The organism is Vibrio sp. LQ2, assembly GCF_023920125.1.
Lineage (GTDB): Bacteria > Pseudomonadota > Gammaproteobacteria > Enterobacterales > Vibrionaceae > Vibrio > Vibrio fluvialis.
Genome location: NZ_CP085308.1, coordinates 1,320,708 through 1,551,393, shown reverse-complemented (window position 1 = coordinate 1,551,393; position 230,686 = coordinate 1,320,708). Strand labels below are relative to the sequence as shown.

The window sequence follows — 230,686 nt, the reverse complement described above, 5'->3', positions numbered from 1 at the left end:
ATTGAGCTGCTCAAGCTGCAGCGTCAGGTCAACGACACCCGCCGCGACCTCACCTCCAGTGAGCTCAAAGTGCCGGTGCTGAAATCCGCGCTGCGCGAATCGATGCTGAGCCGCATTGATGCAGCGCTCAAGTTCCGCTCCCAGCAGCAGGATGCGCTCAATCAGACTCAGGACAAGCTCTCTGCGATGACCGAATCCACCGTGGGACTGGAAGACCGGGTCAACCGCACCGTGGTGGTCTCGCCGGTGACCGGCACCATCAAAACCCTGTACGTCAACACCGTCGGCGGCGTGATTCAGCCGGGGATGGACATCGTGGAAATCGTGCCGACTGAAGATACCTTGTTGGTGGAAGCGCAAATTGCGCCGCAGGACATCGCCTTTCTGCGCCCTGACCTGCCAGCGATTGTCAAATTCAGCGCGTACGATTTCACCAAATACGGCGGGCTGGAAGGCACGCTGGAGCACATCAGCGCCGACACCTCACAAGATGAGGACGGCAACAGTTTTTATCTGGTGCGGGTGCGCACCCAAGAGACGTCCCTCGGTCACGATGCCAGCCTGCCGATTATTCCCGGCATGACCGCCTCGGTGGACATCATCACCGGCAAACGGACCGTGCTGGACTACTTACTTAAGCCCATCCTCAGCGCCAAAGACAACGCGCTGCGGGAATGATGGAGAAGCGGCAACCTCATGAGACGGATGACCGGACGTGACCCGACATAGCGTAAAGCGCGGGCTGATATTGCTGGCCGTGCTGACGGTGTCGTCGCTCGCCGGGGCCCTCAATACCCAGGAGCAGCAGTGGGTGGATGCGGTGAGCGCCACCTACGGACCGCGTGCGGGCAAACGGGTCGCCACCTGGCGCAGCGAGATGGCGCGTTATCGCTCGCTGCCGGAGCGTGAGCAGCTCACCGAGGTCAACCGCTTCTTCAACCAGCTCTATTTCGTCAACGACGATGTGCTGTGGGGCAAAACCGATTACTGGGCAACGCCGCTGGAGTTTCTCGGCAGCAACGCCGGCGACTGTGAAGACTTCACCATCGCCAAATATTTTTCACTGCTGGAGCTTGGGGTCTCGGACAAGAAGCTGCGTCTAGTGTACGTCAAAGCCATTGAGCTGAATCAGTTTCACATGGTGCTGGCCTACTACGACACCCCGAGCGCCCAGCCGTTAATCCTGGACAACATCAACCCGCAAATCAAACCGGCGTCGCAACGTCGGGACCTGCTGCCTATCTACAGCTTTAACGGTCAGCATCTGTGGTTGATGAAATCCAAAAACGGCGAGCTCGCGGGCAACGCTTCACGGCTCAGCCTGTGGAATGACTTACGTTCACGCGAGCGCTCGCTGAACCTGAATAAACCGTTGGTCAATTACGATGAGTAGGTAAGATGACACTATACAAACAACTGGTCGCCGGCATGGTCACGGTACTGATTCTGTTGATGATTTGCGTATTCATCATCGAATTTAAGACCACCCGCAACAACTTAGAGCAGCAACAGCGCTCAGAGGTGAGCAACACCATCAACACGGTGGGGCTGGCGCTGGCGCCGTATCTGGAGAACAAGGACACCGTGGCGGCCGAGTCGGTCATCAACGCGCTGTTTGACGGCAGCACCTATTCGGTGGTGCGCCTGCGGTTTCTGGACGACGACGCGGAGATTGTGCGCGCCTACCCCATCAAGCCGAGTCAGGTGCCGCAGTGGTTCAGCAACCTCAACCTGTTTGAGCCCATCCACGACCGCCGTGTGGTGACCAGCGGCTGGCTGCAACTGGCGGAAGTGGAAATCGTCAGCCACCCGGGTGAGGCGTACGCGCAGCTGTGGCAGGCGCTTATCCGTCTGTGTCTGGCGTTCGGCTCGATTACGCTGGTTGGCCTGATGGCGATTGCGCTTATCGTGCGCCACGCGCTCAAGCCGCTGCAGATGATAGTGCAGAAGATGGCGCAGATTGCCCGTAACCAGTTCGGCGAGCCGCTGCCGCTGCCCGACACGCGCGATTTGACCGCCGTGGTCGAGGGCATCAACAGCATGTCGGCGCAGGTGGAGAAATACTTCAAAGCGCAGGCTCAGGAAGCGCAGATGCTGCGTGAGCGCGCCTACATCGACCCGGTATCGCAACTGGGTAACCGCGCGTACTACATGAACCAGCTCAATGGCTGGCTGAGCGAGAACGCCGTGGGCGGCGTGGCCATTTTGCAGGCGCAGTTCATCAAAGAGCTCTACGAAGAGAAAGGCTACGAAGCGGGCGACGGCATGGTGCGCGATTTGGCCGCGCAGCTCAAAGCCACCGTCACCACGCCAAACGCCACCATTGCGCGCATCTCCACCGATGAGTTCGGTTTGATTTTGCCTAACCTGGATGAGAGCGAGCTGCGTCTGGTGGCCGATGGCCTCATCAACGCCATTCAGGTGGTCAACCCTGATCCGACCGGCATGGCCGCGGCGGATGCGTCGCTGGGTGTGGTGCACAACAAAGAGAGCAAAACCTCGACCGAGATGCTCTCACTGCTGGATAACGCGGTGGCCACGTCCAAAGCCAATCCGGAGCTGAAGTACGGTATCAAATCAAGCAAAGCTTATCTAGGCGAGGTAATTGCTGGGACAACAGTCCGATGGAACGGTTCTTCAGAAGCTTAAAGACAGAATGGATACCAGTGTCGGGTTATCGGAGTTTTAGCGAAGCGAGAGAACATATAACTCGATACATCACGGGCTACTACAGCCAACTCAGGCCACATCAATATAATGGTGGTCTAACACCCAATGAGTCTGAACGACTGTATTGGGAAAACTCTAAAACTGTGGCCAATTTTAGTTGACCACTACAGTTTTAGTTGAGTTGCGACGGTATGCCTAAATGAATGGAAGTCATGCCCACGTTCAAATCCAAGCTTGCTCTTAAAGCGACCAAACCACTTGGATGCGGCGGTGCCAAAGCCATCACGTTCCTCTTTAAGGGCAGGGAAGACACGCTCGTGTTGAACGCTACTTATATATTCGATAAACCCTAGCGCTAACAGCTTGTCATGAATTGGGATTAGTCTGCGACTGCTGTTGTTTTTGAGTCGCTGCCCATCAAGCTTATCGTCAATCCTGATCACCCAAACCCCATTTTGTTTATAGATGTCCTGTTTGTAGAGTTGACATAGCTCATTTAAGCGTGCGCCAGTGTACAAACCTAGCAGCGGCAGCCTGTAATAGTGTGGATGTTTATATTTCTTTTCAGTGTGGATCTCAGTGCTGAACAGTTTTTTGAGGTCTCTGTAGTTATAAGCGTGTTTTGCTTCGCTGTCTTTGCGAGTTTTCTTGAATCTCATCCCCTTGAATGGGTTGATATCCGTCATTTCCATTTGCAAACACCACTCAAAAAAAGACGAGCATTTCTGTATGTAGTCTTTAATGCTCTCAGCACTAAGGGTAGGGAGTTTGTGCTTTTTGTTAGCTTCTATTAGTTGTTGACCTTTCAGTCCATCAAACTGCTTATATTTAGTTGCATTGATTGGGTATTGACTCAGTAAGGTACGAGCTTCTTCTGCTTGAAGCCGACGAATGTCCTTTATACCTTTAGCTTTGAGTAATGTTAGAACAATGGAGCACTTAGCGTAAGCCATTTCAACTGTCTTTGGATTCACGAGCTCTTGTTTTGATTCCCTATATTTTTCCAAGCATTTAAAAGCATTCATCGATTGAGGCTGTTTAGAGGAGATTAAAGATTCAACAGCAGGTTTAGTGTCTCTTGAGTAGGGTTGGTTATGTTTGATTGCGGTTCGGATTTGAAGCTCCAATCTAAGTGATTGGATTATTGCATCTTGTTTATCAGATGTGCGTAGTGACTGCTTGATTTCAGTATGATTATCAAAGAGGTGACGATATTTGGTCGGGAGTTGGTAGCGAAAGTACCAGTTACCGGATTTTGAGAGGCTCAGATAGCGCATCGTTTAGTACCATGGTTTAGTACCAAACCAAAAAAAAAGACCGAATTAACGAAAAATCGTTTAAATTCAGTCTCTTATAGTGATTGGTGGAGCTGGCGGGAGTTGAACCCGCGTCCGAAAACCATTCATCTTTGGTACTACATGCTTAGTCGATCTTTAATTTCACCACCGCCTGCGAACCGACACGCTAACGAATGGCTAACCTGAATTAATTCTCGCGGTTCATCCCTCAGGTGGGGGAATCCACGCCAGCTTGATTGGGTTTGACCTTCCTGATTTCCCCGTCTTACAAGCGGAAGCTAGGGAGGAAGGGCTCTTAGCAGGGTATTAAGCTGCTAGTGCGTAGTTTTCGTCGTTTGCGACTATTTTTTTGCGGTTTGTTAACGAGGCCTACCGCACCTCGGCATGCACCTTAGACTTCAAAATTCCCGTCGAATCCTGAATCAGCCCCAAGGTATTGTTCGCATACTACCAGAAAAGCTTTTGCTGTCTAGCCATATGCGTTCAAGTGGTTAAGATTAACGCAGGTTATTGCTCTTCATAACGCGAGCTTTCTGGCGCTGCCAATCTTTGTCTTTCAAATCTTCACGTTTGTCGTGCAGTTTCTTACCTTTTGCGACACCGATTTTGATTTTTACCCATGAGCGAGACCAGTACAGCGCGGTGGCTATCAAAGTCATCCCTTCACGGTTAATACGACCAAATAGGTTATCGAGTTCACGACGTGACAAAAGCAATTTACGCACACGAGTCGGGTTAGCGACCACGTGCGTTGAAGCTTGTTGTAGTGGTGTAATCGTCATCCCGGAGATAAAGGCTTCTCCGTCACGCAGGAATACATAGCTTTCTGCGATGTTGGCTTTACCCTGGCGTAGAGATTTAACTTCCCAGCCTTGTAGCTCCATGCCAGCTTCGATTTCATCTTCAATGAAATACTCATGGCGAGCTTTTTTGTTCAGCGCGATAGTGTTGCTACCCGCTTTTGTGTTTGATTTTTTCTTTACCATAGTGGGCGCATTATACGGATTGGTGAAAGGTTAGGAAATGCTTTTCTTTGCGTAGCATAAGGTTAACGACTGTTGAGCTCAAGAGGGATTTACGCAGTAACTTGAGGTCGTGCAGGGATAAAAGTACAATCCCTGCAACGTGATATTCCCGATTGGCCGATAGAAGAACGAACTTCAGTATAAAAGGTTGGTTGAACAAGAATTCTGGGTAATGTGAGGAGAAAAGATGAAGCAAGTCAGTCGTTCTGCCCTGGTGTCTTTTAGTGCAGATCAGATGTTTCATTTAGTGAATGATGTAGCTCGTTATCCGGAATTTTTACCGGGATGCTCTGGCTCGCGTGTTATTGAAGCATCGAGTGAGAAAATGGTGGCGTCTGTAGATGTGTCTAAAGCGGGCATCAGCAAAACGTTTACCACCTCTAATGAATTGAATCATGGTGAATCGATCATCATGAATCTGGTCGATGGCCCGTTCCGCACTCTGCGTGGTGGCTGGTATTTCACGCCGCTGGATGAGCAGGCGTGTAAGGTAGAGCTGAAACTGGAATTTGAGTTCTCTAGTAAGATGATCGAGATGGCGTTTGGTAAGGTGTTCAACGAACTCACCAGCAATATGGTCAATGCCTTTACGAAACGTGCCAAACAGGTATATGCGCTATGAGTATTGAATCCGACATGATTCACGTGGAAGTGGTTTATGCGCTTCCGCATGAGCAGCGTGTACTGACGCTGGTGGTGAATAAAACCATGACGGTTGAAGAAATCATTCAGACCTCAGGGATCTTGCAGATGTACCCTGAGATTGATCTGAGCAAAAACAAAGTGGGTGTTTTCAGCCGCAACGTTAAGCTGGACGCAACAGTACGTGATCGTGACCGAATCGAAATCTATCGCCCGTTGTTGGCAGACCCGAAAGAGATTCGCCGTAAGCGCGCTGAACAGGCAAAGGCTGCAGGTACTGCGGATCCGGTAACGGGTGGCAAACCAAGTGCTTCGCGAAAAGCAGATACGGAATAATATAAAAATAAAAAAGCTCGCTTAGGCGAGCTTTTTTCATACCCGTGTACCGTCCTAAATAAGGTTGACACATTTCCAACATGAAATTGGAGAGTGTCATGAAAACAACAAGTAAACGAACCCAACGAGATTATTCTCTTGCTTTTAAATTGACGGTTGTTGACCAAGTAGAAAAAGGCGAAATGACCTACAAACAGGCCCAGGAGCGATATGGGATCCAAGGTCGGTCTACGGTCTTAGTTTGGCTTCGTAAGCACGGTCAGCTAAATTGGTCTAAAGGAATAGAGAAACCAAACACAGTAGGTGATGGTATGCCTGATTCTCCCTCTACTCAAACTCCAGAGCAACGGATAAAAGAACTCGAGCAACAACTTGAGGAAACTCAACTGAAAGCGGATTTCTTTGAGGCGGTCGTCAAAGTCATGGATAGAGATTTCGGTGTTCGAATCTCAAAGAAGCGCAAAGCCGAGTTATTAAGGAAAAAGCGGCCAAAAGGCTCACAGTAACTCAAGCTTGTCACTTCATTGGCATTACTCGGCAGGCGTTTTACAAACGCTGTGCGCTAGAGCTTCAGCGAACCCGGAAAGAGCAGTCTGTCATTAGCTTCGTCAAGGAGCAAAGGATGCGGCACCCTCGTTTAGGAACTCGAAAGCTCAAGTACTTACTCGCTCAACATAACATTGATATAGGGCGAGACCGTTTGTTTTTATTGCTAAAACAGCATCGCCTATTGGTCTTCAACCGTAGGGCTTATCATCGAACGACAAACAGTCATCATCGGTTCCACTGCCATCCGAACCGAGTCAAAGAGGGCATGGTTCCAAATAAACCGGAGCAGTTGTGGGTCGCTGATATTACTTACTTGGCAACGCGAGCGGGCAATGCCTATCTCAGTTTAATCACTGACGCCTACTCGAGGAAGATAGTTGGGTATCATCTCGATGATAATATGAAGACGCAAGCGGTTAAGCGTGCGTTCCTTAAGGCTTTGAAAAAGCGACGATATGAGGGTGAACTGATTCATCATTCTGATAGATGTATTCAATACTGCTCTGAGGAATATCAGTCATTACACTGAAAATATCACGTGACATGCTCTATGACGGATGGATACGACTGTTATCAAAATGCTCTGGCTGAAAGAGTCAATGGCATCTTAAAGATGGAGTACTTGCTGACTAAGCCGAACGACTTGAATGAAGCGAGGAAAATGGTTGCTGAGTCGGTGAAACTCTATAATGAACAGAGGCCACACACCGCTCTAAACTACAAAACGCCCGATGAAGTTCATCGAGCGTTTTAACTAAAAGTGTCAACCTATATCAGGACGGGTCACCGATCAGTTCAGGCTTTCAAAGAAGTTGTCACTTTGCTGGAAGTCGCCAGCGATGTTGACCAAGGTGCCACCGTTGTTAAAGCTCACGACCAAATTCTTCTGAACAGGATCTTCGTGGCCAGCTGTGTGGTGGTAAATGTAATACCAGGTATCCGGGTAACCGTTTTCAACCAGCATAGGTGAACCCAGCACGAAGCGGACCTGTTCTTTTGACATACCAAACTTCAACTGATCAACAGCCTGCTGTTCGATGTAGTTACCTTGGTTAATATCGATACGATAAACCAGACGTTCTAGGACAGTACAGCCAGACAGCATGGTCAAGGCTAGGGGAAGGGCAACAAGCCACTTGGTAAACTGCATATTCAAAATTCTATAGCTGATGAAACTCAAAACTGGGGTGATAATAAACAAGCTCAGAGCAGATGTAAAAACATCCTGTATCCTCTGAGCTTGTTGAGACTACGATTTTTGAATTAGGTTGCAAAGCCTGAACAAAAAATCCATTTTTTGTGCGCTAGGCTGCAATCAGCAGTTCTTTGGCATTGGCCAGCGTAGATTCGGTGATTTGGCTTCCACCTAACAGACGTGCCAGTTCTGCCACACGTTGCTCCTGGTCGAGCTTGACCATTTGTGTTTCGGTTTTTCCGCCTTTGGTTTGTTTAGCCACAAACAGCTGATTGTGACCGCAGCCGGCGACCTGAGGTAAGTGAGTGACACAGAGTACCTGAGTGGATTCGCCCAGAGTGCGCAACATTTTCCCGACGACAGCAGCGGTTGGGCCCGAAATACCCACATCCACTTCATCGAAGATCAAACTTGGCGTATCCACTTTCTGCGCAGTGATGACCTGAATCGCGAGCGACATACGTGAAAGTTCGCCACCAGAGGCGACTTTGGCGATCGGTTGCAGAGGCTGACCAGGGTTGGTGGATACCAAGAAAGTGACAGAGTCAAAGCCGAGTGGCGAAGGATGTCCACCCTGATTGCAAACATCAATCTTAAACTGTGCTTTCTCCATGCTGAGTTCATGCATGCTCTGACTGATGAGCTTATCCAGTTCTTTAGCGTAGCGACTGCGCGATTTATTCAGTTTTTCTGCCGCGGAAACAAATGCCTGATATTTCGCTTCTACTTCAGCGGCCAGTTCATCCATTTTCTCTTCTGAGCAATCCAATTGTGCGATCTGCTGGAGTAAATCCTGATGATGTTGATAGAGCTCCTCCGGCAGCACGTGATGTTTGCGTGACAGCGACATGATGCGCGAATAACGCTCTTCCACAAATGCCATGCGCTCGGGATCGACATCAATACTGTCCAGGTAACCACGCAGCTCGCTATTGGCTTCTTCCAACTGGATCATGGCTTCTGAAATCATGTTCGGCAGCGCGCCGAGTTTGCCGTCTAATTCTGCCAGCTCAATCAGGGTGTGGCTGGCGGATTGCAGAATATTCAGCGCATTGACTTCTTCACCTTCGTACAAAAGTTCGATGGCTTTTTGGCAGTTGATCGCGAGATCGCCGCTGTTTGACAGGCGTTTGTGTTCTTGTTCGAGTTCCGCATACTCTTCTTCACCGATCGCCAGCTCGTTGAGCTCTTTGATCTGGTACTCCAACAGCTGCAACTGGGCCAGATTTTGTTGGCTGTTTTCTTTCAGTTGCTTCAATTGGTTGTTGGCCTGACGCCAAGCTTGATAGGTCAAGCGTGTTTTTTTTAACAAGTCGATGTGCCCGGCATACTGATCCAGCATAGTCAGTTGATATTCCGGTTTCATCAGTTGTTGGTGGGCGTGCTGACCATGAATGTTGATCAGCAGTTGGCCTAGGGATTTGAGTTGCGACAGCGGAACAGGGCTGCCGTTAATGAAGGCTCTTGAGCGGCCGTCTTTAGTGATGGTACGGCGCAGAATGCAATCCTTGCCGTCCAGCAGATCGTTATCTTCTAACCAACGTGTTGCGTGAATATTGTTATCAAGTACAAAAGCGGCGCTGACTTCGGTTTTCTCTTCACCTTGTCGCACCATACTGGCTTCTGCGCGGCCACCTAAACAAAGACCCAACGCGTCTATCGCAATAGATTTACCCGCACCAGTTTCACCGGTAATCGTGGTCATTCCTTTTGACAGCTCAAGCTGCAGAGATTTTACAATCGCAAAGTTATTCACACTTAAATGAGCCAGCATTTTTGCACCTGTATAATTGAACAATACTGTATAAGAAAACAGTATATACTGTTTCTTTATACAGTAAAGTTGTCCAGGTAAAAACTTTTAGCCAGCTGAATGAAGTGTGAGCAAACTCAAAACAGTTTGCTCGACCAGCCGAGTTTGTTACGCAGCACGTGGTAGTAGCTGTAGTCCTGTGGATGGATCAGTCTGAGTACGTTAGGGCTTTGATAAATATGAATTTCATCGCCCGGAGAAACGGGGAGAGAAACCTGACCGTCACAGCTTACTTCCTGGGTGCCACGGTTGTCTGGCGACACAATCAGTTTGATGCGCCGTTTACCATCGACCACTAATGGACGACAAGACAGCGTATGCGGAAACATCGGAACCAGAGTGATGGCGTTAAGGCTTGGCGACAAAATCGGACCGCCTCCCGAGAGCGAATATGCTGTCGAGCCAGTCGGTGTGGAGATAATGATGCCGTCGGAACGCTGAGAGAACGCGAAGTTGTTGTCGATGTACACTTCAAATTCAATCATGTGCGCGATTTTGCCCGGGTGCAATACGGCTTCGTTGAGAGCGGCGTTATGGCTTTTTACCTGGCCGTGGCGATGGATTTCCGCTTCGAGCAAAAAGCGTTCTTCTTCCAGATAGTTACCCGCCAGAACGTCAAGCAGGCGATCCTGAAAATCTTCCGGATTGAGGTCGGTCAGAAAGCCGAGATTGCCTCGGTTCACACCGATGACGGAGATATCAAAGCGCGACAGGACGCGTGCCGCTCCCAGCATGTTACCATCACCGCCAACGACAATCGCAAGATCGGCTTTTTTGCCCAGTTCGATCAGGCTACCAAAATGGTCCGACGGGATCTCGGTCAAAATTTCACGTAGTCGGTCGTCAATAAAGACAGACTTGCCCAGAGACATTAACCAGTGGTAGAGATCTTTATGTGTTTGAATCGCTTGTTGATCTCTCGGTTTACCGATGATGGCGATCACTTCAAACGGGTTTTTCATAAGTTTTCCAACCGAATTAGGCTTGAATCAGAATTCTTCATCCCCATAATAAAGGCAAGTTACGCTTTTATGCGAATTTTTGTGTCAGGAAACTAAGAGATTTCAACTCCTAAGCACATAAGTGACGAGAGTTCTGGAGATATCATGAGCAACGAAGAAAACAAGATCAAAGACGAAGAGCTGCAACAAGACGCGGTTGAAGTAGAAGCGGAAGCCGTTGGCACTGATGCTGATATCGATTGGAATCAAGACGCAGAAGAGCTTGATGAAAAAGAAGCGAAAATTGCACAGTTGGAAGCCGCGCTGCTGACCAGCGAAGAGCGTGTGAAAGAGAATCAGGATGCGGTGCTGCGTGCCCGTGCTGAAGTGGAAAACATGCGCCGTCGTAGCGAACAGGAAATCGACAAGGCACGCAAATACGCGCTGAGCCGTTTTGTTGAAGAGTTGCTGCCGGTTCTGGATAACCTGGAACGTGCGATTCAGGCAGCCGACGGCGAGAACGAAATCGTGAAGCCGATTCTGGAAGGTGTGGAGCTGACGCATAAAACATTTGTTGATGCGGTAGCAAAATTTGGCCTGAAAGAGATCAACCCAGAAGGCGAAGCATTTAATCCTGAGTTCCACCAGGCAATGTCGATTCAAGAAAGCCCGGATCATCAGTCAAACACCGTGATGTTTGTGATGCAGAAAGGTTATGAACTGAACGGCCGTGTTGTTCGTCCTGCGATGGTGATGGTTGCAAAATAATCCACTGCGGATTTTATGAAAAGAGAGGCATAGGCCTCTCTTTTTTTGTTTTAAATTCGCGCTGGAAAGCTTGTTGCATAAGGGATTTCTTAAGTAAAGCTGTTAGGTTGGTTGATTTTCTTGCGAAACAGGTGGTTAGACGTTAATCCTGATTGTTCTGGCTATTTTTAGTAAATGTTCTAATTTGCGCTATGTAACATTTTTGTAAATAAATGCTTCGGATTGTTATCGGTGTGTGTATTATGCGCGGACGTTTAGCACTTTAGGTGACATAAACGACTCTATAACGATAAATACTCAACACAACAAACTGGAGTAGAACGATGGATAAATCGCTCTCATCGAAAATCTTTTTAGGCTTGTTTGCTGGTCTGGTTCTTGGGACCGCCATTCAATACCTGTTTCAGGGTGTTTCCCTGTTCGACGTGTACCTGTTAGGTGCAGCAGAAGGGGCGGGCGGCATGTTCGTTTCGCTGATCAAACTGCTGGTTGTTCCACTGGTGTATGTTTCAATCGTCTGTGGCATTGTTGATCTTAAAGACATCTCCGCTTTTGGCCGTTTAGGCACTAAAACTTTTGCGCTTTATATCATCAACACCGTGATTGCGATTGCGGCGGCATTAACGGTTGGTCTGATCTTCCAGCCAGGTGCCGATGCAAACTTGGCAGGTACGGTGTCACAAGCGGTGAAACTGACCACCACAGAAACGCCGGATATTTTCTCTCTGGTTGTGAACATTGTGCCAAGCAACCCGGTTCAGGCATTTGCGAATGGCGACATGCTACAAATCATCTTTATGGCAATTCTGACTGGTTTGGCGATTCAAGCGCTGGATTCTCGTGGTGGGCCGGCTATTCGTACCTTTAAGCTGGCTAACGAAATCATGATGAAGCTGGTTGGTCTGGTGATGAGTCTGGCACCTTACGGCGTGTTCGCTCTGATGACCCAACTGGGTGCAACGCTGGATGCGCACACGCTGATGTCGGTGGCGGGTTACGTGGCTCTGGTTGTTGCTATGCTGGTGTTCTGGATCTTCGTTTTCTACCCAATTGTGGTAGGTATGACGACCAGCGTATCGCCAAAGCAGTTCCTGCGTGCTACGCGTGAACAGATTCTGTTCTCACTGTCGACTGCAAGTTCGAATGCAACCATTCCGGTAACCATGCGTACACTGACTGAGAAGTTGCAAGTGTCGAAGTCTGTCGCGGGCTTTGGTGTGCCGCTGGGTGCAACCATGAACATGTCGGGTGTGTCTATCTATATCGCTCTGGCGACTATCTTTGTAGCGAACGCTTTTGGTCAGCCAATTAACTCAGCGGATATCTTTACTCTGGGTCTGACGATTTTGCTGCTGTCTATCGGTGCTGGTGGTGTTCCGGGCGGCGGTGTGGTGATGGTTGGCGTGCTATTGCACCAACTGGGTCTGCCACCAGAAGGTTTGGCCATCATTGCTGCGGTAGACCGTATTAACGATATGTTCTGTACTTCATCGAACGTAGTGGGTGACACTGCCGTTAACACCATCGTGGCGAAAAGCGAAGGTGGTCTGGCGAACGAAGAAGAAGCGCAAGCAGAGCTGGCAACAGAAACTCGTTAAGCACAAAATTCACCTCTTATATGAAAAGCGAAGCCGATGCTTCGCTTTTTTCTTACTAAAAATTCAAACTTTTTTCGTTTTTGCCCTTGAAAAGGTATTTGTCGCCCTTATCTATGGGGCATACGAGAAGCAAACATACACGTTTTTGTTTGTGAGCGGGGGTTGAAACCCGATTCTCCATCCCCACATTAGGGGTATAGCAAAACGAACATAGAATTTATTCGGAGATAGCCTGATGGGTAAAATCATTGGTATTGACTTAGGTACTACTAACTCATGTGTTGCTGTGCTAGACGGCGACAAACCTCGCGTAATCGAGAACGCAGAGGGTGAGCGTACAACCCCTTCTGTAATCGCGTACACAGATGGTGAAACGCTAGTTGGTCAGCCAGCGAAACGTCAAGCTGTAACAAACCCGGAAAACACGCTATTTGCAATCAAGCGTCTTATCGGTCGTCGTTATGAAGACGAAGAAGTACAGCGTGACATCTCAATTATGCCTTACAAGATCGTTCGTGCAGACAACGGCGATGCGTGGGTAGAAGCGAAAGGCCAAAAAATGGCTGCGCCACAGGTTTCAGCAGAAGTTCTGAAGAAAATGAAGAAAACTGCAGAAGATTACCTGGGCGAGAAAGTAACGGGTGCCGTTATCACCGTTCCTGCTTACTTCAACGATGCGCAGCGTCAGGCAACGAAAGATGCCGGTCGTATCGCAGGTCTTGAAGTAAAACGTATCATCAACGAACCGACTGCTGCTGCACTGGCTTACGGTCTGGACAAACAGGGCGGCGATCGCGTTATCGCAGTATACGACCTGGGTGGTGGTACCTTTGATATTTCAATCATCGAAATCGATGAAGTTGAAGGCGAGAAAACCTTCGAAGTTCTGGCAACCAACGGTGACACTCACCTGGGTGGTGAAGACTTCGATAACCGCATGATCAACTACTTGGTTGACGAGTTCAACAAAGAACAAGGCATCAACCTGAAAAACGATCCACTGGCGATGCAGCGTCTGAAAGAAGCGGCAGAGAAAGCGAAGATCGAACTGTCTTCAGCTCAGCAAACTGATGTGAATCTACCTTACATCACTGCTGATGCAACTGGTCCTAAGCACATGAACATCAAAGTGACTCGTGCGAAACTGGAATCTCTGGTTGAAGACCTAGTTCAACGTTCTCTGGATCCACTGAAAGTGGCCCTAGCTGACGCAGACCTGTCAGTCAACGACATTACTGACGTTATCCTGGTGGGTGGTCAGACTCGTATGCCAATGGTTCAGAAGAAAGTGGCTGAATTCTTTGGTAAAGAAGCTCGTCGTGACGTGAACCCTGATGAAGCAGTAGCTGTTGGTGCTGCGGTTCAAGGTGGTGTACTGGCGGGTGAAGTGAAAGACGTACTGCTGCTGGACGTAACTCCGCTGTCTCTGGGTATTGAGACAATGGGCGGCGTAATGACCAAACTGATTGAGAAAAACACCACGATTCCAACCAAAGCAAATCAAGTGTTCTCAACAGCAGAAGACAACCAAAACGCGGTAACGATTCACGTACTGCAAGGTGAACGTAAACAAGCGAACTTCAACAAGTCGCTGGGTCAGTTCAACTTGGAAGGCATTCAGGCAGCACCACGTGGTATGCCTCAGATCGAAGTGACCTTCGACCTGGATGCGGATGGTATCCTGCACGTATCAGCGAAAGACAAACAAACTGGTAAAGAGCAGAACATCACTATCCAAGCGTCTGGTGGTCTGAGCGACGAAGAAATCGAGAAAATGGTTCAGGAAGCAGAAGCGAACAAAGAAGCGGACAAAAAGTTCGAAGAGCTAGCAACTGCACGTAACCAAGCTGACCAGATGATCCACGCAACTCGTAAACAGGTTGAAGAAGCGGGTGACGCTCTGCCAGCAGACGAGAAAGAGAAGATCGAAGCGGCGATCAGTGAGCTGGAAACAGCGAAACGCGGCGAAGATAAAGCAGAAATCGATGCGAAAGTTCAAGCACTGATGACTGCTTCTCAGAAACTGATGGAAATCGCTCAGCAGAAAGCTCAGGCACAAGGTGCTGACGCTGGCCAGCAGTCTACTTCTCCAGAAGATGACGTGGTTGACGCCGAGTTTGAAGAAGTGAAAGACGACAAGAAATAATTCTTTGTCATCGAAGGCTTGAATTTGAGAGAATTCAAGCCCTTCACCTTCGGTTCTTTTTTCGAAAAGAACACTCGAAGTTTGATGCGGGCGTTAGGGGAAACTCTTACGCCCGTCTGTTTGTCAGCTTTATCGCTATAGCTAAGAAATCAACACTTTTTATCTATATCGATACAAACACCAAGCGGCGCTTAAGTAGAGCGAAAACCGTTTGCAGTAACAGATTGGTGATCTAGAACATGTCAAAACGTGATTTTTACGAAGTATTAGGCGTTAGCCGTGATGCCTCTGAGCGCGATATTAAGAAGGCGTACAAACGCCTGGCGATGAAATTCCACCCGGACCGTAATCAGGGTGATGCCAGCGCTGCGGATAAGTTTAAAGAAGTAAAAGAAGCGTATGAGATTCTGACCGACCCGCAAAAGAAAGCGGCGTACGACCAATATGGTCACGCAGCCTTTGAACAGGGCGGCGGTGGTTTCGGTGGCGGCGGCTTTGGCGGCGGCGGTGCGGATTTCGGCGACATCTTTGGTGATGTCTTTGGCGATATTTTCGGTGGCGGCCGTCGTGGTGGTGGTGCGCCGCGTCCACAACGTGGTGCGGATCTGCGCTACAACATGGAACTGACGCTGGAAGAAGCGGTACGTGGTTGCTCGAAAGAGATTGAAGTTCCGACTTTGGTTCACTGTGATACCTGTGATGGCAGCGGGGCGAAGAAAGGCACCTCGGCTCAAACCTGTGGCACCTGTCATGGTCACGGTCAGGTACAGATGCGTCAGGGCTTCTTTGCGGTCCAGCAAACCTGTCCTACCTGTCATGGTAAAGGCAAGATCATTAAAGACCCTTGTAACGACTGTCATGGTCAGGGCCGTAAACAGAAAACCAAAACGCTTAACGTTAAAATTCCAGCCGGTGTCGACACGGGCGATCGTATTCGCCTTGCGGGCGAAGGCGAAGCAGGAGAAATGGGCGCACCTGCGGGCGACTTGTACGTACAAGTGCACGTCAGAGAGCACCACATTTTTGAACGCGATGGCAACAACTTGTACTGCGAAGTCCCTGTCAGCTTTGCAATGGCCGCACTGGGCGGTGAAGTGGAAGTTCCAACCCTCGATGGTCGTGTAAACCTGAAAGTGCCGGAAGAAACGCAAACGGGCCGTATGTTCCGCATGCGTGGCAAAGGCGTGAAGAGTGTTCGCGGCGGCGCCATCGGCGACCTGATCGTGAAGCTGGTGGTGGAAACTCCGGTGAAACTGAGCGCGCGTCAGAAAGAGCTTCTGCGTGAACTGGAAGAATCTTGTGGTGGCGATGCAGCCAACAAGCATAAGCCCAAGTCTGAAGGTTTCTTCAATGGTGTGAAGAAGTTCTTTGATGACTTAACCAGTTAATCATTGAACTGAAAAGCCTGCATCTGCAGGCTTTTTTGTTTTCTGTTCCTAGTCCACTGGCGGTGCCGGTGGATTTTTACATTTACGAATTACTGCCAACACGTTACGGGCTCTGCTAATCCTGTACTTCTCAATGAGAGCTGGGAGTAAGTGCTGCCTGAGCATTTATCCAGATTCTGGCCTTTGGCTGCTTGTGGCGTTGCGGTAATGGTGTATCCCGAGCTGGATACCGTAACACCAACGGAATAACGATCTGTATCACTGCTACATAAGGTGCAGGCGCCACCCGATAGCACTCCGGCTGTGGAATAGCCACTGTTGTAATGTTCTTCCAGATACAACTGGATTTTGACCATGTCAGCCATGACCTGCTTACGGTGCCCTTCTTTAACATAGCCAGTATAAGCCGGGTAGGCGATGCCGGACAGAATGCCAATAATCACCACTGCGATCATTAATTCGATCAGTGTCATACCCAAAGAATCGGATTGCCGCCTGTTGCAACGATTTGTTCGAATCATTTCCATTAGTTCCCTGAATTTGCCTGCCTCTATTGTGGATACTGCTAGCATCGGTGCAAGTTGATTCACATTCATCTCATTGTTTGCAAAAGGTTTTGGGAAATGGTTCGCGGGTTTACCTTACTGGAATTACTGATCACGCTGGCTGTTCTGGCCGTGGTGCTAACGTTCGCAGCGCCCAGTTTTGAGCGTTTTTCACAGCAGAATCAGATGCAGTCGTTGGCGTCTGAACTGCAAGGATTCCTGCTACAAGCCAAATCGGAAGCGGTGTTTCGCAACCAAGATTTATGGGCCCACTTTGTGATGGACAGCAATCCATCTGCATCGGGCCAGTGGACTATTGTGCTGAAAGACAGCGATTCGCCTTCATCTGGAAATACCATTTTGCTACTCAGTGGCCGGGGATTTCGCAACATCAGTTTGGAATCGCACTTCAGTCCCAACAAAATCAAGTTCGATGGTGTGCGCGGTAAAGTTTTTAACGGCAGCCTCTCATTTCATCCGGTCACCGAGACAAGCAAAGAACTCAAACTACGGACGTCATACAGCGCAAATCGAGTGATGATTTGTGGCAATCAAGGAGCCTTGTATGGTTATCCTGCGTGCACGTAAAAAGCTCCGAGGCGCTTCGCTGATCGAATTTATGATCGCCTCGTTAGTGGGGACGATGGCGCTGGCGATAATCGGAAGTGTGCTTATCAGCAGTCAGCGCAGTGCCGCGCAACGCAGCCAAGAAATTCTGCTGCTGCAAAATATCACTAATGTGATGCAAGGGATGAAAGAGGAGATGTATCAGGCCGGGTTTGATGACGTAAACCGAACTTCCGTGTTGTTATCCGGGGCATCAAGCGTGGTTTATACACAAAGTTTTCCCTCCGTAGTTGGTTTTGTGTATCGCGTGGAATCTGCAGGGGCGGCGGCGTATCGCCATGTGGTTTATCGTCAGGACTCCACGGCGTTGAAGTTGTGCGAAAAAATGCGGGCAGCGCCTTTAACCCCCGCGTCTGCGGCGGATTCTATCGTCGGCGATAGCTGTTATTCACTCTTTGATCCCCGGCAGATATCCGTCACCGCGTTTTCTACCGATACTGACGCGTTATCGGGCGGTCTCGTCAGCGGAGCAATGACCACCGTAGCCATTACAGCGGCGTTGACTAACCGTCCGAGTGTTACGCAATCGCTCTCATTTCAAATTCAGCCGAGGAACTGGCAATGAGCTACACCAGTCAACGAGGAGTAGCGACGCTGCTGATTACTTCGATACTGCTGACGGTTGCTTTAGTTGTCACGCTCGGGATGTATAAGAATCTGTTTTTTCAAATCAAGCGCGCGCAGAACGAGGTCAGAGCCAAGCAGCAATTTTGGATGGCGGAAGGTGGACTGGAATGTATCTACAGTGTGACCCAAACGACGCATATGCTGCCGACAGCCAGCCATTATTCCGCCTGTGATTCCAGCGGTTTACTGAGTTTTAGTTATCAGAATCCCGGTCGCGGGCAATGGAAAGTCACCGCGCAGTATGGCTATCAGCATCTGAGTAAAACCATTCGCTATCCGGCCTCTGCGTCCGGTGTGCTCAAAGCCACTTCAAATCTGTATTTTGCTGGCGGGTTGTCGATGTTGGCCGACCCGGGACTCAGCCTGGGGGATAGCCAATGGGCCTGTACCATGTTGCGCTACAGCAAGGAGTTTTATGTGAACGGCACCTTGGCCAACCTTGGGCTGAGTGACACTCACTTGCCGTACAGTGGATTTCCAACCGGTCAAAGCTGTCACGGTGATTATATGACGACTACGACAGCGGGTTATGCCACACCGACGGGCTTGGAAAAGGACTTCGTCAATGATCTTCACCAAACTCCTTTTGAGGATTTGTTCGGTGAAGCGCGCAGCGAATGGTACAAGGTTATGTCTGACCCTCAGTTCAGTAAGATCTCCGCCACCAGTCTGTTTAATGCCAGCGGAGTATTGCTGAGCCAGACTTCCTTGCCAACGCCAGCACCAATCACAAATTGTGGTGAACAAATAGTGCAGCAGATTCAGTTGGGGAAGGATTTGTTGTGGGTTTATGGCAGTTGCCATCTTGAGCACTCAGACTTAACGGCAATCGGTGATGCGATTGATGCGGCTGGCTCGGCGATTGATGGCGTGATCCTGATCATTCACAACGGTTTGCTTTCAACGGAAGGGGCTCTGACGTTTAAAGGCATGATCTATCACTTTATCTCTCAGGCTGCAGATGGCACGCCAGATTTCGTCCCTTCAGAGGCTCAATGGCAGGCTCTGAATCTCACTCAGGCCAACTTACTCAAAAGCGCGGTCGATCATACGCCGGATGTGCTTCCTGCGGTATCGATTGACAATACGAGCTATTTTCAAACGGGCGCCTTTTACCCGACCGGCGGCTATGTGATGGATGCGCCGGACACTTACGCGGTGTTCAGTTCTTCGATGAGTTTTCAATTCAACCGCGATGCGATTGACGTTCCGCTCAACAAAATCCGCAAGTTCAAATGGCAAAAAGGGTCTTGGTATGGCCAATAGACAACAAGGATTCAGCCTGATTGAAGTGATGATCTCATTTGTCTTAATCGGTGTCGGCGCGTTGGGTTTAGTGAAGCTGCAAGCCTATATCGAACAGAGAGCAGACTTTGCTATGCAGAGCGTTATTGCCCTGAATCTGGCTGAACAAAAACTGGAATGGTTTCGCACTCGCGGCGCATCGTCGGCCAGCCCGACATTAATTGCTGCGGACTTTGACAGTGACATCGTCAGTGGGGAAGACCTGACACACTCAGGATATGTTTTGCGCTGGAGTGTGCCTGCGGCAACGGTATCCGGCTCGTTAAAAACGGTCGTCATGGAGGCGTCCTGGCGGGATCGCCAGGGACAGTCTCAGCGTATCGAGCTAACGACGTCGATATCTCGTTATAGCGAGTATCAGCCATAAATCAGCAGAGTTATGGCATTTTGCGTTGTTTCTTTGCGATTTTTCAATGATGTTGTTTGGCATGTGTTTGTGTGATGTTGTGGTTTTGTGGCTAAATAGCAAAATATGTCTCTAGATATTTCATGATAGGTGGAACTTTGTGCTTGATTGAGTCTTGTCTAATACAATGCTCTGACGCGTAATTGGCCTATCTTGCGCTCTTGTATACCGTGAGACGGCATTCTGTTACGTGGCAGGCTAAGCCGAAATTATTACTAAGGCCTAAAGTAACAACATCTGTCAGGAGTTACGAATGAGTAACCAAGCCGTAAAATCTGCGCCGCCAGCGAACTCAAGTCGCATGGATGGCTTTCTTAATTTCATCGAACGCGCGGGGAACAAAATCCCGGATCCTGCGATTCTATTCTTCTGGGCATTGGTCATCGTCTGGGTTGCCTCTGCGCTGCTATCCAATGTCAGCTTTGACCTCATCAACCCACGCACGGGGGATGCTCTGGAGGTTAAAAACCTGCTGACCGGAGAATCACTGGCCCATTTTCTTGCCAATATGGTGAGTACCTTTACCAGTTTTGCTCCTCTGGGTATTGTCCTGGTCGCGATGCTGGGTGTCGGTGTGGCGGACTCGTCAGGCTTCATCACGACCGGTCTTAAGAAAATGCTTAATGTCACCCCGGCAAAATTGCTGACGCCGATGCTGATTCTGGTGGCGATTGTGTCGCACACTGCGGCCGATGCGGGTTATGTGTTGGTGATTCCGTTGGGCGGTATCATTTTCCACGCAGCGGGCCGACACCCTCTGGCGGGGATTGCGGCGGCGTTTGCCGGCGTATCCGGTGGCTTCTCTGCCAACTTTATTCCATCGGGGATCGATCCTCTGCTTGCGGGCTTTACCCAGACCTCTGCCCAAGTACTGGATGCCGCTTATCAGGTGAATCCGTTGGCGAACATCTTCTTCACCGGTCTTTCTTCGGTGATCATTGTGGCGATTGGCTGGTATGTCACCGAGCGTGTGATTGAGCCGCGTTTACAGAAAATGCCAGTCGATGAGGATGCGGAAGCCGCGCCGGATCTGGGATCGTTCACCGCGATTGAGTCGAAAGCTTTCCGTTACGCAGGCGGTGCGATGCTGCTGGGTATCGGATTGCTGGTGGCGGCCTTGTGGCCGGAAAACTCCGCGCTGCGTTCGCCAGACGGTGAAATCACTGCGTTTTCAGCGCCGATCATGAAGTCGATTGTGCCATTGATCTTCATCCTGTTTATTATTCCGGGCATCGTTTATGGCCGTGTTTCCGGTACTTTTAAAAATAGTAACGATGTCATTAAAGCCATGTCAGGGACGATGGCAACCATGGGCGCTTACATTGTGATGTCGTTCTTCTGCGCGCAGTTTCTGGCGGCATTTGGTCAGTCTAATATCGGAACCATGTTGGCGCTGTATGGGGCGGAAGGGCTGAAAGCGCTTAACCTGCCAGGCGAAGCAACGATTGTCGGTATGATTCTATTGACGGCGATGGTGAACTTGTTGGTCGGTTCTGCTTCTGCGAAGTGGGCGCTGATCGGCCCGATTCTGGTGCCGATGTTGATGGCGGTGGGGATTTCTCCCGAGTTGTCTCAGGCGGCGTACCGCGTGGGCGACTCTGTGTCTAACATCATTTCACCGTTGATGGTGTTCTTCCCGCTGGTGGTGGTGTACTGCCAACGTTACGTGAAAGCGACGGGGATCGGCACACTGGCGTCGCTGATGATGCCATTCTCGATTGCGATGCTGATTGGCTGGACGTTATTCCTGCTTGCTTACTGGGCATTGGGCATTCCGCTTGGTATTCAGGCGCCGTACACCTACAGCATGTAAATAAAAGAAAAGCCCGCGACAGCGGGCTTTTTCATATCCGTGCCGTTACTCGGCTTTGAGGTACTTCGCGTGAAACGCTAAATGATCGGCAATAAAGCTTTGAATAAAGAAGTAGCTGTGGTCATAACCAGGATGCATTCTCAGCGTGATATCAATATCCATCTCTTTAGCGACGCTCATCAGTGTTTCCGGCTGGAGCTGCTCTTGCAGGAAGCTATCCGCTTCGCCCTGATCAATCAGAATGGGGGTGCGCACCAAGTGCGATTTAAACAGTTCGACCGCGTCGTAGTGTTCCCAGGCCGATTTGTCGTCGCCCAGATAATGGCGAAACGCTTTCTGACCCCATGGCACTGCCATCGGATGGCAGATTGGGCTGAAGGCAGAAATTGAGGTGTAGTGGTTCTGGTTTTTCGCACCAATGGTCAATGCGCCGTGGCCGCCCATACTGTGGCCGGAAATCGCCTTACGCGTGCTGACCGGAAAATGTGTTTCGATAAGCGCTGGTAACTCATCAACGATGTAACTGTACATCTGATAGTTGGCTTTCCATGGCTCCTGTGTCGCATTGAGGTAGAAGCCTGCACCCAGGCCGAAATCGTACGCACCGTCGGGATCATCGGGTACGTGCTCGCCACGGGGGCTGGTGTCCGGTGCGACAATTGCAATGCCCAGTTCGGCCGCTTTTTGAAACGCGGCGGCTTTTTGCATGAAGTTTTCATCGGTGCAGGTCAGCCCGGATAACCAGTACAATACGGGGACTGGTGTGCCCGCGGTGGCTTGAGGCGGCAGATATATCGCAAAGCGCATGTCGCAGCTCAACACGTCCGAATGATGCTGATACTGTTTGTGCCAGCCATCAAACACTTTGGCCTGAGTAAGATTGGTTAAACTCATGGTGACTCCTTTGACGAGGTATTGCCTGCCCAGACAATATTGCAGCTCTGCTGGCTGCAACATTCTATTCTCCGGTCAGCATCGCCCGTCATTGCTGAGGGTTGGCGATTATTTGAAATGGATCACCGAGCGAATGCTTTCACCCGAATGCATCAGCTCAAACGCTTGGTTGATCTCGTCGAGCGGCATGGTGTGAGTAATGAACTCCTGCAGACCAAATTCACCCGCCAGATACTGTTCAACAATGCCCGGCAGTTGTGAACGACCTTTCACGCCGCCAAATGCGCTGCCGCGCCATACTCGGCCAGTCACCAGCTGGAATGGACGGGTAGAGATTTCCTGACCTGCGCCCGCAACACCAATGATGACGGATTCGCCCCAACCTTTGTGACAGCATTCCAGCGCCTGGCGCATCACGTTCACGTTGCCGATACATTCGAACGAGAAGTCGACGCCGCCGTCAGTCATCTCGATGATAACGTCCTGAATCGGCTTATCGAATTTCTGTGGGTTGATGCAGTCGGTCGCACCCAGTTGCTTCGCCAGTTCGAATTTCTTCTCATTGATATCGATACCAATAATACGGCTCGCGCCAACCATTCGAGCGCCGATGATCGCGGACAAGCCGATACCACCCAGACCAAAGATGGCAACGGTGTCGCCTTTTTTCACTTTGGCGGTGTTCATGACTGCGCCCATACCCGTGGTCACGCCACAACCCAGCAGACAGATCTCTTCCAATGGTGCTTCTTTGTTGACTTTCGCTAACGAGATTTCTGGCAGCACGGTGTATTCAGAGAAGGTTGAACAGCCCATGTAGTGGAAAATGGGTTCGCCATCTTTGTAGAAACGCGTCGTGCCGTCTGGCATCAAGCCTTTGCCCTGAGTGGCACGCACAGCGCTACACAGGTTGGTTTTGCCTGATTTACAGAACTTACATTCGCCACATTCGGCGGTGTAGAGTGGAATGACGTGATCGCCCACTTCCACGCTGGTGACGCCTTCACCAACCATTTCAACGATACCGCCGCCTTCATGGCCAAGGATCGCCGGGAATACGCCTTCAGGATCATCACCAGACAGGGTAAACGCGTCCGTGTGGCAAACGCCCGATGCGACGATGCGCACCAGCACTTCGCCTTTACGTGGCAGCATAACGTCCACTTCTTCCATCTTCAGTGGCTGATTTGGGCCCCAGGCAACCGCGGCACGAGATTTAATGAATTTGTCTTGAGACATGGAGTGATTCCTTTTCATACATTGCAATCGAGTGGGGGGCGCGGCTAAACGCCCAACCAAGATTGTCAGTATAGTCCTTTCATTTCGCGGTATAATTGGGTCAAAATGAGAATAACTTTTACGGCATTGTAATAATAAACAACGGATAAGGTGAAATGGCGAGTTGGGAAGGGGTGAGTGAATTTGTTGCCGTCGCAGAGACAGGCAGTTTTACTCAGGCAGCAAAACGCTTGGTAACCTCGGTGGCGAATGTCAGCCGAAGGATTGCGTTGCTGGAAGAGCGGTTGGGGGTCAAGCTGCTGTTGCGCACGACGCGCAAAGTCTCGCTCACCGAAGCCGGTCAGGTGTATTACCAGCAATGCCGTGCATTGCTGGAGGGGCTGGAGCAGGCTGAGCTGACTGTGACTCAGATGCAACAAACGCCGAGAGGTAAACTGAAAGTGACGGCGCCGGTTACCTACGGCGAACAGAAAATTGCGCCGTTGCTGAACGATTTCTTGCTGCAGCATCCGAAGCTGGAGTTGGAATTGGTTCTGACCAACCAGAAACTGGATTTGATTGAGCAGGGCGTGGATGTCGCGGTGCGTCTTGGTCAGTTGGACGATTCCAGCTTTATTGCCCGCCGCCTGAGTAATCGCCATTTGTATGTCTGTGCGACGCCGGACTATCTTGCCCAATGTGGCACGCCGCACACTCTGTCTGAACTGACTAAACACAGTTGTCTGGTCGGGACATACGATCACTGGCGTTTCAAAGAAAATCAGCAGTCGCGCTCGATTCGTGTCAAAGGACGCCTCAGTTGCAGCAGCGGCGTCGTGCTGTTAGATGCGGTGCTCAAAGGTATGGGGCTGGCGCAACTGCCGGATTATTACGTCGAAGAGCATCTGCTTTCGGGCCGTTTGGTCGAAGTGCTGCCAAGCTATCGTGATGACCGGGAAGGGGTCTGGGCGCTTTATCCGCAAAACCGCCATTTATCGCCGAAAGTGCGTTTGCTGGTGGATTATCTGGCGCAGCATTTATCTGCACTGGCGATGCCGCTATAATTGCGCCCCCAACAGATGAGGTTTCCATGACAGATACAACCGCCACTTTTACCCCTGAAGATGAACATTTCATGCGCCGAGCGATGGAACTTGCCCAGCAGGCTGAAGCAGAAGGTGAAGTGCCCGTCGGTGCGTTGCTGGTCAAGGATGGCGAGATCATTGCGGAAGGGTGGAACCGTTCCATTGGTGCCTGCGATGCCACTGCGCACGCTGAAATTCAGGTGCTGCGCAAAGCGGGTGCGACGCTGCATAACTATCGTCTGCTCGATACTACCTTGTATGTGACGCTTGAACCGTGTCCGATGTGTGCGGGTGCCTTGCTGCACAGCCGGGTTAAACGCATCGTTTATGGTGCACCGGATCTCAAAGCCGGTGCGGCAGGCACGGTGATGGATCTGTTCAGCAGTCAGGCTGCGTATCACTATGCCACGGTGGAAAAGGGGTTGTTGGAAGAGGAATGCCGCCAGCAACTGCAGGCGTTTTTTCAACGTCGGCGCAAAGAGATCAAAGCGCAGAAAGATGCCGAGAAACTGCGTTCTGCCCAATCGGATGCACCGAAGCTGTAAATCTAGCGGTCGATCAGGGAAAGAAGTGCAACGAAGAATGAAAGCGGAATGTTGGGCAAACATCTACTTGCGGTAGATGTTTGCTGCTCGAAAGTGTCAGTCCGACAACTGTACGAACGCGCGATGGCGAGCCAGAACTTTTTTCTTGGTATTGGCTAACATACGGCGACGACGGTTCGCTGACACGGCTTTGCTAAGGAGTTTTGAGTGCCGTTTACGTTTCAGCATAAAACACCCTCCTACTACTGACTATAAACAAGAAACCCTGTCCGGACCGGATACGCAGTGCGTTAAGCCTAAGCTGCGCGCGTACATGAAGTCCGCTCACCGCTCGAGTATTCGCGCATCGAAGTATTTTGGTCGGTCATTCGCATTCAGTGGCGTTAAGGTTTTCAGGACGGCTGATTAGCCGCCTGAACACAACTCAAAACCGAGTGGAATGTTCTTCAGCAGGGAACCCAAAAATAACAGCTTATCGTGTATTTATTGCACTTGATTTTCACTGCTTTCAGAAAACACGCAAGCGATCAAGTTCACACATCTGTGTAAGGTTTTCCCTGCTGAAAATCAAGTGATTAATTATTGCTCACATTTTGCGCGTCGGAGGCCGCAGAGCTGGTTTCAGTACTGCTTTCCACGGTGGCGTCGATGTCAGACTCATCCTCGGTGATCTCCTCTTCCGGAGTGATCACCGTCAGATCGTCAGTACCGGAATCGACGGTGGTGACATGTTTTTGTTCCATGTGACCAATGATGCTCTGGTAGTAGCGGCGAATGTTTTCCACGTACGACAACGCTTCGTCGCCACGCGCATAACCATAGCGGGTTTGCGCGAAATATTTTTTCTGGCGCAGTTGTGGCAGGCGATCTTTTACATCCGCCCACGCATCCGGTGAGCCACCCTGCAGCTTGGTCAGGCGGCGGGCATCCATCATGTGGCCATAGCCGACGTTGTAGGAAGCCAGTGCAAACCAGATTTTCTCGTGATCGGGAATGGAATCGGGAATGCGCTCCATCATGCGACGCAGATATTCCACCCCGCCGCGCACGGATTGCTCAGGGTTGAGTCGATTGGTGACATCCACGCTGCGGGCGGTGGGCAGCGTCAGCATCATCATGCCGCGCACGCCGGTGGGGGATTTGGCACTCGGATTCCAGTGCGATTCCTGATAGGCGAGAGCGGCAATCAGGCGCCAGTCAAATTCTTCCGAATATTTCTGAAACAGCGGCATCCATTTCGGCAGGCGGGTATCCAGCGCGCGCAGAAATGCACGGGTATCCACATAGTCAAACGTACCAACGTGACCGATGTATTTCTCTTCCAGTGACGCCAGGCTGCCGGACTGCTTCAGATTGCCGAAAAACTCAATCATCATGGCGTACAAGCTTTCGTCATCGGAACGGCGCATAAACCACGAGATCGGCTGGTCTTCGGTCATCTCAAACGCTGTGGCGATATCGGGATAAATGCGTTGAGACAGGGAAATTTCGACCGAGTCGGCCATGGTGAACTTGAGTTCACCCTGTGAAACCTGTTTGAGCAGATCGTTGACATCGGCGTTGTTATCAACGTAGTAGCGAAATTCCGGATAGGTACTTTTCAGTGATTCTAATGTGCTCTCAAAATGGGAGTCGTTCACCACGCTGAAAATGGGCGCGTCACCACTTTCATTGTACAGTTCATCTTGTTTGGCGATGAGCTGCTCAATGCTGCGTGGGCGCCATTGGCCTTTTTTATACACCACTTGTTGCGACACATAATAGTAGGCCGGGCCCGCTCGGTAATCTTTCAGGCGCTGCTCTGACTGGCTGAGGCCTGCAGCGATGATGTCGATTTCACCGTTTTTCAGCGCTGGAAACAGACTGGATAAACGGTAGGCTGGTTTCATTTCGAGTTTGACACCCAGCTCGCGTGCAAATTCACGCGCCAGTTCGTAGTCCAGACCGGAGGGGCCATCAGGACCGATATAATAAGAGAGCTGATTGTTAAGAGTGCCGACGCGCAACACGCCGCGTGCGCGGATTTGGTCGAGTTCACTTTTGGGTTCTGAGTCGATTTGGCACCCGGCTAGCAAAAGAGTCAAAGCGGCCAGAAAGAGGGTGCGACTCATAGAAGCGAATGAAAGCTTGGTCATTAATTCTGATTCTCTTACGTCAAGTAGTGCCTTTATATCAAACACCAAACACTTGGCAAAGTTTTGCGGTCAGGTGCTGCTAATGGCGTCTAACATTTGACCAAATGGGTTGTAATTCAAATTTAACGAAAAAAATGACGCAAACGGTTGCTTTTGGTGTTACGTCACAAAAAAAAATCCTCTATAATGCGCACGCAATGGAGAGGTGAAATCGGTATAAGTTCAACACTAATAGCCTAATATGCTGTTATTTAAGTGAATTTATTCCAATTACATCTTAATCACTTGTATATAGAGACCTAAGCACATGAGAATTTTGCGTGGCTCCCCAGCTCTTTCCGAGTTTCGTGTAAGCAAACTACTTGAAACTTGTCGCGAACAAAACCTGCCTGTAACCGGCATCTATGCTGAGTTCATGCACTTTGCAGACCTCAAAGCAGACTTGGACAGCCAGGAACTGGAAAAGTTAGAGAAGCTGCTGACTTACGGTCCAACCATTCAAGAACACGAGCCACAGGGTTTACTCCTGCTGGTGACGCCTCGTCCGGGCACTATTTCTCCTTGGTCTTCTAAAGCAACGGATATTGCGCACAACTGTGGTCTGGCGTCGATCAAACGTCTGGAACGCGGTACGGCGTACTACGTTGAGAGCGAAGCGGCGCTGACGCAAGAGCAGGTAACGACTCTGAAAGCCTTGCTGCACGATCGCATGATGGAAGTCGTGTTCGCGGAACTCGACGCGGCACAAGCGCTATTCAGCGTGGCAGAACCCGCGCCAATGACTCAGGTGGATATCCTGGCAGGCGGTCGAGTTGCGCTGGAAGAAGCAAACGTTTCCCTAGGTCTGGCACTGGCGGAAGATGAAATTGATTACTTGGTGGAGAACTTCATCAAGCTGGGTCGTAACCCGAATGACATTGAGCTGATGATGTTTGCTCAGGCGAACTCTGAGCACTGCCGTCACAAAATTTTCAATGCGGATTGGACTATCGACGGTGTTGATCAGGATAAATCGCTGTTCAAGATGATCAAGAACACCTTCGAAACCACGCCGGATCACGTGCTGTCTGCCTACAAAGACAACGCAGCGGTCATGACCGGTTCGAAAGTCGGCCGTTTCTTCCCGGATCCGGACTCACGTCAATACACCTACCACCACGAAGACGCCCACATTCTGATGAAAGTGGAAACGCACAACCACCCAACGGCGATTTCGCCTTGGCCAGGTGCGTCAACCGGTAGCGGCGGTGAAATTCGTGATGAAGGCGCAACCGGTATCGGTGGTAAGCCAAAAGCGGGTCTGGTGGGCTTTACGGTATCTAACCTGCGCATCCCTGACTTTGTTCAGCCTTGGGAAAGTGATTTTGGTAAACCAAGCCGCATCGTGAGCGCGCTGGATATCATGATTGAAGGTCCTCTGGGCGGCGCGGCATTCAACAACGAATTTGGTCGTCCAAACCTGCTGGGTTACTTCCGTACTTATGAAGAGAAAGTCACCTCGCACGCGGGTGAAGAGATCCGTGGTTACCACAAGCCAATCATGATTGCTGGCGGTATGGGTAACATTCGTGACGAACACGTACAGAAAAAAGAAATCCCGGTTGGCGCGAAACTGATCGTGCTGGGTGGTCCGGCGATGAACATCGGTCTGGGCGGCGGCGCAGCGTCTTCAATGGCGTCGGGTCAGTCGGCAGAAGATTTGGATTTTGCTTCAGTACAACGTGAAAACCCAGAGATGGAACGTCGTTGTCAGGAAGTGATCGACCGCTGCTGGCAGCTGGGCGATGCGAACCCAATCGCGTTTATCCACGATGTGGGCGCGGGCGGTATCTCGAACGCACTGCCAGAGCTGGTTAACGATGGCGATCGTGGCGGTAAATTCCAGCTGCGTGACGTGCCAAACGATGAACCGGGCATGAGCCCGCTGGAAATCTGGTGTAACGAATCGCAAGAGCGTTATGTGCTGGCGGTTGCGCCGGAGCACATGGCGGCATTTGATGCTATCTGTAAGCGTGAGCGCGCACCCTATGCAGTCGTGGGCGTGGCAACGGAAGATCGTCATCTGACTTTGGAAGACAGCCACTTCGATAACATGCCAATCGACATGCCGATGGACATTCTGCTTGGTAAGCCGCCGAAAATGCACCGTGAAGCGACCACGCTGAAAGTGACCAGCCCAGCGATTGATCGCAGCGGTATCGAACTCAATGAAGCTGTGGATCGCGTGCTGCGTCTACCGGCTGTGGCTGAGAAAACCTTCCTGATCACCATCGGTGACCGCACTGTAACGGGTCTGGTGGCTCGTGACCAGATGGTTGGTCCTTGGCAGGTGCCAGTGGCCAACTGCGCGGTAACGGCAGCAAGCTACGACACTTACCACGGTGAAGCGATGTCTATGGGCGAGCGCACTCCCGTCGCTCTGCTTGACTTCGGCGCATCGGCGCGCCTGGCGGTGGGTGAATCTCTGACCAACATCGCGGCAACCGATATCGGCGATATCAAACACATCAAACTGTCAGCGAACTGGATGTCTCCTGCCGGTCACCCGGGTGAAGATGCGGGTCTGTACGAAGCGGTGAAAGCGGTGGGTGAAGAGCTGTGTCCTGCGCTGGGCCTGACCATTCCGGTTGGTAAAGACTCGATGTCGATGAAGACCAAGTGGAACGAGAACGGCGAAAACAAAGAAGTGACCTCGCCGCTGTCGCTTGTCATCACCGCGTTTGCGCGTGTGGAAGATGTGCGTAAGACCATCACACCACAACTGCGTACCGATCTGGGTGAAACGTCTCTGGTGCTGGTGGATCTGGGTAACGGTCAGAATCGTCTGGGCGCGACGGCCTTGGCGCAAGTTTACAAGCAGTTGGGTGACAAGCCGGCTGACGTTGACAATGCCGAGCAACTGAAAGGCTTCTTCGATGCGATGCAAACTCTGGTTCGCAACGACAAGTTGGTGGCTTACCACGATAAAGGCGATGGCGGTCTGTTTGTCACGCTGGCTGAAATGGCGTTCGCGGGTCACTGTGGTGTGAAAGCCAACATTGAAACGCTGGGTGACGATGTACTGGCAGCGCTGTTCAACGAAGAGTTGGGTGCGGTAATTCAGGTCAAGAACGATGAACTGAATGCGGTATTGGCCACGCTGGCGGCTAATGGTCTGGCGGATTGTTCACACGTTATCGGTGAAGTTGACGCATCAGATGCATTTGTGGTGACTTCGGGTGAACAAGTCCTTCTGCAGCGTTCACGTACCGAAATGCGTACCATCTGGGCCGAAACGACGCACAAGATGCAAGCAATGCGCGACAACCCAGCGTGCGCCGATCAAGAATTTGCGGCGAAAAAAGACAACTCAGATCCAGGTCTGAACGTGTCATTGAGCTTTGATGTCAACCAAGACGTCGCGGCACCTTACATCGCAAAAGGCGCGAAGCCTAAGATGGCGATTCTGCGTGAGCAGGGCGTGAACTCACACGTTGAAATGGCGGCAGCGTTTGACCGTGCGGGCTTTGACGCAGTCGACATTCACATGAGCGACATTCTGACCGGTCAAGCGGTACTGGATGAGTACCAAGGTCTGGTCGCGTGTGGTGGGTTCTCCTACGGTGACGTGCTGGGCGCGGGTGAAGGTTGGGCGAAATCGGTGCTGTTCAATGTGCAGGCTCGCGAACAGTTCGAGCAGTTCTTCAACCGTCAGGACACGTTCTCGCTAGGTGTGTGTAACGGTTGTCAAATGCTGTCTAACCTGAAAGAACTGATCCCGGGTGCAGACTTGTGGCCACGTTTCGTGCGCAACGAATCGGAGCGTTTTGAAGCGCGCTTTAGTCTGGTTGAAGTGCAGAAGTCGGATTCTGTGTTCTTCGATGGCATGGCCGGCTCTCGTATGCCGATTGCGGTCTCTCACGGTGAAGGTCGCGTGGAAGTTCGCGATGAAGCTCACCTCAGTGCGATTGAGCAATCAGGCACGGTTGCAGTCCGTTTCGTGGATAACTTCGGTAACCCGACGCAGCAGTACCCGAACAACCCGAACGGCTCGCCAAATGCGATTACCGGTCTGACAACGAAAGACGGCCGCGTCACCATCATGATGCCGCACCCAGAGCGTGTATTCCGCACGGTGGCGAACTCATGGCACCCAGATAACTGGGGTGAAAATGGTGCCTGGATGCGTATGTTCCAGAACGCACGTAAGAACCTGGGTTAATCAACCATCCAACGAAAAAGCGCAGACCTGGGTCTGCGTTTTTTTTATCTGTTGGTTTCAAAGCGGCAAAAAAACGGCCATTCGGCCGTTGGGTGTGTACTTTATTCCTGTCGATGGGCAGGCCGATTAACGGAACTGGCCAACTTGGGGCAGAAATTCAAAGCCTGCCGCAGCAAGACGCGCTTCGAGCGCTGCACGGTCAATGTCGAAGTAAACCACCAGCTTGTCGAGATCGCCGCCGAAATCGTCACGCAGCTTCATATTCACAATGCTCATCAGCATCACGGGATCCATAGTGGCAAAGTTCGCCAGATTCATGTTCAGTCCTCGAAATCAGAAATCAGTAAGTTGGCCGCCGCAAACGCCGCTTTTTCACGGGTTTCTTTGGGGAGGGTGGTGTCAGCAGCGATGTCATTGAGTGCGCGCACTGCGCAGGAAATCGCCTGCGGCACGTACCCTTGGTCACCACTGCCAATCTGTGCGTAAAGTTCACGCACCAATTCACAACACGCGTAGACTTGCATGGTTTTGTCCTCGAAATAGAATCTGTGTCCAATATACACACACAGCCAGTCGCTGACAAAACTGTGGTTTGCGCTGGCGCAATCTCTTGGTGTAATTGGTGAATTATTCTCCGCGCACCTGCTGATTGAGGTCAGCAATCAGTGCATCATCCAGCCGCATCTGTTTGCCAAGCTCACGCAAATACGCTTTTTCCATGAAGTTCTGTTCATCGACAATCAACAAGGAAGCGAGATAGAGCTCCGATGCTTGGGCTGGCGTCTGAGCCAGAAGGGCGATTTCAGTGGGATCGAGCGGCTTTTTCAGTTCTTGTTCGATCAGAGTTTGCACGCTGGCATCGGCTCCGAGTTCATTCACAGCTTGGTTGATGTGCGCCATTTCCTGTTCATCGACATGGCCATCCGCTTTGGCTGCGGCGATCATCGCCTTAAGAATTAACAGCTCATGACGTGGATTGTGCTCATCAAAGGTGGCTGAGGGTGGGGCAGAGGCGGGCTGTTTGGCTTGCCAGTCATTGTAAACCTTATATGCCAGTGCGCCTAAAGCGGCAGCGCCGCCGATTTTCAAAGCACTCTTGCCAAGTTTCTTACTTTTTCTCGACCCCATCAGAATGCCCAGTAAGCCGCCACCGAGCGCGCCGGCACCCAATGTGGCGAGTTGGCTTTTGTCTTTGGTGAGTGACTGTGCCTGCTGAGTGCCTTTCTGCACCAAGTCTGAATTAAGTGCTTGATTGAGTAATGCTTTCAGATCCATAAATCACCTCCTTGAGTGTGTTTACAGTCTAAGAAGCACAACATGAACTGAGGATTAATTGCATAAAAAAAGCTGCCCGAAGGCAGCTTTTCAAACTCAGTTGGCGATTAAGCCATTTGTGCTTTGATGTGTTCAACGATCTGGTCGATGGCAATCGAAGTCTTCTCACCGCTGCGGCGGTTTTTATACTCGAAGTTGCCTTCGTCCATGCTGCGATCGCCAATAACGATCGTGTGTGGCACACCAATCAGTTCCATGTCAGAGAACATTACGCCCGGACGCTCTTTACGGTCATCAAACAGTACGTCGATACCTGCAGCGCTCAATTCCGCGTACAGTTTTTCTGCTGCTTGCTGAACGCGCTCTGATTTGTGCATGTTCATCGGTACGATCGCAACCTGGAACGGTGCAATCGCATCAGGCCAGATGATGCCGTACTGGTCGTTGTTCTGTTCAATGGCAGCGGCCACCACACGAGAAACACCGATACCGTAACAGCCCATTTCCAGAATGACGTTTTTGCCGTCTGGACCCAGAACGCTACAGTTCATTTTCTCTGAGTAGTTGGTACCCAGTTGGAAGATGTGACCCACTTCGATACCACGTTTTAGCATCAGGGTACCTTTGCCACATGGGCTAGGATCGCCTTCTACCACGTTACGCAGGTCTGCCACTTTACCCAGTTCAACGTCACGACCCCAGTTGATACCGAAGTAGTGTTTACCATCGATGTTCGCACCTGCGCCGAAATCACTCATCACGGCCACAGTGCGGTCAACGATGAATGGCAGTTGCAGGCCAACAGGACCCAGAGAACCAGGGCCTGCGCCGATCAGCGCGCGAATTTCTTCTTCGCCGGCCATTTCCAGTGGCGATGCCACTTCTGGCAGATTTTCTGCTTTGATTTCGTTCAGTTCGTGATCGCCACGGACCAGCAGCGCAACGATAGGCGCGTCGATCTCGTCAGAGGCTTTCACAAACAGAGTTTTAATGGTTTTCTCGATTGGCAGACCGTGTTGCTCCACCAGTTCCGCGATGGTTTTCGCGTTTGGCGTATCAACCAGAGTCATTTCCTGCGTTGGCGCTGCGGCTTCTGCGGCAGGAGCAATCGCTTCTGCTTTTTCGATATTGGCTGCGTAATCTGATTCAGTTGAGAAAACGATCAGGTCTTCACCACTTTCAGCCAGTACGTGGAATTCTTGTGAACCGTTACCACCAATGGCACCGCTGTCTGCCAGCACTGGACGGTAGTCCAGACCCATACGGTCAAACGCTTTGCAGTAAGCGGCGTGCATTGCATCATAAGATTTTTGCAGACCATCTTTGTCGATGTCGAAGCTGTATGCGTCCATCATCGAAAATTCACGTGCACGCATCACACCGAAACGAGGGCGACGTTCATCACGGAACTTAGTTTGAATCTGATACAGGTTCAGCGGCAGCTGCTTGTATGAGCTCACTTCATTGCGCACCAGCGCAGTGATCACTTCTTCAGCAGTCGGGCTAAGAACAAACGGACGAACGTGACGGTCAGTAAAGCGAAGCAGCTCAGGACCCATCTTTTCGCTGCGTCCTGTCTCTTCCCATAGTTCAAACGGCTGAACAACGGGCATCAAAGTTTCGATTGCACCTGCATTATCGATTTCTTGACGAACGATGTTTTCGACTTTACGCAGCACGCGCAGACCAGTAGGTAGCCAGGTGTATAGGCCTGAAGCTAGCTTACGGATCATACCCGCACGTAGCATGAGCTGATGGCTCACAACTTCTGCGTCGTTTGGAGTCTCCTTCAGAGTAGAAAGAAGATATTTACTGGTACGCATTTAGGTATCCGTTTTTCAAAGTTTTAAGGAATCGCCGACACTTTCCCCTGAGTTCACAACCAATGAAGGCGGCATCACAGGCAGGTAAAGTGGCACGTGGCGACTAAAATAAATCAGCCGCTAATAATATCAGCCAATTGCTTTTGTCAAAAGCGTTCTATTGCGGTGACGGTCACTAAGTTGCCGTTGACCATGAATTTGACGTTCAGATCGTACAAATTGACCGCATATTCTTTCATATCCGGCTTGTTTTTCTTATATGCCGGGCGCGGATCCTGTGCCAGCACTTCACCAATGACCGCCTGTTGCACCTGACCATCTGGCAGGCGCTGTAATGTCTCGAGTGCGGCTGCGGAAAACGTGACTTCAGCTTGCTCGGGTTCCGCTTCTGCGTAGCCTCCCTGAGCATCAGCAATGCTATCGGAGTAGGGAATGTAGGGTTTGATATCGATGATTGGCGTGCCATCGACCAGATCGACACTACCCAGATCGAGATAGATCTGATCGCCCTGTTTACTGACTCCACGTAATTTAACCGCGGACATTCCGATGCCATTCGGACGAAACGTCGAGCGCGATGCCAGAACACCGATGCGCTCATTGCCACCAAGGCGAGGCGGACGAACCGTTGGTTTCCAGCCAGCCTGCAGGTTCTGATCAAACAAAAATAGCAGCCACAAGTGGCTGAACTGCTCGATGCCTCGCACGGCTTCCGGGCAGTTACTTTCTCCCAGTAGTTTGACCCGCGCGGTCGCACTCGGGACTAAGCGTGGCTGACGTGGTACGGCAAACTTTTCTTTATACGGACTTTCGATAACGGCAATCGGTTCGATGGTGTGCATAGTTTCCTACTTAAACTGTCGCCCTGATGCGAACGACGAATCTTTACCCTCATCAGCAATGATGAAATCGGAATGATCAATGCGCCATCCTAACTCTTTGTTTCCGATGAAGACTTAGCTGGCGTCATGACGAATAGGCAAAAAATATCACATTCCTGCCCATAAATCGCTTGCAAAACGGCATTGGTGAGAATTACTATTATTTAAAATGTTATAACATAACAATTTAAGAGAGGGGATCTCAAATGAGGGAAGGTATTCACCCGGAATATCGGGAAGTGGTATTTCATGACACCAGTATTGATCACTATTTTGTTATTGGATCAACGTTGAAAACCGAACGCACCGTTGAATGGCAGGGGAAAACGTACCCTTATGTGACGATTGAAGTCTCTTCAAAGTCGCATCCGTTCTATACCGGCAAACAGCGTGTTATGCAGCAGGAAGGTCGTGTGGCCAACTTTAATCGTCGTTTTTCCCGTTTTGGGGCAAAGGAGAAGTAAATGAAGGTACTGAGTTCACTTAAATGCGCAAAAAACCGCCATCCAGATTGTCAAATCGTAAAGCGTCGCGGGCGGTTGTACGTAATTTGCAAAACTAATCCGAGGTTCAAAGCGGTTCAACGATAAGTAATTGTTGCCACTGATATTGGGTTGGTTAGGTATTATTTTATCTTATGTAATACTGGTGGTTTTTTAATCTAACATTTAATACGTTAGTGTTACATAATTCTGATTTTGAAAACATTTGTAACATTTTCGATTTTTATTTGTTCCCTCCCTCAAGTACTCTGCGCCAGCTTTTGACATTTCTGTCACATATGCTCAGGAATTACTACAAGGAGGGAACAGATGAGTTCATCTGCTTCAATAAACCAACCAGCACCAAAAAAGTCCTTTTTTACCCGCTTCTTAGATGGTGTTGAGTATTTGGGGAACCTTTTACCCCATCCCATTACACTTTTTGCCCTGTTCTGCTTAGCGATCCTGCTGGCTTCCGGCATTGCCGGTTACTTTGATATGTCTGTGATGGATCCGCGTCCGGAAGGCGCCAGTGGTCGTGCCGCGGATGGTATGATTCACGTGGTGAGCCTGCTCAACGCTGAAGGTCTGCAACTGATCGTCACCAATCTGGTGAAAAACTTTGTCGGCTTCGCACCGCTGGGTACCGTTCTGGTCGCTATGCTGGGTGTTGCGATTGCTGAATATTCGGGTCTGCTGTCCGCCGCGATGCGTGGTCTGGTGATGGGCGCTTCTCAGCGCATGGTGACCATTACTGTTGTGTTCGCTGGCATTATCTCTAACACGGCTTCCGAGCTGGGTTACGTGGTTCTGATCCCACTGGCAGCGATGCTGTTCCATTCTCTGGGCCGCCATCCGCTGGCTGGTCTGGCGGCGGCGTTTGCCGGCGTATCCGGTGGCTATTCCGCTAACCTGCTGATCGGCACTGTGGATCCGCTGCTCTCGGGCATTACCGAAACCGCAGCGCAGATGATCGACCCAACCTACACTGTTGGTCCTGAGGTGAACTGGTATTTCATGTTCGTGTCGACGTTCTTTATCGCCGCGATGGGTGCGTTTGTTACCGAGAAAATCGTTGAACCGAAACTGGGCGAATACAAAGACGAAGAAGCCTCTGAAGATCTGTCGAAAGACAAAATGGGCTCACTGACGGCGCTGGAGAAAAAAGCGCTCAAATGGGCGGGTGTGGCTGTACTTGTTGTGAGTGCCTTGTTGGCTTGGACCGTGGTTCCGGCGGATGGCATTCTGCGTTCGGCGGATGGTCAGATCGCAGGTTCTCCATTCCTGAAGAGTATTGTGGCGTTCATCTTCGTTTTCTTCGCGATTCCGGGTTTTGTCTACGGCAAGATTGTCGGCACGATGAAAACAGACCGCGACGTGATTGATGCCATGGCAAAATCCATGTCATCGATGGGCATGTACATCGTCCTGGTGTTCTTTGCTGCCCAGTTTGTTGCGTTCTTCAAATGGACCAACTTTGGTCAGGTGTTTGCGGTTGCGGGCGCTGAGTTCCTGCAAAACATTGGTCTGACTGGCCCGATGCTGTTCTTCGCTTTCATTCTGATGTGTGGTTTCATCAACCTGATGATTGGTTCGGCATCGGCTCAGTGGGCGGTTACGGCACCGATTTTCGTTCCGATGCTGATGCTGGTTGGCTATGCGCCAGAAGTGATTCAGGCGGCGTACCGTATCGGTGACTCGACCACGAACATCATCACGCCAATGATGAGTTACTTTGGCTTGATTCTGGCGGTAGCCACACGCTACATGAAGAATCTGGGCATTGGTACACTGATCGCGACCATGCTGCCGTATTCGGTGGTGTTCATTGTTGGTTGGAGCCTGCTGTTCTACGTGTGGGTATTTGTCTTTGGCCTGCCTGTTGGTCCTGGCGCGGCAACGTACTACACGCCATAAGCATCAAATGCTGTTGAACAATGAAAAACCTGCGCTTAGCGCAGGTTTTTTTATGGGCGTCGGTTTTGCTGGAATTTAGCCAGAATGCGATCAAGGTGATTGGCAAATTCACGACGTTCGGTCTGCGAGAGTGCAGAAGGGCCGCCAGTCTGAATGCCGCTCGCGCGCATGGTATCCATAAAGTCGCGGATATTCAGGCGCGCTTTGATGGTTTCCGTGGTGTAGAGCTCTCCGCGTGGGCTGAGCGCCAGAGCGCCTTTGGCAATCACTTCATCGGCCAGCGGAATATCCGAGGTGATCACCAGATCGCCGGCGGCTACGCGCTGCACGATTTCGTTGTCCGCCACATCAAACCCACTGGCGACTTGCAGGCTACGGATGTTATCGCGTTTAGGGACCGGCACCAGGTGGTTGGCAACAAAAATGCATTCAATACCGGTACGCTCAGCGGCGCGGACCAGAGTTTCACGAATAACTTTCGGGCACGCATCCGCATCAACCCATAACTTCATCATGCGTGACCTGCCAATTTTGCTTCCAGTGCCTGCAAACGCTGCGTTAAATCGGCGACCTGTTGTTCCAATACGCTGATGCGATCAGTTTCGTTAGCCGATGTGGCGGCAATCTCAATTTTTGGTACTCGGTTGGCGCTTTTCCAGCTTTTAATCGCCGTAATCAGCGCAGGCATCGGAACCGAGGTCGATAAACGGGCTTTTACCAGAGCTACGCTGGGCTCTTTTCCTTCGTTGTGCAGGCTGGTCAGAATAGCTTCCAGCTCCTGAGTGATATCTTTAGTGAGCATCTTTTGTCCCTTTTCTTTGACTGGGTCGATCTTACTGATATTTCAGTGATAGCAAAAGAGGGAATGCTTTGTAAGAGATCTCGCACAAAACGTGTAAGAGAACGGATTTTTGTTGCAGGAAATTCACTATGTAATCGATTTAAATTAATGATTTTAAATGTTTTTTGTTAATTGTCTGAATTGTGGTCAAAAATAATTATTTAGCGGGCATTGCGAAAAAAGCGCAGCAGCGTAAATTGAACCCTGTCGGAAGGGAACTGACACGGATTTGGATTCACCACTGGACGGTGGCTTCAGGATGAAAATGGCGATAACGGATACATCGCCACACGGAAGACAGGATTTCGAACGGAATCGACAGTTTACACGGAGTAAACTGGCAAGGAATGCACAGGACACCTCGGGATGAGGTCGGAACACCATCAGGATGATGGCAAGGACACCGCTCAGGGAACAAGTGATGTGCGCTAACCGGGATGTGTTAGCAATAGGGAATAACGGACACCGCTAGGACGGCGATGCGAGGAAGAGGCAGAAGGATTCTGTCACTATTATGGATGATGCATGGAGCAATCATCAGTAGCCGGACTGCTGCGAGTAAGACTTAAGCCCCGATGCCCAGCGCATCGGGGCTTTTCTTAATCTCCCAATGCGTGGCTTCTTCAGGTTGCCTGGCGTCCAGCGCTCACAGGATGCGATTACTGCTAATAAATTTGTAAAATAACAAATAAATCGCAACCCAGATCAATGATATATCGTCCCAGTTGGTTTAATTTTCGGCTTCTTTCCTGTGCTTAGGAAAGGGCCTTTTGGTCATTCGGAATTGTTGTAAACAAGGATTGTCCGTGACAATAGTGACACGCAGAACGCTTGTTATTCCTTACACAGAATCATTTGAGTCTGATTTTTTGATGCTCAACTGCTGTGCGAAAAACCGCGCGCAAATGAACGGCCCGAAAACGGTCGCCTCCGCAAAACAACTCTTTCAACGTGTGCTGCACGATCCTTCCCTGCATGCGATGGCGGTGCTCGACAACTACAATCGTGAATACATGGGACATGTGTTTGTCGAGGTTGAAGACGGCCATGCTGAGCTGGGTTATATCTTCGATAAAGCATATTGGGGACAAGGACTGGCAAGCGAAGCGCTGCTGGCGTTTTTTCCTAAGATGTGTCAACGCCTCGGGTTGGAAAAAGTGGTCGCGACGGCCAACCTGCAACATTACGCCTCGATAGCGATTCTTCACAAGCTCGGTTTTCATCTGCTGGGGACCAACGAAGATGTGTTTGGTCCGTATTACGAATTTGCCTGGTTGAAAGAGGAAACGGCTACACCATTCGATGCGGTGGCACATGGAATGCCTGCGGCGTAAAGCCGCGCATGATCAGATGGCCCTGATAACAGTCGTCACCGAGGGCTGAAAACTCAAAATAGTACACCGTATGCCAACGCCAGCGATTGTCTGGCGTTTTCCATTTATGGCGCCCAAACGACACGCTGAGCAGTTGTAAATCCAGTTCATCACACTTACGTGCGATTCGGGCCTTGGCCAGTTCAGACTGACGACGCTGCTGCCAGAAGGCAAAACACACCAGGCAAAACAGCAGGATAGTGAGCAGGTCGCCAATCATTCGCTTTACCCTTTCGTCGATTGTTGCAGGTTCAGCAGTGCTTGCGCCAGTTCTGGTGACGGGCTGGTATGCAATAGCGGCAGCAGTACCATACGCAGTTCTGGCAGCATGACTAAATCGGCAAACAGTTGGTTGAACAGCGACTGATTACCGCTTTGCGCCAAACGCAGCAAAAAGCGCTGTGCGCGACCGCTGTCGCTGAGCATTGACCAGCTGCGACCCGCAATACCAATCAGCACTTCCGGATGGCTCAGACGCGGGCTGCTTAACACCGTATCCAATACGTCACTTTGTATCGCAGCCGGCGCGCCGGACAGGGCTCGCACCAGCGCTGAAAGCAAAAACAGATCCGGCTCTTGCGCGTTCATCTCGGCATCAGCAAGCTCTTTAATTCGCGCGGCCAGTTTCTCAGGCAATTGGATGTGTTCCAGTGCGCCGAGCAAGGCGTATAACGGCTGAGCCGGAAGGTGATGGAGCGCTTTACGCAGCGTGACGCCATTTTGCTCCTGACCCAGACGGGCACAGATATCCGTGATCCCCTGCAGGCCAACGGTTTGCCAGTTGTCCCAGCCTAAGCCACCGCCGAAGTAGTGCTGCGCGTGTTCATAATACTGACTGCATGGCAGGCCGAGATTGGCGCGGATCTGGCTGTGGAACACGGCCATTTTGTCTTCGGCGGGTTTGAACGTGTAAGGGTTGTTGGCCAGCTTTTGTTGCTGTTCGTCGCTCAGTTCCTGATTCAGGCGCGTCCCCATGGCTTCAATCACGTATTTGATGAACTGGCCGACATCGGCCTGAGCCAGTAATCCTCGCTCATCCAGCGTGAATTTCAGAAACCAGATCCAAGGCTGTTTGGATTCGTTCCAGTACACAATGGCCAAATGCGCCGTGCGTTTCAGCGGATAAGGGTAGGGCTGGTAGCCGAGTTCAACCTGTTCAAATTGAGCCACATCAATGGCTTGAATGCGGCGGCCTAAGTCAAACACCTGATAGTGACAGCCGCTGTTTTTCAGCAGGGCGCTGAGAGTATGAATGGTATCCATGGGAGCAAATTGGTCCTAACTTTCTTTGTTCAATAGATGGTATCATTCGCCGCTAATTCAAGGCCAGGAAGTAAAGATTAATGACCGCCGCCACACTTTTCGTGTTATTGCAGCAACTGGAAGACGAACTTCGTCAATCCGGTGTCTGGCAAACCGCTGCACCCGCTGAGCATGCGTTGCAAAGCACGCAACCTTTCGCGCTGGATACACTCGAGCCGCATGAGTGGCTGCAGTGGATTTTTCTGCCACGTATGCAGCAGATGATAGAGCAGCAGATGACCTTGCCGAGCGGCTTTTTGTTGTCACCCTATTTTGAAGAAGTGTGGAAAGAACGCGAGGAATTTGCAGCGGTGATGCTGGTCTTAAATCGAATCGATAAGGTGTGTCAGTAATGCTGGAAATCATTTATCAGGACGAGTACATCGTGGCTGTCAACAAGCCAGCAGGCATGTTGGTGCATCGCAGTTGGCTCGATAAGCATGAAACCCAATTCGTGATGCAGACGCTGCGCGATCAGATTGGTCAGCATGTGTTTCCGTTGCACCGTCTCGATCGCCCGACCTCCGGGGTATTGGTGTTTGCACTGTCCAGTGAGATTGCCGCCAACATGATGCCGATGTTTGCCAATCATGAGATGGAAAAAACCTATCATGCGATCGTGCGCGGCTGGATTGAAGAGGGGGATGTACTTGATTATCCGCTTAAAGAAGAGCTGGATAAAATCGCCGACAAGTTTGCCAAGCAGGATAAAGAGCCACAGTCAGCAGTGACGGCGTATCAGCCATTGGCCAAAGTCGAAGTGCCGCATTCCACGGGTAAGTTTCCCACTACGCGTTACTGCCTGATGGAAATGAAACCCAAAACCGGACGTAAACATCAACTGCGTCGCCATATGGCGCATCTGCGTCATCCGATTGTCGGTGATACTACTCACGGTGATGGCAAACACAACCGTCTGTATCGTGAGGTGTATGACGCGCAGCGTCTGATGTTGCATGCCAGCGAGCTGCGTTTTATCCATCCTTACACGGAACAGGAGCTGGTGCTGCGAGCCGGGTTTGACCCAATCTGGCAGCGCCTGTTTGCGCAGTTTGCGTGGAATGACCCTCAGCCTGCGGTCTGATTCTCTGACCAGTCAACACAAAAAAGCCTTCTCACTGAGAAGGCTTTTTCAATTTGGTGCACCGACGCATTATTTGGCGAGGTAGTCACGAACCGCGCGTTCAATGCCAGCCGCATCCAGTCCCAGCTCGTGGTGCATCTCTTCTTGCGTGCCCTGAGCAATAAACCGATCCGGCAGACCCAGATTGAGGACTGGCTTGATGAGTTTATGTTTCATCATAAATTCCACCACACCCGCGCCAGCGCCGCCAGCGACCACGTTCTCTTCCAGCGTCACTAACACATCGTGCGTGTTGGCCAGTTCGCTAATCAGGGCTTCATCCAGTGGTTTGACAAAACGCATGTCAGCCACCGTAGCGTTGAGTGCTTGCGCCGCTTCGAGTGCGTATGGCAGCAGAGTACCGAAACTTAAAATCGCCACTTTCTCACCTTCGCGCATGATGCGGCCTTTGCCGATTTCCAGAGCCGTGAAGTCACTTTCAATCGTTACCCCCATCCCGTTACCGCGTGGGTAACGCACAGCGCTTGGCCCTTGGTGCTGGTGGCCAGTGTAGAGCATCTGACGACACTCATTTTCGTCCGCCGGTGCCATGATCACCATGTTCGGAATACAGCGCATAAAGCTGAGGTCAAACGCACCTTGGTGAGTCTGACCGTCCGCTCCGACAAGACCGGCACGGTCAATCGCAAACATCACTGGCAGGTCCATGATCGCCACATCGTGGATCAGTTGATCGTAACCACGCTGCAGGAAGGTGGAGTAAATCGCGACAATCGGTTGATGACCCGCGATCGCCATACCAGTTGCCAGCGTCACCGCGTGCTGCTCTGCAATCGCCACATCAAAGTATTGTGATGGGTACTCTTTCGAGAAACGCACCATGCCGGAGCCTTCGCGCATTGCCGGCGTGATCGCCATCAGCTTAGGATCCTGTGCGGCCATGTCACACAAAAAGTCGCCAAAAATCTTCGAGAAAGTCGGCTTAGTACTGGTGCTTTTTGGCAGTGAGTCGTGGCTCGGATCGAATTTCGGTACGCCATGGTAACCAATCGGATCTTTCTCCGCCGGCTCATAGCCTTTACCTTTTTTGGTCATCACGTGCAGGAACTGCGGACCTTTCAGTTCACGCATGTTTTTCAGCGTTTTGGTCAGTTCCAGAACGTCATGGCCATCAACCGGGCCGATGTAATTAAAGCCCAGCTCTTCAAACAGAGTACCCGGCACCACCATACCTTTGAGGTGCTCTTCGGTGCGGCGAACCAGTTCTTTGATTGGCGGAACGCCAGACAGCACTTTCTTGCCGCCTTCACGAATCGAGGTATAGAGATTACCGGACAGCAGCTGCGCCAGATGGTTGTTCAGTGCGCCCACGTTTTCTGAAATCGACATTTCGTTGTCGTTCAGTATCACCAGCATGTCTGGATGGACGTCGCCGGCGTGGTTCATCGCCTCAAACGCCATACCAGCGGTAATCGCACCGTCGCCAATCACGCTGACCACTTTACGGTTCTGGCCTTCTTTGCCCGCACAAATGGCCATACCCAACGCCGCACTGATTGAGGTCGACGAGTGACCAACAGACAAGGTGTCGTATTCGCTCTCTTCACGCCAAGGGAACGGGTGCAGGCCGCCTTTCTGACGAATGGTTGGCATCTGCTCACGGCGGCCAGTCAGAATTTTATGCGGGTAAGCCTGATGGCCGACGTCCCAGATCAGTTGGTCAAATGGGGTGTTATAGACGTAATGCAAAGCAACAGTGAGCTCAACAGTGCCCAGGCCAGAAGCCAAATGGCCGCTGGATTGGCTGACTGAGTTCAGCAGATAGGTTCTCAGTTCATCACAAAGCGTCGGCAGCACTTCTTTTGGCATGCTGCGTAATTCATCCGGCGTATTTGCCAGAGCCAGTGTCGGATATTTTGAAATATCAAGAGTCATAGTTATGCGCGCTTATAGTGTTAATTTTTGCGCTCGATGACGTATCGGGCGAACTCTTCAAGATGCTCAGTATTGTACGGAATCGCTTCCAGTGCCTGAAGCGCTTCTTCAAGCAGCGCCTGAGCTTTATTCATTGCTCCTTCCAGACCTAATAGAGCCGGATAGGTACTTTTATTGAGTTGTTGATCAGAACCTTGTGGTTTGCCCAACGTTTCGGTGTCACTGATGATATCGAGAATGTCATCCTGAACCTGGAAAGCCAGACCGACCGCATCTGCGTACTTATCGAGATGAGGCAGCACATCCAGCCCTTTCTGACCCGCCGCCATCGCTCCCATGCGGATAGCGCAGCGCATCAGTGCGCCGGTTTTATTGCGGTGGATGTTTTCCAGCTCTTCCAGTGTCACCATGCGGTTCTCGGCCGCCAAATCTAATGCCTGACCCAGACACATGCCCTGAGCGCCAGACGCTTCTGCCAGTGCCTGAATCATTTTTACGCGGTTCACTTCACCAGCGGCAGACAGTGAGCCTTCTGCGAGAATGGTAAACGCCAGCGTTTGCATCGCATCACCGGTCAGAATTGCGGTCGCTTCATCAAACTTAATGTGGCAGGTTGGTTTGCCGCGACGTAACTCGTCGTCGTCCATTGCGGGTAAGTCGTCATGAATCAGTGAGTAGGCGTGAATACACTCAATCGCGGAAGCGGGAGTGTCCAAATCACTCGGCTCACAGCCCAGCATTTGTCCGGTGATGTAAACCAGATAAGGACGAGCGCGTTTGCCGCCCAGCAGCAAACCGTAACGCATCGCGTCAATCAGCGGCAGAGTCTGGTTCGGCAGACGGTTTAACCACAGGTCAAGCTGCTCATTATTTCTTTGTTGAAAAGAGGATAGAGCCTCAATCATAGGGCACTCTTTAGTCTTCGTTTATTCAGGCAAATCGGTAAAGTCACTCAGCGGCGCTTCGTCGCTGTTGCTGAGCAGAATGCTGACGCGCTGTTCGGCTTCGTCGAGCTTAGTTTGTCCGGAGCGAGCCAGAGCAATGCCGCGCTCAAATTTTTTGAGGGCTTCATCTAACGCCAAATCACCGTTTTCCAGTTGATCAACCAGTTCATCTAACTCCTGAATGGTTGCTTCGAAGGACATGTTTTCAGGTTTCTTGCTCGCCATAATCATTTTGCCTTGGGAAAGATGCACGAAAGTTACCTTAGGGCGTTGTGATGGTCAAATTTAACCAAGCAATTTTGTCAGAAATACAACGCTTTTTAGCGGATGCCGAGACCGAAAAGCAAAAATGGCACCGGAGTCTGAAACTTGGCTTGGATTTCTGTGCTGCCCGCAGGTGCATCTTAGCCGGATTTGAGTATACACTGGGAAAAGCATATCACTGCCCGGTAGGGCGTGCCGCCGTTTCAAGCAGATTTTTGCGCAAATTGTCGACTCAAGACGAGTGGCAGTGGCGAAAGCGTCGCTCAATCCTGAGAAAATGAACAATAACTCAGCAACATAGAGGACGTGCGGACGTAACAATGATAAATAATCTTGTCATCACAGACAGGGAAGAGCGTGGTATGGTGCCACACTTCCTGAGAAAAAAGTTAAAGAATTTATTCTCTTGCCGATAACGAGAGTAATCTCTAATCGCGAATGAACAGCAGAGGAGCGCTTCGTGGATTTAGCAACGCTGATAGGTCTGATTGGTGGCTTAGCATTTGTCGTCATGGCGATGGTCTTGGGCGGCAGCATTATGATGTTCGTCGATGTCACCTCTATTCTGATCGTAGTGGGTGGTTCGCTGTTCGTCGTATTAATGAAATTTACGATGGGTCAGTTCTTCGGTGCCGCCAAAATTGCCGGCAAAGCGTTCATGTTTAAAGCCGATGAGCCAGAAGACCTGATCGCGAAGATCGTGGAAATGGCTGACGCAGCGCGTAAAGGTGGTTTTCTGGCTCTGGAAGAGATGGAGATCTCCAACTCATTTATGCAGAAAGGCATTGATCTGCTGGTGGATGGCCACGATGCCGATGTGGTGCGTGCCACGCTGCAAAAAGATATTGCCCTGACTGACGAACGTCATGAGGCCGGCACGGGCGTGTTCCGCGCGTTTGGTGATGTAGCTCCGGCGATGGGGATGATCGGTACACTGGTTGGTCTGGTGGCGATGTTGTCCAACATGGACGACCCGAAATCGATCGGTCCGGCCATGGCGGTGGCTTTGTTGACCACGCTGTACGGTGCGATTCTCTCTAACATGGTGTTTTTCCCGATTGCCGACAAACTGTCGCTGCGCCGTGAACAAGAAACGCTCAACCGCCGTTTGATTATGGATGGCGTGTTGGCCATTCAGGATGGCCAGAACCCGCGTGTGATTGACAGCTACCTGAAAAACTACCTCAATGAAGGTAAGCGCGCGCTTGATGTCGACAAAGAATAAGCGGAGTGAATGATGGAAGAGCAAAAGTGCAAATGTCCGCCTCCTGGGCTTCCGGCTTGGCTGGGGACCTTTGCTGACCTGATGTCACTCCTGATGTGCTTCTTCGTACTGCTGCTTTCGTTTTCGGAAATGGACGTACTGAAGTTCAAGCAGATCGCCGGCTCAATGAAATTTGCCTTTGGTGTGCAAAACCGTCTCGAAGTGAAAGACATTCCGAAAGGGACCAGCATCATCGCGCAGGAGTTTCGTCCCGGGCGTCCTGAGCCGACGCCGATTGATGTCATCATGCAGCAAACTATGGACATCACCCAGCAAACGCTGGAGTTTCACGAAGGTGACTCTGATCGTGCCGGCGGTACCCAGCGTGATGCTGGCCAGTTGACCGGTGGTCAGTCTCCGGAAACGTCCACGCAAAATAACCAGAACACCGAAGCGCAGCAGCAACAGCAGCAAGCGCAGTCTCAGGCGATGTCAGAAGAGATGGAAACGGTACTGGAAAGCATTAAGAAAGCGCTGCAACGAGAAATCGAGCAGGGTGCGATTGAAGTGGAAAACCTCGGACAGCAGATCGTTATCCGAATTCGCGAGAAGGGAGCATTCCCTGAAGGTTCCGCCTTCCTGCAACCGAAATTCCGTCCGCTGGTACGCCAGATTGCCGATTTGGTCAAAGATGTTCCGGGCATTGTCCGAGTGTCTGGCCACACCGACAATCAGCGTATTGATTCTGAGCTGTATCGTTCGAACTGGGATTTGTCCGCGCAGCGCGCGGTGTCGGTGGCGCAGGAGATGGAAAAAGTGAAAGGCTTCAACCACCAACGCCTGCAAGTACGCGGTATGGCCGATACGGATCCGTTGGGGCCGAACGACACTGAAGCCGAGCGCGCTCGTAACCGCCGGGTAGAAATCAGCATCATGCAGGGGGAGCCGCTCTACAGCGATGAAGTCCCGTCGGCACAGCCCGCGACCAACCAATAACGCGACATAGAGTCCGCTCACAAAGGCAAGCTAACCCGCTTGCCTTTTTCATAAGCTTTTCTCTGTGGCGAGAGATCGTGTATAATCCCGCCCCCTTAGCGGTGCTGAGCGCCACACAGTCGTGCCTGCCAGTGAATGTTCAAATCAAATTGCGAATAACCTTATGAAATTTATAGTTAAGCCCCATCCAGAAATTTTCATTAAAAGTGAATCGGTGCGTAAGCGCTTCACTAAAATTCTTGAAAGCAATATTCGCAATATCATCAAGAGCCGTACCACTGGTGTGGCGGTATTCAACCGTCGCGATCATATTGAAGTGTCAGCGAACAGCAGTGATTTCTTTGCGGAAACACTGGAAATTCTGAAGACCACTCCGGGCATTCAACAAGTGCTGGAAGTGAAGCAATCGGAATTCAAAGATCTGCACGATATTTACGAGCAAGTGCTGTTGCAAAGCCGTCATCTGATTGAAGGCAAAACCTTCGTGGTGCGCGCTAAACGTCGTGGTAAGCATGAGTTCACTTCGATTGAGCTGGAACGTTACGTTGGCGGCGGCCTGAACCAAGCGGTGGAAAGCGCCAAAGTGCGTCTGAAAAATCCAGATGTGACCATAAATGTGGAAATCAACGATGGTCTGCTGAATCAGGTTATCGCTCGCCATAAAGGCTTAGGCGGTTTCCCTCTGGGTACGCAGGAAGATGTGCTGAGCCTGATTTCTGGTGGTTTTGACTCGGGTGTCTCCAGCTACCTGCACATCAAACGTGGTTCAAAAGTGCATTACTGCTTCTTCAACCTGGGCGGTCCGGCACACGAAATCGGCGTAAAACAGGTGGCTTACTACCTGTGGCACAAATACGGTTCTTCAGCCAAAGTGCGTTTTATCTCAGTGGATTTCGAGCCTGTGGTGGCAGAAATTCTGGAGAAAGTTGACGATGGCCAGATGGGCGTGATCCTAAAACGCATGTTCATGCGTGCGGCAGGCCAGATTGCAGAGAAATTCGGCATTCAGGCACTGGTGACGGGTGAAGCGCTGGGTCAGGTATCCAGCCAGACTCTGACTAACCTGCGCCACATCGATAATGTAACTGATACGCTGATTCTGCGTCCGCTGATCAACTGGGACAAAGACGATATCATCAGTCTGGCTCGTGAGATCGGTACGGAAGACTTTGCCAAGACCATGCCGGAATATTGCGGCGTGATCTCGAAGAGTCCGACCGTGAAAGCCGTCAAAGCTAAACTGGAAGCGGAAGAAGCCAAGTTCGACTTCTCGATTCTGGATAAAGTGATATACGACGCGCGTCAGATGGACATTCGTGACATCGAAAAAGAGTCGCAGCAGCAAGCGCCGGAAGTGGAGCTGGTTACGGCGGTTCAGGAGCACGCGGTTGTGCTGGATATCCGTAGTCCGGATGAAGAAGATGAGAAACCGCTGGAGCTTGAAGGCGTGGAAGTCAAACACCTGCCGTTCTACAAACTGGCGACTCAGTTTGGCGATCTGGACCAGTCTAAGACTTACCTGTTGTACTGCGAACGCGGTGTGATGAGCCGACTGCAAGCGCTGTACCTGAAAGAACAGGGTTTCGACAATATTAAAGTTTACCGCCCGTAACACTGTCGGTAGATAAAAGAGAAACGCAAATCGCTGGTCGGTTTGCGTTTTTTTTCGCCTCGACGCAGCATTAGATTTATTTACCTTTTGTTACACACTAGGCGCGGGTTTATCGACACTGGAAGCAAGGTCACGGCACAAATCGCAGGCATAAAAAAACACCGCCCTGAGGCGGTGCTAAATAATTTGACAGACAGGTCAAAAAATAAATACAGGAAGTATATGTTTTGCGGCAGGGGATAACTGCACAAAACAGGTGGTAGAAATCTACCTAACTCGAAAATCGAGTTTGCAAACACAACATCGCAACAACTAAGCCCATTGATTCTAAAGAGAATCAAGCCGTTCAGGCCCGCGTTGCGGGGTGAAATATAGATTTTCTCTGGCTGGTTAGCAACGGACAATTTATAATGTTTCAGATTAAAAAAACTAATCTGTTACAGAGTGTCCTCATGTCCAGAAGATTGCCACCATTAAACTCGCTGAAAGTGTTTGAAGCTGCAGCGCGCCACCTGAGTTTTACCCGGGCGGCGGAAGAGCTGTTTGTTACCCAGGCCGCGGTGAGTCATCAAATTAAAGCGTTGGAAGAGTTTCTCGGTTTGAAACTGTTTCGCCGTCGCAACCGCTCTCTGCTGCTCACCGAAGAAGGGCAGAGCTATTTTCTCGATATCAAAGACATCTTTGGTTCGCTGGCAGAAGCGACCGATAAATTGTTGGAGCGCAGTGAAAAAGGCGCGCTGACCATCAGCCTGCCGCCGAGTTTTGCTATTCAGTGGCTGGTGCCGCGTCTGGCGGATTTCAACCAGCAAGAACCGGATATCGATGTGCGTATTAAAGCGGTCGATATGGAAGAAGGTTCGCTGACCGATGATGTGGACGTCGCTATCTACTACGGCCGTGGCAGTTGGCCGGGGCTGCGCGCTGATAAGTTGTATCAGGAGTTTCTGATCCCGCTCTGTTCGCCTTCACTACTGCTGGGCAGCAAGCCGCTGTCGACATTAAAAGATTTGGCCCATCATACATTGCTGCACGATACCTCGCGCAAAGACTGGAAACAGTTTGCCAAAGAGAACGGCCTCGACAGCGTAAACGTTAATCACGGACCGATTTTCAGTCACTCCACCATGGTATTGCAGGCGGCGGCGCACGGCCAGGGTGTCGCGTTGGGCAACAACGTATTAGCGCAGCCTGAGTTAGACGCGGGGCGCTTAGTGGCGCCGTTCGATGAAGTTCTGATGACCAAAAACGCATTCTACGTGGTGTGCCATGAGAAGCAGGCGGACATGGGGCGAATTGCGACATTCCGAGACTGGATGCTGAAAAAAGCCCGCCGCGAACAAGAGGATTTACTTGATGACAGCAGCCTCCATGACGCCAGTACGCATTGATGGCGAGCATAACCCGCTGACGTTTATTTTTGCGCACGGTGCGGGTGCCGATATGGATCACGATTTTATGGCGGCGGTGGCAAGTGGTTTGGCTGCACGTGGCATTCGCGTGGTGCGATTCAACTTTCCGTATATGGTCAAACGGGCGGAAGATGGCAAGCGCCGTCCGCCGGATCGTGCGCCGAAACTGCTGGAAGCGTTTGAAGCGGTGATAGCGGAGTACGCTTCAGGTTCGGTGGTGATCGGCGGCAAATCGATGGGAGGACGAATGGCGTCGCTACTGAGTGCCCATCCGCAAGTGGCGGGTATCGCGTGTCTGGGTTTTCCGTTTCACCCTCCGGGCAAGCCGGAAAAGTTCAAAGGCGACCATCTGGCAGAGGTAGACAAGCCCACGCTGATCCTGCAAGGCGAACGTGACACGTTTGGTACGCAGTTGGAGTGTGCCACTTTCTCATTCAGCCCAAACGTTTCTCTCGCTTTTCTACCAGATGGCGACCACAGCTTCAAACCGCGCAAGTCTTCAGGGTATACCGAAGCGCAAAACATCGCCTTGGCGGTGAAAAACTTAAGTCAGTTTATTATTGAGGTGTACGATGAAAAGTAAGTCATTACTTACCTTGGGTGGCCTGTTTTCCGGGATTGCCGTTGCACTGGGCGCATTTGCAGCTCACGGCCTGAAAGCCAAATTGAGTCCACACCTGCTTGAGGTGTTTCAAACGGGTGTGCAGTATCAGTTTATTCATGCGGCGGCGCTGATTGCCTGCGGTATTCTGCTGCAGCTGTCACTGACAGAAAAAGCGCGAAACTATTTTAGCCGCGCGGCGATTTGCTTTATCATCGGCATCTTTTGTTTTAGCGGCAGCCTGTACTCCTTAGCACTGACGGGTGCAAAATGGTTTGGTCCCATCACGCCGATGGGCGGTCTGCTGTTTATGATCGGCTGGGGATTATTTACCTTCGCGGCCATGAATATTAAAGAGGTCAAGCAGTGAAACAAGTCATGCTCTATTGCCGCGCAGGTTTTGAAAAAGAGTGCGCCGGTGAGATTCAGGACAAAGCCACGCAACTGGAAGTGTATGGTTTCCCGCGTATGCAGAAGAACAGCGGCTATGTGCTGTTTGAGTGCTATCAGGAAGGCGATGCGCAAAAGCTGATCAAAGAGCTGGATTTTCAGGCCTTGATTTTTGCTCGCCAGATGTTTGCGGTGGCGGCAGAGTTCACTGAACTGCCAAAAGATGACCGTATTTCTCCTATTCTGACGCAGTTGTCAGAATTTGAAGGTTTTCCGCGCTGCGGCGATCTGCGTGTGGAAACGCCGGATACTAACGAAGCCAAAGAGCTGCTCAAGTTCTGTCGTAAGTTTACCGTGCCGCTGCGCCAAGCACTGCGTGGCAAAGGGGTACTGTTCGCGAAAGAGCATCCGAAAAAGCCAGTGCTGCACGTGTGCTTTGTCGCGCCGGGCCACTGTTTTGCCGGTTACTCGCTGAGTTCAAACAATTCGCAGTTCTTTATGGGCATTCCACGCCTGAAGTTTCCTGCTGATGCGCCAAGCCGTTCAACCCTGAAGCTGGAAGAAGCGTTCCACGTGTTTATTCCGCGTGAAGAGTGGGATACCCGTTTGGCGTCTGGCATGTGGGCGGTGGATCTCGGCGCGTGTCCGGGAGGCTGGACATATCAGTTGGTGAAACGTTCGATGTTTGTACACGCGATTGATAACGGCATGATGGCAGAAAGCCTGATGGAAACCGGTCAGGTGAAACACCACATGGTAGACGGTTTTAAGTTTGAGCCGCCGCGTAAGAACGTGACCTGGCTGGTGTGTGACATGATTGAAAAGCCATCACGCGTGGCACAACTGATGGGCGAATGGATCATTAGTGGCTGGGCGAAAGAGGCGATTTTCAACCTGAAATTGCCAATGAAAGGTCGCTACGATGAAGTGTTGGAAGACATCGAAAACCTGAAAATCTTCCTCAAAGAGCACCATGTCAAGTTCCGTCTTCAGGCGAAGCATCTTTACCACGATCGTGAAGAGATCACGGTGCACGTTCAGGCACTGACGAATATCTCTCCGCACTAATATCGTGACAGAGTTGAAACAAAAAAACGCTCCTTAAGGAGCGTTTTTTTATGCTGGCGACCCGCTGAAACGAATGTCCTGCAGATTAAAACCGAGTTCGATGTCGGTTTTCAGTCCGGCTACCTGCTTACATACCCGCGCCAGTTCAATGTGTTCATCGAGCTTTTTGCGGTATTTCGCGGGCAGCGCCTCACTAGCGTAAGCGCTTTCGATATCGGCAAACTGGGTCAGGATCTCTTTTGCCGCTTTAGGTCCGATTCCCGGCACGCCCGGTACCTGACTGGAGCTGACGCCAGTCAGTCCCCAATAGTCGGCTAACTGGCTAGGTTTGACACCAAATTCTTTGTCGATAAACGGTTCATCCAGCCAGCGATGCTGAAAGTAGTCGCGAATTTGCAGCGTTGGCGACAGCAGTTGGCAGTAACCTTTGTCGGTGGAAATGATGGTGACTTTTTCCTGATGTGCGGCGACCTTGGTTGCCAGTGTTGCCACCAGGTCGTCAGCTTCATTACCATCGGAGAGCAGGGAATCGATACCCAGTTCCCACCAGGCTTGCTGAATCTTGTCTAATCCTTGTTGCAGAGGCAGGGGCATGGGTTTGCGCCCCGCTTTGTAACCTGGCAGAATCTCGGCACGCCAGCCTCGGTCTTGCAGGTGATGGTCAAACACCGCGATGATATGGGTGGGTTCGGCTTCGCCAATGATACGTTGCAGTGTGCGGCTGGTGGTCTCTATGGTTCTCGCAATATCGGTTTCATCCGGCTGGGCGGAGTGCACACGACGAATGAGGTTAAGAGCATCGATGATGACGAGATGGATAGACATAGCAATTCAAAAAAATAAGGGCTGTTAGGCCCTTATTGTAATGAAATTCAATGGGATTGCTACCAAGCGTCAGGTGACGATGCGATAACACGGCACATAAGCGGAGCCGCCCGGCAGTTTCATGCGATTCTGATCGACGAAGTCTTTCAGCAAACGGTCCATTTTCTTCATCAACACCGGGTCGCCGTGAATCTCAAACGGACCTTTGCGCTCAATCTCATGGATCCCTTCGGCCTTCACGTTGCCTGCCACAATGCCAGAGAAGGCGCGACGCAGGTTGGCGGCCAGCACTTCCGGACGTTGGTTGAGATGCAGATCCAGGTTGGACATGCTTTCGTGGTTAGGCTCGAATGGCAGCTGGAATTCCGGCTCAATCTTGAGTGACCAGTTGAAGCTGTAAGCATCTTCATTGTCTTTACGGTGCTGACGAACCGTTGGCATCGCATTTTTCATGATACGCGCCGCTTCCGCAGGATCGTCAATCACGATGGTGTAGTGCTTACGCGCTTCATCACCCAGCGTATCGGCAATGAACTGGTCGATAGAGCGGAAGTACGCTTCACTCTCTTTCGGGCCCGTCAGCACGATTGGCATTGGCTGATGAGTGTTTTCCGGATGCATCATAATACCCAGAATATACAGCAGCTCTTCGGCAGTACCCGGGCCACCCGGGAAGATGATGATGCCGTGTGCAAGACGCACAAACGCTTCCAGACGTTTTTCGATGTCTGGCATGATCACCAGCTCGTTAACGATGGGGTTTGGTGGCTCAGCGGCAATGATTGATGGTTCAGTCAGGCCCAGATAGCGCTGCTCGTGAAAGCGTTGCTTCGCATGACCGATGGCCGCGCCTTTCATTGGGCCTTCCATCGCACCCGGTCCACAACCGGTACAGATGTTGAGTTCACGCAGGCCCAGTTCATGGCCCACTTCTCGGGTGTATTGGTATTCGATTTCATTGATCGAGTGACCACCCCAACACACCACCAGATTCGGAATGATGCCCGGAATCAGGGTACCCGCGTTGCGCAGAATGCCAAACACCAGGTTAGTGATATGGGTTGAGTTGGTCAGGTTCAGACGCTGACTGTCGGCCAGATGCATGTTGACGTACACGATGTCGCGCAGTACGGAAAACAGATGCTCCTGAATGCCTTTGATGATGTGACCGTCGACAAACGCGTGATCCGGCGGATTGGTCAGTTCGAGCTTAATGCCGCGTTCACGGCGCAGAACTGTAACGTCGAAATTCTTATACAAATCGAGCAACTCTTTGGAGTTGTCGGTATGGCTGCCAGAGTTCAGGACCGCAAGGCTACAGTTGCGGTACAGCTGGTACAGATCACTGGATGCGGTTTTTTTCAGTCGTTCTACTTCAAGCTGCGACAACAGATCCATGCTGCCGGCTGGGCTGACTTGAGTGATCATGCTGACCTCCTTTCTTTAGAGGTTAATCATAGTCCACCTGCGCGCTTGGCTGATGAGTTCTTTGAGTCTTGCGTCGCTCGTTTCGCGGAGGTGGGGCAATCATCCGGAATGTTCAGCGGTGGTCGATGACCAGACCTGAGGAGAAACCGGGTTCTTTGGTTCGTGGAAGTGGCTGAGACTTGCTCAGCGACGTCAACGAGTTAGAGTACTTAACTAATTGATATTACGGTTTCAATCTTGTGCGGATCTTTGAGAATGGGAAATATTGTGCCGCATCAGATGTGAGTTTGGTCACTAAAAATGTGTCACTAAGGTTAAAAAATAACCGAATAACAAAGGGGAAGAAAGGGTGATGCCGCGATCAGCAACAATTTCCTGGCGATTACTTCCAGGCGATTTGGTTCGGTCCGTATTTCTTCACATCCACCAGTGAGCGGTGCACGCGCTCAAGCACAGTTTCCGGCGTATCGGATTCTTTGAAGCAGGTGCTTGAAGCGGTCAGCGTGATGGTGATGTTCTTATCTCTGAACTTGAACGGCAGTTTGGAGACGTTGCGCTGAATCTGTTGAATGATTTGGTAACACTCATTATCCGTGTGTTCCGGCAGCAGCAGGATGAACTCTTCCCCGGAGAAACGGGCGACGGTGTCGGTATCATCGAGCTCTTTGCTGATGGTGCGCGCAATGATTTTCAACGCTTTATCACCGGCCATGTAACCAAAACTGTCGTTAATGGTTTTGAATTTATCGATATCCAGCATGACGATACGCAGCGAGTGCTGAGCGCGAATCCAGCGGCGATATTCCAGTTCCAGACGATCGTTGAATGCCGTGCGGTTGTACACCTTAGTCAGTGGATCCTGCAACATGCGCTGCGCCTGATCTTCCAGACGGCGGCGGTAATCCTGCGTGATTTCAAACAGCGCTTCCATCTGGTTGCGGGTGTACTGCATGCGTTCAATCAGGGCCTGTTCACGCTGTTCGGCGTGAGTCAGACGTTCTGACAGCGACGAGAGTTCATCCAGCATCGGTTCCAGCTTGGCTTTGGTTGGCGCCAGTTCGGTGCCCTCTTTCAACGCCGCCTGACTGCGCGCGACCAGAGTGTTCAGTTCCTGATGCATCTCCTGGCGGTGCGCCTGATAGTTGAGGCTCTGATCGACGTTCTGATTCACGCTTTTGATGTTGTTCGCCAGTGAGCTGTTGACCTGCTCGAGGAATTTCTCCGAACTCTTACGCTCGAAGTTGGTGCCGGCAATCACCAGTTTGAGCACTTCCAGTGTCAGCTCTAACAGGGTTTGAGTGTTCACTCCTGTCAGTAGCTTGGCACGGATGTCAGTCAGCAGATCGCCCGATTCGCCGTCAAAATCGAGTTCGGTAATGAGGTTTTGCAGCTCTTCGCTCAGACGTGCCAATAATTCTTTGTCAGCACTTTGGTTCAGTTCATCGACCACAGCTTGTGGGTTGGCGGTGATGATTTTAACTGAACGTTCGTAGATGCCCAGCAGGCGCATGGCCTGATCGACTTTAGGCAGTTGTTGAGCGGCAGAAAAACTGAGTAGATCACGCAGATCGCGCTTCACTTTTGAAGGCAGGCCGGGTACGCGCAGCAGGATCTCGCCGCTGTGTTTGATCTGAGAGTCGAGGTGAGTACTCTGCTTTTCCATAGTCAACGTTTGTTGCTTCAACATGCGCTCCAGTACGGCCAGACGAGGTATGAGCGAGCTTATATCTTTCTGCTGCTCAATGGCTTGACGCAGCTCAGCTAAATAACCATTCAGTTGATGGTTCTCGCCTCGGCAAGCCAGACTTAAAGATGCGACGATACGTTTCAGGACTTTTTGTTCTCGGTTAAATTTGAACGAAGTATCCCGATGTGTCAAACGTGTCTGTTCCAGCTGACTGCGCAGCTGGCTTAACTGATTTTGGATATCTTGCTCGAGAACGCCCATCGACAACAAACTACAGCTTCGGATCAATCCTGATCCTATTTAGTGATTTATCGATAATAACAAAAAAAACTTATTCGTCACGATTTCAGCGCGTTAACCGCGTAGCTTTTATCCATCTTTTAAAAGTTTTTTGATGTTCTCCTCATTCTTGTACGAGGAGTGCACTTTGATCAGTCCCTGATTGATGGCGTGCTTGCACGATTTACGAATATTGTTGGAAGCAAAACTGGCCGCTGGCGCATTGTCGATGGCTCGCAGATAGACCCAGTGGCTGCTGTTTTCCTTAATACTCAGATCGCGCGCGACACTGGCGGCCATGAGCAGAATATCCAACAATTCCTTATCATTGATCGCAGTATAGGCACGTGGCAGGAACGGATAATCGGCAATCCCCATGCGAATGATTCGGTTCAGGCGGCGCTCAGGCTGAAACTCCTGAATCCAGGCCTGCACTTTGTTAAACAGATCTTCCGGCGGGCGCTCACGATCCGGGCACGGTTCGATATACAACAGGTTGGCATCGGAGAAATGGTACAAACGCGCCTTGTCATTACCGATTTTGGTTTTGAGGAATGCGCCAAAGGCGTGTTCCAGCTCCAGACCTGCGCTGTAGCCATGCTGCAGATACATGTTGCGCAGGAACGGAATGTCGATCATCGCAAAACGCAGTCGATCATTGAGCGGTTCATGGATCAGTTCACCAATATGCCACTGTTCATAGTTCTGACTGCTGCGTTCCAGTGAAGAGAGCAGGCGCGAATTGAGCATGCGCAGGTTGTGCAGGCGCGAACGTGAGTGGGTGTAGAGGTTACTGTTGAGCTCGTCGATCTCTTCTTTCTGACGCTGAATCACGTAGCCGCGGCGCAGCAGTAATAAAAAGAATACCGCGCTGGCAATAAACAGCGCGAAGGCGATTTTCTGAAACTTGCTGTACTCGCGCTGAGTCTCTTGCAGCTCTTTTTCCTGACCGACCAGATGCAGGGTCTGTTCCACGAACTCCTTCTGCTGACGAAACGCATCTTCACTGATCTGATTGAGCTTTTCCTGACGGATCAGTGCGATCGCATTGCTGTGCTTGACGTTTTCCAGTGCATCAGCGAATTTGCCCATTTGTTCATAGCCGAGGGACATCAAGCGGTACGCTTGCTCTTCAATGGCTAAGTCGCCTGCGGTCTGGCCGATGGTCAGTGCTTGCTGCGCCTGTGCAATCACGCGCTGGCTCTGGCTTTGATGATAAGCAAGGCCCGCATTGAGCAGCGCAGCCCGGCCTTTCAGGCGTGGAATGTCGGTGTAGCTGAGCAGCTCTTCAGCCCGCGCCAGATACTGCTCAGTGAGCGGATAGTTGAACAGTTGCAGATACGTCGCGGCAAGGCTGAGGCGCACTTCAATCACATTCTCGATGTCGTTGTCACTGCTTTCGTGGTCAATCACATTAAAGTAATGCACCAGCGCCAGGTTGTATTTGCCTTGCTGATAATAGACATCGCCCATGCGTTTCAGCACAGCGGCCAGCGCCGGCGATTTATCGTAGTTGTCGTAGAAATCGGCCGCTTGCGAGAGGTGCACTAACGCTTTATCCAGTACGCGGCGTTCATAGAACAGCTGCGCCAGCAGGGTGTTGGTTTTTGCCAGCAGGGCGCTGGAGTTGCTTTCGATGGCGCTCCAGTAAGACATTAATAGCTCGGACAGCGCGAGGTTATACAGCTCGTGCGTCAGATAGTGCTCACCGACCACCAGGTGGTATTCGATCTGCGGCTTTTTCGATTGCAGCGAATCCACGTAAGGTTTCACCTCAGCAAACAAGCGATTGGCGAGCTCAATGTCGTTGGCCTTCGAGGCGATCTCAGCACGTAGCATCGTCATTTTGTAGTCGATGCCTTTGGCTAACTGATCGGCATTTTTGATCGCTTCATACTGGCGTGCAATGTCACGCAATTTCTCACGGGCGTCGCTGGCATTGTCGTCAAAGCGCCAGTGCAAACGCACATCAAGGATTTCCACTTCCAGTTGCAGATAAGGCAATTGGTATTGCAGCGTCAGATCGCGCGCTTCTTCGAGCAGCTTAAAGGCGCTTTGTTGGTAGCCGAGGTTGAACTCGGCTTTGGCCAGAATCTTCAGCGCATCGATGGTACTGCCGGGCGTGCGCACCCGGCTGTCGGTTTCATCGCGAGAAATGGTGGTGGGGCTTTTCTCCGCTTTGTCCGCCAGTTTGCGTTCGGATAGATACTCGGTCGCCAGCGATTTGGCTTGCGCCGGTGAGATCTCAATCAAACCATCGGCTTCGTTCAGTGTCGGTGACGAATAGATGGTGGCGTAGGTCCAGGTCGAAAATGAGAGCAGAGCCAAACCCAGCCAGTGCTTCCAGCGAAGAAAAGTCATCCTGTCGAAAATCCTTGTTATTGACGAGCCATGCGTTGATTGTTGGCCGGAGCCGCCTGGTGGCTTGAGCGGAACGGGTTGATATCCAGACCGCCGCGACGCGTATAGCGCGCCAGCACGGTCAGATGCTCCGGATGACAGTAACGGCTGATATCGGTAAAGATACGCTCAACACATTGCTCGTGGAACTCGTTGTGCTCACGGAATGAGACGATATAACGCAGCAGAGCTTCGCGATCGATTTTCGGGCCGCGATAAGCGATTTCCACGCTGCCCCAGTCAGGCTGGTTGGTGATCAAACAGTTGGATTTAAGCAGATGGCTGTGCAGTGTCTCTTCGACGATCTCATCGCTGCTGGCTTCCGCGAGCAAAGTATCATCAAAATCGTAGCTGCTGATCTCAATGTCCTGATCGTCGATGCATTCGCCCTGCATAGTCACAATCGGCTGCGCGGTATAGGCCGCCAGAGATTTGACTTCTACCTGAACACTTTCACCCGCGCAGGCCGACAGATCTTTTTGCAGGCAAGCCTGAACTTCAGCCCAGTCAGCAAATCGCGTCTGGTTGAAACTGTTGAGATAAAGTTTGAACGATTTCGACTCGATCAGGTTGGCACTGGTGGCCGGAATCGCGACTTCGCCGATCGCAACCTGCGGCAGGCCTTTGTCGTTCAGCCACGACAGCTCATACAGAGTCCAGATATCACAGCCCAAAAACGGCAGTTCGTTACCCAGATTCAGATCGTTGCGGTTCAGGCTGCGCGGAACCGGCTGCAAAAGGGAAGGATCATACTGGTTGGCGTATTCGGTCTTCTTACCCAGCGTTAAACCCGCCAGCTCTTTTGCGTCAGAATATTTGCTCATACTTTACTGTTAATTCGATTAGAATAACCGGAATTCTACGCAATACCGCCGCGTGTGTCATCTGGCAGGCGCGACTAACCTAACTATGGAGAACGTCATGGCTCACTCAGTGGTTGAGGCCTTATTCTCGTTCAGTCAACGCTACCTTCATGCTTTTGAGCAAACCCATCAGCAATTGCCGTATAACGAAGAACTGCTCGATTGGCCTTCGCCTTGTGTGGTCGAGGTTCTGGCGGATCGAGTGCTTTGGCAACCCGTCCCTCGCACTCCTGCAGCCGATCTCATCAATGTCGAGCAGGGCATTGAGCTGAGCCTGCAACAAGATATCGCTCCCTTCTACGGCGCGCAGTTTGCGGCGGATATGCCAGCCAGCTGGCGTGGCCGTGCGCTGACCTTGTTGCAAGTCTGGAGTGAAGAGGATTTTCAGCGTCTGCAAGAGAACATTCTCGGCCACCTGGTGATGCAGCGCCGCCTCAAACAAAAACCAACCGTGTTTATTGCGACCACGGAAGATGAAATGGCCGTGATCTCCATTTGTAACCTGACAGGCAACGTGATTCTGGAGAAGCTCGGTACTAATCAGCGCGAAGTTCTGACCGCCGATGTGGTCGAGTTTCTGAATCAACTGGAACCGGTGGTGTAAACGATGTACGTAGTAGAACTTCAGTTTGAGTGTTTTGACAACACCACCATCAGCGCCGTCGACAAAGCCATCAATGGTTTGATGGATGCACTGCGTTACAACGGTCAGGTTCTGGGGCGCGAGTTTCCGGTTATTCTGGGTGAGGGCGAATTTTATGTGCGCGCGGTGTGCCCGGAAAAAGAGAGCCTGCATCCGAAGCATCACTCCGACTTTGTCAAGGTATGCATTAGCCGTCTGGCAGAGGCGAGCCTGTTAGCGCCGAAAGTGCGCCTGCTGGGGCGCGATATTAACTCCGAGGAAGCTGCGGAAGCGGAAGCGCCAAGCTGGCAGGTGCTGTATACCACTTACGTGCACACCTGTTCACCACTGCGCAGTGGTGAAAGCTTGCTGCCTATCCCGCTGTATCGTAATGAGCCGACGCTCAACGGCGATCATAAATCGGTGATCAAATGGCAGACGGAGTGGCAGGCGTGTGATGAGATTCAGATGGCCGGCGGCTGCAAAGCGGAGTTTGCTGCACTGCATGAGATTTGCGATGTCGACAGCGATCTGTTCCGCCGTGGCTGGGATTTGCGTGGCCGAATCGAATATCTGACTAAGATTCCCACCTACTATTATCAGTACCGCGTTGGCGGTACCAGTCTGGCGGATGAGCAGGCGCGCAAGTGCCCGAAATGCGGTGGTGAGTGGCTGCTGGACGAGCCGCTGCACGATATCTTTAATTTCAAATGCGATGATTGCCGCATTGTTTCAAATATCTCCTGGGATCATTTGAAATAGCTGAGGTTGTGGACCGGGATTAACCCTGAATGACCGCAACAAAAAAGGTTGGCATGAGGCCAACCTTTTTTTATGCATTTCACGTTGTAAAGGAAGGGATTACCAGCCTTTTACTGCGCCGCCTTGGAAGATATCCGCCGCTGCTTTCGCGACTTCATCGGTCTGGTACGCTTTCAGGAAGTTCTGTACGTTTTCTGCGTTCACGTTGTCTTGACGAGCAACCAGCAGGTTCACGTATGGTGATTCTTTGTTTTCAACGAAGATACCGTCTTTTTCCGGCGTCAGGTTGATAGAACTTGCGTAAGTGGTGTTGATGATAGACAGAGCAACATCATCCAGAGAACGTGGCAGTTGCGCTGCGTCCAGTTCAACGATTTCGATGTTTTTCGGGTTTTCTACGATGTCACGAACCGTGGCAAGCAGACCAGCATCAGCACGCAGTTTGATCAGACCTTGCTTCTCAAGCAGGATCAGAGAACGGCCCAGGTTGGTTGGATCGTTTGGTACTGCGATGCGAGCGCCGTCTTGCAGCTCATCAACCGATTTAACTTGCTTTGAGTAACCCGCGATTGGGTAAACGAAAGTGTTACCAACAATAGCCAGCTTGTAACCACGGTCAGCAATTTGCTGATCTAGGTATGGTTTGTGTTGGAATGCGTTGGCGTCGATTGAACCGTCGTCCAGAGCCGCGTTTGGTGTTACGTAGTCAGTGAAAGTAACCAGTTCTACGTCCAGATTGTATTTCTCTTTCGCAACTTTTGCTGCCACTTCAGCAACCTGTGCTTCAGCGCCTGCGATAACACCAATTTTTACTTTGCTGTTGTCGACGGTTTTTTCACCGCAGCCTGCCAGCACAAGAGCTGAAGCCGCCGCTGCAATGGTCAGTAAACCTTTAAGGCTAAATTTCATGATATTCTCCTTGTTATAAAACTTTTAACGTATCTGTGTTTAATTTTTTAAGATAAAGAACGGTTTATCTGTGATCGACGCGGCGCACCAACGTATCGCCAATCGATTGAATAATTTGTACCAGCACAATCAGCATCACAACAGTCACAGCCATGATAGTGACATCATAACGGTGGAAACCGTAACGAATCGCCACATCACCCAAGCCACCGCCGCCAACAGTGCCCGCCATCGCTGAGTAGCTCACCAGCGTCACCAAAGTAATGGTGACAGAGTTGAGGATGGTTGGCATCGCTTCTGGAATCAGTACTTTCGTGATGATCTGCATTGGCGTTGCACCCATAGATTGTGCCGCTTCTACCAGACCGGTTGGGACTTCCAGCAGAGCGCCTTCAATCAGACGTGCGACGAACGGGATAGCACCAATCGTCAGCGGCACGATAGCGGCCGTTGTGCCGATAAAGGTACCGACTAACAGTTTAGTTACTGGAATGATGGCCACCATCAAAACCAGGAACGGAACCGAGCGACCAATGTTCACAATCGCGCCCAGTACATTGTTCAGTTTGGTGTTTTCCAGCAAACCACCTTTCTTCGTAGTATGCAGAATCACACCCAATGGAATACCCAGAGCAAAGCCGACAATACCGGCAACGGCTACCATGTAAACGGTTTGCCAGGTGGCCATTAAAAGTAGGTCGCTGTTGAGTGACAACCAGCTGCTGATCGTATTAAAGGACATAACCAAGCACCTCGACTTTTACATTGTGGTCACGAAGATATTGCATCGCCGCGATATCGTCTTGTTCATTGCCGTAAATTTCGGCCACCATCATGCCGAATTTGACGCCGCCGGCGTAATCGAGATCAGAACTCAGAATGCTGACATCGATGTTAAATTTGCGCGCGATTTGCGACATCAGCGGTGCATCAACCGTTGAACCGGTAAACTCAAGGCGTACCAGTGGGTAGCTACCTTCCACTCGCTCAGCATTCAGGCGAGCCTGATAATCGTCCGGAATCGACAGATCCAGCGTTGAACGAATGAACTGATGAGCCAGTTCGGTTTTCGGGTGAGCAAAAATATCGCCGACGCTGCCTTTCTCAACCAGTTCACCGCCACCGATGATCGCGACTTCGTGACAGATGCTTTTCACAACATCCATTTCGTGCGTGATCAGCAACATGGTGATGTTCAGCTTACGGTTAATCTCTTTCAGTAGTTCCAGAATCGACTGCGTGGTCGCTGGATCCAGTGCGCTGGTGGCTTCGTCACACAGCAGGACTTTCGGGTCTGACGCCAGTGCACGGGCAATGGCCACACGCTGTTTCTGACCACCACTCAGGTTTGATGGGTAGCTGTCACGTTTGTCAGCCAGACCAACCAGAGTCAGCAGCTCAGACACTTTACGCTCGATGTGCTCATCATCTTTGCCCGACAACTCCAGTGGCAGCGCAATGTTTTCAAATACTGTGCGAGAAGAGAGCAGGTTAAAGTGTTGGAAGATCATGCCGATGTTACGGCGCGTTTCCGACAACTGCTTAGAATTCAGTTTGGTTAAATCCACACCATCCACAATCACTCTGCCGCTGGTTGGAGTTTCTAACATGTTGACACAACGAATTAGAGTACTTTTACCTGCACCAGAAGAACCGATAACACCAAAAATAGTGCCTTGTGGAATATTTAGATTGATGTCTTTCAGGGCATGAATTTCTTTGTTGCCTTGATAAAACACCTTATTAACGTGACTAATCTCAATCATGTGAAAACCTGTGCAGGGATAGCAGTATAAAATTTTGAACTCTCTCTCACTTGGTAGAGGATGCTATGGGTTATCGATTGGCAAGTCAATAGATATTTTTACGTCTAGACGTCTAAACGGTTCGATTGATCAGACGGTTAAGTAATTAGATAGTGATGAAAGAAATAAAGCGTGCAATAATTCCCGCATACAACGTTATTTGAGAGCATTATTTTGGCGAAACCTGCTGTGTTTTTAGACCGTGACGGCGTGATTAATGTCGACCATGGCTACGTGCACGACGAGCACGATTTTGAGTTTATCGAAGGGGTTTTTGAAGCAACGAAGAAGCTGCAAGAGATGGGCTATCTGTTGGTGTTGGTCACCAATCAGTCTGGCATCGCACGCGGCATGTTCAGCGAAGACCGCTTCCTGTCACTGACACAGTGGATGGACTGGAATTTTGTCGATAATGGTGTTGAGTTTGATGGCATTTATTACTGTCCGCACCACGCCGAGCATGGCGTCGGCAAATATAAAGAAGATTGTGACTGTCGCAAGCCAAAACCGGGCATGTTTATCTCGGCGCGCGACTTCCTTAAGATTGATATGGCCAAGTCTGTGATGGTCGGCGATAAAGCCGAAGACATGATGGCTGCGGATGCGGCTGGTGTCGGTACCAAGATTCTGGTTCGCACCGGTAAGCCTGTTACCGAACAGGGCGAGGCGCTGGCCACTACGGTGCTGGATAGCCTACGTGATGTACCCGCCTATCTGAGTGCCCATCGCTAAACGTTTGCAAAAGGTCGCCTCTGGCGGCCTTTTTACTCTTTATCTCCCTGTTGTCTATGCTTAATTCGAGGCATGGAACAGAACATGCCGCGGCTTGCGTGTGGAATTGGGGGATAAAAAGGAGAGGCGTATGAACGTTCGGTTTGTGTGTGTGATGAGTGCGATGGCTCTGCTGGCTGGCTGCTCGTCTTCTGATGAAAATGGCAGAGATGACAGTTATAGCGTCTTCTTTCATTATCAATGTGATGGCCCATCTTCGTTCGACGTTTCTTACTCCACCGGGCAAAGTGCCATCTTACGTTTGTCGGATCACAGTTATCGCCTGATTCAGGTTGCGGCGGGCTCCGGCACCAAGTACATTCTGGATGACCATTCCACACAGGCCAATCCGATTACGCTGTTTACCAAAGGTGACGCGGCGCGATTGGAGGCGAATGGTGTCATATTCAAAAACTGCTGGAGGTAATGTTCGCTCCAGAGTTCCATTTTTCGGTGTGCGGTAAGTTTGCCGCACACACTATCAACATTAGTAGTCGTTATGGGTAAGAAACTCACTATTCTGGATATTGCAAAGCTCTCTGGTGTCGGCAAGTCGACCGTGTCTCGGGTTCTGACCAACGATCCCAAAGTCAAACCGGAAACCAGAGCCAGAGTAGAGCAGGTGATAGCCGATAACGGTTATGTGCCGTCGAAATCGGCGCAGTCTATGCGCGGTGGCAGCCAGAAAGTGGTGGGGGTCATCATCTCCCGTCTCGATTCGCCATCTGAAAACCGCTCTGTCAGCAGTATGCTGCAAGTGCTCTACAGTCAGGGGTATGACGTGGTGATCATGGAAAGCCAGTTTGATCGTGATAAAACCCGCGATCATCTGCAAGTGTTAGCCAAGCGCAATGTGGATGGGGTAATTATCTTTGGTTTTACGGGGCTCGATATGAACGCGTTAATGCCGTGGCACAACCGCGCTGTGGTGATCGCTATGGACTCAGAACTTGTCTCTTCAATTAACTACGATAATCAGGGCGTGATCCGCCAGGCGATCCGCTATCTGGAGCAGCAACAACTGACGAATATTGCGTTTATCGGCGTCAACCCAAAGGATAAAACCACGGGGGAAATGAGGCTGCAAGCCTATCTTGACTGGTGCCAAGATCAGCGTACCACGCCGGTTTATCAGACGGGGGAGCTACACCATGAAAGCGCGTACCATCTGGTGGACAAAGTGCTGACCGACAGCACCCATGCGATTGTCTGTGCCAGTGATACCATTGCAATGGGCGTGATCAAACGCTTGCAGGAGCGCCAGCGCGAAGATGTAGTGGTCACTGGTGTCGGCGGCAATGAACTGCTGTCGTTTTTGTTTCCCAATGTTTACAGTGTCGATCCCGGTTATCGCCAAGCCGGTGAGCAGGCCGCCAACCTGCTCATTCAGCACTTGTGCGGCGAGATCGACGAATGTGTGCATCTTACCCAGAGCCCGGCAGGCGCCGCTTAATTTCACTGTGACTGCGGCGCTTACGGTGTAGCACTCAAGCGTCGTTATCCTTTTCCCTCTATTGTTTCCTTCCCTGTTTTTACCTTTCAGTTGCTCGTTGGTGAGATCGCATTTTTATGGGCGATTTCTGCGCACATTGTGATCTTTTTCAATTTATGGGACTGTTCCCATTTTTCTTCATTATTAAGTGTGTCAATATGCTCACCACTTAGTGGGAATGTTCCCATTTTAAATCAACTATTATAAATGAATAACCAATAGGGTGGACGAGGATATGAGTAAGATAGCGAAACAAGACGTTGCGCGTCTTATTGAGCTGGTCGGTGGCAATGAAAACATTGCCAGCGTAACGCACTGCCTGACACGGCTGCGTTTTGTGCTTAATGAGCCGGGCAAAGCCGATATTAAACAGCTGGAAGCGATGAATCTGGTCAAAGGCTGCTTTACCAACGCCGGCCAGTTTCAGGTCGTGATTGGCACCGAAGTCGATGAAGTCTACAAGGTGTTACTTGAACTGACGGGGCAAAGTGGCGCGTCTAAAGATGAAGCCAAGCTCGCGGCGCGTCAGAACATGAACATTCTCGAGCGTGGCATTTCCCATTTGGCTGAAATTTTTGTGCCGCTGCTGCCTGCCATCATTACCGGTGGTTTGATTCTCGGTTTTCGTAACGTCATCGGCGACATTCGTATGTTCGATGGCAAAACTCTGGTCGAAATCAGTCAGTTTTGGGCCAGTGTTCACTCTTTCCTGTGGTTGATCGGTGAAGCCATCTTCTTCTTCTTGCCAGTCGGCGTGTGTTGGTCGACGGTGAAAAAGCTCGGCGGGACGCCCATTCTGGGCATCACACTGGGGATTACTTTGGTGTCGCCACAACTGATGAATGCCTACCTGATTGGTAAGCAGGTGCCGGAAGTGTGGGATTTCGGCTGGTTTGTGATTGAAAAAGTGGGCTATCAGGCGCAGGTGATCCCGGCCATTCTGGCGGGCGTGGTACTGGCGTTTATCGAGACCAACCTGAAGCGCATCGTACCGGCCTATTTGTATCTGGTGGTGGTGCCGTTTGTGTCCATCATTCTTTCGGTGATTCTCGCCCATGCCTTTATCGGACCATTTGGTCGCGTGCTGGGCGATGGCGTGGCGTTTGCGGCGAAAGCGGCCATGACAGGTGACTTTGCTGTGCTGGGTTCGATGGTGTTTGGCTTCCTATATGCGCCATTGGTGATTACTGGGATTCACCACACCACCAACGCAGTGGATCTGCAATTGATGCAGGATTTGGGCGGCACGCCGATTTGGCCACTGATTGCGCTGTCCAACATTGCGCAGGCATCTGCTGTGGTTGGCATCATCCTGATCAGTAAGAAAGAGGGCGAACGCGATATCTCGGTTCCGGCGGCGATTTCAGCTTATCTGGGAGTGACGGAACCTGCGATGTACGGCATCAACCTCAAATACAAATTCCCGATGCTGAGCGCAATGATTGGTAGCGCGCTGGCGGCGGCCATCTGTGGCAGCTTTGGCGTGATGGCGAACGGGATCGGTGTCGGTGGTCTGCCGGGTATTCTGTCGATTCAGCCTCAGTACTGGATGGTGTTCTTGATGGCGATGTTGGTGGCGATTGCGGTGCCGATTGTGCTGACGCTGTTCATGTACAAGCGCGCGCAAGCCAAAGGCCAGCTGACCGCGGCAGAAGCCTAACCCTTTCTTTTTCAGAGTGGCCGTTGGCCGCTCTGCTATTTCTGATTTCAGGTAAGTGAGTTTACGTCATGACGACACAATTAACGGACGCCAACTGGTGGAAGACCGCGGCGATTTATCAAATTTATCCGAAAAGTTTCTGTGACAGTGCAGACAAAGGCACCGGTGATATTCCTGGCATCATCACTAAGCTGGATTACCTCAAAACACTGGGCATTGACGCCATCTGGCTGACGCCGGTGTATCAGTCACCGATGATCGATAATGGCTACGACATTTCCGACTATTATGCGATTAACCCTGAGTTTGGCACCATGGCGGATTTTGACCGCCTGCTGGAGCAAGCGCATGCCCGTGGCATTCGCATCATCATGGATATTGTGGTCAACCATACGTCGACCGAGCACGCTTGGTTCCAGTCGGCGCTGGGGGATAAAGCCAGCCCGTATCGCGATTACTACATTTGGAAGTCGCCAATCAATGGCGCTGAGCCGAACAATTGGCAGTCTAAGTTTGGTGGCAGTGCTTGGGCGCTGGATGAAGCGACCAATGAATATTATCTGCATCTGTTTGCTAAAGAGCAGGCGGACTTGAACTGGGAAAACCCGAAAGTTCGTCAGGAGGTGAAAGACATCATCGCGTTCTGGGCGGAAAAAGGCGTGGACGGTTTTCGTCTCGATGTAATTAACCTGATTTCCAAGCAACAAGATTTTGCCAATGATGACCTTGGTGATGGCCGCCGTTTTTACACCGATGGGCCGCGTGTGCATGAATATCTGCAAGAGATCAGTCGCGAAGTGTTCCAGCGTTATGGCAGCGTGACGGTGGGAGAAATGTCATCAACCACCTTAGAACATTGCCAGCAGTATTCATCGCTGGACGGCAAAGAGCTGTCGATGGTGTTTAACTTCCACCATCTCAAAGTTGACTATCCGAACGGTGATAAGTGGACTCGCGCGCCGTTTGATTTTCTGCAGCTCAAGCAGATTTTCAATCATTGGCAGACGGGGCTTAATGGTAAAGGGTGGGGGGCGCTGTTCTGGTGTAACCACGATCAGCCGCGCGTGGTTAGCCGCCTGGGGAATGACAAAGAATATCGTGAACTGTCGGCCAAAATGCTGGCGGCGTCCGTGCACATGATGCAAGGCACGCCATACATCTATCAGGGCGAAGAAATCGGCATGACTAACCCCGGTTACACGTCCATCGATCAGTACCGCGATGTGGAAAGCATCAATATGTACGACATCATGGTCAATCAGGGCACGACTTCCCATGAGGAGATGATGGCGATTTTGGCGCAGAAGTCGCGGGATAACTCACGCACGCCGATGCAGTGGAATGCAGGGCCTCAAGCGGGCTTTACGCAAGGCACGCCTTGGCTTGCGGTGGCAGGCAACTATCGCGATATTAATGCTGAGAAGGCGGCCGCTGATCCAGACTCGGTGTTTTATTTTTACCAGCGCTTGATTGTGCTGAGAAAAGAAGTGCCGGTCATTACGCACGGTGATTATCGCGATCTGTTGCCCGAGCATAGCGAGATCTTTGCTTATCAACGCCAGTCCGCAACGCAGACCTTAGTCTGTCTGAACAACTATTACGGACAAGAGAGTGAATGCGTGCTGCCCGCTGAGCTGGATGTCAGCCGGGCGCGTTATCTGCTCGGTAACTATGCCGACATAACTGAACACAATGTCTCAGTTCATCAGATTCTTCGACCGTACGAAACCCGCATCATCCTGATTGAATCCCCCCGATAAGATTCAACCGTGCTACGCCCCGCGAAGCGGGGCTTTTTTAGTGAGGATGTTCGGTGGTTGTTGAGGTACTTTCCTTTGGAAATTGCGCTTGTAGGAAAGGCAGCAGCAGTAAGCCGATGATGGCTGCGCAGACGGAAATCACAACGAAGAACCCTTTCCAATGAAAGGCCTCGAGCACTAAGGCCAGTGGATAACCCGCCAACGCTGCCCCCATGTAAGCAAACAGGCCTACAAATCCGGTTGCTGCGCCTGCAGAGTCTTTATGCGAGCACTCTGCCGCTGCCATGCCGATCAACATTTGTGGTCCAAACACAAAGAAGCCGATTGCAAATAAGCCTGCCGCTTGAAACGCAAAATTGGTCACTGGCATCAGCCATAAGGCGGCGACCGATAAAAAAATGCCGATGGCAAACAATAGGTTCATGGGGCCACGGTTTCCGGCAAATAAACGGTCTGACCCCCATCCCGCAACCAGTGAACCGATAAAACCGCCGACTTCAAACAGTGAGACGGCCGTATTGGCGTCAATCAATGTGTAATGGTGTTGTTCGGTGAGATAGAGGTTGCCCCAGTCATTGATGGCGGTACGCACGATGTAAACCAGTACATAACTGAAGGCGAGTAACCAGATGTATTTGTTGTTGAATACATAGGTTTTGAGTATCTCGCGATAACTGAGCCCACGGCCTTCGTTTTCCTGAGCTTTCTCCAGCGGATCATTGCGCCACTGACCAATACTCGGCAGCCCCAATGTGGTCGGGCGATCTCGCAGCCGCCAACAGAGAAACAGACCGATCACCACGCCGGTGATGCCAGGAACAACAAAGCCATGTCGCCAACTGTAATGCAGCGTAAGATAACCGACCACGATGGGAATCAGCGCGCCACCCACGTTATGGGCGGTATTCCACAGCGCCCAGCAAAAGCCGCGTTCTGAGCGGGAATACCAAGTGGTCAACAATTTGGAGCACGAGGGCCATCCCCAACCTTGAAACCAAGCGTTGAGGATCCACAGCAGCATAAATATCGTCACTGAACTGGCAAAGCCAAAGGCGATGTTAATCAGACCTGTTGCAATTAAGCCCAATCCCATAAAAAAACGTGGGTTGGAACGGTCAGAGATCGTGCCGGACAGAAATTTAGAGCAGCCGTATGTGATGTAAAACAGCGTGCCAATTAGGCCCAAATCGCCTTTATCCAGCCCCAAATCGGCAACAATCGCCGGTGCCGCATAGTTGAAGGTTTTTCGTGTGAAGTAGAAGCCAGCATAGCCGATGTACATCCCCAGCATGATATGCCATCGCCAATAGTGATAGGTTTGGTTCACCTGTGTTTGGCTCAGAGGGCGCGGTGATGTTTTAGCACTTAAAAATCCGAACATAGAACCTCACAATACCGGCAATTGAATATCGATACGGGTGCCTCGATATTGTTCGTGAATCGACTGAAGCTGGAATCGCCCTCCAAGGGCTTGGACTCGTTCTTTCATACCACGCAGTCCCATACCCTTCATACACTCTTCGAGTTTAAAGCCAACGCCATTGTCTGCAATGGTCAACTTGACATGCTCATAGACTTCCAAACGTATTTGAATGCGAGTTGCATGAGCGTATTTGCAAGCATTGTTGAGCGATTCCTGACACAGCCGAAACAGTGTGACATTGAGGGTGTCGCTGAGGGTGTGAATGTCACCTTGCCAGTCAAAGCGAATGTCCACGCCTTGCACATCAAACTCCATCTCGCGTACCAGTTGCTCGACGGCATCTGTAAGGTTTAAATCATCGAGTGTTTTGGGCCTGAGTTTGGTCAGCAAACTTTTGGTGGTGTCATACACATTGAGCGATAAGTTTTCAATTGTGTCAGCGCAGTGAAAGCTGAGCGCTTCTGGCTCGCTGCGCTTGATGATGCTGGCTTGCGTGCGAATTGCAGTAATGTTTTGACCGATTTCATCGTGCAATTCACGTGCAATCTCTTTGCGTACGGACTCTTCAGCGGTAATTAATTGACGGGCTAAATTTTGGTTGCGAGTCAACTCACTGCGTAGCTTCAGGTTAAGATCTTTTTGCCTTTGAACGGCCATGCCAAGCAGGATACCGGTCAGGCTTTGAGCGGTTAACGACAACAATAGATCGGTAATCTCCAAATTGGACACACCGCTTCTTGCTGCGATAAGTGCCACACTGTTGAGTAGGGTTGCCAACAGCGCGCCTTGCCAACCGTATCGAAACGCGAGCAGGATAATCGGTATGGCGAGGCAAAACGGTGCGAAGCGCCGCAGTTCATCGGGTAAGCTGGTTTGAAGCAAAATACTGGCAATAAACAACGAGCTATACAGCAGAATATGACGAACTTTAAATTCGATTTTGCGCGTCACCAAATTGGAGGTCAGTGGCATCCAAACACTCTGAAAGAGGTAGTTCCAGAGCAGATAACAACTGGGGACTAACATCAATCCACCTGTGATGCTGACGAGTCCTGTCATGTAAATCGAGCTCACATGCGCACTGATGGCAAGCACGTTAATCAGGCTCGTGAGTAGGATCAATGCGCCCATGACACTCAAACGGCGCCACTGTTCGCCATAATAATAGCGTTTGAAAAACCAAGTGACGGGTAAGCTGGATACACTGGCAAGTAGGATCATCAACCATTGAGGTTGTTCCAGTAACACGGCCAGAGCAATGGTTAACACCCATTCCGAAGCGTACAGCGCTGGCCAATATGAATTGCGGGTGTGCAAGGCTAATCCTAAACGCAGCGCGAAGGGGAAAAAGACAATTGCCAGTTCAGGATCGTTGACAAAGTAGTAAGCGATCACCCACAAACAGAACCAAGCACAGCAGCTCATGAAAAAACCGCACAGTGACGTCAGCAGATAGTGACGCATTAAACGAGTTCATCCGGGAATAATTTGGCCAACTCGACATTGTTTTTGACCCCGAGCTTGTCCATGGCATTAGCGCGATGAACGTGAACCGTTTTGTAGCTGAGTCCCAATTGAGCGGCGACTGTTTTGACGTCCAATCCTTCTGCCAGCATACGACAAACTTCTTTTTCTCGTTTGGTCAATTGATCGGCTTGGGCGGCGGTTTTCTTCGGTGTGGCAAGACGAAGCGCAATATCTGGGGTGAGATAGCAGCCGCCATGGGCACTGGTTCTGACCGCTTGCACCAACTCTTCTGGGCTGCATCGTTTGCTGAGGTAACCACGGGCTCCAAGCTCTAATGCTTTTTCCACCATCGCTGGCGAATCATGCACGCTAAGCATGACCACAGATATGGCGGATGGGATCTCGGCCATCAGAGTTAAACCGCTCTCGTCGGGCATTGAAATATCCAGAATGACAACATCAGCATGGCATCCGGGAAGGTGGCGACGCGCTTCTGCGACAGAGCCATACTCACCGACGATCTGAATGTCGCTTTCCAAGTTGAGGAGCTGAGCAAAACCAGAACGAACGATGACGTGGTCATCAACAAGCACAACATTAATCAAGGTAGCCACCAGTGTGGGTCAGAACGAGAGGCGGGTAAGTTTACGAAAAATGACAAGAAGCACAATGAGTATGCTTTTTTACGATAAAGAGAAGGGTTGTTATGCGCGCCCATAGTGAGCGCGCATGGTGTCGTTAAGCTTCGGCGTTCGCCAGAGACAGTTTCTTCTGCTTGCGGATTTTCTTTTCTTCCGCAATGGCAACGAAGACCAGCAACGCAATACAGATAAAGGCTGATGTATCCAAAGCGGCGAAGGTACCTTTCCAGCCCGTCAGGCCAAAAATTGGTGTGCCATCGGCGATCATGCCCAGACCCAGTTTCGCGAAGCTGTCCCCGATCAAGTAAGCAAATGTCCCTTTCACGCCATCGGCTACAGAGATGGCTTTTTTCGGTACGAAACCAACCGCGGCAACACCAATAAGAAGCTGAGGGCCAAAGACCAAGAAACCTAGAACAAACAGCGATGCCAGATACATAAACTCGCTGGTGGCATGTTGATAGAATTCCAACGAGACGATGATTAATCCCAATGAAATACAGGCAACCAGAGCGCGACGTCCATTAGCGAGATCAGAGAGATAACCCCACATCAACGTGCCGACCAAAGCACCGACTTCGAACAACGTAAAACCAGAAATAGCCGCTTCTTTGGACAAACCCAGCTCTTGATAAGCGTACACTGTTGACCACTGGTCGATACCGATTCGTACGATGTAGAGAAAGATGTTGGCAAAGCACAGTAACCAAATCACTTTGTTTTTCAGTACGTATTCCACAAAGATTTCGCGCTTGGTCATGTGGTTTTCTTCTGCGGCGGAGTCTTCTTCACTGATAGCTTCACCAAATAACTCTTCTACTTTACCCAGACCATAAGACTCTGGTGAGTCGCTACCGTAGCGTAAACCGATGAAGCCGACGATCAATGCAATGATCGATGGAAAAATAAACATGCCGATCACGTGGCCATCAAACAGATAGTTGGCACCGAATAAGGCGACACCTGCTGCGCCTGCGCCTCCAACGTTGTGTGACATGTTCCACAATCCAAGATAGGAACCACGTTTGTTACGAGGGGTCCATTTGGTGATGGTTGAGTAACTTGATGGGCCGCCGGTACTTTGGAAAAAGCCACTTAAGCCGTAAAACGCGATCATCAAGAAGAGACTGACGCTGCCGCCACCCATACTGAAGCTAAAGCCCAGCATAGCAAGGCCAGATAAGATCAGCATAAAAGGCAGGAACTGTTTAGTGTTCTTGCCATCGGCGTAATAGGACACCACGGTTTTACCAATGCCGTATGTTATGGAGAAGCCCAAACCGATCAACCCCAGCTCAGTCATGGAGAGGCCGTAGGTTGAAATCATGTCGTTTTGTGCAACGTTGAAGTTTTTACGAATCAGATACATGGTCATGTAACCGATAAATACAACCAGATAAGATTGCATGAACGGTTTGAACCACATTTTTCTTCTGACTTCGACGGGTAAGTCCAAAGTTGGCTTACGTACCTGTTCGAGGAAATTTAGCATAGAAGATTCTCGTTTCAGAAAGTACAAAAAAAGGGGTAGTACAGGAACTGACTGTCTGAAAATCATTCTAGGGATTGCCTTGGTGTGTCACATGAGAGCTTGTCTTAAGCCGAATAGGAAATATTCCTAGATTAGCTAATATGACTATCAAAACGTGAATGTAATCACACAGGGGCGTCAGGGGTAATGGGAGATTCCTATGACGTCGGAGACATCTCCAGCGTTTTAAACGGTCACAAATCACAGGCAACAAAAAAGCCAGCTCGATGAGCTGGCTTTCAGTGTATGGTGGAGGGGGACGGATTCGAACCATCGAAGGCGGAGCCGGCAGATTTACAGTCTGCTCCCTTTGGCCACTCGGGAACCCCTCCAGGGGTTTTTATACTTAACTGACGTTTTCCCAACATCGCCAATCAAGTTTTTCTCTAGCGAGAAGAATATGGTGGAGGGGGACGGATTCGAACCATCGAAGGCGGAGCCGGCAGATTTACAGTCTGCTCCCTTTGGCCACTCGGGAACCCCTCCAGGGATTTTTATACTTAACTGACGTTTTCCCAACATCGTCAATCAAGTGTTTCTCTAGTGAGAAGAATATGGTGGAGGGGGACGGATTCGAACCATCGAAGGCGGAGCCGGCAGATTTACAGTCTGCTCCCTTTGGCCACTCGGGAACCCCTCCAGGGGTTTTTATACTTAACTGACGTTTTCCCAACATCATCAATCAAGTTTTTCTCTAGTGAGAAGAATATGGTGGAGGGGGACGGATTCGAACCATCGAAGGCGGAGCCGGCAGATTTACAGTCTGCTCCCTTTGGCCACTCGGGAACCCCTCCAGGGGATTTTTATACTTAAGCGACGTTTTCCCAACGCATCACTCAAGTGCGGAGCGCATCTTATCAAACTCGCTCCCTCTGTAAACCCTTTTTTTGTCTTTTTGAATTGAATGCTGCCTTTTTCGTCAAAGAAGCCAATAAATTAGCGTTTTGCTGGAGTAAATCACAGTGTTACTTACAGTTTCAGCCCTATCTTTACGTTCCTTGACGTTCAAAAAAAAGATTAGGGGTTACAATATAAAAAGTGACCTCTTTTCTGAACCTTACTATGAAAAAAACAATACTTTTCTCTGTAACGCTGGTGGCTACATTTTTCTATCCAGTAGCCTTCGCCGCCGGCGCTGCCAAAGCGATTCCTGTGGTGATTGAATCTGTGCAGACGCACCAGGTTTCGCAAACCCTTTCTTTGGTCGGCAAACTTAAGGCCGAACAATCCGTCAACATCTCACCGGAAGTGACGGGTAAAGTCGATACGATTGCTGTCCGGGCCAGTCAGCAGGTGAAAAAAGGCCAATTGTTGGTGCAATTAAATGACGATAAGTCACGTGCAGCAGTGAATGAAGCCAACGCCTATCTGCGTGACGAACAACGTAAACTGACCGAGTTCGAGCGCTTGGTCAAACGCAATGCGATTACCCAAACTGAAATCGATGCGCAAAAAGCCAGTGTAGAAATTGCTCAGGCGCGTTTGGATGCCGCAAAAGCGAATCTGGACGATCTTCGCATCACGGCTCCGTTTGATGGCACGGTCGGCTTCATTGATTTTAGCCGGGGTAAAATGGTCAGTGCCGGGAATGAGTTGCTGACGTTGGATAATCTCTCTTTGATGCAACTTGACCTACAAGTTCCTGAACGTTACCTGTCGAAAATCAAACGTGGCATGAAAGTGCTGGGAGAAACCAACGCCTGGCCCGGCCAAGTGTTTGAAGGCAGCGTGGTAGGGATTGATTCACGTATCAATCAGGAAACGCTCAATCTGCGAGTGCGCATTCATTTCAACAACAAAGAGCGTTTACTTAAACCGGGCATGCTGATTTCAGCCAAACTCGACTTTGAACCGATCAGCGCGCCTATTATTCCTGTGCAGGCACTCGAATACTCGGGCACTAAACGTTTTGTTTACGTGGTCGGTGACAACCATAAAGCGACCCGCACCGAAGTGCATCTGGGTGCCCGTATTGAAAATGAAGTGGTCATTGAAGATGGCCTCAATATCGGTCAGCAGATTGTGGTGCAGGGCATCGTCAACATGCGCGATGGCGCAACGGTGACTGAAGTGGATACTTCCGGTCAACCGCTTGAAAAAGGTAAGCAATAATGTGGTTGTCTGACGTCTCCGTAAAGAGACCAGTCGCCGCTGTTGTGCTCAGTATGCTGCTGTGCGTGTTTGGCTTCGTCTCTTTTTCTAAATTATCGGTGCGGGAAATGCCGGACATTGAAAGTCCGGTGGTGTCCGTCACCACTCGTTACGATGGCGCTTCGGCCACGATCATTGAAAACCAGATCACGTCAGTGCTGGAAGATCAGTTGGCCGGGATCAGTGGTATCGATGAAATTTCTTCGGTTACCCGCAACGGCAGTTCGCGGATCACCATTACGTTTGAACTGGGTTATGACCTCAATACTGGCGTGAGTGATGTGCGCGATGCGGTCGCCAGAGCGCAGCGCAACCTGCCGGATGAAGCGGATGATCCGCAGGTGTTTAAAAATAATGGCTCAGGGGAAGCGTCGGTTTACATCAACCTCAGTTCTTCGGTGATGGACCGAACTCAACTGACCGATTATATCGAACGCGTATTGGCGGACCGGTTCAGTCTGATCTCCGGTGTGAGCTCGGTTGATATTTCCGGTGGTCTGTACAAAGTGATGTATGTACGGTTGAAGCCCCAACTGATGGCCGGTCGCGGAGTGACAACCGCGGATATTTCCAGTGCACTGCGCCGGGAAAATATTGAAAGTCCGGGCGGTGAAGTGCGCAACGATTCCACCGTGATGTCCGTCCGCACAGCTCGAACGTATCGTACGCCTCGTGATTTTCAGTATCTGGTGGTGAAACACGCCAGCGATCGTACCTCAATTTACCTGAAAGATGTCGCCGATGTGTTCATTGGCGCAGAGAACGAGAACTCGACCTTCAAAAGTGATGGTGTGGTAAACGTCAGTATGGGGATTGTGCCGCAGTCGGACGCCAATCCACTGGATGTTGCCAAACGAGTACATGAAGAAGTGGACAAGATTCAAAAGTTCCTACCGAAAGGGACACGTTTAGCCATCGATTATGACTCCACCGTATTTATCGAGCGTTCGATAGAGGAGGTCTACAGCACACTGTTTATTACTGGCGGGCTGGTTATCCTGGTGCTGTACATCTTTATTGGCCAGGCTCGAGCGACATTGATTCCGGCCATTACGGTGCCCGTATCGCTGATTTCCTCCTTTATCGCTGCGTATTATTTTGGTTTCTCCATCAACCTTATCACCCTGATGGCACTGATCCTTTCCATCGGCCTGGTGGTGGACGATGCAATCGTTGTGATGGAAAACATTTATCACCATATTGAGCAGGGTGAGAAGCCTTTGATGGCGGCCTACAAAGGCGCGCGTGAAGTCGGCTTTGCGGTGATTGCCACTACGTTAGTGCTGGTGATGGTGTTTTTGCCGATCTCGTTTATGGACGGTATGGTCGGGTTGCTGTTTACCGAATTCTCGGTGCTGCTGGCGATGTCGGTGATCTTCTCCTCGCTGATTGCGCTGACGCTTACGCCAGTTTTGGGCAGCAAAATCCTCAGAGCGAACGTGAAGCCGAACGGTTTTAATAAGGCGGTCGATTTTCTGTTCGGTAAGCTGGAAAGCGGTTATCGCGCGGTATTACAAAAAGCGCTGAAATGGAAATGGGCCGCGCCAGTCGTGATTCTGGCGTGTGTCGGCGGCAGCTACGGACTCAATCAGATGGTGCCTGCGCAGCTGACACCATCGGAAGACCGTGGTGTGATCTTCGCATTTGTCCGCGGCGCTGATGCCACCAGTTATAACCGCATGGCAGCCAACATGGATTTGGTTGAAGAGCGGCTGATGCCAATGCTTGGCAAAGGCTTCCTCAAGTCGTTTAGCATTCAATCTCCGGCGTTTGGGGGCAATGCGGGTGACCAGACTGGCTTTGTGATCATGATTCTGGACGACTGGAATGAACGCAGCGTCACAGCTCAGGAAGCGCTGGGTAAAGTGCGTAAAGCGCTGGCGGGTATTCCGGATGTGCGCGTGATTCCGTTTATGCCGGGATTCCGCGGGGGTTCCAATGAGCCAGTGCAATTTGTTCTCGGTGGTTCAGATTACAACGAGTTAAGACACTGGGCGGAGCTGCTGGAAGCCGAAGCGGCCAAATCATCAATGATGACAGGCGTAGATATCAACTATTCGGAGAAAACACCGGAGTTGGTGGTCACTGTTGATCGTCAGCGTGCAGCGGAGCTGGGCATCAGTGTGCAGGATATTTCCGATACGTTGGAAGTGATGCTGGGTGGTAAGAGCGTAACGACGTTTATCGACCGAGGTGAAGAGTACGATGTGTATCTGCGTGGTGATGAGAACAGCTTTAATAACGCAGCGGATCTGACGCAGATATACATGCGTACGGCTTCCGGCGATCTGGTGACGCTTGATACGGTGACCAAGATTGAGGAAGTCGCATCTTCGATTCGCCTTGCGCACTACAACAAGCAGAAAGCGATCACGATTACTGCCAACCTCGCAGACGGTTATACACTGGGACAAGCGCTGGATTTTCTTGATCAAAAAGCCTTGGAAGTGCTGCCAAGTGACATCTCGGTCAGCTATTCCGGTGAATCGAAAGACTTTAAAGAGAACCAGTCGAGCGTGGCTATCGTATTTGCCTTGGCTTTGCTGGTGGCCTATCTGGTGTTGGCGGCGCAGTTTGAAAGCTTTATCAACCCGCTGGTGGTGATGTTTACCGTACCGATGGGCGTATTTGGTGGTTTCATTGGCCTGACGCTTATGGGGCAGGGGATGAACATCTATAGCCAGATCGGTATGATCATGCTGATTGGTATGGTGACCAAGAACGGTATTCTGATTGTTGAATTTGCCAACCAGCTGCGAGACAGAGGTTTGGCGTTCGAGAAAGCAATTGTGGATGCGTCGGCAAGGCGCCTGCGTCCGATTCTGATGACAGCGTTCACCACGCTGGCAGGATCAGTGCCGCTGATCCTCTCTACCGGAGCGGGCTATGAAAGCCGCATATCCGTCGGTACGGTGATTTTCTTCGGTATGGGCTTTTCAACCTTGGTGACGCTGTTTGTCATTCCGGCGATGTACCAGTTGATATCTCGCTCGACACAAGCGCCGGGGCATATCGAAGCTGAGTTGCACCGCGAGCTTGGCTACGACGTCAAATCGCGTCAAACCCACGAATAATAAAAAAGCCCGCTTCGGCGGGCTTTTTTGACTCTGTAAGTAAAGCGGTTAGCGATGGTAGGTAACAGTATAGCGTGTTGGTTTATGGTTCATCGCCAGCACAAGGTTGAGTGCGATGGCACCAAAAATCGACAGCAGAATGATCCAAGGTGATACGAAGAAGAACGACACCAACAGAATCAGGCAGTCGATCGCCATCTGGCTTTTGCCGACGGAAATGCCGAATTTTTCCTGAATAAACAGACACAGCACGTTAAATCCGCCTAAACTCGCGCGATGACGGAACAGAATTAACATGCCTAGTCCCATCAGCAGTCCGCCAGATAGGGCGCAGTAAACTTCGTTGATATTGTCGAAAGTGATAAACATCGACAAATGGTCAGTAAAAAGTGCGACCAGAGCACCAGAAATGGCCGTGTTGACAGCGAAATGGCGGCCAAAGCGTTTCCAGGCTAATAAATAGAATGGGCAGTTAGCAATAAAATAGAGCCAGCCAAACGACCAAGGCAGAAAATGGGTCATCAAAAGTGCCAGTCCGGCTGTGCCGCCAGTCAATAATTGACCTGCCTGCAGAAAGAAAACGCCTTGGGCAACCAGAAAGGTGCCAGTCAGGATCGCAATCCAGTCCTCTTTGCGTGTGTGTTTTTCCATCAAATATATAAATTAAAGGCTGAGAATGGCGCGCATAGTAATGAAAAGCGGACATTTTCGGTAGCTAGTGAAGCGAAATTGAGGTAAACCTATGTAATTGCCGCTTTACAGGGTGTAAAGCATAAAATTGACACTTTGATGAGGTAGGATCTGCCTGAACCCCTCGGGATGAAATACTTCGTCAGTCACTATGAAAAAACTGCATGATATTTTCTGCAATTTGGGCTTTATGATGAAGATCAAATTATGTAGAATGCGCGCCAAAGAGGTGACGAAAACGTTTGCGTTGGGTCATTGTGTGGTTTTTAGCTAATTTCAGATAAATCTGAGTCAGGAGATACAGATGCTAAAGCGTGATATGAATATCGCTGATTACGATGCGGAGCTATTCGCAGCAATCCAAGAAGAAACTCTTCGCCAAGAGGAACACATTGAGCTTATCGCTTCAGAAAACTACACCAGCCCACGTGTAATGGAAGCGCAAGGTTCTCAGCTGACAAACAAATACGCTGAAGGTTACCCAGGCAAGCGTTACTACGGCGGCTGTGAGTACGTCGACAAAGCTGAATCTCTAGCGATTGACCGTGCGTGTAAACTGTTCGGCTGTGAATACGCGAACGTACAGCCACACTCAGGTTCTCAGGCAAACAGCGCGGTGTACATGGCCCTGCTGAATCCTGGCGATACGGTTCTGGGTATGAGCTTGGCACACGGTGGTCACCTGACTCACGGTTCACCTGTGAATTTCTCTGGTAAACACTACAACGTTATTCCTTACGGTATCGACGAAGCGGGCCAAATCAACTACGACGAAATGGAAGCGCTGGCACTTGAGCACAAACCTAAGATGATCATCGGTGGTTTCTCAGCGTACTCGCAAATCGTTGACTGGAAACGCATGCGCGAAATCGCAGATAAAGTCGACGCTTACCTGTTTGTTGATATGGCACACGTTGCGGGTCTGATTGCGGCGGGTGTTTACCCAACGCCAATCCCTTACGCACACGTTGTTACGACAACAACGCACAAAACACTGGCTGGTCCACGTGGCGGTTTGATCCTGTCAAACGCTGGCGAAGAGATGTACAAAAAGCTGAACTCAGCAGTATTCCCTGGCGGTCAGGGTGGTCCTCTGATGCACGTTATCGCGGGTAAAGCGGTAGCGTTCAAAGAAGCGATGGAACCTGAATTCAAAGCTTACCAACAGCGCGTTGTAAAAAATGCAAAAGCGATGGTTGCTCAGTTCCAAGAGCGTGGCTACAAGATCGTATCAAACGGTACTGAAAACCACCTGTTCCTGGTTGACCTGATCGACAAAGACATCACGGGTAAAGAAGCGGATGCCGCGCTGGGTGCAGCAAACATCACCGTAAACAAAAACTCAGTGCCAAACGATCCACGTAGCCCATTTGTGACTTCTGGTATTCGTGTGGGTACGCCGGCTATCACTCGTCGTGGTTTCACTGAAGAAGACGCGAAGAATCTGGCAAACTGGATGTGTGACGTTCTGGACAACATCAATGACCAAGCGGTGATTGAAGCGACGAAACAGAAAGTTCTGGATATCTGTAAGCGCCTGCCAGTTTACGCATAAGCGGAATCGAATAACGGAAAAGGCCTGCAATGCAGGCCTTTTTTATTTCGCGATGCTGAGCAGGGTGCCGGATTTACATTTGAACAGGTAGTAGCTGCTGCTCTCGCTGAATTTACCCAATCCTTCACCGTCACAGTAATCGATATTAATCTGACGCATGGTCTCCAGCGTATTCTCACTCTGAAGCGCAAATTTAGCGCCGTCGGCGCACACGATTCGCACTTTGCCATCATCACTGACTGAGTAAATGCTTACTTCGGTATTGCACAGTTCGAAAGAGGCTTCACGGAAGTTGTCTTGCGTAGTATTGGATGAACAACCAGACGCGACGGCTACTGCCAGCATGGCCAGCAGGCTCAGTTTTTTCATTATTTTGATCCTTATGGTGCGAGACGCATATCCCGTTTGTTCGGATTTAACGGTTTACCAACAGTGTTATGTCAGCTTGCTACCTATAATTCCGAGTAGTTTTGGGTAGTTAGCCCAAAGTTTAGACCATTTTAGCTATCAACCTCAAGTTGATGCTGGTGGGAGTGAAGGCTGGTACTGCTTTTCTGATACCAGTACAAAAAGTGCTACACGCTTGTTGAGCATCTGCTCACCGCAGATAAAAGAAAAGCCGGCAGTCGCCGGCTTTCGTTCAATCGAGTAAGTGATTACTTCACTTCCAGACCTTTCGCTTGCATATCTGCATGGTAAGAAGAGCGGACAAACGGGCCACAAGCGGCGTGAGTGAAGCCCAGTTCCAGCGCGATGTCTTTCAGTTCATCAAACTCAGCTGGCGGAACATAGCGCTCAACGGGCAGGTGGTGACGACTCGGTGCCAGATACTGACCCAGCGTCAGCATAGTCACGCCGTGTGCACGCAGATCTTTCAGCACTTCAATGATCTCTTCTTTGGTCTCACCCAAGCCCATCATCAGGCCAGATTTGGTCGGAACCTCTGGGTGCATCTCTTTGAATTTTTGCAGCAGTTCCAGCGACCATTTGTAGTTCGCACCAGGGCGAGCTTTACGGTACAGGCGCGGTGCCGTTTCCAGGTTGTGGTTGAACACATCTGGCGGGTTATCTTTTAGTAGATCCAACGCCACATCCATACGGCCACGGAAATCCGGAACCAAAGTTTCAATGCGAATCTCTGGGTTCAGGGCACGAATTTCACGGTTACAGTCGGCAAAGTGCTGAGCGCCGCCATCACGTAGATCATCACGGTCAACCGAAGTGATCACGACGTATTTCAGCTTCATGTCTTTGATTGTTTGGGCCAGTTTCTTTGGCTCTTCTGCATCAGGAGTCAGAGGGCGGCCATGGGCAACGTCACAGAATGGGCAGCGGCGGGTACAGATAGCACCCAGAATCATAAAGGTTGCAGTGCCGTGGTTGAAACATTCGGCCAGGTTAGGGCAAGACGCCTCTTCACATACAGAGTGAAGGTTATTCTTACGCATTGCGGCCTTGATGTCCTGAATGCGTTGGCTGTCTGCTGGCAGTTTGATTTTCATCCATTCCGGTTTACGCAGCACTTGTTTCTGCTCCGCAGGCATGTTTTTAACTGGAATTAATGCCATTTTGTCGGCGTCACGATATTTAACGCCTTTTTCCATTTGGATCGGTTTGCTCATGCTCTATTTACCTATGACAGGTGCTTCTGTGCTGAATTCTACTTCCTCGTAACCGAACAGGCTGACGAGTTCTTTTATGAGTTGTTGCTCGACATCTTCGATACGAGTCGGTCCACCTAAATTGCTCACTTGAACCATTTCCATTCCCTGATAACCACATGGGTTAATACGCAGAAACGGAGAGAGATCCATGTTGACGTTGAGCGCTAAACCATGGAACGAGCAGCCTTTGCGAATACGCAGGCCGAGTGAGCAGATTTTTTTACCATCGACATAAACGCCTGGAGCATCCGGGCGAGCGGCAGAGTCGATATTGTAAGCTTTTAACGTATTAATTACGAGGTTCTCAATATCAGTGACGAGCTCTCGGACACCCAGCTTTTTACGACGTAAGTTGATCAGAAAGTAGGCGACGATCTGACCGGGACCGTGATAGGTGACTTGGCCGCCACGATCGCTTTGAACCACGGGGATATCGCCAGTATTAAGAAGGTGTTCAGCCTTGCCGGCCTGACCCTGAGTGAATACGGGGTTGTGTTCCACAAGCCAGACTTCGTCACGTGTTGAATCATCACGCTGGTCGGTAAAGTCATGCATGGCCTGCCAAACAGGATGGTAATCCTGTCGACCTAATCGTCTGACAACAAGCTGGTTATCCATCATCGAGGTCCGTCAGTGATATATAAAGTGTTTGGATTATAAACGTCTTAAGCAGATTGAACTACTCATGACGGTTAACTTTTTGACCATAAGTTTTATGTAACTATTTTAACTTTATGATACATAAACAAAAAGCAGCCTTGGGCTGCTTTCAAAAAAAATTGAATTTATCAAATAATTGCAGATAAATAAAACTTACAGCACCATGCGAACGATTTCGATATCGCCCAGTTCTTTGTACAGGATTTCTACCTGTTCAATTGAGGTTGCAGTGATGGTGATAGACACAGAGTGGTAGTTACCTTTGCCACTTGGTTTGACACGTGGGCTGTAGTCACCTGGAGCGTGACGCTGAATAACTTCCAACACAAGCTCTGGCAATTCAGGTTTCGCGTGGCCCATCACTTTGTAAGTGAATGAACACGGGAACTCAAGCAGGTCTTTCAATTTTGCATCAGAGTTGATGTTTAACATATTGGAAACTCCAAGTTGGGTATTCGATAAAAACGGTGACGAATAGTACAGTCAATCGAATGGGATCTCAAGTTAACAAAAAAGCCGCCCAAGGCGGCTTTTTGGGTCGATCTCAGTGGATCAGAATAAGCCTTTGAACAATAGAACAATGTAGTCCCACAGACGGCTGAACAGACCACCTTCTTCAACATCTTCCAATGCCATCAGAGGGTATTGCGCAACGTCTTCACCGTTAAGCTGGTAGTACAGCTTACCGACTACATCACCTTTCTTAATTGGGGCTTTCAGCTCTTTTTCAAGGACGAAGCTGGCGGTCAGATCTTTTGCCTGGCCGCGTGGCAGAGTCACGTAAGTGTCCTCATTCACACCCAGCGCGACCGTTGACTTGTCGCCCATCCAGATTTTCTCATCAACGAAAGTCTCGCCCGCTTTGTGTGGTGCAACAGTTTCAAAGAAACGGAAACCGTAACTCAGCAGCTTTTTGCTTTCTGACTTACGTGCATTCATGTCTTTGGTGCCCATTACAACAGCGATTAGGCGCATCTTGCCTTCGGTCGCTGAGCTGACCAGGCTGTACCCTGCGTTGCTGGTGTGACCGGTTTTGATGCCGTCCACGTTCATGCTTTTATCCCACAGCAGGCCGTTACGGTTGTACTGGGTAATGCCGTTGTAGGTAAATTTTTGCTCCGAGTAAATCTTATACTCGTTTGGTACGTCACGGATCAGGGCCTGACCCAGCAGAGCCATGTCGTACGGGGTTGAGTACAGGTTCGGGTTGTCCAGGCCGTGGACGTTGGCAAAATGAGTATCTTTCATACCCAGAGTGTTGGCCCACGCGTTCATCAGATCCACGAATGCATCTTCCGAACCTGCGATGTGTTCGGCCATTGCCACACAGGCATCGTTACCAGATTGAACGATGATGCCCTGGTTCAGGTCGCGCACTTTGACGGTGGTGCCAACTTCAATGAACATTTTGGAAGAATCTGGGAAGTTCTTCGCCCATGCATTGCGGCTGATAGTCACGTCATCATCGTTCGAGATGTTGCCGCGTTTTAATTCCTGACCAATTACGTAACTGGTCATCATTTTGGTCAAGCTGGCTGGTGAAAGCTTGGTATTCATTTCTTTTTCGGCAAGAACTTTGCCTGAATGATAGTCAATCAATACAAAACCTTTCGCAGCGATCTGTGGCGCATCTGGAATGACGACAGGAGAAGCGAGGGTCGTGCTTGAGAACGTAGCGGAAAGCGCTATTGAAGACGCTAGAACAGAATTTAGGATGGTTTTTTTCATGATGAATGCGAATTGTGTGTTTAATTGTCCATTATCTTAACAGAAACGACTTCCCAAACCAGACCCGAATGCTTAGCTGGTCAGGTTTGAGTGGTCATTATTGCGCGACGGGGTGCTTTTTTATAAAGGCGGTGTCATAACCCCGCGTTTTCACCTTTTCCAAGGTGTCCTGCGTCAGGGTGTAATCACTGAAAGGCCCGAGAAAGAGCCGGTGACTACCATTAACACTTTCGACAAAACTTTGCACCGATAAGCTTTGACCAAGATTTTGCGCTAAAGTTCGCACTCTTTCTTCATTTTGTGAAGATGCCACCTGAATGATGTACTGAGGAGCGCCAACTTTGGGCTTAGCCGTGGTTTGTTTCGCGACTGCAATGGTCTCGATTTCAACGTTGGCCGTCCCGGTTTGCACGACGCCAAGTTTATACGCGGCTGCGTAACTTAAATCAATAATGCGTCCGTCATGGAAAGGCCCGCGGTCATTGACCCGGACAATGGTCGATTTGCCGTTGTCCAGATTAGTCACTTTGACGTAGGTGGGCAGCGGCAGGGTTTTGTGCGCCGCCGTCATGGAGTACATGTCGTAAATTTCACCGTTTGACGTCAGGTGACCATGAAACTTTTTGCCATACCAGGATGCCTGACCACGTTCTTTGAATCCCGTGGTGTCTTTGACGATCTGATAGTTCTTGCCGCGCAAAGTGTAATCTTTATTACCGCCCAGACTATATGGTTCGTACTGCGGATTGGCATCTTCAATATGATCGACGGAAAGTGGAGCATCCGGCGCGATGTCATCTTTGATGTCATAACGGCCTGAAGACGAACTACATCCGGCCAGAATGGCGACAGAACATAAACTGAATAGGAGCGTGGAATGCTTCATTAGTTTGCCTTTGAAAACGCTTTTCTATGGGTATGGATTGACATCAGAATGCCAAAACCGGCCATGAGGGTAACCATAGACGTACCGCCATAACTGATCAATGGAAGTGGCACACCCACTACCGGCAGAATACCGCTTACCATACCGATGTTTACGAAAACGTAAACGAAGAAACTCAGCACAATACTGCCAGCCATCATACGGCCAAAAGCGGTTTGCGCATTGCTGGCCAGATACAGGCCTCGGCCGATGATAAACAAGTACACCGTCAGCAGTGCAAGAATGCCTATCATGCCCCATTCTTCCGCGATAACTGCAAAGATAAAGTCAGTATGTCGTTCAGGAAGAAATTCTAGGTTAGATTGTGTGCCGTGTAGCCAACCTTTGCCAACTACGCCGCCTGAACCGATGGCAATTTTACTCTGAATGATGTGATAACCAGCACCAAGAGGATCGGATTCCGGGTTGAAAAGGGTTCTGACGCGTGTCTTCTGATATTCATGCATCAGGAAATACCACAACACCGGAATAAATGCGCCCACCGCCACTGCTGCGGCAAAGATGATTTTCCAACTGATCCCGGCAAGGAAGATCACAAAGATCCCTGATGCCGCAATCAGAATGGAAGTCCCCAGGTCTGGCTGCTTAGCGATCAAAATGGTGGGCACGAATACCATCACCATGGACAGTACCAGTGTCTGGAAGCTGGGCGGAAGCGGGCGTTTACCGATAAAGCGCGCAACCATCAGCGGCACGGCCAGTTTGAGGAGTTCCGAGGGCTGAAAGCGCACAAACCCCAGGTTCAGCCAGCGCTGTGCGCCTTTAGACACTTCACCAAACAACAGAACGCCGAGTAATAACGCCACACCCACGAAAAACAGCACCGGAGCCAGACGCTCGTATGTACGCGGCGGCAGCTGAGCAAGACCGATCATCACGGTTAACGCCAATACCATACGCATTGCCTGGCGGTCCATCATTTCCAGACTCTGACCACTGGCGCTGTACATGACAACCAGGCCAAAGCCCATCACGACCAGCAGGCCAAGCAATAATGGCAAGTCGATGTGTAAACGCTCAAAGAACGCCCGGTTTTGACCTGTTGAGGGATCCATTTTCATTATTTGTCTGCCTCGCCGTTACCCAAAATGACACGGTCAAAGATTTGTCTTACCACCGGAGCACCGTTGCTTGAACCGCCACCGGCGTTCTCCAGTACGATGGTCACAATCACTTTTGGATCGTCGACTGGCGCAAACCCGGTAAACAGTGCGTGGTCACGCAGATGTTCGGCCAGTTCGTCGGCGTTGTACTCCTGGCCTTCTGCCAGACCAAATACCTGTGCAGTACCGGATTTGCCCGCACTCTTGTATTGCAGGCCTTGGAAAGCGCGCCGCGCCGTTCCGCGTTTACCGTGGTTGACCAGATACATCCCTTCAATCGCCATATTCCAGTACTTATCCGGTACACCGGTAATCGGTGGGTAAGTCACGTATTCGGTTTCTTTTTGGGTGGAGAATTCTTCGCCATTATTGATGGTAGAACGCAGTAAGTGCGGTGCAATTACTTTTCCGTGATGCACCAAAACAGAGGTTGCTTTCGCAAGCTGCATTGGCGTTGCTGTCCAGTAGCCCTGACCGATACCCACAGGAATCGTGTCACCCTGATACCAAGGTGTGCGGTGACGGGCCATTTTCCAGTCACGGGTCGGCATGTTGGCTTTACTCTCTTCGGTGATATCGATACCCGTGTAATCCCCGAAGCCAAATTTCATCATCCAATCAGACAGACGGTCGATGCCCATATCATAAGCAATCTGATAAAAGAAGGTATCCACCGATTCTTCCAGTGCTTTAATGATATCCACCTTACCGTGACCCCAGCGCAGCCAATCGCGGAATGGCCGGGTTTTTGAATTCGGAATGCGCCAGTAACCCGGATCGTTTCGAGTGGTATTCGGCGTGATCACGCCTTCTTCCAAGGCAGAAACAGCAATAAATGGTTTGACGGTCGAACCTGGAGGATAAATACCCAGCGTGGTGCGGTTTACCAGCGGACGGTCTTTGTCGTTGAGTAACTCACTGTATTCCTTACCAGAAATACCGTGCACAAAAGCATTCGGATCGTAACTTGGGCTTGATACCATCGCCAGCACGCCGTTGTCTTTTGGATCGAGCACTACCGCTGAACCACGACGACCATTGAACAGGCTGTGCACGTAAAGTTGCAGCTTAATATCGAGGTTGAGAACAATGTCTTTGCCCGGGGTTGGCGGAACGTATTTCAGAGTACGAATCACGCGTCCCCGGCTGTTCACTTCGACTTCCTGATAGCCGGCCTCCCCGTGCAGCAAGTCTTCGTAGTAGCGCTCAATACCGAGCTTACCTATATCGCGGGTGGCTTGATAATTGGCTTCTTTACCTTCGCGGACTAAGCGTTCGATATCGCGATCATTAATTCGAGAGACATAACCGATCACGTGGGTCAGTACTTCACCGTATGGGTAGTAACGCTTGAGGTTTGCGCTGACGGAAACACCGGGATATTTGTATTGTTGAACGGAGAATTTCGCGACTTCTTCTTCGGTCAACTGAGTTAACAGTGGCACTGAGTTAAAGCGGCGTGTCTGGCGGCGCTCTTTTTCAAATGCAGCAATTTGTTCGGGAGTAATCGTGAGAATCTGTTGTAAGCGGGCGATGGTCTCGTCCATGTTTTTCACTTTTTCTGGAATGATCTCCAGACTAAAAACAGGGCGGTTTTCGGCCAGTAACACACCATTCCGGTCATAGATCAGACCCCGGTTAGGCGCAATCGGTACCACTTTAATGCGGTTATCGTTGGAACGGGTTTTGTAATCCTGATACTGATTGACCTGAATGTTATACAGGTTGGCAACCAGAATACCCATCATCAAGACGATCCCCACAAAAGACACGACAGCACGGTTACGAAATAACCGCGCTTCAGCCAGGTAGTCTCGAATAGGGCTACGCTTACGTAACATCAGTGTCTATTCTCGGTGATAAGGGTGGTTTGCTGTAATGCTCCAGGCGCGGTACAGACTCTCGGCCATGACCACGCGCACCAGCGGGTGCGGCAGTGTGAGCGGCGACAGTGACCAGCTTTGTTCTGCGGCGGCTTTACACGCCGGAGCTAGCCCTTCTGGGCCACCAATCAAAATAGAGACGTCTCTTGCATCCATTTTCCAACTCTCCAGCTGAGCGGCCAGTTGTTCGGTGTCCCAGCGTTTGCCTGGAATGTCGAGAGTAACAATTCGGTTGCCTTTTGGCACGGCGGCCAGCATGGCTTCGCCTTCTTTTTGCAGAATTCTTGCAATATCAGCGTTTTTGCCTCGCTTACCAGCGGAAATTTCAATCAGCTCCAGCGGCATGTCGTGAGGAAAGCGGCGGCGATATTCCTGGAAGCCTTCTTCCACCCAGTTTGGCATTTTGGTGCCGACGGCAATCAATTGAATCTTCACGCTCAGCCCCAGAGTTTTTCCAACTGGTACATGGCGCGATGCTCTTCCTGCATCACGTGCAGCATGGTTGTGCCCATATCGACGACAACCCACTCGCCTTCGTTCTCGCCATCAATACCCAGTGGCTCAACACCGGCTTTTTTCGCTTCACTCGCGACATGATCGGCAATCGAAGAGACGTGTCTTTTGGACGTGCCAGTACAAATGATCATGTAATCAGTGACACTGGATTTGCCTTGTACGTCTAGGGTTACAATATCAACCGCTTTCATATCGTCGGCTTTGTCTGCAAGAAAGTCTTTTAATTCTTCACGTTGCAAGGGAATTTCCTCTGAGATAACTAACTATAAAAATGATTTTGTCAAAAGCGCGGCAGTATATCACGCTTTCAGGCAGGCAAAGGCAAGTTTGCCTGCGCAACGCAACATTCGAGGCTCAACTGATGCAGTAATGGCCAAGGTGATTGCTCATACTGAGTTTTTGCGACAATTTCACATTGAGCAAGCAACTGAAGTAAATGTTGCAGACGTTGAACCGATAAGCGCTGCAACGCAGCAGAGTAATGCGGGCGTTTATTCTGCCAGACGCGGTATTTGTCAAAGATAGCGCCGAGTGGCTGATGATTCATCGCCAGACGCATCTGCAGCAGTTGCACCAGCTCTTTTTGGACTGTGCGCATCAGAATGATCGGTTCTACGTCTTCAGCGGCCAGTTGGCGCAAAATGCGTTGCGCGCGATTGGCTTTGCCTTCAAGCAGAGCATCGACCCAGTGAAATGGGGTGTAGTGGTTGTTGCGGCTCAGCGACTCTTCAAGGCGAATCAGCGTTAGTTGACCGTCTGGGTAGAGCAGAGCCAACTTCTCTAGGCTCTGTGCCAGAGCAAACAAATTGCCCTCATGCCACTGTGCCAGCATTTGAATCGCTTCGGCATCAGGAGTCAGCCCCAGAGCCCGACAACGAGCGGCGACAAATTGTGGTAGGCGGCTGATATCCGGGGTTAAACAGTTCACCAGACAGCCCTGACTCATCAGGGCTTTAAACCAGGCCGTATTTTCCTGAGCTTTGGTTAGCTTGGTACCGACAATCAGCAGCAGGATATCGGGATTAAGATGCTGTGCCAAGTTGGCCAGTTCTTTGCCCGCAGCAGCATTAATACCAGCTTCCGGGATCTCCAGTTCGATCACTTGGCGACTGGAGAACAAGCTCATGGATTGACAGCAATCGTAGACCTCGTTCCAGTCGAGACTGGCATCAAGATTAAAACGGTGTTTCTCTTCAAAGCCTTGCTCGCGTGCTTTGCGCTCAATCGCGCTGCGCGATTCTTCGATCAGCAGAGGTTCATTGCCAAAGACAAGATACACTGGCGCCAGCGTTCTGTTCAGCGCATCGGCCAGTTTGTCAGCGTAGAGTCTCATTATAAAATCTACTGAACTTCAGACGTGTTGGCCGAAGGAGCAACCTGTGTTTCGGTTGTGTTGATGATGTAGTCTTGGTTCGACTCGGCTGCTTGTACTTCTGATTGCTCGTCCATGGTCCCCGCTTGAATGTTGGCTTTGAGGCGCGCCATTTGACGTACAATCTGGCTGGCGGCCAGTTTACGCATTTCGTCTTCGATCATGTCGCGCTCAACTGATTTTGCCAGTGCTGTTAGGGGGTTATCTAGGTAGCTTCGGGTGACACTGGTTGAGAATCGCTTATCGCCAGTCTCAGGGATGGTGACTCGATAAGACGCACGGAAAGTCAGCTCTTTCTCTGCAGCACGAGTATTTTGATACAGTGATAGGGTGCGTTCACTGACACTTTCGCTGAGTAGGTGAATGTTTGGAACATCTTCAGCTGGTTGAACAAGGTTAATTTCGTTCATTCGTAGCTGGCGTTTTACCATGCGGGTAAATGTGCTGTATTGGTCATAGCTGGTCAGTGACATGGTGCTCAGTTCCTCCGGAACGTCATAATCACCACGAAGATGAAAACCGCAGGCACTAAGCAGGGTGGCGGTCAGAACAACCAGTGATAACTTGAAGGTGGAAGGCAGTGTCAAACGCATGGGGCTCTATTCTCATGAATTGGGTTTACTTATCTCAGTTCACCACAGCGATAAACTGAGATAAGTAAACAGGGCGCGAAGCCCTGTTTACAGACCGTAATATACGGAATTAGTTCGCAACGATGTTCAGCAGTTTTCCTGGAACATAGATGACTTTGCGGATTGTCAAACCATCGGTGAATTTCATCACGTTTTCGTCTTTCAGGCCCAGTTCTTCAACTTGTTCTTTGGTTGCATCAGCAGACACAGTCAACTTGCCACGCAGCTTACCGTTTACCTGAAGTACGATCAGTTTTTCATCTTCAACCAGCGCAGCTTCATCAAACGTTGGCCAAGTTGCGTTGTCGATGTCTGCCTGACCCAGCGCTGCCCACATTTCAAAACAGATGTGTGGCGCAATTGGGTAAAGCATCACAGTGATCGCTTTTAGGGCTTCATCCAGAATCGCGCGATCTTGTGCGTCATCCTGAGGTGCTTTAGCCAGCTTGTTCATCAGCTCCATCACGGCTGCAATAGCAGTGTTGAAGGTCTGACGACGTGCAATGTCATCGGTTACTTTCGCGATGGTTTTGTGAACGTCACGACGCAGCGCTTTTTGATCGCCAGTCAGTGCAGAAGTCTCAACCGTAGTTGCTTCGCCTTTTTCGGTATGTTCACGAACCAGTTTCCACACACGTTTCAGGAAGCGGTTTGCACCTTCAACACCAGATTCTTGCCATTCCAGCGTCATATCTGCTGGTGAAGCAAACATCATGAACAGACGTACGGTGTCGGCGCCGTATTTGTCGACCATTTCTTGTGGGTCGATACCGTTGTTTTTTGACTTAGACATTTTGATCATGCCCGAGTGTTCAACGCTGCGACCGTGTGAATCTACCGCAGTCGTAATACGACCTTTACCGTCACGTTCAACTTTCACTTCGGTTGGTGAAACCCACTCTTTACCACCTTTGTCATTGGTGTAGTAGAAGGCATCAGCCAGAACCATACCTTGACACAGCAGTTGCTTGAATGGCTCGTCAGAAGTCACATAACCAGCATCACGCAGCAGTTTGTGGAAGAAGCGTGAGTACAACAGGTGCATACATGCGTGCTCGATACCACCGATGTATTGGTCTACTGGCAGCCAGTAGTTGGCTTTTTCTGGGTCCAGAATGTCGTCTGCTTGTGGTGAACAGTAGCGCGCGTAGTACCAAGACGATTCCATGAAGGTATCGAAAGTATCGGTTTCACGCAGTGCCGGTTCGCCGTTAAAGGTGGTTTTCGCCCACTCTTTATCCGCTTTGATTGGGCTGGTGACGCCATCCATGACCACATCTTCTGGCAGAATTACTGGCAGTTGGTCGGCGGGTACGGGATGTACAACGCCGTCTTCTGTGGTCACCATTGGAATTGGTGCGCCCCAGTAGCGTTGACGAGACACGCCCCAGTCACGCAGACGGAAGTTGACGGTTTTCACGCCTTTACCTTCGGCTTCCAGTTTCGCTGCAATGGCATCGAAAGCGGCTTGGAATTCCAGGCCGTCGAATTCGCCGGAATCGAACAGTACGCCTTTTTCGGTGTATGCCGCTTCTGAGATATCCAGTTCGCTGCCATCAAGTGGCTTGATGACAGGAATGATATCCAGGTTATATTTGGTCGCAAATTCGAAGTCACGTTGATCGTGCGCTGGGACGGCCATGACCGCACCTGTGCCGTAGTCCATCAACACGAAGTTCGCGACAAAGATTGGCACTTCACGGCCATTCAATGGATGAATTGCGGTAAGGCCCGTTGCCATACCTTTTTTCTCCATCGTCGCCAGTTCTGCTTCAGCAACTTTGGTGTTTTTACACTCTTCGATGAAGGCAGCCAGTTCAGGGTTTGATTTCGCCGCTTCGGTTGCGAGAGGGTGGCCCGCTGCGATACCTACGTAAGTGACGCCCATCAGTGTGTCTGGACGCGTGGTGTAGACTTCCAAGTCTTGCGCTTGATCTTTCACGGCAAACTTCAGTTCCACACCTTCAGAACGGCCAATCCAGTTGCGCTGCATGGTTTTCACCATTTCAGGCCAACCTTCCAGGTTGTCGAGATCGTCTAGCAGCTCTTGTGCGTAAGCAGTGATCTTGATGAACCACTGAGGAATTTCTTTCTGTTCAACTGGAGTATCACAACGCCAGCAGCAACCGTCTTCAACCTGTTCGTTCGCCAGAACGGTTTGGTCGTTCGGACACCAGTTAACCGAAGAAGTTTTCTTGTAAACCAGACCTTTCTCGTACAGTTTGGTAAAGAACTCTTGTTCCCAGCGGTAGTACTCAGGACGGCACGTCGCGAATTCACGATTCCAGTCGTAGCCGAAACCCAGCAGTTTCAGCTGGTTTTTCATGTATTCAATGTTTTCGTAAGTCCAAGGTGCCGGAGCGGTGTTGTTTTTAACCGCCGCGTTTTCTGCCGGTAGACCGAATGCATCCCAGCCGATTGGCTGCATGACGTTTTTGCCTTGCAGACGCTGGAAACGAGAAACCACATCACCGATGGTGTAGTTGCGCACGTGACCCATGTGCAGTCGGCCGCTTGGGTACGGGAACATAGAAAGACAGTAGAATTTTTCTTTATTTGGGTCTTCACTTACAACGAAGGTCTTGTTGCTTTCCCAATGCTGTTGAACTTTTTGTTCAATGTCTTGCGGGTTGTATTGCTCTTGCATCGATATATCCGGTTATCTTGGAATTTGTGAGTTCAGTTTGAACAGATACTAATAGATCGTCATAGAATACCTAAAGCAAGGGAGCACAACAATAGCCAATCGGGTTTGAGAGAGGTGACTTATGCCAAAACAAAAAACGGGTTACGAAGCTTTACTCGAAGAGGTGGTGGAAACCCTGAAACAAAGTCCGGAAGAAGTGGACCACATTCTGGAAACATCCGGTAAAGTTGTGGCCGCGGCAAACGACTTGACAAAAGATGAGCTGGCGCTGATTTCTGCGTATGTAAAATCGGATCTCAAAGAGTTTGCGGACAGCTATGAAGAAGAGAAAAGTAGTCCGTTTTATTTGATGATTGCCAATTCTATTTGGCAGGGACTGCTGGAGATCACCGATAAAACCAAAGTTGAATGGGTGGAGCTGTTTCAAGATCTTGAACATCAGGGATTGTACAAAGCCGGCGATATGATTGGTCTTGGTATTCTTGTGTGTGAGAACTGCGGACACCATGTTGAATACAACCATCCGACCGAAATTGTGCCCTGCATTCGCTGTGGTAACACGGCGTTCAGTCGACAACCGTTGAAGCCTTAAGTAAAAAGAGTCCCAATGGGACTCTTTTTCGTTGTGCTGCTCGGTTAGGCTATGCTTTACGGCGTTGAATCACCAGCGCCACGATAAGGCCAAACAGTGTCCATGCATACAATGGCCAACTACCCAGCGCGTGATAGGGTGTTTGACCGCGGGTTGGGACCATTTCTGCACGCAGCACACCCGTTTCAAATTGAGGTAGCTGCTGAGTGATGTGCCCTTTGTAGTCGGTTACCGCCGTCAGACCGTTGTTAGTGGAACGAATCAGCGGCTTACCTAATTCCAGCGCGCGCATGCGCGCGATTTCCATATGCTGCAGTGGGCCGATAGAGCGGCCAAACCAGGCATCGTTGGACAAGGTCAGCAGAAAGTCAGTCTCATCGGTCACATTGGCCCGAACTTGTTCATTGAAAATGATTTCGTAACAAAGCGCAGGAGCCAACGCGTGGCCATTGGCGACGATGTTCGGCTGAACATAATCCCCTTCGCTGAACGAAGACATCGGCAAGTTAAAGAACGGAGCCAATGGGCGCAGAATGCTTTCAAACGGCACAAATTCACCAAAGGGCAGTAGATGGTGCTTATGAAAACGCTGCGCTAAATCGTAGTGATAATCACCGCTCGGATTCTCACCCAGCGTCAATATGCTGTTGAAATAACGCTTATTGTCATCCTGATTGAGAATGCCCGTAATGAGCGCGCTATGATTCATCCGTGCGGCGGTATCTAGATTGCGCAGAAACGCCGGGATCTCAAATTCAAACGCAGGAATTGCTGCTTCGGGCCAGACGATGATATCGGCATCCCAGTTCTGACGACTGAGATCAGTATATTTCATGATGGTCGGCCAGCGTTGGCTGGGTAACCATTTGAGAGCCTGCTCAATATTGCCCTGAATCAGCGCCACTTTTGTGGTGCGTTGCGGTTGTGGAGTCACCCACTGTGCGGCATTCAACGCAAATCCAACAGCAAACAAAACCGCTGGGATGAGAAGCAATAGAACGCTTTTTTTCTGCCAAGCGAGCGCCAGGCCGCCTGCACACAGCAATACTATCAGCGTCAGTAGTTCAACGCCGCCGAGCGGGGCGAAGTTCGCCAACGGGCTGTCGATTTGGCTGTAACCGAGCCACAACCAGGGAAAGCCAGTCATGACCCAACCACGCAGCCAGTCGCAGACCAGCCAGAGCGCAGGCGTCGCCAGTAATAATCGGCTGCGGTTCTGCTTCGGGAAAAAGCGATTGAGCGCCCAGCTAAAGAGTGCGGAATAAAGGGCTAAGTAGCCAACTAATAGCGCCATCAAAAATAAGCTGGCAATTTTGGGCATGCCACCAAAGGTGTCGATACTGACATGTACCCAACTGATTCCGAAACCAAACTGGCCCAATCCCCAGGCATAACCAATCCATGCCGCCCGTTTGGGGGGCTGCCCGTTTAATAACAGCAATAGCAGGAAAGGGCTGAGAATGGCTAATGGCCAGATCTGATAGGGAGCAAACGATAGGGTGGTAAGCGCGCCAACAAAAGCGGCCGCAAGCGGCCGCATTAGGCGATGATTGAAAATATTCGTCATCTGCAACTTTTCTGATGCTCTTACAGAGTAAGAGGAGCTTCGAACTACTCTTCGGCGATCTCCGGAAGAGTTTCCATATCGGGGACGGTTACCTGAAGTTGAACCACTCGGCGGTTGTCTGCAGCAGTGACCTTAAAATTGTAACGATCAATTTCTACCACTTCACCGCGTGCTGGCAAGTGACCGAAAGCAGTCATTACCAATCCGCCTACCGTATCCACCTCTTCATCGCTGAAGCGGGTACCGAAGGTGTTGTTAAACTCTTCGATGGTGGTCAGCGCCTTCACCGCGTAAGTGTGTTTGCTGAGCTTACGGATATCCAGTTGCTCTTCGTCGTCGAACTCATCTTCGATATCGCCAACGATTTCTTCCAGAATGTCTTCAATGGTCACTAGACCAGAGACGCCCCCGAACTCATCTACGACAATCGCCATGTGATATCGTTCCTCACGGAACTCTTTTAGCAGGCGATCGACGCGTTTACTTTCTGGAACCACCACGGCTGGGCGGATCACTTCTTCAATGTTGAACGGGGAGCTATTGGAACCTAAGTATTTAAGTAAGTCCTTCGCAAGCAGAATGCCTTCTACATGGTCTTTATCTTCACTAACCACCGGGTAGCGTGAGTGCTGAGCATCGGTAATCAGTGCAACCAGCGAATCCAGATTATCTGTACGTTCGATGGTGACCATCTGAGAGCGCGGAATCATGATATCCCGTACACGCATCTCAGCTATTTCCATGACACCTTCCAGCATGTCGCGGGTGTCGTGGTCAATCAGGTCATTGACTTCAGAGTCGCGGATCACATCAACCAGTTCTTGGCGATCCTTAGGTTCTCCCTGAAATAACTGACCTAGGCGTTCAAAGAAGGACTTTCTACTCGGACCGTCAGAATTCTGCGAATTATCTTCGTTCATTGTTACTCTATTCAATAACGCTATCAGATGTGTGATAGCTCACATGCCAGCTCACGACATTTTTCTGTGGTGCGTGAGCTAGATTTTCTCAGCCAAATACGGGTCTTCAAAGCCCATATTTTGCATGATTTCCGTTTCGAGGGACTCCATCTCTTCAGCTTCGTCATCCTCAATATGGTCATAACCTAGCAGATGAAGACTACCATGTACAACCATATGCGCCCAGTGTGCCAGCAGGGGCTTGTTTTGCTCAACCGCTTCCTGCTCAACCACCTGGCGACAAATGATCAGGTCACCCAGCAGATCAAGCTCCATGCCCGGAGGTGCTTCAAACGGGAAAGACAGCACGTTGGTTGGCTTATCTTTACCGCGATATTCGAGATTGAGCTGATGGCTTTCCGGCTCATCAACAATACGAATTGTTACTTCCGCCTGAGGCTGGAAGGGAGCAACGGCCGCTTGCAGCCAGATGGCAAACTGTTCAAATGTTGGTAGGCCGTCGTCACTGTCAACGGCCAGTTGTAAATCGAGTTCAATGCTCATGACTCGCCAGATTCCTCTAATGCATTGTGCGGTGCCGTTAGTTCAGCTTTTTGCATTTCCAGCAATTTGGACTCACGTTCTTCGCGGCGACGTTTCTCGTACTCTTTGCGTTCTTTCTGGTCTTGCGCTTCCCATTTCTCGTACGCATTGACGATCCGGGCAACCACAGGGTGACGAACAACGTCATCGGCCAGGAAGAAGTTGAAGCTTATTTCATCGACTTCGTTCAATACTTCAATCGCATGGCGCAACCCCGACTTTGCGCCGCGAGGTAAGTCAATCTGAGTCACGTCGCCGGTAATGACCGCGCGCGAGTTAAAACCGATACGGGTCAGGAACATTTTCATCTGTTCAACCGTGGTGTTCTGGCTTTCATCGAGAATGATGAAGGCATCGTTCAACGTACGACCACGCATGTACGCCAGCGGGGCGACTTCAATGACGTTGCGTTCAATCAGTTTTTCAACCCGTTCAAAACCTAACATTTCAAACAGTGCGTCGTACAACGGGCGCAAGTAAGGGTCGACTTTCTGGCTCAGGTCCCCGGGCAGGAAGCCCAGTTTTTCACCTGCTTCAACTGCTGGACGGGTCAGCAGAATACGGCGAATTTCCTGACGTTCCAGAGCATCAACCGCAGCCGCTACCGCCAAATATGTTTTACCGGTACCCGCAGGACCGATACCAAAGGTGATGTCATGAGTCACCATGTTCACCAGATACTGAGCCTGATTTGGCGTACGCGGCTTAATCACACCTTTTTTGGTTTTCACGAACACTTCTTTGCCATGGGCAATAGTGGATTCGGTGTTTTGTTCCAGGACGCCGGATTCTTTGATCGACAGATGAATTTGTTCTGGTTCGATATCAGGAATTTCACCACGAACAGGAGCCGTATCGACGTACAAGGTTTTGATGATGTCGAGTGCAGCAGCAGCGGTGTGCGCTTTACCGACAATAGTGAAATAGTTACTGCGATGATTGATTTCAACGCCTAAACGACGTTCTAAATGTTTGATATTGTCATCGAAAGGGCCGCACAGACTGACAAGACGGCGGTTGTCTGAAGGTTCGAGATTGATCTCTAAAGTAACGATTTTATTGCTCAAATTAGCCTCTCAGTGTGTCATATCCGGATGCCCGATTTCGACCGGGCATCCATGACAGTTTATACGAGCTTACGGAGTAAAAGTAGCGACTCCCAGCTCATCCTCACGACGCGTTTTGGCCATCATTTCCGATGGGGATGTGACCACACGCAGGTTCATCTCTTTCTCAGTTCGTACGAGTTCACCACGTAAAGAGTTCGGGAATACATCGACAATTTTCACGTCTACGAACTGGCCGATAAGTTCTGCCGGTCCTTCAAAGTTTACTACACGGTTGTTTTCTGTACGACCACGAAGTTCCATCAGGTTTTTCTTCGAAGGGCCTTCAACCAGAATACGTTGCTCTGTACCCATCATCAGGCGAGAGTAACGCATGGCTTGGGCGTTGATTTGTTGTTGCAGTTCATACAGACGCTCTTTCTTCGTTTCCTCAGACAGATCACATGGGTAATCGGCCGCCGGTGTACCCGGACGCGGTGAGAAGATAAAGCTAAAGCTCATGTCAAAATCGACATCGCGGATCAGCTTCATGGTGTCTTGGAAGTCTTTATCCGACTCGCCAGGGAAGCCAACGATGAAGTCTGAACTGATCTGAATATCCGGGCGCGCTTTACGCAGCTTACGAATGATCGACTTGTACTCGATGCCTGTGTGCGGACGCTTCATCATCGTCAGAATGCGATCGCTGCCGCTTTGAACAGGCAAATGCAGGAAGCTCACCAGTTCTGGCGTGTCTTCGTACACCGCGATGATGTCGTCAGTGAACTCCAATGGGTGGCTGGTGGTAAAGCGAATGCGATCGATGCCATCGATTGAGGCCACGAGGCGCAACAATTCTGCGAATGAACAGATGGTGCCATCGTGCATTGGGCCACGGTACGCGTTCACGTTTTGACCCAGCAGGTTGACTTCACGGACGCCCTGTTCAGCAAGTTGTGCAATTTCAAACAGCACGTCGTCCATTGGACGGCTCACTTCTTCGCCACGCGTGTACGGCACGACGCAGTATGTGCAGTATTTTGAACAGCCTTCCATAATGGAGACAAAGGCGGTCGGGCCTTCTGCGCGTGGTTCCGGCAGACGGTCGAATTTTTCGATTTCCGGGAAAGAAATATCCATCACCGGCGCATCGTCAGTTTGTGACTGTTTAATCATTTCTGGCAGACGGTGTAGCGTCTGTGGGCCAAAGATAACGTCTACAAAGGGTGCGCGATCACGAATGTGGTCGCCTTCTTGAGTCGCCACACAGCCGCCTACGCCGATCACCACGCCTGGCTTCTTATCTTTCAACGTTTTCCAACGGCCAAGCTGGTGGAATACTTTCTCTTGCGCTTTTTCGCGAATCGAACAGGTGTTAAGTAGAAGTACGTCTGCTTCCTCTGGCTCTTCGGTCAGCTCATAGCCGTTTGTAGCGTTAAGCAGGTCGGCCATTTTTGATGAATCGTATTCGTTCATCTGGCAGCCCCAGGTTTTGATTAGCAGTTTTTTACTCATGTTGTTCGCTCGATCGTTAGTTTAAATTAAGGGAGCAAATCGCCCAATGTTTCCAGAAAGTCACCGAAAATCGCTTGTCGATGACTAAATTTTAGCCGCCTTCTCGACGGTAAGCGGCGTATTGTACTGCTTTCAACTTTCAGTGACCAGTGATCGGGCTAAATCTCTTGCAAGCATTGTGGCTTCTGGCTTTTCACCCTGCTTGGACCAAGGTTTTTTAACAAAATCGTTCGCAAAAAAAGTCCCGCTACGTACAATAACTTGCGTGTAGCTCAGCCAAAACAGAAGTAGTAACGATGAACGATTTTGACATTGTGGTAATTGGCGGCGGAATGGTCGGTGCCGCTGCCGCGATTGGATTTGCCAAACAGGGCCGCCGAGTGGCCGTGGTCGAAGGATTTGAGCCTCAACCTTATGACGAATCGCAACCGATGGATGTGCGCATTTCTGCCATTTCTCAAACCTCGGTTGATCTGCTGACCTCTTTGGGCGCTTGGGACGCGATTGCCTCAAAACGGGTGTGTCCTTATCGCGGTTTGGAAACGTGGGACCACCCAGAGTGTCGTACGCGATTTTCCAGTGAATCGTTGGGGTTAGAGCAGTTGGGTTACATGGTGGAAAACCGCCTGATCCAATTGGGTTTGTGGGAACAGTTTGCCGATTACCCCAATGTGACGCTGCTTTGCCCTGATACGTTAAAAGACATTACCTTTGGTGATACCCACGTTGTGACTCTGCAATCTGGCACGGTTCTGCACTGTGACTGGATCATCGGCGCGGATGGCGCGAATTCGCGCGTGCGAGAGTTGGCGGGTATTGGCGTGACGGCGTGGGATTACCGTCAGCACTGCATGCTTATTAACGTTGAAACCGAAAAACCACAACAGGATGTTACCTGGCAGCAATTCTTTCCGTCTGGCCCACGGTCGTTCTTACCTTTGAATGGACATCAGGCGTCGCTGGTATGGTATGACGCACCGCAGCGTATTAAGCAATTGAGCCAAATGAATCCTACGCAGTTGAAACAAGAGATTGTCAGTCATTTTCCCGCAGAGCTCGGTGATATCTCCGTGCTGCAGCACGGCTCTTTCCCGCTCACGCGTCGTCATGCACAAAGCTATGTTCGTAATCGATGTGTATTGGTCGGGGATTCTGCTCATACCATCAATCCGCTGGCAGGGCAGGGCGTTAACTTGGGGTTCAAAGATGTGGCAGCGATGCTGGAAGTAACTCAAGGACAGGAGGTATTGACACTGGCTCAATTCCAGCGTTACGAGCGCCGACGCCGCCCAGATAATTTACTGATGCAAACCGGGATGGATTTTTTCTATAAAGCGTTTAGTAATGATGTGGCACCGCTGAAGTTGGTTCGTAATGCCGCGCTGAAAATCGCTGAATATGCAGGCCCGGTCAAGGAACAAGTTCTGCGCTACGCATTAGGACTATAGTGACAAAGCCACAAACAAAAAACGCTGCGATATCGCAGCGTTTTTTTATGAATGCAGACTAAATTACTTAGTTACACGCAGAACTGGAGTTTCACCAACTGTCACAGAACCAGACAGTTTGTTCAGCTCTTTGATTTCGTCCATGTTAGAAATAACAACAGGAGTCAGAGTTGATTTCGCTTTCTCTTCCAGCAGAGCTAGATCGAATTCAATGATAGTGTCGCCCACTTTCACTGATTGACCTTCTTCAGCGATACGTTTGAAGCCTTCACCTTTCAGTTCAACAGTATCGATACCGAAGTGAACAAAAAGCTCAACGCCGTCGTCAGATTCGATAGAGAACGCGTGGTTCGTTTCGAAGATCTTACCGATAGTGCCGTTAACAGGAGCTACCATTTTGTTGCCCGCAGGTTTGATAGCGATACCATCACCAACGATTTTTTCAGCAAACACGACATCTGGCACGTCTTCAATGTTTACAATTTCACCAGAAAGAGGTGCGATGATTTCAATTGCACCCGCGTCAGCGCTGTCGTCAGAGACTAGCTTCTTAAGTTTGTCAAACAGACCCATTGTGTCATGCTCCTAACGTTTAGATTTATTCTGTCGAAGTATAGTATACCAATCAAAAACAATAGACGACTACTTTTAGTCGCCTATGTCTTTGGTATTCACAGACTATTAAGCTTTCGCTGCGATGAACTTTTCAACGCAAGCTTCGATTTCTGCTGCTGTCGGTAGAGAAAGTGCTTCTTCTGCCATCGCTTTCACTTCAGCGAAGTTAGAGTTACGGATCACTTTCTTCACTTTAGGGATAGAGATGCCGCTCATTGAGAATTCATCCAGACCCATACCTAACAGTAGAAGGGTTGCGCGCTCGTCACCAGCCAGCTCACCACACATACCCGTCCACTTACCTTCAGCGTGTGACGCATCAATCACTTGTTTGATTACAGTCAGTACCGCTGGAGACAGTGGGTTGTATAGGTGCGAAATCATTTCGTTACCGCGGTCGACTGCCAGCGTGTACTGGGTCAGGTCGTTGGTACCGATTGAGAAGAATGACACTTCTTTCGCCAGGTGGTGTGCGATAGCTGCAGCAGCTGGTGTTTCAACCATTACACCGATTTCGATGCTTTCGTCGAATGCCAAGCCTTCAGCACGCAGTTCTGCTTTGTACTCTTCGATTGCTGCTTTCAGGGCACGAATTTCTTCAACAGAGATAATCATTGGGAACATGATACGCAGTTTACCGTGTGCTGATGCACGCAGAATACCACGTAGCTGGTCACGCAGAATTTCACGACGATCCAAGCTGATACGTACTGCACGCCAGCCCAGGAACGGGTTCATTTCTTTTGGTAGGTCCATATACGGCAGGTCTTTGTCGCCGCCGATGTCCATAGTACGGATGATGACAGCTTGACCTTCCATCGCTTCCGCAACTTCTTTGTATGCCTGATACTGTTCTTCTTCAGTCGGCAGTGCATCGCGATCCATGAACAGGAATTCAGTACGGTACAGACCAACACCTTCACCGCCGTTGCGGGTGATGCCGTCACAGTCTTTCACTGTACCGATGTTGCCGCAAACTTCTACACGATGGCCGTCTAGCGTTTCTGCGTGCAGATCTTTCAGCTTCGCCAGCTCTTCTTTCTCAGCCAGGAACGCAGCTTTTACTGCTTTGGCTTCTTCAAGCTCAGCGTCAGTTGGATTAACAATGATCTTGTTGTTCATTGCATCCAGAATCAACATGTCGCCGTTTTTCACTTGCGCAGTGATGTTGTTGGTACCAACGATCGCAGGCAGTTCAAGAGAGCGAGCCATGATAGATGTATGAGAGGTACGACCGCCGATATCACACACAAAGCCCAGAACGTAGTTCAGGTTGATTTGTGCAGTCTCAGAAGGTGTCAGGTCGTAAGCCACCAGAATTACTTCTTCATTGATGTCACTAAGTGACACAATGTTGATGCCTAGAGCGTTTTTAACGAAACGAGAACCGATATCGCGGATATCCGTTGCACGCTCTTTAAGGTATTCATCGTCCAGAGACTCAAGAGCCATTGCTTGCTCTTCAATCACGGTGTGAATTGCGTTGTCTGCTGTCAGCTTTTCATCTTTGATGAGCGCTAAAATTTCTTCTTCTAGCTCTTCATCTTCAAGCAGCATGATGTGGCCTTCGAAGATGGCTTCTTTTTCTTCACCAAATGTTTCAAGTGCTTTTTGCTTGATCACTTCTAGTTGCGCTGCAGACTTGTTGCGCGCTTCGTAGAAGCGCTGAACTTCAGCGTCAACTTGAGCATCAGAAATGGTGTTAGTGTTTAGGACAATTTCATCTTCTTGAAGTAGTAGTGCTTTACCAATAGCAATACCAGGAGATGCTAGGATGCCTGAAATCATAGCCTTACCTTAAATTGGTCAACTGTAAACGGGAGATAAATGGACGTCGCTAACGATAACATTTAGCGTATTCTTTGGTTTATTTCCAACAAAGCCACTTTGCGGGAGCAAAATGGCTTTGAAAGGAAGAACCGAATTAGTGAAGTTGGTCCATCAGAGCAACTAGGTGATCAACCGCTTCTTTCGCTTGAGAACCTTCTGCAGAGATAGTCACTACAGTGCCTTTAACCAGGCCAAGAGTCTGAAGCTTGAATAGGCTTTTTGCGCTAGCGCTTTTACCGTTAGAAGTCACAGTAATGTCCGCATCGAATGCTTTTGCTTCTTTAACGAACTGTGCAGCTGGACGAGTGTGAAGGCCGTTTTCTGCAGTGATTTCAACTTGCTTCTCGTACATGTTTTATACCCCAATTAATTTATTTTTTGTAAGTTTGTTAACCAGAATTAGCTTAACCGTAACCACTCGTTTCTGCTAGTTCAGTAACGGGCTTTTCGTGTCAGAACTGATACTGGTCTAGAAATAACCAATCGCCTTTGCACGCATTTGCGAACTCGAGCCATCGAATCTAATCTTGTCTGCTTCTTTATTTTGAAGCTAGAAATAAAACATGGCTGATATTACCAAAGGTGAGGCAAGGATCAACAAAAAAGCCCCTGAATGGGGCTTTTTTAAACGAAAAATTGATTTCACCACAGGTTACTGTTGGTTTTCTTTCTCTGTGAAAATGCCTGCAAACAGGGCAGTGCTCAAGTAACGTTCACCAGAGCTTGGTAGTACAGTTACAATGGTTTTTCCTTCAAATTCAGTAAGTTCTGCAAGGCGATTTGCTGCAACCACTGCTGCGCCTGATGAAATACCAGCCAGAATACCTTCCTCTTCCATCAGACGACGAGCCATCTCGATCGCTTCGTCTGATGTCACGGTTTCTACGCGGTCAATGAGCTCTAAATCGAGGTTACCTGGGATGAAACCTGCGCCAATACCCTGAATTTTGTGTGGAGCTGGTTTGATTTCGTCGCCAGCAAGTGCTTGGCTAATCACAGGGGATTCAGCTGGTTCTACGGCAACAGAGATGATGGCTTTGCCTTTCTCGCCTTTGATGTAGCGGCTAGTACCTGTCAATGTACCACCAGTACCAACACCAGCAACGAATACGTCTACTTGACCGTCAGTGGCTTCCCAAATTTCAGGACCTGTCGTTTTTTCGTGAATTGCAGGGTTCGCTGGGTTGTCGAACTGTTGCAGCAGCAGGTATTTTTCCGGATTGCTTGCCACAATTTCTTCTGCTTTTGAAATTGCGCCTTTCATACCTTTCGCTGCTTCAGTTAGTACCAGATTAGCACCCAGTGCTTTAAGTAGTTTGCGACGCTCAAGGCTCATTGACTCAGGCATTGTTAGCGTTAATTTGTAACCGCGAGCTGCTGCAACGAAGGCCAGAGCAATACCTGTGTTACCACTGGTTGGCTCAACTAGTTCAATACCTGGTTTTAGTTTGCCTTGTTTCTCAGCATCCCAAATCATGTTGGCACCGATACGGCATTTCACGCTGAAACTTGGGTTACGTGATTCGATTTTAGCCAGTACTTTGCCTTTGCTGACTTTGTTCAGGCGAACCAGTGGTGTGTTACCAATGGTCAGAGAGTTGTCTTCGTAGATTTTGCTCATTGTGATGTTCCTTCATTACGCACGTTTTGGTATCGATATGTCGATACATTAGTGGATACCGATAGAGCATATGTGCTCGATGAAAAAGGTAAAAGGATTAAAAAGTTATAACTTATAGGTTTGAAATAGATTTCAGCAGCTTGCGCTGCTGAAATGACTATTGGTTCACATATTGCCCTCTGAATTCGTTAACCCACATGGCGGTCGCACCACAGACCGCAACAGGCATCACAAACAGGTTGACGACCGGAATCGTTGTCAACACAGAAACCAGCATACCAAACGTGTACGCTTTACCCTGCTTTTGTTTCAAACTGTTACGCATGTCATTAAAGGTAACTTTGTGATTATCGAATGGATAATCGCAGTACTGAATAGCCAACATCCAAGCCGTGAAAATGAACCACAAAATCGGCCCCAATGTTTGACCCAAAGCTGGGATAAGCAGCAGGATGAACAGACCAATCGCTTTTGGCAGTACATACACGAGTTTGCGCCATTCACGCGCCATAATGCGTGGCACATCTCTAACTACCGCCAGCACGCCATCGTCATTGACTTTTTTGCCGGTCAGTTTTTCTTCTACTTTTTCGGCTAGCAGGCCATTGAACGGCGCAGCGATAAAGTTTGCCAGAGTGCTGAAGAAATAGGAGAACGTCGCAAGAATGGTAATAACCAATAAAGGCCAAAGAATATAGCTGAGCCAAGATAGCCAGTCAGGGATTTGGCCCATCCAGTCATTAATCCAGCTATCAAGATGAGAAAACAGGTAGTAAAGCGCGCCACCAACCAGCAGAATGTTGGTTAGCAATGGCATCAGGACAAAGCGACGAATCCCGGGAGAAACGGCGATATCGAACCCGTAAAAGAAGTAGCCTAAACCTGAGCGTTGTTGAGCTTGCATAGTATATTCCGTACACAATGGGCTAATTTAACGTAAGTGATTGTCTATTGTATCGAAGCGACCAAGGATTAAAAGCTTGGTAAAAATCACGCCATACATGCAACTTCTAACATTAAGTTGTTCTAAATAGGGTAAGACTTTTGGTAGAGTATCCCGATAAGCCGATAAAACCTACCTTGGCAGACGTCACGACAAGCGTTGAAGCTCAGACATCAAAAATCGAGAAACTGAGAGTTTAAGATGCAGGAATTGCGATTCGTACTCATTATTGTTGGCGCGCTAGCGATAGCCGCTTTGCTATTTCATGGTCTATGGACCAGTAAAAAAGAAGGGAAATCTAAGTTTGGTGATAAACCGCTGGGCAGAATAGATGTAGAACCAGAAGCAGACGATGTGGTTGCTTCTCGATCGTTTGCACCGGAAGATGATTACGAAATTATTCGTAAAGACCGAAAACAACCTGATTTCGGTCTCGATGAGTCGTCGGAAGTCGATCCTCTGATTTCGGGCTACGAAATGGTGGATACTGACGAACCAACGGTCAAAACGCCTGAGCCTGAAATTGATGATGTGCCGGCGTTTTCGGCAAGCAAAGAAGAAGCGTCAGAAGCGGGCATCGTCGACGAATTGAAAATCGACGAACCAGCCGCAACTGTGGCTGAGCAACCGGCTGAGGAAGAAATGCAGGTTATCGTGCTCAATGTACATTGCGCGGGTAATGAACCGTTTGTCGGCACTAAACTGTTTGATAGCTTGCAACAAAATGGTCTGCTGTACGGCGAAATGGATATTTTCCACCGTCACGCTGACTTGTCTGGAACGGGCAAAGTGTTGTTTAGTGTTGCGAACATGATGCATCCAGGCACGCTCAAGCACGATGATCCGGCAGAGTTCACCACAAAAGGTATTTCGTTCTTTATGACGCTGCCATGTTTTGGCGAACCAGATCAGAACTTTAAGCTGATGCTGAAAACAGCGCAGCAAGTGGCCGATGACCTTGGCGCGAATGTACTGGATGATGCCCGTAATCTGATGACGCCGGATCGTCTGGCGGCCTACAGAAAGCAGATTACCGATTTTCGCGCCAGAACCGCACAAGCGTAATAAAATTGATTTAACAAAGGCTCCGTGTCGGAGCCTTTTTTCATGATTCAAGAGAAGCACGAACAATGCAAAACGTAGAGCAACGATTAACCGAACTGAAAGAAACACTGCATTACCATGCGATACGTTATTACGTAGAAGATGATCCTACCATTCCAGATGTGGAATATGACCGTCTGATGCGTGAGTTATTGGATCTGGAAGCACTGCATCCGGAATTGGTGACGCCTGATTCTCCAAGCCAGCGAGTAGGTGGTGCACCTTTGGCAGGTTTTGAACAGGTCACTCACGAAATTCCAATGCTGTCTTTGGATAACGCTTTCGATGATGATGAGCTGAACAGTTTCCATCGTCGTATGGGTGATCGTGTTCCTGCGGCCAAAGCGGCCAAATTCTGCTGTGAGCCCAAACTGGATGGCCTTGCGGTCAGCCTGTTGTATGTCGATGGCGTGTTGGTTCAAGCCGCGACCCGTGGTGATGGCACCACTGGTGAGAATATTACCGAAAACGTTCGTACCATCAAGTCGATACCCTTACGTCTGCAAGGTTCGGGGTGGCCGACACGTATTGAAGTGCGCGGTGAAGTTTTCATGCCAAAAGCCGGCTTTGAGAAAATGAACGCTGAAGCGCTCAAGAAGGGCGAAAAAGTCTTTGTGAACCCTCGTAATGCCGCTGCAGGTAGCTTGCGTCAGCTTGATTCTCGTATTACCGCGAAACGTCCTCTGGCGTTTTATGCGTATAGCGTAGGTGTGATTCAGGGCGGCACACTCGTCGATAGCCACTATGAGCGATTTCTGCAACTCAAAGGCTGGGGGCTGCCAATGAGCCCTGAGACTAAGAGGGTCGAGTCGCTGGAAGAGGTAAAAGCCTATTATCAGGACATCATGAGTCGTCGTGGAGATTTGCCATATGAGATTGATGGCGTGGTGATCAAAGTTGACGATATCGCATTGCAAGAACAACTGGGTTTTGTGGCGCGCGCGCCGCGTTGGGCGATTGCATACAAGTTTCCGGCACAGGAAGAGATGACGGTGCTGAATGATGTTGAATTTCAGGTTGGCCGCACAGGTGCTATTACGCCCGTGGCAAAACTGGAACCTGTTTTTGTCGGTGGCGTAACGGTCAGCAATGCGACGCTGCACAATGCCGATGAAATCGAGCGTTTGGGCGTGAAAATCGGGGACACAGTCATTATTCGCCGTGCTGGAGACGTGATACCACAGATCGTGTCAGTGGTCAGCGAGCTGCGCCCTGAGACGGCGCGTGACATCCTCTTTCCGGCTCAGTGCCCAGTTTGCCAATCCGATGTTGAACGCGTTGAGGGCGAAGCTGTGGCACGATGCAGCGGTGGTTTGGTGTGTCAGGCGCAGCGTAAAGAAGCGCTGAAACATTTTGTCTCGCGCAAAGCTATGGATGTCGATGGTCTAGGTGACAAAGTTATCGAACAGCTGGTGGATAAAGAGATGGTTACGACGCCAGCGGACCTGTTTAGATTGCGAGCAGGCGAGTTGACTATTCTTGAGCGCATGGGGCCAAAATCTGCGCAAAATATCGTGACTGCGCTCAACGCATCGAAGGAAACGACGCTAGCACGTTTTCTCTATTCACTGGGAATTCGTGAAGTCGGAGAAGCAACGGCAATGAACTTAGCGCATCATTTCCTGACTCTGGATGCCATTCGTGATGCAAGCGTTGAGCAACTAATCGAAGTTCCTGATGTCGGTACGATCGTGGCAAGTCATGTTCACGCGTTCTTTGCTCAGGATCGTAACCAGAAAGTCGTGGAAGAGTTGCTTGAACTCGGTATTCATTGGCAGGAAATTGTGCCTAAAGCTGAGGATGAACCGCAGCCATTGGCCGGGAAAGTTGTTGTTTTGACCGGAACGTTGTCGCAATTATCTCGTAATGATGCCAAAGCCGCGTTGCAAGCATTAGGCGCAAAAGTGACGGGGAGCGTGTCTAAAAATACTGATATTCTGTTTGCTGGCGAAGCCGCGGGTTCTAAGTTAGCCAAAGCACAAGAGCTTGGTATCGAAATTCGCGGAGAACAAGATCTTATCGATATGATTCGCTGAGTTATTTGACCATATATTGAACACCCCAGGCAGTAATGTCTGGGGTTTTTTATTGTAAAAAAATAACCTGCCAGCTATTTTCCGTTTTTGCTACTGTATCTCATTCCTGGTAAGCAGTTATCGCTTTACTTGTCATTATGGCAATTTTCCTCATGCGACGCACTTCAACAAAATCGATCTTTGTATTTATATAACATATTGATTTTATTCTAAATAATATTTTTCATTCAAACTAAAAATAAGATTTAGATCTCGATCACTTACTTGGGTAAAGTTTGTCATGGCTCATATTTTTTTAGTCAAAAATTAAGTTCTCATTGATGTTTTAAAGGGCGAAGTTAGTCTTATCACTATGGATACACCCGGTGTATGCAGAAACTTAAGAGGATCGAACAGAGACTCTGGTAAGGAAAATTTTCTTCCCCTCGGCGGCCAACTTTGGGGGAGGGAATAACAAAACAGCTATATCTATTTTTAGGAGTTTTCCATGGACAAAATGTTTAAACGTACCCTATTAGGTGCGGCAGTGGCTATCGCTTCAACTAGCGCATTCGCGGCGAGCGAGACAGGTCAAATTGGTGTTCTTTCTGATTTCAACGTTCAAGCATACGGTGTCGCGGCTATCTCTGTTATCTACCAAGAAGACAGCAGCGGTTACGACTATGAAAACGAATCACGTATCGGTTTCCGCGCAAGTAAAGACATGTTTGAAAACCTGAATGTTTTCATGCAGATCGAATCTGGTTACGTGGGTGAAGATGGTACAGGTTCTACACTAGGCGCTCGTGATACTTTCCTAGGTCTACAAGGTGACTGGGGTAAAGTACGTTTTGGTCGCATGCTGACTCCTCTGTATGAAATTGTTGACTGGCCTTACTCAAACCCAGGTCTAGGACGTGTCTTCGACTGGGGTGGTGATGTGAAAGCTCACTACGACCGTAAAGGTGATATTGCTCGCTATGATTCTCCAGCTTTTGGCGGTCTGACATTTAACGTTTCTGTGGGTCGTGGCGATACTTCAACAAAAGACTCTGATCACGTTGGTGCTGCGGTTCACTATAATGTCGCTGACATCGTAACGCTGCACGGTGGCTTTGAATCAAACTCTAAATATGGTGGTGGCTCGATCGATTCTACTGCTTACATCGTAGGTTTTGAACTTCCTCTACCAGCAGGTTTCGGCTTGGCAGGTGCTTACAAATACAACGAAGGTGAATCTAAGCACGATGCATACGCTGGACAAGAAGCGAAGCAAGGCCAGTACTCAATCATCGGCCAATACTGGAATGGTCCATGGGGCTTCAAACTCGGTTACGCAGCGAACCTGGAATCAAAAGTTGATGGCAACAAACTGGGTGACGAAGATGAAGTGCTATCAGCACAGCTGATGTACGTGAAAAACGGTTTCGTCCCTTATCTTCGAGTGGGTCAGCATGATGCATACAATGCCGATGACAAAACTGCGTTTGTTCGTCTAGGTATTGAATACGGTTTCTAATCCAAACCGCTGTCTTTCTCAATCAAAACTCAAACGCCGGCCTTGTGCCGGTGTTTGACTAAGCACACAGGAAATTATGTATGAAGCATTTTAGAACTACCTTGGTATTTTCCACAGTCATGCTGATGGTTGGATGCAGTAGTCTTGACAGTTCTAGTTCATTTGATGATGTGGCAAAGTCGGTGAAGGAAAGACATAACTATGTACAAGTTATTACTAAAGACATCACGCCTGATGCCAAAGCGATAACGGGGGCTGATATTGTAAAATCGAATTTGTACTATGTGGGTAATTTTCCGAAAACAGCTGAGACTAAAGTTAACGAATCCTACATTGATATGAATGTTACCTATTTCAAAAACTATGACCAGTTTGATAGTGTTACCCTGGGCGACAAACAGTACACACTGAATAACTACCGACCATTAGCAGAAACCTGCACTGAACACTGCACTGTCACACAGTGGTTCCAGTTCCCGTTAAATTCTGTTTATTTGTCTCAGTTAGACAGTGACAACGTAGAATTTTCGTTGTCCTCTAAAACCAACAAAAACCAAATTCAATTCTGGGTGCCGAAAGCCTATTTTGACGCTGCCGAGCAGGAAGCACAGTTTGTACTCAATAATAAGCAGCCAGTAATCGCGGCTCCTCAGATCGTCAATGAGGCACCAGTCAGTAAGTCTGAGGAAATGGTGCAATATTGGTTTAACGAAGGCACCGCCGCGGATAAGAAGCAGTTTGCTGATTGGGCATTCAGTAACCGCTCTGAAGTTAAACAGGCGATGAAAACCGACAGTAAACCTTTGGAAATGATGGCTTACTGGTATGAGAAAGCTGATAAGACGCAAAAGACGACCATTTTATCTTGGTTGATCAGCCAAGAATAATTGCCAACTAAGATAAGAAGAGGCATGGTGTTGACCATGCCTTTTTTGTTGTTGAGAGAATGCAATGATGAACATTAGTGAAGTGGCGAAAAAAACAGGATTGACAGCAAAATCAGTCCGTCTGTATGAGGAAAAAGGTCTCATTCAGCCACCACTGCGCTCAGAGAATGGGTACCGAAACTACGGGCAGCGCCATGTGGATGATCTGTTATTGATTGCACGCTGTAAACGTGTTGGTTTTACCCTCGATGAGTGCAAAGCGATGCTGGCACTGGCGAATGACCCAGAACGGACAAGCTCAGCGGTCAAAGAACGGGCTCAAGTTAAACTCAAACAAGTCACACAAAAGCTTCAGGAGTTAACCTTAATTAAAGATCAGCTGGAAGAGTGGATTCGTGAATGTCCTGGCGATGAAAACAGCGACTGTCCCATCATTGATGACCTTAAAGGACACTGTTGTCAGCATAAATAAAAAAGGCCTTAAGGCCTTTTTTATTCTCAAGCAGCAATCAGCTGATTTTCTTGGGCTCGACTTTCAGTATCGTTCCGTCGACATCAACGACAGTCACTCGCTGACCTGCATGCAAAGGTTCTTGGCACTCTGCGAGCCAAGTGGTATCGCCCAGCGCTAGACGAAATTGGCCCGCATCGACATCGTCTCTGACAACGGCGGTTTGCCCGATTAGCTGTTTTTGCTTCTGGTTAAGTGTTCGCCCTGCGTCGCTGCGTTTGTCATTGCTCAGTTGGCGGCGCCACCATAACCAGGTGGTAATCAGAGAGAAGGCCGCAAACGAGGACCATTGTAACTGCCAGCTGACAGGAACAACCAGCAGGATGGCGCTGACGAGCAGAGCCGACACGCCCAGCCATAAGCAGTACCCGGCTGTTCCCAGCAGTTCGGCTGCTAGCAATGCGAGCCCTAATGCCAGCCAGTGCCAGTGGTTGAGTTCGAGTAGCCAGTCAATCAAAGGTCCACCTTCTTCGTACCAGATTGTTTAAACATTTCAGCGATTCCCGCAACAGAGCCCATTAAGCCAGTGGCTTCGAGTGGCAACATGATGATCTTTCCGTTTTCTGCCTGGCCGATCGATTTTAACGCTTCAGTATAGCCTTGAGCGATAAAGTAGTTGACGGCCTGCATATCGCCTTTTGCGATCGCGTTGGACACCATTTCGGTCGCTTTTGCTTCGGCCTCAGCTGCACGTTCACGCGCTTCGGCTTGCAGAATTGCAGCTTGCTTTTCACCTTCGGCACGCAGGATCTCAGACTGTTTCTGACCTTCAGCTCGCAGAATTTCTGCCTGACGAACCCCTTCTGCAGCCAGAATGGATGCCCGCTTTTCACGTTCTGCTTTCATCTGCGCATTCATCGCAGAGGTCAAATCAGCTGGTGGCTGTACATCTTTGATTTCTATACGGGTGACTTTCACGCCCCAAGGATTGGTCGCTTGGTCGACAATCGATAACAGTTTAGTGTTGATCATGTCACGCTGACTGAGCATCTCGTCGAGTTCCATCGAACCCAACACCGTACGCATATTGGTCAACGTCAGGTTACGGATCGCATTCTCTAGATCATTGACTTCATAAGCGGCTTTCGCGGCGTCGATGACTTGAACAAAACACACGGCATCAATCACTACGTTCGCGTTGTCTTTACTGATCACTTCCTGCGCGGGTATATCGAGAACTCGCTCCATCATGTTGATCTTGCGTCCGATACTGTCGATAAACGGAATGATGATGTTTAGGCCAGGTTTCAGAGAGTGGGTGTAGCGCCCAAAGCGTTCAACGGTCCAGTTATTACCTTGGGGTACGGTTTTCACTGCCGATGCGATAAATGAAATCACAACGAAGACGAATACACCAATTGCGACTAATGAATCTATTGCCATGACGTTTCCTTAGATGGTTTTTATTAATGGCTAAAGTGTGAATGATAACCGCTGGAGTCACAACGTAATGTGACCGAATCTTCGTGTTGATCCAAAAAATAAGGCGGGAATAACCTGCCTTAACTGTATGATGTAACGAATAATTTTATTAATAAAGCAACGAATAAAGCTGTCTGCGATAGCGGCTGGCTGTGCTATTACTCTGGCCAAGCGCGTTAAGGATGTCCATAAAGATCTTCTTCATGTCGCCATCAAGTGTATTCAGATCGCGCTTGAGGAACGACCACAGTAGCTCAAGAGCTTCCTCGTCACGTTGCACCTGATGATATTGAGTGGCTAATTCAATCGCTACTTTTGCGTTGGAATTGTCTTGTGCAAATGTACTTTCCAGCGCTTGAATTTCCGGGCTGTCAGCCGCTTGCTCATGCAGTTCCAGGCGGGCCACCAAACTCTTGTAGTAGCCGTCCTGGTATTCCAGTGGTATGGCGGCGAGCTCAGCTTTAGCCGCTTCGAATTGCTGGGTTGCAAGGAAGCAGTCGGCTAATGCCAGCTTCGCATCACCTTTACGTTTCCATTCATCACTCAAGGACAGAAGCAGTGGCAGCGCCTGAGCCTGCTGCTGGTTTTGAACCAGAGTCAGCGCCTGTTGCAATGTTCGTTCGTCTTGGCTTGGTAAATGGCGGTCAAGCATCTCTTGAATGGCGGCAATCGGCTGCGGGCCACCCAAACCATCGACCGGCTGGCCGTTAATGAACAGCGCGATCGTAGGCAACGCCTGAATGCCAAATTGTGCTGCGATGGCTTGCTCTTCCTGACAGTTCAATTGTGCCAGTTGGAAAGCACCGTCATATTGCTGAGTAAGCTGTTGTAGCGCTGGAATAAGTTGAGCGCTTTCGTCACTCATCGGTGCCCAGAAATAGAACAGGATGGGCGTGGAGGCCGAACGTTCTATCACTTCGCGAAAGTTGTGTTGGGTTACGTCAGTAATATGAGGTGATTGCATGATGATTCCTTGTACGCTTGCGCTTTTCTAGATAAATGGGGGCGTGATTTGAAAACACAAGGTTTGGCGGAATAAGCTGCAAACACAAAAGCCGCACGACGGCGGCTTTTGTATACTCCGTAGAGCCAGCAAGCAAAGATGTTCTATAAAATCATGAAGAGTGTCAGTGCCACACCAACACTGAGCCAATTCCATTGGTTTAATGTCATAAATCTCTTATCCAATGCAACGCTAAAGAATCAGTTAAGGTGAAGTGAAATTGTTCACTTCGAGCTTCATCATGGCATCGAAATGTTACGCATTAATGACAAAATTATAATTTTACGCTGCTTTGTTCAGCAGTTTGTCCAAAGTTCGTCCGGGAAGAAGACGTTTTAACACCGCAAAGATTTTTGTTGGTGTTGTCACGCGGTAACGCAGGCGCGGACGCGGGGATTCCAGAGCATGCAGGAGTGGCGCTAGGCAAGCTTCAGCGGGAAGAACAAACGCATTGTTGGATTTGTCATTGCCTAATCTGGCCAGCTGGGCGTGATATTGCTGAGCGTGTACAGAGTTGTCGACGGGTATCCAACGCTTGAACGCCGCCAGAGCATTGGCGCGAAATTGGGTTTCAATCGGGCCGGGTTCGATTAAGCTGATGTGAATGCCGCTCTCTCGCAATTCCAGCCGAAGGGTATCTGTCCAGCCTTCAAGGGCAAACTTGGATGCGTTGTACGCGCCGCGGTATTTCATCGCGGCAAAGCCCAGAATTGAGCTGTTCTGCACTATCCGTCCGTGACCTTGCTGACGAAAGTGGGGGAGCAAAGCCGTGGTTAGCGTATGCCAGCCAAAGAAGTTGGTTTCAAACTGAGCGCGCAGAGCTTCCGTTGGTAAATCTTCTAATGCTCCCGGTTGGCCGTAAGCACCATTGTTAAACACCGCATCCAGTTTATTCGCCGAGAATGTGAGAGCTTGTTCTACGCCTGCGCGAATACTTTCCTCATCACTGAGGTCGAGTTGAATGCAGGTGAGGCCTTCAGCCTTGAGACGTTCGACGTCCTTAAGATGGCGGCAGGAAGCAATCACCTGATAGCCGCGTTGGTGGAGTTGTGTGGCGGCCATGTAGCCAATGCCGGAAGAACAGCCGGTGATTAATATTGAACGAGTCATGAAATATCCAAGTCAGAATGCGATCAAGCCTGATGTTGAAGTAAATGCTTCAGGGCGGGGTCGATTCGAGAGTAAGTGAACTGAAACCCCAGTTCCGTTAGTTTTTTTGGTTTGGCGCGAATGCTGTCAAAAAGCAATTCACTGGCTTCTCCCATCAACAGGCGAATGGCCCATTGAGGGGTAGTGAGCACGTGTGGCTTTTTGAGCGTGGCAGCTAAGCTGCGGCTGAAGATCAAATTGCTGACCGGATGTGGCGCGCACAGATTGAAGGCGCCTTGAGCATGTTCCGTTTCCAGCAGAAACACGATACCCCGCACCATGTCGCACATGTGTATCCAAGGCATATACTGTTGGCCATTGCCAATTGGGCCACCAAGACCTAATCGATAGGGCGGTAACATTTTTTTCAACGCGCCACCTTCGGGGGCCAGTACAACTCCGGTGCGAAGCAGGCATACGCGGGTGCGGTCCGACTGCGCATGGAGGGCAATCTCTTCCCAGGTTTCACACACATGATGGGAAAAGCGACTCGATTTGACCTGCAGACTTTCGTCAAACGGATGATCTTGCTGATCGCCGTAATAGCCGACGGCCGAACCGCTGATTAATACGTGAGGCGGCTTTGCACTGGCATGAATCAATTCCACCAGTTTTTCGGTCAGCTTCCAGCGGCTGTCACAAATTCGCTGCTTTTGCGCACTGGTCCAACGTTTGTCGGCAATGGGTTCACCGGCGAGATTGATGACCGCATCGAACGTATTGAGATCGTGCAGCTCTTCTAAGCTTTCCAGAAAATCGAGCCTCTCATTCTGGATATGGGCCAACTTTGCTTTGGCCTGAGCGGCATTGCGGGTTAAGACGACCAAATCATGGGTCATGAGTAGTTTTATCAGCTCTCGGCCGATAAAGCCTGTACCACCAGTGATCAATATTTTCATGTCGCCTCCTTGCTTCGCTTAAGTATAGCTGCCGCTGCCTGAGGATCAGCTTAAGGGAATCTTTGCTAAGTGCCAACATTCTGTTTTTTAACCTTTGATGACTTTTTACCCACCCCGTAAAGCGTGTCACATCACGTGGATTTATCCTTTGCCATTATAAGTGTAAGGAATTGTATCGGAGCGACTATGGCTGGGGCGTTAGCATTACTCAAAGCGATGTTGGGCAGTTTGCGTGACTTGATGCCGATTGTGCTGGTGATTGCTTTTTTCCAGCTGTTTGTGTTGCAGGAGCCGCTACCGCATTTGCTGAGCGTGCTGAGTGGATTGGTGCTGGTGGTGCTCGGGCTCACTTTTTTCATCTTTGGCCTGGAAATGGGGCTGTTTCCGATCGGAGAGTCCATGGCTCAGGCTTTTGCCCGCAAAGGTAGCTTATTCTGGTTGTTAGTGTTTGCTTTTTGCCTCGGATTCGGAACCACCATTGCGGAACCCGCGCTGACCGCGGTGGCAGAAGAAGCGGCAAAAGTTGCCTCACAAGGCGGAATGATTGCAGACACCCCTCTGGCTCGGCACGATTATGCACAAGGGTTGAGGGTGACTGTGGCGGTATCGGTGGGCCTTGCGATTGTGATTGGCGTACTGAGGATCCTGAGAGGATGGCCGATTCACTACATGATTGCGTTTGGCTATGTCGGCGTGGTGATCCTGACTGCGTTTGCGCCCGAATCGATCATCGGTATTGCCTACGATTCGGGTGGTGTCACGACATCAACCATTACCGTGCCGCTGGTGACGGCATTGGGTGTCGGGTTAGCGTCTTCGATTAAAGAGCGGAATCCGATGTTGGATGGCTTTGGCTTGATCGCGTTTGCATCGCTGTTGCCGATGATGTTCGTCATGGTATTTGGCATGGTGGTGACATGATCGACGGACAAGATTTTTTCGACACGTTACTTTCCACCATTCTGGATATTGTCCCCATCGCGGTGATTATTTTCGGCTTTCAGTTTGCGGTGCTGAGAAAACCGCTGACTAATCCCGTAAAAGTGTTGATTGGTTTTGGTTACGTGATTCTTGGCTTGTCGCTGTTTTTGCTTGGTCTGGAATTGGCGCTTTTTCCACTGGGTAAAACGATGGCGCACCAGCTGACTGACCCTGAGTTTCTTGAAGAGTTCCGACTCAGCGTCGGACAGACGTTGCAGTGGGGGGATTATTACTGGGTTTATCTGTTCGCCTTTCTGATTGGTTTCAGTACCACGATAGCCGAACCCTCCTTGATAGCGGTTGCCATCAAAGCCAATCAGGTATCCGGTGGCGCGATTCAAGTGAATGGTTTACGGATAGCGGTTGCACTGGGGGTCGCGTGTGGTATTGCTCTCGGCAGTTATCGGATTGTGGTCGGTGACCCCATTCAGTACTACATCATCGCGGGCTATATCGTGGTGGTCATTCAAACGTTTTACTCGCCGAAGCTGATTGTACCACTGGCGTACGATTCTGGTGGCGTGACCACATCGACGGTCACCGTACCGATAGTGGCAGCGTTGGGGCTGGGACTGGCGTCGACGGTACCGGGACGTAATCCGATGATTGATGGCTTTGGCCTCATCGCCTTTGCCAGTCTATTCCCGATGATGTCAGTGATGGGATATGCACAAATCACTCAATGGCTTAATCAAAAAGCGAATCTAAAGGAGCAAGATGATGAGGTTTAAACTGATACTCGCCTTTGTTGAAGACAGCAAAACTGATGTCGTGCTCGACGCCGCGCGTAATGCCGGGGCGACTGGTGCAACTGTTATCAATAACGCTCGCGGAGAGGGACTGAATAAAAAACGCACCTTCTTTGGTTTGACGTTGGAGGTGCAGAAAGACGTGGTGCTGCTGATGGTGGAAGAGCATTTGTCGCGTCACATTCTGGAGACAATTTGTGAAGTGGGCGAGTTTGATCAGGAATCCGGGCAGGGCATCGCTATTCAAATCGACATTGAGGATGCCGTGGGAGTGGCGCATCAGGTGGCAACATTAACCAAAGTGGTCGAGGACAACCTATGAATCGTGAAGACAAAATTCATGTGCGCGACGTGATGGCAAATACCTACGTGATGGTGGACGGTTTAACCACGGTTCATGAAGGGATCTGTCTGGCGAAAAAGTACGAGGTAAAAGCCTTGATCGTCAACAAACGTCACGAAGATGACGAATTTGGCATTGTGTTGATGAACGATATCGCCAAGAAAGTGTTGGCCAAAAACCGCTCACCAAAGCGTACCAACATTTACGAAATCATGACCAAGCCAGCGCTGACGGTTTCGCCGGATATGAACGTCAAATATTGCGCGCGGCTGTTTGAACGATTTGGGATCAGCCGGGCGCCAGTCATTGAACATGGTAAAGTGATTGGCATGGTCAGTTACAACAATATCGTGATCAACGGCATGGCGAGAGATGACGAATAACACCATAAACCGTACAATCTCAGGGTTTAATTCGAGAGGTGTGCAATGGAATTATTTTTTGCTTCAGATCTACACGGTTCACTGCCAGCCACCGAACGCGTCTTGCTAGCGTATCAGCAATCGGGTGCCGATACGCTGGTTTTACTGGGTGATATTCTTAATCATGGGCCGAGAAACCCCATTCCAGAAGGTTACAATCCGCCAGCTGTCGCTGAGCGGCTCAATGCATTTGCTGATCGCATTATTGCGGTGCGGGGAAATTGTGACAGTGAAGTCGACCAGATGTTACTGACGTTTCCGATGATGGCGGACTACGCCTGGGTCATTCTGGAGTCTGGGCAGCGTTTGTTTCTCACTCACGGACATCTGTACAACCAGAATAAGCTACCACCCCTTAAAGAGGGGGATGTACTGGTGCACGGACACACCCATGTGCCGGTAGCGGAAAAACAACCACATAACTACCTGTTTAATCCGGGATCCGTGACTTTTCCCCGTAATGGTTTTGCCGCCAGTTTTGGCCGTTTTCGTCACGGTATCATTGAGGTGTGCAGCTTTGATGGCGATGTCATTGCTCAAACCGATACTCGCGCGTAAAGACAATTAAGGGCACCGATGGGTGCCCTTAAAATATTCATTGCTTACTTTCGGTCTGAGTGACCAAGGTCGCGTTCGGGATCAATCAAATCGCGCACGCGTTGTTTGAGCTCTTTAGCCTCTGGAAAGCCACCGTCCTGTTTTCGTTCCCAGATTTGCACGCCGTTGCAGAAGATTTCGAATCGACCGCCAGTATCGGGATGCAAACTCACGGTTTCAATTTCTTCACTGAAAGTGTGCAGCAATTCCTGCGTGAGCCAGGTTGAACGCAACATCCAGTTGCATTGGCGGCAGTAGTAGATATCAATCTTAGCTTTATCCATGATGTCCTTCTCGTCAGTTTGCGAGCGAAAAATTCACGTTGCATTGCTCGCAAACATCATTTCTTTGCGGTTAACCGTTACTAAACAGCACCGTCGAACCGTGATTCAGGCTGGTGAGTAGCAGCGTTTTCTCGTTCACAATGTCAATGCGACGGCTCTGTTCTGAATCCATCTTAAACAGTTGGGTGATCAGGTCGAGTTGCTGTGGCGTAAAGTCTTTGCTCTGTGTTGATGAAACGTCTTTAAATTCAGTGGGTGATACCAGCAGATAATTGTCACTGACGTCCCAGTCGCCCGATTCGGAAATATTGATCACGTCCTCCGGCACCGTTTTATCAACCGCATACAGCTTGACGATCGATACTCGCACGTAAGTGCCGTTCGGCAGGTATTTGACGTTGGAAGTCATGTCCACGCGGCGTAGAGGGCCGACCGAATCGTTCTGCTGCTTATTGCCAATCAGGGTGACCATTTTGGATTGCCACTCTCGGGAGGTCAGAACCTGTTCGATTTTAAGATCGCTGCCCCAGTAGAACCAAGCACTGAACGCAGCAGAGATAAACAGCAGGAAAGAGGCGAATTTACGGTTCATGGTATGACTCTTCATTGGCAAATCTTACTCACATCTTCTTGGTTAGCGAAGATTCTCAAGGTGATGTTTTCGCCTGAGAACTGAGGCGTGTGAATGTAATTCAACACCAGTTGGTTACTGTGTCCGCCCGTTGCAATGACTTCTTTGGGGGCCAGTTCGCCAGTGTGCATTTCACCATATTTTCTTACGCAGCTTTCAATCAGCGGCAGCCACGACGTGAGATCCGGGTGATTGATTGGCGTGCTGACAATCACATCGTTGAACACTGCCAAGCGTCGAAATTTAGACTGCGAAGGCGTCGTAAACAAAATGACACAAATAGGCAGTATAACGGCAACCAACAGAATCAATTTGGTGAACAGATCCATTCGTGGTTTTGGTGCCGCAGGTGTCGAGTCTACAGAAGGCGACGTCTGAGTAATAACTGCTTCAGAAACAGCAGCTTGACTGGCAAGTTCTGAAGAGGATACGGCACTTGAGTAAGATTCATCTGACTGTTCGATGGCATCAGGATCTTTACTCGCATCGGGCTGAACGCTTTCGACGGTCGCGATCAACTGATAACCACGTTTTGGAACCGTTTTCACAAACTGAGGCGACTTGGTCGAGTCTTTCAGCATTTTACGTAGGGTTGAGATGGCTTGAGTCAGGCTGGAGTCGTCGACTTCAAAACCTTGTTCACGCCAAACGAAATCGTGAAGTTCGTTGCGGGTGATTACTTCATTAGGGCGTTGAGAAAGCATTAACAGAATACGGCTTTCATTACTTCCAAGACGAACATTCTCGTTATCAGTGTCTTTGTCTACTAGCGAATTGCTCGTTGGGTCGAAAGTAAATCTATCAGCAAGAATGAACTTTGTGCCTGTGTTACTCATCGATATCTTCTTTTTAATTAGTATTAGAGCTTGGACTATCAACTACCCAGATTGTCTTCCTTGTTAACAAATTAAAATACGACTTTTGAACTGACGGGCTTTTATCTTCCTTGATAAAAATACGGATAGAGGATAATCAAAAAAAACACAAAAAACAGTGTTTTTATGGTTTTTGACCTTGAATTTACATTCGTAATCCACATGTTAATACCAAATCGATGTTCCTCATACCCCTTTTGTTCTCTGACATGGGGAACCGAAATGATGCTATGGAGTTAATATGAGCGAAACTACAATGACAAACAAAGAAACTCGTGGTTTTCAATCTGAAGTTAAGCAACTACTTCATCTGATGATTCACTCTTTGTATTCCAACAAAGAGATCTTCCTGCGAGAGCTGATTTCCAACGCTTCCGACGCGGCAGATAAGTTACGTTTTCAAGCCCTGTCAAAACCGGAACTGTATGACGGTGACGCAGACTTGGGTGTAAAGCTGTCGTTTGATACGGACGCCAATACCATCACTATCTCTGATAACGGTATTGGTATGAGTCGTGAAGACGTCATTGAACATTTGGGCACCATTGCCAAGTCAGGTACGGCTGAATTTTTCTCAAAATTATCTGAAGAACAGTCAAAAGATTCGCAGCTGATTGGTCAGTTTGGTGTAGGTTTCTACTCCGCATTCATCGTGGCCGACGCAGTCACTGTCCGCACACGTGCCGCTGGTTTAACGGCTGATGAAGGCGTGCAATGGTACTCCAAAGGTGAAGGTGAGTACACCGTTGAAACGATTACCAAGGCCAATCGTGGTACCGATATCATTCTTCATCTGCGTGATGAAGGAAAAGAGTTTCTGTCCGAATGGCGTCTGCGCGATGTGATTTCTAAGTACTCTGATCACATTGGGATACCGGTTTATATTCAGTCAAATGTACTGGATGACGACGGTAAAGAGAGTGGCGAGATCAAGTGGGAACAGATCAACAAAGCGCAAGCGCTGTGGACTCGTTCCAAATCAGAAATCAGTGACGCAGAGTACCAAGAGTTCTACAAACACGTCTCTCACGACTTCGCTGAACCGCTGGCTTGGAGCCACAACAAGGTTGAAGGTAAAAACGATTACACCAGCTTGTTGTACATTCCGGCGAAAGCGCCGTGGGATATGTACAACCGTGATCATAAACATGGCTTGAAACTTTACGTGCAGCGCGTATTCATCATGGATGACGCTGAGCAGTTCATGCCTTCTTACCTGCGTTTCGTACGTGGCCTGATTGACTCGAACGATTTACCGCTCAATGTGTCGCGTGAGATCTTGCAAGACAACAAAATCACGCAATCGCTGCGCAACGCTTGTACCAAACGCGTTCTGACCATGCTGGAGCGTATGGCCTCGAACGATGAAGAGAAATACCTCAGCTTCTGGAAAGAGTTCGGTCTGGTACTGAAAGAGGGCCCGGCGGAAGACTTCGCCAACCGCGAGAAAGTGGCTGGTCTGCTGCGCTTTGCATCGACACATAACGATGCGGCTGAACAAAGTGTCGGCTTGAATGCCTATGTTGAACGCATGAAAGAAGGCCAGGACAAGATTTACTATCTGACTGCCGACAGTTATGCCGCAGCGAAAAACAGCCCTCACTTAGAGCAGTTTAAAGCCAAAGGCATTGAAGTGATCCTGATGTACGATCGCATCGATGAGTGGCTGATGAACTACTTGACCGAGTTTGATGGCAAACAGTTCCAGTCCATCACCAAAGCGGGCTTGGATCTGAGCAAGTTTGAAGACGAAGCGGAAAAAGAGAAACACAAAGAAACCGAACAGGAATTTAAATCCGTTGTTGAACGTGTGAAAGAGTATCTCGGCGAGCGGGTTAAAGACGTGCGTACCACGTTCAAGTTGGCATCGACACCTGCGGTGGTGGTCACTGATGACTTTGAAATGGGGACTCAGATGGCCAAACTGTTGGCTGCCGCTGGTCAGGCGGTTCCGGAAGTGAAATACATTCTGGAGATCAACCCAGAACATGCGATGGTGAAACGCATGGCTGATGAACCAGACCAGCAAGCGTTTGGCCGTTGGGTTGAGGTCCTACTGGGGCAAGCGATGCTGGCTGAACGAGGCTCAATGGAAGACCCGTCGCAGTTTGTTACCGCGATCAACCAGCTTTTGACTAAGGTGGAATAATTCCGTGAAAAAGCTCGCCTTGTGCGAGCTTTTTTCTTGAAGCATGAACGACGTGGTGTGAAGTTGCGCGCCCTTTCATGCAAACGCAGAGAAATTTCACTCAGGTTGGCATTCTTTAGTCTTAGACTCGTCAGACAATCGTTTTTCTGTGATAGAATCGCAAACTTGAATGTCACTACCAACACGTGTATTTTGCACGCCAGTTTGCTTGAGCAGACTGTATTGGTCTCCTTATACCGAAACTTACCGTCTCGAAACAGAGGGAACTGTGAGCTTCGGTATAAATATCATTTCTTAAGAGGATTAAACATGCGCATCATTCTTCTAGGTGCTCCAGGTGCAGGTAAAGGCACACAAGCTCAATTCATCATGGAGAAATACGGTATTCCACAAATCTCTACTGGTGACATGCTGCGTGCGGCGATCAAAGCGGGTACAGAGCTTGGCAAACAAGCAAAAGCTGTTATCGACGCAGGTCAGCTAGTTTCTGATGAAATCATTCTGGGCCTGATCAAAGAGCGTATTGCTGAAGAAGATTGCAAACAGGGTTTCCTACTGGATGGCTTCCCACGCACGATCCCACAAGCAGACGGCCTGAAAGAGATGGGCGTAAACGTGGATTACGTGATTGAATTCGACGTTGCTGATGATGTGATCGTTGAGCGTATGGCGGGCCGTCGTGCTCACCTGGCTTCTGGTCGTACTTACCACGTTGTTTACAACCCACCAAAAGTGGAAGGTAAAGACGACGTAACGGGTGAAGATCTGGTTGTTCGTGATGACGACAAAGAAGAAACCGTTCGTGCACGTCTGGACGTATACCACACTCAAACAGCGCCACTGATCGAATACTACGGTAAAGAAGCGGCGGCGGGTAACACGACTTACCTGAAGTTTGACGGCACCAAGCAGGTTGCTGAAGTGAGTGCTGATATCGAGAAGGCATTAGCATAATAGATAATACCTATTATCAAAATTTTTAAGAATTTTGTTATAGTTAAGCGGCCGTAAGGTCGCTTTTTTTATGAACTTTTTCCGCGGATTTCGCGTACAACGACCGTGTTTTGCCTTGGTGGCAGACAATGTCTTACGCTCTGCGCGCTCAAGCCGCAGCTAAAAACAACTCGACAGGAAGCTATGCAAAAAAACAAAAAATACGGTGTCTTGTTAGCCAATCTTGGCACCCCGGAAGCGCCGACTGCGCCTGCTGTTAAACGGTTTCTCGGTGAATTTCTCCATGATCATCGCGTCGTGGATATGAGCCGTTGGCTATGGTGCCCGATTTTGCACGGTATCATTCTGCCTATTCGCTCGCCTAAAGTTGCTAAGCTTTATCAAAGCATCTGGATGGAGGAGGGATCGCCGCTGATGGTCTACTCCAAGCGCCAGCAAGCGGGTCTGAAACAACTGCTAAACGTGCCCGTCGAACTGGGTATGACTTACGGTGCACCAAGCTTGCAAAGTGGGGTAGAACGTCTGCAACAACAAGGGGTGGAATCCATCATTGTGTTGCCGCTCTATCCACAGTATTCCGGTACCACCACAGCTGCCGTGTTTGATGGTCTGGCGAAGGCAATGAAGAAGGTCTCGTTGGTACCAGAGCTGCATTTTGTGCGTGACTATCATAATCATCCGCTTTACATCCGTGCATTGGCAGAAAAGGTGCGCCAGTCGTGGGAGGAAAATGGTCAGGGAGACCTGTTGGTTTGTTCTTATCACGGTATCCCGAAACGTTATGCGGACAATGGTGACATCTATCCGCTGCACTGTGCTGAAACCACCCGATTGTTGGCTGCAGAGTTAGGGCTGGCGGATGATAAAGTTATGATGACTTACCAGTCTCAGTTCGGGAAAGAAGAGTGGTTACAACCTTACACGGATAAAACGATGGAAGCCTTACCCGCCAAGGGGATCAAAAAACTGGATATTCTCTGCCCAGCATTTTCGGTGGATTGTCTGGAAACTCTCGAAGAAATCTCTGAACAAAATCAGGAGATTTTCCTGCATGCAGGCGGAGAAGCTTTCCACTACATCGAGTGTCTTAACGCTTCAGCCAGCCATATTCAGATGATGGCTAAGCTGGTGGAAGAAATGCTCTAGAGCGCTAACTTCAAGTAAAACCCGTCGTTAAAAGCGATACGAATAAAAAAGCCTCAGCAGTTGCTGAGGCTTTTTAGCAAGATAAGAGGCTTATCAGCGAGATTACGCTTGCGCTGTTTCCAGAGCAGTTTCGTTTTCACCGCGGCAGATTTTCGCCAGCTTTGGTGCAATCAGGAAAGTAATCACGGTGATTGCAGCCGTTGCGTAACCAATCTTACCGAACACGTCGCCATAAATAGCCAAAGACTCAGTTGATGACGCAATGTGCGAAGGTACTGATGTCAGACTTGCTACCCAACCCGCGATCACAGCAGCGGTTGCTGAGGTCAGGAACCACATGCCCATCGCAAACCCCATCATACGTTGTGGGACCAATTGAGCGACCATAGCCAGACCTAAACCGGAAACCAGTAGTTCGCCAATAGATTGGAATGCGTAGCACAGGATCAACCAGTTCGAACTGATGATGCCATCTGTATTGGCAAAGTTAGCTCCCCAAGACAGGATTAGGAATGACAGCGCACACAGGCCCATACCGATAGCGAATTTGAATGGCATTGCCAGACGGTCACCCAGTTTGCCGTATATCATCGCAAGTACCGGGCTGGCCAGCATGATCCAGAATGGGTTCAGTGCCTGGAATTGCTCTGGTTCAACGTTAAAGCCGAGAATATCGTGGCTTACGTTGTGAATCGCAAAGAAGTTCAGTGATGTTGGCATCTGGAAGTAGAGTACGAAAAACACAATACCTTGCAGCATCAATACAAATGCAACCAGCATTTTCTGGCGTTCTAGACCTGTGATAGAGAACGCTTCCTTAAAGTAGAAGCTAACGATGGTCAGGCCAGCAATAACCAGGATGCCGTGTGCCAGCGATAGGTTTTGTAGGAGGTAACTACATACAAAGCTTGCGATGATTGAGCCGATGATTACTGCCAGCAAGTAGCTTTTGTTCACTGGTTTCAGGTCAGCCGGAGAGCCGACACTTTTCAGCATACCTTGGCAAATGATGAAGTTGACGGCTGTGATTGCCAGACCAATGGCACTCACACCAAATGCCAGGCCGTAACCTGCACGTTCTGCCACGATTGGAGTGATGATCATCGAGAAGAATGAACCCAAGTTGATCGCCATGTAATACATGGTGAAGGCGCCATCGAGACGAGGGTCGTTTTCAGGATAAACTTTGGCCAGCAGACTTGAAGGGTTCGCTTTGAACAGGCCGTTACCAACAGTGATAAAGCCCATTGCGATGTAAATCAGAGTTTCGCCGCCGAAGTGGTCTTTGGTGGTCGACATACCCAGTAAGACGTAACCGATCATCAGAATAATGGCACCCAGCGTGATTGCTCGTTTGGTACCAATCACTTTATCGCCGATCCAGCCACCCGCCGCTACGAAGCCATAAACTAAAGCGGAAAATGCACCGAAGAGGACAAATGATGATGACTCATTCATACCCAGAATTTTTACTAGGTAAACGGTCAGGATGGCTTGCATCCCGTAAAAACCGAAACGTTCCCAGAATTCGATAGAAAAAATCAGATAGAATGATTTAGGTTGCTTGAATATATTCAAGTCAGACATAAAGAGCTTCCTGTAATCAACCTTATCTTGGCGACTCCACGCGTCTTTAGTTCGAGATAAACAAGGAGTGCCTATTAAGATAGAGGTGTATGTTATAAATTCTCGTTAAGAGTATTATTTTGGTTAATGTAATGCATTTAAGTTTTTTATTTGGCAGTTACGTATACATCCAAGATGATAAGGCTGCAATAGCGTCATTTGGTTGCTTTATGAACTGTTTTATCTAACTGGTTGAAATGCAAAGTGTTACGCGTAGATGATGAAGTTAACTTTTTGTGAAATCTAAAATTTCATATTTGGTTACACTTTGCTTTTACGATGTTACAAATTCATATATTGGTATTAAGTAGTGATTTTCGGCTAAAAATCGCGACCAATTGGAAAAAGAGTTGATAAGAAATGAAACGTTGGTATTTGCTGTACTGTAAACGAGGTGAACAATTAAGAGCAAAAATGCACCTTGAAAATCAGGGAGTAGAGTGTTTTTACCCAGAGATCGAAGTGGAGAAGATTCGTCGTGGCAAGCGTCAGACGGTTAAAGAGCCGCTGTTTCCATCTTATATGTTTGTGCGGTTTGACTTTAATGTCGGGCCGAGTTTTACAACTGTCCGCTCAACTCGTGGCGTCTCCGATTTCATTCGCTTCGGCTCTGAACCCAAAGAGCTGCAAGGCGATCTGATTTATGACCTTAAGCAGTTAGAGTCTTCGTCGAAGAGTGAAACACCGAGTGTTGAGCTGCCAAAACCAGGTCAAGAAATCGAAGTGAAAGGTGGGCAATTCTGTGGCTTGAAGGCTATTTATCAGGAACCGGATGGTGAAACCCGTTCTATCATGCTGGTCAAAATGATTAGCCAGCCTGTCGCTTTGAGTATCGATAACAAACATCTCGATTTTAAAAAGTAGCGGGCAGTCGTTGGCATTTGATAAATGATTGAACGAAAAAAGGCGCTCAAGGCGCCTTTTTATTCTTAGTATGCTTCGTTGTGGACGGCTTTCACTGCTCGACCTGATGGGTCGATACAGTTTTTGAATGATTCATCCCACTCGATTGCTTTTGCCGATGAACACGCGACTGAAGGGCCTCCTGGTACACAGCGCGCCGCTGATTCCAGTGGGAACAATTCTTCAAAAATTTCGCGGTACACGTAACCTTCTTTGGTGGTTGGCGTGTTGTAAGGGAAGCGGAATTTCGCTGTTTCCATCTGTTGATCGGTCACTTTCGCTTCTGCCGTGGCTTTTAGAGTATCAATCCAGTTGTAGCCTACGCCATCAGAGAACTGCTCTTTCTGACGCCACGCGATGGAATCTGGTAGATAGTGTTGGAAGCATTCACGCAGAATGTGTTTTTCCATTTTTCCGTTGCCACACATTTTGTCTGCTGGGTTCAGGCGCATTGCAACGTCGATGAACTCTTTATCCAGGAATGGCACACGACCTTCCACCCCCCAGGCCGCCAGAGATTTGTTTGCACGGGCGCAGTCAAACATATTCAGAGCCAGCAGTTTACGCACTGTCTCTTCGTGGAACTCTTTCGCGTTTGGTGCTTTGTGGAAGTATAGGTAACCACCGAAGATTTCGTCTGCACCTTCACCGGAGAGTACCATTTTGATCCCCATAGCTTTGATCTTGCGGCCCATCAGGAACATTGGCGTAGACGCACGGATTGTCGTTACATCATAGGTTTCGATGTGGTAGATCACGTCGCGAATCGCATCCAGACCTTCCTGAACGGTGTACGTCATTTCATGGTGAACCGTGCCTAGTTTATCTGCGACTTCACGCGCGGCCTTCAGGTCAGGCGCGCCTTCAAGACCGATAGCAAACGAGTGCAGTTGTGGCCACCATGCTGCGGATTTCTCATCATCTTCGATACGCATTGCCGCAAAACGTTTTGCGATTGCTGATGTGATCGATGAGTCTAGGCCACCAGATAACAGTACGCCGTAAGGTACGTCGGTCATCAGCTGACGTTTTACCGCATCTTCCAACGCCTTGGTCAGTTCTTCTTTACTGCTGACGTTGTCTTTGACTGCGTCAAATTCGTTCCAATCACGGGTGTAGTAGCGTTTGGGTTCCGCATCTTTTGAGCTGTATGAACAGCCTGGGGGAAATTCGCTGATGGTTTTACATACTGGAACCAGAGCCTTCATTTCTGAAGCCACATAGTAGTTGCCGTGTTCATCGTGACCTTGGTACAGCGGAATGATACCGATGTGGTCGCGACCAACCAGATACTCGTCTTTTTCTTCGTCGTACAGAACGAAAGCAAAGATACCGTTTAGCTCTTCCAGCAAGTCTGCGCCTTTATCCTGATACAGGGCCAGAATCACTTCACAGTCAGAATCGGTCTGAAATTCATACTTACCCGCGTAGCGGGCACGGATTTCTTTGTGGTTGTAGATCTCGCCGTTCACTGCAAGGATAAGTTTTCTATCTGGGCTATAAAGAGGTTGCGCGCCACTATTCAGGCCTACGATGGCCAGACGTTCATGAGCAAGAATTGCGCGGTCTGATGCGTAGATACCTGACCAGTCCGGGCCACGGTGACGAAGTTTTTTAGACATTTCCAAAGCCACAGGGCGAAGTGTGGCGGCGTCACTTTTAATGTCTAAAATACCGAAGATAGAACACATACAACTTTCCTTAATTAGACGACTTTTAATCAGATGACTTCAATTTGCCACTTTGATTAAAAAAGGCAACCCATAAGTATTAAAAAGTTTAAAGGAAAGTCCTTGTGGTGAATTTTATTTAATTTATAAACCAAATTGGTGAATGATGTTTAGTTTTTGGTGAAAAAGACAGCAAAACAGATGAAAAAAGGAGCTTAAGCTCCTTTTTTCTTAATTATCAATAGCGGATGAATGTTGGTTTTAACTGTTCGCATACGTGGCGAGCAAAGCCGGTACCTGCCTCACTGTAGATGTTGAACGCAGCGTGCGCTCCTTCTTCGATCAGATTTTCCATTTGGTCAGGATACTCGGCAATCGCTGCTATCTGACCTTTAAAATGGCGTTTTTTAAGCAGTGAAAGTGCAATCTGGTTTGCCTGATGATGAGGCATTGCCAATAACACAATTTTCACCTGACCTGTATCCAGAATTCGTTCCCAAAAATCAGGGTCAGTCGCATCGCCGCTAATGACGTTGCGCCCCTCTTCACGATGTCCCTGAGCCGCGTCTTCGCGCAGTTCCACACCGAGAGATATCGGTCCATATCGGTGATGTAGCTCTTCATAAGCACCAGTACCGATACGCCCCATACCGAGAATCAAGACCTGTGCCTTACCTGGATTGATCAGCTTGTCGCGTTGATGGAGCTCATCAGGAAGATACTCATGAAACCAATGCGAAGAACGCTGATAAATTGCGTGGCCTTTACGTCCGAGTGGGGCTGCCAGAATAAACGACAGCGAGACAGAGATCGCCAGTGCGACCAGAATGTCGCCGGGTAACCACCCCATCTTAAACGCCAGTCCGCCGACAATCAGACCAAACTCACTGAAGTTAAACAGTGACAGGGAGGCCAAGAGCGAGGTTCGCACTCTGAAATGGAACTTGTTGATCACCCAGAAGTACAACGCCCCTTTGATCGGTAGCAGAATGAGGAGCAATAGCGCCAGCACGAAGCCAGTCGGTGTTGGCTCTTCAGACAAACCGATATTGAGGAAGAAGCAAACCAGAAACAGCTCCTTGAGATTGAACAAGGCTTTGGACAATTCGGACGCTTTGCGATGTTTGGCAAGCATTAGGCCGAGAATCAACGCCCCTAAGTCAGGTTTCATACCTACCAGTTCGAATGATCCCGCGCCCACCACGAGGGCAAGGAAAATACCGAGCAGGATGAGCATTTCGCCGTGTCCTACCCAGTCAAGAAGCTCGAATAACAACGGGCGAAGGAATGGCAGAATGAATAATCCGACCGCGTACCATTCAGGCAATTTTCCCGTCGAAGCGGTGAGGAATATGACGGCAAAAATATCCTGCATGACCAGAATACCTATCGCTAGCGTGCCATAGGTTGAATTCATTTCTCCCTTTTCTTGCAACGACTTTACTGCAAATACGGTGCTGGAGAAGGAAAGTGCAAAACCGAGCAATAGTAAACTGCTGAAAGGAACAGAACTCAGGCTATCGAGGCCAAGGAACTTAAACGCAACTAGAGCGAGTGTAAAGACCGCAGTTGAAACGATATTGTGAATCGTTGCACCCGCCCATATCTCTTTTTCGAGCAGCGTTTTGATGTCCAGTTTTAAGCCGATAGTGAACAGCATCAGCGTCACACCGAGATCGGCGAGCATCGAGATCGTTTCGTTAGACTCGAAGCCGTAAAGTTTCAGTCCGAAACCAGCAATCAGGAATCCGACCAGCGGAGGTAAATGAAGTTTGAGCGCAACGAAGCCAACGATGAACGCAGCAGATATAAAAATCAGATCCATAACGTTTCTTATATTTTTGTAATAAAAAGGGCCGTATCTTCATAGAGATACGGCCCAATATTATAGAACAATCGCCTGATTAATCTTCAAGCAATTTTTGTAACAGAACTCCATTCAGCATGGCGCGTTTTATCATTGCAAACGCGCTGATGGTTGGCTGCTTGTCGATTTGCGATGTTACGATCGGCAAATGGCGATGGAATGTTTTTAGCGACTGATTTTCCACATTGCGCAAAATGGCCGGAAAGATGATGTCCGGAGAATCGGTAATCTGGCCGGCAATGACAATTTTCTGAGGGTTGAACAGGTTAATTGTAATCGCAATTGCTTTACCCAGTTGGTTGCCGACACGGACTAAAGCTTGCTTGGCCAACTCATCGCCGTCATTAGCATGCTGACAAATATCTTCAATAGTGATGGCTTTCAGTTCGGATAAGCTCGATTCGTAACCTTGAGCGATGAGTTTCTTTACGCGTGAAACGATAGCTGGGTTGGTTGCCACGGTCTCAAGGCAGCCAAAATTACCACACTGACACTGTTCACCAAGTGGATCGATCTGAATGTGACCAATCTCCCCAACGTTGCGATTGGACCCAAGAAACACCTGGCCGTTCACAATAATCCCTGCGCCAGTACCGCGATGGACGCTGACCAGAATCGAGTCCTGACAATCTTGGCTGGCACCAAAATAATGCTCGGCTAACGCCATTCCACGTACGTCGTTGCCGACAAAACATTCAACATGAAATTGTTCACGAATAATGTCGCCTAATGCCAGTGCGTCCACATCGACGTTTGGAATGTATTCCACAACACCAGTTTCAGGGTTGACCAGACCAGGCAATGCGATACCAATAGCAATCAACTGGTCGATAAGCTGGCTTTGCTGGGCAATGAAGTCTTTGAGGTGACTAACCAGGCCTTCGATAAGCTGAGGCTGGTTAGTGTAGTGAAACTCATAGGAAGCAAACGCCAGCTCTTTTCCACCAAGATTGAAAAGGCTGAGTTGAATGTAATCGCGGCCAAGACGCACAGCGACCGAATGAAAAGGTTCAACTTCCGTGGTCAGAGAGATGGCTCTGCGGCCCCCTGTGGAAGCTTGTTGGGCGACCTCTTTGATGAGGCCGCGTTCAAGAAGTTGGCGGGTAATTTTAGTCACACTGGCCGGAGCGAGCTGACTTACATCGGCAACCTGGATTCGAGAAATTGGCCCCTGTTGGTCAATTAATCGATAAACCGCAGCGCTATTTAGCTGCTTAACTAGATCTACGTTACCTATTTGTCCGCCATTCATTATTACTTTTGCTCGTATTGTCCGTTAACCACAGTCGCTTTCACGTTGAAGTTACGGTCAAAAACCGTGAGGTTGGCGATCATGCCTTTTTTGACACGACCCAGTTTATGAGCAACCCCAATTGCTTTTGCTGGATACAAAGTAGCCATCCGTAGAGCTTCATCTAAAGCGATGCCGACATGCTCAACCGTGTTTTGAACTGCTTCAATCATGGTAAGGGCTGAGCCGCCAAGCGTGCCATTTTCATCAACACACTTGCCATCTCGGTAATATACTTTCTTACCGACAAAAATAAAGTAATCCATTTCAGCGCCTGCAGGAGCTGTGGCATCGGTCACTAATACGAGCTTTTCGCCCTTAATTTTGTGCGCAATTCGAATGTTGGCGTAATCAACATGGAAACCGTCTGCGATGACGCCAGTGTAAACATCCGGAGTATCGTAAATGGCACCAACAACTCCCGGTTCACGACCGGCCATCGGGGTCATTGCATTGAACAGGTGAGTGGCAAATGTAATACCAGCTTCGAAGCCTTGACGGGCTTCTGCATAAGTGGCGTTGGTGTGACCGATGGAAACGACAATACCAGCTTTGGCGAGCTTCTCAATGTGCTCCGCTTTATTGTTTTCTGGTGCCAACGTGACTTTAGTTACTACGTCGCTGTTGTCACAGATGAAGTCGATCATGGCATCATCAGAGGTGCGGATAAAGTCGACGCAGTGAATGCCTTTCTTCATGACATTCAGATAAGGACCTTCCAAGTGCAAACCCAGAGAATGATTCTGGTACTTTTGCTGATATTCACGCTGAGCAACGACAGCTTGTCGCATGTTTTCATCAGACGAAGTAATCAACGTAGGCAAAAAGCTAGTACAACCAGACTTTAAGTTGGCCTCGTGCATGATGTGGATGGTTTCAGCTGTTATTTCATCGTTGAACATAACACCGCCACAGCCATTCAACTGGACATCGATAAAGCCTGGGCTCACGTTTGCGCCATTCAGATCAACGGTTTTGAGATTTTCAGGCAGTTGCTCGATGGGACATACGGCTTGAATTAAGTCGCCATCCACAATGACAGCATGTTCGGTCAACACGTCGTTACCTGTGTAGATTTTGCAGTTAGTTAGCGCGTACATATCAGCTAATCCTTATCTATCGAGATTTTATCAATTTATTTGGCGACATCAGGCCAGCGAAGGCGTGCAGGGCAGAACTTTCTTTGCTGACTTCAATTAGGTCGCGAATTATCTTTCGGGCAAACGGCCACAAATATCGTGGCTAAAAATAAGTACTAAACAGCGTTACTACTCAAGGACTTTGTAAGTCATGGTCACACTCAGTGTTGCCGCTAAGTATAGCCTAATATCCTCGTCGTTAGCGTAACAAACCACGAGATAGTATCGTTATTTTTATGTTTTTTTATATTGTAAAATAAGTTTTATGATCTCGCTAGCAAAATAGTCGAATTTTGACCATTTCTGGTGATTATGATCACAATTGATAAGGTTTTAATTTGCGGAGCAAAATTAATGTCATACACTGACTATGACTAAATTGAGCGACTAAAATAAGTCGCCCGGTCCAAATATACCAAAATCCTATAGGGGGAACTTAAGGTGAATATTCTTGGATATTTTCAAAAAGTAGGTAAGGCCCTGATGGTGCCTGTTGCTACTTTACCAGCCGCAGCCATTCTTATGGGTGTCGGCTACTGGATTGACCCGAACGGTTGGGGTGCAAACTCCGCACTAGCAGGGTTCCTAATCAAAGCTGGTGCTGCAATCATCGACAACATGTCATGGCTGTTTGCGGTAGGTGTTGCGTACGGTATGTCGAAAGACAAAGACGGTGCAGCAGCTCTGGCTGGTCTGGTTTGTATGTACGTTGTAACCACTCTGCTTTCGCCAGGTGCAGTTGCTCAAATTCAGGGCATTGACCCTGCGACAGTGCCAGCAGCGTTTAGCAAAATTCAAAACCAGTTTGTGGGTATCCTCGTCGGTATCATCTCAGCTGAAATCTACAACCGTTACTCTTCAGTAGAACTGCACAAAGCTCTGGCGTTCTTCTCTGGTAAACGTTTGGTCCCAATTTTGACCTCCTTTGTTGGTATCGTCCTGTCTTTTGTTTTGATGTACATCTGGCCAGCAATTTACGGCGGTCTGGTGCATTTCGGTGAATCAATCCAAGGCATGGGTGCGACGGGCGCAGGTATTTACGCTTTCTTCAACCGCTTACTTATCCCTGTAGGTCTACACCACGCTTTGAACTCAGTATTCTGGTTTGACGTTGCTGGTATTAATGATATCCCTAACTTCCTAGGCGGCGCGAAATCTATTGCTGAAGGCACGGCTGTCCCTGGTGTAACGGGTATGTACCAAGCTGGTTTCTTCCCTATCATGATGTTTGGTCTGCCTGGCGCTGCGCTGGCGATTTACCACACCTCTACAGCGAAGAACAAAGAGAAAGTCGCAGGTATCATGATCGCCGCAGCATTTGCCTCATTCTTCACTGGTGTAACTGAACCTCTAGAATTCTCGTTCATGTTCCTGGCTCCACTGCTGTACGTACTGCACGCGCTGCTAACTGGTATCTCAGTGTTTATCGCGGCATCAATGCACTGGATTGCAGGCTTCGGCTTCTCTGCGGGTCTGGTGGATATGGTTCTGTCTTCTCGTAACCCACTGGCTGTGAACTGGTACATGCTGATTGTTCAAGGCTTGGTATTCTTCACCCTTTACTACGTGGTATTCCGCACCGTTATCGTGAAATTCGGTCTGAAAACTCCAGGTCGTGAAGATGAAGATGAAACTGTTGCAGTTTCTAAAGGTTCAACAGAGACTTCAGAACTGGCGAAACAGTACCTGAAAGTTCTGGGTGGTCACGAAAACCTATCTAACATTGATGCGTGTATCACTCGTCTGCGTCTGACAGTCAAAGATATGTCTATCATCGACGAGAAAGAGCTGAAGGCTCTGGGCGCAATGGGCGTGGTGAAACTGGGTTCTAACAACCTCCAAGTTATTCTTGGTCCACTGGCTGAAATCGTTGCTGGTCAGATGAAAGCGATTCAACCAGAAGAGCACTTAACTGACGCAAAACAGGCATAAGCCTTTTCAGACTCTAGCCATAATTGAAGCCTTCGCCTCGTGCGAAGGCTTTTTCGTTTGATTTGATTGGCGATATAACCGCCGGACTCCAGAAATAATCATAAGAAAACGGCAGTTTTTATTGTGAATTCGTTCAGAATTGTGGATCATTAGCGGCAATAATTTCTGCTCTGCCGGGCTTTTGAAGCTTTTAAATGCAGAAAAATTTTTCTGACAATACTAAATAAACTTTGAGGTGCTATAGATGAGTGAAGCTGAGGCTCGTCCATCGAACTTCATTCGCCAAATCATTGATAAAGATTTAGCGGATGGTAAACACACTAGCGTGCATACTCGTTTCCCGCCAGAACCAAACGGTTATCTGCATATCGGACACGCGAAGTCGATCTGTTTGAACTTTGGTATTGCTCAGGACTATCAGGGTCAGTGTAATTTACGTTTTGACGACACAAACCCAGAAAAAGAAGATCTCGAATACGTTGAGTCGATTAAGAAAGATGTGAACTGGTTAGGCTTTGAATGGTCTGGCGATGTTTGTTATTCATCGGATTACTTCGACAAGCTTTATGAATATGCGGTGGAACTGATCCAAAAAGGTTTAGCGTACGTTGAAGAGCTAAGTCCTGAGCAGATCCGCGAATACCGTGGCACATTAACAGAGCCAGGTAAACACAGCCCATATCGTGATCGTAGTGTGGAAGAAAACCTCGCGCTGTTTGAAAAAATGCGTGATGGTGGTTTCGCTGAAGGCCAAGCGTGTCTGCGTGCGAAAATTGATATGGCGTCCTCATTCATCGTGCTGCGTGATCCTGTGTTGTATCGTGTTCGCTTTGCGGAACACCACCAGACAGGTGACAAGTGGTGCATCTACCCGATGTATGACTTTACTCACTGTATCTCTGATGCGTTGGAAGGCATTACACATTCACTGTGTACACTTGAGTTCCAAGACAACCGCCGTCTGTACGATTGGGTTCTGGACAACATTACGATTGATTGCCACCCACGTCAGTACGAATTCAGCCGCCTGAATCTCGAATATACGGTTATGTCTAAGCGTAAGCTGAACCAACTGGTGACTGAAAAATTGGTGGAAGGCTGGGACGACCCACGCATGCCAACCATTTCAGGTCTGCGTCGTCGCGGTTTCACTCCAGCCTCTATCCGTGAGTTTTGTAAACGTATCGGCGTGACCAAGCAGGATAACCTGATTGAATTTGGTGTGCTGGAATCGTGCATTCGCGACGATCTGAACGAAAACGCCCCGCGCGCGATGGCGGTTCTGGATCCAGTTAAGATTGTGATTGAGAACTTTGCTGCAGACTCTGTTGAAATGCTGCATATTGCAAACCACCCGAACAAACCAGAAATGGGTGAGCGTGAAGTACCGTTTACTCGTGAAGTATGGATTGAACGTGAAGACTTCCGTGAAGAAGGCAACAAAAAATACAAACGTCTGGTTCTGGGTAAAGAAGTTCGCCTGCGTGGTGCATACGTGATCAAAGCTGAGCGCGTTGAGAAAGACGAGCAAGGTAACATCACGACCATCTATTGTACCTACGATGCAGATACTCTGGGTAAAAATCCTGCAGATGGCCGTAAGGTAAAAGGTGTTATTCACTGGGTTTCAGCAGATAAAGGCGTATCTGCGGAATTCCGTCTTTATGACCGTCTGTTCACCGTGCCAAACCCGGGCGCAGCAGATAACTTTGCCGCGACAATCAACCCAGAATCACTGGTGAAACTGAACGGTTTCATTGAGCCAAGTCTTATTTCTGCTGAAGCTGAGTTCGGTTATCAGTTTGAACGTATGGGTTACTTCTGTGCCGATGCCAAAGATTCTAAAGCAGATGCGTTGGTATTTAACCGCACCGTTGGCCTGCGCGATACTTGGGCTAAAATCGACACTGAGTAAGCGTTTTGCACTGTGATCATTGAAATAAAGCCAGCACAACGCTGGCTTTATTTTTATCAATAATCACCTCACACGTGAGCGGAGACCTGCCCCGAGCACAAAATTTGTGTGAGATTCCTGCGATTATTGTGGTCGAGACACATTTTTTGCCTTACAGCCTATAGTTTTGCCTAGCTGATCCGATATATTTAACAGATCATTGTATTCCTTTAGTTAAAGCATTCAGCTGAGCCTTTTATGCGTCAATTTTTCCAGCGATTGCTGTTGCCTTTGGCAGTGGCTGCCGTCACTCAGACTTCTATCGTAAGTGCAGAAGGCATTCGCCTTATCGGCCCGAGCGGTGAGGTACAATCTTCTCCGCAATTCAGCAGTGAGATTGTGCGTAACGCTGCATCCTCTGCAAATAGCGAGCCTTCAACATTTTTTGGTCCGACAACCGAGCAAGACACCTTATGGTCGATTGCCACTCGTCTAAAGCCTTCTGCGGCGGTAACGGTTCAGCAAACATTGCTGGCTATCTATCGTCTCAACCCTCAAGCGTTTGAAAATCAAAATATTCATAGCCTGATCCCGGGCAGCACACTCCGAGTGCCTTCTCTGGCTCAAGTGAATAGTGCGACAACGCAAGAGGCGATCAATATTATGGCAGCGCATCAAGCGCGCCTCAATCAGGGAGACGTTAAGCCCGCGATTCAACCTGCTCCAATCGCAAAGCCTCAACCTGTAGTGGAAGCGAAAACTCAGCAGGCCACAGCCAAGGTTGCTGAAACCGTCACTGTGCCTGCAATGGTTGATACAGTGAAGCCTGAAGTCGAGAAGGTAGAAAAACAGATTGCAGCTTCAGATACCGAGTTGGTTGCTCTGGAAGAGAAAAATCACAAACTGCGCCTGATGGTGGCGCAGATGCAATCTGAAGTCGACAACCTGAAACAGGAACTCGGCGATGAGAACCGCATCCGTTCTGAAGTCGAGAAATTGCTGCAGGAAGAGCGCGTCAAGCGCGATGAAGCACAAAAACTCGCGCCATCTGCGCTCGACCAACTGTTGTCCAATGGTTGGATGGTTGGCTTGTTAGCGCTGATCCCGGGTTTGTTAATTGGTTTACTGGTGCTGATGTTGCTGAGTCGTCGCTCGAAGTCTTCATCAACGGAACCTACGCTGCAACCTGCTCAAACTGCAACTCCGGAAGCTGCTATTGCACCTGTCACTGTCGGTGAACCCGAAATTGATGGTTTGGATGATGAACTGCTGCTTGACGATGATTTGTTTGGTGATACTGACGACAGTGAAAAACTGTTCAGTGACGAAGTCGACAGTAAAGATGAAGACGATATCTTCGCAGACCTGGATGAGAGTGATCTTGATTTCAATCTCGAAGGCGAGGATGGACAAGACCCATTCGCTGGTATTGACGATGATGGCGATCTGGATACTGAGTTTGGCAGCAACAGCGGTATCAGCGTCAACAGCGAAGAGAAAGCGCTCGGTCTGGAAGAGATGGAGCGTGCGCTGGATGAAGCGACGCACAATGCGAATGATGACGATGATGAAGCGGCCTTTGATCTGTCTGATGACGGTGACATGTCGCAGGCTGAAATCGAATCTCTGCTCGCAAATGATGGTGAAGTGGAAGATCTGGAGTCAGATGCGATTGATCAATCGATGTTGGATGAGCTGCTGAGTGGATTCGATCAAGAAGACGACACTGCCGACGACCTCGATTTTGATACGTTGCTGGATGACAACCTTGACGAGCTGATGTCTGATCCGATTGAACGTGAGCTCACTCAGACCGATGTGAAAATGACCTCGGATGAGGATCTGGAGAGCCTGTTTAACAGCATCGAATCGCAAGCAGATTTGGATACGCTGGAAGCTGAAGCCGATAACTTTGAAGAGACGGCGTTGCTGGACGAGCTAATTGATGAAGATGTTACTCTCGATAGTGACAGCACGGATCTGCTTGATGAACTCATCGCTGACGAAGACGGCTTGGACACACTCGAGCTGGATGAAGACTTTGATGTTGCCAGCGACAAATTATTGAACGAATTGCTGGATGAGTCTGCGCCGGAACCAAGCGAGGAGTTTGACCACAACAGCCCAACCCTGCTCGATGAATGGGTGGAGAAAGAAGAGCAACCAGTTAAAACTGAAAATGTGGCTTCTGAATCGGTCGAAGAGCCTGTTTTAGATGACGGTACGGAGTTTTTTGAAGAGTTGTTGGAAATTGAACAGCTGGCTCAGGAACCAACTGCAGAGTTTAACAGTGACAACTTCAAAGATGATTTGCTGAGTTCTGTTCCAGAACATGATCCGTTGCTCGAAGAGTTCAATCTCGATGATGACGAGGAATCATCGTTTGAAGATGAGGCCTTCGATTTCAATCCTGAAATTGAAGGTACTGATTCTGGGGCAGCGATGCAGCCAGAAGAAACGCCAACAGCAGTGACGGTGCCTGAACCTATCGCGAACGAGTTTGGTGTCCCACAAGATGATGACTGGCTGTTGGATGAAGAGTCAGAATCAACCAGTGAAATAGTGGAGGATAGCCAACCGCTATCTTCGGCCGACTTCATGGCAGAACTGGATGGAGCAGAAAACACCGAGATCGTTGAGAGTGTTCGCGACAATGTTTCAGAGACCACTTCGGCATCAGATGACAACGATGTTGAGCGCGATTTTTTCGCGGCAGAATTGGATGATGAATCGTTTGATTTCGATGAATTAGAGCTAGCGGAAGACAGCGAAGAAGATGCGCTGGCGGAAGCGATCGCGCAGCCGGAGTTGTCGGGTGAGCCTGAAGCAGAGGTTAAAGAAGAAAATCTCGCGGCCGAATTTGCCGATGCTCAGGCAGACGATGAGTTTGAATTAGACGACTTGGAGCTACCGGAATACAGCGAAGAAGATGCACTGGCAGATGCGATGGCGCAGCCCGAGTTGTCGGGTGAGCCTGAAGTTAAAGAAGAAGGCCTTGCTGCAGACTTTGCCGGCGCTCAGGCAGAAGATGAGTTTGAATTCGACGACTTGGATCTACCGGAATACAGCGAAGAAGATGCGCTGGCGGATGCGGTTGCGAAGCCGGAGTTATCGGGTGAGCCTGAAGTTAAAGAAGAAGATCTCGCGGCCGAATTTGCTGACGCCCAGGCAGAAGATGAGTTTGAATTCGACGACTTAGAGCTACCGGAATACAGCGAAGAAGATGCGCTGGCGGATGCGATTGCGCACCCGGAGTTGTCGGGTGAGCCTGAAGTTAAAGAACAAGATCTCGCCGCAGAATTGGCCGATGTTCAGGCAGAAGATGAGTCTGAATTCGACGACTTGGAGCTACCGGAATACAGCGAAGAAGATGCGCTGGCCGATGAGATGGTGCAGCCGGAGTTATCGGGTGAGTCTGAAGTTGAAGAAGAAGGCCTTGTGGCAGACTTTGCCGACGCTCAGGCAGAAGATGAGTTTGAATTCGACGACTTGGAGCTACCGGAATACAGCGAAGAAGATGCGCTGGCGGATGCGATTGCGCAGCCGGAGTTGTCGGGTGAGCCTGAGGTTAAAGAAGAAGGCCTGGCAGCAGACTTCGCCAACGCTCAGGCAGAAGATGAGTTTGAATTCGACGACTTGGAGCTACCGGAATACAGCGAAGAAGATGCGCTGGCGGATGCGATGGCGCAGCCTGAGTTGTCGGACGAGCCTGAAGTTAAAGAAGAAGGCCTGGCTGCAGACTTTGCCAACGTTCAGGCAGAAGATGAGCTTGAATTCGATGACTTAGAGTTACCGGAATACAGCGAAGAAGATGCGCTGGCCGATGCGATGGCGCAGCCGGAGTTGTCGGGCGAGCCTGAAGTTAAAGAAGAAGGCCTTGCTGCAGACTTTGCCAACGTTCAGGCAGAAGATGAGCTTGAATTCGATGACTTAGAGTTACCGGAATACAGCGAAGAAGATGCACTGGCAGATTCAATTGCTTCTTCTGATACTGATCCTGAGCGTTCAGTGCCTGAAGCAGAGGCTGGAATTGACTTTGAGGCGATGGCGCATCAGGAGTTTGATGAGCATTCACTCAATTCACTGCTTGATGATAATGAAGAGAGTGAAGGCTTCTCATTTGATCAGCCAATTGATGCACAAACCATCGACAGTGCAGGAATGGACATTGATGCGATGTTGCAAATGGGCGGCGAAGACTGGAATGGATTTAGTCTAACCCCCGATCAGCAAGCCACCATTCCGGATGAAGTTCCAGAAGAAGAGCGTGCTGTTTGGCAATCAGATATTCAAAACCAGCAGCCAGAAGTGGCAACAGAAAACTGGGCAACGCAAGAAGATCTCGCCGATTTCGACCCGCAAGAGAAGCATTTCATGACTATTGATGAACTGATGGCTCAGGTTGAACGCGAAGAGACTGCTTTTAATCCAGATGATGAGGAACTCAAGCTGGACGTTGGTTTGAATGAGTTCCCGGATGTGATTGGTGAAATTTCGGATGTTGATGTGGACAGCAATTCAGAGGCGGCAGGCAAGCTGGATCTAGCTAAAATCTACATGGAAATGAACGATGAAAAAGGAGCCGTCAAACTGCTGGAAGAGGCTATCGTGGATGGCAGTGACGATATTCGTCAGCAAGCTAAGCGTTTGATTGATGTCATTAACGGTCGAGCATAGGTCTATCAACATTGAATGAAAAGAGGTAGCTGAGTTACCTCTTTTTTTGCCTATTAGATATTCTACGCGATAGGGTTTATACTGCCCGCCCCATTTTCAACGCCCTAGTTTGTTTGAGAGAAGAGAACATGAGAATCGCTTTGGGTATCGAGTACGATGGAACTCAATACTATGGCTGGCAGCGCCAACGCGAAGTAAAAAGCGTCCAGGAAGAGCTGGAAAAGGCACTGACGGTCATCGCTAATCATCCTGTCGAAGTACAGTGTGCAGGCAGAACTGACGCCGGAGTACATGGTACGGGTCAGGTGGTTCATTTTGATACGACTGCGACGCGTAAAATGGTGGCCTGGACGATGGGGGCCAACGCTAATTTACCGAAAAACATTGCTGTGCGTTGGGCCAAAGAAGTCCCGGACGACTTTCATGCCCGATTCAGCGCGACGGCGCGTCGTTATCGCTATGTGATCTACAATCATATGTTCCGACCAGGCATTATGTCTTCCGGTGTTAGCCATTATCACGGTGAATTGGATGTTGAACGCATGCATCGTGCAGGACAATTCTTGCTGGGTGAGAATGACTTCACGTCATTTAGAGCCGTGCATTGTCAGTCACGCAGTCCTTGGCGTAACATAATGCACTTAAATGTAACTCGCCACGAACGCTACATCGTGATTGATATTAAAGCGAATGCGTTTGTCCACCATATGGTGCGTAATATTACCGGCAGTTTGATTGCCGTTGGTCGTGGTGAGCAGGAGCCCGAGTGGATTCAGTGGCTGCTGGAAGCCAAAGACCGCAGACTCGCGGGGGCGACAGCCAAGGCGGAAGGCTTATATCTGGTCGATGTGGACTATCCTGAGGTGTTTGATTTGCCCAAAGCGCCGCTCGGTCCGCTATTCTTACCTGAGAATTTGAACTAATTGGCAGTAATTGGTTCAAATATGAACAATATTGTGCGTGGGATGCCCGTACAAGAAATAGGTACAACCAGTTTTTTGTCCACAGTTGGCATTTTCTATGCTTTAATCCACACGCGTTAATGTCGAATTAGAATCTGTCGCAATACAGCGGTAGATGAGAGAGTAAAAGGTCTTGCATGAGCTGGCTTGAAAAGATTTTAGAAAAAAGCAACATCGGAAGTTCACGTAAAGCGTCTATCCCAGAAGGGGTTTGGACCAAATGTACATCTTGTGAACAGGTGCTTTATTACGCTGAACTAGAGCGCAATCTTGAAGTTTGTCCTAAATGTAATCATCACATGCGTATGAAGGCGCGTCGTCGTCTTGAAACGTTCCTGGACGAAGCAAACCGTTACGAAATCGCGGACGAGCTGGAGCCGCAAGATAAACTGAAATTCAAAGACTCAAAACGTTATAAAGAGCGTATTGCCGCAGCTCAGAAGAGCAGTGGCGAAAAAGACGCGCTGATTGTAATGAAAGGCGAGTTGATGAGCATTCCTGTGGTTGCGTGTGCATTTGAGTTCTCTTTCATGGGTGGTTCAATGGGTTCAGTGGTCGGTGCGCGTTTCGTGCGTGCGGTTGACGCTGCAATCGAAGCGAACTGCGGTCTGGTTTGTTTCTCTGCCAGCGGTGGCGCACGTATGCAAGAAGCATTGATGTCGCTGATGCAAATGGCGAAAACCAGTGCTGCGCTTGAGCGTTTGTCCGCAAAACGTTTGCCGTTTGTTTCCGTGATGACAGACCCAACCATGGGCGGTGTATCAGCCAGTCTAGCGATGCTGGGCGACATCAATATCGGTGAACCGAAAGCCCTGATCGGCTTCGCAGGTCGCCGTGTTATCGAACAAACGGTACGTGAAGAATTACCACAAGGTTTCCAACGCAGTGAGTTCCTGCTGGAGCACGGCGCGATTGACATGATCGTAGACCGTCGTGAAATGCGTCAACGTGTTGCTGGCCTGCTGGCGAAAATGACTCGTCAGGAGTCTCCGCTGGTAGTTTCTGTGAACGATGCGCCAAATGAAGCCGCATATTCTGTACCAGAAGCGAACAAAAAAGGGTAAAGTAGGCTCTAACTAAACCAAGCAAAACAATGGTTCTACGTTAGATGAGTCAAAACCCAATTCCTCAAGCCACATCGCCTCTTTCGGTGTGGCTTGATTATTTAACCCATATTCATACCTCAGCCATCGACCTCGGTCTGGATCGTGTTCAGGCGGTCGCTCAAAAAGCCAATCTTACCAAACCAGCTCCTACCGTCATTACGGTTGCCGGCACCAACGGTAAAGGCTCAACTTGCGCCTTGATGGAAGCCATTTTGCTGGAAGCAGGCTATTCGGTTGGCGTGTACAGTTCCCCCCACCTTATTCGCTATAACGAGCGTGTGCGTATCAACGGCCAAGATCTGTGTGATGAAAAACACACTCAGGCATTCGCGTTTGTTGAGCAGCAACGTGGAGAGATTACCCTCAGCTTGTTTGAATTCGGCACCTTGGCCGCGCTGCGCTTGTTCCAAACAGAGAACGTTGATGTGGTGCTGCTGGAAGTCGGCCTCGGTGGTCGTTTAGATGCCACCAACGTGGTTGACCATGATGTGTCAGTGATTACCAGTTTGGCTATCGACCATGTGGATTGGCTGGGGGATGACATCAACGTCATCGGTTATGAGAAAGCAGGAATTTACCGTGCAGGTAAACCCGCCATCTGTGGTCAGCCTAAACCACCAGCAACCGTGGCGGCGCATGCCGATGACATTGGCGCTGAATTCCATCAGGTCGGTATCCAATTTACGTATGACAAAGTGAGCGAGACGCGCTGGGAATGGCGTAGCGGCTCATTTGAACTGACGGATCTGCCATTGCCAACATTGCCGTTGCCAAACGCAGCGACCGCATTGATGGCTCTCGGATGTTCAGGACTTGAAATCAGTGATGTCAACATTGTCGAAGGACTGAAGAAGGCGACTTTGGCTGGTCGCATGCAAAAAATAAGCGATGCACCAACCATCTTACTGGATGTGGCGCACAACCCACATTCAGCTGAATATCTGGTGTCTCAACTTGAGCAGCGTTTCCCCGACCAAAGCGTGCACCTGGTTGTTGGCATGCTGCATGACAAAGACGTGAAGTCGACGCTTGCGATTTTAAAACCTGTTGTCAAACAATGGTACCCTGCATCATTGAGCGGTCCGCGCGCGGCCAGTGCCGATGAGCTGTGTCAGTATCTGGCTGAATCGCAAACGCGTTACGCCAATCCGGTCGTGGCATTTGAAGCGGCGTTGACACAAGCACAGTCAGACGATGTCATAGTCGTGGCCGGCTCTTTCCACACTGTGGGTGAAGTGTTGGAGCATTGGCAAAACAACAACCCGTCTTAATCCAAGGGAGTATCAATGGCGAGTAAATTTCAAAGCCGTTTGGTTGGTACCATCATTCTTGTCGCTATCGGTGTCATTGTGTTACCGGATGTGCTGGATGGTAAAAAACTGCACTACAAAGAAGAAATGGCCAGCATTCCGATCAAGCCTGAGCTTGAGAGTGAAGTGGAAAAATTTGAAGTGTTGGACCCGGTGGAAGATCAAGTCGCCTTGCCTGAATCACCGGTCACGGCGGTAGACACGGCGCCAGTCAGTAATACAGTGTCTACGCCTGCTACCCAGCCAAGCAAACCTTTAGCGACAGCGGTACGTAATGTGCCTGAGAAAAATGATTATCAGGACAGTGCGTGGATTATTCAGCTTATGGCGCTGAAGAATGCCGAGAATGCGAAAAACGTTGTCGATGATTTGCAAAAGCGCGGCTATCAGGCTCATACCAAACAAGAAAATGGTTTTACTCGAGTGATCATTGGTCCGGATGTCTCCAAAAGTAAGCTGGAAAAACAGTTACTGGAATTAGAGAAAATTACCGGCGCGAAAGGTCAATTGCTCAAATTTAAACCACTAAACCCTTAAGAAAACGTTTGCGTCGCGTATTTTTCTGTTAAAATGCGCGCCAACTTAGAATGTAAGAACTCATGAATTGGTTAGATATTGTCATTTTAAGTGTGATTGGTTTGTCTGCACTGATCAGTCTGGTTCGCGGCTTTGCGAAAGAAGCCCTGTCCTTAGTGATTTGGTTTGGAGCGTTTTATATCGCTTCGGAATACTACGCCAAGCTGGCGGTATACTTTACTAACATTAAGGATGAAATGTTTCGCAACGGATCGGCCATTGCCGCTCTGTTTGTCGCAACATTGGTTGTGGGTGCGATCGTTAACTACGTGATTTCGCAGTTAGTACAAAAGACCGGACTTTCAGGAACAGACAGAATTCTGGGTGTCGTTTTTGGCGCACTACGCGGAGTTCTGATTGTGGCAGCGGCCTTATTTTTTATGGATGCGTTCACCGCATTCCCAAGCTCAGAGTGGTGGAAGGGCTCGCAGCTGGTGCCGGAATTTAGCCGCATTATTGCTCCGTTCTTTGAACACTTACAAGCAACATCAAGTTTTCTGTCTGGCGCTGTATAAGCGCCAGCAATTGTCGCAAATCGAGGATTAGGACATGTGTGGTATTGTTGGAATCGTGGGTACAACGCCTGTAAACCAGTCAATTTATGACGCGTTAACGGTATTGCAGCATCGTGGCCAAGATGCCGCTGGTATTTGTACCATAGAAAGCAATCGTTTTCGTCTGCGTAAAGCGAACGGTTTAGTGAAGGATGTCTTTGAAGCGAAACACATGCAGCGCCTTCAGGGCTCCGTCGGTATCGGACACGTTCGTTACCCAACCGCAGGAAGTTCAAGTGCCTCTGAAGCTCAACCTTTCTACGTCAACTCGCCATTTGGTATCACCCTCGCTCACAATGGCAACCTCACCAATGCCAACGAAGTTCGCCAGAAACTGTTTGAAAAAGACCGTCGCCACGTCAACACCACCTCGGATTCAGAGGTGCTGCTGAACGTACTGGCGCACGAAATCGACACGGTGAAAGGCAACGTCACAGCAGAAGACGTCTTCCGCGCAGTTGCCAATGTGCACCGTGCGATTCGCGGCGCCTATGCGGTGACTGCGATGATCATTGGCCACGGTATGATTGCTTTCCGTGACCCGCACGGTATCCGTCCTCTGTGTCTGGGTAAACGTGAAGTGAATGGTCGCACGGAATATATGGTCGCGTCTGAATCGGTAGCGCTGGATGCCGTCGGTTTTGATTTCATGCGTGATGTCGCACCGGGTGAAGCGGTGTATGCGACGTTTGAAGGTGAACTGTTCACTAAGCAGTGTGCTGACAATCCGGTTCTCAACCCATGTATTTTTGAATTTGTATACTTTGCTCGTCCGGATTCGTTCATCGATAAGATTTCGGTTTACAGCGCGCGCGTTGAAATGGGCAAAAAACTGGGCGACCGCATCAAAGCCAACTTCCCAGAGCTCGACATCGACGTGGTAATCCCGATTCCTGAAACCTCGTGTGATATCGCGCTGCAAATCGCTCAGGCGCTGGATAAACCATACCGTCAGGGCTACGTAAAAAACCGTTATGTTGGCCGTACGTTTATCATGCCTGGTCAGCAACAGCGTAAGAAATCTGTACGTCGTAAGCTCAATACCATTCGTTCTGAGTTTAAAGACAAGAACGTACTGCTGGTGGATGACTCTATCGTACGTGGCACGACTTCTGAGCAAATCATTGAGATGGCGCGTGATGCCGGTGCTAAGAAAGTGTACATGGTATCTGCAGCGCCAGAGATTCGCTTCCCGAACGTTTACGGTATCGACATGCCGAGTGCTAACGAGCTGATTGCGCACGGTCGTGACAACGAAGCGATTTGTAAGCAGATCGGTGCTGACGCGCTGATTTTCCAAACTCTGGATGATTTGGTTGACGCGGTACGTGCTGGTAATCAGGACATCGCTAAGTTTGAAACTTCGGTCTTTAACGGCGAGTACGTGACAGGGGATATTGACCAGCAATACCTGGACTTCCTTGAGTCAATGCGCAGTGATGACGCGAAAACGCAACGTGAAATCCAACAGGAACTGGCAAACCTTGAGTTGCACAACGAAGGCGCGTAATACGCTTTGCGAATAAAAAAGGCTTCCCGCGGGAAGCCTTTTTTGTACCTGTGATTCAGCTCAGCGCTTACAGCACCATGGCAGCCAACCAGCCAAACGCAATCAGCGGCAGGTTGTAGTGAATAAAGGTCGGAACCACGGTTTCCCAAATATGCTCGTGTTGACCATCCGCATTCAGACCGGACGTTGGACCAAGTGTTGAGTCTGAGGCAGGAGAGCCCGCATCGCCCAAGGCCGCCGCCGTACCCACCAGGGCGATGGTTGCCATTGGCGAGAAGCCAAATGCCAGACACAGTGGCACGTAAATGGTCGCAATGATTGGAATGGTCGAGAATGATGAACCGATACCCATGGTCACCAACAAGCCAACAACCAGCATCAGCAGCGCCGCCAGCGGTTTGTTGTCTCCGATACTGGTTGCCAGAGATGACACCAAAGTTTCCACGCCGCCAGTCTCTTTCATTACAGCCGCAAAACCCGCTGCGGAGATCATGATGAAACCGATCATGGCCATCATGTGGACACCTTTGGTAAACACGTCGTGGGTTTCTTTCCACGCAATTACGCCACCAAAAGTAAATACCATGAAGCCAGCCAGTGCGCCGATGATCATCGAACCTGTTGTCAGTTGCACTGCGAGAGCCGCTAGGATGCCGACGCCAGCCACTAGAATATGCTTCTTGTTGATAGCCGTTGTTTCTTGATGCACGACCGTTAGTTCAGTCTCTTTGTAAACGCGCGGTTTACGGTAAGAGAAGAATATCGCAACCAAGAGACCGAATACCATGCCCAGACCCGGCAGCAGCATTGCCATCGGTACTTGGCTGGCAGTAACGTTTTCCAGGCCGTTATCATGTAGGTTTTTCAGCAAAATGTTGTTAAGAAAAATGCCGCCGAAACCTACCGGTAGAACCATGTATGGCGTGATCAAACCAAACGTCAGTACACAAGCAATCAGACGACGGTCAATGCCCAGACGTGCAAACACGCCCAGCAATGGCGGGATCAGAATTGGAATGAACGCGATGTGCACCGGAATAATGTTCTGAGAAGACATCGCCATCAGCAGCAGTGCCACGATCACGACGTATTTCATGCCAGTCGATGCTGCCATGCTATGTCGGCCATGAATGCGCTTAATGACGCTTTGAGCCAGCAGATCGGTGATACCCGATTTCGAGATGGCCACGGCAAAAGTACCCAGCATTGCGTAGCTCAGAGCGATGGTCGCGCCACCACCCAAACCACTTTCAAATGCGGCAACGGTGTCGTTTAAACTCATACCAGCTACCAGGCCGCCAACGATGGCGCTAAACGTCAGTGCAACGACGACGTTTACTCGCATTAGGGCCAGAACCAGCATGACACAGACAGAAATGACTACAGGGTTCATATACTTCTCGGTCAGTTGTGCTTACTTATTATTAAGGTCATTGTCGTCAGCCAACGGCCAGCCGCCAAGTGCTTTCCATTGGTTAACGATGCCGCAGAACAGCTCCGCGGTTTGCTGAGTATCGTAAAGTGCAGAATGAGCTTCACGATTGTCAAACTCCATCCCGGCTGCTTTGCAGGCTTTGGCCAGTACCGTCTGACCATAAGCCAGACCACTGAGCGTAGCCGTATCAAAAGTGGCAAAAGGATGGAACGGGACTCGTTTGAGCTTACAACGTTCGCTGGCAGCCATGACAAATCCATGGTCAAAGGCGGCGTTATGAGCCACGATAATGGCGCGGCTGCAATCGGCAGCTTTTTGCTCCTTGCGTACCAGTTTATAGATCTCTTTCAGCGCGTGGTCTTCGGTAACCGCACCGCGTAACGGACTAAAGGGATCATAAATACCGTTAAATTCCAGCGCCGCTTTTTCAATATTGGCGCCTTCGAAAGGTTCGACATGAAAGTGAATCGTCGAAGCAGGGTGTAAATTGCCGTTTTCATCCATCGCTAATGTCACTGCGCAAATTTCCAGCAGTGCATCAGTTTGTGGGTTGAATCCCGCAGTTTCTACATCGATTACGACCGGGAAATAGCCGCGAAAGCGCTTTTTCAGAGTCAGAGCTTCATTTGTGTCTGTCATGTGATCCCTAGCTTATGTGATAGGGGCAGCATTATTGCAGATTCTCCCCGTGAGAAAAACCAAATAGGTAGATTAAAGCGCAATTAAATTCGCCATTTGTTGCGCTATATTCAAGCGGATTCATTCATTTTTGTCACGCTCGCAGCCACATAGAATTGAAAGGAGAAAAGCGGCCATAAAATTACGGTTTCAAACCAATAAGAGGCCGTTGAACAGGGCAGCGTTGCTGAAGTTTTGTGCAATGAGATATAGACAGGGTAAGGGTTGGCGAGGTTTTTGCATTATTCGATAAGAAATGAATGCGGCGGCAAGATTTCGTCATTGCCGCTGGCCGCGTAAAGAGAAGTAAGTCCTTATGAATAAATGGGTTGTAACAAGTATCGTTGCTTTTGGCGCTTGTTCTGCATTTGCCGCTGCGGCAATGGAGAAGCGCTATGTGGCAACGCCGCAACAGTCAAGTTGGCAGATGGCGATCAATACGCCGCTCGAGTGCCAGCTGGTGCACCCCATTCCGAATTACGGCGATGCGGTATTTACCTCGCACGCCAGTAAGAAAATTAATCTCGATTTTGAACTCAAGATGCGCCGGCCGATGGGGGATACCCGCAATGTCAGCTTAGTGTCTATGCCGCCGGCTTGGCGACCAGGTGAAAGCGCAGATCGCATTACCAATATTCAGTTTTTCAAACAATTTGACGGTTACATTGGCGGCCAGACTGCTTGGGCGTTGTTAAGTGAACTGGAAAAAGGGCGCTATCCGACATTCAGCTATCAAGACTGGCAGAGCCGTGATCAACGCATCGAAGTTGCGCTGTCGTCGGTACTGTTTCAGCCGCAGTACAACGCATTCAGCGACTGTGTGTCCAACCTGCTGCCATACAGTTTTGAAGACATCTCATTTACTATCTTGCATTACGACCGTGGTGACAGTGTTGAGCTGAACAAAGCATCACAAAAACGTCTGGCTCAAATTGCGGAATACATTCGCTATAACTCGGATATCGATTTGGTCTTGGTGGCCACCTATACCGACGCAACGGATGGCAAAAATGAGAGCCAAAGCTTGTCGGAAAAAAGGGCGGAATCACTGCAGAAATATTTTGAGTCACTCGGATTGCCTGCGGATCGCATTCAGGTACAGGGCTATGGCAAACGTCGTCCGATTGCCGACAATGCATCGCCGATCGGCAAAGATAAGAACCGCCGCGTGGTGATCTCGCTTGGTCGCACGCAGGTGTGATCGCGAAATAGGGCTGTAGAGCCAGCCCTAATTCAAACGAAACTTGGCAATCAAATTGCAGCTTGATGCGGAATCGATGTCCTTGACCAGCTTTGCCAACTGGGGGTTAGGGTGGCGTTTCATAAATTCAATCAAGGCTTTTTTACAACAACCCAGAGAATCCACAAACGCCTCGCAACTCGGATTACCACACTGGGGAATCAAGGTCAGGATCCGCTCTGATGCGAGTTCCAGATATTTGAGTTCGTACTGGTTATCGCCAATCGTTCGCCAGAACCCGGCCATGTTGTGACACGAAATCACCGAGATCATCAGTCGATCTTCCAGCTCAATGTCTTCAGCTTCACCGAGTCTGTCACTCAATGTCAGCGCCTGCTGGTAATGGAGAATGCTGCGCAGATGATCTGCCTGCTGCATGGCGATATCTGCCAGTAAAGTATGTTTTTCCCACTCTTTGATGGTCATCGGTCAATCCTTCATGAGCCTGAATAAGTTTAATTTAAATGATAATTATTATCATGTAAACCATGAGGATTGAGGGGATTAAAACAAAACCGCCACTTGGGCGGTTTTGTTCAAGTATGAGAGGGGATTAACCTTCCAGACCCGCGGTGGCCTGTTTGTTCTGAATCAGTTCAACCATGTAGCCATCTGGGTCTTTCACGAAAGCAATATGCGTGGTGCCGCCTTTCACTGGGCCTGGTTCACGGGTGACATTACCGCCCGCCGCTTTGATGGCATCACACGTAGCGTAAATATCGTCTGCGCCAATGGCAATGTGGCCGTAGGCATTACCCATGTCGTAGCTCTCAACGCCCCAGTTGTAAGTCAGTTCAATCACTGCACCTTCTGATTCATCGCCATAGCCCAAAAATGCCAGCGTATATTTGTATTCGGCATTTTCGTTTTTGCGTAGCAGTTTCATACCCATCACCTGAGTGTAAAACTCAATTGAACGGTCAAGATCGCCAACGCGCAGCATGGTATGAAGAATACGATTGTTTGACATAATGGACTCCTAGCTTTCCGGGTAAACTTTATCTTTAAATTCGCACAGGTCTTCGATAATGCAGCTGCCGCAGCGAGGCTTGCGTGCCACGCAAGTGTAGCGGCCATGCAGAATCAACCAGTGATGGACATCGAGTTTGAACTCTTTCGGTACGACTTTCAGCAGTTTTGCTTCCACGTCATCCACGTTCTTGCCGACGGCAAACTTGGTGCGGTTCGATACGCGGAAAATATGGGTATCGACCGCAATGGTCGGCCAGCCAAAGGCGGTATTGAGTACAACGTTTGCCGTCTTGCGCCCTACGCCAGGCAGCGCTTCTAACGCTTCGCGATTTTCCGGCACTTCGCCCTGATGTTGGTCGAGCAGAATGCGGCAGGTTTTAATCACGTTTTCGGCTTTTGAGTTAAACAGACCGATGGTTTTAATGTATTCCTTGACGCCATCAACACCTAAATCCCACATCGCTTGAGGTGTGTTGGCAACGGCATACAGTTTGTCGGTGGCTTTGTTGACGCTGACATCTGTTGCCTGCGCCGAAAGCAGCACCGCAATCAGCAGTTCAAACGGCGTATTCCAGTTGAGCTCGGTCTGCGGATTCGGATTGTTGTCCCTTAATCGCTGCAGAATCTCGACACGTTTGCTGTTATTCATTGTGATTCATTGCTTCCTTGAAACAGCAGCCGCAGTTTGTATGCTGCGGCTGGTGATGATTTTTAAACGTTGGTCACGCGAACCCGTTCAATCGCGGGTTTTTCTTGTTTCGGCTGACGGGCTGCCAACTGTTTGTCGATCACGTTCTTTGCGGCGATCAGAAAGCCGACACCAATAAATGCCCCCGGCGGCAGCAGAGCCAGTAAGAAACTGTTATCGAAGTGGAACACTTCGATTCTTAGCACTTTCGCCCAGTCACCGAGGAGCAGATCTGCGCCATCAAACAAGGTACCGTTACCAATCACTTCGCGCAGAGAACCGAGCACGACCAGTACGGATGTCATGCCAAGGCCCATCCAGAAACCGTCTTGTGCAGAGGGCAGAACGTCATTTTTTGACGCGTAAGCTTCCGCGCGACCGATAATGATGCAGTTAGTGACGATCAGCGGAATAAAGATACCCAGTGACAGGTACAGTCCATACGCGTAGGCATTCATCAGCAGCTGAACGCAGGTCACCAGCGCCGCAATAATCATCACAAACACCGGAATGCGCACTTCTTTTGGCACGTAGTCGCGTACCAGTGAAACCGTGACGTTGGAACTCACTAACACCAGCAGCGTGGCAATACCGAGGCCCAGGGCGTTAGTCACGGTCGAGGAAACCGCCAGTAGTGGACATAAGCCGAGCAGTTGAACCAGTGCCGGGTTGTTGTTCCACATCCCATTTTTTATCAGCGTTTTGTGATCACTCATTGTGTTCACCTCCGCAGTTCAAAGGTTGCTTAAAGATTGCTTCACGGTGTTGATTGACGTACTGCGTTGTCTGTTTCACGGCTTTTACTACCGCTCGCGGTGTAATGGTTGCACCTGTGAACTGGTCAAACTGACCGCCGTCTTTGCGTACTCGCCACTGATCTTCGTTGTCCGCCGTGACTTGTTTACCCGTAAAGCTGAGAATCCAGTTGGTGATGCGCAGGTCGATTTTATCACCCAGTCCCGGTGTCTCCTGATGTGCCAGCACGCGAGTACCGGTAATGGTGCCATCGTTACGGATACCAACAATAATCTTGATCGCACCGTTGTAGCCGTCTGGCGCAATGGATTCAATTGCCAAGGCACTCGGTTCACCATTGAGAGTGCCAAGATAAACGGGCATCGGTTTGTTGTTACCGAGCATCGGGTCACTGACCAGTGTACACGACTGCGACAGTTCATTGTCATGCAATGCCGGGGGCACTACCTGATTGAGAACTGAGAGCAACTGCTTATTTTCCTGCACTTTAATCTGACTTTCGGTCATGTAGTGAGTTAATGCAACCACACCTGTCGAAGCACAGGCAAAGACAGCAAGGACAAGACCGTTTTTACGAATAGCGGCTAACATAATGCTCCTTAATGCCCGTAGGTACGTGGTTTGGTGTAGTAATCGATCATTGGTACACACATATTGGCCAGCAACACGGCAAACGCTACACCGTCAGGGAAACCACCCCAGCTGCGAATGATGAACACCAAGGCACCAATGAACACGCCATAAATCAGGCGACCTTTGGTGGTAGTCGAGGCGGTCACTGGATCGGTCGCGATAAAGAACGCACCCAGCATGGTGGCGCCAGACAGCAAATGCATCAGCGGTGAAGCAGTGGTACCAGGAACAAACAAAGTCATTAACAAACTGGTGACCAGCAGGCCAGCCAAAAACGCGACTGGAATGTGCCAGTTGATCACGCGCAGTTTAATCAGAATCAGGCCACCTGCCAGATAGGCGAGGTTCACCCATTCCCAACCTACGCCAGCCAGGCCATTGAACTGTGGCTGAGCCATCGCTTCAGACAGGGTATGTCCGGCACGCAATGAAGTTTTGATCGAGTCCAGCGGCGTCGCCATGGTAATACCGTCGATGCCGGTACGAATCTGTTGCAGCGACAGGCCGTCGAGATTAAAGCCAGTGAAAATGAGCGAGAATGAATCCACCAATGAGATGGGCTCTGGCGCCAGCTCTGAAGGTGCAATCCAACTGGTCATTTGTACCGGGAATGAAATCAGCAGCACCACATAAGCGATCATGGCTGGGTTAAATGGATTTTGTCCCAGCCCGCCATAAAGATGTTTAGCAATCAGAATGGCAAACACCAGACCGATCACCACAATCCACCACGGCGAGAGTGGCGGAATGGAAATGGCGAGCAGCCATGCGGTCACAATAGCGCTGTAGTCACGCAATGCAAAACGCACAGGGCGTTTACGCAGTAGCATGACGCCCGCTTCAAACAGCATTGCGACAGCAATCGCCAATACCAGTTGAATCAAGGTACCGAAACCAAAGAAATAACTTTGGGCTAGTAACCCAGGCAGGGCGCAGATCGCGACCCATTTCATCATGTCGGCGGTACTGCGTTTAGTCCGCGCGTGTGGGGAGCTGGCAATGAAAAACGCCACTAGTCGTTCTCCTCAACGTTATTCTTGTTTTGATTCTCCGCTTGCTGCGCGGCTTTGCGTGCTTTTGCACGGGCAATCGCAGCGGCGACTGCGACTTTCTTTGGATCGTCTTCTGATTCGTCAGCCGATGTCGCTGGAGCCTCAGGTTCATCGTCGGACTCTTGCTGCGCGGCCTTGCGTGCTTTGGCGCGGGCAATCGCAGCGGCAACAGCGGCTTTCTTTGGATCTTCCGCAGGTTCGTCAACCGAAGGTGCTTGAGCCTCTGGCTCATCGCCGGACTCTTGCTGAGCGGCTTTGCGTGCTTTGGCGCGGGCAATTGCAGCGGCAACAGCGGCTTTCTTTGGATCTTCCGCAGGTTCGTCAACCGATGGTGCTTGAGCCTCTGGCTCATCGACGGACTCTTGCTGCGCGGCTTTGCGTGCTTTGGCGCGGGCAATCGCAGCGGCAACAGCGGCTTTCTTTGGATCGTCTTCTGATTCGTCAACCGATGCTGCTTGAGCCTCTGGCTCATCGCCGGACTCTTGCTGCGCGGCTTTGCGTGCTTTGGCGCGGGCAATCGCAGCGGCAACAGCGGCTTTCTTGGGATCTTCCTCAGATTCGTCAATCGATGGTGCTTGAGGCGCAGGCTCATCGCTGGACTCCGGCTGCGCGGCTTTGCGTGCTTTGGCGCGAGCAATCGCAGCGGCAACAGCGGCTTTCTTGGGATCTTCTGCAGGTTCGTCAACCGATGTCACTTGAGGTGCAGGCTCATCGCCGGACTCTTGCTGAGCGGTTTTGCGTGCTTTGGCGCGAGCGATTGCGGCGGCGACAGCATCTTTTTTGTTATCACCAGTTGCAGGCAGTTCGCTGACTTCTGTTTTTTCCGCTTTGCGCTCTCTTGCCTGACGTTTGCGCTCTTCGCGCAGTTTGGCCATGTCGGAGTTATCGGGCTCGGTTGCGCCCGCTTTCGCAGCTTCCGCCTGTTTTGCTTTGGCTTTAGCAATCGCCGCCGCTACCGCAGGTTTGACTGGCGCATCGCCCGCTTCACTTTGTGCTTTCTGCGCTTTGACGCGTGCAATGGCAGCGGCAATAGCGTCTTCGCCACCACTTTGTTGCATTTCTTTACGGCGATCGTCAGCGGCTTTCTTAAAGCGGTTTTCGCGTTCGGCTTTTTCGCGCTCCATACGCGCTTTTTTCTCTTCAAAACGCAGCTTGGCGCGCTCAGCGGCCTCGGCTTCCCACTTACGGTTTTTGATTTCCGCCTTCGACTGGCGATAGTACTGCACCAGAGGGATTTCGCTTGGACACACGTAGGCGCAGGCTCCACACTCAATACAATCTTTAAGATTGAGCTCTTCGCATTTCTCGTACTCTTCCGCTTTTGAGTGCCAGTACAACTGCTGAGGTAACAGCGACGCCGGACACGCGTCGGCGCATTGCCCGCAGCGGATACAAGCCATCTCGTAATCGTGTTGCGGAATTTCGTTGCGGCTTGGTGCCAGAATGCAGTTGGCAATCTTGACGATCGGCACGTTGGCGTGAGGCAGAGTAAAGCCCATCATTGAACCGCCGAGGATCAGACGAGGCAGTTTCTTATCGGCTTTATAACCGAATTCGTCTAGCAGTGACTGCACTGGTGTTCCTAAGCGCACCCAAACGTTACGCGGCTGAACGAAGGTGTTACCCGTCAGGGTCACGACGCGACGTATGAGCGGTTCGCCGTCTATCACGGCGCGTTTGATCGCCTGAACTGAGCCAACGTTTTGCACAATGACGCCGATGTCCGCCGAGTGTTTGCCCGCTGGAACTTCCAGATCGGTTAGCAGCTTAATCAGCTGCTTGGCGCCGCCTGACGGATATTTGGTTGGAATGGCGCGGATAACAATGTCTTTGCCTTCAGCGGCTTGTTGCAGCGCTTGAATCGCTTCCGGTTTGTTATCTTCGACGCCAATGACGGTCAGTTTAGGTTGCAGAATGTGTTCGACAATTCCGATGCCGTCGATAATTTCTTGTGCGTGTTCACGCATCAACGCATCGTCAGCGGTAATGTAAGGTTCACACTCCGCCGCATTGACGATGAAGATTTCTACTCGCGACAGGCCTGATTGAATTTTCTTTGCGGTCGGGAAACCTGCACCGCCGAGTCCGGCAATACCTGCGTTGCGAATGATGTCGATCAGCTCTTCCGGCGCCACTTGCGTGTAGTCGGAAATCGGTTGACGCTCAAACCACTGGTCCTGACCATCTGGTGTGATCACCACACACAGTTCACTGAGTCCGGATGGATGCGCCACCGTACGCGGCTCAATGGCACTGATTACACCTGACGTTGGGGCGTGGACTGGCAACATGAACGTGGTCGAGAATGAGGTCAGAGGCTGGCCTTTAAGTACTCTATCGCCGACCTGCACCAGCAGATCACCCGATTTACCAATGTGTTGTTTGAGTGGTAATACGAATTCATTTGCTAGGCTGGCTTCGACCAACGGCGTCTGAGTAGACTGAACTTTATTTTCCGGCGGATGAATGCCTCCCGGGAAATCCCAGAGATAGCCGGTTCGAATTTTATCGATTAATGACAACATACCAGTCCTTAACTCGCACTCTTCTGAGAATCATCAGATTCACCCGATGAAGAATGGGTAACATCAACCACTGGAATCGCGTTCATTTGCCACTTCCAGGTATCCGTCGTCGTTTTTACAGGGATCATTTCAATACAGTCGGTCGGGCAGGGGGCCACGCACAAATCGCAACCGGTACATTCATCCTTAATGACGGTATGCAGAGCTTTGTTGCCGCCGACAATGGCGTCGACCGGACAGGCCTGAATACATTTGGTGCAGCCGATACACATATCTTCATGAATAAAGGCGACAGTTTTGACGTTGTCGTCCAGATCGTGTGCCGACTCCTGAACTTCGACGCCCATCAAATCCGCCAGTTTCTCAATGGTCGCCTGACCACCCGGAGGACATTTGTTGATAGCGTCACCATTGGCGATCGCTTCTGCGTAAGGGCGACAACCCGGGTAACCACACTGGCCGCACTGAGTCTGCGGCAGTATGGAATCAATTTGATCGACAATCGGATCCGCTTCGACTTTAAAACGAATCGAAGCAAAACCAAGAATGGCGCCAAAGACGGCGGCCAGCGCAGCCAGCACCAAAACAGCGATTAAGATGGTACTCATTACAATTTCACCAGACCAGTAAAGCCCATAAAGGCCAGTGACATCAGGCCAGCGGTGATCATGGCAATCGAAGCGCCTTTGAACGGAGCTGGAACGTCAGCGACATGAATACGTTCGCGCATTGACGCAAATAAGATCAGAACCAGAGAGAAACCGACTGCCGCGCCAAAACCGTAGATGATTGACTGAATAAAGTTGTGGTTCTCGTTGATGTTGAGCAGCGCCACGCCCAGTACCGCACAGTTGGTGGTGATGAGCGGTAGGAAAATACCCAGCAGGCGGTAAAGCGTCGGGCTGGTTTTATGCACCACCATTTCGGTGAACTGAACCACGACGGCAATCACCAGGATGAAGCTCATGGTGCGCAGATATTCAATACCAAGTGGGCGAAGGATGTAGCTTTCCACCAGATACGCGCACACGGAAGCGAGAGTCAGAACGAAAGTCGTTGCTAACCCCATGCCAATGGCGGTTTCCAGCTTCTTTGAGACGCCCATGAAAGGACACAAGCCCAGGAACTTTACCAGTACAAAGTTGTTTACCAGCACGGTGCCGACCAACAACAAAAGATATTCGGTCATAGTTATATAAGTTTGAAATTCCGATCCCGGCATTATCCAGCTTTGCGTAGCCAATAACAACCAAGGAAAGTTAAGGTTTTAGTTTGCTGAACAAAAATTATACGCAATTCGGCGTAGTTGTGATGAATCCTGACGGAGATTTTCTCTGTTTGTGGTGAGCTGCTCGGGTGGTAGAAACGAAAAAGCCCAGCTAGATAGCTGGGCTTTCGAATTTGGCTCCCCCTGCAGGGGCAAAACCCAAACTAATGGGTTTTGATACTCGAGCTTCAGCACGCTAATATGCGCTTTTTTTTGTTCTTTTATCTGACTTTTACGTTCTGTGTCTTTGATTTGAGGCCAAAAATCTTTACCAACAAGCATAGGATTTTGGGGACGATCATTGTAGTGGTCACCTTGTTAGTGATTGTACTTTTAACTTGGTGTTCAAAATGTTTTTGCGGTTCAATCTATATCCACAATACGTAAATGTATATCTTGCTGTGGAAAAGGAATAGAAATCCCCTCACGATCAAAGCGAAGTTTAACTTCTTTAGTGACATCCCAGTATACGTCCCAGTAATCCTCTGTCTTGACCCATGGACGAACAATGAAGTCGATGGAGGAGGTATTGAGAGTGTGTACTTTAACCATAGGTTCTGGCGATCGTAAAACGGCTGGGTGAGATTTCACAATATCCATCAGGACACTTTCTACTTTTAACAAGTCATCGTTGTAACCAATACCAAAAACCATATCTACGCGTCGAATACGCTCATGGGTCACGTTCTTTATTACATCACCCCAAATTTTACTGTTTGGGACAATGATGATCTGGTTGTCGAAGGTCCGAATGGTTGTATTCACTAAGCTCATGTGACTCACTTTGCCATCAACCCCACCTGCATGCACAAGGTCGCCTACGTCAAAAGGTCGATAAATCAAAAGCATCATACCCGCAGCAAAATTAGATAACGTATCTTGTAAGGCAAAACCGATAATCACCCCGGCAATACCAAAACCAGTTAAAACTGGTGCGATATTAAGGCCAATTTGCGATAACCCAATCATGATGCCAATAATCCACACGATTTTCCCTGACATCGAAACAAAAAAATCTTGCATTAAATGAGTAATATTGAGGTTTTTGGATTGTGTCGCGGATTTGACAAGTCGCCTGGCTATCTTGGCTGTGCCTTTTGTTGCTAACAAAATCAGCAGGAAAATGAATATCTGAAATAGATATTGAACTGCATTGGTCGCCAGCCAGTTCACGGCATTGTCTGACCAATGTTTGATGATCGAAAAAGCAACCTTGCGGTCTAACAGCTCATAAGTAATATTACCCGTCGTTTCAAAAATCTGCCGTTTATAATCAGAGGTCTCAATCTCAAGCCTATCTGCAATATTGGTGATACTTCGCAAGCTGACTGTCGAAATTTCCAATCGTTGCTGTGTAAAAATTCGTGCGAGCTGAAGCGTAGCTTTTTCAGATTCAGGACTGGTACTTATTTGTTCAGCAATCGCATCATTTTGTTGCTTGAGGTAAGTGATAGAAGCAGAAAGTAACTGCAACCGCTGTTTAACTTCCCGAGTGAGTTTTTCTTTCGCCGATGCAGTGTCGACATCCAGCTTTTTCAACCACGAGATATTTTGATAGCTCGATTCGAAAGTGGTATCAAGATACTGCTGTAAATCTCGGTAGTCATTGATATAAGAAAGTTTATCTTCATCATTTACCTGATTTAACTGTTCATTCAACTGACGAGTTCGTTCAGAAATAAACCGATTAGCTTCTTCAGTGTAACTTTGCTGGGTAGTGATTAACCGAATCAATTTCGTCTTGGGAACCACTTGGCTGTCTACAGCACTGGCAATATGCTTTCTCAACTCGCCATTTTTTTGGAACAGTTGCAATTGCAGGGCATCTTTCACATCACCAGAGGCCTGCTCTAAGTTTCGGGTAAGTTCCTTAATCAACTGATTACTGGAGTCAATTTCTTGCTCCAAAGCAGAGCGTTCGATAATCGCAGGGCTGATGTGTTCTTCAGTCGATGAAGAAGCAAAGCCTAGAGAAGAAAATATTATGTAGGTCAATAAAGTGCACCTTACCCACAATGTCTCATTGAGCATATATTCTTCCTTGTATGAACTTTGAAGCCGTTCCCCAAACTCACGAGTTGTTAATGTGGAGTCAACGCATCTATTTCGGATCAAAAATTGCACCAGAACACAAATAAGTGGCATATACTAATGTATCATAATATTTTTCAAAACATGCAGCATATGGAAAACACGAATCTACAATACATCGCTTGCGAAGAGTGTGGTTTTGTATCACAACTTCCAGTGATTGATGTTGGCACAGTTGCCTCATGTGGATGTTGTGGACACTTATTAACTAAATGTAACCGCTTTCCCTATCAAAAAGGGATTGCACTCTCTTTAGGCTGCCTAATTATGCTGGCCTTGAGTTTAGCATTTCCATTTATGTCTTTCAGCGTTCAAGGGCTAAAACAAGAGATATTCTTGTTACATTCAGCGCAAATGCTCACGGAGAATAACAACGAGCTACTAGGAACGCTGTTATTTGGCTCCGTCGTTTTTTTACCGGCGCTCTACACGACGCTGATACTCTATTTACATATCAAAGCAAAACAGGCAGCTAACAAACAACATATTCAAACAGAATTTTATATCAGTAAGCGTCTAAGCAAAGTCTTATTCATCATTCAACCTTGGTTGATGGTGGATGTTTTCTTAATAGGTGTGTTGGTCAGTCTAATCAAAATCGCTTCATTGGCTGACGTCTCGATGGGTTTCTCTTTTTGGGCTTTCTGTGGTTTTTCTATTTTGCTGGTCAAAATCGTCGCGGGTCTCGACAGGTATTGGCTATGGCAACACTTTTCTCCAGTATCCCAATTAAAAAATGTGAAAGCCGGAGATAACCATCTCTCTCGAAACCATGTGAGTTGCCATATCTGTCAGGCCATTACTGAACTCAACAAAAGCAATAAGCAAAGCTCGGTTTCCTGCTCGCGGTGCGACACGTCGCTGACTCTATTTAATCCGCACACCAATTTGCAAAAATGTTGGGCGTTACTTATCTCTGCGGCGATCTTCTTTATCCCTGCCAATCTTTACCCAATGATGTACACCGTCAGCTTAGGAAACACTGAAGGCTCAACCATACTTCAAGGGGTAAGTTTATTGTGGCACCTCGGATCCTACCCAATATCAGTGGTGATTTTTATGGCCAGTGTTTTCATCCCTATTGCAAAGATGTTCGCCTTGGGATGGCTCTATTACCGAGCAAATCGCTCTCAATACACAGGACAAGAAGAACACTTAATCACATTGCGCATCTATCGCATTACCGAGCTCATTGGTCGCTGGTCAATGATTGATATTTTTGTCGTCGCAATACTGGTTGCTTTAGTTCAACTACAAAACGTAATGGCTATCTATCCTGGCCCTGCAGCACTTTTATTTGCAGCAGTGGTCATTCTTACCATGCTTTCGGCGATGGTATTTGACCCCAAAAGTCTAAATAGACCTAAGTAAAATGCTGTTAGCCACAACAACTTTGATTTGAGAAGTTCTATGAGTGCAGAGATAAAACACTACGCAAAAATTAGCCAACAGAAGCAGCTATCAAGCGTTTGGATTATTCCTATCCTTGCCTTAGGTATTGGTTTATGGATGCTTTTTCAACACATCAACAGCACTGGTCCTAAGATCTACCTCAAGCTCCCTACGGCGGATGGTTTGGAAGTAGGAAAAACTCAAATCAAAGCATTGAATGTCAATGTTGGGGTAATCACCGACATCGCTTTAAGTGAGAATTACGAACACATCATCGCGATTGCGCAAATGAGCAAAGATGCGCAACGTATGCTCAGAGAGGATACCCTTTTTTGGCTGGTCAAACCCCGTATTGGCAAAGATGGGATTTCTGGTCTAGATACACTATTGTCTGGCTCCTACTTGCAGTTGCAACCCGGCCATGGCGGCCAGTTTCAAGATTCGTTTACGGTACTCGATCTTCCGCCTGTTGCACCAACTGATGCCAAAGGGCTCCGTCTTAAACTCACCCATAGAGAAGCGGGTAAGTTGAGTGTCGGCGACCCGGTTATTTATGAAGGTTTTACTGTTGGTAGAGTTGAAAAAACGGGCTACGATGTCGAACAAAAAAAAGCAGAATATCAACTGTTTGTGTTTTCACCTTACGACAAATTAGTCACCGAAAATGCTTACTTTTGGCTCAATTCAGGCTTGAACTTCAAAATGAATGCCGAAGGGGTCGATGTCAAAGTTCCTTCTCTAGAAACGTTGCTCAAAGGTGGTGTCACTTTCGGGTTGGTGGATGATGATTTCGCAGGCATGGCTATTACAGAATCAATGCGCGAGTTCCGTCTATTCGATGACATTGACCAAATCCGAGAAGGCATGTTTAACGATTACGTGGAATTTGTCATGATGTTCGACGAATCCGTGCGCGGTTTAAAACCGAATGCGCCTGTTGAATTTCGTGGTTTGCGTATTGGTACAGTAGCCAAAGTGCCATTACGAGTACGTGGTTCCAGCGAGAGCATGAGTTCGAACAGAATCCCCGTTTTAGTCAAGATAGAACTTGGCCGTGTGTACAACAACTCAACCAAACTTGATCCCATAGAGTTGAAACTGCGTATGGACAAAGAGTTTGCAAAAGGATTGAGAGCAGTATTGAAAACTGGCAACTTGTTAACGGGTGCTCTGTATATCGACACGGATTACGTTCAACCAAGTGAAGAAAACACTTGGACCTCCCCGCATTCATTTGATGGATATCCCTTGTTTCCAACCACCACTGGTGGGTTTTCTGAGGTTCAAAAACAAGTGACTGAACTACTGAAAAAGATTAATAGCTTACCGATCGATAAAACGGTTAAAGAGCTCAATGCCACACTGTCGACCACTGAAAAAGCATTGGCTTCTGCAAATGCATTACTGAGTAACCAAAACACACAAGGTTTGCCACAAGAGTTAAAAGAAACGCTGACACAACTTCAGCAAACATTGGCGGGCTTTAGCCCAGATTCGTCCGCTTACAAACAGTTAGAAAGTGCACTTAATGAAATTAATCTCGTCATGCAAGAGCTCAAACCGGTTGTACAAAAAATTAATGAGAAACCTAATGCGCTGATTTTCGGCGATAAAGACCTTGTGGATCCGGTACCCACGAAAGGAAAAGAGAAATGAGATACGTCGTCATCCTACTGCTCGTCATTTTGTTCTCTGGTTGCAGTAGCACCAACGAACATACGGTTCAATTTTATTTATTGCCATCGACAGAGAACCATTATTCCGCCGATGTAAAACAAAGTAGCGAGTTGCCACTGCTATCTGTAAATGAAGTCGAACTTGCTGACTACCTAAACAGCAAGGGGATTGTCTACCGACAATCGTCAACCCAGATTATTCAGGCAAAACAAAACCTTTGGGCTGATAACATTAAGCAACAAATTACTAAGCGGCTGATCGACGATCTTCGTGCACAAGAAACATCCTATTGGCCAATAGCGTCCGCTCCAAACACAATGGCTAGCGCTCATCTACTGGTCTCATTGAACAAATTTAACGGTGCCTACACTGGCAATGCCGAGCTCGCAGGGGAGTGGAAACTTTTTAGTAGCGAAGGCAAACAGACCAGTGCTCAAGCGTTCTCTATTGAAGTGCCTCTAGAGCGCGATGGCTATCAGGCTCTGATTTTTGCGCTTTCGGATGCGCTAACTAGACTAAGCCAAGAGATAGCTCAGCACATTTAAAAATAAAACCGGTAAGAGCAAGCCCATTTTATGCTGTAGGGTTAATGGACTGCCTCGATGTTTATACCAAAGGAATACGTCGAAGACTCAACTGACCTGCTCCCCTGTCTACACATTAGGAATGTTCATCCAACCAAGGAGATGATGAACATGAAAACGTGATTCAATGAACAACAAATGGTTGCCATTTAAAGGAGGCGGAAGCGGGCCCCTCGCCAGAAAACTTTACTGAAAGCATGGGTCTCGGATGCAACGTTTTACACATTGCGCAAAAATAGACAGGGTTGGGTGCCTCTGAAGCCCGTCGTTTAAGGTAATAGAAGACGAAAGTACTCGACTCAAAAAGTTGCTGGCTAAAACGTTACTGGATGCAGAAGCTCTGAAAATTGCTCTCAGCCAAAAGTACTGGCCGTCGAGGACAAGCACAAGGCTGTTAAAGTTATTCAGGAAAGCACACAGTTTTCAGAACTCAGGGTCTGTTGATCCGTCTGTATTAAACGCGGATCAATGCGGTATCAGCCTCTAACTAACCGTGAGGATGATAGGCTATAAGTAGCTGGCATTGGAACGACGTAGATTTGATTATCGTCGTATTTTGAGGCGAGAAGGCTTTGACGTCAACCACAAGCGGGTTTTCTGGTATCTGAGGAAATGAGATTGCGGATTTTTTAGCAGTTGATGCAGTGAGAAGCGATATCGATTGATGTAACAATGCGGCTTGTTGGGGGGATGCCTGTAAGCGGCTATTACCTGTTATTTGGGTCTTTCACTTCGTACCATGCATTTGGTCCATTCCTTGTTATTACTATCACTCATTTACATAATATTAATGTTAGTTTAACGCAGTACAATAAGACAACCAAGCCAAGTTAGGCCTAGGCTTGGTTGTGACATTAATGTCTAGTTCTAGGGTATAAGATGATCAAACTCATGATACCGATTAATACCGCGGCAAAAACCGAAGTAAAACGCACGAGGTCATCTGAAATCGCACTGATACTTGTTGAAGTAATCCCATAGAATACTAAAACCACATAACTGGAATACATCAGTTGAATTGAGTTATAGCTAGCTTTCTTTGTAATGGCATGAATCCCCATAAATAAAGCACTGACTACAGCAACACCCACAGTTCCTACCAAATTGACTTGCAGCAAACTCATGATTAGAGGAGGAATGGCATACAGCACGCTCGCGTATGTTGTAAGCAGCCTTCTTAAACCATAATCTTTACCAATACTAGGATCAGGATCTTTAATTATTAACGCGACGATGATGGTAATAATCGTACTTTGCTCTAAGTCCAATTGTATCGTACACACCATCATGGTCATGACAATGATCGCTTTGAGCAAGGTTTGCCAATCAAGCAAATATTTGGTTGTCGAATCGACAGGTGGCATGCTTATCGCGAGTGGCTCACCTCGTGGAAATAGTAGGTAGGCCAAATAGGCGGTGAAGCCAGCGATAAAAATATTTTTTAGCAGAGCCATGGGGATTTGCTCAACGCTAATCCCTTTCTGCTGCGTAAAAACAGCTATCATTGCGGTTGAGACAATCAGCAATATAGCAAATACATCTTGCGGATTTTTCTTGGTACGCTCCATGCACCAGTAAAAAATCCCAAACAAGAACAGATAGTAAACATGTACGTAATCAATCAATAGTTCACTCATTAGTGCCTGAAACCAAGCAGTAATGAATAAAATTCCCCCCATAACAAACACCATAATTACAGGCGGTGGTTCATGAGTTGTAGTGAGAAAAACCGCACACATCGCTGGAGCGAGTAAAGGCAAATCCGTCCCATATACATATTGCCAAAACAGCAAAAGGACAGGGAATACCGCAACTCTTATAATTGGGTTAGCGGCACTATGATACATAACTGATATAACTCCATGCCCAGATCCACAAATCTTGTAGTCTCTCACCTAGGTAGCTTTCATCAGGGTAGAAACCCACCACAGCTCGACCACCGTATCTCAGATTTAGATCGGCAGGCAACGCCGTGAACTCGATATTGACGGGGAAACGCTGCGCTTTTGAACTGCTTGTTGGTGACGTCATAAGGCCATTACTGGCATCTTGGGCAAGGCTACCATTACCGCTACTTCCCCAACCGATTGAAGATATTTTTCCTTCATAGACCTCTCCAGGGTTTGCATCAAAAACAATTTTGACGTTATCGCCAGGCTTTAGATGAGCCAGTGAATTCTCTCTCACCATGGCCGTCAGCCATAAGTTGTTGTTATTGATAAAGGTAAGAAGTGGTTGCCCAGCAGCAGCATAATCGCCAACAGCAACATCCATATTAGTGATAACACCATTAGCAGGTGCCGTCAGTTTGGTGTGATTGAGGTTTAGTAGAGCCTGCTCTTGTCGGTTTAATACCGATTGGATTTCAGGGTTATCAATTCCTCTCGGGCCAAACTCTTGTTTCGCTTTTTCTAGTGCTGATGACGCTTGAGCCAACCCCGCTTGGGCCGTCTCTAGTTCGGCGATTATGTTATCCATTACCGCTTGACTTATCGTTCCTTTATTGGCAAGTACGCGATTACGCTCCACATTCTTCTTAGCATTATTGACCTTAACACGAGCTGCGACTTCATTTGCTTGAGCGACACTGATTGCTGCTGAATCCGCTTCATAAGACTGAGCTGCTTGTTGCAAATCAAATTTGGCGGCCTTAACGGCTAATTCAAAAGGACGCGGATCGATCGTGACGAGTTCATCTCCTGCCTTGACAATACTATTGTTAGTAATAAGTACTTGTGAAATAGGGCCAGAGACTTCTGGGCTAATGCGGATCAATTGGCCATTTACTCTAGCTTGATCTGTCATTGGCGTCATTCTGTCCGCCCATAAGGTGTAAAGCCAAAGAGCAGCAACTAAGGCAAAAATATAGTAAGTGAAAGAGCGAGCTTGGCTAATTTTTTTATCGCTATGTTCAGCACTGGTTTGGGCATTGTTATCTGACATTTTCTGTTCCTACTGTCGTTTACTGAGGTTGTTCCAGTAAATTTATCTTTTTATAAATGATACTTTTCTTAGTTCGTACTTCGACGGCAATGGTAATGATGAATGCAAATAGGCCAACCAGTGCAACAGCGCTTGAAGAAGAAACCATCACTTCGCCAGCGTATTTAGTCCAGATCACAGCTATAGCCACAAACCAGCCAAATAGCGCTGCTGCATGGGTGACTGCAATAGGAACAAGGTGAGACCAAAAACCACTCTGAAGTTGACTAATGTGTTGTGGGTGGGATTTGTTGAGCTGATGAATAAATAGCTTGGATGTGATCAACGACAAAATGATCCCTAAACCAAAAGTTAGAGATACCGCTTGTCCCCACACAGTCACTTCAGAATTAGTGATCACGTTAAGCGACATTGGTACGCTATCCATTCCTTTGAAATGGTGGCTCGCAATATAACCATTGATAACGCCGTTAATCACGCCACCAATCAATGAATCTTTCACTTTGATATCCACGTCTAGCACCTTCACTGTTGTACAATAAACTCTTACTGATTATAACGAGAATGTTCGAATAAATGCATATCAAACATGACCATTTTTGATACTGTTGTGACTAGAGCATACTTGTGCGCCATGATAACTGTGGAAAGGAGTCAATCATGAATCTCGATAAAGCGTTGTCAAATATTAGCGAGAAGAATAACTTCATCTACTTAACGTTAGCTTTAATCATGCTGTTAATTGCCGCCGCCCTCGTTCAACTACTACAAGACAATGTGATCGAATACGTCATACAGGGGATTATGGTAGTGATTTTTATTGTTTGCTTTGTAAGTTTGCGCTTTGATCGAAAGTGGACGCATTTTTTAAGAGGTTTAGCCGTGGTTTGGATAGCTGCTATTGCCGCGAAACACCTCTTTCATATCAAAGAGATGAGCATATTGATGCTTTCTCTGACTTTTGTCTTTTTCTATGGCACTTTCCAATCTTTAGTAAGAAAAATCTTGTTTTCAGGCCAAATAGACACCAACAAACTTATTGGTTCTGTAGCCCTATTCTTATTGCTTGGTTTAATGTGGGCGGTGGCTTACCTTTTGTTACTTGAGCTAGACCCTTTCGCATTTCGCGGGTTAGAAGCAATTCCTTGGGAAGATAATTTTTCTAATAGCGCTTATTTTAGCTTCGTGACCTTAACCACTCTCGGTTATGGAGATATCAGTCCCGTGACTCCAATTGCGAAAACGTTAGTCTATTTAGAGTCGGTTGTTGGTGTTTTTTATATGGCAGTAGTGGTGTCTAGTTTAGTCAGTTCAAATTTAGGTAGAAACATGCCTAGATCCCCTTAAAGCATGGTCAAGCTATCTGACCAAACGGTCTTTAAAGCCCTTACGTTTAAGGGCGATGTTAGCTGTTTGGCTGTTACTCGGCCTCATTGGGTCTTTATAGGAAGCGAATATGTATTCGCTTCCACCATTTATTTTTTTCATCTCATTCAACAGATTTAAAGTCTGCGGGGTTAGAGGCACTAGGTGATCCCTTCGTTTTTTCATTCTATCTGCTGGAATAACCCATAGATTTTCATCCCAATCAATTTCATCCCAACGAGCTTGCGCTGCCTCAATAGACCGAGTCATGGTATGTAGTTGCCATTCAATCATACATCGAGTGGTATACATGATACTGGCCCGTCCTAGCGTTCTCATTAATTCAGGAAGTTCGTCGGCACTTATTGATTTCATATTGGTGACGGCAGGTTTCAAGAACGCAGAATTGATTTTGGCTAAAGGGTTGTACTCAATAAGTCCCTTATTCTGAGCAAAACTCATAATTTCGTTCACACGTTGGCAGATCCTTTTCAGTGTTTTTAAGTGTCCTTTAGCCTGAAGTGGTTGAAAGGTATTTATCACTAAAGGTGCAGTAAGCTCAGTGATAGGAGTGTTGCCAAGCTTCGGTAGCAGATGAAGATTTAAAGCTCGCTGAAGGTTCACCTTTGCTTTTTCACTAATGGTTGCGCTCTTTACTGTTAACCAACTGTTTGTGACTTCAGATAATGTGGATAGTAAGCGCTGTTGCTCTATCGTTTGTTGGTTCTTGAGTTTAACTTGAGGATCAATGCCAGCTTGTAGCGCTTCTATCGCGCCTAGAGCCTTATTTCGTGCATTTGTTAGGGAAAAGGCTAGGGTAACTGCCAAACGTCATGTTAGCGCGTTTACCGTTGTGTGGACGTGTATAGTTGAATAGCCATGTCTTTGTACCGTTTGGTTTTACACGTAGACGAAGGCCGTTACCATCAAAGAGCGTATACTCTTTATCTTGTGGTTTAGCGTTAGAGATTTGTTTATCTGTTAAAGATTTAGTTGTTCTTGCCATGATTGGTACACCGTAAATTGGAACATACGGACAATGTACCTATTTGTGTACCTAAACTTCTAAGCTAGTACGAGTCAGGAAAAGACGTTAAGAGAATGCAATTCCTTGAAATAGCTAGGTTTAGATACAAAAAAAAGACGTCCTAGGACGTCTTTTTTCTTGAATTTGGCTCCCCCTGCAAGACTTGAACTTGCGACATACGGATTAACAGTCCGCCGTTCTACCGACTGAACTAAGGGGGAATTGCTTGATGCGGATCGGATGTTAACGAGCTGGGATTCGAGTGTCAACCTTCGAAACTTAAAAAAGGGCTAAAAAAAGCAGCGATAAAGGCTTTACTTTTCTGCATCCCTTATCCGGTATGAGCTAGGTTCACTTATCCACCAAAATTGTGGATAAGTGTGTTAATGAAATCTGAGCAATTACGTTTTGTGTCAACGCTCAAGTCAAAAACAAACATGTAATCGATTGCGTTATTAGTTTAATTTACTGTATTTATTGAGTTTTTATGAGTTATGTACAGATGAATTAACTGGAGTGTTCGTAGTGAAGAAATGTTAGTTAAAGGTTAAATTTAGAAAAATTGGGGAAAACCCGTGGATTGTTTTTTGAGGAATTAGGTTGCCGGACGGCTTATGGGGCTGAAGATAATAACAAAGTCATTTAGCTGAAGCCAATACTATTTTATTTTTTTCCGCGATCGAAGACGCAAGTTCTGCGTATCTACTCAAACCGGTCTCTGAGACGTTGGTTGCTGGTTATGGAGCGAATATTCACTTGCCTTTTTCCGCACCCAGCAGCGACAATGTCCTGTATAGATAGACAGCATTAATGAGGATGACAGTGAGCAAAGCATTTGAATTGGTCTCCGACTATCAACCATCCGGCGACCAGCCAGAGGCGATTCGCCAACTTCTGGAGGGAATTGATGCGGGGTTGGCCCATCAGACACTACTTGGCGTGACAGGCTCGGGGAAAACTTTCACTTTAGCTAATGTGATCGCACAGGCTCAGCGTCCGACGATTCTGCTGGCTCCCAATAAAACGTTGGCCGCACAATTGTACGGCGAGATGAAAGGCTTCTTTCCTAACAACGCGGTAGAATACTTCGTCTCTTACTACGATTATTACCAGCCAGAGGCGTATGTACCGACGACCGATACCTTTATTGAGAAGGATGCCGCGGTCAACTCACACATTGAACAGATGCGTCTGTCGGCAACCAAAGCGCTTCTTGAGCGTAAAGATGCCATCATTGTGGCTTCGGTGTCGGCGATTTATGGTCTGGGCGATCCGGACTCCTACCTGAAAATGATGCTGCATCTGCGCCGCGGAGATGTGATTAATCAACGGGACATGCTACGTCGCCTGGCTGAGCTGCAATACTCACGCAATGATGTAGCGTTCGAACGCGGTCAGTTCCGAGTGCGCGGTGAGGTGATTGATATCTTCCCGGCTGAATCGGATCAGGATGCCGTGCGCGTAGAAATGTTTGACGATGAAGTGGAATGCATCAGCATTTTTGACCCATTGACCGGGGTGATTAAGCAGCGCGATCTGCCACGTTTTACCGTTTATCCGAAGACACACTACGTTACACCACGAGAGCGTATTCTCGATGCCATCGAAAACATCAAAACTGAACTGGCATCGCGACGTCAGTATCTGCTCGACAACAACAAGTTGCTGGAAGAGCAGCGTATTTCTCAGCGTACTCAATTTGATATCGAAATGATGAATGAGCTGGGGTTCTGCTCAGGGATAGAAAACTATTCCCGTTATCTCAGCGGACGCGCGGAAGGCGAGCCGCCACCGACCCTGTTTGACTACCTGCCACACGACGGCCTACTTGTGATCGATGAATCGCACGTGACCGTGCCGCAGATTGGCGCAATGTATAAAGGTGACCGCTCACGTAAAGAGACGTTGGTCGAGTATGGTTTTCGTCTGCCTTCGGCATTGGACAACCGACCACTCAAGTTTGAAGAGTTCGAAGCTCTGGCACCGCAAACCATCTTTGTGTCCGCGACTCCGGGTAACTACGAACTGGAGAAATCCGATGGTGAAATTGCGGATCAGGTTGTGCGTCCAACTGGTTTGCTCGATCCTGAGCTTGAAGTCCGGCCTGTCGCGACTCAGGTCGATGATCTACTGTCCGAAATTCGCATTCGCGCGGTGAAAGATGAGCGGGTGCTGGTGACCACACTGACCAAACGGATGGCCGAAGACTTAACTGAATACCTGCACGAACACGATGTCAAAGTACGTTATCTGCACTCGGATATTGATACCGTGGAACGGGTAGAAATCATTCGTGACTTACGCCTCGGTGTGTTTGACGTGTTAGTGGGTATTAACTTATTGCGCGAAGGTCTCGACATGCCGGAAGTCTCGCTGGTGGCGATTCTGGATGCTGACAAAGAGGGTTTCCTGCGCTCTGAACGGTCATTGATTCAGACCATTGGCCGCGCCGCTCGTAACCTGCAGGGTAAAGCGATCCTGTACGCGGACAACATCACCAAGTCGATGAAAAAAGCGATGGATGAGACCAGTCGTCGCCGCGAGAAACAACAAGCGTACAACGAAAAAATGGGCATTGAGCCACAAGCCTTGAAGCGCAACGTGAAAGATATCATGGAGTTGGGTGATATTACCAAGTCGCGTAAGCAACGTACCAGCAAAGTTGTGCCTTTGGCGAAGGTTGCAGAAGAGTCAGCCAGCTACGATACTATGACACCACAGCAGTTGGAAAAAGAGATCAACAGACTCGAAGCTCAGATGTACAAACATGCACAGGATTTGGAGTTTGAACTGGCTGCAGAAAAACGCGATCAGCTTGAAAAGCTGCGTCAGCAGTTCATTGTTAATAGCTAAAAAAATAGCCAATAGAAAAGAGTTCTATTGGCTGTTATATCGTGAATATCGTATTCACTAACAACGTCAGTTGGCTAGGTGACCCTTGCGGGTCAAATTGAATAAAGCATATTCCGTGCCAGTTTGTATTTTGGTGATTCTTTGGAATTCTGACACTATTTTTGCGGAAATATCGCTTTGAATTTGCAAAATGCAACTCCAAATGCGACTATTAAGCAAAATGCAAAAGATAAATGGCTAGGTTATGCAATTAAACGATATTCATCATAAGGCGAAATATCTGCTGATGGTCGAAGATACGGCGTCAGTGGCGGCGTTATATCGCTCGTACCTGACGCCGCTAGAGATCGATATCAACATCGTCGGAACCGGGCGTGAAGCGATCGAAAGTATCGCGCACCGCGAACCGGATCTCATCCTACTCGATCTGCGCCTGCCGGATATGACCGGTATGGACGTATTACACGCTGTTAAACAGCGCTCGCCGGATGTACCTGTGATTTTTATGACCGCACATGGTTCAATTGATACTGCGGTTGAGGCGATGCGTCATGGCGCACAGGATTTCCTCATCAAACCGTGTGAAGCAGACCGCTTACGTGTCACGGTAAACAATGCGATTCGTAAAGCCAGTAAGCTGAAGAATGAAGCTGACAATCCGGGTAACCAGAATTACCAAGGTTTTATCGGCAGTAGTCAAACCATGCTTGCGGTTTATCGCACCATTGACTCCGCGGCCAGCAGTAAGGCAAGTATCTTCATTACTGGAGAAAGCGGTACGGGTAAAGAGGTGTGTGCGGAAGCGATTCACGCCGCCAGTAAACGCGGCGACAAACCGTTCATTGCGATTAACTGTGCCGCGATTCCTAAAGATCTGATTGAAAGTGAACTGTTTGGTCATGTTAAAGGCGCATTTACTGGCGCAGCAACGGATCGCCAGGGCGCTGCAGAATTGGCCGACGGCGGCACTCTGTTCCTCGATGAGCTGTGCGAAATGGATCTCGATCTGCAGACTAAATTGTTGCGCTTTATTCAGACCGGCACCTTCCAGAAAGTCGGCTCGTCAAAAATGAAAAGTGTGGATGTGCGTTTTGTCTGTGCGACCAACCGCGACCCATGGAAAGAAGTGCAGGAAGGCCGTTTCCGTGAAGATTTGTACTACCGTTTGTACGTCATTCCACTGCATCTGCCGCCTTTACGTGAACGTGGCGATGATGTCATTGAAATTGCCTACTCGCTGCTGGGCTATATGTCGAAAGAAGAGGGCAAAGGCTTTGTCCGTCTCGCTCCTGAAGTCGTAGAACGTTTCAAACAATACGAATGGCCGGGCAATGTGCGTCAGCTGCAGAACGTACTGCGCAACGTTGTGGTGCTGAATGAAGGGCGTGAAATCACCCTGAATATGCTGCCACCACCGCTCAATCAGCCAAGCGAAAGCATCATCAGTGTACCGAAGGCTAGTGCCGCGCCCGTATCGGTTCACGAAATCTTCCCGCTGTGGATGACGGAAAAGCAAGCCATTGAGAAAGCGATTGAAGCTTGCGATGGCAATATTCCGCGTGCTGCCGGTTATCTGGACGTCAGCCCATCCACTATTTATCGCAAACTGCAAACCTGGAACGAGAAGGTGCAGGAAAAGGAAAAGTAAGCGCACATGGAACTGATGAATCTCAGCAAGATTGATAATCTGGCACAGGAAATTGGTGAAGAAAATGTCCCCGTTCTGGTGGAAATTTTCTTAGGTGAACTGGATACTTATCGCGCAAATCTGAGTAATGAGGCATACGGTGATAAACTGGAGTATCTCAAAGAGATCAGCCATGCGTTGAAAAGCAGCGCGGCGAGCTTTGGGGCTGATCAGTTGTGCGCCAAAGCGGTTGATATTGATAGTCGGGCCAAACAAGGCACGACCATCGATGAAACGCTGGATACGGCGATTATGATTGACCTTATCCAGCATACTCGTCAAAGCTATTCGCAGTTAATCGCTTAACTGCTCTTCAATCGCTTTACGCAGTTTCACCCGGTCGTGACGCCAGTCGCGGTTGGGTGAAGCCAAATCACGTGTCACGCAGTTCCATTCGCTGTCCAGATCCGGATGTGCTTCGGCACCAATCACCACATCAATTTTTCGGCCGTGACAGGCACGTTCACACCATTCCAGTTTCTGACGCAGTGTCATACGACCCGCTGGCCCATATTCTGGTGACAGGTTCTCGATGAAGATAAGCTTGGCGCGGGTGTTGTTTTCAATGGCCTGTCCCATTTCCGGCAGTAAAAGCGGTGGCATGATACTGGTCAGAAAACTGCCCGGGCCGAGTATGATCGCATCGGCGTCGGCGATGGCCAACACGCCTTCGCGTGTGGCTGGCACTTCCGGCTCCAGATCGAGACGGCGTAAATCTTGTTGCATTTCATCGACACTGGTCTCGCCCGTCACCCATTTACCGTCCACAGACAGCGCTTTCAGATCAGAAGGGTGTTCAGACATCGGCACGATGTTGACATCAACGTTGAGCATGCCTCGAATCAGATTGATGGCTTCCAACGGACGCACAGAAAGGTGGTCTAATGCGGTCAGCATCAGGTTGCCCAGGTTGTGGCCATCGAGTTCGCCCGCGCCTTTGAAGCGGTACTCGAACATCATCGAGCTGATGGAAGGTTCTGTGATTAACTGGTTAATGCAGTTGCGGGTGTCACCCCAGGCGATCCCTCCCTGACAGTGACGAATGCGCCCGGTTGAGCCTCCGTTGTCGGTGGTGGTAACAATCCCCGTGGCGTTAGAACCAAAAATTTTTAACGCAGCCAACATGCGCCCTAAACCGTGGCCACCGCCAATCGCGACCACTTTCTTGTTCTGGTACAGAGTCATCTCTCTTCTTCTTATATTTTCACAATCCGCTACAATTTAGAGGAATTGATTTATATCTCATACTTATTTTGGGGTAATTTGAGGTACTAGTGAGTTTTTTTCGTGCTTGCACTGGAATCACGTACTCTTTTTAAGTATTTTACCAATCAGCTGCTATTGAGTAACCCATAAGTTGATCTCATTAGTTGCCATTACTCCGAGCTTATTTCAGCTAAGTCCTGTTGCAGGATACGGTGGATAAGCCAGTGGCCTTGAGCCACAAGGGCATAGTTGGAAATGATTATGCCTCCCGTGTTTGGAAAGGTGTGACGTGGCGCAACAATTCGAAGATAGATTTCAGCGTAAGTTTTACTACTTACGCTTATCCGTTACAGATGTCTGTAACTTCAAATGTACTTATTGTTTACCTGATGGGTATCACCCGTCGGGCAATAAGAATTCCTCTTTTTTGACCCTGCCGGAAATCAAGCGTGTGGTAAATGCGTTTGCCGATTGCGGGACCTCCAAAGTGCGTATTACCGGCGGTGAGCCGAGTCTGCGCAAAGATTTTACCGAGATTATCCATACGGTGGCTTCAACGCCGGGAATCCAGAAAGTCGCGACCACCACCAACGGCTATCGCATGGCGAAAGGTGTTGCAGAATGGAAAGCGGCAGGCTTAACGCACATCAATGTCAGCGTAGACAGCCTGGATCCGCGCATGTTTCATCAAATTACCGGCGAAAACCGTTTCCATCAGGTGATGCAGGGTATCGATCGCGCATTTGAGGTCGGCTACGAGCAGGTCAAAGTCAATGTTGTATTGATGAAAGATCTTAACGCTCAGGAGCTGCCCCAGTTTCTCAACTGGATCAAACATCGTCCGATTCAACTGCGTTTTATCGAGCTGATGCAGACTGGTGAGATGGACGATCTGTTCAGCCGCCAGCATGTTTCCGGCACCGCAATTCGCAATCAATTGATTGCCGACGGCTGGATACTGAAAGCCCGCGCGAATAATGATGGACCGGCCCAAGTGTTCGTGCATGCCGATTATCAAGGTGAAATTGGCCTCATCATGCCGTACGAGAAAAATTTCTGTAGTAGTTGCAACCGTCTGCGCGTGTCTGCGTTAGGCAAGCTGCACTTGTGCCTGTTTGGTGATCATGGCGTGGAACTGCGCGACTTACTGCAAGACGATACGCAAGAAAACGCGTTGATTGCGCGTATCCAAGCTCAGCTGCAAACCAAATCGGTCAGCCATTTCTTGCATGACGGAAATACGGGTATGACGCCACATCTGGCGTCGATCGGCGGTTAATAATTTCTCTTTGGGCCGGGTTTGTTGCCGGGCCGACAACACATTCAACGATTATTGATAAAGGTGAACTCATGGGTCACGCAGAAAGCAAATTTCAGCCTGCTAACATTGCCGTTCTGACGGTATCTGACACGCGTACGGAAGAGAACGATACGTCTGGCCGCTATCTGGCAGAACAACTTCAGGAAGCGGGTCACAAGTTGATCGACAAGCAAATTGTTATTGATGATATGTACAAGATCCGCGCTGTGGTTTCACAGTGGATCGCTGACGAGAACGTGCAGGCCATTCTGATTACTGGCGGCACGGGCTTTACTTCCCGCGACAGCACGCCGGAAGCGCTCAAGCCACTTTTTGATAAAGAAGTGGAAGGCTTTGGTGAGCTGTTCCGTATGGTGTCTTTTGAAGAGATCGGGACTTCGACCATTCAGTCGCGAGCGGTGGCAGGTTTTGCCAACCATACCGTGATTTTCGCGATGCCGGGTTCAACCGGGGCATGCCGTACGGGCTGGACGAAGATCATCAGACAACAAATGGATGCCAGCCATCGTCCGTGTAACTTTATGCCGCATCTCTCGGTATAAGGGGGCGAAATGAGTCAGTTTACCCATATCAATGCCTCCGGAGAGGCGAACATGGTTGATGTTTCCGCCAAAAGTGACACTGTCCGCGAAGCGCGGGCTGAAGCGTTTATTCGTATGGCACCGGAAACGTTACAACTGATTATTTCAGGTCAGCACCACAAAGGTGATGTGTTTGCGACTGCGCGTATTGCTGGGATTCAGGCGGCGAAGAAAACTTGGGATTTGATTCCACTGTGCCATCCATTGTTGTTGTCCAAAGTCGAAGTGCAGTTGGAAGCGATTGAAGCGGAAAGTCGGGTACGCATTGAATCGGTGTGCAAACTGGCCGGAAAAACAGGCGTGGAAATGGAAGCGCTGACTGCGGCATCGGTCGCCGCGCTGACCATTTACGATATGTGTAAAGCGGTGCAGAAAGACATGGTGATTGAGCAAGTTAGACTACTGGAAAAGACCGGCGGTAAATCGGGTCACTTTAAGGTGGACGCATGATCACAGTGTTATTTTTTGCCCAAACTCGTGAACTGGTTGAGTGCGACAGCCTGACGTTGGAAGCACAATTTCCCACGGTGGAAGCAGTGCGTGCTCATCTGGCTGAACAACCAGGAAAATGGTCGCTGGCGCTGGAGCCCGGCAAATTGCTGGCAGCGGTCAATCAGTCGATTGTGCCGATGGATTTCGCGCTCAGTGATGGCGACGAAGTAGCCTTTTTCCCACCGGTAACCGGAGGCTAATATGGATAACCGAGTTTCTGTTCAGGTACAGGATTTTTCTGTGGCTGATGAGTATGCCCAGCTTTCTGCTGGGACACAGGCCGGGGCCGTGGTGACGTTTGTCGGTAAAGTGCGCGACATGAATCTGGGTGACAACGTGACTGGCTTACATCTGGAACACTATCCGGGTATGACCGAAAAAGCCTTGCTTGAAATCTGTGATGAAGCTGAGCGTCGCTGGTCCTTACAGAAAGTTCGTGTCATTCATCGTGTCGGTGACATGGATATCGGCGATCAAATCGTGTTTGTTGGTGTCAGCAGTGCTCATCGCAGTGCGTCGTTCGAAGCGTGTGAGTTTGTGATGGACTACCTCAAAACCAAAGCGCCATTCTGGAAAAAAGAACGCACTACAGAATCCACTCGCTGGGTCGATTCACGCGAATCAGATGCGAAAGCCGCAGAGCGCTGGCAGCAATAATCTGACGAATAAAAGTGGCGGCAGAGATTTCATCGTCTCTGCCGTTTTTTTATGCTGCGGTTTCTGCATCAGTAAATGTGCATTGTGCCGCGTCGCTGGTGTTTGGCGTGAAACAGAGCCTTGTCAGCAATAGCGACCAGCTTTTCTGCGGTCATGTCCGAGGACAAACGCAGGCAATGGTGTATGCCGATGGTTACAGACAGCGCATCATTGACGTGAGAATTGTGATGCGGAATTGCGAGCGTCTGAATCTCGCTCAGCAATTGATGCGCTTTGTGTTCGCATTGCTCGACGCTGATATCAGGAATGAACAACAAAAATTCATCACCGCCATAGCGAAAACAGAGATCACCTTTGCGTTTCCAATGATTGAGTGCCTGACTGACCTGTTTGAGCGCTTCGTCTCCTTGCAGATGACCATAAAAATCGTTGTATTCCTTAAAGCAGTCAATATCAATCATAAATAGTGCGCACGAAAGCTGATCCAGTTTCGCCACGTCCAGTGCCTGCGGAAGCAATGAGTCCATCGCATAGCGGTTGTAAACCTGCGTTAAATGATCGATATGTGTCAGGTGTTCCAGTTCCAGTTGATGGCGGGCCAGTTGGTCGACAGTGCGGCGGTATTCAGTAACGTTGCGCACAATCCACAATACGAACTCTGTGTTGGGCAGCGGGATCACCAGCGCGTTAAAAAACTGCAGATCTCGTGGCCCCTCAACATCCTCAAAGCAGGGCATCTGCTTCGGATCAAGCTCATATTCCAATTCCGCCGCCAGGCCGGTTTTCAGCGCCTCTCCGATAACACGATTGAACCAGATGGCTTTATCTGCGGGCAGGACTTGTTGTTGATTCATACCGATAATGGTCGCCGGATTATGATGACGCTGCGTGTCGGTCCCACCCCAGGCTTCCACGTAAATACCTTCACGATTGATCAAAAACGTAGGCTCTGGCAGCGCTTCAAACACGACATGCAGCAGGTCGGGGTTAGCGGAAATGACAGAATAGAAGACTGAGTTCACTACGGCGGTCTCTATTGATGGTTGAGTCAATAGTTAACATATAGATGATATCTCAGGAAAAAGCCTACCGGATGCGCATTGACTAATAAATAAGACAGGTTTTAGAAAATTGTGCTGAAAGCGTGAGAGAGATGGGGCAGGTTGACGCCGAATTCATCGGAAAAATCTATCGACAAAATTGAGGTTTTCCATTTAGTAAAATCAAGAAATTAGTCAACACTTACTAAATAAGCAACATTAGGTTGCGAGCAAGGAGACCGCTATGGATTCGTTAAAAGTAAGAGACTACATGACCGTCAAAGCGGTCACTTTCAAACCGGATATGTCACTGACCGCGGCTTTGGATCGCGTGATCCACTCAAACCATTTAGGTGGCCCGGTGATTGATGATAATGAGCGCGTGATTGGTTTCCTCTCTGAGCAGGACTTGCTGGAGAAGCTGATTAAAGTGAGCTATTACTGCCAGGACACCCACATCGTGAGCGATTGCATGCACAAAGAAGTGCTCTCCGTTTCACCCAATATGTCCATCATTGAGTTGGCAGAAATGATGAAAGTGGGTAAACCGAAAGTGTATCCGGTGGTAGATGAAGGGAAACTGGTCGGCATTATTACCCGCCGGGACGTGCTGCAGGCGATCGGGAAAAATCTGGCGGCGTGCTTCAAACATCCAGTCTAACGCCTTTAACAGGCAAAAAGGCACTTCGGTGCCTTTTGTTTTTTTGTCTGAAGCCCTAAAAAATTAGTGCTTGACCTTGGAGTAGACTCCAAGGTGTAGCATCGGGTTAAGCCTGATAAAAGGAGAAGCGCTATGTGTACCAAGCATGAAGGTTGCCGCTCAGAAAAGTCTGCAGCACCAACCATTAAATCGGTGTCCTGCTCAGCAAGCCCGAAAATTCAATCCATTCACCCTGCTGGTGCGACCAATTCTGAGGGTGGATGCTGTTCATCCAGCAGTTGCAGTGGGGCGGATGGCCCTGACGAGGACGAACCCGCTGGGGGAACCTCAACCTACAAGCAGAGCTGGCGTGTGGTGGGGATGGATTGTCCATCCTGCGCACGCAAAATTGAAACGGCTGTTAACCAACTGACCGATATTGTCGACGCTCGCGTGCTGTTTGCGACGGAAAAACTGGTGGTGCAATTCAACTCAGCCTCAACGGCTGCGGCGATTGAGCAGGCAGTCACCAACACCGGATTTAAGATCTACGACGATCAGCAAAAGAGTTCCGCCCAGCCGGCCAAACCGAGCCATCCGCTGCTTGAAGCGGATACCCTGCGTATTGTTGCACTCGCGGCCATGATGGCTATCGGGACATTGACGAATCTTTGGTCGGTGGAAGCCGGGCGCTGGATTTTTACTATCAGCTGTATTGCCGGTCTTGTGCCCATCGCCACTAAAGCGTGGAAGCTCGCCAAATCAGGCACGCCATTTGCCATTGAAACACTCATGACCGTCGCGGCTGTGGGAGCTCTTTATCTCGGAGAAACTGTTGAGGCAGCAATGGTTCTGCTGCTGTTTTTGATTGGTGAACGCCTCGAAGCGTTTGCGGCCTCAAAAGCTCGCAGTGGTGTGCAGGCGCTGATGGAACTGGTGCCAGAGACGGCTGTTCGTCTGCAATCTGGCGAGAGGATTGAAGTCCCTGCCAGTGAACTCAGTCCGGGTGATATTGTGGAAGTTGCACCGGGCGGGCGTTTGCCTGCCGATGGTCTGCTGTTAGATGCGGTTGCCAGCATGGATGAGAGTGCGTTGACCGGCGAATCTCTGCCCGTTGAGCACGTTCGTGGCGATAAGATAGCCGCAGGTGCGGTGGTGGTTGATCGCGTCATTCAGCTCAAAATCACCTCACGTCAGGGTGAAAATGCCATCGACCGCATTTTGCATCTGATTGAAGAAGCGGATTCGCGTAAGGCGCCGATGGAGCGTTTTCTTGACCAGTTCAGCCGTTGGTACACACCGCTGATGATGGTCGTCGCGCTGCTGGTAGTCACTGTACCGCCACTGTTGTTTGCTCAACCGTGGGAAACTTGGGTATACCGTGGTTTGGCGATGTTACTGATTGCCTGTCCGTGCGCTCTGGTCATTTCGACACCGGCGGCGATTACGTCGGGTTTGGCAGCGGGTGCACGACGTGGTGCGTTGATTAAAGGGGGAGCAGCGCTTGAACAATTAGGCCGGATCCAAAGTGTTGCCTTTGATAAAACCGGTACGCTGACTCAAGGTAAACCGCAGGTGACCGACATTGTGGCGCTCTCCGGTTTGTCGCCAGATCAACTGCTTACGGTCACTGCCGCGATTGAACAGGGCTCACGCCATCCACTGGCGATGTCGCTGGTCAAAAAAGCGCAGAATCAAGGACTGACATTACCGCATGCGCAAGATAAACAAGCTTTGGTGGGGCGCGGTGTGGCAGGACGAATTGGCGAGCATTTCTACCGAGTGTTGGCGCCGGGCAAGGTTGACGTGCCACTGGCTGACTCTGTCAACGAGCTAGTTGCGGCGATGGAAGCGCAAGGAAAAACCGTAGTGGTGGCGCTGGAGAATGACACGCCTATCGGTATCATGGCCTGGCAAGATACGCTGCGTGAAGATGCGCAGCAAGCGATAGCGGCACTGCACCAAATGGGGATTCACACGACCATGCTGACCGGTGATAACCCGCGCAGTGCCCAGGCAATAGCCAGCCAACTCAATATGGATTTTCAGGCCAGCCTGATGCCAGAGGACAAAGTGGAATATGTTCGCCAACTGGCGCAGCAACAGCATGTCGCCATGGTAGGGGATGGCATCAACGATGCGCCAGCAATGAAAGAAGCTAACATCGGTATTGCGATGGGCGGTGGTACGGATGTCGCGCTGGAAACGGCGGATGCGGCCATTACTCACAACCGATTGAATGAGTTACCCGGCATGATTGCGCTATCACGAGCGACTCTGAGCAACATTCGTCAGAACGTGACCATAGCGCTGGGTCTGAAAGGTATCTTTCTGGTCACCAGTCTGATTGGGGTGACCGGGCTGTGGGTAGCGGTATTGGCAGACAGCGGTGCAACGGCGCTGGTGACGCTCAATGCGTTGCGTCTGCTGAAGTTTAAAAAATAGTCATTGCACTGGCTATACTGACACATGGCAAGGTGGCACCTTGCCATGTCACGTTACTCGCCGTTGATAGTGATATTGCTCATAGTTGCATCACAATGACAATTTTGTGTGATAAAGATCATTCTTTAATGAAATGTAATTTCTTATTGCGTTAATACTTGTGAGTTTTGTCACTTAATGTTGGGGCCCGCTCGGCTAAAGTAGCACGGTACCCAAACATATTTATGAGCTGAATAAGCCACAATGAAGGAGCTACTTATGTCTCAAGCCGTATTCCACCTTGGTGTTACCGAAGCTGATCTGAATGGTGCAACATTGGCAATCATTCCAGGCGATCCTGCGCGCGTGCAAAAGATCGCGGAGCTAATGGAAAACCCAGTGTTCCTGGCCAGCCATCGTGAATACACGCTGTACCGTGCTGAACTGGATGGCAAACCGGTTGTGGTTTGTTCAACGGGTATCGGCGGTCCTTCTACCTCTATCGCGGTTGAAGAACTGGCGCAATTGGGCGTTCGCACTTTCCTTCGCGTTGGTACTACGGGTGCTATTCAGCCAAATGTTAATGTGGGCGACATGATTGTCACTACGGGTTCTGTACGTCTTGACGGTGCCAGCCTGCACTTTGCTCCAATGGAGTTCCCTGCGGTTCCTGACTTTGAAGTGGCAACAGCGATGAAGCAGGCGTCAGAAGAGAGCGGTGCAACCGTTCACATGGGCGTGACAGCATCCAGCGATACTTTCTACCCAGGTCAAGAGCGTTACGACACGTTTACTGGTCGTGTTGTCCGTCGTTTCCAAGGCTCTATGAAAGAGTGGCAGGAAATGGGCGTACTGAACTTTGAAATGGAATCAGCAACCCTGCTGACCATGTGTGCAAGTTCAGGTCTGAAAGCGGGTTGTGTGGCGGGTGTTATCATCAACCGCACTCAGAAAGAAATCCCGGATCATTCTACGCTGAAAGAGACCGAAGCTCGCTCTATCAAAGTTGTGGTAGAAGCCGCGCGTAAAATGCTGAAATAATTCCAATGAAAAACGCCACCTTCGGGTGGCGTTTTTTTATGTCTGTCGTTTGCGATCAGGCAATAACTAATTTGGGCAATGGCAGGTACAGGCTTTCAGTCAGATCAGCCAGCATCTGGTCATACACATGCGCGATGCTCAGTGACACATCTGAGGTCAGTTGATACAGCTGTTCGGCATCCATATCAAAGGCCTGATTGTCATGCAGTTCAGACAGTAAATGCATCGCTTTTGAACAGGCTGGTGAGGCAATAGACAGCGGGCTTATCAGCGCCAGTTGATTCAGCTTACGGCGCACCAAGTCGCAATAATGTTGCATGCGCGAACGGCCTTCCTGAGTGTGCATATCTTCAATACAGATACGCAACTGCGTCAGAGCATCCATGGTATCGATGATTTGCTGCCAGTTCATGTGGTATTCATCGCTCAAATCTTCACGGCTGGACTCCACCAGCCATGCCAACATCACTTCATCCATCAGAAACATACAGTGACGAATCGCTTTGCCGTGTACCATCTGGTTACGGGAGATACTGCGATCTGACCACTCTTTCATCAGTGCTTTCAACTTCAACTGTAAAATGCGGTACATAGGTTTGTTGTCGAAGTGAGCAGTTGCGATCAAATGGTTAGATTTTTCGTGAATTAGGTCGTGCAGATGGCTCAGCTCAGCTTCACGGTGTTCACCAAACATCAGAGCATGATGAGTTGCGCTGCGGTGCTGGCGGCACAGATAAAGCAGCTGACGCAGGTCAACCAACAGTTCGTATTTGCGTTGAAGGGTCGATTCTCTTTGTTTGGCAAAGAAGAACATCAGGCACAATATGCCTATCGAAATCAGCATCGAAATAAAGACAAACATAACCAACTCCTTGTTAGTGTTTATACTCCTAAAGAGTTAGCAGCCTTGATGCCAAGTTTTTTGTCTTTATAAATCAATGAATTAACAAGTTTCCAACAATCTTTTTGCACTGAAGTTGTGCAAATTGACCTAAAAGTGTGAGCTGGTTCAATAAAAAAGCTCCCGGGCCAATCGGCACCGGGAGCCTTAACATTTTGATTTTAAACGCAGGTGAGCGCGATTACATCACACGCATACCTGGTTGAGCACCTTCATGAGGTTCCAGAATCCACAGCTCGCTGCCACCAGGGCCGGCGGCCAGAATCATACCTTCTGACATGCCGAACTTCATCTTACGTGGTTTCAGGTTAGCCACCACAACGGTGTATTTGCCAACCAGATCTTCCGGGTTATAAGCCGCTTTGATTCCCGAGAATACCTGACGCATTTCACCACCGATATCCAGTTGGAACTTCAGCAGTTTGTCCGCTTTAGGCACTGACTCACAAGAGACAATCTTAGCAATACGCAGGTCAACCTTCGCGAAGTCATCAAATTCGATTTCGGCTGCGATAGGGTCTTTGCTCAGCTCAGTTTGCTGCGCTTTAGGTGCGGCAGCTTCTGCAGCGGCTTTCTCAGCAGCAGCTTCTTCTTTCGATGCTTCAATCATCGCTTCGATGTGTTTAGGATCGATGCGGTTGAACAGCGCTTTGAACGCGCTGACGGTGTGGCCAGTCAGAGGTTGAGCTACGCCGTCCCAAGTCAGTTCTTGGTTCAGGAAGGCTTCTGAGCGAGCCGCCAGTGCTGGCATCACCGGTTTCAGGTAAGTCAGCAGAACGCGGAATAAGTTGATACCGACAGTACAGATATCCTGCAGTGCTTGATCCTGACCTTCTTGTTTGGCCACAACCCAAGGTGCTTTTTCGTCAACGTACTGGTTGGCTTTATCCGCCAGCGCGGTGATTTCACGAATGGCGCGGCCAAATTCGCGCGCTTCGTAAAGTTCAGCGATACGATCGGCAGCCGCGGCAAATTCGTTGTACAGCTCAGGTTCTGCAAAGCTGTCAGACAGTTTGCCGTCAAAACGCTTGGTGATGAAACCTGCGTTACGTGAAGCCAGATTGACAATCTTGTTCACCACGTCAGCGTTCACGCGCTGAGTGAAGTCTTCCAGGTTCAGATCCAGATCGTCGATACGGCTGTTCAGTTTCGCGGCGTAGTAGTAACGCAGACACTCAGGATCCAAGTGGTTCAGGTAAGTGCTCGCTTTCACGAACGTCCCTTTAGACTTAGACATCTTCGCGCCGTTTACCGTCACGTAGCCATGTACGAACACGTTGTTTGGTTTGCGGAAACCGCTGCCTTCCAGCATCGCTGGCCAGAACAGACTGTGGAAATAAACAATGTCTTTACCGATGAAGTGGTACAGCTCTGTGGTGCTGTCTTTCTTCCAGTATTCATCGAAGTCCAGACCGTCAGTCTTGTTACACAGGTTTTTGAACGACGCCATGTAACCGACAGGTGCATCAAGCCACACGTAGAAGAACTTGTTCTTTTCGCCCGGAATTTCAAAACCGAAATAAGGCGCATCGCGGGAAATGTCCCACTGTTGCAGGCCAGATTCAAACCACTCTTGCATCTTGTTGGCCGTTTCAGATTGCAGTGAGCCTGAACGTGTCCACTCTTTCAGCATGCTTTCAAACTGAGGCAGATCGAAGAAGAAGTGCTCAGAATCTTTCATGATTGGCGTCGCGCCAGAAACCGCTGATTTCGGGTTGATCAGTTCTGTCGGGCTGTAAGTTTCGCCACAAGCATCACAGTTGTCGCCGTACTGGTCTTCAGATTTACATTTCGGGCAGGTGCCTTTAACGAAACGATCCGGCAGGAACATCTCTTTCTCAGGGTCAAATAGCTGAGAAATGGTGCGGCTGGAAATAAAACCGTTCTTTTTCAGCTCCAGATAGATGTGAGAAGCCAGTTCACGGTTCTCTTCACTGTGTGTGCTGTGGTAGTTGTCAAAGCTGATATCAAAGCCTGCGAAGTCTTTTTGGTGCTCTTCACTGACCGCAGCAATCATCTCTTCCGGAGTCATACCCATCTGTTGCGCTTTAAGCATGATTGGCGTGCCGTGAGCATCGTCAGCACAGATGAAGTTTACAGTGTTGCCGCGTAGGCGCTGGTAACGAACCCAAATATCCGCTTGGATATGCTCAAGCATATGACCTAAGTGGATCGAACCGTTAGCGTACGGAAGGGCACAAGTTACCAAAAGTTTTCTTGGTTCAGTTGCCATACTTAATTATTCGCTTTGTTTGATAGGTATTTAATGTGATGGATAATACTACCTGATGACGCTGTTAACTCCAAGGCGTGAGTAGGGCCAAAGCCTTAACTTTTTCGGGGTTCTGTCTGATGCATGAGAGTGATAGCATGAGGCAAAAAGGAGGACCTATGCTCACGTTTACGTCCAAACAGGACTTTTGTTCCTGGTTAAGTCAGTTTTCTCACCCTTATCTACTCTCCGACTGGGCGTCCGCGCCTGGTTTTGTCACGGTTTCACCCACAGGTTCGTTTGTGATTGAGTTGCCGTTTGCCAGCCGCAGCATCGCTGTTGAATTGCAGGCTTGGATTGCGCAGCAGCAATCGGCTCAGATGGTCGCCGCCTTTGACTACACAATCAAAGTGCAACCGAAAGCGCTCGAAACTCAGGTTACGAATCCGGTGAAAGGGGTGAAAAACATCATTGCAGTGACTTCTGCGAAAGGGGGCGTCGGTAAATCAACCACGGCTGCCAATCTGGCACTGGCGATTGCTGCGTGTGGTGCAAAGGTGGGCATTCTCGATGCGGATATCTATGGCCCGTCCGTGCCGATGATGTTTGGTCAGACGGATGCCAAACCGAGCGTACGCGACAATAAATGGATGCAGCCAGTGATGGCGCACGGCATCGCGACACAGTCCATTGGTTACCTGGTGGATAAGTCGGATGCTACCATCTGGCGTGGTCCGATGGCGTCCAAAGCATTGGCGCAACTCCTTAATGAAACCGAATGGCCGGATTTGGATTATCTGGTGCTTGATATGCCGCCGGGTACGGGCGACATTCAACTGACGCTGGCGCAGCAGATTCCGGTTACCGGCGCTGTGATTGTGACCACACCGCAAGACTTAGCGTTGGCCGATGCACGTAAAGGTACCGCGATGTTCGACAAAGTGGCCGTGCCCGTCGTCGGTCTGGTGGAGAACATGAGTTATCATATCTGCAGCCACTGTGGAGAAAAAGAACACATCTTCGGTGTGGGCGGCGCGCAGACATTAGCGGGCGAGTATGGTTTGTCGCTGCTGGCACAAATACCACTGCACATTCAAATGCGTGAAGATATCGATGCAGGGAAGCCGACCGTCATCGCGCATCCGGACTGCGAACATACTGCCCTGTATCTCGACTTGGCGGAACGAATTTGCGCGCATTTATACTGGCAAGGAAAAGCCAAACCGGACCCAATCAGCTTCACTTTAGTGGAGTAACACAGATCACAAAATTTTGCAGAGCGAATGTAATCGTTTGCTCTGCTTTAATGTTGTTCGATTCCGGAAATTACTGACATTTAGCTCTACTGCAAACTGGTATCTGCCCCATGAACTCCCTATAATCAGGCGGTTTATCTTCGTTTCCTCATCTACACGTATCGGGTGCATATACATGTCTGATAATAATCAATGCGTCATCGTCGGTATTGCTGGCGCTTCTGCTTCTGGGAAAAGCCTCATCGCAAGTACCATTTATAATGAACTGCGTGCGAAAGTAGGCGACCATCAAATTGGTGTGATCACGGAAGATTGCTATTACAAAGACCAAAGTCATCTGAGCATGGAAGATCGCGTCAAAACCAACTATGACCACCCGAATGCGCTTGACCACGATCTGCTTTGTGAACACCTTCAGAAGCTGACCCGCGGTGAAGCGGTGGAAGTGCCTGAATACAGCTACACAGAACATACTCGCACCTCAAACACAACCACAATGACACCAAAGAAAGTGATCATTCTGGAAGGCATTCTGCTTCTGACCGATCCTCGCCTGCGCGACCTGATGCACGCGACCATCTTTATGGACACTCCACTGGATATCTGTCTGCTGCGCCGCGTAAAACGCGATGTGGAAGAACGTGGTCGTACGATGGAATCGGTATTGTCTCAGTACCAGAAAACGGTTCGCCCAATGTTCATGCAATTTATTGAACCGTCAAAACAATACGCTGACATTATCGTTCCTCGTGGTGGCAAGAACCGCATCGCGATTGACGTATTGAAAGCGCACATTGCTAAGTTGCTAAAATCGTAATTTTAACCAATGCTTAGCAATAGCTGACTTTATTTTTCTTAGTATAAGTGGCACTTTAGGTGCCACTTTCTTTATCCGTCACGCAAGGAAAAAGCAGATGAAAAAACTGTTCCTGTTCGTTGCTGCATTGTTGATCGTCGTGCTAGGCGCGATCGCAGCCTTAGTGATTCTGGTTAATCCGAACCAGTTTAAACCGCTGCTGGTTGAACAGACCAAAAAACAAACCGGCCTCGATCTGGTGATCGAAGGCGATATTGGTTGGCAATTCTTCCCGTCTATCGGCTTTGAACTGGGTAAAACTGAGCTCAAGAACCCTCAAGGATTCACCAGTCCGAACCTATTTAAAGTAGACAGTGTTGGGATTGATGTATCCGTGATGCCACTGTTCGACAAACAACTACAGATCGGCAACATCCGTCTGGATGGGGCTGAAGTCCATCTGGAAACGCTCAAAGATGGCCGTTCCAATTTAGATAGCCTGACCAAAGCGCAGCAGACTTCCACATCCGGCGAAACATCGGATGCAACACAAGCGCCTGCGCAAACATCGGGCTCAGAATCTACGGCTGCTCAGGATTGGAGTATCAATCTTGCGGGTATCGCCATCAACAATGCGCTGTTAGAGATTCAGGATCGCAAAGCAGGCACGCAAACCAAACTGTACGATGTGCAGCTGCAAGTTTCTGAGTTTGCGGCTGATACCTGGACCAAAGTGGATTTTGCAGCGAAAGGCAGCAATAACCAGCAGCAGTTTGGTGCGAGCGGTAACGCGGAAATCAAGCTGTCGAAAGACTTCAAACAGTACGCGCTGCGAAACATTGTGCTGGATGCAAATTTCAGTGACCCCGCGACGCGTATTGATTCTGCGAAATTGAATTTGGCGACGTTTGAATTTGATCAGGCCAACGCTCTGACCTTCTCGGTGAAAGGTACGGCTTCGGACATGAAGCTCGATGCCAGCGGCAGCGCATCGGTGAAGGTTGATAAGGCAATCAGTCAGGTGAGTGTCGACAAACTGGACCTGACGGCGAATCTTGAAGGTGCGGCACTGCCTCAGTCTCCGATGAAAGTAACGATGCAATCTTCGGTTGCATTTGATATGACCAAGAACATGCTCAATGTTGTGCTGGATAAACTTAGCGCAAATGCGCTGCAGTTTGATGGTAAAGCCAGCGTCGCACTGGGTGATATTCCCAAAGTTCGCTTTAATCTGCACAGCCCGGATATTGATTTAGATGAATTCCTGGGGCTGAATAAACAGCCAGCAGCAACGGCAGAAAGCAAGCCAGCCGCTGGTGGTTCGGCTGGAACCAGCCCTTCAGACAAAGCAGAAACCGAACCGGATTTGTCCGCGTTGAAGACGCTGGATGTGGCGGGGGATGTGACCATCGATAAGTTCAAAGCCAGCAACGCCAAAATGCAGAATGTGAAGACCAGTTTTACGGTCAACCGTGGTGTGATCGATCTGAAATCGTTCACGGCCAATCTGTATCAGGGCAGTGTAAAAGCTACCGCACAGATCGATGCTCGTAAAACTCCGGCCACTTACACAATCAAAAAGACCGTCACCGGCGTTAAGATCCAGCCGCTAATGAAAGATGTGCTGGATAACGACAAATTGGAAGGTACCGGAAATATCGATGTCAACGTACAAGGTAAAAGCCTGACGCCAACGGGCATCAAGCAAAACCTGGCGGGTACAGTGGCCATCAACTTTGCTGATGGTGCTGTCAATGGCATTAACGTGGCACAGCTTATTCGCACCAATTACGCCAAAATCAAAGGTCAGTCGGTGAGTGAGGATAACTCGGTACAGAAAACCGATTTCAGTGCTATGACCGCGACCCTGAAGCTGAACAAAGGCGAAATGACGACCGATAACTTAAGTATGCAGTCACCACTGCTGCGCATTCATGGCGAAGGCAAAGCGAACTACATTCAGGAGACGGTCGATTTTCTGGTGCGTACCTCTATTGTTGGTTCCTTGGAAGGGCAGGGTGGTAAGAACATTGACGAGCTGCGTGACGTGACCATTCCGATTAATGTCTCCGGCAAATGGGCTGATCCGAAATTCAAATTGGTGTTTGATGATGTGCTGAAACAGAAAGCGCAAAAAGAGATTGATCGTGGGCTTGAGAAAATCAACGACAAGATCAAAGACGAGAACACCAAAAAAGCCGTAGACGGCTTACTGAAAGGCCTGTTCAATTAAGCGCGTTATATACACAACAAAACAAAAGGGCTGGAATTTCCAGCCCTTTTTCGATGGCAACGTTTAACGCTACTTTACCAGTCAACACCTTGCAGTGCTTTAACACCAGACTCAAAAGCGTGCTTAACGTTCTTCACTTCCGACACCGTATCGGCCATTTCAATCAGAGTACGGTGTGCGCCGCGTCCCGTAATGATCACGGACTGCATAAGTGGACGGTTGTTCAGCGCTTCAACCACTTCATCGAGGTCGATGTAACCGTAACTCACCATGTAAGTCAGTTCGTCAAACAAAACCACGTCCAGTGACTCGTCCTGTAACATGCGTTTGCACTCCTGCCACACCAATTGGGCCGCGGCAGTATCGCTTTCTTTATTCTGCGTTTCCCAGGTGAAGCCCGTCGCCATTACCTGAAATTCGACGCCTAGTTTTTCCAGCAGATTACGTTCGCCGTTGTCCCAGGTGCCTTTGATGAACTGGGCAACCGCACATTGCTTGCCGTGACCAACAGCGCGGGCAATCGTGCCAAAGCCAGAAGTGGATTTACCTTTGCCGTTACCAGTGATGATCAGCAGCAGACCTTTCACTTCCTGTGCCGCGGCTACGCGGGCGTCCACTTGTTCTTTGACTTTCTGTTGCCTTGCCTGATGGCGTTGTTGTTTGGTCTCTTCGCTGGACATGAGTCATCCTTTCTATCGTTAAGTTATCGCTATGATAGCTCAACAATAGCGCGGCAAAAACCAACGAAAAGCATGGAGATAATCAGCCGAAGAACGTGATGTGGTCAACAGGGAAAAGAGAGCTGCCAACCCGCGTGCTGGCAGCATGAATCGACGCTAGATAGAGAGCTTCTGTACAGTCTCTGATACCAGATCCGCATCGTAGATAATTTCCTCAATCACGCCTGAGACCGTGTTGGCCTGATTTTCACCGTGTGAGGCTTTATCGAAGACGACTTTGATTTTGTGATCGATATTGCCGATGATTTGCGAGTTTTTGTCGATCACAGCAGCGATCTCTGAGGTTGAGGTTGAGGTGCGCGAAGCCAGTTTACGTACTTCATCGGCGACTACCGCAAACCCGCGCCCTTGATCACCAGCTCGCGCAGCTTCAATCGCAGCATTCAGTGCGAGTAAGTTGGTTTGCTCGGCGATTTCACTGATGGTGGAGACGATGGCTTCGACGCTTTTCGACTGGCGGTTGAGTTCTTCAATCAGGCCGCTGACGGCATCGACGGCTGCGTTGATCTCTTTGGAGTTTGATAGCATCGAAGCGATAGAATCTTGCCCCTGACGTGCGATGGTGACGGTATCTTCTGCAATCTGGCACGACTTCTTCGCGGCATCACGTACTACCATGGCTTGCTCCACTCGTTCAGTAATATCGCTTGCCAGTTTAATGATTTTCACCACTTTGTTTTCATGATTGAAAATCGGGTTGTAGGTGGCTTCCAGCCATATGACTCGGCCATGTTTGTCTCGACGTTTAAATAGCCCGGATTGAATTTTGCCTGTCGCAAGATCCGACCAGAAATTCGGGTTGCTTTGGTAAAAGTCGTCTTCGCAAAACATGCGGTGATGCTGGCCAGTAATTTCATCGAGTCGATAATCGAGGCAGGAAAGGAAGTTCTTGTTGGCGTTGAGGACAGTGCCGTCAGGAGTAAAATCGATCACCGCCAGCGATTTGTCCATTGCCTTGAGTAGTGCTTGGTTTCGCTCCAGTTCGACCTGCTCCTGCGTGACGTTGGACGCCACTTTCGCGACATACGCCACTTTGCCGTTTTGTACCACAGGAAAATAGGTCGCTGCGACCCAAACTGCTTTGTCTTGACTGTCTTTGCGAATAAAGCGCCCACGGACGGGCTTACCGTTCTTTAGATCGCCCCAGAGCTGTTTATATTCGGCTGTCACCGTATCTTCGGGGAAACAGAGTATGCTGTGATGCTTACCTGCGATTTGTTCCAGTGTGTAGCCCACGACGCCCAAAAATAAAGAGTTGGCAAAACGTATGTGCCCATCTGGTGTGAATTCAATATACGGAACCTGTTCCTTTATTGCACTTTGAAAGCACTCAAACTGAAACTTCTCATTTTCCAGCGCTTGCAGTGCATGCTGCTTTTTTTTCGACCCAAACATGTTATTTCCTCAACAAATGAAACAAGGCCTTGCACAAAACATTTACGCATATGTATTGGTAAATTCAAGATTATGTTTTTGCTCTTTAGTCGAACATTTCAACTTGATTCAATAAATTTGCGATGCAACAACTATTGGTGCAACAAGTATGTACCAGCTTGTTTCACACCAGCGGTTGTTGATGCCTATGCAATGAGTTTAGTTGAAGTTTACTCTTTCGCCTTCCTGCAACATTGCTTAGGAAAACGGAGTCAGCATTCAGGTTGTAAGCCTGATAAATCTGTCAGTTACATTGAGTTGTTTGAAGTCGGTTGCAGTTAGCAATATAGAAAGCGTTGTTGCACTGCCAAACTGACTCAAGCATCTATAGTAATGAGTGAAATCAACAAGAATATTTCTACGATACACTTCGCTTGCTGAAGGGCAGGGCAATTGCTCAGCCCTTCTTTTTTTGACCTCAACGTATACCTGTAACTTACAGATACTGTTTTTATATACAGTATTGTTTTATACTGCGTGTTCATCAACTGTGTTGGGGGAAACGCGATGGGATGTGTAGCTCACGTCAAACCATGGGTAACAACGGAAAATCATGAATCGGTTTCGCATGAGTGCCAAGAGAGGATGCGCCGGACTAAGGCCGTGCTTGACGAAGTTGCACGTGAATCTGAGCGGCTAGCCGATTGGCTCTACTTCGTTTACGTTCCGTCTTTGGCAGAAGGTGGACCAACGCATCAACGACTGTTTGATGCTATTGAAACTCAGTGGCAGCAAGTAAACCATGGCAGTGATAGGTTGCCGGTCGCGCCTCTTAGATCTCTTATTCCACTCGTTGTCGGCGGTTTTGCTTTGAAAATGGGAGGAAGTCACGAGCTGATTTCGCGTAATTTTCTGTCTAATGAACCGCCCACATTTACCCGCAGCTATCTGATTAATGCATTGGTTGAACACGACTGTTATGTTGCGGGTGACAACAGTGAGGCGTACAAGCAAAAACAACGTGAGAGTTACCGAATCCAATGGTTTAGTTGGCAGCATCACATTCAATCGCTTGTGCAATTTCTGCTGCAATGGGACCAAGCGGCACGTACACTGTTTAAAAACAAGTTGGGATGAATGAGATGAAAAGGAAATCGGCGGTTCTTGTGGTGTGTATGGGCAACATTTGTCGTTCGCCAATCGGAGAGGCGGTGCTGAAAGCCAAAGCGCAGGAACTGGGGTTAGACATAGAGATTGATTCAGCGGGAACGATTGGCTATCACCAGGGTAATCCGCCGGACCCAAGAGCCCGATCTGCGGGTGAAAAGCGCGGTTATTCGTTCGCAGGAATGCAGGCGCGCAAAGTGCGGGACAGCGATTTTGAGCAGTTTGATCTGATTCTTGCTGCAGACCGAGATAACTTATTGGAATTACAACAACGTTGCCCCAAGCAATATCACCACAAACTTGCGTTGTTTCTCAGTTATGGCCATTCCGACTACGATGAGATTCCAGATCCTTACTATGGCGGGGAGAACGGATTTGAGTTGGTGTTAGATCTTATTGAAGATGCTTCTGAGCAGTTGCTGTTGCAACTGAAACAAAAAAGCCGGTGATGAGCACCGGCCTTTTTAATCCTGATAGAGATTAGAAGCGGTAGCTTGCTTGCACACCTACAATCCAGACGTTACCTGTCATTTGGCCATCAAACTGGCCGCCAACTTTTTCTGCGGAGTTATCAGAGTCATAGCCACGAGACTCCAAAATGTCTGCGTCTTTGGCAAAAATGTAAGTAAAGGCCGCGTCCAGCGTTAGTTGCTCGGTAACGTCGTAGCCCGCACCCACGCTCAGCCAGATACGGTCGGTTTCCGGAATAGTAATGGTGCGGTTTTTGGTGCTTACTGCTGCAGTGTCATAAGCCACACCACTGCGTAGCGCCAGTTTAGGATCAACCTGGTATGTCGCACCCACAGCGAAACGGTAGTTATCTTTCCAGTTCTCTTCCTTCACCATGACTGTGCCCATGGTATCAAGTTCAGCCTGAAGTTTTTCGAAGCTGCTCCAGTCCGTCCAGTTGATGCTGGTGTGCAGAGCAAACTGATCGGTTAGTTGGTGGTAGGTAGAGAGTTCTGCCGTTGCAGGCAGAGTCAGCATCATGTAACCAGTATCCGACAAAACTTTGCCGTATGACTGAACATACATGTTCGCTGAACCAGACAGCTTCAGGTCTACTTCTGATTTATAAGCGAAGCCAACGCGGTTGTTTGGAGTCATTTGCCAAGCCGCACCCGCTTGCCAGCCCCAACTGGTGTCATCACCTTCCATGTACTTCAGCGTTGTGCCTTTCGTCAGGCCCAGAGCTTCAGTTTGTGCTGGCGATTTCGCACCAAAATGGCCTTCACCCATGACGTAGCGGATGCCACCACCAATGCTAACGGTTTCTGTCAGTTGGTAGGCGATGTTCGCATTCGCTTCCATGGTTGTAACCATAGCTTCGTCACCGAAGTGGCTGGCTGCAAATCCAGAGTCCAGCTCGGTTTCCATGCCGTAGTTGGTACCAAATGCGAGACCTAGAGCCCATTTTTCGTTCACTTGGTGAGAAATGTAGAAGTTCGGAATGACGGCGTCGTTGGCGTAATCAGATGAACTGGTGCTTGAAGTGCTTCCGTAGAAACTAACGTCACCCTCAACGTCAACATTCGGGTTAACGTAGAGTGCGCCAGCAGAAATTTGCGTCCCTTTCAGATAAGTCAGCATTGCTGGGTTGCGCCATTGTGAACCGGCATTGTCTGCAATTGCGGCTTCACCAGCGTACGCGCGGCCAAGACCCGTTGCAGAGTACTCCGCCAGCTGAAAGCCTGCTGCCTGAGTTAAGTTAGATACACTTGCTAAACCACATGCTACTGCAATAGAAAGAAATTTTTTATTAGTTTTCATCTTATTGTTCGCTGAAATTATCTGAATTGGTAACCGCGAAGTCTAAAACTAGAGCTTTTGCTTTAACAATAAAAAACACTGTATTAAGCCTGTTTGGATATAAAATCCGCAAATTGCTTAATAATTAGTGGAAATATCTGATTTAAACTGTGTGGTTATTGTGCTTTCAGCGTACAACTGTAGGGTAGATTGAACATAATAGAACACAAGTGTGCGCTGAGATACGCGAATCGGGAAGGATTAAAAAATAAAAGGGCTGGAAAACCAGCCCTTTACCAATCAAAAAATGTCGTGAAAATGCTTAGAAAGTGCGGCTGTATTGTAAGCCGACTAGGATAGCATCCGCGTGAGTTGTACCTGTGAGGGTAGAAACTGTTGTACCTGATACTGTAGTTGATTCAGATACATCAACGTCTTTACCCATTAGGTAGGTAAAGCCGAAATCGACATTAGATTGTTCATCAATGTTGTAAGTAAAACCAGTTGAGAACCATTGACGGTCTGAATCAGGAACAGAGATGGATGTAACTTTATCCTGTGCGCTGGTGTCGTACATGTAACCCGCGCGTAGCGTCCAGTCTTTGTTCAGGTAGTAAGTACCACCGATAGCGTAGTGCCAACCGTCTTGCCAGTCGTAAACTTTTTCACTGATGGTTTCGTTTTTAAACTCGATTTTGTCGAATTTGCCCCAGCCGATGTACTGAATACTATAGTGCACAGCGAATTGGGTGTTTTCAATACGGTGGTAACCTGAAAACTCTGCGATATCTGGGAGTGGCAGTTTTACTTCTTTGTCGCCGTCTTTCGCTGTAATTTCTGGGCTGTAGCGGTAAGACAAGCCGAAACGGTTGTTATCATCCAGCTCCCACACAGTGCCGACGTTAAATCCTAAACCCCAGCCGTCTGCTTTATCAACGTCTACAGCATTGTAACCGTTCAAGGCATTCAACATACCAGTAGTCGTGTCAACAACTGGTCCGGTGTAATACTCATCGCTGAAACTTCTTTTAAGTGTTCCTTGTCCATAAATAACATCTAGACCCGCACCGAAGCTCCACTGTTTATTCAGACGGTATGATCCCGCTAAACCAAAATTCATACTTAGAATTTCTGTTTTACCGCCGTATTCACCGCCAGCATATGAACCGCTGAATTCGGTCTTAGTGCCGAAGTTAGAGTATGCATCTACACCCCAAGCGAATTTATCGTTTACTGGAACGATAAGGTGAATATTAGGAGCAACAGAAGTTGCACCAGCGTCATCATAATCTGCATTTGATGATTGGCCTGCTGCATTGGTATAGGTTGCATCTTTTACTTCGATCATTGAAGTAATCGTTTCGAAACCTAATGAAAGTGAAGTTTTGTCAAACAGAGCCATAGCAGCGGCATTACGAGACATAACAGCAGCGTTATCTGCGATAACGGCATCGCCTGCGAATGCACGACCAAGGCCAGTTGCAGATTGAGCGTTGAGCTGGAAGCCAGCAGCCATTGCTTGCTGCGTAGCTAGGGAGATTGTCACTGCTAATAGTGACTGTTTAAACAGACGCGTCTTGTTCATTTAGACTTTTCCTTATTATTCGCCTCTTTGGGCGTTTGTTTTGAGCAATTGCTCAGTTGGTGGCTGATACTAGACGCAAGTATAGAGTATAGAAATCCGACCATTGTCTAATTGGATGATAAAGTTATAGAAATGATGACCATTTGGCACGAAAATGCTCTGATATGTGATTTTTTAGAGTTTTAACTCTATTTTAACAATTAAAAAACCCGCTCTGGGAGCGGGTTTGGTTTTATTTCGCAGGTTTTATCATCGGCATCAGATGTTCGGCAATCTTAGCGACATTTTCCCCCTCATCGCCAACCAGTATCAGGCTCATGTTGCCTATAGGCTCAATGACACCGGACATTCCGTCTTTGTCGAACTGAACGTTCTGTTTACTCGGCATCGAGGTCAAAAAGAGTGTTACCTTGCCTTTTTCACCCTGAAACACCATGTGAACGGCGTTGGCATGACCAAATCCGCAGTGGTTCAGGTAATACACGTGATACGGAAACGTACCGTTCAGGTTGTAGGCGAAAGGTTGCATTTTCGCATTGATTTGGCGCGAACTAACCGCTTCATCTAATGCAGAAACAAACACTTCTTCATCCAAAACGTGTTTAACGGCGATATCTGCAAGACTGGCTTGCGCGGGTGTTACCAACAGGTTGCCCCAATTGACCTGGCCAACGGCTAAACCGATGACAAAAGCAACGGAGGCAGCCATCGCCATCGCACGGCGCACAAAGCGTGGGCGCACGACATTATCGGCAGCCGAACTGTGGCTGAACAAGATTCGATCCGCCAAGCCATCGGGCACATCAACGCGCATTGCTTCAGCAATTCTGGCGTCCAGGTTCAACACATCGTCGGCAAATTTGCTGTTCGCTTCGCTGGAGGCGATAGCTTCGTGCATCGCTTTGTCGCGATGTTTCGGATCCGACAACATGCGGCGGCGAAATTCTAAATCATCCATTTTGCTGCCCCCTGTAATTTTCTGAAGAATCTAACATCTCTTTTAACTGATTGCGTGCCCGAAACAGTCGGGTCATCACGGTGTTTTTGTTGAGTTCCAGTATCTCGGCTATCTCTTCGCCACTGAAACCTCCAATAACCTGCAGAAACAGCGGCTCGCGATATTCCACATCCAGCTTCATGATTTGCGCATGCAACCACTCCTGCTGATGGTGGGCATCATCCGAGACTTTGGCTTCGCCGCTATGATCGTCAAGATCGACCAACTCAAACTGCTTGCGTTCGAAACGACGTGCGTTTTCGCGCCGCAATATGGTAATGAGCCACGACTTTGCTGCTTTCTCGTCTTGTAAGCTGTCGAGCGATTTCCACGCCCTTAAGCAGGTTTCCTGCACCAGATCCTGCGCGATGCTCTGGTCTTTACACAACCAATAAGCATAACGGTAGAGATCACGATGGTAAGCACGAACCAGTGCTTCGTATTTTCTTTGTCTGTCCATACCGCTATTGACCGGACGGTTGGAAGTTTTCTTTCCAAATATTTTTAGTAGCGACACAAAAGTCTCCGTTTGTTTACGCCACGTCGGTTAGAGGCCGACGCCTTTTGGGTGTTCATTCTGGTTGTGAGGGTGCTATGCACAATTACTAATCAGTTTGGAAATGTGCTCAGAGATTGTTTTGAATCAAGTTTAGGCCGCGTTGGCCCCATAAAACCAAGATAAAATTGATCTAATTCAAAATCTCATCGTCCGAAGTGGCTATAGTAACTCCTGTCATCTAGTTAGTCATTGCGACTAGCGTGTTGAGCAAGATGACACTTCCTTTTGAAGGCTGACTTTACTTTCTCCTAATCAGGAAACTGATTATTTTCAATTGGCGTAAGTTAATTGCTTTAAAAAACATTCCGACCACACAGTTATGTGTGGTTTTTTTTTGCCCGCATTTCCCCCACCATTCTATTGCTTACCCTCCGTGACAAAGACTGGACGAGTAAACTTCTTGATTCAACTACACTTAATCCGTGTTTCGATGCAAATATCACGTTATTCCAAACAGTTGTTTGATTGTCTTAACAATCTCGTTACAATGCATCAGGTCAGACCTCTTATTCTAAGGAGAAACAATGGGCAAACAGGAAGTGAGAACACGTTCGGGTGAACGTGTAGCTGTCGTAGCGGGTCTACGTACTCCCTTTGCGCGCCAAAGTACAGAATTTGGCCAAGTGCCAGCTGTTGATTTGGGCAAAATGGTTGTCAGCGAGATGCTGGCAAGAACGGATATCGATCCTGCGCTGATCGAGCAGGTGGTATTTGGTCAGGTAGTGCAGATGCCGGAAGCACCCAACATTGCACGTGAAATCGTACTGGGCACTGGCATGAACATTCATACCGATGCTTACAGTGTGACCCGAGCTTGTGCGACCAGCTTCCAGTCCGCCGTCAACGTGGCCGAAAGCATTATGGCTGGCACGATTGATATCGGTATCGCTGGTGGTGCGGATTCGTCGTCTGTTTTGCCGATTGGCGTTTCCAAAAAGCTGGCTTCCAGTCTGCTTGCGCTAAGCAAAACCAAAACGCTAGGTCAGAAGCTGAACGTTTTGAAATCATTGTCTCTGAAAGATTTGATGCCAGTGCCGCCAGCAGTGGCGGAATACTCAACCGGTTTATCTATGGGACAGACGGCTGAGCAGATGGCGAAGTCACATGGCATTTCGCGTCAGGATCAGGATGCGCTTGCGCACCGTTCTCACACACTGGCAGCGCAGGCATGGAAAGACGGTAAGATTCGCGGCGAAGTGATGACGGCTTTCCCTGAACCGTACAAAAAGTGGATCGATACCGATAACAACATTCGTCTGGATTCGACTCTTGAAGGCTATGCCAAACTTCGCCCGGCGTTTGATCGCCAATACGGCAGTGTGACCGCTGCGAACAGTACGCCACTGACCGATGGCGCGGCGGCCATCATGCTGATGCGTGAAGGCCGCGCGAAAGAGTTAGGGCTTGAGATCCTCGGCTACATTCGCTCTTACGCATTTTCCGCGATCGGTGTTGAAAAAGACATGCTGATGGGCCCGTCTTACGCGACACCGATGGCACTCGATCGAGCGGGTATTACGCTCGGCGATCTCACCCTGATCGATATGCACGAAGCGTTCGCCGCACAAACACTGGCTAACCTGAAAATGTTTGCCAGCGATAAGTTTGCCCAAGAATGTTTAGGCCGCAGTCAGGCGATTGGTGAAGTCGATATGGACAAGTTTAACGTACTGGGCGGTTCACTGGCTTACGGACACCCATTTGCGGCGACAGGTGCACGTATGATCACGCAAACACTGCGCGAATTGAAACGTCGCGGCGGCGGTTTGGCATTGAATACCGCATGTGCCGCGGGTGGTCTGGGCGCAGCAATGATTCTGGAGGTGGAGTAATGAGCCAATCTAAAGCATTTCATCTGAGTGTTGATGAGCAGAACATTGCGTGGCTGGCGATTGATGTGCCGGGAGAAAAAATGAACACCTTGCAGGCGGCATTTGCCGAAGACATGCAAGCGGTGTTCAAACAACTGGAATCACAAAAAAGTCAGCTCAAAGGCCTGATAGTACATTCACTCAAGCCCGACAATTTCATCGCGGGGGCGGACGTACGCATGCTGGAGGCCTGTACGTCGGCGCCGGAAGCACAAGCGCTGGCTACTCAAGGTCAGGAGATGTTCCAGCAGTTGTCCGATCTGCCATTCCCTGTGGTCGCTGCGATTCATGGTCCATGTTTGGGCGGTGGCCTGGAACTGGCTCTTGCGTGTGATTACCGAGTGTGCAGTGATGATGACAAAACCCGTCTTGGTCTGCCGGAAGTGATGCTCGGCCTGCTGCCTGGTTCAGGTGGTACGCAGCGTCTGCCTCGTTTGATTGGCTTGCTGCCTTCGCTGGACTTAATTCTTACGGGTAAGCAGCTCCGTGCCAAAAAAGCGAAAAAGCTGGGTGTGGTTGACGCTTGTGTGCCACAAGCTGTCCTGCTGGATGTCGCCAAGCGCTTTATTGACGAAAAAGGTAAGAAAAAAGGCAAAGTTCCATTGTCGACCAAAGAAAAGCTGATGTCGCAGACGGGCTTTGGTCGCAAAGTGATCTTTGATCAGGCGAGTAAGAAAACGGAACAAAAGACGCGCGGTAACTACCCGGCAGCCAAGGCGATTCTGGAAGTGATTCAGCATGGTCTAGAAAAGGGCATGAAAGCGGGACTTGAGCTGGAAGCCAAGCGTTTTGGTGAACTGGTGATGACACCGGAATCGAAAGCGTTGCGTTCGATCTTCTTTGCTACAACAGAGATGAAAAAAGAGAACGGTTCTGACGCTAAACCGCTGAAAGTGAATCGCGTTGGCGTGTTGGGTGGCGGTTTGATGGGCGCGGGCATCAGCCATGTCAGCGTGGCCAAAGCGAAGGTGCCTGTCCGTATTAAAGATGTGTCTAACGACGGCATCCTGAACGCGCTCAACTACAACTACAAGTTGTTCGACAAGCAGCGCAAGCGCAGAATTCTGAGCAAAGCACAGCTGCAAGCCGAGATGAGCAAGCTCACTGGCGGAACCGATTTCACCAGCTTTAATCATACCGATGTGGTCATTGAGGCGGTGTTTGAAGATTTGTCGCTGAAACAGCAGATGGTGGCGGATATTGAAGCCAATGCTAAGTTGAGCACCATCTTCGCCACCAATACCTCATCGCTGCCGATTCATCAAATCGCCGCCAAAGCGTCACGTCCGGAAAATATCGTCGGCCTGCATTACTTCAGTCCGGTTGAGAAAATGCCGTTGGTGGAAGTGATTCCGCATGAAACGACCTCGGATGAAACCATTTCTACGGTCGTTGCTCTTGCGCGTAAACAGGGCAAAACGCCAATTGTGGTTAAAGACTGCGCTGGGTTTTACGTGAACCGCATTTTGGCGCCGTACATGAATGAAGCCGCCCAAATCCTGATGGCTGGTGAGCCGATTGAAAACCTTGACCGAGCCCTGCTTGATTTCGGTTTCCCGGTCGGGCCAATTACTTTGCTGGATGAAGTTGGCGTTGATATCGGTGCGAAGATCATGCCGATTCTGGTCAAAGAGTTGGGGCCGCGTTTCCAAGGGCCGGACGTGTTCGATACGTTGCTGAATGATGGTCGTAAAGGCCGTAAATCGGGTAAAGGTTTCTACAGCTATAAAGGCAGCAAGAAGAAGGAAGTCGACAAGTCAGTATACAAACTGCTGAAGCTGACTCCGGAATCTAAGTTCAATGATAAAGATATCGCACTGCGCTGCATTCTGCCGATGCTGAATGAAGCGGTGCGTTGTCTGGATGAGGGTATTATCCGCAGCCCGCGTGACGGCGATATCGGTGCCATTTTCGGTATCGGTTTCCCGCCTTTCTTGGGTGGTCCGTTCCGCTATATGGATCATATTGGCATCAAAAAGTTGGTCGAACTCATGAATCAGCATGCTGAGAAATACGGTGACCGCTTTGCGCCGTGTGACGGTCTGCTGACGCGAGCTGGTCTGGACGAGCATTTTTATCCGGCGTAATGAACGATATTTTTGTCGTCAACATGAACGGGGCATTGGCCCCGTTTTTTTCTCTCAATCCCGACATCAGCCACAAGTGTCAGCCAAAATTCTGTGCTAGCATAATTCGAAATATCAAGAAGTAAGAAGGATTCAACATGGATGCACTTGAACTGCTGTTAAACCGCCGTTCGGTTGCCAAACTGGACGCTCCCGCACCAGAAGGCAAGGCACTGGAAAATATTATTCGTGCCGGATTGCGCGCACCGGATCATGCCAACCTGATGCCGTGGCGTTTTGTCATTGCTCAGGGCAGCGGATTGCAGAAGCTATCCAACATTCTGGTTAAAGCGGCAATTGCCGATAACAGTGAAGAAGCAGTAGTAACGAAAGTGAAAAATGCGCCATTTCGTGCCCCAATGGTGATCACTGTGATCGCGAAAGTCACGCCTCATGAAAAAGTCCCCGCGTTTGAACAGCATTTGTCAGCCGGATGCGCAGTACAAGCGATGCAGATGGCCGCTGTTGCTCAGGGCTATCAGGGTATTTGGCGTTCAGGTAATTGGATGTTCCATCCTGAGGTACATCAAGCCTTTGGTTTGGAAGGCGATGATCAGATAGTGGGTTTCCTTTACTTGGGAACTCCGGGAACCACGCCAATGAAAGTGCCAGAACGCGAGCTGAGCCAGTTTGTGGAATTTCTCTAATCAGCGTGCGTCTGAATTCTCTACGTAAAAGAGGGCCTGTGGCCCTCTTTTTTGTGTCGATCAATGAATGTGGTAAGCAATCACAAAATCAATAAACAGACGGACTTTTTCCGGCAAATGATCTTTGTGGTTGTAGAGCATGTAAATGTCGCGAGGGTTGGCGCTCCAATCACTGAGAACGCGTACCAAGCTGCCATCTGCGATGTATTCACGCAGCATCACATCCGGCATCAGAGTAATGCCTAAGCCTTCTGAACAGGCGCTTCTTACCACGTTCAGTGCGTTGGCCTGAAAACGTCCTTTGTCACCGTTGATGACGGTCTCGCCTTTTGTATTCGTCAGTTGCCATTTAATGAGCGGATAACCTTTCAGCAGCGAGTGATGATTCAGGTCTTCGGCATGAGTTGGCGCGGGATTCTTAGCCAGATAATCCGGGCTGGCGACCAGAATATCTTTCACTTCACTGATTTTTCTCGCAATCAGGCTCGAGTCACGTTGTGGGCCGACGCGGAAAATGACGTCCCACTCGGTTGGATCAAGTTGATCTGCGTGGTTACTGGTGGTCAGTTCAATGTTGATTTCCGGGTACTTTTTCATGAACTCATTGAACATCGGCATCATCATGCGCTTCGTCAAATTATAGGGTGACGAAATTTTGATCTTGCCAGAAGCACCGCGACATTCGTCGGTAATTTCTTCTGCCATTGACGCCAAACGTTGCAATAACGGTGAACAGTCACTAAAAAAACGTTCACCTGCTTCAGTTAAAGAGAGTTTGCGAGCATGGCGATTCAAAAGTCTTAGATTCAGAGAATCTTCAAGCGCTTGAATGCGTCGGGTGATGGTCGCTACAGGAATCATCGTCTTGCGGGAAGTAGCGGTGTAGCTCCCATTTTCGACAACCAGTCGAAAGAGGTTTAGGTCATCTAATTTCATTGTTCCTGACACATTATTTTACGAATTTGAGTAATTTATACGGATATCAGTTGTCAAAGATTGCGTCACGTCAACTTGTCGTGCGATTCGTGATATTCCATACATATAGTATGCAACTGCCGTGCAAAGTGGAATATTTGTATAAATCTTATTTCATGACTACTTTTTAAGTAACGTATGAAACCATCTTATAACAATAAAGCAGATTGTGAACAGGAAGAGCATAGTGAGGTAGAAGCTATGTATAAAACTCACATCAGGGCTAATGAATTCTCGGCTCCCAAACCGCTGTCTGAAAAGCTGATTATGTTAGTTGATGATGATCCGATTTTCAGACGGATCACCAGTGGCTATCTGTCCGCTCAGGGATATAAGGTGATGGAGGCAGAAGACGGCCTGGATGGGCTGAGAAAGCTCAGAAAAGTAGCACCGGATCTGGTGCTGTGTGATTTATCAATGCCCGTGCTCGATGGCATTGAATTCGTTGAAGAAGTAAGTTTGGAATATCCATCTTTGCCGATGATTGTCGTGTCTGGCACGGATGAAATGTCTGACGTGGCTAAGGCTTTGCGCTACGGGATTAAGGACTTTCTCGCCAAGCCGATCGGAAATCATGAACATTTAGGTTGCGCTATTGAAAGCACGTTGGAAGATGCCTCGCATCACATGGCTGATCTGCGCGATTTTTCCAGCCAATGGTTCCGAGTCGATGGAGGAGGAGACATTCCCGAAGAGCAGGAACTGCATTGGCATCTGGAGTACTTGCATGATAATCCGAGTGCGGCTAAAGACTTGTTACACGCTCTTTTGCCTGATAAAGACACGGCGCAAGGGGTATGGAAATGCAGTTACCGTTTACTGCAGTCCACCGACGTTATGCCGCTGGTTTTTGATTATGCATGGCTGATGAATGGGCAGTTTGCGTTTTATATTGTCGACTCATCCAGCGATGGGGACAAAGGCGTTGCGAGTACCTTATTGGTGCGGGCACTGTTTCACGATTACCTGCGCAACTTACGCAGTTTTAACGCCGATCTCAAAGATTTGGCGGAGATTGTCGAACGTGGCATTGAGTGTTCCGATTGTGCTGAACCGGTCGCGGCTGTTTTCGGTCTCGCCAACCTGAGCGATGGAACCTTGTCTATTCTGCCTGCGGGATTGGATAGTCAGTGGTCGAACGGTTACATGACGCAGCATATTGCGGCGGGTGTAAAGTTGGGCGAAAACTGTATGAAGAATTTCATTACTAAAGACTTATTGATTCATAACGCCTGCCAACTGTCACTCAGTTGCCTTGGCGCCAGCAGTTTTATTCTCGATATCTACCAAGGTGCTGCTACCTAGCGTCCTTCTGCTCACACTCTGCCTACAGAGTGTGAGCTATTTAACCCACCCATAATAACCACATGCTTTGTCCGTGTTTGTGACAAATTGTTTAAGGTATAGTCAGCGCCTCAAAACAATTATTAATCCGATGCTCTGTTTTTTGGGGCCGGACTGAAAGTAAGTCACCTACACTAGAGAAGCTAATCATGGCAGACAAAGAGTTTAAAGAACCTTACAATGTGCTGTACTTTTTAGGTTTTATTGCAGCCCTGTTGATCCCAACCCTTCCAGCGACCCTGACGTGGATTCGCGTAGTGAACGGTTACGCAGGTTTCTAATCAAGTTTCAAACCCAAATGTCGGCACGGTTCGAGAGTTGGGTTTGGCTTAAGTGAGGTTCACCATCAATATTCGTCATCTGCTGTTAAATATTGTTGGTGGTCTCAGTGTTGGCCTGGGGATTCTGGGCATCGTACTTCCTCTTCTACCCACCACTCCTTTCTTGTTGTTGGCCAGTGCATGCTTTATGCGCAGCAGCCCTCAATTCCATCGTTGGTTGCATCAACATCGACTGTTCGGGCCGATTTTGACTAATTGGCAACAGAACAAAGCTGTTTCCAAGCGGGTAAAGCAACGCGGTTGCATCTTCATACTCCTCAGTTTCGCATTTTCGATTACCGTTATTCCTCATTTATGGTTGAAAGCTCTGCTGTTTGTTGGGCTTGTGGTATTGATCACCTGCTTTCTGCGACTTCCGACTCACGAGCTGGTTGCTAACCAACAAGAAAATCACTAGCATTATGTGGAAGTGTGCCCGCTCTTCGAGTGGGCGTTTGTTTTTTCTGCACGGTGAAAATTGACCGGCGGAAACCTTATTACCTGATTCGGCTCTGTACCGCGTCAGGCCAATCGAAGTTAAATTAGTTATGACAACCGAAACTCTTTCACTGATCAAATCAAGCATCAAAAGCATTCAAGACTACCCAAAACCAGGCATCCTGTTCCGCGACGTGACCAGCCTGCTTGAAGATGCCAAAGCCTATCAGGCAACCATCCAATTATTTTTGGATCGTTACAAAGAGATGGGTTTCACCAAAGTCGTTGGTACTGAAGCGCGCGGCTTCCTGTTTGGCGCGCCATTAGCACTGGAACTGGGTGTGGGTTTTGTACCTGTTCGCAAACCAGGCAAGCTGCCACGCGAAACCGTAGCGCAAACCTACGATTTGGAATACGGCACTGACACTCTAGAAATCCACGTAGATGCGATCAAGCCAGGCGATAAAGTACTGGTAGTGGATGATTTGCTGGCAACTGGCGGTACGATTGAAGCGACAACAAAACTCATCCGTCAGTTGGGTGGTGAAGTTGAGCATGCGGCGTTTGTTATCAACCTGCCAGAAATTGGTGGTGACAAGCGTCTTGAAGGTTTAGGCTTGAACGTTTACAGCATCTGTGAATTTGAAGGTCACTAAACACTCACATCGGAAGGTTTCATGAGTTATCTTGCCTTAGCGCGAAAATGGCGACCCACCAAATTTAACGAAGTCGTGGGTCAGGCACATGTATTAACGGCTTTAGAAAATGCTCTGGCGCAGAACCGATTGCACCATGCGTACCTGTTTAGCGGCACGCGTGGTGTTGGTAAAACGACCATCGGTCGTCTGTTTGCCAAAGGACTAAACTGTGAAACGGGCATCACCGCCACACCATGTGGTGAATGTGCGACGTGTAAAGAGATCGATCAGGGGCGATTTGTCGACCTGTTGGAGATCGATGCGGCCTCACGAACTAAAGTCGAAGATACCCGTGAACTGCTGGATAATGTTCAGTACAAACCAGCTCGCGGTCGCTTTAAGGTTTACCTGATTGACGAAGTACACATGCTGTCTCGTCACAGCTTTAACGCACTGCTGAAAACCTTAGAAGAGCCGCCAGAGTATGTGAAATTCCTGCTGGCAACGACGGATCCGCAGAAACTTCCTGTGACGATTTTGTCTCGTTGTCTGCAATTCCACCTCAAACCGATCAATGTTGAAAATATTCAGCATCAGTTGGAACACATCTTAGCTGCCGAACAGGTAAGCAGTGAAAGTAAAGCACTGGCGATGATTGCGCATGCCGCCGATGGCAGTATGCGTGATGCGCTGAGTTTAACCGATCAGGCCATCGCTCTTGGCAACGGCCAGGTGCAGCAGGATGTGGTGTCTCATATGTTGGGGACACTCGATACCGATCAAGCGTTGCATTTACTGCAAGCGATCAGCAGCACGCAACCACAAACCGTCATGGACAGCATTGAAGCACTGGCTCAAAACGGTGTGGAGTGGGATGGATTGTTGCAGCAACTGGCGGCGCAGCTTCATCGTGTCGCGATGTATCAAGCGCTGCCATCCAGCATTGATAAAGCGCAGCCTGATGCTGAGAAAATTCAGTGGCTGGCCAAAAGCCTATCGCCGCAAGATGTACAGCTCTATTACCAGATTGCAATCAAAGGTCGTGATGATTTGTCGTTGTCACCAACGCCGCGTGTTGGTATCGAAATGATCACTCTGCGTATGATGGCGTTCCGACCGTCGCAGGCTTCGGTTGCACAGGTGATTTCGACTCAGCCGGCAGCAGTTGCGCCAAGTCAGCCTCAAGCTGTTCAGCCTGTAGCAGCGCCAGTATCCGCATCTCAAGCGCCACACGCGACACCAAGAGTTCAGCCGCAGCCAGCCGAGTACGAGCGTCCTTCAGCTCCGCCGCCGAGTGTACCTGAGCCGATGAGTGAACCTGTGCCTCAACCTGCGCCGCAAAGTGCTTCACAACCAGAGGCGCCCGTTCAACAACCAACAGTTGAGAGTGAAAGCAAACCATCGCCGATGGTGGGGCTGCGTCATCAACTGCGTTCTCAGCGTCAAGGCTTGGCTCAGAAAGGTTCTGATCCAAAAAAGCCTGATGCGGCATCTGCTAAACCGGTTTCGGTTCTTGAGCGTGTAGCCCAGCGTGGCCAGCATGCTGCGCAGATGTCGCCTTATTCTGCGACGTCTGTCGATGACACTCCGGATGATGAAGCGTATCAATGGCGTCCTACGCAAAACCTGCCAGTGGAAACGCAGGCAAAGAGTGAGTTGACGCCAACGCAGATCAAACGTGCCCTAGAACATGAAAAAACGCCGGAAATGACTGAAAAGTTGATTCATGAGGCGATTGAACTCGATCAGTGGGCCAGCCTGATTCAGCGTTTACATACGGCGAAATTGGTGGAGCAGCTAGCGCTGAATTCGACCTACAAGAAAAACGGAGCGTCGATTGAGCTGACATTGCGTCCATCGCACGCACACCTCAATACGGACAAAGCGCAGAGTGAACTTCTGCAGGCTCTGAATGACCAATTGAATGAGGATTGTCATCTGTCCGTCACCATCGGTGAAGACGGTGAAACACCTTTAGAGCTTAGAGAGCGCCTTTATCAGGGCAAACTCTCACGTGCCATCGACAATCTGGTGGCCGATCCTAATGTACAATTTATTGAGCGACGTTTTAGCGCTGAACTTGATAAAGACAGTGTTAGACCGATTTAACGGCAACTGCGGGCTTGAGATTTACATCAATCAACCCCACAGTATGTAAAACAATTAAGATAAACCAGAGAGACAAAGATGTTTGGTAAAGGCGGTATGGGCAACCTAATGAAGCAAGCCCAACAAATGCAAGAACGCATGCAAAAGCTTCAAGAAGAAATCGCAAACATGGAAATCACCGGTGAATCTGGTGCTGGTCTGGTCAAAGTGACAATCACTGGTAGCCACAGCGTACGCCGTGTTGACATCGACGAGAGTCTGATGGAAGACGACAAAGAAATGCTGGAAGACCTGATTGCTGCTGCGTTTAACGACGCCGCGCGCCGTGTTGAAGAAGCTCAGAAAGAAAAAATGGCGGGCGTGACTGGCGGTATGCAACTACCACCAGGCATGAAAATGCCGTTCTAACGACGAGTTAATTTAATGCGTACCAGTCATATGCTGGAGCATTTGATGGAGGCCTTACGTTGTCTGCCTGGGGTTGGCCCCAAGTCAGCGCAGCGTATGGCCTTTCATTTGTTGCAAAGAGACCGCAAAGGCGGCTTGCAACTGGCAGATGCTCTGAGTCAGGCAATGGTGGAAATCGGCCATTGCAGCGAATGTCGCACCTTCACAGAAGAAGAAGTGTGTCACATCTGTCAAAACCCTAAACGCCAGGAAAACGGTCAGCTATGCGTGGTGGAAAGCCCTGCTGATATCGCCGCTGTGGAAGCGACCGGTCAGTACTCCGGACGTTATTTCGTGTTGATGGGGCACCTGTCTCCACTTGATGGGATTGGGCCAAGTGATATTGGCTTGGATGTGCTGGATTTTCGTCTTCAACGAGGCGGTATTTCCGAAGTGATTCTAGCCACCAATCCGACGGTGGAAGGCGAAGCGACCGCACATTACATTGCGGAATTGTGCCGCGAACATGATGTCTCCGCCAGCCGAATCGCTCATGGTGTGCCTGTCGGCGGTGAGTTGGAATTGGTCGACGGCACCACGCTGTCTCACTCATTACTCGGCCGACAAAAGTTGTAAAAAACCGCGCTTTCAAGCGCGGTTTTTTATGAGCAGAGCGTCATTGAATGATTTAAGCAGAGACTTGTTCTGCGAGCAAAGAACGGTAAATTAACGCACCCAGAGCACCACCGACAATCGGTGCTAACCAGAATAGCCACAATTGAGAAATCGCCCAATCACCTACGAACAATGCGACCGCAGTACTGCGTGCTGGGTTGACGGATGTGTTAGTGACAGGAATGCTGATTAAGTGAATCAAAGTCAGGCACAAGCCGATTGCGATAGGCGCAAAACCCTGCGGCGCGCGATTGTCGGTAGCACCCATGATCACCAAAAGAAACATAGCGGTCATGACCACTTCTGACACCAATGCAGCGGTCAGAGAATATCCACCCGGTGAATGATCACCAAAACCGTTGGCCGCAAAACCTGAAGCGGCAACATCAAAACTTGCCTGGCCAGACGCGATCACATACAAGATAGCGGCAGCAATCACACCACCAATCACTTGAAATACGATATAAGGGATCACGTCTTTGGCTGAGAAACGACCGCCTACCCAAAGACCAACGGTGACTGCCGGATTAAGGTGACAACCGGAAATATGACCAATGGCGAATGCCATTGTTAGGACAGTGAGACCAAACGCCAATGCGACGCCGAGCAAGCCAATCCCCACATCGGGAAAGCCTGCGGCCAATACAGCACTGCCACAACCACCGAGAACCAGCCAAAAGGTGCCGAACATTTCAGCGATATACTTATTCATAAATTAAACCTTGCAGAGTCTGTGGGAAATTCCAAAAACGCAAGGAAAATACTGCTAAACGGAAGGGGTAAAGTCAGGGAATTGCAAACACTTGAGGATGGTAGCGTAAACAAAGTTTGTGAAACTGATCTCTTATGTGAGTTGCTCTAATTCGGTGATATTCGCCATTGCTTCCTGGTTTGTCTGACCACAAACTACAGGACATGGTTTAAAGTGATGGCAGACGGCTGGGCGTTCTGGCTTGCCGAACAGTTTGCACAGATTGTTTTCGTTGAGCTGAATACAACGAACCCCGGCAGGTTTGCCATTTGGCATACCCGGAATAGGAGAAGAGATGCTTGGCGCAATGCAGCAGGCGCCGCAGCCTAATCGACAGTCCATCATGACCTCGCTTTTGTGTATCCGCTCAATAAGGGCGCCGATCCTAACAGAAATCAGGTTTCATCACAGCGAAATTGCAGAATATTTATCCTTGAACTTTGTGGGGGAGGAGGGTATAAATCGTCCCCCTGAAACAAGACAGGAAAACAGGTGTTATGAGTACTCCATTTTGGCAAAGCAAAACTCTGGATCAAATGACAGAAGCAGAGTGGGAATCTCTGTGCGACGGCTGTGGCAAATGCTGCCTGCACAAGCTAATGGATGAAGACTCCGATGAGGTGTATTACACCAACGTCGCCTGCAGTTGGCTGAACAGCGAAACTTGCTCTTGTAAAGATTACCCTAACCGTTTCAATTCAGGCGAAGAGTGCCTGAAGCTGACTCGTGACAAAATCGACGAGTTTAACTGGTTACCGGATACCTGTGCTTATCGCTTGCTGGCGAGTGGCGATACGTTGCCAGAATGGCACCCATTGATCACCGGCTCAAAAGAAGCGATGCACGCAGCCAACGAAAGCGTGCGCAATAAAGTCGTTTACGAAATTGATGTGATCGACTGGGAAGACCACATTTTGAACCACCCTTCGCGACAGTAAGTAAACAAGGCGCGATAAGGCTTTATTCAATGCCTTATCGCCTAAATCCCATCAAAAAGCACATATTACGAATCTCTGTCGCCACTTTGTCGTCATATTTTCAGGTTATTTATCTTCAAGTATCGTTCTAACAAGGCCACTTTAACGTCTGAGGATCATTGACGCCTTTAAGTTTAAGCTAAAGCTAGATAGTGACTAGTTGCCCATGTCGAGTTGCAATTCAGCCAAAGCACCGTTTGTCTTTGCTTTTAGACATTAAAGTTCTGCTAAGATGCTTTTCTCGCATTTAGATAAGAAGACCGACATGAAAATCTTAGTAGCGCTACTGGTAACCTGTTTCTCTGTGACTTCCGCATTAGCTAAGAGCAATATCAGTATTGAGTTTTCTCCCCCTCAATCTAAAGAGGAACAGCAGACGGTTCAGGACATCAATGATAGTGGTGTTAACAAGATAGTTGTCGCATTATCAGATTCTTTGTTTCCATTTGATGACTTGTTAAAAATTCATTACGGTGAAAATGAGGGGCCGTTATATGACCCAGAAAATCATGTGATATCTATCCCTTATACTTTCTATACTGAAGCGCTGAATTATTTTCAGAAAAATGGTTATGCGGAGAAATATGGACGCTCTGTGAAAGAGGGTGTATCGGATACCTTGTTACACACACTGTTGCATGAAATTGGCCACGCATATATTGCAGATAAAGGTATTCCAATCCTTGGTAAAGAAGAAGATGCGGTCGATAACTTTGCCACGATCATTTTGCTAGATTATGTCGATGATGGCAGCGAGATAGCCATCAGTGCTGCTGACATGTTTGCATTTGAGTCTGAAGAACGGCCAGAGTATTACCAATCCGATGAATACATAGATGAGCATAGTTTTGACTTGCAAAGGTATTTTTCAACACTTTGTTTGGTATATGGTAGCAACCCTAAAGAATACGCGTATCTGCTAGATGAAGTGGGTAAAGATTACCTCAAAGATAGAAAGGAATTCTGCATCGACAATTATCAGCAGGTAAACAATAACTGGCATACATACTTGCCAGTAAGAACATTATGACCAACAACCGACAGTTGTTTAACGCTTTGTGTTTATGAGAATGACTAACACAACACACAGGTCAAACATTGGAGTTTGATCTGTGTGTCAATGAGCGGTAAAGCCTTAGTAGTGCTTTCGAAACGAGAGTGTGTATCTAAATCAAAAGCAAAATACTGCCGATCGTTGCCGCAGCGGAAAGATATTGCCCCGCGGAATAAGAGGAGTCATCTTCTTTCTTCACGTCATTTGGGTGACCCATGCCGAGAGCGCCATAGGTAAAGGATTCCACTTTATCACCCAGGCTTTTATCCTTGATGTCTGGTGTCTTTCCATCTTCAATTTCTTTCAGAGCGGCAAGCAAGGCTTTGCCTTCTTCCGACAGCGTCACTTTATTCTGCTCAACCTTGAGTGGTGCAGGCTCAGATTTCTGTTCGCTCGTCGCCGACACCTGAGATTTCACCGTTTGGGGGGAATACAGCTGCGCTGATCCTACGCCTACTGGGTTCATACATCTCTCCTAATTTGCCTCTCAGTCACTATATCGACAGGGGTGTGAAAAACTTGTGCGATTTTTACACATTTTGTGTGCTAATTCGTCAAGCAAACATTATGCCTGTTTTGATAATCATCAGGATTAAAAGCAAACTATTCGTTGTTCAATGGCTTACAGGTTAAATCGGCATTGCGATGTGTCAGCTGTTTAAACGCTTCCATCTGATGTTCAGGTTTAACGTAGCGCACTGGCGGCGCAAGCACCCGCAGCTGATAGTCTTGTCCTTCTGTTTGCCAGTCTGAAACAGGAGTGACAACAACGATGTTAAGCGATGGATTACGGCGCAGAATGGATGCGGCGGTTCCTAGGCCATTCTGAGTATGGAATAAGCCAGCAATATGCATCACGCGTACGCCCGGATGCTTAGTCAGGTAATTCACAATACTTTCCGCCATTGTTTCATCCCAGGTGATCTGTGCGGCAAATTGGTTCTCGGTTTGTTGGGGTGTGCCATGATGCATGGAAGCCATAAACTGTTGTTTGTAGACTGAATCTTGCGTATTGATTTGCGCTGCAACCTGAAGGCGTTCATCGGGTGTCAGCTGCTCGAGATAAGCCGCGCCATAGCGGCCGATGCAGCGCACGACAGATTTAGGGGCATTGGCGGCAATGACGGCAATTTTCTGCTGCTTGGCAAGTTCTACCAAAGGCCGGTAATCACTTTCATAGTTTGGCCAGGCACTGGTTTGTTGAATCAGATATTGTTCGCCGATTTCACCCCGCAGGTATGCATCCACGAGGGCTTGATCCGGGCGAGAAAACTGTTCCATCGATAGCGCAACCGGGCGTTTTGATTTGCTCAATTCTTGCAGCAACTCAGTTTGAAAACGGTGAATGCCGGCATGGGTGTGCCATTCGCCGACTAAGATGACATCAGCGTCTCTGATATCCTGAGTAAACTGCGATAGGGTGAGTGAGTTACCCATAGGGGAGGCGAGTTGATAGTCGTAATAAGTGGTAACTTGGGGTGTTGCTGCGCAACCCATGAGGGATGCTGAAAGCAGTAGGGGTAGGGCAAATCGCATAAAAGGCCTCCATTGAAAATCGGCTAATGGTAATGGAGAGCCTTTTGGGTTGCAAATAAAATGAGAATTATTATCGTTTATTCGCTTGGGGATTGTTTACGGTAAACTCGCAACATAAAGTCCGCTTCACACTCAAATTGCTCAGAGGCACGAACCTCAGATTTGAACTCTTCGCTGGCACGCCATGCGAATGGTGTCATCTGTAGCAGGTCAAACGCCTCTTCTCCGGATAATGTCATCATATAGTTCAGCTTTTGCTGAGTTTCCAGCTCAAAACCATCAATGATCTCAGGTTGCTCTTCATGGAGGCGAACATCTTGATAAATGCCTTGTTTGAACTGATAAAGATGACGTGCAGCGGGCGTTACCGTGATCACAGCACCATTGTTTCGCACACAGCGCTGCAACTCTTCGGCTTTGCACGGCGCATAAATGCGCAGAATGCCATCCAGTGATGCATCAGCAAACGGCAGACGATGGCTGGATGCAACGGTGAACTCACAGTTGGTGTAACGTTTGGCTGCGTATCGAACCGCAATTTTGGAGATATCTAGTCCGTAAGTTTGTGCTTGTGGGTTTTGAGCTTGAAGCGCGTTGGCGACGTAAGTGGTGTAGTAGCCTTCGCCACAACCAATGTCCAGCAGTTGATGTTGGCTGCCTTGCAGCGCCTGAGCACACAGTACCGCGATTTGGTCACGCATAGGGTCATAATGGCCCGCTTCCAGAAAACGGCGTCTGGCCTGCATCATCTCTTTATTATCACCGGGATCTTTGGAGCGCTTGTGATGGGCTGGCATCAGGTTGATGTAACCTTCTTTGGCGACATCAAACTGGTGACGGTTTTCACAGGCGTAAGTCCGTTCGGTTAAAGATAAAGGTTGCTGACATAGGGGACACTGGTAAGCCATGGTGATCTCACGTTAAAAATTGAGGCGTAAGTTTAGCGGCAAGCACACAAAATAAAAAGGACAGCCGAAGCTGCCCTTAGCATTATTTCACGGACAATGTGGTTGTCAGTAAATGCTGCTCGCCCGGTAGAAGGGTTTTGCCTGCCGATAGGCAAGGCGCATGGAGAGTCGACTCTACACACAGCATAGTTTTGTAGCCATCGTCAGTCATATCACCAATCGATGCGGCGCCTTGTGACCAAGGGTTCCACAACACTGCCGAGTTGTGGCCGCTGTTTTCGACCACCAACGTGCGTTTTAATACCGGGTCATGCACTTCGATTTGTGCTTCCGGTTGAGTGTAGACGCGATCAATCGTGTCAGTCAGAACCAGAGTTTCACCACCTTGACAAACTTTGGCGTCTTGCAGGCTGTCGATGTATTCCGCGCCCATGCCTGTGGTTTGTACCTGAGTGATGTCGCCCACGTTCAGGTACGTATGCAGTGCACCGGAGAAGGTCCAGGCTTTTTCATCTGTATTGTGGATTTCCAGAGAGACTTTTAGCTGCTCGGACACTTCGACATGCAGCAGAACGTCAAACTGATATGGCCAGATTGCCAGAGTGGCGTCGTTTGCGTTCAAGCCAAGGGTCACTATCACGCCCTGTTCGTTTTCGCGATGCTCAACGAGTCGCCATTCGCTGCTGCGGGCAAAACCGTGACCAGGATTCGCTAAACGGCCAAACCAGGGCCAGCAAACCGGAATGCCACCGCGCAGAGCGGCTTTGCCATCAAAAATTGCCGCATCACTCATCCAAATGAGCTCAGGTTGCCCGGCGGGTTGGAATGAGACCACGTGGCCGCCATGCAGAGCAATACCTGCTGTGGCTTTTTCATGAATCACGCGGACGATTTTAACCTGTTGGTACTCGACTACAGTCACGCAGTCGGATAACACGGTGAGGGCAGAAAGAGACTGTAAATCCATAAGTAACGCTCCTGAGTATTGCGCTCCGGGCCTGAATACCTTGCGGCTACTATCTCTTATGTCTTTCGGTGGACCGTCCAGCTATGCAGGACGAGCGACTCAAAATGACCGCCGTGGGTATGCGGGGAACGCCTTGTACATCGGCAACAAACATGCTGCCGACAAAAATCAGAGACTAAAAAGGCGACCCTAGAGTCGCCTTTCGTTCTACGCTTTATCAATAAGATTAAGCTTCGCTAAACGCTTACATTATTTAGAGATGTGAGCGATCAGGTCTAGAACTTTGTTTGAGTAACCGATTTCGTTGTCGTACCAAGATACAACTTTAACGAATTTGTCAGTCAGTGCGATACCAGCTGCTGCATCGAATACAGAAGTACAAGTTTCGCCGATGAAGTCTTGAGAAACTACTGCGTCTTCAGTGTAGCCTAGAACGCCTTTCAGTTCGCCTTCAGAAGCTTCTTTCATTGCTTTACAGATGTCTGCGTAAGAAGCTGCTTTGTCTAGGTTAACAGTCAGGTCAACTACAGAAACGTTAGCAGTTGGTACGCGGAAAGCCATACCAGTCAGTTTGCCGTTCAGTTCTGGAAGAACAACGCCTACTGCTTTAGCTGCACCAGTTGAAGATGGGATGATGTTCTGAGAAGCACCACGACCACCGCGCCAGTCTTTCGCAGAAGGACCGTCAACAGTTTTTTGAGTTGCAGTAGTAGCGTGAACTGTAGTCATAAGACCAGACACGATACCGAACTTGTCGTTAAGTACTTTAGCGATTGGAGCCAGACAGTTAGTAGTACAAGAAGCGTTAGAAACGATGTCTTGACCTGCGTAAGTGTCGAAGTTTACGCCGTTAACGAACATTGGAGTTGCGTCTTTAGAAGGACCAGTCAGAACAACTTTCTTCGCACCAGCAGTGATGTGCTTACGTGCAGTCTCGTCAGTCAGGAACAGACCAGTTGCTTCAGCTACAACGTCAACACCGATTGCGTCCCATTTCAGGTCTTCTGGGTTACGTTCTGCAGTAACACGTACAGTCTTACCGTTTACGATCAGGTTACCACCTTCAACTTCAACAGTACCGTTGAAACGGCCGTGAGTTGAGTCGTATTTTAGCATGTATGCCATGTAATCTACGTCGATCAGGTCGTTGATACCTACAACTTCGATGTCATTGCGCTCTTGTGCTGCACGGAATACGAAACGACCGATACGGCCAAAACCGTTAATACCTACTTTGATAGTCATTATAGTTGCTCCACAACTTAATTTCTGATTAAAGATAACTGGTAGTAAAATTACAGAATCCAGTAAAAGTCTGCAACAGATAATCGGACTTAACTTGTTTAAAGTCAAAAAAAAGCGACGCTTTTTTTAACAATCGGTTGCAAATGGTTAATTTTTAAACTCGACACTGCTTATTATCTCTACCAATTGACGTAAAATACCCGAGTTATCTTAGGTAATTTAGAAAACGAAAATCCACCGTGTCATGGTGAGAAAGTATGTGCTACAAAGCGCGATGTACGCAAGTTTTTATCCAAAAAATGCACATGAATACGCTATAAGAAAGGAAAGAAAGTAACGTGGTTCTGAAAGAAGAAAAAGTAACAAAACCTGATGAATACTGGCGTGAACGCCTGAGTGAAGAAGAATATTATGTATGCCGTGAGCGAGGGACGGAGGCTCCTTTCACTGGCAAACTTTTGCATAATAAAGAGACAGGGATTTACCACTGTACATGCTGTGAAGCGCCACTTTTCCGCTCTGAAAACAAGTATGATTCTGGGTGCGGTTGGCCGAGTTTTGACGCACCGCTTAACGATGAAGCTATTCGTTATTTAGATGATCGTAGTCACGGAATGGTGCGTACTGAAATCCGTTGTGCAGCTTGTGACAGCCACTTAGGGCACGTTTTTCCCGATGGCCCGGTGACGACTGGCGAACGATTTTGTGTAAATTCTGTGTCGTTAATTTTCAACAAAATTTAAAAAAGCGGTGAAACTTTCACCGCTGATTGTTGAAACTTTACATCATTCCAAGATGTTAGGAATCATGTGGCTGGAGAATTGACCTGTGTTAATCGCTTTGATGACTTCGTCTGCCAAACCTTCCAGCCGCTTAAATTTGTCCTGACTGAATCCGTAGAGCAATTCCAGTTCGGCTGGGGTTGCCAGCGGTACACCAAATGATTTGCCTACCATGGCCCATACATAGGCGTGTTCTTTGTCATTCAGCGCTTGGTAAGTGCTCGCGAGTGATTTAAAAATCTCTGTGTTGACGGTTTGACCATTACTGAGTTCCAACGCATGGTTCAGCAGGCGGATGGTCTTTTCACGATCCCGCGACGTGTAGAATGTCGCCAAAGCGTATTGCAGTTCGGCGGTTTCCAGCTCGGGCTTGCCTTCCATTTGCAGGAATTCACGGCGCGCCTGATTATCACCAGTCTGGCTCCACAAGAAATAGAGCGAATGCGGGGTACGCATTTGACGCAGCTCGCTAACCAGGCGTTCTTGCTCTTTGCCGGTATGAATTAGCGCATCAAAACGCCTTTCCTTCAGCGCCGATTGATCAATCGGCTGGATCTGCGATGCCAGCTCCAAGCACTTGCGGTAGGCACTAACGAAGGAATATTCCTGAATTTTGTTGTCCACACTCGGATTTTTGAGCACCTCATAGCGGTGCCAGATTAGATCGGTACGCGGAATACGGCACTGGCCGTCGTCCATGTTGAGGTGTTCGCAACGCAGGTTAGGGTTATCAGCGCAGAGCTTTTCTGTGTTCTTACGATTCTCAAAACATCCGCTGAGTAACAACGGTAGAGACAAAATAACTAAGGTTTTTACGCTGTTCATAATGTTGGCTTGTGATCCGATACACTTATTTATTTAGCTGGTCTTGACTCGATATGCCAGCCAGTTAAGGTGACGCGAACTGTTTTTATCAGCTGTGTTAAATAGGAAACAATCATGGATGCAAATCAATTAATCGATGCAATCACACCCGAAGCGTATGAGCGTTTAGTGTTCGCTGTGGAAACGGGTAAGTGGCCTGAGGGTACAACACTTTCTCAGGAGCAGCGAGATTACTGTATGCAAGCTGTGATGTTGTATCAGTCAAAACACAATCTGAATGCCGACCACATGAGTGTCGGTGTGGGGGGCGATGTGGTGTTTAAATCAAAAGCGGAGCTGAAAAAGCGTTTTCAGCAGGGCCAGGAAGACATCGTTCGCATCAATCCAAACCAAGAGTAAGTCGTCGGCTCTGTGCATGAGTGCAGAAAGTCATATAAAAAACCCCGCTTTGGCGGGGTTTTGTCTCTCTATTCGTCGCGTTACAGGCTCATTTCGCCACGCAGAACTTGTTGCATGCGCACTTTCACTTCTTCGTACGATAAGTTCTGGCTCAATAGGTAATGCAGTTTTGCCAATGCTGCTTCCGGAGTCATATCAAAACCGCTGATCACGCCGGCATCTGCCAGCGCACAGCCTGTCGCATAACCGCCCATGTTGACTTTACCCGCCAGACATTGGGTCAGGTTCACTACGATCACGCCGCGTTCAGAGGCATCTTTCAACTGCGCCAGCAACTCTGGTTTTTGTGGTGCGTTACCGACACCGAACGTCAACAGAATCATCGCGTTCACAGGTTGCAACAGCGTGTTGCGAATCACTTCGTGTGAGATACCCGGATACATAGTGATCACGCCGATTGGCTGTGGAGTGATGTTCTGTACACGGAATTCGCCTTCCGGTTGCACGCCCAGTTTCACGTTGTTGCTCACCTGAATGTTAATACCCGCTTCCAGCAGGGGTGGCAGGTTAGGTGAGGTGAAAGCGTTAAAACCATCCGCATGGGATTTGGTACTGCGGTTTCCGCGCATCAGCTGATTGTTGAAGAACAGCGTCACTTCGTTGATCGGGTAATTCGCCGCAATGTGTAACGCGTTAAGCAGGTTTGCTTGGCCGTCAGAACGCAGCTCTGCCAGCGGGATCTGTGAGCCGGTTACGATGACTGGCTTACCCAGGTTTTCCAGCATGAACGACAGTGCAGAGGCGGTATAAGCCATGGTATCAGTGCCATGCAGAATCACAAAACCATCGTATTTGTCGTAGTTGTCGCGAATGTCGTCCGCAATTTTCTGCCAGTCCTCTGGCGTCATATCGGAAGAGTCGATCAGCGGTTCGTATTCATGAATGGTGAACTGTGGCATTTCCGGACGGTGGAATTCCGGCATACTCGCCAGTTGCTTCTCCATAAAGCCTTCAACCGGCACGTAACCATGATCGGATTTTTTCATACCGATGGTGCCGCCAGTGTAGGCGATATAGATATGTTTTCTTGTCATGGGGGACATCACTTTTTGTAGGGGAACAGAACGCGGATTATAGCGAAAACCACTGCAATAAAAAGAGGCGCTTATAACAAAGCGCCTCTTGATATCATGCTGGTAAGAGCAGTAGTTATAAGGCTTAATGCCGTTATTCAACCTGACAGGTCAAACAGAACGCGTAATAGCCTTTCGGATCATTGAAGCTGCTTAGCAGACTGGCGTCGGACACGAGCTGTTTGGTGGCAGGTTTTAATGCTTCTGGCATCAGGCTGGAAACATCAAGCCCCAAACCAGCACGTACCTGACCGAACAGATCCTGCAGGAACTGCTGTGCCGGGCTCAGTGGTTCTTCCACCCAGTACAGGTTGTATGTCTCCAGTTTGGCCAAACTGGCAGCCAACGCCACTGCGTCATCGAAGTCACCCAGTTTGTCTACTAACCCGAGTTTCTGCGCATCTTGTGCAGTCCAGACGCGGCCCTGAGCCACCTTGTCGACGTCCTGTTCAGACATGTGGCGGTTTTCGGCAACCAAAGAAATGAAACGGTGGTAACCATGCTCGATACCCATTTGCAGTGCATCTTTCACGCCGTCCGTCAGCCCCGTTGTCACACCAACGCCAGAGAAAGGTGAAGTACCAACGCCATCGGTGTACACGCCGAGCTTATTCAATCCTTTTTCAAAGGTGGTAATGACGCTGAAAATACCAATAGAGCCCGTTAGTGTGGTTGGTTGCGCTACGATTTGGTCACCGCTCATGGAGATCCAATAACCGCCAGACGCAGCCAAGCTCGACATTGAGATCACTACCGGTTTGCCAGCCGCTTTGATCGCTTCAATTTCGTTGCGAATCACTTCCGACGCAAATGCGCTGCCTCCCGGACTGTCGACACGCAGCACCACGGCTTTCACTTTGTCGTCGTTACGAGCCTGACGAAGTAGTGAGGCTAAGGTGTCACCGCCCACGGTACCGCGTGGTTGTGAACCATCCATGATCGCACCGCTTGCGACCACGACCGCGATATCGTCGTTCGCCATGTCAAACTTTGGCGTGACCGTTGGTCGGTAATCGTAGTAGCTCACAGCGTTGTAGCTGTCATCGCCATCACTGCCAAAGATATCGGCCAACTCTTTGCGGATTTGCTGGCGTGTTGCCAATTCATCGACCAAGCCGACTTTAAGGGACAGGTCTGCCAGATTACCGGATGACTGTTTCAGCAGAGCCAGGAACTCATCCATGCTTGGAGTCAGCGTCTTTGCATCGATCTGGCGATTCGTCGCCACATCATCCACATACGCCCCCCACAGCTGTGTTAACCAGCGAGATGCCGATTCACGCGCGGCATCCGACATGTCATCACGAATGAAAGGTTCGATCGCTGACTTATATGTGCCGACGCGGAAGACGTGCGTGTTTACATCAAGTTTTTCCAGCAGGGTTTTGTAATACAGATTGTAGGCACTGTAGCCACGCAGCATCACCGCACCATCCGGTGACAGGAAAATCTTGTTGGCGTAGCTGGCCAGGTAGTACTGACTCTGATTATAGAAATCACCAACGGCGTAGACTGGTTTACCGGACGCCTTGAACTCATTGATCGCTTTGGCGATGTAACGCAGTTTCGTCAGGTTGGTTTCCGGCATGTCGCGAAGCGCCAGAACCAGGCCACTGACTTTCTCATCATCCTTGGCATGACGCAGTGTATCGACGATGTCGAACAGCACGTTTTCTTTCGGTAAATCCTGCCCCAATACTGAACCGGCAAAGGAGTCCATCGGGTTGACGTAGGTGCTTTGCTCCACGATCGGGCCTGACAAGTTGAGCACTAACGCAGACGCTTTGTCGACAGTTGGCGTTGGAGATTCAGCATGGATATAGACGAAGTAAATAATCGCCAGGCTGAGAAGGAAAATCAGGTTGGTGAGGGCCAGACGAATAAAGGTGATAACTTTCCAAATACCTTTAAAAATCAGTCCGATAAATCGAAATAATTGTTTCATTGTGTCTCCAGCGCAACAAGTGAGTGGCTTGTCGAGGATAGCTCGGTCAAGTTCCCGAGAGATATTAATGAGTTACATCCTACGTTATTCATTATACCCAAACAACTGCAAGGTTGATCGGTGTTACAAATATGTAAACACGTGTTTGATTTTTAGTAATGACATACATATTCTGGTCGGACCAAAGGATAAAAATAAAAGTGATGTCACCATGTACCCACATCTGCTACAGCCTTTAGACCTTGGATTTACTCAGTTACGTAACCGCGTACTGATGGGATCGATGCATACCGGTCTTGAAGAACAAAAGGAAGGACTCCACAAACTTGCTGCCTTTTACGAAGAGCGCGCCAAAGGTGGCGTTGGTCTTATCGTTACCGGCGGTTTTTCACCGAATCTGCGTGGGCGCCTGCACCCATTCAGCGCAGAATTCAGCAAAACCAAACACGCTAAAGCGCACCAGGTAGTGACCGAAGCGGTACATCGTCACGGGGGCAAGATAGCGCTGCAACTGCTTCACGCAGGCCGCTACGCCATGCACCCATTTGCCCAGAGCGCCTCTTCAATTAAAGCACCGATCGCTAAATTTGCACCCAGCGAAATGAGCCCGCGTCAGATCCGGAAAACCATTGCGGCGTTTGCCAACAGCGCGGAACTGGCGCAGCTGGCTGGCTACGATGGTGTAGAAGTGATGGGCTCGGAAGGCTATTTGCTCAACCAATTTATCTGTAAACGCACCAACATGCGTTATGACGACTGGGGGGGCAGCTACGAAAACCGTATCCGTTTTCCGCTTGAAGTGGTGCGCGCTATTCGCGAAGCAGTCGGTAAAGAATTTATCATCATCTTCCGTCTGTCGATGCTCGATCTGGTCGAAGAAGGCAGCACTTTTGAAGAAGTGCTGATGCTGGCCAAAGCGTTAGAAGATGCGGGTGTGACGATCATCAATACGGGGATCGGCTGGCATGAAGCACGTATTCCGACGATTGCGACTCAGGTGCCGCGAGCAGCGTTTGCCTGGGTAACCGAAAAAATCAAACCGCACCTTAAGGTGCCAGTGGTCACCTGCAACCGTATTAACACGCCGGAGCAGGCAGAAAAAATTATTGCCAGCGGTCAGGCTGATATGGTGTCGATGGCGCGTCCGTTCCTGGCTGACGCAGAGTTTGTCGCTAAAGCAGAACAAGGCAAAGCTGCTTTTATCAATACCTGCATCGGCTGTAACCAAGCCTGCCTCGACAACGTGTTCCGTGGCAAACGGGCAAGCTGTATGGTCAACCCGCGTGCCTGTTATGAAACAGAAATCGTGGTGCAACCCGCAAGTGTGAAGAAAAAGGTGGCGGTGATTGGTGCCGGCCCCGCAGGTCTTGCCAGTGCGACGACGCTTGCAGAGCGTGGTCACGAGGTCGATCTGTTTGAACGTAATGACCGTATTGGTGGTCAGTTCCGCCTCGCGATGCAGATCCCGGGCAAGGAAGAGTTCCGTGAGACCATTCGCTATTTCGCCAACCGTTTGGAAGAAACGGGCGTGCGTTTGTACCTTGATACTGAAGTGACTTACGACATGCTGTCTGGCTACGACGAAGTGGTCATGGCGTCAGGCGTTGAGCCACGCAGAGTAAAAATTGAAGGCGTGGATAACCCTGAGAAAGTCGTCGATTACCAAACGCTGATCCGCGAAAAGACACCAGTCGGTGACAAGGTGGCGATCGTCGGTGCCGGCGGCATCGGTGTGGATGTGGCGACTATGATCACCGAACCGCAAGGTCACAATCTCCAAGACTGGTTGCATGAGTGGGGCATCGACACCGATATCGCGCATCCTGGTGGTTTGTACCCGCATCCGGATTCGGTCAGCGACAAAGAAGTGTGGCTGTTGCAGCGTCGTAAAGGGCGTGTCGGCCGTGGTCCGGGCAAAACCACTGGCTGGATCCATAAACGCACACTGGAAAAACGCGGCGTTCACTTACTCGGTGGTGTGAGTTACGACAGGATTGACCCTCATGGCTTGCACATCTCGATTGATGAACAGCATAAGTTGTTGGAAGTCGACAAAGTGGTGATTTGTGCGGGGCAGGAATCAGTGCGTCCGTTTGAAGACAAATGGGAGCAATTGGGCGACAAGCTACACGTCATTGGTGGTGCCGATCATGCTGGCGAACTGGATGCGGTACGCGCAATTCGCCAGGGTGTCACGCTGGCCGTTAAGCTGTAAATTAACCGCTCATGCGAACAATAAAAAAGGCGCGATTAAGCGCCTTTTTCGTCTCCGCAACCGAATGGATTACAGAATCACCGTCTTGTTGCCGTATACAAACACATGATCGTTGAGCACTTTCGCTAATGCTTTGCTCAGTACGTTCTTTTCAACGTCACGGCCAGCCTGCGCCATATCCTGCGCGCTGAACGTGTGATCGACCGGAATCACGTCCTGCTTGATGATTGGTCCTTCGTCGAGATCGTTGGTCACGAAGTGCGCAGTCGCACCGATGATTTTCACGCCGCGCTCATACGCTTGCTGGTAAGGTTTCGCACCAATGAACGCTGGCAGGAAGCTGTGGTGAATGTTGATGATTTTGTGATGGTACTTTTCAACAAAACCCGGCGTCAGAACACGCATGTATTTTGCCAGCACGACGTAATCCGGCTGGTACTTGTCAATCACTTCCAGAATCTTCTGCTCGTGTTCCTGACGGTTCAGACCTTCGTGAGACACGCAGTGATACGGGATTTCAAACTTCTCGGTCAGGCCTTGCAGCGTATCGTAGTTACCCACGACGGCGGCGATATCGACATCCAGACTGCCATCAAAGTTTTTCATCAGAATGTCGCCCAGACAGTGGGCTTCTTTGGTCACCAGAATCACAACCCGCTTACGACTTGAGCTGATGAGCTTACGCTTGGCACCCTGTGGCAGGGCGTGGTCTAAATCCGCCAGCAGGGTTTCATCGTTGAAGTACCCTTCCAGCTCCGTGCGCATGAAAAAATGGCCGCTGGTGTTGTCCACGTATTCATTGTTGTGAATGATGTTGAGTTGGTGCTTGTAACAAATATTGGTGATTTTAGAGATCAAACCCGGGGCATCTGTACAATGCGTGAGGAGCGTTTTCTTTTCCATTAATACAACTTCCGTGCATTTCTTTTATTTTGGAATCCCGTGTTTAGTTGAAGCGGTGTAACCCATCAACTTGAGGTGGCAGCCAGATTGGCGGCAAGAACAAGAAGGTGGGATAACGGAGTCCAATGACCTGGGATGTATAACAAGATGGACGTGCCGGAACGGTCGGGCAGTCCAAAATATAGCGTCTATAATTAATCTATTCTCACATCGGTTTCAACAACTAT

Annotated in this window: 209 protein-coding genes, 5 tRNA genes, 1 other RNA gene, 5 pseudogenes and 1 riboswitch (1 of these 221 running past the window's edge); of the genes and pseudogenes, 103 read left to right on the top strand and 117 right to left on the bottom strand. The window is 49.2% G+C overall.

Translation table 11 applies throughout. The features are described 5' to 3' along the window. The 4 genes and pseudogenes from LGV68_RS07250 to LGV68_RS07235 form a co-directional block, all read left to right on the top strand. On the top strand, nucleotides 1–678 hold the end of the coding sequence (locus tag LGV68_RS07250) for an HlyD family type I secretion periplasmic adaptor subunit (RefSeq protein ID WP_252536411.1). It extends 714 nt beyond the left edge of the window; the window shows 678 of its 1,392 coding nt (coding positions 715–1,392); its start codon lies beyond the left edge, outside the window; the stop codon is at nucleotides 676–678. Nucleotides 679–715: 37 nt separating this feature from the next. After that, a complete protein-coding gene (locus LGV68_RS07245; protein ID WP_020332744.1) occupies nucleotides 716–1,393 on the top strand; it encodes a transglutaminase-like cysteine peptidase in 678 nt (225 codons plus the stop codon). Between the two features lie 5 nt (nucleotides 1,394–1,398). Continuing rightward, nucleotides 1,399–2,583: pseudogene (locus LGV68_RS07240) on the top strand (LapD/MoxY N-terminal periplasmic domain-containing protein); the annotation flags it as partial. Beyond that, nucleotides 2,562–2,831: pseudogene (locus LGV68_RS07235) on the top strand (integrase core domain-containing protein); the annotation flags it as partial. The pseudogenes LGV68_RS07240 and LGV68_RS07235, both read left to right, overlap by 22 nt. A gap of 3 nt (nucleotides 2,832–2,834) precedes the next feature. On the opposite strand, the gene LGV68_RS07230 reads toward LGV68_RS07235, so the two are convergent. The 3 genes from LGV68_RS07230 to smpB form a co-directional block, all read right to left on the bottom strand. Then, a complete protein-coding gene (locus tag LGV68_RS07230; RefSeq protein WP_252536410.1) occupies nucleotides 2,835–3,947 on the bottom strand; it encodes a site-specific integrase in 1,113 nt (370 codons plus the stop codon). Nucleotides 3,948–4,031: 84 nt separating this feature from the next. Then, nucleotides 4,032–4,398, bottom strand: a transfer-messenger RNA (tmRNA) gene (ssrA, locus tag LGV68_RS07225). Between the two features lie 67 nt (nucleotides 4,399–4,465). Further along, nucleotides 4,466–4,954, bottom strand: coding sequence for an SsrA-binding protein SmpB (gene smpB / locus LGV68_RS07220; protein ID WP_020328134.1), 489 nt, complete (start codon nucleotides 4,952–4,954; stop codon nucleotides 4,466–4,468). A gap of 226 nt (nucleotides 4,955–5,180) precedes the next feature. Between smpB and LGV68_RS07215 the strand changes: the two genes are divergently transcribed. From LGV68_RS07215 to LGV68_RS07205, 3 genes and pseudogenes are all read left to right on the top strand, one after another. Continuing rightward, the gene (locus LGV68_RS07215) at nucleotides 5,181–5,615 is read left to right on the top strand and encodes an SRPBCC family protein (RefSeq protein WP_020328132.1); all 435 of its coding nucleotides are present in this window, start codon (nucleotides 5,181–5,183) and stop codon (nucleotides 5,613–5,615) included. After that, nucleotides 5,612–5,971 carry an RnfH family protein gene (locus LGV68_RS07210; protein ID WP_020328131.1) on the top strand — a complete coding sequence of 120 codons (360 nt, stop codon included), beginning with the start codon at nucleotides 5,612–5,614 and terminating at the stop codon, nucleotides 5,969–5,971. Before LGV68_RS07215 ends, LGV68_RS07210 begins: the two co-directional genes overlap by 4 nt. A gap of 98 nt (nucleotides 5,972–6,069) precedes the next feature. Beyond that, a pseudogene (locus LGV68_RS07205) lies at nucleotides 6,070–7,274 on the top strand (IS3 family transposase). Nucleotides 7,275–7,310: 36 nt separating this feature from the next. On the opposite strand, the gene bamE reads toward LGV68_RS07205, so the two are convergent. The 3 genes from bamE to nadK form a co-directional block, all read right to left on the bottom strand. After that, nucleotides 7,311–7,670 carry an outer membrane protein assembly factor BamE gene (gene bamE, locus LGV68_RS07200; protein WP_024374098.1) on the bottom strand — a complete coding sequence of 120 codons (360 nt, stop codon included), beginning with the start codon at nucleotides 7,668–7,670 and terminating at the stop codon, nucleotides 7,311–7,313. Between the two features lie 154 nt (nucleotides 7,671–7,824). Beyond that, nucleotides 7,825–9,489, bottom strand: coding sequence for a DNA repair protein RecN (gene recN / locus LGV68_RS07195; RefSeq protein WP_020431423.1), 1,665 nt, complete (start codon nucleotides 9,487–9,489; stop codon nucleotides 7,825–7,827). Nucleotides 9,490–9,605: 116 nt separating this feature from the next. Beyond that, a complete protein-coding gene (gene nadK / locus LGV68_RS07190; RefSeq protein WP_020328128.1) occupies nucleotides 9,606–10,490 on the bottom strand; it encodes an NAD(+) kinase in 885 nt (294 codons plus the stop codon). 144 nt (nucleotides 10,491–10,634) lie between these two features. Between nadK and grpE the strand changes: the two genes are divergently transcribed. The 4 genes from grpE (at nucleotide 10,635) to dnaJ (ending at nucleotide 16,369) form a co-directional block, all read left to right on the top strand. Further along, the gene (gene grpE / locus LGV68_RS07185; protein ID WP_020328127.1) at nucleotides 10,635–11,237 is read left to right on the top strand and encodes a nucleotide exchange factor GrpE; all 603 of its coding nucleotides are present in this window, start codon (nucleotides 10,635–10,637) and stop codon (nucleotides 11,235–11,237) included. Nucleotides 11,238–11,560: 323 nt separating this feature from the next. Beyond that, on the top strand, nucleotides 11,561–12,835 hold the full coding sequence (locus tag LGV68_RS07180; protein ID WP_020328126.1) for a dicarboxylate/amino acid:cation symporter: 1,275 nt from the start codon (nucleotides 11,561–11,563) through the stop codon (nucleotides 12,833–12,835). A 235-nt stretch (nucleotides 12,836–13,070) separates the two neighbouring features. Then, the gene (dnaK, locus tag LGV68_RS07175) at nucleotides 13,071–14,981 is read left to right on the top strand and encodes a molecular chaperone DnaK (protein WP_020328125.1); all 1,911 of its coding nucleotides are present in this window, start codon (nucleotides 13,071–13,073) and stop codon (nucleotides 14,979–14,981) included. Nucleotides 14,982–15,220: 239 nt separating this feature from the next. Beyond that, nucleotides 15,221–16,369, top strand: coding sequence for a molecular chaperone DnaJ (gene dnaJ / locus LGV68_RS07170; RefSeq protein ID WP_020328124.1), 1,149 nt, complete (start codon nucleotides 15,221–15,223; stop codon nucleotides 16,367–16,369). An 89-nt stretch (nucleotides 16,370–16,458) separates the two neighbouring features. Here the strand turns inward: dnaJ and LGV68_RS07165 are convergent, their stop codons facing one another. After that, nucleotides 16,459–16,896, bottom strand: a complete 438-nt coding sequence (locus LGV68_RS07165) for a type IV pilin protein (RefSeq protein ID WP_038157120.1) — start codon at nucleotides 16,894–16,896, stop codon at nucleotides 16,459–16,461. Between the two features lie 96 nt (nucleotides 16,897–16,992). Between LGV68_RS07165 and LGV68_RS07160 the strand changes: the two genes are divergently transcribed. From LGV68_RS07160 to LGV68_RS07140, 5 genes are all read left to right on the top strand, one after another. Next, entirely contained in the window at nucleotides 16,993–17,502 is a 510-nt protein-coding gene (locus LGV68_RS07160; RefSeq protein ID WP_171933423.1) for a GspH/FimT family pseudopilin, read from the top strand. Continuing rightward, nucleotides 17,480–18,106 carry a pilus assembly protein PilW gene (locus LGV68_RS07155; RefSeq protein WP_252536409.1) on the top strand — a complete coding sequence of 209 codons (627 nt, stop codon included), beginning with the start codon at nucleotides 17,480–17,482 and terminating at the stop codon, nucleotides 18,104–18,106. The genes LGV68_RS07160 and LGV68_RS07155 overlap by 23 nt, the downstream gene beginning before the upstream one ends. Beyond that, nucleotides 18,103–19,434, top strand: a complete 1,332-nt coding sequence (locus tag LGV68_RS07150) for a hypothetical protein (RefSeq protein WP_171933425.1) — start codon at nucleotides 18,103–18,105, stop codon at nucleotides 19,432–19,434. Before LGV68_RS07155 ends, LGV68_RS07150 begins: the two co-directional genes overlap by 4 nt. After that, nucleotides 19,424–19,840: a prepilin-type N-terminal cleavage/methylation domain-containing protein gene (locus LGV68_RS07145; protein WP_020328118.1), complete on the top strand. Its 417-nt coding sequence runs from the start codon at nucleotides 19,424–19,426 to the stop codon at nucleotides 19,838–19,840. Before LGV68_RS07150 ends, LGV68_RS07145 begins: the two co-directional genes overlap by 11 nt. A 292-nt stretch (nucleotides 19,841–20,132) precedes the next feature. Then, complete coding sequence (locus LGV68_RS07140; RefSeq protein ID WP_158142328.1) at nucleotides 20,133–21,692, top strand: AbgT family transporter; 1,560 nt, start codon at nucleotides 20,133–20,135, stop codon at nucleotides 21,690–21,692. A 45-nt stretch (nucleotides 21,693–21,737) separates the two neighbouring features. Here LGV68_RS07140 and fghA read toward each other — a convergent pair whose 3' ends face one another. Both fghA and LGV68_RS07130 read right to left on the bottom strand, forming a co-directional pair. Then, nucleotides 21,738–22,586: an S-formylglutathione hydrolase gene (fghA, locus tag LGV68_RS07135; RefSeq protein WP_020328116.1), complete on the bottom strand. Its 849-nt coding sequence runs from the start codon at nucleotides 22,584–22,586 to the stop codon at nucleotides 21,738–21,740. A 108-nt stretch (nucleotides 22,587–22,694) separates the two neighbouring features. After that, complete coding sequence (locus tag LGV68_RS07130) at nucleotides 22,695–23,825, bottom strand: S-(hydroxymethyl)glutathione dehydrogenase/class III alcohol dehydrogenase (protein WP_020328115.1); 1,131 nt, start codon at nucleotides 23,823–23,825, stop codon at nucleotides 22,695–22,697. A gap of 155 nt (nucleotides 23,826–23,980) precedes the next feature. Between LGV68_RS07130 and LGV68_RS07125 the strand changes: the two genes are divergently transcribed. Then, complete coding sequence (locus tag LGV68_RS07125; RefSeq protein ID WP_158133170.1) at nucleotides 23,981–24,868, top strand: LysR substrate-binding domain-containing protein; 888 nt, start codon at nucleotides 23,981–23,983, stop codon at nucleotides 24,866–24,868. A 26-nt stretch (nucleotides 24,869–24,894) separates the two neighbouring features. After that, complete coding sequence (tadA, locus tag LGV68_RS07120; protein WP_020328113.1) at nucleotides 24,895–25,434, top strand: tRNA adenosine(34) deaminase TadA; 540 nt, start codon at nucleotides 24,895–24,897, stop codon at nucleotides 25,432–25,434. Between the two features lie 96 nt (nucleotides 25,435–25,530). Here tadA and LGV68_RS21445 read toward each other — a convergent pair whose 3' ends face one another. Then, nucleotides 25,531–25,662 (bottom strand): hypothetical protein, encoded by a 132-nt coding sequence (locus tag LGV68_RS21445; RefSeq protein WP_004729240.1) that lies wholly within the window; start codon nucleotides 25,660–25,662, stop codon nucleotides 25,531–25,533. A 347-nt stretch (nucleotides 25,663–26,009) separates the two neighbouring features. After that, the gene (gene mltF, locus LGV68_RS07115) at nucleotides 26,010–27,569 is read right to left on the bottom strand and encodes a membrane-bound lytic murein transglycosylase MltF (protein WP_222728453.1); all 1,560 of its coding nucleotides are present in this window, start codon (nucleotides 27,567–27,569) and stop codon (nucleotides 26,010–26,012) included. Nucleotides 27,570–27,876: 307 nt separating this feature from the next. Between mltF and purL the strand changes: the two genes are divergently transcribed. Continuing rightward, complete coding sequence (gene purL / locus LGV68_RS07110) at nucleotides 27,877–31,770, top strand: phosphoribosylformylglycinamidine synthase (protein WP_222747222.1); 3,894 nt, start codon at nucleotides 27,877–27,879, stop codon at nucleotides 31,768–31,770. A 126-nt stretch (nucleotides 31,771–31,896) separates the two neighbouring features. Here the strand turns inward: purL and LGV68_RS07105 are convergent, their stop codons facing one another. The 5 genes from LGV68_RS07105 to tsaA all read right to left on the bottom strand — a co-directional run bounded on the left by LGV68_RS07105 (nucleotide 31,897) and on the right by tsaA (nucleotide 35,710). Beyond that, a complete protein-coding gene (locus LGV68_RS07105; RefSeq protein ID WP_020328109.1) occupies nucleotides 31,897–32,088 on the bottom strand; it encodes a DUF4250 domain-containing protein in 192 nt (63 codons plus the stop codon). A gap of 2 nt (nucleotides 32,089–32,090) precedes the next feature. Next, nucleotides 32,091–32,294, bottom strand: a complete 204-nt coding sequence (locus LGV68_RS07100) for a YaeP family protein (RefSeq protein WP_020328108.1) — start codon at nucleotides 32,292–32,294, stop codon at nucleotides 32,091–32,093. A 103-nt stretch (nucleotides 32,295–32,397) separates the two neighbouring features. Continuing rightward, a complete protein-coding gene (locus LGV68_RS07095; protein ID WP_047463100.1) occupies nucleotides 32,398–33,045 on the bottom strand; it encodes a DUF533 domain-containing protein in 648 nt (215 codons plus the stop codon). Between the two features lie 107 nt (nucleotides 33,046–33,152). Next, the gene (locus LGV68_RS07090; protein WP_020328106.1) at nucleotides 33,153–34,868 is read right to left on the bottom strand and encodes a proline--tRNA ligase; all 1,716 of its coding nucleotides are present in this window, start codon (nucleotides 34,866–34,868) and stop codon (nucleotides 33,153–33,155) included. Nucleotides 34,869–35,014: 146 nt separating this feature from the next. Continuing rightward, entirely contained in the window at nucleotides 35,015–35,710 is a 696-nt protein-coding gene (gene tsaA / locus LGV68_RS07085) for a tRNA (N6-threonylcarbamoyladenosine(37)-N6)-methyltransferase TrmO (protein ID WP_055452220.1), read from the bottom strand. A 245-nt stretch (nucleotides 35,711–35,955) separates the two neighbouring features. Here tsaA and LGV68_RS07080 point away from each other — a divergent pair, with 245 nt between their 5' ends. The 3 genes from LGV68_RS07080 (at nucleotide 35,956) to LGV68_RS07070 (ending at nucleotide 38,148) form a co-directional block, all read left to right on the top strand. Continuing rightward, complete coding sequence (locus LGV68_RS07080) at nucleotides 35,956–36,213, top strand: type B 50S ribosomal protein L31 (RefSeq protein ID WP_158151420.1); 258 nt, start codon at nucleotides 35,956–35,958, stop codon at nucleotides 36,211–36,213. Next, the gene (ykgO, locus tag LGV68_RS07075; protein ID WP_222759030.1) at nucleotides 36,214–36,339 is read left to right on the top strand and encodes a type B 50S ribosomal protein L36; all 126 of its coding nucleotides are present in this window, start codon (nucleotides 36,214–36,216) and stop codon (nucleotides 36,337–36,339) included. 222 nt (nucleotides 36,340–36,561) lie between these two features. Beyond that, nucleotides 36,562–38,148, top strand: a complete 1,587-nt coding sequence (locus LGV68_RS07070; RefSeq protein WP_020328103.1) for an AbgT family transporter — start codon at nucleotides 36,562–36,564, stop codon at nucleotides 38,146–38,148. A gap of 50 nt (nucleotides 38,149–38,198) precedes the next feature. Here the strand turns inward: LGV68_RS07070 and LGV68_RS07065 are convergent, their stop codons facing one another. After that, the gene (locus LGV68_RS07065) at nucleotides 38,199–38,660 is read right to left on the bottom strand and encodes a YaiI/YqxD family protein (RefSeq protein ID WP_024374112.1); all 462 of its coding nucleotides are present in this window, start codon (nucleotides 38,658–38,660) and stop codon (nucleotides 38,199–38,201) included. Next, nucleotides 38,660–38,950 (bottom strand): hypothetical protein, encoded by a 291-nt coding sequence (locus LGV68_RS07060; protein WP_020328101.1) that lies wholly within the window; start codon nucleotides 38,948–38,950, stop codon nucleotides 38,660–38,662. The genes LGV68_RS07065 and LGV68_RS07060 overlap by 1 nt, the downstream gene beginning before the upstream one ends. Nucleotides 38,951–39,795: 845 nt before the next feature. Between LGV68_RS07060 and LGV68_RS07055 the strand changes: the two genes are divergently transcribed. Further along, a complete protein-coding gene (locus LGV68_RS07055) occupies nucleotides 39,796–40,323 on the top strand; it encodes a GNAT family protein (protein ID WP_020328099.1) in 528 nt (175 codons plus the stop codon). Here the strand turns inward: LGV68_RS07055 and LGV68_RS07050 are convergent. Both LGV68_RS07050 and LGV68_RS07045 read right to left on the bottom strand, forming a co-directional pair. Then, nucleotides 40,280–40,582 carry a DUF3301 domain-containing protein gene (locus tag LGV68_RS07050; RefSeq protein WP_020328098.1) on the bottom strand — a complete coding sequence of 101 codons (303 nt, stop codon included), beginning with the start codon at nucleotides 40,580–40,582 and terminating at the stop codon, nucleotides 40,280–40,282. The genes LGV68_RS07055 and LGV68_RS07050 overlap by 44 nt on opposite strands. 5 nt (nucleotides 40,583–40,587) lie before the next feature. Further along, complete coding sequence (locus LGV68_RS07045) at nucleotides 40,588–41,625, bottom strand: DUF3549 family protein (protein WP_020328097.1); 1,038 nt, start codon at nucleotides 41,623–41,625, stop codon at nucleotides 40,588–40,590. An 80-nt stretch (nucleotides 41,626–41,705) separates the two neighbouring features. Between LGV68_RS07045 and LGV68_RS07040 the strand changes: the two genes are divergently transcribed. Together LGV68_RS07040 and truC are read left to right on the top strand one after the other, a co-directional pair. After that, nucleotides 41,706–42,017 carry a YqcC family protein gene (locus tag LGV68_RS07040; protein ID WP_020328096.1) on the top strand — a complete coding sequence of 104 codons (312 nt, stop codon included), beginning with the start codon at nucleotides 41,706–41,708 and terminating at the stop codon, nucleotides 42,015–42,017. Further along, a complete protein-coding gene (truC, locus tag LGV68_RS07035; protein ID WP_020328095.1) occupies nucleotides 42,017–42,748 on the top strand; it encodes a tRNA pseudouridine(65) synthase TruC in 732 nt (243 codons plus the stop codon). The genes LGV68_RS07040 and truC overlap by 1 nt, the downstream gene beginning before the upstream one ends. A gap of 69 nt (nucleotides 42,749–42,817) precedes the next feature. Here truC and dxs read toward each other — a convergent pair whose 3' ends face one another. From dxs to xseB, 3 genes are read right to left on the bottom strand one after another with little or no spacing between them, the layout of a single operon-like run. Beyond that, entirely contained in the window at nucleotides 42,818–44,683 is a 1,866-nt protein-coding gene (dxs, locus tag LGV68_RS07030; RefSeq protein WP_055452215.1) for a 1-deoxy-D-xylulose-5-phosphate synthase, read from the bottom strand. A gap of 20 nt (nucleotides 44,684–44,703) precedes the next feature. Continuing rightward, a complete protein-coding gene (ispA, locus tag LGV68_RS07025) occupies nucleotides 44,704–45,588 on the bottom strand; it encodes a (2E,6E)-farnesyl diphosphate synthase (RefSeq protein ID WP_047463088.1) in 885 nt (294 codons plus the stop codon). Between the two features lie 21 nt (nucleotides 45,589–45,609). Beyond that, entirely contained in the window at nucleotides 45,610–45,852 is a 243-nt protein-coding gene (gene xseB, locus LGV68_RS07020) for an exodeoxyribonuclease VII small subunit (RefSeq protein WP_024374628.1), read from the bottom strand. A 499-nt stretch (nucleotides 45,853–46,351) separates the two neighbouring features. On the opposite strand from xseB, the gene pomA reads away from it, so the two are divergent. The 7 genes from pomA (at nucleotide 46,352) to rlmM (ending at nucleotide 53,171) form a co-directional block, all read left to right on the top strand. Beyond that, nucleotides 46,352–47,116: a flagellar motor protein PomA gene (pomA, locus tag LGV68_RS07015; RefSeq protein WP_020328091.1), complete on the top strand. Its 765-nt coding sequence runs from the start codon at nucleotides 46,352–46,354 to the stop codon at nucleotides 47,114–47,116. A 9-nt stretch (nucleotides 47,117–47,125) separates the two neighbouring features. Further along, nucleotides 47,126–48,091: a flagellar motor protein MotB gene (locus tag LGV68_RS07010; protein WP_024374629.1), complete on the top strand. Its 966-nt coding sequence runs from the start codon at nucleotides 47,126–47,128 to the stop codon at nucleotides 48,089–48,091. Nucleotides 48,092–48,254: 163 nt separating this feature from the next. Then, on the top strand, nucleotides 48,255–49,703 hold the full coding sequence (gene thiI, locus LGV68_RS07005; RefSeq protein WP_020328089.1) for a tRNA uracil 4-sulfurtransferase ThiI: 1,449 nt from the start codon (nucleotides 48,255–48,257) through the stop codon (nucleotides 49,701–49,703). Between the two features lie 452 nt (nucleotides 49,704–50,155). Further along, on the top strand, nucleotides 50,156–51,091 hold the full coding sequence (locus LGV68_RS07000; RefSeq protein WP_055452227.1) for a transcriptional regulator GcvA: 936 nt from the start codon (nucleotides 50,156–50,158) through the stop codon (nucleotides 51,089–51,091). After that, nucleotides 51,072–51,695, top strand: a complete 624-nt coding sequence (locus tag LGV68_RS06995; protein WP_326483296.1) for an alpha/beta fold hydrolase — start codon at nucleotides 51,072–51,074, stop codon at nucleotides 51,693–51,695. Before LGV68_RS07000 ends, LGV68_RS06995 begins: the two co-directional genes overlap by 20 nt. Next, complete coding sequence (locus LGV68_RS06990) at nucleotides 51,685–52,083, top strand: DUF423 domain-containing protein (protein ID WP_252536408.1); 399 nt, start codon at nucleotides 51,685–51,687, stop codon at nucleotides 52,081–52,083. Before LGV68_RS06995 ends, LGV68_RS06990 begins: the two co-directional genes overlap by 11 nt. Beyond that, a complete protein-coding gene (rlmM, locus tag LGV68_RS06985) occupies nucleotides 52,080–53,171 on the top strand; it encodes a 23S rRNA (cytidine(2498)-2'-O)-methyltransferase RlmM (protein WP_020328085.1) in 1,092 nt (363 codons plus the stop codon). The genes LGV68_RS06990 and rlmM overlap by 4 nt, the downstream gene beginning before the upstream one ends. A 48-nt stretch (nucleotides 53,172–53,219) precedes the next feature. Here rlmM and xni read toward each other — a convergent pair whose 3' ends face one another. The 5 genes from xni to queF all read right to left on the bottom strand — a co-directional run bounded on the left by xni (nucleotide 53,220) and on the right by queF (nucleotide 60,614). Continuing rightward, nucleotides 53,220–53,996 (bottom strand): flap endonuclease Xni, encoded by a 777-nt coding sequence (gene xni, locus LGV68_RS06980; RefSeq protein WP_252536407.1) that lies wholly within the window; start codon nucleotides 53,994–53,996, stop codon nucleotides 53,220–53,222. A gap of 69 nt (nucleotides 53,997–54,065) precedes the next feature. After that, complete coding sequence (gene ppnN, locus LGV68_RS06975; RefSeq protein ID WP_020328082.1) at nucleotides 54,066–55,424, bottom strand: nucleotide 5'-monophosphate nucleosidase PpnN; 1,359 nt, start codon at nucleotides 55,422–55,424, stop codon at nucleotides 54,066–54,068. 382 nt (nucleotides 55,425–55,806) lie between these two features. Next, a complete protein-coding gene (locus LGV68_RS06970) occupies nucleotides 55,807–57,372 on the bottom strand; it encodes a GGDEF domain-containing protein (protein ID WP_020431370.1) in 1,566 nt (521 codons plus the stop codon). 108 nt (nucleotides 57,373–57,480) lie between these two features. Continuing rightward, nucleotides 57,481–59,751, bottom strand: a complete 2,271-nt coding sequence (locus LGV68_RS06965; protein WP_222738166.1) for a tetratricopeptide repeat protein — start codon at nucleotides 59,749–59,751, stop codon at nucleotides 57,481–57,483. Between the two features lie 17 nt (nucleotides 59,752–59,768). Next, complete coding sequence (gene queF / locus LGV68_RS06960) at nucleotides 59,769–60,614, bottom strand: NADPH-dependent 7-cyano-7-deazaguanine reductase QueF (RefSeq protein ID WP_020328079.1); 846 nt, start codon at nucleotides 60,612–60,614, stop codon at nucleotides 59,769–59,771. Between the two features lie 97 nt (nucleotides 60,615–60,711). Here queF and syd point away from each other — a divergent pair, with 97 nt between their 5' ends. Both syd and LGV68_RS06950 read left to right on the top strand, forming a co-directional pair. After that, entirely contained in the window at nucleotides 60,712–61,257 is a 546-nt protein-coding gene (gene syd / locus LGV68_RS06955) for a SecY-interacting protein (protein ID WP_172557123.1), read from the top strand. A 3-nt stretch (nucleotides 61,258–61,260) separates the two neighbouring features. Next, entirely contained in the window at nucleotides 61,261–62,037 is a 777-nt protein-coding gene (locus LGV68_RS06950) for a Zn-ribbon-containing protein (RefSeq protein WP_252536406.1), read from the top strand. Nucleotides 62,038–62,136: 99 nt separating this feature from the next. Here LGV68_RS06950 and LGV68_RS06945 read toward each other — a convergent pair whose 3' ends face one another. From LGV68_RS06945 to metN, 3 genes are all read right to left on the bottom strand, one after another. Beyond that, on the bottom strand, nucleotides 62,137–62,946 hold the full coding sequence (locus tag LGV68_RS06945) for a MetQ/NlpA family lipoprotein (protein WP_020328076.1): 810 nt from the start codon (nucleotides 62,944–62,946) through the stop codon (nucleotides 62,137–62,139). A 64-nt stretch (nucleotides 62,947–63,010) separates the two neighbouring features. Beyond that, nucleotides 63,011–63,688: a methionine ABC transporter permease gene (locus tag LGV68_RS06940; RefSeq protein ID WP_020328075.1), complete on the bottom strand. Its 678-nt coding sequence runs from the start codon at nucleotides 63,686–63,688 to the stop codon at nucleotides 63,011–63,013. Then, on the bottom strand, nucleotides 63,678–64,712 hold the full coding sequence (gene metN, locus LGV68_RS06935) for a methionine ABC transporter ATP-binding protein MetN (RefSeq protein WP_222752282.1): 1,035 nt from the start codon (nucleotides 64,710–64,712) through the stop codon (nucleotides 63,678–63,680). The genes LGV68_RS06940 and metN overlap by 11 nt, the downstream gene beginning before the upstream one ends. Before the next feature lie 213 nt (nucleotides 64,713–64,925). Between metN and gmhB the strand changes: the two genes are divergently transcribed. The 5 genes from gmhB (at nucleotide 64,926) to treC (ending at nucleotide 70,434) form a co-directional block, all read left to right on the top strand. Continuing rightward, nucleotides 64,926–65,483: a D-glycero-beta-D-manno-heptose 1,7-bisphosphate 7-phosphatase gene (gene gmhB, locus LGV68_RS06930; RefSeq protein WP_020431363.1), complete on the top strand. Its 558-nt coding sequence runs from the start codon at nucleotides 64,926–64,928 to the stop codon at nucleotides 65,481–65,483. Between the two features lie 130 nt (nucleotides 65,484–65,613). After that, a complete protein-coding gene (locus tag LGV68_RS06925) occupies nucleotides 65,614–65,949 on the top strand; it encodes an MliC family protein (RefSeq protein ID WP_020431361.1) in 336 nt (111 codons plus the stop codon). A gap of 72 nt (nucleotides 65,950–66,021) precedes the next feature. After that, complete coding sequence (gene treR, locus LGV68_RS06920) at nucleotides 66,022–66,975, top strand: trehalose operon repressor TreR (protein ID WP_047457310.1); 954 nt, start codon at nucleotides 66,022–66,024, stop codon at nucleotides 66,973–66,975. Between the two features lie 274 nt (nucleotides 66,976–67,249). After that, nucleotides 67,250–68,674, top strand: coding sequence for a PTS trehalose transporter subunit IIBC (treB, locus tag LGV68_RS06915; protein WP_024374286.1), 1,425 nt, complete (start codon nucleotides 67,250–67,252; stop codon nucleotides 68,672–68,674). Between the two features lie 68 nt (nucleotides 68,675–68,742). After that, nucleotides 68,743–70,434, top strand: a complete 1,692-nt coding sequence (gene treC / locus LGV68_RS06910) for an alpha,alpha-phosphotrehalase (protein ID WP_252536405.1) — start codon at nucleotides 68,743–68,745, stop codon at nucleotides 70,432–70,434. Nucleotides 70,435–70,471: 37 nt separating this feature from the next. Here the strand turns inward: treC and LGV68_RS06905 are convergent, their stop codons facing one another. From LGV68_RS06905 to LGV68_RS06870, 8 genes are all read right to left on the bottom strand, one after another. Beyond that, entirely contained in the window at nucleotides 70,472–71,815 is a 1,344-nt protein-coding gene (locus LGV68_RS06905; RefSeq protein WP_212571345.1) for an MFS transporter, read from the bottom strand. 6 nt (nucleotides 71,816–71,821) lie between these two features. Then, entirely contained in the window at nucleotides 71,822–73,321 is a 1,500-nt protein-coding gene (gene uhpB, locus LGV68_RS06900; protein ID WP_222743707.1) for a signal transduction histidine-protein kinase/phosphatase UhpB, read from the bottom strand. Next, entirely contained in the window at nucleotides 73,321–73,929 is a 609-nt protein-coding gene (gene uhpA, locus LGV68_RS06895) for a transcriptional regulator UhpA (protein ID WP_154184658.1), read from the bottom strand. Before uhpA ends, uhpB begins: the two co-directional genes overlap by 1 nt. Before the next feature lie 133 nt (nucleotides 73,930–74,062). Continuing rightward, complete coding sequence (gene uhpT / locus LGV68_RS06890) at nucleotides 74,063–75,457, bottom strand: hexose-6-phosphate:phosphate antiporter (RefSeq protein WP_222752276.1); 1,395 nt, start codon at nucleotides 75,455–75,457, stop codon at nucleotides 74,063–74,065. Between the two features lie 286 nt (nucleotides 75,458–75,743). After that, nucleotides 75,744–75,828, bottom strand: a tRNA-Tyr gene (locus LGV68_RS06885). A gap of 69 nt (nucleotides 75,829–75,897) precedes the next feature. After that, nucleotides 75,898–75,982: transfer RNA gene (locus tag LGV68_RS06880), tRNA-Tyr, on the bottom strand. A gap of 69 nt (nucleotides 75,983–76,051) precedes the next feature. Continuing rightward, nucleotides 76,052–76,136 (bottom strand) — tRNA-Tyr (locus LGV68_RS06875). 69 nt (nucleotides 76,137–76,205) lie between these two features. Beyond that, nucleotides 76,206–76,290, bottom strand: a tRNA-Tyr gene (locus tag LGV68_RS06870). 268 nt (nucleotides 76,291–76,558) lie between these two features. Here LGV68_RS06870 and LGV68_RS06865 point away from each other — a divergent pair. Together LGV68_RS06865 and vexH are read left to right on the top strand one after the other, a co-directional pair. After that, complete coding sequence (locus LGV68_RS06865; protein WP_252536404.1) at nucleotides 76,559–77,608, top strand: efflux RND transporter periplasmic adaptor subunit; 1,050 nt, start codon at nucleotides 76,559–76,561, stop codon at nucleotides 77,606–77,608. Then, nucleotides 77,608–80,721: a vibriobactin export RND transporter permease subunit VexH gene (vexH, locus tag LGV68_RS06860; protein ID WP_252536403.1), complete on the top strand. Its 3,114-nt coding sequence runs from the start codon at nucleotides 77,608–77,610 to the stop codon at nucleotides 80,719–80,721. Before LGV68_RS06865 ends, vexH begins: the two co-directional genes overlap by 1 nt. A gap of 48 nt (nucleotides 80,722–80,769) precedes the next feature. On the opposite strand, the gene LGV68_RS06855 is transcribed toward vexH, so the two are convergent. Next, nucleotides 80,770–81,372: a YitT family protein gene (locus LGV68_RS06855; protein WP_222733332.1), complete on the bottom strand. Its 603-nt coding sequence runs from the start codon at nucleotides 81,370–81,372 to the stop codon at nucleotides 80,770–80,772. 343 nt (nucleotides 81,373–81,715) lie between these two features. On the opposite strand from LGV68_RS06855, the gene glyA reads away from it, so the two are divergent. Further along, the gene (gene glyA, locus LGV68_RS06850; protein ID WP_020328012.1) at nucleotides 81,716–82,966 is read left to right on the top strand and encodes a serine hydroxymethyltransferase; all 1,251 of its coding nucleotides are present in this window, start codon (nucleotides 81,716–81,718) and stop codon (nucleotides 82,964–82,966) included. Nucleotides 82,967–83,008: 42 nt separating this feature from the next. Here glyA and LGV68_RS06845 read toward each other — a convergent pair whose 3' ends face one another. The 13 genes from LGV68_RS06845 to leuS form a co-directional block, all read right to left on the bottom strand. Further along, nucleotides 83,009–83,335 (bottom strand): hypothetical protein, encoded by a 327-nt coding sequence (locus tag LGV68_RS06845; protein ID WP_020328011.1) that lies wholly within the window; start codon nucleotides 83,333–83,335, stop codon nucleotides 83,009–83,011. A gap of 287 nt (nucleotides 83,336–83,622) precedes the next feature. Beyond that, the gene (gene lipA, locus LGV68_RS06840; RefSeq protein WP_020431847.1) at nucleotides 83,623–84,588 is read right to left on the bottom strand and encodes a lipoyl synthase; all 966 of its coding nucleotides are present in this window, start codon (nucleotides 84,586–84,588) and stop codon (nucleotides 83,623–83,625) included. Nucleotides 84,589–84,591: 3 nt separating this feature from the next. Then, the gene (gene lipB, locus LGV68_RS06835) at nucleotides 84,592–85,248 is read right to left on the bottom strand and encodes a lipoyl(octanoyl) transferase LipB (RefSeq protein ID WP_024373345.1); all 657 of its coding nucleotides are present in this window, start codon (nucleotides 85,246–85,248) and stop codon (nucleotides 84,592–84,594) included. A gap of 195 nt (nucleotides 85,249–85,443) precedes the next feature. Further along, nucleotides 85,444–85,722 (bottom strand): DUF493 family protein YbeD, encoded by a 279-nt coding sequence (gene ybeD, locus LGV68_RS06830; protein ID WP_020328008.1) that lies wholly within the window; start codon nucleotides 85,720–85,722, stop codon nucleotides 85,444–85,446. Nucleotides 85,723–85,842: 120 nt separating this feature from the next. Next, entirely contained in the window at nucleotides 85,843–87,018 is a 1,176-nt protein-coding gene (locus LGV68_RS06825) for a serine hydrolase (protein ID WP_020328007.1), read from the bottom strand. A gap of 97 nt (nucleotides 87,019–87,115) precedes the next feature. Continuing rightward, a complete protein-coding gene (locus tag LGV68_RS06820; protein ID WP_020328006.1) occupies nucleotides 87,116–87,904 on the bottom strand; it encodes a septal ring lytic transglycosylase RlpA family protein in 789 nt (262 codons plus the stop codon). Further along, complete coding sequence (rodA, locus tag LGV68_RS06815; protein ID WP_020328005.1) at nucleotides 87,904–89,025, bottom strand: rod shape-determining protein RodA; 1,122 nt, start codon at nucleotides 89,023–89,025, stop codon at nucleotides 87,904–87,906. Before rodA ends, LGV68_RS06820 begins: the two co-directional genes overlap by 1 nt. Next, nucleotides 89,025–90,908 carry a penicillin-binding protein 2 gene (mrdA, locus tag LGV68_RS06810; protein WP_020328004.1) on the bottom strand — a complete coding sequence of 628 codons (1,884 nt, stop codon included), beginning with the start codon at nucleotides 90,906–90,908 and terminating at the stop codon, nucleotides 89,025–89,027. Before mrdA ends, rodA begins: the two co-directional genes overlap by 1 nt. Nucleotides 90,909–90,914: 6 nt before the next feature. Further along, complete coding sequence (gene rlmH / locus LGV68_RS06805; protein ID WP_222759038.1) at nucleotides 90,915–91,385, bottom strand: 23S rRNA (pseudouridine(1915)-N(3))-methyltransferase RlmH; 471 nt, start codon at nucleotides 91,383–91,385, stop codon at nucleotides 90,915–90,917. Between the two features lie 2 nt (nucleotides 91,386–91,387). Beyond that, nucleotides 91,388–91,705: a ribosome silencing factor gene (rsfS, locus tag LGV68_RS06800; protein WP_020328002.1), complete on the bottom strand. Its 318-nt coding sequence runs from the start codon at nucleotides 91,703–91,705 to the stop codon at nucleotides 91,388–91,390. Nucleotides 91,706–91,773: 68 nt separating this feature from the next. Then, nucleotides 91,774–92,799: a DNA polymerase III subunit delta gene (gene holA, locus LGV68_RS06795; RefSeq protein WP_024373349.1), complete on the bottom strand. Its 1,026-nt coding sequence runs from the start codon at nucleotides 92,797–92,799 to the stop codon at nucleotides 91,774–91,776. 8 nt (nucleotides 92,800–92,807) lie between these two features. Further along, nucleotides 92,808–93,431, bottom strand: a complete 624-nt coding sequence (gene lptE, locus LGV68_RS06790) for an LPS assembly lipoprotein LptE (RefSeq protein WP_158142310.1) — start codon at nucleotides 93,429–93,431, stop codon at nucleotides 92,808–92,810. Between the two features lie 109 nt (nucleotides 93,432–93,540). Further along, nucleotides 93,541–96,117: a leucine--tRNA ligase gene (gene leuS / locus LGV68_RS06785; protein ID WP_047459186.1), complete on the bottom strand. Its 2,577-nt coding sequence runs from the start codon at nucleotides 96,115–96,117 to the stop codon at nucleotides 93,541–93,543. A gap of 121 nt (nucleotides 96,118–96,238) precedes the next feature. On the opposite strand from leuS, the gene LGV68_RS06780 reads away from it, so the two are divergent. After that, complete coding sequence (locus tag LGV68_RS06780; RefSeq protein WP_020431856.1) at nucleotides 96,239–96,709, top strand: zinc ribbon-containing protein; 471 nt, start codon at nucleotides 96,239–96,241, stop codon at nucleotides 96,707–96,709. A 49-nt stretch (nucleotides 96,710–96,758) separates the two neighbouring features. On the opposite strand, the gene lnt is transcribed toward LGV68_RS06780, so the two are convergent. From lnt to miaB, 5 genes are all read right to left on the bottom strand, one after another. Further along, entirely contained in the window at nucleotides 96,759–98,276 is a 1,518-nt protein-coding gene (gene lnt, locus LGV68_RS06775) for an apolipoprotein N-acyltransferase (RefSeq protein ID WP_024373352.1), read from the bottom strand. Nucleotides 98,277–98,320: 44 nt separating this feature from the next. Then, nucleotides 98,321–99,196, bottom strand: coding sequence for a CNNM family magnesium/cobalt transport protein CorC (gene corC, locus LGV68_RS06770; protein ID WP_020327996.1), 876 nt, complete (start codon nucleotides 99,194–99,196; stop codon nucleotides 98,321–98,323). A 78-nt stretch (nucleotides 99,197–99,274) separates the two neighbouring features. Next, entirely contained in the window at nucleotides 99,275–99,739 is a 465-nt protein-coding gene (gene ybeY, locus LGV68_RS06765; protein ID WP_024373353.1) for an rRNA maturation RNase YbeY, read from the bottom strand. Next, nucleotides 99,736–100,845 (bottom strand): PhoH family protein, encoded by a 1,110-nt coding sequence (locus LGV68_RS06760; protein WP_252536402.1) that lies wholly within the window; start codon nucleotides 100,843–100,845, stop codon nucleotides 99,736–99,738. Before LGV68_RS06760 ends, ybeY begins: the two co-directional genes overlap by 4 nt. 69 nt (nucleotides 100,846–100,914) lie before the next feature. Continuing rightward, complete coding sequence (miaB, locus tag LGV68_RS06755; protein WP_020327993.1) at nucleotides 100,915–102,339, bottom strand: tRNA (N6-isopentenyl adenosine(37)-C2)-methylthiotransferase MiaB; 1,425 nt, start codon at nucleotides 102,337–102,339, stop codon at nucleotides 100,915–100,917. 296 nt (nucleotides 102,340–102,635) lie between these two features. On the opposite strand from miaB, the gene LGV68_RS06750 reads away from it, so the two are divergent. After that, nucleotides 102,636–103,787 (top strand): 2-octaprenyl-3-methyl-6-methoxy-1,4-benzoquinol hydroxylase, encoded by a 1,152-nt coding sequence (locus LGV68_RS06750; protein WP_252536401.1) that lies wholly within the window; start codon nucleotides 102,636–102,638, stop codon nucleotides 103,785–103,787. A 63-nt stretch (nucleotides 103,788–103,850) separates the two neighbouring features. On the opposite strand, the gene crr is transcribed toward LGV68_RS06750, so the two are convergent. The 5 genes from crr to cysZ form a co-directional block, all read right to left on the bottom strand. Next, nucleotides 103,851–104,360, bottom strand: a complete 510-nt coding sequence (crr, locus tag LGV68_RS06745) for a PTS glucose transporter subunit IIA (protein WP_014205560.1) — start codon at nucleotides 104,358–104,360, stop codon at nucleotides 103,851–103,853. A gap of 108 nt (nucleotides 104,361–104,468) precedes the next feature. After that, the gene (ptsI, locus tag LGV68_RS06740; protein ID WP_222736852.1) at nucleotides 104,469–106,190 is read right to left on the bottom strand and encodes a phosphoenolpyruvate-protein phosphotransferase PtsI; all 1,722 of its coding nucleotides are present in this window, start codon (nucleotides 106,188–106,190) and stop codon (nucleotides 104,469–104,471) included. Nucleotides 106,191–106,326: 136 nt separating this feature from the next. Next, a complete protein-coding gene (locus tag LGV68_RS06735; RefSeq protein ID WP_020327990.1) occupies nucleotides 106,327–106,584 on the bottom strand; it encodes an HPr family phosphocarrier protein in 258 nt (85 codons plus the stop codon). Between the two features lie 300 nt (nucleotides 106,585–106,884). Further along, nucleotides 106,885–107,853 carry a cysteine synthase A gene (gene cysK, locus LGV68_RS06730; protein ID WP_252536400.1) on the bottom strand — a complete coding sequence of 323 codons (969 nt, stop codon included), beginning with the start codon at nucleotides 107,851–107,853 and terminating at the stop codon, nucleotides 106,885–106,887. Between the two features lie 157 nt (nucleotides 107,854–108,010). Next, nucleotides 108,011–108,757: a sulfate transporter CysZ gene (gene cysZ / locus LGV68_RS06725; protein ID WP_158124459.1), complete on the bottom strand. Its 747-nt coding sequence runs from the start codon at nucleotides 108,755–108,757 to the stop codon at nucleotides 108,011–108,013. A gap of 240 nt (nucleotides 108,758–108,997) precedes the next feature. Here cysZ and zipA point away from each other — a divergent pair, with 240 nt between their 5' ends. The 5 genes from zipA to cueR all read left to right on the top strand — a co-directional run bounded on the left by zipA (nucleotide 108,998) and on the right by cueR (nucleotide 114,793). Further along, nucleotides 108,998–109,861: a cell division protein ZipA gene (gene zipA / locus LGV68_RS06720; RefSeq protein WP_172570991.1), complete on the top strand. Its 864-nt coding sequence runs from the start codon at nucleotides 108,998–109,000 to the stop codon at nucleotides 109,859–109,861. Nucleotides 109,862–109,926: 65 nt separating this feature from the next. Next, nucleotides 109,927–111,936: an NAD-dependent DNA ligase LigA gene (gene ligA / locus LGV68_RS06715; protein ID WP_233950951.1), complete on the top strand. Its 2,010-nt coding sequence runs from the start codon at nucleotides 109,927–109,929 to the stop codon at nucleotides 111,934–111,936. Between the two features lie 487 nt (nucleotides 111,937–112,423). Beyond that, nucleotides 112,424–113,434 (top strand): porin, encoded by a 1,011-nt coding sequence (locus LGV68_RS06710; protein WP_061056747.1) that lies wholly within the window; start codon nucleotides 112,424–112,426, stop codon nucleotides 113,432–113,434. Between the two features lie 80 nt (nucleotides 113,435–113,514). Next, on the top strand, nucleotides 113,515–114,321 hold the full coding sequence (locus LGV68_RS06705) for a hypothetical protein (protein ID WP_252536399.1): 807 nt from the start codon (nucleotides 113,515–113,517) through the stop codon (nucleotides 114,319–114,321). A gap of 67 nt (nucleotides 114,322–114,388) precedes the next feature. Then, nucleotides 114,389–114,793, top strand: a complete 405-nt coding sequence (cueR, locus tag LGV68_RS06700; RefSeq protein ID WP_020431870.1) for a Cu(I)-responsive transcriptional regulator — start codon at nucleotides 114,389–114,391, stop codon at nucleotides 114,791–114,793. 37 nt (nucleotides 114,794–114,830) lie between these two features. Here the strand turns inward: cueR and LGV68_RS06695 are convergent, their stop codons facing one another. From LGV68_RS06695 to LGV68_RS06675, 5 genes are all read right to left on the bottom strand, one after another. Continuing rightward, nucleotides 114,831–115,289 (bottom strand): NfeD family protein, encoded by a 459-nt coding sequence (locus LGV68_RS06695; protein WP_020327982.1) that lies wholly within the window; start codon nucleotides 115,287–115,289, stop codon nucleotides 114,831–114,833. Then, nucleotides 115,286–116,215: an SPFH domain-containing protein gene (locus LGV68_RS06690; protein ID WP_020327981.1), complete on the bottom strand. Its 930-nt coding sequence runs from the start codon at nucleotides 116,213–116,215 to the stop codon at nucleotides 115,286–115,288. The genes LGV68_RS06695 and LGV68_RS06690 overlap by 4 nt, the downstream gene beginning before the upstream one ends. Nucleotides 116,216–116,363: 148 nt before the next feature. Then, nucleotides 116,364–117,218, bottom strand: coding sequence for a co-chaperone YbbN (locus LGV68_RS06685; RefSeq protein WP_020327980.1), 855 nt, complete (start codon nucleotides 117,216–117,218; stop codon nucleotides 116,364–116,366). 321 nt (nucleotides 117,219–117,539) lie between these two features. Then, nucleotides 117,540–118,367, bottom strand: coding sequence for an SDR family oxidoreductase (locus tag LGV68_RS06680; protein WP_171933450.1), 828 nt, complete (start codon nucleotides 118,365–118,367; stop codon nucleotides 117,540–117,542). Nucleotides 118,368–118,390: 23 nt separating this feature from the next. Continuing rightward, a complete protein-coding gene (locus LGV68_RS06675; RefSeq protein WP_020327978.1) occupies nucleotides 118,391–119,305 on the bottom strand; it encodes a TIGR01777 family oxidoreductase in 915 nt (304 codons plus the stop codon). Nucleotides 119,306–119,491: 186 nt separating this feature from the next. On the opposite strand from LGV68_RS06675, the gene LGV68_RS06670 reads away from it, so the two are divergent. The 5 genes from LGV68_RS06670 to yfcE are packed head-to-tail and all read left to right on the top strand — an operon-like array spanning nucleotide 119,492 to nucleotide 122,358. Further along, the gene (locus LGV68_RS06670) at nucleotides 119,492–120,226 is read left to right on the top strand and encodes a DUF1538 domain-containing protein (RefSeq protein WP_020327977.1); all 735 of its coding nucleotides are present in this window, start codon (nucleotides 119,492–119,494) and stop codon (nucleotides 120,224–120,226) included. Continuing rightward, nucleotides 120,223–121,017 carry a DUF1538 domain-containing protein gene (locus LGV68_RS06665; RefSeq protein WP_020327976.1) on the top strand — a complete coding sequence of 265 codons (795 nt, stop codon included), beginning with the start codon at nucleotides 120,223–120,225 and terminating at the stop codon, nucleotides 121,015–121,017. Before LGV68_RS06670 ends, LGV68_RS06665 begins: the two co-directional genes overlap by 4 nt. Then, nucleotides 121,007–121,357 carry a P-II family nitrogen regulator gene (locus tag LGV68_RS06660; RefSeq protein ID WP_020327975.1) on the top strand — a complete coding sequence of 117 codons (351 nt, stop codon included), beginning with the start codon at nucleotides 121,007–121,009 and terminating at the stop codon, nucleotides 121,355–121,357. Before LGV68_RS06665 ends, LGV68_RS06660 begins: the two co-directional genes overlap by 11 nt. Beyond that, the gene (locus LGV68_RS06655; protein WP_020327974.1) at nucleotides 121,354–121,761 is read left to right on the top strand and encodes a CBS domain-containing protein; all 408 of its coding nucleotides are present in this window, start codon (nucleotides 121,354–121,356) and stop codon (nucleotides 121,759–121,761) included. Before LGV68_RS06660 ends, LGV68_RS06655 begins: the two co-directional genes overlap by 4 nt. A 45-nt stretch (nucleotides 121,762–121,806) precedes the next feature. Beyond that, entirely contained in the window at nucleotides 121,807–122,358 is a 552-nt protein-coding gene (gene yfcE, locus LGV68_RS06650; RefSeq protein ID WP_020327973.1) for a phosphodiesterase, read from the top strand. A 44-nt stretch (nucleotides 122,359–122,402) separates the two neighbouring features. On the opposite strand, the gene LGV68_RS06645 is transcribed toward yfcE, so the two are convergent. The 3 genes from LGV68_RS06645 to LGV68_RS06635 form a co-directional block, all read right to left on the bottom strand. After that, nucleotides 122,403–122,681 (bottom strand): SelT/SelW/SelH family protein, encoded by a 279-nt coding sequence (locus LGV68_RS06645; RefSeq protein WP_020327972.1) that lies wholly within the window; start codon nucleotides 122,679–122,681, stop codon nucleotides 122,403–122,405. A gap of 70 nt (nucleotides 122,682–122,751) precedes the next feature. Then, nucleotides 122,752–123,273, bottom strand: coding sequence for a regulatory protein ToxS (locus tag LGV68_RS06640; RefSeq protein WP_020327971.1), 522 nt, complete (start codon nucleotides 123,271–123,273; stop codon nucleotides 122,752–122,754). Nucleotides 123,274–123,284: 11 nt separating this feature from the next. Continuing rightward, a complete protein-coding gene (locus LGV68_RS06635) occupies nucleotides 123,285–124,148 on the bottom strand; it encodes a transcriptional regulator (protein WP_055452573.1) in 864 nt (287 codons plus the stop codon). Between the two features lie 280 nt (nucleotides 124,149–124,428). On the opposite strand from LGV68_RS06635, the gene htpG reads away from it, so the two are divergent. From htpG to hemH, 3 genes are all read left to right on the top strand, one after another. After that, a complete protein-coding gene (htpG, locus tag LGV68_RS06630) occupies nucleotides 124,429–126,336 on the top strand; it encodes a molecular chaperone HtpG (RefSeq protein ID WP_252536398.1) in 1,908 nt (635 codons plus the stop codon). A 309-nt stretch (nucleotides 126,337–126,645) separates the two neighbouring features. Beyond that, nucleotides 126,646–127,290, top strand: coding sequence for an adenylate kinase (gene adk, locus LGV68_RS06625; protein WP_020327968.1), 645 nt, complete (start codon nucleotides 126,646–126,648; stop codon nucleotides 127,288–127,290). A gap of 183 nt (nucleotides 127,291–127,473) precedes the next feature. After that, nucleotides 127,474–128,436 (top strand): ferrochelatase, encoded by a 963-nt coding sequence (hemH, locus tag LGV68_RS06620; RefSeq protein WP_047459153.1) that lies wholly within the window; start codon nucleotides 127,474–127,476, stop codon nucleotides 128,434–128,436. Nucleotides 128,437–128,538: 102 nt separating this feature from the next. On the opposite strand, the gene dtpA is transcribed toward hemH, so the two are convergent. Further along, nucleotides 128,539–130,023 (bottom strand): dipeptide/tripeptide permease DtpA, encoded by a 1,485-nt coding sequence (gene dtpA, locus LGV68_RS06615; protein WP_020327966.1) that lies wholly within the window; start codon nucleotides 130,021–130,023, stop codon nucleotides 128,539–128,541. A 399-nt stretch (nucleotides 130,024–130,422) separates the two neighbouring features. Between dtpA and rfaH the strand changes: the two genes are divergently transcribed. After that, nucleotides 130,423–130,926, top strand: a complete 504-nt coding sequence (gene rfaH, locus LGV68_RS06610) for a transcription/translation regulatory transformer protein RfaH (protein WP_020327965.1) — start codon at nucleotides 130,423–130,425, stop codon at nucleotides 130,924–130,926. Nucleotides 130,927–130,991: 65 nt separating this feature from the next. Here rfaH and asnB read toward each other — a convergent pair whose 3' ends face one another. From asnB to nagA, 4 genes are all read right to left on the bottom strand, one after another. Continuing rightward, the gene (gene asnB, locus LGV68_RS06605; RefSeq protein WP_020327964.1) at nucleotides 130,992–132,656 is read right to left on the bottom strand and encodes an asparagine synthase B; all 1,665 of its coding nucleotides are present in this window, start codon (nucleotides 132,654–132,656) and stop codon (nucleotides 130,992–130,994) included. 217 nt (nucleotides 132,657–132,873) lie between these two features. Next, entirely contained in the window at nucleotides 132,874–134,460 is a 1,587-nt protein-coding gene (locus LGV68_RS06600) for a cation:proton antiporter family protein (RefSeq protein WP_252536397.1), read from the bottom strand. A 79-nt stretch (nucleotides 134,461–134,539) separates the two neighbouring features. Beyond that, on the bottom strand, nucleotides 134,540–135,754 hold the full coding sequence (locus LGV68_RS06595) for an ROK family protein (protein ID WP_020327962.1): 1,215 nt from the start codon (nucleotides 135,752–135,754) through the stop codon (nucleotides 134,540–134,542). Nucleotides 135,755–135,756: 2 nt separating this feature from the next. Beyond that, nucleotides 135,757–136,893, bottom strand: coding sequence for an N-acetylglucosamine-6-phosphate deacetylase (nagA, locus tag LGV68_RS06590; protein ID WP_047459150.1), 1,137 nt, complete (start codon nucleotides 136,891–136,893; stop codon nucleotides 135,757–135,759). Nucleotides 136,894–137,373: 480 nt separating this feature from the next. Between nagA and nagE the strand changes: the two genes are divergently transcribed. From nagE to purF, 9 genes are all read left to right on the top strand, one after another. After that, nucleotides 137,374–138,864 carry an N-acetylglucosamine-specific PTS transporter subunit IIBC gene (gene nagE / locus LGV68_RS06585; RefSeq protein WP_020327960.1) on the top strand — a complete coding sequence of 497 codons (1,491 nt, stop codon included), beginning with the start codon at nucleotides 137,374–137,376 and terminating at the stop codon, nucleotides 138,862–138,864. 244 nt (nucleotides 138,865–139,108) lie between these two features. Next, nucleotides 139,109–140,779, top strand: coding sequence for a glutamine--tRNA ligase (gene glnS / locus LGV68_RS06580; protein ID WP_252536396.1), 1,671 nt, complete (start codon nucleotides 139,109–139,111; stop codon nucleotides 140,777–140,779). Nucleotides 140,780–141,238: 459 nt separating this feature from the next. Then, nucleotides 141,239–145,435: a FimV/HubP family polar landmark protein gene (locus tag LGV68_RS06575; RefSeq protein ID WP_354668706.1), complete on the top strand. Its 4,197-nt coding sequence runs from the start codon at nucleotides 141,239–141,241 to the stop codon at nucleotides 145,433–145,435. 128 nt (nucleotides 145,436–145,563) lie between these two features. Further along, entirely contained in the window at nucleotides 145,564–146,358 is a 795-nt protein-coding gene (truA, locus tag LGV68_RS06570; protein ID WP_020327957.1) for a tRNA pseudouridine(38-40) synthase TruA, read from the top strand. A 176-nt stretch (nucleotides 146,359–146,534) separates the two neighbouring features. Next, nucleotides 146,535–147,461 carry an acetyl-CoA carboxylase, carboxyltransferase subunit beta gene (accD, locus tag LGV68_RS06565; RefSeq protein WP_252536394.1) on the top strand — a complete coding sequence of 309 codons (927 nt, stop codon included), beginning with the start codon at nucleotides 146,535–146,537 and terminating at the stop codon, nucleotides 147,459–147,461. Between the two features lie 44 nt (nucleotides 147,462–147,505). Continuing rightward, nucleotides 147,506–148,774, top strand: coding sequence for a bifunctional tetrahydrofolate synthase/dihydrofolate synthase (folC, locus tag LGV68_RS06560; RefSeq protein ID WP_020327955.1), 1,269 nt, complete (start codon nucleotides 147,506–147,508; stop codon nucleotides 148,772–148,774). A 15-nt stretch (nucleotides 148,775–148,789) separates the two neighbouring features. Further along, on the top strand, nucleotides 148,790–149,350 hold the full coding sequence (locus LGV68_RS06555) for an SPOR domain-containing protein (RefSeq protein WP_020431781.1): 561 nt from the start codon (nucleotides 148,790–148,792) through the stop codon (nucleotides 149,348–149,350). A 62-nt stretch (nucleotides 149,351–149,412) separates the two neighbouring features. Further along, complete coding sequence (locus LGV68_RS06550; protein ID WP_020327953.1) at nucleotides 149,413–149,904, top strand: CvpA family protein; 492 nt, start codon at nucleotides 149,413–149,415, stop codon at nucleotides 149,902–149,904. A 34-nt stretch (nucleotides 149,905–149,938) separates the two neighbouring features. Then, entirely contained in the window at nucleotides 149,939–151,453 is a 1,515-nt protein-coding gene (gene purF / locus LGV68_RS06545) for an amidophosphoribosyltransferase (protein ID WP_020327952.1), read from the top strand. Between the two features lie 67 nt (nucleotides 151,454–151,520). On the opposite strand, the gene LGV68_RS06540 is transcribed toward purF, so the two are convergent. After that, nucleotides 151,521–152,846 (bottom strand): Na+/H+ antiporter family protein, encoded by a 1,326-nt coding sequence (locus LGV68_RS06540; protein WP_020431778.1) that lies wholly within the window; start codon nucleotides 152,844–152,846, stop codon nucleotides 151,521–151,523. Nucleotides 152,847–152,867: 21 nt separating this feature from the next. Continuing rightward, complete coding sequence (rnt, locus tag LGV68_RS06535) at nucleotides 152,868–153,527, bottom strand: ribonuclease T (RefSeq protein ID WP_252536393.1); 660 nt, start codon at nucleotides 153,525–153,527, stop codon at nucleotides 152,868–152,870. A 355-nt stretch (nucleotides 153,528–153,882) separates the two neighbouring features. On the opposite strand from rnt, the gene LGV68_RS06530 reads away from it, so the two are divergent. Continuing rightward, entirely contained in the window at nucleotides 153,883–154,767 is an 885-nt protein-coding gene (locus LGV68_RS06530; protein WP_020327949.1) for an OmpA family protein, read from the top strand. Nucleotides 154,768–154,794: 27 nt separating this feature from the next. On the opposite strand, the gene LGV68_RS06525 is transcribed toward LGV68_RS06530, so the two are convergent. From LGV68_RS06525 to LGV68_RS06480, 10 genes are all read right to left on the bottom strand, one after another. Next, on the bottom strand, nucleotides 154,795–155,232 hold the full coding sequence (locus LGV68_RS06525) for a DUF2753 domain-containing protein (protein ID WP_020327948.1): 438 nt from the start codon (nucleotides 155,230–155,232) through the stop codon (nucleotides 154,795–154,797). 127 nt (nucleotides 155,233–155,359) lie between these two features. Further along, on the bottom strand, nucleotides 155,360–155,776 hold the full coding sequence (gene gloA / locus LGV68_RS06520; RefSeq protein ID WP_024373956.1) for a lactoylglutathione lyase: 417 nt from the start codon (nucleotides 155,774–155,776) through the stop codon (nucleotides 155,360–155,362). A 9-nt stretch (nucleotides 155,777–155,785) separates the two neighbouring features. Beyond that, on the bottom strand, nucleotides 155,786–156,427 hold the full coding sequence (nth, locus tag LGV68_RS06515) for an endonuclease III (RefSeq protein WP_024373957.1): 642 nt from the start codon (nucleotides 156,425–156,427) through the stop codon (nucleotides 155,786–155,788). 62 nt (nucleotides 156,428–156,489) lie between these two features. Further along, nucleotides 156,490–157,182, bottom strand: coding sequence for an electron transport complex subunit E (locus LGV68_RS06510; RefSeq protein ID WP_020431771.1), 693 nt, complete (start codon nucleotides 157,180–157,182; stop codon nucleotides 156,490–156,492). Next, a complete protein-coding gene (gene rsxG / locus LGV68_RS06505) occupies nucleotides 157,175–157,813 on the bottom strand; it encodes an electron transport complex subunit RsxG (RefSeq protein ID WP_100268689.1) in 639 nt (212 codons plus the stop codon). The genes LGV68_RS06510 and rsxG overlap by 8 nt, the downstream gene beginning before the upstream one ends. 8 nt (nucleotides 157,814–157,821) lie before the next feature. Next, nucleotides 157,822–158,868, bottom strand: coding sequence for an electron transport complex subunit RsxD (rsxD, locus tag LGV68_RS06500; RefSeq protein ID WP_020327945.1), 1,047 nt, complete (start codon nucleotides 158,866–158,868; stop codon nucleotides 157,822–157,824). Beyond that, the gene (gene rsxC / locus LGV68_RS06495) at nucleotides 158,868–161,432 is read right to left on the bottom strand and encodes an electron transport complex subunit RsxC (protein ID WP_222727822.1); all 2,565 of its coding nucleotides are present in this window, start codon (nucleotides 161,430–161,432) and stop codon (nucleotides 158,868–158,870) included. Before rsxC ends, rsxD begins: the two co-directional genes overlap by 1 nt. A gap of 8 nt (nucleotides 161,433–161,440) precedes the next feature. Next, entirely contained in the window at nucleotides 161,441–162,040 is a 600-nt protein-coding gene (gene rsxB / locus LGV68_RS06490; protein WP_020327943.1) for an electron transport complex subunit RsxB, read from the bottom strand. Further along, nucleotides 162,040–162,621: an electron transport complex subunit RsxA gene (gene rsxA, locus LGV68_RS06485; RefSeq protein ID WP_004726646.1), complete on the bottom strand. Its 582-nt coding sequence runs from the start codon at nucleotides 162,619–162,621 to the stop codon at nucleotides 162,040–162,042. Before rsxA ends, rsxB begins: the two co-directional genes overlap by 1 nt. A 441-nt stretch (nucleotides 162,622–163,062) precedes the next feature. Next, nucleotides 163,063–164,730 (bottom strand): mechanosensitive ion channel domain-containing protein, encoded by a 1,668-nt coding sequence (locus LGV68_RS06480; RefSeq protein ID WP_222727824.1) that lies wholly within the window; start codon nucleotides 164,728–164,730, stop codon nucleotides 163,063–163,065. 120 nt (nucleotides 164,731–164,850) lie between these two features. Here LGV68_RS06480 and LGV68_RS06475 point away from each other — a divergent pair, with 120 nt between their 5' ends. Genes LGV68_RS06475 through LGV68_RS06465 form a run of 3 tightly spaced genes read left to right on the top strand, consistent with a single transcriptional unit; the run spans nucleotide 164,851 to nucleotide 168,404 of the window. Continuing rightward, nucleotides 164,851–166,161 carry a paraquat-inducible protein A gene (locus LGV68_RS06475; RefSeq protein ID WP_252536392.1) on the top strand — a complete coding sequence of 437 codons (1,311 nt, stop codon included), beginning with the start codon at nucleotides 164,851–164,853 and terminating at the stop codon, nucleotides 166,159–166,161. 39 nt (nucleotides 166,162–166,200) lie between these two features. Next, complete coding sequence (gene pqiB, locus LGV68_RS06470) at nucleotides 166,201–167,838, top strand: intermembrane transport protein PqiB (protein WP_222727825.1); 1,638 nt, start codon at nucleotides 166,201–166,203, stop codon at nucleotides 167,836–167,838. After that, on the top strand, nucleotides 167,835–168,404 hold the full coding sequence (locus LGV68_RS06465) for an ABC-type transport auxiliary lipoprotein family protein (RefSeq protein ID WP_222727827.1): 570 nt from the start codon (nucleotides 167,835–167,837) through the stop codon (nucleotides 168,402–168,404). Before pqiB ends, LGV68_RS06465 begins: the two co-directional genes overlap by 4 nt. Nucleotides 168,405–169,297: 893 nt before the next feature. Here the strand turns inward: LGV68_RS06465 and LGV68_RS06460 are convergent. From LGV68_RS06460 to LGV68_RS06450, 3 genes are read right to left on the bottom strand one after another with little or no spacing between them, the layout of a single operon-like run. After that, a complete protein-coding gene (locus tag LGV68_RS06460) occupies nucleotides 169,298–170,290 on the bottom strand; it encodes a DUF2955 domain-containing protein (RefSeq protein ID WP_222727829.1) in 993 nt (330 codons plus the stop codon). Continuing rightward, nucleotides 170,280–171,386, bottom strand: a complete 1,107-nt coding sequence (locus LGV68_RS06455) for an HlyD family secretion protein (protein ID WP_222727831.1) — start codon at nucleotides 171,384–171,386, stop codon at nucleotides 170,280–170,282. The genes LGV68_RS06460 and LGV68_RS06455 overlap by 11 nt, the downstream gene beginning before the upstream one ends. Before the next feature lie 19 nt (nucleotides 171,387–171,405). Further along, nucleotides 171,406–171,900, bottom strand: coding sequence for a hypothetical protein (locus LGV68_RS06450; RefSeq protein ID WP_017041459.1), 495 nt, complete (start codon nucleotides 171,898–171,900; stop codon nucleotides 171,406–171,408). 146 nt (nucleotides 171,901–172,046) lie between these two features. Here LGV68_RS06450 and LGV68_RS06445 point away from each other — a divergent pair, with 146 nt between their 5' ends. Then, on the top strand, nucleotides 172,047–172,733 hold the full coding sequence (locus tag LGV68_RS06445) for a potassium channel family protein (RefSeq protein WP_222727833.1): 687 nt from the start codon (nucleotides 172,047–172,049) through the stop codon (nucleotides 172,731–172,733). Between the two features lie 12 nt (nucleotides 172,734–172,745). On the opposite strand, the gene LGV68_RS06440 is transcribed toward LGV68_RS06445, so the two are convergent. The 3 genes from LGV68_RS06440 to LGV68_RS06435 form a co-directional block, all read right to left on the bottom strand. Then, nucleotides 172,746–173,579 carry a tyrosine-type recombinase/integrase gene (locus LGV68_RS06440; protein ID WP_222727836.1) on the bottom strand — a complete coding sequence of 278 codons (834 nt, stop codon included), beginning with the start codon at nucleotides 173,577–173,579 and terminating at the stop codon, nucleotides 172,746–172,748. Continuing rightward, a complete protein-coding gene (locus LGV68_RS21480; RefSeq protein ID WP_222727837.1) occupies nucleotides 173,536–173,757 on the bottom strand; it encodes an integrase arm-type DNA-binding domain-containing protein in 222 nt (73 codons plus the stop codon). Before LGV68_RS21480 ends, LGV68_RS06440 begins: the two co-directional genes overlap by 44 nt. A gap of 166 nt (nucleotides 173,758–173,923) precedes the next feature. Then, a tRNA-Asn gene (locus tag LGV68_RS06435) sits at nucleotides 173,924–173,999 on the bottom strand. 601 nt (nucleotides 174,000–174,600) lie between these two features. On the opposite strand from LGV68_RS06435, the gene uvrB reads away from it, so the two are divergent. The 3 genes from uvrB to luxU all read left to right on the top strand — a co-directional run bounded on the left by uvrB (nucleotide 174,601) and on the right by luxU (nucleotide 178,624). Further along, nucleotides 174,601–176,631, top strand: coding sequence for an excinuclease ABC subunit UvrB (gene uvrB, locus LGV68_RS06430; RefSeq protein WP_020327930.1), 2,031 nt, complete (start codon nucleotides 174,601–174,603; stop codon nucleotides 176,629–176,631). A gap of 286 nt (nucleotides 176,632–176,917) precedes the next feature. Continuing rightward, the gene (gene luxO / locus LGV68_RS06425; RefSeq protein WP_208593149.1) at nucleotides 176,918–178,279 is read left to right on the top strand and encodes a quorum-sensing sigma-54 dependent transcriptional regulator LuxO; all 1,362 of its coding nucleotides are present in this window, start codon (nucleotides 176,918–176,920) and stop codon (nucleotides 178,277–178,279) included. A 6-nt stretch (nucleotides 178,280–178,285) separates the two neighbouring features. Next, a complete protein-coding gene (gene luxU / locus LGV68_RS06420; RefSeq protein WP_020327928.1) occupies nucleotides 178,286–178,624 on the top strand; it encodes a quorum-sensing phosphorelay protein LuxU in 339 nt (112 codons plus the stop codon). Here the strand turns inward: luxU and LGV68_RS06415 are convergent. After that, entirely contained in the window at nucleotides 178,613–179,503 is an 891-nt protein-coding gene (locus LGV68_RS06415; RefSeq protein ID WP_208592500.1) for a YvcK family protein, read from the bottom strand. The two genes, luxU and LGV68_RS06415, sit on opposite strands and share 12 nt — an antisense overlap. 182 nt (nucleotides 179,504–179,685) lie before the next feature. Then, nucleotides 179,686–179,825: riboswitch (molybdenum cofactor riboswitch) on the top strand. On the opposite strand from LGV68_RS06415, the gene moaA reads away from it, so the two are divergent. From moaA to moaE, 5 genes are all read left to right on the top strand, one after another. Continuing rightward, entirely contained in the window at nucleotides 179,814–180,803 is a 990-nt protein-coding gene (moaA, locus tag LGV68_RS06410) for a GTP 3',8-cyclase MoaA (RefSeq protein WP_038127045.1), read from the top strand. (Overlaps the previous riboswitch by 12 nt.) A gap of 71 nt (nucleotides 180,804–180,874) precedes the next feature. Then, on the top strand, nucleotides 180,875–181,387 hold the full coding sequence (gene moaB, locus LGV68_RS06405) for a molybdenum cofactor biosynthesis protein B (protein WP_020327925.1): 513 nt from the start codon (nucleotides 180,875–180,877) through the stop codon (nucleotides 181,385–181,387). Nucleotides 181,388–181,396: 9 nt separating this feature from the next. After that, nucleotides 181,397–181,876: a cyclic pyranopterin monophosphate synthase MoaC gene (gene moaC, locus LGV68_RS06400; RefSeq protein WP_020327924.1), complete on the top strand. Its 480-nt coding sequence runs from the start codon at nucleotides 181,397–181,399 to the stop codon at nucleotides 181,874–181,876. Further along, a complete protein-coding gene (gene moaD / locus LGV68_RS06395) occupies nucleotides 181,873–182,118 on the top strand; it encodes a molybdopterin synthase sulfur carrier subunit (RefSeq protein WP_020327923.1) in 246 nt (81 codons plus the stop codon). Before moaC ends, moaD begins: the two co-directional genes overlap by 4 nt. 1 nt (nucleotide 182,119) lies before the next feature. Beyond that, nucleotides 182,120–182,575, top strand: coding sequence for a molybdopterin synthase catalytic subunit MoaE (gene moaE / locus LGV68_RS06390; protein ID WP_020327922.1), 456 nt, complete (start codon nucleotides 182,120–182,122; stop codon nucleotides 182,573–182,575). 68 nt (nucleotides 182,576–182,643) lie between these two features. Here moaE and LGV68_RS06385 read toward each other — a convergent pair whose 3' ends face one another. Next, the gene (locus LGV68_RS06385; RefSeq protein WP_212571368.1) at nucleotides 182,644–183,597 is read right to left on the bottom strand and encodes a sensor domain-containing diguanylate cyclase; all 954 of its coding nucleotides are present in this window, start codon (nucleotides 183,595–183,597) and stop codon (nucleotides 182,644–182,646) included. A gap of 262 nt (nucleotides 183,598–183,859) precedes the next feature. On the opposite strand from LGV68_RS06385, the gene LGV68_RS06380 reads away from it, so the two are divergent. From LGV68_RS06380 to udp, 3 genes are all read left to right on the top strand, one after another. Beyond that, the gene (locus LGV68_RS06380) at nucleotides 183,860–184,276 is read left to right on the top strand and encodes a CBS domain-containing protein (protein WP_020327920.1); all 417 of its coding nucleotides are present in this window, start codon (nucleotides 183,860–183,862) and stop codon (nucleotides 184,274–184,276) included. 132 nt (nucleotides 184,277–184,408) lie between these two features. Beyond that, nucleotides 184,409–186,700: a zinc/cadmium/mercury/lead-transporting ATPase gene (locus tag LGV68_RS06375; protein WP_252536391.1), complete on the top strand. Its 2,292-nt coding sequence runs from the start codon at nucleotides 184,409–184,411 to the stop codon at nucleotides 186,698–186,700. Between the two features lie 258 nt (nucleotides 186,701–186,958). Next, entirely contained in the window at nucleotides 186,959–187,720 is a 762-nt protein-coding gene (gene udp / locus LGV68_RS06370; RefSeq protein WP_020327918.1) for a uridine phosphorylase, read from the top strand. 55 nt (nucleotides 187,721–187,775) lie between these two features. On the opposite strand, the gene LGV68_RS06365 is transcribed toward udp, so the two are convergent. Together LGV68_RS06365 and metG are read right to left on the bottom strand one after the other, a co-directional pair. Next, entirely contained in the window at nucleotides 187,776–188,582 is an 807-nt protein-coding gene (locus LGV68_RS06365; protein ID WP_020327917.1) for a hypothetical protein, read from the bottom strand. A gap of 220 nt (nucleotides 188,583–188,802) precedes the next feature. Further along, nucleotides 188,803–190,854, bottom strand: a complete 2,052-nt coding sequence (gene metG, locus LGV68_RS06360; protein WP_032081500.1) for a methionine--tRNA ligase — start codon at nucleotides 190,852–190,854, stop codon at nucleotides 188,803–188,805. 158 nt (nucleotides 190,855–191,012) lie between these two features. On the opposite strand from metG, the gene apbC reads away from it, so the two are divergent. From apbC to LGV68_RS06345, 3 genes are all read left to right on the top strand, one after another. After that, nucleotides 191,013–192,089, top strand: a complete 1,077-nt coding sequence (gene apbC, locus LGV68_RS06355) for an iron-sulfur cluster carrier protein ApbC (protein ID WP_171933462.1) — start codon at nucleotides 191,013–191,015, stop codon at nucleotides 192,087–192,089. A 175-nt stretch (nucleotides 192,090–192,264) separates the two neighbouring features. Next, the gene (gene udk, locus LGV68_RS06350) at nucleotides 192,265–192,906 is read left to right on the top strand and encodes a uridine kinase (protein WP_020327915.1); all 642 of its coding nucleotides are present in this window, start codon (nucleotides 192,265–192,267) and stop codon (nucleotides 192,904–192,906) included. A 97-nt stretch (nucleotides 192,907–193,003) separates the two neighbouring features. Beyond that, nucleotides 193,004–195,118 carry an AsmA family protein gene (locus LGV68_RS06345; RefSeq protein ID WP_024373875.1) on the top strand — a complete coding sequence of 705 codons (2,115 nt, stop codon included), beginning with the start codon at nucleotides 193,004–193,006 and terminating at the stop codon, nucleotides 195,116–195,118. Nucleotides 195,119–195,192: 74 nt separating this feature from the next. Here the strand turns inward: LGV68_RS06345 and cobO are convergent, their stop codons facing one another. The 3 genes and pseudogenes from cobO to LGV68_RS06330 form a co-directional block, all read right to left on the bottom strand. After that, a complete protein-coding gene (gene cobO / locus LGV68_RS06340; protein ID WP_020327913.1) occupies nucleotides 195,193–195,798 on the bottom strand; it encodes a cob(I)yrinic acid a,c-diamide adenosyltransferase in 606 nt (201 codons plus the stop codon). A 156-nt stretch (nucleotides 195,799–195,954) separates the two neighbouring features. Next, nucleotides 195,955–196,362: pseudogene (locus LGV68_RS06335) on the bottom strand (methyl-accepting chemotaxis protein); the annotation flags it as partial. A 129-nt stretch (nucleotides 196,363–196,491) separates the two neighbouring features. Then, nucleotides 196,492–197,253 (bottom strand): annotated as a pseudogene (locus LGV68_RS06330) (PAS domain-containing protein); the annotation flags it as partial. A 624-nt stretch (nucleotides 197,254–197,877) separates the two neighbouring features. On the opposite strand from LGV68_RS06330, the gene LGV68_RS06325 reads away from it, so the two are divergent. Continuing rightward, a complete protein-coding gene (locus LGV68_RS06325) occupies nucleotides 197,878–198,369 on the top strand; it encodes a hypothetical protein (protein WP_222725849.1) in 492 nt (163 codons plus the stop codon). Between the two features lie 5 nt (nucleotides 198,370–198,374). After that, nucleotides 198,375–198,848 carry a low molecular weight protein-tyrosine-phosphatase gene (locus LGV68_RS06320; protein ID WP_222737710.1) on the top strand — a complete coding sequence of 158 codons (474 nt, stop codon included), beginning with the start codon at nucleotides 198,375–198,377 and terminating at the stop codon, nucleotides 198,846–198,848. Between the two features lie 31 nt (nucleotides 198,849–198,879). Here the strand turns inward: LGV68_RS06320 and LGV68_RS06315 are convergent, their stop codons facing one another. The 4 genes from LGV68_RS06315 to LGV68_RS06300 form a co-directional block, all read right to left on the bottom strand. Further along, nucleotides 198,880–200,169: an outer membrane protein transport protein gene (locus tag LGV68_RS06315; RefSeq protein WP_075988749.1), complete on the bottom strand. Its 1,290-nt coding sequence runs from the start codon at nucleotides 200,167–200,169 to the stop codon at nucleotides 198,880–198,882. A gap of 301 nt (nucleotides 200,170–200,470) precedes the next feature. Next, nucleotides 200,471–201,733, bottom strand: coding sequence for an outer membrane protein transport protein (locus LGV68_RS06310; RefSeq protein ID WP_158124517.1), 1,263 nt, complete (start codon nucleotides 201,731–201,733; stop codon nucleotides 200,471–200,473). A 232-nt stretch (nucleotides 201,734–201,965) separates the two neighbouring features. Then, complete coding sequence (locus LGV68_RS06305) at nucleotides 201,966–202,691, bottom strand: DUF3379 domain-containing protein (protein ID WP_061056711.1); 726 nt, start codon at nucleotides 202,689–202,691, stop codon at nucleotides 201,966–201,968. Next, nucleotides 202,684–203,247, bottom strand: coding sequence for a sigma-70 family RNA polymerase sigma factor (locus LGV68_RS06300; protein WP_020327904.1), 564 nt, complete (start codon nucleotides 203,245–203,247; stop codon nucleotides 202,684–202,686). Before LGV68_RS06300 ends, LGV68_RS06305 begins: the two co-directional genes overlap by 8 nt. 566 nt (nucleotides 203,248–203,813) lie before the next feature. Here LGV68_RS06300 and fadI point away from each other — a divergent pair. From fadI to LGV68_RS06285, 3 genes are all read left to right on the top strand, one after another. After that, entirely contained in the window at nucleotides 203,814–205,121 is a 1,308-nt protein-coding gene (gene fadI, locus LGV68_RS06295) for an acetyl-CoA C-acyltransferase FadI (protein WP_032081507.1), read from the top strand. Further along, the gene (gene fadJ / locus LGV68_RS06290; protein WP_061056709.1) at nucleotides 205,121–207,247 is read left to right on the top strand and encodes a fatty acid oxidation complex subunit alpha FadJ; all 2,127 of its coding nucleotides are present in this window, start codon (nucleotides 205,121–205,123) and stop codon (nucleotides 207,245–207,247) included. The genes fadI and fadJ overlap by 1 nt, the downstream gene beginning before the upstream one ends. A 137-nt stretch (nucleotides 207,248–207,384) precedes the next feature. After that, nucleotides 207,385–207,933 (top strand): NAD(P)H nitroreductase, encoded by a 549-nt coding sequence (locus tag LGV68_RS06285; protein ID WP_055452080.1) that lies wholly within the window; start codon nucleotides 207,385–207,387, stop codon nucleotides 207,931–207,933. A 60-nt stretch (nucleotides 207,934–207,993) separates the two neighbouring features. Here LGV68_RS06285 and LGV68_RS06280 read toward each other — a convergent pair whose 3' ends face one another. Continuing rightward, nucleotides 207,994–208,869 (bottom strand): LysR family transcriptional regulator, encoded by an 876-nt coding sequence (locus tag LGV68_RS06280; RefSeq protein WP_024373883.1) that lies wholly within the window; start codon nucleotides 208,867–208,869, stop codon nucleotides 207,994–207,996. Between the two features lie 240 nt (nucleotides 208,870–209,109). Between LGV68_RS06280 and LGV68_RS06275 the strand changes: the two genes are divergently transcribed. The 7 genes from LGV68_RS06275 to recR all read left to right on the top strand — a co-directional run bounded on the left by LGV68_RS06275 (nucleotide 209,110) and on the right by recR (nucleotide 214,780). After that, a complete protein-coding gene (locus tag LGV68_RS06275) occupies nucleotides 209,110–210,213 on the top strand; it encodes a response regulator (protein WP_020327899.1) in 1,104 nt (367 codons plus the stop codon). A gap of 188 nt (nucleotides 210,214–210,401) precedes the next feature. Continuing rightward, a complete protein-coding gene (locus LGV68_RS21440) occupies nucleotides 210,402–210,533 on the top strand; it encodes a hypothetical protein (protein ID WP_020327898.1) in 132 nt (43 codons plus the stop codon). 52 nt (nucleotides 210,534–210,585) lie between these two features. After that, nucleotides 210,586–210,990 (top strand): YbaN family protein, encoded by a 405-nt coding sequence (locus LGV68_RS06270; RefSeq protein WP_061056707.1) that lies wholly within the window; start codon nucleotides 210,586–210,588, stop codon nucleotides 210,988–210,990. A gap of 130 nt (nucleotides 210,991–211,120) precedes the next feature. Then, the gene (gene apt / locus LGV68_RS06265; RefSeq protein WP_020327897.1) at nucleotides 211,121–211,666 is read left to right on the top strand and encodes an adenine phosphoribosyltransferase; all 546 of its coding nucleotides are present in this window, start codon (nucleotides 211,121–211,123) and stop codon (nucleotides 211,664–211,666) included. A gap of 21 nt (nucleotides 211,667–211,687) precedes the next feature. Continuing rightward, nucleotides 211,688–213,757 carry a DNA polymerase III subunit gamma/tau gene (gene dnaX / locus LGV68_RS06260; protein ID WP_172570974.1) on the top strand — a complete coding sequence of 690 codons (2,070 nt, stop codon included), beginning with the start codon at nucleotides 211,688–211,690 and terminating at the stop codon, nucleotides 213,755–213,757. A 78-nt stretch (nucleotides 213,758–213,835) separates the two neighbouring features. Continuing rightward, nucleotides 213,836–214,165 carry a YbaB/EbfC family nucleoid-associated protein gene (locus LGV68_RS06255; protein ID WP_004726608.1) on the top strand — a complete coding sequence of 110 codons (330 nt, stop codon included), beginning with the start codon at nucleotides 213,836–213,838 and terminating at the stop codon, nucleotides 214,163–214,165. Between the two features lie 15 nt (nucleotides 214,166–214,180). Beyond that, on the top strand, nucleotides 214,181–214,780 hold the full coding sequence (recR, locus tag LGV68_RS06250; protein WP_004726607.1) for a recombination mediator RecR: 600 nt from the start codon (nucleotides 214,181–214,183) through the stop codon (nucleotides 214,778–214,780). A 52-nt stretch (nucleotides 214,781–214,832) separates the two neighbouring features. Here the strand turns inward: recR and aqpZ are convergent, their stop codons facing one another. Both aqpZ and LGV68_RS06240 read right to left on the bottom strand, forming a co-directional pair. Continuing rightward, entirely contained in the window at nucleotides 214,833–215,531 is a 699-nt protein-coding gene (gene aqpZ, locus LGV68_RS06245) for an aquaporin Z (RefSeq protein ID WP_020327894.1), read from the bottom strand. Between the two features lie 132 nt (nucleotides 215,532–215,663). Next, nucleotides 215,664–215,912: a YkgJ family cysteine cluster protein gene (locus LGV68_RS06240; RefSeq protein WP_081987360.1), complete on the bottom strand. Its 249-nt coding sequence runs from the start codon at nucleotides 215,910–215,912 to the stop codon at nucleotides 215,664–215,666. Nucleotides 215,913–216,067: 155 nt separating this feature from the next. Here LGV68_RS06240 and LGV68_RS06235 point away from each other — a divergent pair, with 155 nt between their 5' ends. Together LGV68_RS06235 and LGV68_RS06230 are read left to right on the top strand one after the other, a co-directional pair. Further along, nucleotides 216,068–216,508, top strand: coding sequence for a YcgN family cysteine cluster protein (locus LGV68_RS06235; protein WP_024374733.1), 441 nt, complete (start codon nucleotides 216,068–216,070; stop codon nucleotides 216,506–216,508). Nucleotides 216,509–216,812: 304 nt separating this feature from the next. Then, nucleotides 216,813–217,577, top strand: coding sequence for a DUF4344 domain-containing metallopeptidase (locus tag LGV68_RS06230; RefSeq protein WP_038127194.1), 765 nt, complete (start codon nucleotides 216,813–216,815; stop codon nucleotides 217,575–217,577). A gap of 136 nt (nucleotides 217,578–217,713) precedes the next feature. Here the strand turns inward: LGV68_RS06230 and LGV68_RS06225 are convergent, their stop codons facing one another. The 5 genes from LGV68_RS06225 to gap form a co-directional block, all read right to left on the bottom strand. Beyond that, nucleotides 217,714–218,067, bottom strand: a complete 354-nt coding sequence (locus LGV68_RS06225; protein WP_020327890.1) for a hypothetical protein — start codon at nucleotides 218,065–218,067, stop codon at nucleotides 217,714–217,716. Between the two features lie 137 nt (nucleotides 218,068–218,204). Beyond that, a complete protein-coding gene (locus tag LGV68_RS06220) occupies nucleotides 218,205–219,137 on the bottom strand; it encodes a ChaN family lipoprotein (protein ID WP_252536390.1) in 933 nt (310 codons plus the stop codon). Between the two features lie 77 nt (nucleotides 219,138–219,214). After that, nucleotides 219,215–220,045: a 23S rRNA (guanine(745)-N(1))-methyltransferase gene (gene rlmA / locus LGV68_RS06215; protein ID WP_222763099.1), complete on the bottom strand. Its 831-nt coding sequence runs from the start codon at nucleotides 220,043–220,045 to the stop codon at nucleotides 219,215–219,217. Between the two features lie 82 nt (nucleotides 220,046–220,127). Next, the gene (locus LGV68_RS06210; RefSeq protein WP_252536389.1) at nucleotides 220,128–221,012 is read right to left on the bottom strand and encodes a D-hexose-6-phosphate mutarotase; all 885 of its coding nucleotides are present in this window, start codon (nucleotides 221,010–221,012) and stop codon (nucleotides 220,128–220,130) included. A 249-nt stretch (nucleotides 221,013–221,261) separates the two neighbouring features. Further along, a complete protein-coding gene (gap, locus tag LGV68_RS06205) occupies nucleotides 221,262–222,257 on the bottom strand; it encodes a type I glyceraldehyde-3-phosphate dehydrogenase (protein WP_020327886.1) in 996 nt (331 codons plus the stop codon). A 338-nt stretch (nucleotides 222,258–222,595) separates the two neighbouring features. On the opposite strand from gap, the gene msrB reads away from it, so the two are divergent. Beyond that, nucleotides 222,596–223,000: a peptide-methionine (R)-S-oxide reductase MsrB gene (msrB, locus tag LGV68_RS06200; RefSeq protein WP_020431689.1), complete on the top strand. Its 405-nt coding sequence runs from the start codon at nucleotides 222,596–222,598 to the stop codon at nucleotides 222,998–223,000. Between the two features lie 42 nt (nucleotides 223,001–223,042). Here the strand turns inward: msrB and LGV68_RS06195 are convergent, their stop codons facing one another. Continuing rightward, nucleotides 223,043–223,864, bottom strand: coding sequence for a DUF2989 domain-containing protein (locus tag LGV68_RS06195; RefSeq protein WP_020327884.1), 822 nt, complete (start codon nucleotides 223,862–223,864; stop codon nucleotides 223,043–223,045). Nucleotides 223,865–223,978: 114 nt separating this feature from the next. Here LGV68_RS06195 and LGV68_RS06190 point away from each other — a divergent pair, with 114 nt between their 5' ends. Further along, entirely contained in the window at nucleotides 223,979–224,263 is a 285-nt protein-coding gene (locus LGV68_RS06190) for a DUF1315 family protein (RefSeq protein WP_020327882.1), read from the top strand. Nucleotides 224,264–224,343: 80 nt separating this feature from the next. On the opposite strand, the gene ansA is transcribed toward LGV68_RS06190, so the two are convergent. Both ansA and sppA read right to left on the bottom strand, forming a co-directional pair. Beyond that, nucleotides 224,344–225,357, bottom strand: coding sequence for an asparaginase (gene ansA / locus LGV68_RS06185; RefSeq protein WP_020327881.1), 1,014 nt, complete (start codon nucleotides 225,355–225,357; stop codon nucleotides 224,344–224,346). Between the two features lie 133 nt (nucleotides 225,358–225,490). Then, nucleotides 225,491–227,341 (bottom strand): signal peptide peptidase SppA, encoded by a 1,851-nt coding sequence (sppA, locus tag LGV68_RS06180; RefSeq protein ID WP_047462776.1) that lies wholly within the window; start codon nucleotides 227,339–227,341, stop codon nucleotides 225,491–225,493. 211 nt (nucleotides 227,342–227,552) lie between these two features. Here sppA and LGV68_RS06175 point away from each other — a divergent pair, with 211 nt between their 5' ends. Continuing rightward, nucleotides 227,553–229,556 carry an NADPH-dependent 2,4-dienoyl-CoA reductase gene (locus tag LGV68_RS06175; RefSeq protein ID WP_075988741.1) on the top strand — a complete coding sequence of 668 codons (2,004 nt, stop codon included), beginning with the start codon at nucleotides 227,553–227,555 and terminating at the stop codon, nucleotides 229,554–229,556. 69 nt (nucleotides 229,557–229,625) lie between these two features. Here LGV68_RS06175 and purU read toward each other — a convergent pair whose 3' ends face one another. Further along, nucleotides 229,626–230,459 (bottom strand): formyltetrahydrofolate deformylase, encoded by an 834-nt coding sequence (gene purU / locus LGV68_RS06170; protein WP_024373156.1) that lies wholly within the window; start codon nucleotides 230,457–230,459, stop codon nucleotides 229,626–229,628. Between the last annotated feature and the right edge of the window lie 227 nt (nucleotides 230,460–230,686).

Excerpts from the sequence above, each read along its gene's own strand:
- LGV68_RS07230 (WP_252536410.1), bottom strand. The coding sequence starts at position 3,947 with ATGCGCTATCTGAGCCTCTCAAAATCCGGTAACTGGTACTTTCGCTAC.
- smpB (WP_020328134.1), bottom strand. The coding sequence starts at position 4,954 with ATGGTAAAGAAAAAATCAAACACAAAAGCGGGTAGCAACACTATCGCG.
- LGV68_RS07215 (WP_020328132.1), top strand. The coding sequence starts at position 5,181 with ATGAAGCAAGTCAGTCGTTCTGCCCTGGTGTCTTTTAGTGCAGATCAG.
- LGV68_RS07210 (WP_020328131.1), top strand. The coding sequence starts at position 5,612 with ATGAGTATTGAATCCGACATGATTCACGTGGAAGTGGTTTATGCGCTT.
- bamE (WP_024374098.1), bottom strand. The coding sequence starts at position 7,670 with ATGCAGTTTACCAAGTGGCTTGTTGCCCTTCCCCTAGCCTTGACCATG.
- recN (WP_020431423.1), bottom strand. The coding sequence starts at position 9,489 with ATGCTGGCTCATTTAAGTGTGAATAACTTTGCGATTGTAAAATCTCTG.
- nadK (WP_020328128.1), bottom strand. The coding sequence starts at position 10,490 with ATGAAAAACCCGTTTGAAGTGATCGCCATCATCGGTAAACCGAGAGAT.
- grpE (WP_020328127.1), top strand. The coding sequence starts at position 10,635 with ATGAGCAACGAAGAAAACAAGATCAAAGACGAAGAGCTGCAACAAGAC.
- LGV68_RS07180 (WP_020328126.1), top strand. The coding sequence starts at position 11,561 with ATGGATAAATCGCTCTCATCGAAAATCTTTTTAGGCTTGTTTGCTGGT.
- dnaK (WP_020328125.1), top strand. The coding sequence starts at position 13,071 with ATGGGTAAAATCATTGGTATTGACTTAGGTACTACTAACTCATGTGTT.
- dnaJ (WP_020328124.1), top strand. The coding sequence starts at position 15,221 with ATGTCAAAACGTGATTTTTACGAAGTATTAGGCGTTAGCCGTGATGCC.
- LGV68_RS07165 (WP_038157120.1), bottom strand. The coding sequence starts at position 16,896 with ATGGAAATGATTCGAACAAATCGTTGCAACAGGCGGCAATCCGATTCT.
- LGV68_RS07160 (WP_171933423.1), top strand. The coding sequence starts at position 16,993 with ATGGTTCGCGGGTTTACCTTACTGGAATTACTGATCACGCTGGCTGTT.
- LGV68_RS07155 (WP_252536409.1), top strand. The coding sequence starts at position 17,480 with ATGGTTATCCTGCGTGCACGTAAAAAGCTCCGAGGCGCTTCGCTGATC.
- LGV68_RS07150 (WP_171933425.1), top strand. The coding sequence starts at position 18,103 with ATGAGCTACACCAGTCAACGAGGAGTAGCGACGCTGCTGATTACTTCG.
- LGV68_RS07145 (WP_020328118.1), top strand. The coding sequence starts at position 19,424 with ATGGCCAATAGACAACAAGGATTCAGCCTGATTGAAGTGATGATCTCA.
- LGV68_RS07140 (WP_158142328.1), top strand. The coding sequence starts at position 20,133 with ATGAGTAACCAAGCCGTAAAATCTGCGCCGCCAGCGAACTCAAGTCGC.
- fghA (WP_020328116.1), bottom strand. The coding sequence starts at position 22,586 with ATGAGTTTAACCAATCTTACTCAGGCCAAAGTGTTTGATGGCTGGCAC.
- LGV68_RS07130 (WP_020328115.1), bottom strand. The coding sequence starts at position 23,825 with ATGTCTCAAGACAAATTCATTAAATCTCGTGCCGCGGTTGCCTGGGGC.
- LGV68_RS07125 (WP_158133170.1), top strand. The coding sequence starts at position 23,981 with ATGGCGAGTTGGGAAGGGGTGAGTGAATTTGTTGCCGTCGCAGAGACA.
- tadA (WP_020328113.1), top strand. The coding sequence starts at position 24,895 with ATGACAGATACAACCGCCACTTTTACCCCTGAAGATGAACATTTCATG.
- LGV68_RS21445 (WP_004729240.1), bottom strand. The coding sequence starts at position 25,662 with ATGCTGAAACGTAAACGGCACTCAAAACTCCTTAGCAAAGCCGTGTCA.
- mltF (WP_222728453.1), bottom strand. The coding sequence starts at position 27,569 with ATGACCAAGCTTTCATTCGCTTCTATGAGTCGCACCCTCTTTCTGGCC.
- purL (WP_222747222.1), top strand. The coding sequence starts at position 27,877 with ATGAGAATTTTGCGTGGCTCCCCAGCTCTTTCCGAGTTTCGTGTAAGC.
- LGV68_RS07105 (WP_020328109.1), bottom strand. The coding sequence starts at position 32,088 with ATGAATCTGGCGAACTTTGCCACTATGGATCCCGTGATGCTGATGAGC.
- LGV68_RS07100 (WP_020328108.1), bottom strand. The coding sequence starts at position 32,294 with ATGCAAGTCTACGCGTGTTGTGAATTGGTGCGTGAACTTTACGCACAG.
- LGV68_RS07095 (WP_047463100.1), bottom strand. The coding sequence starts at position 33,045 with ATGGATCTGAAAGCATTACTCAATCAAGCACTTAATTCAGACTTGGTG.
- LGV68_RS07090 (WP_020328106.1), bottom strand. The coding sequence starts at position 34,868 with ATGCGTACCAGTAAATATCTTCTTTCTACTCTGAAGGAGACTCCAAAC.
- tsaA (WP_055452220.1), bottom strand. The coding sequence starts at position 35,710 with ATGCACACCATCGAACCGATTGCCGTTATCGAAAGTCCGTATAAAGAA.
- LGV68_RS07080 (WP_158151420.1), top strand. The coding sequence starts at position 35,956 with ATGAGGGAAGGTATTCACCCGGAATATCGGGAAGTGGTATTTCATGAC.
- ykgO (WP_222759030.1), top strand. The coding sequence starts at position 36,214 with ATGAAGGTACTGAGTTCACTTAAATGCGCAAAAAACCGCCATCCAGAT.
- LGV68_RS07070 (WP_020328103.1), top strand. The coding sequence starts at position 36,562 with ATGAGTTCATCTGCTTCAATAAACCAACCAGCACCAAAAAAGTCCTTT.
- LGV68_RS07065 (WP_024374112.1), bottom strand. The coding sequence starts at position 38,660 with ATGAAGTTATGGGTTGATGCGGATGCGTGCCCGAAAGTTATTCGTGAA.
- LGV68_RS07060 (WP_020328101.1), bottom strand. The coding sequence starts at position 38,950 with ATGCTCACTAAAGATATCACTCAGGAGCTGGAAGCTATTCTGACCAGC.
- LGV68_RS07050 (WP_020328098.1), bottom strand. The coding sequence starts at position 40,582 with ATGATTGGCGACCTGCTCACTATCCTGCTGTTTTGCCTGGTGTGTTTT.
- LGV68_RS07045 (WP_020328097.1), bottom strand. The coding sequence starts at position 41,625 with ATGGATACCATTCATACTCTCAGCGCCCTGCTGAAAAACAGCGGCTGT.
- LGV68_RS07040 (WP_020328096.1), top strand. The coding sequence starts at position 41,706 with ATGACCGCCGCCACACTTTTCGTGTTATTGCAGCAACTGGAAGACGAA.
- truC (WP_020328095.1), top strand. The coding sequence starts at position 42,017 with ATGCTGGAAATCATTTATCAGGACGAGTACATCGTGGCTGTCAACAAG.
- dxs (WP_055452215.1), bottom strand. The coding sequence starts at position 44,683 with ATGACTCTTGATATTTCAAAATATCCGACACTGGCTCTGGCAAATACG.
- ispA (WP_047463088.1), bottom strand. The coding sequence starts at position 45,588 with ATGATTGAGGCTCTATCCTCTTTTCAACAAAGAAATAATGAGCAGCTT.
- xseB (WP_024374628.1), bottom strand. The coding sequence starts at position 45,852 with ATGGCGAGCAAGAAACCTGAAAACATGTCCTTCGAAGCAACCATTCAG.
- LGV68_RS07010 (WP_024374629.1), top strand. The coding sequence starts at position 47,126 with ATGATGGAAGAGCAAAAGTGCAAATGTCCGCCTCCTGGGCTTCCGGCT.
- thiI (WP_020328089.1), top strand. The coding sequence starts at position 48,255 with ATGAAATTTATAGTTAAGCCCCATCCAGAAATTTTCATTAAAAGTGAA.
- LGV68_RS07000 (WP_055452227.1), top strand. The coding sequence starts at position 50,156 with ATGTCCAGAAGATTGCCACCATTAAACTCGCTGAAAGTGTTTGAAGCT.
- LGV68_RS06995 (WP_326483296.1), top strand. The coding sequence starts at position 51,072 with ATGACGCCAGTACGCATTGATGGCGAGCATAACCCGCTGACGTTTATT.
- LGV68_RS06990 (WP_252536408.1), top strand. The coding sequence starts at position 51,685 with ATGAAAAGTAAGTCATTACTTACCTTGGGTGGCCTGTTTTCCGGGATT.
- xni (WP_252536407.1), bottom strand. The coding sequence starts at position 53,996 with ATGTCTATCCATCTCGTCATCATCGATGCTCTTAACCTCATTCGTCGT.
- ppnN (WP_020328082.1), bottom strand. The coding sequence starts at position 55,424 with ATGATCACTCAAGTCAGCCCAGCCGGCAGCATGGATCTGTTGTCGCAG.
- LGV68_RS06970 (WP_020431370.1), bottom strand. The coding sequence starts at position 57,372 with ATGGGCGTTCTCGAGCAAGATATCCAAAATCAGTTAAGCCAGCTGCGC.
- LGV68_RS06965 (WP_222738166.1), bottom strand. The coding sequence starts at position 59,751 with ATGACTTTTCTTCGCTGGAAGCACTGGCTGGGTTTGGCTCTGCTCTCA.
- queF (WP_020328079.1), bottom strand. The coding sequence starts at position 60,614 with ATGAGCAAATATTCTGACGCAAAAGAGCTGGCGGGTTTAACGCTGGGT.
- syd (WP_172557123.1), top strand. The coding sequence starts at position 60,712 with ATGGCTCACTCAGTGGTTGAGGCCTTATTCTCGTTCAGTCAACGCTAC.
- LGV68_RS06950 (WP_252536406.1), top strand. The coding sequence starts at position 61,261 with ATGTACGTAGTAGAACTTCAGTTTGAGTGTTTTGACAACACCACCATC.
- LGV68_RS06945 (WP_020328076.1), bottom strand. The coding sequence starts at position 62,946 with ATGAAATTTAGCCTTAAAGGTTTACTGACCATTGCAGCGGCGGCTTCA.
- LGV68_RS06940 (WP_020328075.1), bottom strand. The coding sequence starts at position 63,688 with ATGTCCTTTAATACGATCAGCAGCTGGTTGTCACTCAACAGCGACCTA.
- metN (WP_222752282.1), bottom strand. The coding sequence starts at position 64,712 with ATGATTGAGATTAGTCACGTTAATAAGGTGTTTTATCAAGGCAACAAA.
- LGV68_RS06925 (WP_020431361.1), top strand. The coding sequence starts at position 65,614 with ATGAACGTTCGGTTTGTGTGTGTGATGAGTGCGATGGCTCTGCTGGCT.
- treR (WP_047457310.1), top strand. The coding sequence starts at position 66,022 with ATGGGTAAGAAACTCACTATTCTGGATATTGCAAAGCTCTCTGGTGTC.
- treB (WP_024374286.1), top strand. The coding sequence starts at position 67,250 with ATGAGTAAGATAGCGAAACAAGACGTTGCGCGTCTTATTGAGCTGGTC.
- treC (WP_252536405.1), top strand. The coding sequence starts at position 68,743 with ATGACGACACAATTAACGGACGCCAACTGGTGGAAGACCGCGGCGATT.
- LGV68_RS06905 (WP_212571345.1), bottom strand. The coding sequence starts at position 71,815 with ATGTTCGGATTTTTAAGTGCTAAAACATCACCGCGCCCTCTGAGCCAA.
- uhpB (WP_222743707.1), bottom strand. The coding sequence starts at position 73,321 with ATGCGTCACTATCTGCTGACGTCACTGTGCGGTTTTTTCATGAGCTGC.
- uhpT (WP_222752276.1), bottom strand. The coding sequence starts at position 75,457 with ATGCTAAATTTCCTCGAACAGGTACGTAAGCCAACTTTGGACTTACCC.
- LGV68_RS06865 (WP_252536404.1), top strand. The coding sequence starts at position 76,559 with ATGAAAAAAACAATACTTTTCTCTGTAACGCTGGTGGCTACATTTTTC.
- vexH (WP_252536403.1), top strand. The coding sequence starts at position 77,608 with ATGTGGTTGTCTGACGTCTCCGTAAAGAGACCAGTCGCCGCTGTTGTG.
- LGV68_RS06855 (WP_222733332.1), bottom strand. The coding sequence starts at position 81,372 with ATGGAAAAACACACACGCAAAGAGGACTGGATTGCGATCCTGACTGGC.
- glyA (WP_020328012.1), top strand. The coding sequence starts at position 81,716 with ATGCTAAAGCGTGATATGAATATCGCTGATTACGATGCGGAGCTATTC.
- LGV68_RS06845 (WP_020328011.1), bottom strand. The coding sequence starts at position 83,335 with ATGAAAAAACTGAGCCTGCTGGCCATGCTGGCAGTAGCCGTCGCGTCT.
- lipA (WP_020431847.1), bottom strand. The coding sequence starts at position 84,588 with ATGAGCAAACCGATCCAAATGGAAAAAGGCGTTAAATATCGTGACGCC.
- lipB (WP_024373345.1), bottom strand. The coding sequence starts at position 85,248 with ATGGATAACCAGCTTGTTGTCAGACGATTAGGTCGACAGGATTACCAT.
- ybeD (WP_020328008.1), bottom strand. The coding sequence starts at position 85,722 with ATGTTAAACATCAACTCTGATGCAAAATTGAAAGACCTGCTTGAGTTC.
- LGV68_RS06825 (WP_020328007.1), bottom strand. The coding sequence starts at position 87,018 with ATGAAAAAAACCATCCTAAATTCTGTTCTAGCGTCTTCAATAGCGCTT.
- LGV68_RS06820 (WP_020328006.1), bottom strand. The coding sequence starts at position 87,904 with ATGAAGCATTCCACGCTCCTATTCAGTTTATGTTCTGTCGCCATTCTG.
- rodA (WP_020328005.1), bottom strand. The coding sequence starts at position 89,025 with ATGAAAATGGATCCCTCAACAGGTCAAAACCGGGCGTTCTTTGAGCGT.
- mrdA (WP_020328004.1), bottom strand. The coding sequence starts at position 90,908 with ATGTTACGTAAGCGTAGCCCTATTCGAGACTACCTGGCTGAAGCGCGG.
- holA (WP_024373349.1), bottom strand. The coding sequence starts at position 92,799 with ATGAGACTCTACGCTGACAAACTGGCCGATGCGCTGAACAGAACGCTG.
- lptE (WP_158142310.1), bottom strand. The coding sequence starts at position 93,431 with ATGCGTTTGACACTGCCTTCCACCTTCAAGTTATCACTGGTTGTTCTG.
- leuS (WP_047459186.1), bottom strand. The coding sequence starts at position 96,117 with ATGCAAGAGCAATACAACCCGCAAGACATTGAACAAAAAGTTCAACAG.
- LGV68_RS06780 (WP_020431856.1), top strand. The coding sequence starts at position 96,239 with ATGCCAAAACAAAAAACGGGTTACGAAGCTTTACTCGAAGAGGTGGTG.
- lnt (WP_024373352.1), bottom strand. The coding sequence starts at position 98,276 with ATGACGAATATTTTCAATCATCGCCTAATGCGGCCGCTTGCGGCCGCT.
- corC (WP_020327996.1), bottom strand. The coding sequence starts at position 99,196 with ATGAACGAAGATAATTCGCAGAATTCTGACGGTCCGAGTAGAAAGTCC.
- ybeY (WP_024373353.1), bottom strand. The coding sequence starts at position 99,739 with ATGAGCATTGAACTCGATTTACAACTGGCCGTTGACAGTGACGACGGC.
- miaB (WP_020327993.1), bottom strand. The coding sequence starts at position 102,339 with ATGAGTAAAAAACTGCTAATCAAAACCTGGGGCTGCCAGATGAACGAA.
- LGV68_RS06750 (WP_252536401.1), top strand. The coding sequence starts at position 102,636 with ATGAACGATTTTGACATTGTGGTAATTGGCGGCGGAATGGTCGGTGCC.
- crr (WP_014205560.1), bottom strand. The coding sequence starts at position 104,360 with ATGGGTCTGTTTGACAAACTTAAGAAGCTAGTCTCTGACGACAGCGCT.
- ptsI (WP_222736852.1), bottom strand. The coding sequence starts at position 106,190 with ATGATTTCAGGCATCCTAGCATCTCCTGGTATTGCTATTGGTAAAGCA.
- LGV68_RS06735 (WP_020327990.1), bottom strand. The coding sequence starts at position 106,584 with ATGTACGAGAAGCAAGTTGAAATCACTGCAGAAAACGGCCTTCACACT.
- cysK (WP_252536400.1), bottom strand. The coding sequence starts at position 107,853 with ATGAGCAAAATCTACGAAGACAACTCTCTGACCATTGGTAACACACCA.
- cysZ (WP_158124459.1), bottom strand. The coding sequence starts at position 108,757 with ATGCAAGCTCAACAACGCTCAGGTTTAGGCTACTTCTTTTACGGGTTC.
- zipA (WP_172570991.1), top strand. The coding sequence starts at position 108,998 with ATGCAGGAATTGCGATTCGTACTCATTATTGTTGGCGCGCTAGCGATA.
- ligA (WP_233950951.1), top strand. The coding sequence starts at position 109,927 with ATGCAAAACGTAGAGCAACGATTAACCGAACTGAAAGAAACACTGCAT.
- LGV68_RS06710 (WP_061056747.1), top strand. The coding sequence starts at position 112,424 with ATGGACAAAATGTTTAAACGTACCCTATTAGGTGCGGCAGTGGCTATC.
- LGV68_RS06705 (WP_252536399.1), top strand. The coding sequence starts at position 113,515 with ATGAAGCATTTTAGAACTACCTTGGTATTTTCCACAGTCATGCTGATG.
- cueR (WP_020431870.1), top strand. The coding sequence starts at position 114,389 with ATGAACATTAGTGAAGTGGCGAAAAAAACAGGATTGACAGCAAAATCA.
- LGV68_RS06690 (WP_020327981.1), bottom strand. The coding sequence starts at position 116,215 with ATGGCAATAGATTCATTAGTCGCAATTGGTGTATTCGTCTTCGTTGTG.
- LGV68_RS06685 (WP_020327980.1), bottom strand. The coding sequence starts at position 117,218 with ATGCAATCACCTCATATTACTGACGTAACCCAACACAACTTTCGCGAA.
- LGV68_RS06680 (WP_171933450.1), bottom strand. The coding sequence starts at position 118,367 with ATGACTCGTTCAATATTAATCACCGGCTGTTCTTCCGGCATTGGCTAC.
- LGV68_RS06675 (WP_020327978.1), bottom strand. The coding sequence starts at position 119,305 with ATGAAAATATTGATCACTGGTGGTACAGGCTTTATCGGCCGAGAGCTG.
- LGV68_RS06670 (WP_020327977.1), top strand. The coding sequence starts at position 119,492 with ATGGCTGGGGCGTTAGCATTACTCAAAGCGATGTTGGGCAGTTTGCGT.
- LGV68_RS06665 (WP_020327976.1), top strand. The coding sequence starts at position 120,223 with ATGATCGACGGACAAGATTTTTTCGACACGTTACTTTCCACCATTCTG.
- LGV68_RS06660 (WP_020327975.1), top strand. The coding sequence starts at position 121,007 with ATGAGGTTTAAACTGATACTCGCCTTTGTTGAAGACAGCAAAACTGAT.
- LGV68_RS06655 (WP_020327974.1), top strand. The coding sequence starts at position 121,354 with ATGAATCGTGAAGACAAAATTCATGTGCGCGACGTGATGGCAAATACC.
- yfcE (WP_020327973.1), top strand. The coding sequence starts at position 121,807 with ATGGAATTATTTTTTGCTTCAGATCTACACGGTTCACTGCCAGCCACC.
- LGV68_RS06645 (WP_020327972.1), bottom strand. The coding sequence starts at position 122,681 with ATGGATAAAGCTAAGATTGATATCTACTACTGCCGCCAATGCAACTGG.
- LGV68_RS06640 (WP_020327971.1), bottom strand. The coding sequence starts at position 123,273 with ATGAACCGTAAATTCGCCTCTTTCCTGCTGTTTATCTCTGCTGCGTTC.
- LGV68_RS06635 (WP_055452573.1), bottom strand. The coding sequence starts at position 124,148 with ATGAGTAACACAGGCACAAAGTTCATTCTTGCTGATAGATTTACTTTC.
- htpG (WP_252536398.1), top strand. The coding sequence starts at position 124,429 with ATGAGCGAAACTACAATGACAAACAAAGAAACTCGTGGTTTTCAATCT.
- adk (WP_020327968.1), top strand. The coding sequence starts at position 126,646 with ATGCGCATCATTCTTCTAGGTGCTCCAGGTGCAGGTAAAGGCACACAA.
- hemH (WP_047459153.1), top strand. The coding sequence starts at position 127,474 with ATGCAAAAAAACAAAAAATACGGTGTCTTGTTAGCCAATCTTGGCACC.
- dtpA (WP_020327966.1), bottom strand. The coding sequence starts at position 130,023 with ATGTCTGACTTGAATATATTCAAGCAACCTAAATCATTCTATCTGATT.
- rfaH (WP_020327965.1), top strand. The coding sequence starts at position 130,423 with ATGAAACGTTGGTATTTGCTGTACTGTAAACGAGGTGAACAATTAAGA.
- asnB (WP_020327964.1), bottom strand. The coding sequence starts at position 132,656 with ATGTGTTCTATCTTCGGTATTTTAGACATTAAAAGTGACGCCGCCACA.
- LGV68_RS06600 (WP_252536397.1), bottom strand. The coding sequence starts at position 134,460 with ATGGATCTGATTTTTATATCTGCTGCGTTCATCGTTGGCTTCGTTGCG.
- LGV68_RS06595 (WP_020327962.1), bottom strand. The coding sequence starts at position 135,754 with ATGAATGGCGGACAAATAGGTAACGTAGATCTAGTTAAGCAGCTAAAT.
- nagA (WP_047459150.1), bottom strand. The coding sequence starts at position 136,893 with ATGTACGCGCTAACTAACTGCAAAATCTACACAGGTAACGACGTGTTG.
- glnS (WP_252536396.1), top strand. The coding sequence starts at position 139,109 with ATGAGTGAAGCTGAGGCTCGTCCATCGAACTTCATTCGCCAAATCATT.
- truA (WP_020327957.1), top strand. The coding sequence starts at position 145,564 with ATGAGAATCGCTTTGGGTATCGAGTACGATGGAACTCAATACTATGGC.
- accD (WP_252536394.1), top strand. The coding sequence starts at position 146,535 with ATGAGCTGGCTTGAAAAGATTTTAGAAAAAAGCAACATCGGAAGTTCA.
- folC (WP_020327955.1), top strand. The coding sequence starts at position 147,506 with ATGAGTCAAAACCCAATTCCTCAAGCCACATCGCCTCTTTCGGTGTGG.
- LGV68_RS06555 (WP_020431781.1), top strand. The coding sequence starts at position 148,790 with ATGGCGAGTAAATTTCAAAGCCGTTTGGTTGGTACCATCATTCTTGTC.
- LGV68_RS06550 (WP_020327953.1), top strand. The coding sequence starts at position 149,413 with ATGAATTGGTTAGATATTGTCATTTTAAGTGTGATTGGTTTGTCTGCA.
- purF (WP_020327952.1), top strand. The coding sequence starts at position 149,939 with ATGTGTGGTATTGTTGGAATCGTGGGTACAACGCCTGTAAACCAGTCA.
- LGV68_RS06540 (WP_020431778.1), bottom strand. The coding sequence starts at position 152,846 with ATGAACCCTGTAGTCATTTCTGTCTGTGTCATGCTGGTTCTGGCCCTA.
- rnt (WP_252536393.1), bottom strand. The coding sequence starts at position 153,527 with ATGACAGACACAAATGAAGCTCTGACTCTGAAAAAGCGCTTTCGCGGC.
- LGV68_RS06530 (WP_020327949.1), top strand. The coding sequence starts at position 153,883 with ATGAATAAATGGGTTGTAACAAGTATCGTTGCTTTTGGCGCTTGTTCT.
- LGV68_RS06525 (WP_020327948.1), bottom strand. The coding sequence starts at position 155,232 with ATGACCATCAAAGAGTGGGAAAAACATACTTTACTGGCAGATATCGCC.
- gloA (WP_024373956.1), bottom strand. The coding sequence starts at position 155,776 with ATGTCAAACAATCGTATTCTTCATACCATGCTGCGCGTTGGCGATCTT.
- nth (WP_024373957.1), bottom strand. The coding sequence starts at position 156,427 with ATGAATAACAGCAAACGTGTCGAGATTCTGCAGCGATTAAGGGACAAC.
- LGV68_RS06510 (WP_020431771.1), bottom strand. The coding sequence starts at position 157,182 with ATGAGTGATCACAAAACGCTGATAAAAAATGGGATGTGGAACAACAAC.
- rsxG (WP_100268689.1), bottom strand. The coding sequence starts at position 157,813 with ATGTTAGCCGCTATTCGTAAAAACGGTCTTGTCCTTGCTGTCTTTGCC.
- rsxC (WP_222727822.1), bottom strand. The coding sequence starts at position 161,432 with ATGTTGTCATTAATCGATAAAATTCGAACCGGCTATCTCTGGGATTTC.
- rsxB (WP_020327943.1), bottom strand. The coding sequence starts at position 162,040 with ATGAGTACCATCTTAATCGCTGTTTTGGTGCTGGCTGCGCTGGCCGCC.
- rsxA (WP_004726646.1), bottom strand. The coding sequence starts at position 162,621 with ATGACCGAATATCTTTTGTTGTTGGTCGGCACCGTGCTGGTAAACAAC.
- LGV68_RS06480 (WP_222727824.1), bottom strand. The coding sequence starts at position 164,730 with ATGCTCAATGAGACATTGTGGGTAAGGTGCACTTTATTGACCTACATA.
- LGV68_RS06475 (WP_252536392.1), top strand. The coding sequence starts at position 164,851 with ATGTATCATAATATTTTTCAAAACATGCAGCATATGGAAAACACGAAT.
- pqiB (WP_222727825.1), top strand. The coding sequence starts at position 166,201 with ATGAGTGCAGAGATAAAACACTACGCAAAAATTAGCCAACAGAAGCAG.
- LGV68_RS06465 (WP_222727827.1), top strand. The coding sequence starts at position 167,835 with ATGAGATACGTCGTCATCCTACTGCTCGTCATTTTGTTCTCTGGTTGC.
- LGV68_RS06460 (WP_222727829.1), bottom strand. The coding sequence starts at position 170,290 with ATGTATCATAGTGCCGCTAACCCAATTATAAGAGTTGCGGTATTCCCT.
- LGV68_RS06455 (WP_222727831.1), bottom strand. The coding sequence starts at position 171,386 with ATGTCAGATAACAATGCCCAAACCAGTGCTGAACATAGCGATAAAAAA.
- LGV68_RS06445 (WP_222727833.1), top strand. The coding sequence starts at position 172,047 with ATGAATCTCGATAAAGCGTTGTCAAATATTAGCGAGAAGAATAACTTC.
- LGV68_RS21480 (WP_222727837.1), bottom strand. The coding sequence starts at position 173,757 with ATGGCAAGAACAACTAAATCTTTAACAGATAAACAAATCTCTAACGCT.
- luxO (WP_208593149.1), top strand. The coding sequence starts at position 176,918 with ATGGTCGAAGATACGGCGTCAGTGGCGGCGTTATATCGCTCGTACCTG.
- luxU (WP_020327928.1), top strand. The coding sequence starts at position 178,286 with ATGGAACTGATGAATCTCAGCAAGATTGATAATCTGGCACAGGAAATT.
- LGV68_RS06415 (WP_208592500.1), bottom strand. The coding sequence starts at position 179,503 with ATGACTCTGTACCAGAACAAGAAAGTGGTCGCGATTGGCGGTGGCCAC.
- moaB (WP_020327925.1), top strand. The coding sequence starts at position 180,875 with ATGGGTCACGCAGAAAGCAAATTTCAGCCTGCTAACATTGCCGTTCTG.
- moaC (WP_020327924.1), top strand. The coding sequence starts at position 181,397 with ATGAGTCAGTTTACCCATATCAATGCCTCCGGAGAGGCGAACATGGTT.
- moaD (WP_020327923.1), top strand. The coding sequence starts at position 181,873 with ATGATCACAGTGTTATTTTTTGCCCAAACTCGTGAACTGGTTGAGTGC.
- moaE (WP_020327922.1), top strand. The coding sequence starts at position 182,120 with ATGGATAACCGAGTTTCTGTTCAGGTACAGGATTTTTCTGTGGCTGAT.
- LGV68_RS06380 (WP_020327920.1), top strand. The coding sequence starts at position 183,860 with ATGGATTCGTTAAAAGTAAGAGACTACATGACCGTCAAAGCGGTCACT.
- LGV68_RS06375 (WP_252536391.1), top strand. The coding sequence starts at position 184,409 with ATGTGTACCAAGCATGAAGGTTGCCGCTCAGAAAAGTCTGCAGCACCA.
- udp (WP_020327918.1), top strand. The coding sequence starts at position 186,959 with ATGTCTCAAGCCGTATTCCACCTTGGTGTTACCGAAGCTGATCTGAAT.
- LGV68_RS06365 (WP_020327917.1), bottom strand. The coding sequence starts at position 188,582 with ATGTTTGTCTTTATTTCGATGCTGATTTCGATAGGCATATTGTGCCTG.
- metG (WP_032081500.1), bottom strand. The coding sequence starts at position 190,854 with ATGGCAACTGAACCAAGAAAACTTTTGGTAACTTGTGCCCTTCCGTAC.
- apbC (WP_171933462.1), top strand. The coding sequence starts at position 191,013 with ATGCTCACGTTTACGTCCAAACAGGACTTTTGTTCCTGGTTAAGTCAG.
- udk (WP_020327915.1), top strand. The coding sequence starts at position 192,265 with ATGTCTGATAATAATCAATGCGTCATCGTCGGTATTGCTGGCGCTTCT.
- LGV68_RS06345 (WP_024373875.1), top strand. The coding sequence starts at position 193,004 with ATGAAAAAACTGTTCCTGTTCGTTGCTGCATTGTTGATCGTCGTGCTA.
- cobO (WP_020327913.1), bottom strand. The coding sequence starts at position 195,798 with ATGTCCAGCGAAGAGACCAAACAACAACGCCATCAGGCAAGGCAACAG.
- LGV68_RS06325 (WP_222725849.1), top strand. The coding sequence starts at position 197,878 with ATGCGCCGGACTAAGGCCGTGCTTGACGAAGTTGCACGTGAATCTGAG.
- LGV68_RS06320 (WP_222737710.1), top strand. The coding sequence starts at position 198,375 with ATGAAAAGGAAATCGGCGGTTCTTGTGGTGTGTATGGGCAACATTTGT.
- LGV68_RS06315 (WP_075988749.1), bottom strand. The coding sequence starts at position 200,169 with ATGAAAACTAATAAAAAATTTCTTTCTATTGCAGTAGCATGTGGTTTA.
- LGV68_RS06310 (WP_158124517.1), bottom strand. The coding sequence starts at position 201,733 with ATGAACAAGACGCGTCTGTTTAAACAGTCACTATTAGCAGTGACAATC.
- LGV68_RS06305 (WP_061056711.1), bottom strand. The coding sequence starts at position 202,691 with ATGGATGATTTAGAATTTCGCCGCCGCATGTTGTCGGATCCGAAACAT.
- fadI (WP_032081507.1), top strand. The coding sequence starts at position 203,814 with ATGGGCAAACAGGAAGTGAGAACACGTTCGGGTGAACGTGTAGCTGTC.
- fadJ (WP_061056709.1), top strand. The coding sequence starts at position 205,121 with ATGAGCCAATCTAAAGCATTTCATCTGAGTGTTGATGAGCAGAACATT.
- LGV68_RS06285 (WP_055452080.1), top strand. The coding sequence starts at position 207,385 with ATGGATGCACTTGAACTGCTGTTAAACCGCCGTTCGGTTGCCAAACTG.
- LGV68_RS06280 (WP_024373883.1), bottom strand. The coding sequence starts at position 208,869 with ATGAAATTAGATGACCTAAACCTCTTTCGACTGGTTGTCGAAAATGGG.
- LGV68_RS06275 (WP_020327899.1), top strand. The coding sequence starts at position 209,110 with ATGTATAAAACTCACATCAGGGCTAATGAATTCTCGGCTCCCAAACCG.
- LGV68_RS21440 (WP_020327898.1), top strand. The coding sequence starts at position 210,402 with ATGGCAGACAAAGAGTTTAAAGAACCTTACAATGTGCTGTACTTTTTA.
- apt (WP_020327897.1), top strand. The coding sequence starts at position 211,121 with ATGACAACCGAAACTCTTTCACTGATCAAATCAAGCATCAAAAGCATT.
- dnaX (WP_172570974.1), top strand. The coding sequence starts at position 211,688 with ATGAGTTATCTTGCCTTAGCGCGAAAATGGCGACCCACCAAATTTAAC.
- LGV68_RS06255 (WP_004726608.1), top strand. The coding sequence starts at position 213,836 with ATGTTTGGTAAAGGCGGTATGGGCAACCTAATGAAGCAAGCCCAACAA.
- recR (WP_004726607.1), top strand. The coding sequence starts at position 214,181 with ATGCGTACCAGTCATATGCTGGAGCATTTGATGGAGGCCTTACGTTGT.
- aqpZ (WP_020327894.1), bottom strand. The coding sequence starts at position 215,531 with ATGAATAAGTATATCGCTGAAATGTTCGGCACCTTTTGGCTGGTTCTC.
- LGV68_RS06240 (WP_081987360.1), bottom strand. The coding sequence starts at position 215,912 with ATGGACTGTCGATTAGGCTGCGGCGCCTGCTGCATTGCGCCAAGCATC.
- LGV68_RS06235 (WP_024374733.1), top strand. The coding sequence starts at position 216,068 with ATGAGTACTCCATTTTGGCAAAGCAAAACTCTGGATCAAATGACAGAA.
- LGV68_RS06230 (WP_038127194.1), top strand. The coding sequence starts at position 216,813 with ATGAAAATCTTAGTAGCGCTACTGGTAACCTGTTTCTCTGTGACTTCC.
- LGV68_RS06225 (WP_020327890.1), bottom strand. The coding sequence starts at position 218,067 with ATGAACCCAGTAGGCGTAGGATCAGCGCAGCTGTATTCCCCCCAAACG.
- LGV68_RS06220 (WP_252536390.1), bottom strand. The coding sequence starts at position 219,137 with ATGCGATTTGCCCTACCCCTACTGCTTTCAGCATCCCTCATGGGTTGC.
- rlmA (WP_222763099.1), bottom strand. The coding sequence starts at position 220,045 with ATGGCTTACCAGTGTCCCCTATGTCAGCAACCTTTATCTTTAACCGAA.
- LGV68_RS06210 (WP_252536389.1), bottom strand. The coding sequence starts at position 221,012 with ATGGATTTACAGTCTCTTTCTGCCCTCACCGTGTTATCCGACTGCGTG.
- gap (WP_020327886.1), bottom strand. The coding sequence starts at position 222,257 with ATGACTATCAAAGTAGGTATTAACGGTTTTGGCCGTATCGGTCGTTTC.
- LGV68_RS06195 (WP_020327884.1), bottom strand. The coding sequence starts at position 223,864 with ATGAACAGCGTAAAAACCTTAGTTATTTTGTCTCTACCGTTGTTACTC.
- LGV68_RS06190 (WP_020327882.1), top strand. The coding sequence starts at position 223,979 with ATGGATGCAAATCAATTAATCGATGCAATCACACCCGAAGCGTATGAG.
- ansA (WP_020327881.1), bottom strand. The coding sequence starts at position 225,357 with ATGACAAGAAAACATATCTATATCGCCTACACTGGCGGCACCATCGGT.
- sppA (WP_047462776.1), bottom strand. The coding sequence starts at position 227,341 with ATGAAACAATTATTTCGATTTATCGGACTGATTTTTAAAGGTATTTGG.
- LGV68_RS06175 (WP_075988741.1), top strand. The coding sequence starts at position 227,553 with ATGTACCCACATCTGCTACAGCCTTTAGACCTTGGATTTACTCAGTTA.
- purU (WP_024373156.1), bottom strand. The coding sequence starts at position 230,459 with ATGGAAAAGAAAACGCTCCTCACGCATTGTACAGATGCCCCGGGTTTG.